The organism is Lysinibacillus telephonicus, from assembly GCF_039654155.1.
Lineage (GTDB): Bacteria > Bacillota > Bacilli > Bacillales_A > Planococcaceae > Ureibacillus > Ureibacillus telephonicus.
Genome location: NZ_CP155468.1, coordinates 292,844 through 523,529, shown reverse-complemented (window position 1 = coordinate 523,529; position 230,686 = coordinate 292,844). Strand labels below are relative to the sequence as shown.

At 35.9% G+C, this 230,686-nt stretch carries 214 protein-coding genes, 17 tRNA genes, 3 rRNA genes, 1 other RNA gene, 1 pseudogene and 3 riboswitches (2 of these 239 cut by a window edge); of the genes and pseudogenes, 67 read left to right on the top strand and 169 right to left on the bottom strand.

Annotated elements, in window-relative coordinates; all coding sequences use genetic code 11:
• Positions 1–561, top strand: partial view of an AraC family transcriptional regulator gene (locus MKY04_RS02455; RefSeq protein WP_346235256.1) — the 3' portion only. 918 nt of this gene lie to the left of the window's left edge; the window shows 561 of its 1,479 coding nt (coding positions 919–1,479); its start codon lies beyond the left edge, outside the window; its stop codon occupies positions 559–561.
• A gap of 191 nt (positions 562–752) precedes the next feature.
• Here the strand turns inward: MKY04_RS02455 and MKY04_RS02450 are convergent, their stop codons facing one another.
• The 4 genes from MKY04_RS02450 to MKY04_RS02435 all read right to left on the bottom strand — a co-directional run bounded on the left by MKY04_RS02450 (position 753) and on the right by MKY04_RS02435 (position 4,958).
• Positions 753–1,712: a nucleoside hydrolase gene (locus tag MKY04_RS02450; RefSeq protein ID WP_126294958.1), complete on the bottom strand. Its 960-nt coding sequence runs from the start codon at positions 1,710–1,712 to the stop codon at positions 753–755.
• Between the two features lie 457 nt (positions 1,713–2,169).
• Positions 2,170–3,105 carry an L-lactate dehydrogenase gene (locus tag MKY04_RS02445; RefSeq protein WP_126294956.1) on the bottom strand — a complete coding sequence of 312 codons (936 nt, stop codon included), beginning with the start codon at positions 3,103–3,105 and terminating at the stop codon, positions 2,170–2,172.
• A gap of 96 nt (positions 3,106–3,201) precedes the next feature.
• The gene (locus MKY04_RS02440) at positions 3,202–4,509 is read right to left on the bottom strand and encodes a sensor histidine kinase (RefSeq protein WP_126294954.1); all 1,308 of its coding nucleotides are present in this window, start codon (positions 4,507–4,509) and stop codon (positions 3,202–3,204) included.
• 203 nt (positions 4,510–4,712) lie between these two features.
• The gene (locus tag MKY04_RS02435; RefSeq protein ID WP_126294953.1) at positions 4,713–4,958 is read right to left on the bottom strand and encodes a hypothetical protein; all 246 of its coding nucleotides are present in this window, start codon (positions 4,956–4,958) and stop codon (positions 4,713–4,715) included.
• A 363-nt stretch (positions 4,959–5,321) separates the two neighbouring features.
• Between MKY04_RS02435 and MKY04_RS02430 the strand changes: the two genes are divergently transcribed.
• From MKY04_RS02430 to MKY04_RS02405, 6 genes are read left to right on the top strand one after another with little or no spacing between them, the layout of a single operon-like run.
• Positions 5,322–6,155: a PHP domain-containing protein gene (locus tag MKY04_RS02430; protein ID WP_126294951.1), complete on the top strand. Its 834-nt coding sequence runs from the start codon at positions 5,322–5,324 to the stop codon at positions 6,153–6,155.
• Positions 6,116–6,949 (top strand): sugar phosphate isomerase/epimerase family protein, encoded by an 834-nt coding sequence (locus MKY04_RS02425; RefSeq protein ID WP_126294949.1) that lies wholly within the window; start codon positions 6,116–6,118, stop codon positions 6,947–6,949. The genes MKY04_RS02430 and MKY04_RS02425 overlap by 40 nt, the downstream gene beginning before the upstream one ends.
• Positions 6,950–7,735 (top strand): 5'/3'-nucleotidase SurE, encoded by a 786-nt coding sequence (gene surE / locus MKY04_RS02420; RefSeq protein WP_126294947.1) that lies wholly within the window; start codon positions 6,950–6,952, stop codon positions 7,733–7,735. It abuts the gene before it with no gap.
• A 1-nt stretch (position 7,736) separates the two neighbouring features.
• Positions 7,737–8,777: an ABC transporter substrate-binding protein gene (locus tag MKY04_RS02415; RefSeq protein WP_246020365.1), complete on the top strand. Its 1,041-nt coding sequence runs from the start codon at positions 7,737–7,739 to the stop codon at positions 8,775–8,777.
• A 3-nt stretch (positions 8,778–8,780) separates the two neighbouring features.
• Positions 8,781–10,502, top strand: a complete 1,722-nt coding sequence (locus MKY04_RS02410) for an ABC transporter permease (RefSeq protein ID WP_126294940.1) — start codon at positions 8,781–8,783, stop codon at positions 10,500–10,502.
• Positions 10,499–11,536 carry an ABC transporter ATP-binding protein gene (locus MKY04_RS02405; protein WP_126294939.1) on the top strand — a complete coding sequence of 346 codons (1,038 nt, stop codon included), beginning with the start codon at positions 10,499–10,501 and terminating at the stop codon, positions 11,534–11,536. Before MKY04_RS02410 ends, MKY04_RS02405 begins: the two co-directional genes overlap by 4 nt.
• An 81-nt stretch (positions 11,537–11,617) precedes the next feature.
• On the opposite strand, the gene MKY04_RS02400 is transcribed toward MKY04_RS02405, so the two are convergent.
• The 4 genes from MKY04_RS02400 to allC form a co-directional block, all read right to left on the bottom strand.
• Positions 11,618–12,472, bottom strand: a complete 855-nt coding sequence (locus MKY04_RS02400) for a ParA family protein (protein WP_126294938.1) — start codon at positions 12,470–12,472, stop codon at positions 11,618–11,620.
• 277 nt (positions 12,473–12,749) lie between these two features.
• Positions 12,750–14,045, bottom strand: a complete 1,296-nt coding sequence (allB, locus tag MKY04_RS02395) for an allantoinase AllB (protein ID WP_346235255.1) — start codon at positions 14,043–14,045, stop codon at positions 12,750–12,752.
• 2 nt (positions 14,046–14,047) lie between these two features.
• Entirely contained in the window at positions 14,048–15,298 is a 1,251-nt protein-coding gene (locus MKY04_RS02390) for a pyridoxal-phosphate-dependent aminotransferase family protein (protein WP_126294935.1), read from the bottom strand.
• Between the two features lie 13 nt (positions 15,299–15,311).
• On the bottom strand, positions 15,312–16,553 hold the full coding sequence (allC, locus tag MKY04_RS02385) for an allantoate deiminase (RefSeq protein ID WP_126294933.1): 1,242 nt from the start codon (positions 16,551–16,553) through the stop codon (positions 15,312–15,314).
• 341 nt (positions 16,554–16,894) lie between these two features.
• On the opposite strand from allC, the gene MKY04_RS02380 reads away from it, so the two are divergent.
• The 5 genes from MKY04_RS02380 to MKY04_RS02365 all read left to right on the top strand — a co-directional run bounded on the left by MKY04_RS02380 (position 16,895) and on the right by MKY04_RS02365 (position 21,751).
• Positions 16,895–18,514 carry a PucR family transcriptional regulator gene (locus MKY04_RS02380; protein ID WP_126294932.1) on the top strand — a complete coding sequence of 540 codons (1,620 nt, stop codon included), beginning with the start codon at positions 16,895–16,897 and terminating at the stop codon, positions 18,512–18,514.
• A 230-nt stretch (positions 18,515–18,744) separates the two neighbouring features.
• Positions 18,745–18,840: a solute carrier family 23 protein gene (locus MKY04_RS22240; RefSeq protein WP_421664544.1), complete on the top strand. Its 96-nt coding sequence runs from the start codon at positions 18,745–18,747 to the stop codon at positions 18,838–18,840.
• Positions 18,841–19,094: 254 nt separating this feature from the next.
• Positions 19,095–19,601: a 2-oxo-4-hydroxy-4-carboxy-5-ureidoimidazoline decarboxylase gene (gene uraD / locus MKY04_RS02375; RefSeq protein WP_346235254.1), complete on the top strand. Its 507-nt coding sequence runs from the start codon at positions 19,095–19,097 to the stop codon at positions 19,599–19,601.
• A gap of 12 nt (positions 19,602–19,613) precedes the next feature.
• Positions 19,614–19,970, top strand: a complete 357-nt coding sequence (uraH, locus tag MKY04_RS02370) for a hydroxyisourate hydrolase (RefSeq protein WP_126294928.1) — start codon at positions 19,614–19,616, stop codon at positions 19,968–19,970.
• A 359-nt stretch (positions 19,971–20,329) separates the two neighbouring features.
• Positions 20,330–21,751, top strand: a complete 1,422-nt coding sequence (locus tag MKY04_RS02365) for an NAD(P)-binding domain-containing protein (RefSeq protein WP_126294926.1) — start codon at positions 20,330–20,332, stop codon at positions 21,749–21,751.
• Between the two features lie 117 nt (positions 21,752–21,868).
• On the opposite strand, the gene MKY04_RS02360 is transcribed toward MKY04_RS02365, so the two are convergent.
• Together MKY04_RS02360 and ltrA (MKY04_RS02355) are read right to left on the bottom strand one after the other, a co-directional pair.
• Positions 21,869–22,210 carry a n-acetylglutamate synthase gene (locus MKY04_RS02360; protein ID WP_185807753.1) on the bottom strand — a complete coding sequence of 114 codons (342 nt, stop codon included), beginning with the start codon at positions 22,208–22,210 and terminating at the stop codon, positions 21,869–21,871.
• A 384-nt stretch (positions 22,211–22,594) separates the two neighbouring features.
• Entirely contained in the window at positions 22,595–23,857 is a 1,263-nt protein-coding gene (gene ltrA, locus MKY04_RS02355; RefSeq protein ID WP_346235866.1) for a group II intron reverse transcriptase/maturase, read from the bottom strand.
• Positions 23,858–24,533: 676 nt separating this feature from the next.
• Between ltrA (MKY04_RS02355) and MKY04_RS02350 the strand changes: the two genes are divergently transcribed.
• Positions 24,534–26,246, top strand: a complete 1,713-nt coding sequence (locus MKY04_RS02350) for a methyl-accepting chemotaxis protein (protein WP_346235253.1) — start codon at positions 24,534–24,536, stop codon at positions 26,244–26,246.
• Positions 26,247–26,480: 234 nt separating this feature from the next.
• Here the strand turns inward: MKY04_RS02350 and MKY04_RS02345 are convergent, their stop codons facing one another.
• Entirely contained in the window at positions 26,481–27,467 is a 987-nt protein-coding gene (locus MKY04_RS02345) for an ABC transporter substrate-binding protein (protein ID WP_126296249.1), read from the bottom strand.
• Positions 27,468–27,618: 151 nt separating this feature from the next.
• Here MKY04_RS02345 and MKY04_RS02340 point away from each other — a divergent pair, with 151 nt between their 5' ends.
• From MKY04_RS02340 to MKY04_RS02325, 4 genes are read left to right on the top strand one after another with little or no spacing between them, the layout of a single operon-like run.
• Positions 27,619–28,623 (top strand): FecCD family ABC transporter permease, encoded by a 1,005-nt coding sequence (locus tag MKY04_RS02340; RefSeq protein ID WP_126296250.1) that lies wholly within the window; start codon positions 27,619–27,621, stop codon positions 28,621–28,623.
• Entirely contained in the window at positions 28,620–29,675 is a 1,056-nt protein-coding gene (locus tag MKY04_RS02335) for a FecCD family ABC transporter permease (protein ID WP_126296251.1), read from the top strand. Before MKY04_RS02340 ends, MKY04_RS02335 begins: the two co-directional genes overlap by 4 nt.
• Positions 29,676–29,690: 15 nt before the next feature.
• Positions 29,691–30,518 (top strand): ABC transporter ATP-binding protein, encoded by an 828-nt coding sequence (locus MKY04_RS02330; protein ID WP_126296252.1) that lies wholly within the window; start codon positions 29,691–29,693, stop codon positions 30,516–30,518.
• Positions 30,499–31,269 (top strand): (2Fe-2S)-binding protein, encoded by a 771-nt coding sequence (locus tag MKY04_RS02325; protein ID WP_185807837.1) that lies wholly within the window; start codon positions 30,499–30,501, stop codon positions 31,267–31,269. The genes MKY04_RS02330 and MKY04_RS02325 overlap by 20 nt, the downstream gene beginning before the upstream one ends.
• Positions 31,270–31,421: 152 nt before the next feature.
• On the opposite strand, the gene ltrA (MKY04_RS02320) is transcribed toward MKY04_RS02325, so the two are convergent.
• The 6 genes from ltrA (MKY04_RS02320) to MKY04_RS02295 form a co-directional block, all read right to left on the bottom strand.
• Complete coding sequence (ltrA, locus tag MKY04_RS02320; RefSeq protein ID WP_346235866.1) at positions 31,422–32,684, bottom strand: group II intron reverse transcriptase/maturase; 1,263 nt, start codon at positions 32,682–32,684, stop codon at positions 31,422–31,424.
• A 737-nt stretch (positions 32,685–33,421) separates the two neighbouring features.
• Positions 33,422–33,706, bottom strand: a complete 285-nt coding sequence (locus MKY04_RS02315) for a hypothetical protein (protein WP_126296254.1) — start codon at positions 33,704–33,706, stop codon at positions 33,422–33,424.
• Positions 33,703–34,002: a DUF2089 family protein gene (locus MKY04_RS02310; protein ID WP_126296255.1), complete on the bottom strand. Its 300-nt coding sequence runs from the start codon at positions 34,000–34,002 to the stop codon at positions 33,703–33,705. The genes MKY04_RS02315 and MKY04_RS02310 overlap by 4 nt, the downstream gene beginning before the upstream one ends.
• A 209-nt stretch (positions 34,003–34,211) precedes the next feature.
• Complete coding sequence (locus MKY04_RS02305) at positions 34,212–34,544, bottom strand: MmcQ/YjbR family DNA-binding protein (protein WP_126296256.1); 333 nt, start codon at positions 34,542–34,544, stop codon at positions 34,212–34,214.
• 61 nt (positions 34,545–34,605) lie between these two features.
• Positions 34,606–34,815 carry a hypothetical protein gene (locus MKY04_RS02300; RefSeq protein ID WP_126296257.1) on the bottom strand — a complete coding sequence of 70 codons (210 nt, stop codon included), beginning with the start codon at positions 34,813–34,815 and terminating at the stop codon, positions 34,606–34,608.
• A 24-nt stretch (positions 34,816–34,839) separates the two neighbouring features.
• On the bottom strand, positions 34,840–35,004 hold the full coding sequence (locus MKY04_RS02295; RefSeq protein WP_185807838.1) for a hypothetical protein: 165 nt from the start codon (positions 35,002–35,004) through the stop codon (positions 34,840–34,842).
• Between the two features lie 421 nt (positions 35,005–35,425).
• Here MKY04_RS02295 and istA point away from each other — a divergent pair, with 421 nt between their 5' ends.
• Positions 35,426–36,709 carry an IS21 family transposase gene (istA, locus tag MKY04_RS02290; protein WP_346235252.1) on the top strand — a complete coding sequence of 428 codons (1,284 nt, stop codon included), beginning with the start codon at positions 35,426–35,428 and terminating at the stop codon, positions 36,707–36,709.
• A gap of 8 nt (positions 36,710–36,717) precedes the next feature.
• The gene (gene istB, locus MKY04_RS02285) at positions 36,718–37,470 is read left to right on the top strand and encodes an IS21-like element helper ATPase IstB (protein WP_346235865.1); all 753 of its coding nucleotides are present in this window, start codon (positions 36,718–36,720) and stop codon (positions 37,468–37,470) included.
• Between the two features lie 233 nt (positions 37,471–37,703).
• Here the strand turns inward: istB and MKY04_RS02280 are convergent, their stop codons facing one another.
• Both MKY04_RS02280 and MKY04_RS02275 read right to left on the bottom strand, forming a co-directional pair.
• A complete protein-coding gene (locus MKY04_RS02280) occupies positions 37,704–38,279 on the bottom strand; it encodes a hypothetical protein (protein ID WP_346235251.1) in 576 nt (191 codons plus the stop codon).
• Between the two features lie 117 nt (positions 38,280–38,396).
• On the bottom strand, positions 38,397–38,963 hold the full coding sequence (locus MKY04_RS02275) for a dihydrofolate reductase family protein (protein ID WP_126294696.1): 567 nt from the start codon (positions 38,961–38,963) through the stop codon (positions 38,397–38,399).
• Between the two features lie 332 nt (positions 38,964–39,295).
• Between MKY04_RS02275 and MKY04_RS02270 the strand changes: the two genes are divergently transcribed.
• Positions 39,296–41,290 carry a methyl-accepting chemotaxis protein gene (locus MKY04_RS02270; protein WP_346235250.1) on the top strand — a complete coding sequence of 665 codons (1,995 nt, stop codon included), beginning with the start codon at positions 39,296–39,298 and terminating at the stop codon, positions 41,288–41,290.
• Between the two features lie 139 nt (positions 41,291–41,429).
• Here the strand turns inward: MKY04_RS02270 and MKY04_RS02265 are convergent, their stop codons facing one another.
• From MKY04_RS02265 to MKY04_RS02220, 10 genes are all read right to left on the bottom strand, one after another.
• Positions 41,430–41,957, bottom strand: a complete 528-nt coding sequence (locus MKY04_RS02265; RefSeq protein WP_126294694.1) for a chromate transporter — start codon at positions 41,955–41,957, stop codon at positions 41,430–41,432.
• Positions 41,954–42,514, bottom strand: coding sequence for a chromate transporter (locus MKY04_RS02260; RefSeq protein ID WP_346235249.1), 561 nt, complete (start codon positions 42,512–42,514; stop codon positions 41,954–41,956). The genes MKY04_RS02265 and MKY04_RS02260 overlap by 4 nt, the downstream gene beginning before the upstream one ends.
• 34 nt (positions 42,515–42,548) lie before the next feature.
• Positions 42,549–44,189, bottom strand: coding sequence for a gamma-glutamyltransferase (gene ggt, locus MKY04_RS02255; protein WP_126294692.1), 1,641 nt, complete (start codon positions 44,187–44,189; stop codon positions 42,549–42,551).
• 208 nt (positions 44,190–44,397) lie between these two features.
• Positions 44,398–45,558 (bottom strand): amidase, encoded by a 1,161-nt coding sequence (locus MKY04_RS02250; protein WP_126294691.1) that lies wholly within the window; start codon positions 45,556–45,558, stop codon positions 44,398–44,400.
• Between the two features lie 302 nt (positions 45,559–45,860).
• Complete coding sequence (locus MKY04_RS02245; protein WP_126294690.1) at positions 45,861–46,898, bottom strand: ABC transporter substrate-binding protein; 1,038 nt, start codon at positions 46,896–46,898, stop codon at positions 45,861–45,863.
• 69 nt (positions 46,899–46,967) lie between these two features.
• Positions 46,968–47,828 carry an ABC transporter permease gene (locus MKY04_RS02240; RefSeq protein ID WP_126294689.1) on the bottom strand — a complete coding sequence of 287 codons (861 nt, stop codon included), beginning with the start codon at positions 47,826–47,828 and terminating at the stop codon, positions 46,968–46,970.
• Entirely contained in the window at positions 47,829–48,611 is a 783-nt protein-coding gene (locus MKY04_RS02235; RefSeq protein ID WP_126294688.1) for an ABC transporter ATP-binding protein, read from the bottom strand.
• A gap of 275 nt (positions 48,612–48,886) precedes the next feature.
• Positions 48,887–49,462, bottom strand: coding sequence for an NUDIX hydrolase (locus MKY04_RS02230; RefSeq protein ID WP_126294687.1), 576 nt, complete (start codon positions 49,460–49,462; stop codon positions 48,887–48,889).
• A 32-nt stretch (positions 49,463–49,494) separates the two neighbouring features.
• Positions 49,495–50,220: a metallophosphoesterase family protein gene (locus MKY04_RS02225; RefSeq protein WP_346235248.1), complete on the bottom strand. Its 726-nt coding sequence runs from the start codon at positions 50,218–50,220 to the stop codon at positions 49,495–49,497.
• Between the two features lie 380 nt (positions 50,221–50,600).
• Positions 50,601–51,878, bottom strand: coding sequence for an IS110 family transposase (locus MKY04_RS02220; RefSeq protein ID WP_126296408.1), 1,278 nt, complete (start codon positions 51,876–51,878; stop codon positions 50,601–50,603).
• Positions 51,879–52,266: 388 nt separating this feature from the next.
• On the opposite strand from MKY04_RS02220, the gene MKY04_RS02215 reads away from it, so the two are divergent.
• Positions 52,267–52,662 carry a VOC family protein gene (locus MKY04_RS02215; RefSeq protein ID WP_126294685.1) on the top strand — a complete coding sequence of 132 codons (396 nt, stop codon included), beginning with the start codon at positions 52,267–52,269 and terminating at the stop codon, positions 52,660–52,662.
• Between the two features lie 428 nt (positions 52,663–53,090).
• On the opposite strand, the gene MKY04_RS02210 is transcribed toward MKY04_RS02215, so the two are convergent.
• From MKY04_RS02210 to MKY04_RS02180, 7 genes are all read right to left on the bottom strand, one after another.
• The gene (locus MKY04_RS02210) at positions 53,091–54,449 is read right to left on the bottom strand and encodes an aspartate aminotransferase family protein (RefSeq protein WP_126294684.1); all 1,359 of its coding nucleotides are present in this window, start codon (positions 54,447–54,449) and stop codon (positions 53,091–53,093) included.
• 202 nt (positions 54,450–54,651) lie between these two features.
• Positions 54,652–56,199 (bottom strand): PucR family transcriptional regulator, encoded by a 1,548-nt coding sequence (locus MKY04_RS02205; protein ID WP_346235247.1) that lies wholly within the window; start codon positions 56,197–56,199, stop codon positions 54,652–54,654.
• Positions 56,200–56,335: 136 nt separating this feature from the next.
• Complete coding sequence (locus tag MKY04_RS02200; protein WP_346235246.1) at positions 56,336–57,607, bottom strand: hypothetical protein; 1,272 nt, start codon at positions 57,605–57,607, stop codon at positions 56,336–56,338.
• Positions 57,608–57,874: 267 nt separating this feature from the next.
• A complete protein-coding gene (locus MKY04_RS02195; RefSeq protein WP_346235245.1) occupies positions 57,875–59,407 on the bottom strand; it encodes a CoA-acylating methylmalonate-semialdehyde dehydrogenase in 1,533 nt (510 codons plus the stop codon).
• Positions 59,408–59,641: 234 nt separating this feature from the next.
• Positions 59,642–60,238: a nitroreductase family protein gene (locus MKY04_RS02190; RefSeq protein ID WP_126294680.1), complete on the bottom strand. Its 597-nt coding sequence runs from the start codon at positions 60,236–60,238 to the stop codon at positions 59,642–59,644.
• 268 nt (positions 60,239–60,506) lie between these two features.
• The gene (locus MKY04_RS02185; protein ID WP_126294679.1) at positions 60,507–61,280 is read right to left on the bottom strand and encodes a DUF7683 domain-containing protein; all 774 of its coding nucleotides are present in this window, start codon (positions 61,278–61,280) and stop codon (positions 60,507–60,509) included.
• Between the two features lie 147 nt (positions 61,281–61,427).
• A complete protein-coding gene (locus tag MKY04_RS02180; RefSeq protein ID WP_246020333.1) occupies positions 61,428–61,958 on the bottom strand; it encodes an amidase domain-containing protein in 531 nt (176 codons plus the stop codon).
• A gap of 302 nt (positions 61,959–62,260) precedes the next feature.
• Here MKY04_RS02180 and MKY04_RS02175 point away from each other — a divergent pair, with 302 nt between their 5' ends.
• The gene (locus tag MKY04_RS02175) at positions 62,261–63,289 is read left to right on the top strand and encodes a DUF2804 domain-containing protein (RefSeq protein WP_126294698.1); all 1,029 of its coding nucleotides are present in this window, start codon (positions 62,261–62,263) and stop codon (positions 63,287–63,289) included.
• A gap of 201 nt (positions 63,290–63,490) precedes the next feature.
• On the opposite strand, the gene MKY04_RS02170 is transcribed toward MKY04_RS02175, so the two are convergent.
• The 7 genes from MKY04_RS02170 to MKY04_RS02140 all read right to left on the bottom strand — a co-directional run bounded on the left by MKY04_RS02170 (position 63,491) and on the right by MKY04_RS02140 (position 70,488).
• Positions 63,491–64,123 carry a malonate decarboxylase holo-ACP synthase gene (locus MKY04_RS02170; RefSeq protein WP_346235244.1) on the bottom strand — a complete coding sequence of 211 codons (633 nt, stop codon included), beginning with the start codon at positions 64,121–64,123 and terminating at the stop codon, positions 63,491–63,493.
• The gene (locus MKY04_RS02165) at positions 64,114–65,799 is read right to left on the bottom strand and encodes a biotin-independent malonate decarboxylase subunit beta (RefSeq protein WP_346235243.1); all 1,686 of its coding nucleotides are present in this window, start codon (positions 65,797–65,799) and stop codon (positions 64,114–64,116) included. Before MKY04_RS02165 ends, MKY04_RS02170 begins: the two co-directional genes overlap by 10 nt.
• Positions 65,780–66,088 carry a malonate decarboxylase subunit delta gene (locus tag MKY04_RS02160; RefSeq protein ID WP_126294675.1) on the bottom strand — a complete coding sequence of 103 codons (309 nt, stop codon included), beginning with the start codon at positions 66,086–66,088 and terminating at the stop codon, positions 65,780–65,782. The genes MKY04_RS02165 and MKY04_RS02160 overlap by 20 nt, the downstream gene beginning before the upstream one ends.
• Positions 66,089–66,108: 20 nt before the next feature.
• Positions 66,109–66,954 carry a triphosphoribosyl-dephospho-CoA synthase gene (locus MKY04_RS02155; protein ID WP_126294674.1) on the bottom strand — a complete coding sequence of 282 codons (846 nt, stop codon included), beginning with the start codon at positions 66,952–66,954 and terminating at the stop codon, positions 66,109–66,111.
• A gap of 20 nt (positions 66,955–66,974) precedes the next feature.
• Positions 66,975–68,633, bottom strand: a complete 1,659-nt coding sequence (mdcA, locus tag MKY04_RS02150) for a malonate decarboxylase subunit alpha (protein ID WP_126294673.1) — start codon at positions 68,631–68,633, stop codon at positions 66,975–66,977.
• 251 nt (positions 68,634–68,884) lie between these two features.
• Positions 68,885–69,823, bottom strand: coding sequence for an ACP S-malonyltransferase (locus MKY04_RS02145; protein WP_126294672.1), 939 nt, complete (start codon positions 69,821–69,823; stop codon positions 68,885–68,887).
• A gap of 14 nt (positions 69,824–69,837) precedes the next feature.
• Positions 69,838–70,488 carry a GntR family transcriptional regulator gene (locus MKY04_RS02140; RefSeq protein ID WP_126294671.1) on the bottom strand — a complete coding sequence of 217 codons (651 nt, stop codon included), beginning with the start codon at positions 70,486–70,488 and terminating at the stop codon, positions 69,838–69,840.
• A gap of 217 nt (positions 70,489–70,705) precedes the next feature.
• Here MKY04_RS02140 and madL point away from each other — a divergent pair, with 217 nt between their 5' ends.
• Together madL and madM are read left to right on the top strand one after the other, a co-directional pair.
• Complete coding sequence (gene madL / locus MKY04_RS02135) at positions 70,706–71,104, top strand: malonate transporter subunit MadL (RefSeq protein ID WP_126294670.1); 399 nt, start codon at positions 70,706–70,708, stop codon at positions 71,102–71,104.
• A complete protein-coding gene (gene madM / locus MKY04_RS02130) occupies positions 71,097–71,858 on the top strand; it encodes a malonate transporter subunit MadM (protein ID WP_346235242.1) in 762 nt (253 codons plus the stop codon). The genes madL and madM overlap by 8 nt, the downstream gene beginning before the upstream one ends.
• 85 nt (positions 71,859–71,943) lie before the next feature.
• Here the strand turns inward: madM and MKY04_RS02125 are convergent, their stop codons facing one another.
• Both MKY04_RS02125 and MKY04_RS02120 read right to left on the bottom strand, forming a co-directional pair.
• On the bottom strand, positions 71,944–72,669 hold the full coding sequence (locus MKY04_RS02125; RefSeq protein WP_346235241.1) for a glycerophosphodiester phosphodiesterase: 726 nt from the start codon (positions 72,667–72,669) through the stop codon (positions 71,944–71,946).
• A 148-nt stretch (positions 72,670–72,817) separates the two neighbouring features.
• Positions 72,818–73,390, bottom strand: coding sequence for a TetR/AcrR family transcriptional regulator (locus MKY04_RS02120; protein ID WP_346235240.1), 573 nt, complete (start codon positions 73,388–73,390; stop codon positions 72,818–72,820).
• A gap of 103 nt (positions 73,391–73,493) precedes the next feature.
• Here MKY04_RS02120 and MKY04_RS02115 point away from each other — a divergent pair, with 103 nt between their 5' ends.
• Both MKY04_RS02115 and helD read left to right on the top strand, forming a co-directional pair.
• The gene (locus MKY04_RS02115; RefSeq protein WP_346235239.1) at positions 73,494–74,030 is read left to right on the top strand and encodes a hypothetical protein; all 537 of its coding nucleotides are present in this window, start codon (positions 73,494–73,496) and stop codon (positions 74,028–74,030) included.
• A 283-nt stretch (positions 74,031–74,313) separates the two neighbouring features.
• Positions 74,314–76,587, top strand: coding sequence for an RNA polymerase recycling motor HelD (gene helD / locus MKY04_RS02110; RefSeq protein ID WP_126294665.1), 2,274 nt, complete (start codon positions 74,314–74,316; stop codon positions 76,585–76,587).
• 52 nt (positions 76,588–76,639) lie between these two features.
• Here helD and MKY04_RS02105 read toward each other — a convergent pair whose 3' ends face one another.
• From MKY04_RS02105 to MKY04_RS02090, 4 genes are all read right to left on the bottom strand, one after another.
• Positions 76,640–76,777, bottom strand: coding sequence for a hypothetical protein (locus MKY04_RS02105; RefSeq protein ID WP_185807738.1), 138 nt, complete (start codon positions 76,775–76,777; stop codon positions 76,640–76,642).
• A 42-nt stretch (positions 76,778–76,819) separates the two neighbouring features.
• Entirely contained in the window at positions 76,820–77,395 is a 576-nt protein-coding gene (gene thpR / locus MKY04_RS02100) for an RNA 2',3'-cyclic phosphodiesterase (protein ID WP_126294664.1), read from the bottom strand.
• An 82-nt stretch (positions 77,396–77,477) separates the two neighbouring features.
• Entirely contained in the window at positions 77,478–77,795 is a 318-nt protein-coding gene (locus MKY04_RS02095; protein WP_126294663.1) for a DMT family transporter, read from the bottom strand.
• Entirely contained in the window at positions 77,795–78,136 is a 342-nt protein-coding gene (locus MKY04_RS02090; protein ID WP_126294662.1) for a DMT family transporter, read from the bottom strand. The genes MKY04_RS02095 and MKY04_RS02090 overlap by 1 nt, the downstream gene beginning before the upstream one ends.
• A gap of 362 nt (positions 78,137–78,498) precedes the next feature.
• Positions 78,499–78,644: riboswitch (guanidine-I (ykkC/yxkD leader) on the bottom strand.
• A 271-nt stretch (positions 78,645–78,915) separates the two neighbouring features.
• Here MKY04_RS02090 and MKY04_RS02085 point away from each other — a divergent pair.
• Positions 78,916–79,734, top strand: coding sequence for a S1C family serine protease (locus MKY04_RS02085; RefSeq protein ID WP_126294661.1), 819 nt, complete (start codon positions 78,916–78,918; stop codon positions 79,732–79,734).
• 422 nt (positions 79,735–80,156) lie between these two features.
• A complete protein-coding gene (locus MKY04_RS02080) occupies positions 80,157–81,296 on the top strand; it encodes an IS110 family transposase (protein WP_346234614.1) in 1,140 nt (379 codons plus the stop codon).
• 483 nt (positions 81,297–81,779) lie between these two features.
• On the opposite strand, the gene MKY04_RS02075 is transcribed toward MKY04_RS02080, so the two are convergent.
• The gene (locus MKY04_RS02075; RefSeq protein WP_346235238.1) at positions 81,780–82,775 is read right to left on the bottom strand and encodes an LLM class flavin-dependent oxidoreductase; all 996 of its coding nucleotides are present in this window, start codon (positions 82,773–82,775) and stop codon (positions 81,780–81,782) included.
• 985 nt (positions 82,776–83,760) lie between these two features.
• Here MKY04_RS02075 and MKY04_RS02070 point away from each other — a divergent pair.
• Positions 83,761–84,696 (top strand): aldo/keto reductase, encoded by a 936-nt coding sequence (locus MKY04_RS02070; RefSeq protein ID WP_126294659.1) that lies wholly within the window; start codon positions 83,761–83,763, stop codon positions 84,694–84,696.
• Between the two features lie 60 nt (positions 84,697–84,756).
• On the opposite strand, the gene MKY04_RS02065 is transcribed toward MKY04_RS02070, so the two are convergent.
• The 6 genes from MKY04_RS02065 to MKY04_RS02040 all read right to left on the bottom strand — a co-directional run bounded on the left by MKY04_RS02065 (position 84,757) and on the right by MKY04_RS02040 (position 92,013).
• Positions 84,757–84,945: a hypothetical protein gene (locus MKY04_RS02065; RefSeq protein ID WP_346235237.1), complete on the bottom strand. Its 189-nt coding sequence runs from the start codon at positions 84,943–84,945 to the stop codon at positions 84,757–84,759.
• A gap of 252 nt (positions 84,946–85,197) precedes the next feature.
• Positions 85,198–86,139 carry a ring-cleaving dioxygenase gene (locus MKY04_RS02060; protein ID WP_346235236.1) on the bottom strand — a complete coding sequence of 314 codons (942 nt, stop codon included), beginning with the start codon at positions 86,137–86,139 and terminating at the stop codon, positions 85,198–85,200.
• A 233-nt stretch (positions 86,140–86,372) separates the two neighbouring features.
• Positions 86,373–87,284, bottom strand: a complete 912-nt coding sequence (locus tag MKY04_RS02055; RefSeq protein ID WP_126294656.1) for a 1,4-dihydroxy-2-naphthoate polyprenyltransferase — start codon at positions 87,282–87,284, stop codon at positions 86,373–86,375.
• Positions 87,285–87,483: 199 nt separating this feature from the next.
• On the bottom strand, positions 87,484–88,362 hold the full coding sequence (locus MKY04_RS02050) for a GNAT family N-acetyltransferase (RefSeq protein WP_126295033.1): 879 nt from the start codon (positions 88,360–88,362) through the stop codon (positions 87,484–87,486).
• Positions 88,363–88,459: 97 nt separating this feature from the next.
• Positions 88,460–90,286, bottom strand: coding sequence for an ABC transporter ATP-binding protein (locus MKY04_RS02045; RefSeq protein ID WP_126295031.1), 1,827 nt, complete (start codon positions 90,284–90,286; stop codon positions 88,460–88,462).
• Positions 90,286–92,013, bottom strand: a complete 1,728-nt coding sequence (locus tag MKY04_RS02040; protein ID WP_126295029.1) for an ABC transporter ATP-binding protein — start codon at positions 92,011–92,013, stop codon at positions 90,286–90,288. Before MKY04_RS02040 ends, MKY04_RS02045 begins: the two co-directional genes overlap by 1 nt.
• A gap of 507 nt (positions 92,014–92,520) precedes the next feature.
• On the opposite strand from MKY04_RS02040, the gene MKY04_RS02035 reads away from it, so the two are divergent.
• Positions 92,521–94,542, top strand: coding sequence for an EAL domain-containing protein (locus tag MKY04_RS02035; RefSeq protein ID WP_346235235.1), 2,022 nt, complete (start codon positions 92,521–92,523; stop codon positions 94,540–94,542).
• Positions 94,543–94,768: 226 nt separating this feature from the next.
• On the opposite strand, the gene MKY04_RS02030 is transcribed toward MKY04_RS02035, so the two are convergent.
• Together MKY04_RS02030 and MKY04_RS02025 are read right to left on the bottom strand one after the other, a co-directional pair.
• Positions 94,769–95,257 carry a threonine/serine exporter family protein gene (locus MKY04_RS02030; RefSeq protein WP_126295025.1) on the bottom strand — a complete coding sequence of 163 codons (489 nt, stop codon included), beginning with the start codon at positions 95,255–95,257 and terminating at the stop codon, positions 94,769–94,771.
• 12 nt (positions 95,258–95,269) lie between these two features.
• Positions 95,270–96,022: a threonine/serine exporter family protein gene (locus tag MKY04_RS02025; protein ID WP_126295023.1), complete on the bottom strand. Its 753-nt coding sequence runs from the start codon at positions 96,020–96,022 to the stop codon at positions 95,270–95,272.
• A 130-nt stretch (positions 96,023–96,152) separates the two neighbouring features.
• On the opposite strand from MKY04_RS02025, the gene MKY04_RS02020 reads away from it, so the two are divergent.
• Complete coding sequence (locus tag MKY04_RS02020) at positions 96,153–97,568, top strand: polysaccharide deacetylase family protein (RefSeq protein WP_346235234.1); 1,416 nt, start codon at positions 96,153–96,155, stop codon at positions 97,566–97,568.
• Between the two features lie 54 nt (positions 97,569–97,622).
• Here the strand turns inward: MKY04_RS02020 and MKY04_RS02015 are convergent, their stop codons facing one another.
• From MKY04_RS02015 to MKY04_RS02005, 3 genes are all read right to left on the bottom strand, one after another.
• The gene (locus MKY04_RS02015; RefSeq protein WP_346235233.1) at positions 97,623–99,764 is read right to left on the bottom strand and encodes a beta-propeller domain-containing protein; all 2,142 of its coding nucleotides are present in this window, start codon (positions 99,762–99,764) and stop codon (positions 97,623–97,625) included.
• A gap of 256 nt (positions 99,765–100,020) precedes the next feature.
• Entirely contained in the window at positions 100,021–101,190 is a 1,170-nt protein-coding gene (locus MKY04_RS02010) for a saccharopine dehydrogenase family protein (RefSeq protein WP_126295019.1), read from the bottom strand.
• Positions 101,191–101,212: 22 nt separating this feature from the next.
• Positions 101,213–102,694, bottom strand: coding sequence for an aldehyde dehydrogenase family protein (locus tag MKY04_RS02005; protein WP_346235232.1), 1,482 nt, complete (start codon positions 102,692–102,694; stop codon positions 101,213–101,215).
• 177 nt (positions 102,695–102,871) lie between these two features.
• Here MKY04_RS02005 and MKY04_RS02000 point away from each other — a divergent pair, with 177 nt between their 5' ends.
• Entirely contained in the window at positions 102,872–103,669 is a 798-nt protein-coding gene (locus MKY04_RS02000) for a TIGR00266 family protein (RefSeq protein ID WP_126295015.1), read from the top strand.
• Positions 103,670–103,905: 236 nt separating this feature from the next.
• Here MKY04_RS02000 and MKY04_RS01995 read toward each other — a convergent pair whose 3' ends face one another.
• The 24 genes from MKY04_RS01995 to MKY04_RS01880 all read right to left on the bottom strand — a co-directional run bounded on the left by MKY04_RS01995 (position 103,906) and on the right by MKY04_RS01880 (position 123,018).
• Positions 103,906–104,733 (bottom strand): undecaprenyl-diphosphate phosphatase, encoded by an 828-nt coding sequence (locus MKY04_RS01995; protein WP_126295013.1) that lies wholly within the window; start codon positions 104,731–104,733, stop codon positions 103,906–103,908.
• 89 nt (positions 104,734–104,822) lie between these two features.
• Entirely contained in the window at positions 104,823–105,902 is a 1,080-nt protein-coding gene (locus tag MKY04_RS01990) for a metallophosphoesterase (RefSeq protein ID WP_126295011.1), read from the bottom strand.
• A gap of 175 nt (positions 105,903–106,077) precedes the next feature.
• Complete coding sequence (locus MKY04_RS01985; protein ID WP_346235231.1) at positions 106,078–108,291, bottom strand: HAMP domain-containing sensor histidine kinase; 2,214 nt, start codon at positions 108,289–108,291, stop codon at positions 106,078–106,080.
• 13 nt (positions 108,292–108,304) lie between these two features.
• Positions 108,305–108,460 carry a hypothetical protein gene (locus MKY04_RS01980; protein WP_346235230.1) on the bottom strand — a complete coding sequence of 52 codons (156 nt, stop codon included), beginning with the start codon at positions 108,458–108,460 and terminating at the stop codon, positions 108,305–108,307.
• Positions 108,438–109,133 (bottom strand): response regulator transcription factor, encoded by a 696-nt coding sequence (locus MKY04_RS01975; RefSeq protein WP_126295007.1) that lies wholly within the window; start codon positions 109,131–109,133, stop codon positions 108,438–108,440. The genes MKY04_RS01980 and MKY04_RS01975 overlap by 23 nt, the downstream gene beginning before the upstream one ends.
• A gap of 381 nt (positions 109,134–109,514) precedes the next feature.
• A complete protein-coding gene (locus tag MKY04_RS01970; RefSeq protein ID WP_346235229.1) occupies positions 109,515–110,279 on the bottom strand; it encodes an N-acetylmuramoyl-L-alanine amidase in 765 nt (254 codons plus the stop codon).
• Entirely contained in the window at positions 110,276–110,710 is a 435-nt protein-coding gene (locus MKY04_RS01965) for a phage holin family protein (protein WP_346235228.1), read from the bottom strand. The genes MKY04_RS01970 and MKY04_RS01965 overlap by 4 nt, the downstream gene beginning before the upstream one ends.
• 163 nt (positions 110,711–110,873) lie before the next feature.
• Entirely contained in the window at positions 110,874–111,041 is a 168-nt protein-coding gene (locus MKY04_RS01960; protein ID WP_185807756.1) for a hypothetical protein, read from the bottom strand.
• Between the two features lie 20 nt (positions 111,042–111,061).
• Positions 111,062–111,256: a hypothetical protein gene (locus MKY04_RS01955; RefSeq protein WP_126295002.1), complete on the bottom strand. Its 195-nt coding sequence runs from the start codon at positions 111,254–111,256 to the stop codon at positions 111,062–111,064.
• A complete protein-coding gene (locus tag MKY04_RS01950; RefSeq protein ID WP_148103518.1) occupies positions 111,256–111,987 on the bottom strand; it encodes a hypothetical protein in 732 nt (243 codons plus the stop codon). Before MKY04_RS01950 ends, MKY04_RS01955 begins: the two co-directional genes overlap by 1 nt.
• Positions 111,987–112,256 (bottom strand): hypothetical protein, encoded by a 270-nt coding sequence (locus MKY04_RS01945; RefSeq protein WP_126294998.1) that lies wholly within the window; start codon positions 112,254–112,256, stop codon positions 111,987–111,989. Before MKY04_RS01945 ends, MKY04_RS01950 begins: the two co-directional genes overlap by 1 nt.
• Complete coding sequence (locus MKY04_RS01940; RefSeq protein ID WP_246020376.1) at positions 112,256–112,813, bottom strand: putative phage tail protein; 558 nt, start codon at positions 112,811–112,813, stop codon at positions 112,256–112,258. Before MKY04_RS01940 ends, MKY04_RS01945 begins: the two co-directional genes overlap by 1 nt.
• Complete coding sequence (locus tag MKY04_RS01935) at positions 112,797–113,885, bottom strand: baseplate J/gp47 family protein (protein WP_126294995.1); 1,089 nt, start codon at positions 113,883–113,885, stop codon at positions 112,797–112,799. Before MKY04_RS01935 ends, MKY04_RS01940 begins: the two co-directional genes overlap by 17 nt.
• A complete protein-coding gene (locus tag MKY04_RS01930) occupies positions 113,885–114,292 on the bottom strand; it encodes a DUF2634 domain-containing protein (RefSeq protein WP_126294994.1) in 408 nt (135 codons plus the stop codon). The genes MKY04_RS01935 and MKY04_RS01930 overlap by 1 nt, the downstream gene beginning before the upstream one ends.
• 4 nt (positions 114,293–114,296) lie before the next feature.
• Positions 114,297–114,602: a DUF2577 domain-containing protein gene (locus MKY04_RS01925; RefSeq protein ID WP_126295043.1), complete on the bottom strand. Its 306-nt coding sequence runs from the start codon at positions 114,600–114,602 to the stop codon at positions 114,297–114,299.
• Between the two features lies 1 nt (position 114,603).
• A complete protein-coding gene (locus MKY04_RS01920) occupies positions 114,604–115,566 on the bottom strand; it encodes an XkdQ/YqbQ family protein (RefSeq protein ID WP_346235227.1) in 963 nt (320 codons plus the stop codon).
• Complete coding sequence (locus tag MKY04_RS01915; protein WP_346235226.1) at positions 115,559–116,224, bottom strand: LysM domain-containing protein; 666 nt, start codon at positions 116,222–116,224, stop codon at positions 115,559–115,561. Before MKY04_RS01915 ends, MKY04_RS01920 begins: the two co-directional genes overlap by 8 nt.
• Positions 116,217–118,406 carry a tape measure protein gene (locus MKY04_RS01910; RefSeq protein WP_346235225.1) on the bottom strand — a complete coding sequence of 730 codons (2,190 nt, stop codon included), beginning with the start codon at positions 118,404–118,406 and terminating at the stop codon, positions 116,217–116,219. Before MKY04_RS01910 ends, MKY04_RS01915 begins: the two co-directional genes overlap by 8 nt.
• 393 nt (positions 118,407–118,799) lie before the next feature.
• Positions 118,800–119,228 (bottom strand): phage tail assembly chaperone, encoded by a 429-nt coding sequence (locus MKY04_RS01905; protein ID WP_126294988.1) that lies wholly within the window; start codon positions 119,226–119,228, stop codon positions 118,800–118,802.
• Between the two features lie 183 nt (positions 119,229–119,411).
• Complete coding sequence (locus tag MKY04_RS01900) at positions 119,412–119,921, bottom strand: phage tail tube protein (protein ID WP_221766334.1); 510 nt, start codon at positions 119,919–119,921, stop codon at positions 119,412–119,414.
• 14 nt (positions 119,922–119,935) lie between these two features.
• Positions 119,936–121,255 (bottom strand): phage tail sheath family protein, encoded by a 1,320-nt coding sequence (locus MKY04_RS01895; protein ID WP_346235224.1) that lies wholly within the window; start codon positions 121,253–121,255, stop codon positions 119,936–119,938.
• A 3-nt stretch (positions 121,256–121,258) separates the two neighbouring features.
• The gene (locus MKY04_RS01890) at positions 121,259–121,576 is read right to left on the bottom strand and encodes a hypothetical protein (protein ID WP_346235223.1); all 318 of its coding nucleotides are present in this window, start codon (positions 121,574–121,576) and stop codon (positions 121,259–121,261) included.
• Positions 121,577–121,578: 2 nt separating this feature from the next.
• Positions 121,579–122,007: a phage tail terminator family protein gene (locus tag MKY04_RS01885; protein ID WP_346235222.1), complete on the bottom strand. Its 429-nt coding sequence runs from the start codon at positions 122,005–122,007 to the stop codon at positions 121,579–121,581.
• A gap of 591 nt (positions 122,008–122,598) precedes the next feature.
• Positions 122,599–123,018: a LuxR C-terminal-related transcriptional regulator gene (locus MKY04_RS01880; protein WP_246020372.1), complete on the bottom strand. Its 420-nt coding sequence runs from the start codon at positions 123,016–123,018 to the stop codon at positions 122,599–122,601.
• Between the two features lie 414 nt (positions 123,019–123,432).
• Between MKY04_RS01880 and MKY04_RS01875 the strand changes: the two genes are divergently transcribed.
• The gene (locus MKY04_RS01875) at positions 123,433–123,867 is read left to right on the top strand and encodes a helix-turn-helix domain-containing protein (RefSeq protein WP_126295035.1); all 435 of its coding nucleotides are present in this window, start codon (positions 123,433–123,435) and stop codon (positions 123,865–123,867) included.
• 13 nt (positions 123,868–123,880) lie between these two features.
• Positions 123,881–124,294 (top strand): ImmA/IrrE family metallo-endopeptidase, encoded by a 414-nt coding sequence (locus MKY04_RS01870; protein WP_346235221.1) that lies wholly within the window; start codon positions 123,881–123,883, stop codon positions 124,292–124,294.
• Positions 124,295–124,536: 242 nt separating this feature from the next.
• On the opposite strand, the gene ltrA (MKY04_RS01865) is transcribed toward MKY04_RS01870, so the two are convergent.
• Complete coding sequence (gene ltrA / locus MKY04_RS01865) at positions 124,537–125,667, bottom strand: group II intron reverse transcriptase/maturase (protein WP_421662332.1); 1,131 nt, start codon at positions 125,665–125,667, stop codon at positions 124,537–124,539.
• Between the two features lie 626 nt (positions 125,668–126,293).
• Positions 126,294–127,190 (bottom strand): DMT family transporter, encoded by an 897-nt coding sequence (locus tag MKY04_RS01860; RefSeq protein WP_185807854.1) that lies wholly within the window; start codon positions 127,188–127,190, stop codon positions 126,294–126,296.
• A gap of 152 nt (positions 127,191–127,342) precedes the next feature.
• Between MKY04_RS01860 and MKY04_RS01855 the strand changes: the two genes are divergently transcribed.
• The gene (locus MKY04_RS01855) at positions 127,343–127,573 is read left to right on the top strand and encodes a DNA-binding protein (RefSeq protein WP_126296407.1); all 231 of its coding nucleotides are present in this window, start codon (positions 127,343–127,345) and stop codon (positions 127,571–127,573) included.
• Between the two features lie 82 nt (positions 127,574–127,655).
• Here MKY04_RS01855 and MKY04_RS01850 read toward each other — a convergent pair whose 3' ends face one another.
• The 3 genes from MKY04_RS01850 to MKY04_RS01840 form a co-directional block, all read right to left on the bottom strand.
• Complete coding sequence (locus MKY04_RS01850) at positions 127,656–128,642, bottom strand: homoserine dehydrogenase (RefSeq protein ID WP_126296347.1); 987 nt, start codon at positions 128,640–128,642, stop codon at positions 127,656–127,658.
• A 358-nt stretch (positions 128,643–129,000) separates the two neighbouring features.
• On the bottom strand, positions 129,001–129,756 hold the full coding sequence (locus tag MKY04_RS01845; protein ID WP_126296348.1) for a hypothetical protein: 756 nt from the start codon (positions 129,754–129,756) through the stop codon (positions 129,001–129,003).
• Complete coding sequence (locus MKY04_RS01840) at positions 129,757–130,338, bottom strand: RNA polymerase sigma factor (protein WP_346235220.1); 582 nt, start codon at positions 130,336–130,338, stop codon at positions 129,757–129,759.
• Positions 130,339–130,676: 338 nt separating this feature from the next.
• On the opposite strand from MKY04_RS01840, the gene MKY04_RS01835 reads away from it, so the two are divergent.
• Positions 130,677–131,816: an IS110 family transposase gene (locus MKY04_RS01835; RefSeq protein WP_346235219.1), complete on the top strand. Its 1,140-nt coding sequence runs from the start codon at positions 130,677–130,679 to the stop codon at positions 131,814–131,816.
• 197 nt (positions 131,817–132,013) lie between these two features.
• Here MKY04_RS01835 and MKY04_RS01830 read toward each other — a convergent pair whose 3' ends face one another.
• The gene (locus tag MKY04_RS01830) at positions 132,014–132,403 is read right to left on the bottom strand and encodes a hypothetical protein (RefSeq protein WP_126296350.1); all 390 of its coding nucleotides are present in this window, start codon (positions 132,401–132,403) and stop codon (positions 132,014–132,016) included.
• A 322-nt stretch (positions 132,404–132,725) separates the two neighbouring features.
• The gene (locus MKY04_RS01825) at positions 132,726–134,033 is read right to left on the bottom strand and encodes an O-acetylhomoserine aminocarboxypropyltransferase/cysteine synthase family protein (protein WP_346235218.1); all 1,308 of its coding nucleotides are present in this window, start codon (positions 134,031–134,033) and stop codon (positions 132,726–132,728) included.
• A gap of 113 nt (positions 134,034–134,146) precedes the next feature.
• A riboswitch (SAM riboswitch) is annotated at positions 134,147–134,256 on the bottom strand.
• Positions 134,257–134,386: 130 nt separating this feature from the next.
• Between MKY04_RS01825 and MKY04_RS01820 the strand changes: the two genes are divergently transcribed.
• The 4 genes from MKY04_RS01820 to MKY04_RS01805 all read left to right on the top strand — a co-directional run bounded on the left by MKY04_RS01820 (position 134,387) and on the right by MKY04_RS01805 (position 137,201).
• Positions 134,387–135,016: a glycerol-3-phosphate acyltransferase gene (locus MKY04_RS01820; protein ID WP_346235217.1), complete on the top strand. Its 630-nt coding sequence runs from the start codon at positions 134,387–134,389 to the stop codon at positions 135,014–135,016.
• A 126-nt stretch (positions 135,017–135,142) separates the two neighbouring features.
• Entirely contained in the window at positions 135,143–135,877 is a 735-nt protein-coding gene (gene nfsA / locus MKY04_RS01815; RefSeq protein WP_346235216.1) for an oxygen-insensitive NADPH nitroreductase, read from the top strand.
• 155 nt (positions 135,878–136,032) lie between these two features.
• A complete protein-coding gene (locus MKY04_RS01810) occupies positions 136,033–136,470 on the top strand; it encodes a hypothetical protein (protein WP_346235215.1) in 438 nt (145 codons plus the stop codon).
• 362 nt (positions 136,471–136,832) lie between these two features.
• On the top strand, positions 136,833–137,201 hold the full coding sequence (locus MKY04_RS01805) for a hypothetical protein (RefSeq protein WP_346235214.1): 369 nt from the start codon (positions 136,833–136,835) through the stop codon (positions 137,199–137,201).
• A gap of 55 nt (positions 137,202–137,256) precedes the next feature.
• On the opposite strand, the gene MKY04_RS01800 is transcribed toward MKY04_RS01805, so the two are convergent.
• Positions 137,257–138,939 carry a hypothetical protein gene (locus MKY04_RS01800; protein ID WP_126295343.1) on the bottom strand — a complete coding sequence of 561 codons (1,683 nt, stop codon included), beginning with the start codon at positions 138,937–138,939 and terminating at the stop codon, positions 137,257–137,259.
• A 240-nt stretch (positions 138,940–139,179) separates the two neighbouring features.
• Between MKY04_RS01800 and MKY04_RS22235 the strand changes: the two genes are divergently transcribed.
• The gene (locus MKY04_RS22235) at positions 139,180–139,551 is read left to right on the top strand and encodes a lysoplasmalogenase family protein (RefSeq protein WP_428833890.1); all 372 of its coding nucleotides are present in this window, start codon (positions 139,180–139,182) and stop codon (positions 139,549–139,551) included.
• 337 nt (positions 139,552–139,888) lie between these two features.
• On the opposite strand, the gene MKY04_RS01795 is transcribed toward MKY04_RS22235, so the two are convergent.
• Positions 139,889–141,166 carry an IS110 family transposase gene (locus MKY04_RS01795; protein ID WP_126296408.1) on the bottom strand — a complete coding sequence of 426 codons (1,278 nt, stop codon included), beginning with the start codon at positions 141,164–141,166 and terminating at the stop codon, positions 139,889–139,891.
• A gap of 20 nt (positions 141,167–141,186) precedes the next feature.
• On the opposite strand from MKY04_RS01795, the gene MKY04_RS01790 reads away from it, so the two are divergent.
• The 3 genes from MKY04_RS01790 to MKY04_RS01780 all read left to right on the top strand — a co-directional run bounded on the left by MKY04_RS01790 (position 141,187) and on the right by MKY04_RS01780 (position 143,992).
• Positions 141,187–141,633, top strand: coding sequence for a lysoplasmalogenase (locus tag MKY04_RS01790; RefSeq protein WP_346235864.1), 447 nt, complete (start codon positions 141,187–141,189; stop codon positions 141,631–141,633).
• A gap of 20 nt (positions 141,634–141,653) precedes the next feature.
• Positions 141,654–142,883 (top strand): peptidase T, encoded by a 1,230-nt coding sequence (pepT, locus tag MKY04_RS01785; protein WP_126295341.1) that lies wholly within the window; start codon positions 141,654–141,656, stop codon positions 142,881–142,883.
• Positions 142,884–143,020: 137 nt separating this feature from the next.
• Positions 143,021–143,992 (top strand): DMT family transporter, encoded by a 972-nt coding sequence (locus tag MKY04_RS01780; protein WP_126295340.1) that lies wholly within the window; start codon positions 143,021–143,023, stop codon positions 143,990–143,992.
• 326 nt (positions 143,993–144,318) lie between these two features.
• Here the strand turns inward: MKY04_RS01780 and MKY04_RS01775 are convergent, their stop codons facing one another.
• Positions 144,319–144,747 (bottom strand): DUF4395 domain-containing protein, encoded by a 429-nt coding sequence (locus tag MKY04_RS01775; RefSeq protein WP_126295339.1) that lies wholly within the window; start codon positions 144,745–144,747, stop codon positions 144,319–144,321.
• Positions 144,748–144,838: 91 nt separating this feature from the next.
• Between MKY04_RS01775 and MKY04_RS01770 the strand changes: the two genes are divergently transcribed.
• The gene (locus MKY04_RS01770) at positions 144,839–145,570 is read left to right on the top strand and encodes a Fe-S oxidoreductase (protein WP_246020409.1); all 732 of its coding nucleotides are present in this window, start codon (positions 144,839–144,841) and stop codon (positions 145,568–145,570) included.
• Positions 145,571–145,650: 80 nt separating this feature from the next.
• On the opposite strand, the gene MKY04_RS01765 is transcribed toward MKY04_RS01770, so the two are convergent.
• The 9 genes from MKY04_RS01765 to MKY04_RS01725 form a co-directional block, all read right to left on the bottom strand.
• Positions 145,651–146,343 carry a GNAT family N-acetyltransferase gene (locus tag MKY04_RS01765; protein WP_346235213.1) on the bottom strand — a complete coding sequence of 231 codons (693 nt, stop codon included), beginning with the start codon at positions 146,341–146,343 and terminating at the stop codon, positions 145,651–145,653.
• Positions 146,344–146,352: 9 nt separating this feature from the next.
• Entirely contained in the window at positions 146,353–147,468 is a 1,116-nt protein-coding gene (locus tag MKY04_RS01760) for a mandelate racemase/muconate lactonizing enzyme family protein (protein ID WP_126295337.1), read from the bottom strand.
• Positions 147,469–147,506: 38 nt separating this feature from the next.
• Positions 147,507–148,619: an amidohydrolase gene (locus MKY04_RS01755; RefSeq protein WP_126295336.1), complete on the bottom strand. Its 1,113-nt coding sequence runs from the start codon at positions 148,617–148,619 to the stop codon at positions 147,507–147,509.
• Between the two features lie 145 nt (positions 148,620–148,764).
• Positions 148,765–148,911, bottom strand: a complete 147-nt coding sequence (locus tag MKY04_RS01750; protein ID WP_185807777.1) for a hypothetical protein — start codon at positions 148,909–148,911, stop codon at positions 148,765–148,767.
• A 381-nt stretch (positions 148,912–149,292) separates the two neighbouring features.
• Complete coding sequence (locus MKY04_RS01745; RefSeq protein ID WP_126295335.1) at positions 149,293–149,829, bottom strand: 5' nucleotidase, NT5C type; 537 nt, start codon at positions 149,827–149,829, stop codon at positions 149,293–149,295.
• A 160-nt stretch (positions 149,830–149,989) separates the two neighbouring features.
• Positions 149,990–152,023: a TRAP transporter permease gene (locus tag MKY04_RS01740; RefSeq protein ID WP_126295334.1), complete on the bottom strand. Its 2,034-nt coding sequence runs from the start codon at positions 152,021–152,023 to the stop codon at positions 149,990–149,992.
• Positions 152,004–152,528 (bottom strand): DUF1850 domain-containing protein, encoded by a 525-nt coding sequence (locus MKY04_RS01735; protein ID WP_126295333.1) that lies wholly within the window; start codon positions 152,526–152,528, stop codon positions 152,004–152,006. The genes MKY04_RS01740 and MKY04_RS01735 overlap by 20 nt, the downstream gene beginning before the upstream one ends.
• A gap of 110 nt (positions 152,529–152,638) precedes the next feature.
• On the bottom strand, positions 152,639–153,649 hold the full coding sequence (locus MKY04_RS01730) for a TAXI family TRAP transporter solute-binding subunit (protein WP_126295332.1): 1,011 nt from the start codon (positions 153,647–153,649) through the stop codon (positions 152,639–152,641).
• A 434-nt stretch (positions 153,650–154,083) separates the two neighbouring features.
• A complete protein-coding gene (locus MKY04_RS01725; RefSeq protein WP_126295331.1) occupies positions 154,084–154,656 on the bottom strand; it encodes a superoxide dismutase family protein in 573 nt (190 codons plus the stop codon).
• 148 nt (positions 154,657–154,804) lie between these two features.
• Between MKY04_RS01725 and MKY04_RS01720 the strand changes: the two genes are divergently transcribed.
• The gene (locus MKY04_RS01720) at positions 154,805–154,984 is read left to right on the top strand and encodes a YjfB family protein (RefSeq protein WP_126295330.1); all 180 of its coding nucleotides are present in this window, start codon (positions 154,805–154,807) and stop codon (positions 154,982–154,984) included.
• Between the two features lie 97 nt (positions 154,985–155,081).
• On the opposite strand, the gene MKY04_RS01715 is transcribed toward MKY04_RS01720, so the two are convergent.
• Positions 155,082–155,537, bottom strand: a complete 456-nt coding sequence (locus MKY04_RS01715) for a hypothetical protein (RefSeq protein WP_246020407.1) — start codon at positions 155,535–155,537, stop codon at positions 155,082–155,084.
• 212 nt (positions 155,538–155,749) lie between these two features.
• Here MKY04_RS01715 and MKY04_RS01710 point away from each other — a divergent pair, with 212 nt between their 5' ends.
• The 7 genes from MKY04_RS01710 (at position 155,750) to MKY04_RS01680 (ending at position 161,314) form a co-directional block, all read left to right on the top strand.
• Entirely contained in the window at positions 155,750–156,415 is a 666-nt protein-coding gene (locus MKY04_RS01710) for a YfbR-like 5'-deoxynucleotidase (RefSeq protein ID WP_246020406.1), read from the top strand.
• A 193-nt stretch (positions 156,416–156,608) separates the two neighbouring features.
• Positions 156,609–156,801: non-coding RNA, 6S RNA (gene ssrS, locus MKY04_RS01705), on the top strand.
• A 250-nt stretch (positions 156,802–157,051) separates the two neighbouring features.
• Positions 157,052–157,759 carry a lantibiotic protection ABC transporter ATP-binding protein gene (locus MKY04_RS01700; RefSeq protein ID WP_126295329.1) on the top strand — a complete coding sequence of 236 codons (708 nt, stop codon included), beginning with the start codon at positions 157,052–157,054 and terminating at the stop codon, positions 157,757–157,759.
• A 1-nt stretch (position 157,760) separates the two neighbouring features.
• Positions 157,761–158,489, top strand: a complete 729-nt coding sequence (locus tag MKY04_RS01695; protein ID WP_126295328.1) for a lantibiotic immunity ABC transporter MutE/EpiE family permease subunit — start codon at positions 157,761–157,763, stop codon at positions 158,487–158,489.
• 3 nt (positions 158,490–158,492) lie between these two features.
• A complete protein-coding gene (locus MKY04_RS01690; RefSeq protein ID WP_126295327.1) occupies positions 158,493–159,248 on the top strand; it encodes a lantibiotic immunity ABC transporter MutG family permease subunit in 756 nt (251 codons plus the stop codon).
• A gap of 30 nt (positions 159,249–159,278) precedes the next feature.
• Positions 159,279–159,941 (top strand): response regulator transcription factor, encoded by a 663-nt coding sequence (locus tag MKY04_RS01685; protein WP_126295326.1) that lies wholly within the window; start codon positions 159,279–159,281, stop codon positions 159,939–159,941.
• Entirely contained in the window at positions 159,929–161,314 is a 1,386-nt protein-coding gene (locus tag MKY04_RS01680; RefSeq protein ID WP_126295325.1) for a sensor histidine kinase, read from the top strand. The genes MKY04_RS01685 and MKY04_RS01680 overlap by 13 nt, the downstream gene beginning before the upstream one ends.
• A gap of 441 nt (positions 161,315–161,755) precedes the next feature.
• Here MKY04_RS01680 and MKY04_RS01675 read toward each other — a convergent pair.
• From MKY04_RS01675 to MKY04_RS01555, 25 genes are all read right to left on the bottom strand, one after another.
• A tRNA-Glu gene (locus MKY04_RS01675) sits at positions 161,756–161,827 on the bottom strand.
• Position 161,828: 1 nt separating this feature from the next.
• Positions 161,829–161,903, bottom strand: a tRNA-Asn gene (locus MKY04_RS01670).
• Between the two features lie 9 nt (positions 161,904–161,912).
• Positions 161,913–161,989, bottom strand: a tRNA-Ile gene (locus tag MKY04_RS01665).
• Positions 161,990–161,993: 4 nt separating this feature from the next.
• Positions 161,994–162,067 (bottom strand) — tRNA-Gly (locus MKY04_RS01660).
• Positions 162,068–162,072: 5 nt separating this feature from the next.
• Positions 162,073–162,148 (bottom strand) — tRNA-Phe (locus tag MKY04_RS01655).
• Positions 162,149–162,159: 11 nt separating this feature from the next.
• A tRNA-Asp gene (locus tag MKY04_RS01650) sits at positions 162,160–162,235 on the bottom strand.
• A gap of 18 nt (positions 162,236–162,253) precedes the next feature.
• Positions 162,254–162,346 (bottom strand) — tRNA-Ser (locus MKY04_RS01645).
• 11 nt (positions 162,347–162,357) lie between these two features.
• A tRNA-Met gene (locus tag MKY04_RS01640) sits at positions 162,358–162,434 on the bottom strand.
• Positions 162,435–162,447: 13 nt separating this feature from the next.
• A tRNA-Ala gene (locus MKY04_RS01635) sits at positions 162,448–162,523 on the bottom strand.
• Between the two features lie 34 nt (positions 162,524–162,557).
• Positions 162,558–162,634 (bottom strand) — tRNA-Pro (locus tag MKY04_RS01630).
• A 7-nt stretch (positions 162,635–162,641) separates the two neighbouring features.
• Positions 162,642–162,718 (bottom strand) — tRNA-Arg (locus MKY04_RS01625).
• A gap of 23 nt (positions 162,719–162,741) precedes the next feature.
• A tRNA-Leu gene (locus tag MKY04_RS01620) sits at positions 162,742–162,830 on the bottom strand.
• A gap of 5 nt (positions 162,831–162,835) precedes the next feature.
• Positions 162,836–162,910 (bottom strand) — tRNA-Gly (locus MKY04_RS01615).
• Between the two features lie 41 nt (positions 162,911–162,951).
• Positions 162,952–163,026, bottom strand: a tRNA-Lys gene (locus MKY04_RS01610).
• Between the two features lie 6 nt (positions 163,027–163,032).
• Positions 163,033–163,116, bottom strand: a tRNA-Tyr gene (locus MKY04_RS01605).
• A gap of 9 nt (positions 163,117–163,125) precedes the next feature.
• Positions 163,126–163,198, bottom strand: a tRNA-Thr gene (locus MKY04_RS01600).
• 5 nt (positions 163,199–163,203) lie between these two features.
• Positions 163,204–163,279: transfer RNA gene (locus MKY04_RS01595), tRNA-Val, on the bottom strand.
• A gap of 11 nt (positions 163,280–163,290) precedes the next feature.
• Positions 163,291–163,406, bottom strand: a 5S ribosomal RNA gene (gene rrf, locus MKY04_RS01590).
• Positions 163,407–163,531: 125 nt separating this feature from the next.
• Positions 163,532–166,453: ribosomal RNA gene (locus tag MKY04_RS01585) — 23S ribosomal RNA — on the bottom strand.
• Positions 166,454–166,905: 452 nt separating this feature from the next.
• A 16S ribosomal RNA gene (locus MKY04_RS01580) occupies positions 166,906–168,457 on the bottom strand.
• The 16S, 23S and 5S rRNA genes sit together here with 17 tRNA genes alongside, the layout of an rRNA operon.
• Positions 168,458–169,049: 592 nt before the next feature.
• Complete coding sequence (locus tag MKY04_RS01575; protein WP_126292490.1) at positions 169,050–169,655, bottom strand: alpha/beta hydrolase; 606 nt, start codon at positions 169,653–169,655, stop codon at positions 169,050–169,052.
• A 51-nt stretch (positions 169,656–169,706) separates the two neighbouring features.
• Complete coding sequence (locus tag MKY04_RS01570) at positions 169,707–170,645, bottom strand: ring-cleaving dioxygenase (protein WP_126292489.1); 939 nt, start codon at positions 170,643–170,645, stop codon at positions 169,707–169,709.
• A gap of 73 nt (positions 170,646–170,718) precedes the next feature.
• Positions 170,719–171,702: a ring-cleaving dioxygenase gene (locus MKY04_RS01565; RefSeq protein ID WP_126292488.1), complete on the bottom strand. Its 984-nt coding sequence runs from the start codon at positions 171,700–171,702 to the stop codon at positions 170,719–170,721.
• Between the two features lie 275 nt (positions 171,703–171,977).
• Entirely contained in the window at positions 171,978–172,502 is a 525-nt protein-coding gene (locus tag MKY04_RS01560) for a YceI family protein (protein ID WP_126292487.1), read from the bottom strand.
• A gap of 271 nt (positions 172,503–172,773) precedes the next feature.
• Entirely contained in the window at positions 172,774–173,778 is a 1,005-nt protein-coding gene (locus tag MKY04_RS01555) for a M23 family metallopeptidase (RefSeq protein ID WP_410798677.1), read from the bottom strand.
• Between the two features lie 215 nt (positions 173,779–173,993).
• On the opposite strand from MKY04_RS01555, the gene MKY04_RS01550 reads away from it, so the two are divergent.
• Positions 173,994–174,308, top strand: coding sequence for a thioredoxin family protein (locus MKY04_RS01550; protein ID WP_126292486.1), 315 nt, complete (start codon positions 173,994–173,996; stop codon positions 174,306–174,308).
• A gap of 158 nt (positions 174,309–174,466) precedes the next feature.
• Here the strand turns inward: MKY04_RS01550 and MKY04_RS01545 are convergent, their stop codons facing one another.
• From MKY04_RS01545 to MKY04_RS01520, 6 genes are all read right to left on the bottom strand, one after another.
• The gene (locus MKY04_RS01545; protein WP_126292485.1) at positions 174,467–174,667 is read right to left on the bottom strand and encodes a hypothetical protein; all 201 of its coding nucleotides are present in this window, start codon (positions 174,665–174,667) and stop codon (positions 174,467–174,469) included.
• Positions 174,668–174,677: 10 nt separating this feature from the next.
• Positions 174,678–176,183 (bottom strand): NCS1 family transporter, encoded by a 1,506-nt coding sequence (locus MKY04_RS01540; protein WP_126292484.1) that lies wholly within the window; start codon positions 176,181–176,183, stop codon positions 174,678–174,680.
• Positions 176,184–176,213: 30 nt separating this feature from the next.
• Positions 176,214–177,494: an NAD-dependent dihydropyrimidine dehydrogenase subunit PreA gene (preA, locus tag MKY04_RS01535; RefSeq protein ID WP_126292483.1), complete on the bottom strand. Its 1,281-nt coding sequence runs from the start codon at positions 177,492–177,494 to the stop codon at positions 176,214–176,216.
• A gap of 129 nt (positions 177,495–177,623) precedes the next feature.
• The gene (locus MKY04_RS01530; RefSeq protein ID WP_126292482.1) at positions 177,624–178,988 is read right to left on the bottom strand and encodes an NAD(P)-dependent oxidoreductase; all 1,365 of its coding nucleotides are present in this window, start codon (positions 178,986–178,988) and stop codon (positions 177,624–177,626) included.
• Positions 178,989–179,011: 23 nt separating this feature from the next.
• A complete protein-coding gene (gene hydA / locus MKY04_RS01525) occupies positions 179,012–180,427 on the bottom strand; it encodes a dihydropyrimidinase (protein ID WP_346235212.1) in 1,416 nt (471 codons plus the stop codon).
• A 40-nt stretch (positions 180,428–180,467) separates the two neighbouring features.
• Positions 180,468–181,706 (bottom strand): Zn-dependent hydrolase, encoded by a 1,239-nt coding sequence (locus MKY04_RS01520; protein ID WP_346235211.1) that lies wholly within the window; start codon positions 181,704–181,706, stop codon positions 180,468–180,470.
• Between the two features lie 167 nt (positions 181,707–181,873).
• On the opposite strand from MKY04_RS01520, the gene MKY04_RS01515 reads away from it, so the two are divergent.
• On the top strand, positions 181,874–183,058 hold the full coding sequence (locus MKY04_RS01515; RefSeq protein WP_346235210.1) for a PucR family transcriptional regulator: 1,185 nt from the start codon (positions 181,874–181,876) through the stop codon (positions 183,056–183,058).
• Between the two features lie 29 nt (positions 183,059–183,087).
• Here the strand turns inward: MKY04_RS01515 and MKY04_RS01510 are convergent, their stop codons facing one another.
• The gene (locus MKY04_RS01510) at positions 183,088–184,104 is read right to left on the bottom strand and encodes a putative zinc-binding metallopeptidase (RefSeq protein WP_346235209.1); all 1,017 of its coding nucleotides are present in this window, start codon (positions 184,102–184,104) and stop codon (positions 183,088–183,090) included.
• Positions 184,105–184,335: 231 nt separating this feature from the next.
• Between MKY04_RS01510 and MKY04_RS01505 the strand changes: the two genes are divergently transcribed.
• Positions 184,336–185,451: an IS4 family transposase gene (locus tag MKY04_RS01505; RefSeq protein WP_126296411.1), complete on the top strand. Its 1,116-nt coding sequence runs from the start codon at positions 184,336–184,338 to the stop codon at positions 185,449–185,451.
• Between the two features lie 319 nt (positions 185,452–185,770).
• Here MKY04_RS01505 and MKY04_RS01500 read toward each other — a convergent pair whose 3' ends face one another.
• From MKY04_RS01500 to MKY04_RS01490, 3 genes are read right to left on the bottom strand one after another with little or no spacing between them, the layout of a single operon-like run.
• A complete protein-coding gene (locus tag MKY04_RS01500; RefSeq protein ID WP_346235208.1) occupies positions 185,771–187,150 on the bottom strand; it encodes an MATE family efflux transporter in 1,380 nt (459 codons plus the stop codon).
• A gap of 27 nt (positions 187,151–187,177) precedes the next feature.
• Complete coding sequence (locus MKY04_RS01495; protein WP_346235207.1) at positions 187,178–187,519, bottom strand: GIY-YIG nuclease family protein; 342 nt, start codon at positions 187,517–187,519, stop codon at positions 187,178–187,180.
• Between the two features lie 19 nt (positions 187,520–187,538).
• Positions 187,539–188,294: a DUF2087 domain-containing protein gene (locus MKY04_RS01490; RefSeq protein WP_346235206.1), complete on the bottom strand. Its 756-nt coding sequence runs from the start codon at positions 188,292–188,294 to the stop codon at positions 187,539–187,541.
• Between the two features lie 516 nt (positions 188,295–188,810).
• On the opposite strand from MKY04_RS01490, the gene MKY04_RS01485 reads away from it, so the two are divergent.
• A complete protein-coding gene (locus MKY04_RS01485; RefSeq protein WP_346235190.1) occupies positions 188,811–190,271 on the top strand; it encodes an IS1182 family transposase in 1,461 nt (486 codons plus the stop codon).
• 135 nt (positions 190,272–190,406) lie between these two features.
• Here the strand turns inward: MKY04_RS01485 and MKY04_RS01480 are convergent, their stop codons facing one another.
• Positions 190,407–191,030 carry a nitroreductase family protein gene (locus MKY04_RS01480; protein WP_346235205.1) on the bottom strand — a complete coding sequence of 208 codons (624 nt, stop codon included), beginning with the start codon at positions 191,028–191,030 and terminating at the stop codon, positions 190,407–190,409.
• A gap of 234 nt (positions 191,031–191,264) precedes the next feature.
• On the opposite strand from MKY04_RS01480, the gene MKY04_RS01475 reads away from it, so the two are divergent.
• Both MKY04_RS01475 and MKY04_RS01470 read left to right on the top strand, forming a co-directional pair.
• Positions 191,265–191,897 carry a hypothetical protein gene (locus tag MKY04_RS01475; RefSeq protein WP_346235204.1) on the top strand — a complete coding sequence of 211 codons (633 nt, stop codon included), beginning with the start codon at positions 191,265–191,267 and terminating at the stop codon, positions 191,895–191,897.
• Between the two features lie 471 nt (positions 191,898–192,368).
• Positions 192,369–193,925 carry a SpoIID/LytB domain-containing protein gene (locus MKY04_RS01470; protein WP_346235203.1) on the top strand — a complete coding sequence of 519 codons (1,557 nt, stop codon included), beginning with the start codon at positions 192,369–192,371 and terminating at the stop codon, positions 193,923–193,925.
• A gap of 182 nt (positions 193,926–194,107) precedes the next feature.
• On the opposite strand, the gene MKY04_RS01465 is transcribed toward MKY04_RS01470, so the two are convergent.
• From MKY04_RS01465 to MKY04_RS01450, 4 genes are all read right to left on the bottom strand, one after another.
• On the bottom strand, positions 194,108–194,653 hold the full coding sequence (locus MKY04_RS01465; RefSeq protein ID WP_126292472.1) for a DUF2179 domain-containing protein: 546 nt from the start codon (positions 194,651–194,653) through the stop codon (positions 194,108–194,110).
• 235 nt (positions 194,654–194,888) lie between these two features.
• Positions 194,889–195,377, bottom strand: coding sequence for a DinB family protein (locus MKY04_RS01460; RefSeq protein WP_185807601.1), 489 nt, complete (start codon positions 195,375–195,377; stop codon positions 194,889–194,891).
• A 34-nt stretch (positions 195,378–195,411) separates the two neighbouring features.
• Positions 195,412–195,897 carry a DinB family protein gene (locus tag MKY04_RS01455; protein WP_346235202.1) on the bottom strand — a complete coding sequence of 162 codons (486 nt, stop codon included), beginning with the start codon at positions 195,895–195,897 and terminating at the stop codon, positions 195,412–195,414.
• 167 nt (positions 195,898–196,064) lie between these two features.
• Positions 196,065–196,499, bottom strand: coding sequence for a hypothetical protein (locus MKY04_RS01450; RefSeq protein ID WP_126292469.1), 435 nt, complete (start codon positions 196,497–196,499; stop codon positions 196,065–196,067).
• Between the two features lie 224 nt (positions 196,500–196,723).
• On the opposite strand from MKY04_RS01450, the gene MKY04_RS01445 reads away from it, so the two are divergent.
• From MKY04_RS01445 to MKY04_RS01430, 4 genes are all read left to right on the top strand, one after another.
• Complete coding sequence (locus MKY04_RS01445) at positions 196,724–197,425, top strand: hypothetical protein (RefSeq protein WP_346235201.1); 702 nt, start codon at positions 196,724–196,726, stop codon at positions 197,423–197,425.
• A gap of 319 nt (positions 197,426–197,744) precedes the next feature.
• Positions 197,745–197,927, top strand: coding sequence for a hypothetical protein (locus MKY04_RS01440; RefSeq protein WP_346235200.1), 183 nt, complete (start codon positions 197,745–197,747; stop codon positions 197,925–197,927).
• A 250-nt stretch (positions 197,928–198,177) separates the two neighbouring features.
• On the top strand, positions 198,178–198,480 hold the full coding sequence (locus MKY04_RS01435; RefSeq protein ID WP_126292466.1) for a DUF4212 domain-containing protein: 303 nt from the start codon (positions 198,178–198,180) through the stop codon (positions 198,478–198,480).
• 30 nt (positions 198,481–198,510) lie between these two features.
• The gene (locus tag MKY04_RS01430; protein ID WP_346235199.1) at positions 198,511–200,163 is read left to right on the top strand and encodes a sodium:solute symporter family protein; all 1,653 of its coding nucleotides are present in this window, start codon (positions 198,511–198,513) and stop codon (positions 200,161–200,163) included.
• A 63-nt stretch (positions 200,164–200,226) separates the two neighbouring features.
• On the opposite strand, the pseudogene MKY04_RS01425 reads toward MKY04_RS01430, so the two are convergent.
• Both MKY04_RS01425 and MKY04_RS01420 read right to left on the bottom strand, forming a co-directional pair.
• Positions 200,227–201,369 (bottom strand): annotated as a pseudogene (locus tag MKY04_RS01425) (IS3 family transposase).
• A gap of 361 nt (positions 201,370–201,730) precedes the next feature.
• The gene (locus MKY04_RS01420) at positions 201,731–203,335 is read right to left on the bottom strand and encodes an S-layer homology domain-containing protein (RefSeq protein ID WP_346235198.1); all 1,605 of its coding nucleotides are present in this window, start codon (positions 203,333–203,335) and stop codon (positions 201,731–201,733) included.
• Positions 203,336–203,664: 329 nt separating this feature from the next.
• Between MKY04_RS01420 and MKY04_RS01415 the strand changes: the two genes are divergently transcribed.
• A complete protein-coding gene (locus MKY04_RS01415; RefSeq protein WP_185807599.1) occupies positions 203,665–203,832 on the top strand; it encodes a hypothetical protein in 168 nt (55 codons plus the stop codon).
• Positions 203,833–203,834: 2 nt separating this feature from the next.
• The gene (locus MKY04_RS01410; protein WP_126292463.1) at positions 203,835–204,641 is read left to right on the top strand and encodes a serine/threonine protein kinase; all 807 of its coding nucleotides are present in this window, start codon (positions 203,835–203,837) and stop codon (positions 204,639–204,641) included.
• Between the two features lie 59 nt (positions 204,642–204,700).
• Here MKY04_RS01410 and MKY04_RS01405 read toward each other — a convergent pair whose 3' ends face one another.
• From MKY04_RS01405 to MKY04_RS01300, 22 genes are all read right to left on the bottom strand, one after another.
• Positions 204,701–205,306, bottom strand: a complete 606-nt coding sequence (locus MKY04_RS01405; protein WP_126292462.1) for a histidine phosphatase family protein — start codon at positions 205,304–205,306, stop codon at positions 204,701–204,703.
• On the bottom strand, positions 205,263–206,363 hold the full coding sequence (locus tag MKY04_RS01400; protein ID WP_126292461.1) for a pyridoxal phosphate-dependent aminotransferase: 1,101 nt from the start codon (positions 206,361–206,363) through the stop codon (positions 205,263–205,265). The genes MKY04_RS01405 and MKY04_RS01400 overlap by 44 nt, the downstream gene beginning before the upstream one ends.
• Entirely contained in the window at positions 206,338–207,297 is a 960-nt protein-coding gene (cbiB, locus tag MKY04_RS01395; RefSeq protein ID WP_410798246.1) for an adenosylcobinamide-phosphate synthase CbiB, read from the bottom strand. Before cbiB ends, MKY04_RS01400 begins: the two co-directional genes overlap by 26 nt.
• 30 nt (positions 207,298–207,327) lie before the next feature.
• The gene (locus MKY04_RS01390) at positions 207,328–208,557 is read right to left on the bottom strand and encodes a CbiX/SirB N-terminal domain-containing protein (protein WP_346235196.1); all 1,230 of its coding nucleotides are present in this window, start codon (positions 208,555–208,557) and stop codon (positions 207,328–207,330) included.
• A 37-nt stretch (positions 208,558–208,594) separates the two neighbouring features.
• Positions 208,595–210,076: a cobyric acid synthase gene (locus tag MKY04_RS01385; RefSeq protein WP_126292495.1), complete on the bottom strand. Its 1,482-nt coding sequence runs from the start codon at positions 210,074–210,076 to the stop codon at positions 208,595–208,597.
• Positions 210,077–210,096: 20 nt separating this feature from the next.
• A complete protein-coding gene (locus MKY04_RS01380; RefSeq protein WP_346235195.1) occupies positions 210,097–210,633 on the bottom strand; it encodes a cob(I)yrinic acid a,c-diamide adenosyltransferase in 537 nt (178 codons plus the stop codon).
• A gap of 12 nt (positions 210,634–210,645) precedes the next feature.
• Positions 210,646–211,206, bottom strand: coding sequence for a nitroreductase family protein (locus MKY04_RS01375; protein WP_126292457.1), 561 nt, complete (start codon positions 211,204–211,206; stop codon positions 210,646–210,648).
• Positions 211,203–211,979, bottom strand: a complete 777-nt coding sequence (cobA, locus tag MKY04_RS01370) for a uroporphyrinogen-III C-methyltransferase (RefSeq protein ID WP_126292456.1) — start codon at positions 211,977–211,979, stop codon at positions 211,203–211,205. The genes MKY04_RS01375 and cobA overlap by 4 nt, the downstream gene beginning before the upstream one ends.
• On the bottom strand, positions 211,976–212,617 hold the full coding sequence (locus MKY04_RS01365) for a precorrin-2 dehydrogenase/sirohydrochlorin ferrochelatase family protein (RefSeq protein ID WP_126292455.1): 642 nt from the start codon (positions 212,615–212,617) through the stop codon (positions 211,976–211,978). The genes cobA and MKY04_RS01365 overlap by 4 nt, the downstream gene beginning before the upstream one ends.
• A complete protein-coding gene (locus MKY04_RS01360; protein ID WP_346235194.1) occupies positions 212,614–213,972 on the bottom strand; it encodes a cobyrinate a,c-diamide synthase in 1,359 nt (452 codons plus the stop codon). Before MKY04_RS01360 ends, MKY04_RS01365 begins: the two co-directional genes overlap by 4 nt.
• A gap of 11 nt (positions 213,973–213,983) precedes the next feature.
• Positions 213,984–215,105, bottom strand: a complete 1,122-nt coding sequence (locus MKY04_RS01355; RefSeq protein ID WP_126292453.1) for a cobalt-precorrin 5A hydrolase — start codon at positions 215,103–215,105, stop codon at positions 213,984–213,986.
• On the bottom strand, positions 215,098–215,883 hold the full coding sequence (cobM, locus tag MKY04_RS01350) for a precorrin-4 C(11)-methyltransferase (RefSeq protein ID WP_346235193.1): 786 nt from the start codon (positions 215,881–215,883) through the stop codon (positions 215,098–215,100). Before cobM ends, MKY04_RS01355 begins: the two co-directional genes overlap by 8 nt.
• Positions 215,883–216,590: a precorrin-2 C(20)-methyltransferase gene (gene cobI, locus MKY04_RS01345; RefSeq protein ID WP_126292451.1), complete on the bottom strand. Its 708-nt coding sequence runs from the start codon at positions 216,588–216,590 to the stop codon at positions 215,883–215,885. Before cobI ends, cobM begins: the two co-directional genes overlap by 1 nt.
• The gene (gene cbiE / locus MKY04_RS01340; RefSeq protein ID WP_126292494.1) at positions 216,583–217,779 is read right to left on the bottom strand and encodes a precorrin-6y C5,15-methyltransferase (decarboxylating) subunit CbiE; all 1,197 of its coding nucleotides are present in this window, start codon (positions 217,777–217,779) and stop codon (positions 216,583–216,585) included. The genes cobI and cbiE overlap by 8 nt, the downstream gene beginning before the upstream one ends.
• Entirely contained in the window at positions 217,760–218,893 is a 1,134-nt protein-coding gene (locus MKY04_RS01335) for a cobalt-precorrin-5B (C(1))-methyltransferase (RefSeq protein WP_126292450.1), read from the bottom strand. Before MKY04_RS01335 ends, cbiE begins: the two co-directional genes overlap by 20 nt.
• A gap of 2 nt (positions 218,894–218,895) precedes the next feature.
• A complete protein-coding gene (locus tag MKY04_RS01330; RefSeq protein WP_126292449.1) occupies positions 218,896–219,555 on the bottom strand; it encodes a precorrin-8X methylmutase in 660 nt (219 codons plus the stop codon).
• 1 nt (position 219,556) lies between these two features.
• A complete protein-coding gene (gene cobK, locus MKY04_RS01325; protein WP_126292448.1) occupies positions 219,557–220,324 on the bottom strand; it encodes a precorrin-6A reductase in 768 nt (255 codons plus the stop codon).
• Between the two features lie 10 nt (positions 220,325–220,334).
• Positions 220,335–221,993, bottom strand: a complete 1,659-nt coding sequence (gene cobJ, locus MKY04_RS01320) for a precorrin-3B C(17)-methyltransferase (RefSeq protein WP_185807603.1) — start codon at positions 221,991–221,993, stop codon at positions 220,335–220,337.
• Positions 221,994–222,168: 175 nt separating this feature from the next.
• Positions 222,169–222,346: riboswitch (cobalamin riboswitch) on the bottom strand.
• A 373-nt stretch (positions 222,347–222,719) separates the two neighbouring features.
• Complete coding sequence (gene rhaS, locus MKY04_RS01315) at positions 222,720–223,790, bottom strand: rhamnose ABC transporter substrate-binding protein (RefSeq protein WP_346235192.1); 1,071 nt, start codon at positions 223,788–223,790, stop codon at positions 222,720–222,722.
• Between the two features lie 65 nt (positions 223,791–223,855).
• Positions 223,856–224,875, bottom strand: coding sequence for an ABC transporter permease (locus MKY04_RS01310; RefSeq protein ID WP_126292445.1), 1,020 nt, complete (start codon positions 224,873–224,875; stop codon positions 223,856–223,858).
• Positions 224,875–225,909: an ABC transporter permease gene (locus MKY04_RS01305; protein ID WP_126292444.1), complete on the bottom strand. Its 1,035-nt coding sequence runs from the start codon at positions 225,907–225,909 to the stop codon at positions 224,875–224,877. The genes MKY04_RS01310 and MKY04_RS01305 overlap by 1 nt, the downstream gene beginning before the upstream one ends.
• A 23-nt stretch (positions 225,910–225,932) precedes the next feature.
• On the bottom strand, positions 225,933–227,459 hold the full coding sequence (locus MKY04_RS01300; RefSeq protein ID WP_126292443.1) for a sugar ABC transporter ATP-binding protein: 1,527 nt from the start codon (positions 227,457–227,459) through the stop codon (positions 225,933–225,935).
• A 195-nt stretch (positions 227,460–227,654) separates the two neighbouring features.
• On the opposite strand from MKY04_RS01300, the gene MKY04_RS01295 reads away from it, so the two are divergent.
• Together MKY04_RS01295 and rhaB are read left to right on the top strand one after the other, a co-directional pair.
• Positions 227,655–229,754 (top strand): bifunctional aldolase/short-chain dehydrogenase, encoded by a 2,100-nt coding sequence (locus tag MKY04_RS01295; RefSeq protein WP_281274573.1) that lies wholly within the window; start codon positions 227,655–227,657, stop codon positions 229,752–229,754.
• A gap of 162 nt (positions 229,755–229,916) precedes the next feature.
• Positions 229,917–230,686, top strand: the 5' portion of a protein-coding gene (rhaB, locus tag MKY04_RS01290) for a rhamnulokinase (RefSeq protein WP_346235191.1). Its footprint extends 694 nt past the window's final position; the window shows 770 of its 1,464 coding nt (coding positions 1–770); it begins with the start codon at positions 229,917–229,919; its stop codon lies off the right edge, out of view.

The following is a 230,686-nucleotide window of genomic DNA, read 5'->3' as shown; positions in this document are numbered from 1 at the left end:
TATTATGAGCAAGATTCAATTCGTATACATCTAACCAGTGTGTTAGCACAAATTAGACGGTTTATGCTGAAATATAATTTACATCAAAAAGCCGTATTAGAAGAAAATTATCGTCAATTATTCAACATTATATTAGAACACCCTATTCTATATACAATTATTCAGGAAATCATCCTTTTTACACAAACATTAATGAAGCTTGCAGCTGATGCAAAATTAGAACTTAAAGCAAATTACGCAGAATTGGCAGCTGATTTAATTGAACAACAATATAAAAATACTAAATTGTCTTTAATTGAAATAGCCAATCAACTAGGAATTACCTCTAACTATTTAAGTAGTATTTTTAGTAAGCATCATGGTGTTGCATTTAAACGCTATTTACAGCAGATTCGCATACAGCATGCTCAAAAGACTTTATTAGATACAAATTTTCCGATTAGTGAAGTTGCACAGTTAAATGGTTTTGAAGATCCTAATTACTTTGCAAAACTTTTTAAAGCTTATACGGGGCAATCTCCAAATCGATACCGAAAAATGTTAAGGGAGAAGAGAGAATAACCAACTTCTAAATACCATTATGGTGTAGTTTGCTTTTCTATAAAACCCTTAAATACAGTGTCTTTAAAATTAAAGCTTCTTCTCCTAACACTTAGAAAGATAAAGCAATTATAAAAATGCCCTTTCCAAATGTGGACAGGGCATTAATAATCTAATTTTCATATAATTGAATGTAAACTAGAAGGAAGGACTTAGCTTATCCTCTCCGAAATAATCTCCACTGCTTTCTTAAATTCCTTTACAAAAGCTTCTCGACTAACTTCATATAGAACATGAACATTTGGTACTTTTCCCGTTTTCTCCATATAATCCACGACTGTTGTACCAACTGTAACCCCTTCAAGCTCTACTTCAACGTAGTAATCTTGACCTTCAAAAATATCCGGCTTTAATAAGTACATTACCGCGCATACATCGTGGAAATGAAGTACTTTGTCATAATTTTCTTCATGAAACGGTGTTTTTTTTATATTTTTAAGATAAAACTCCACCATTTGATTTAACTTTTGTGTTAAGTCAGTATCTTTATTTAAAATATTTTTCATTTCATCAATTGTAATAAAGGCTTTATGTGTTACATCCAAACCACTCATCACAATAGGTAAACCTGAACGAAACACAATTTCAACTGCATGTGGATCGACGTACGCATTAAATTCTGCTGTCGGTGTGACATTGCCACCTACCGCTGCACCACCCATCCAAGAAATACGTTCTATTTTTGCTTTTACTTCTGGATGTGCGAGTATTAAGGCTGCGATATTTGTTAATGGTCCTGTTGAAACGATTGTTATTTTTTCATCGCTTTTTAAAATCGTTTCCAGCATGGCCGTAATTGCAGTACGATAGCTTATTGGCAACGTTGGTGTTAAAAATTGTACATTTCCTAGACCACTTTCTCCGTGGACTTCTTCCGCCTCTTCTATTTCATAAATTATAGGACTTTCTAAACCTCGGGCAATTTCAACATTTGCTCCAATATAACTTAAAAAGGCACGCGTATTATAGTTTGTTTTATCTTGAGAAATATTCCCAGCGCTTGTTGTCACTAGCCGTATGTCAAAAGCATGATCATTGGCAAAAGCTAAAATAAGCATCATTGCGTCGTCAATCCCTGGATCGGTGTCGATAATAATTGGGATTTTAGTCATATTGAGCCCCCTTTTTAATACCTCAAATCAGTGAATTTAAAGGTAATTAAATTTTCAGGTCCTATTTCACTCTAATCTTGTAAATAATTGGATATTGAAAAGTATGTCAATAAAAATGATTTAATTACTAAATTGTATTTTTATCCGTAAAATACAGCTAAAACCTAATGAAAATTTATTCCCCTTTAAAACACTGCTTCCCACAATACTTCTTATATATGACATCTCATAGATTCTCAGTATAGAGCATTTCTAAACATCCATTTAGCCATAAAAAAACCCATCTTAAGTTATGTGGCTTAGATGGGTTAATCCTATAAAACTGCCCCCTTTAAGGGACCGTAGTATGCTTTCCTGCATCAGGTCTTTAAATTTATTTATAAAAACCTACTTGCATAGAGGCTTCATGTCATAACTCAGCACCCTTTAACAATACTTGAGATGACGAGGCAAAAATCTAGACTGTCTCAATATGCTTACGCAAAACATCGCATGATTGATTGAAGACCTTCATTTCTTCCTCTGTTAAGTTCAATTCAATGATTTCTTCAACGCCATCCTTGCCAATGATTGCTGGTACACTAGTATAAATATCAGTTTGGCCATATTGCCCACTCAATAGTGTACTTACAGGGATAACTTGTTTTTCATCATGGTAAATACAATGAACAAGTCGTGCTAACGCGGACGCAATACCATATTCAGTAGCACCTTTTCCTTTAAATGTAGTCCATCCAGCGTTAACTACTTCTTGTAGAACCGCTTCATGATCCAGAGCAAAGCGTGAATCATGCTGCGCCAATTCTAAGATTGGTTTTCCATTTATCGAAATATGAGACCAAGGAATCATTTGAGAATCTCCATGCTCTCCCATTGTATATCCGATAATCGATTTATGATCGACCCCTGTTTCACGCGCAATTACCTCACGCAGTCTTGCACTATCTAAACATGTTCCCGTACCGATGACACGATGGCTGTCAAAGCCTGACAACTTATAAACGTGACCCGTAATAATATCACAAGGATTTGTAATGTTAATAAAAATTCCATTAAATCCTGATGAAACAACTTCTTCTACAAAACTATTTACTACATTAATAGATTGTTTTAATTCAGATAGACGGTTTTGATCTTGCGTAATGCCGCCTGCACTAATAACAACGATATCACAGTTAGCTAAATCTTTATATTCCCCTGTTTTAATAGTTACTCTGTGAGGAAAATGTGCAACACTATCCACTAAATCTTGTCGTTCTGAAGTTAATTTCTCTTTGTTAATATCTACAAGAATCAGTTCATCTACGATTCCTTGTACTGCAAGACTATAAGCACAATGTGCACCGACATGTCCTACACCAATTATTCCAACACTTCTTACTTTAATTCCCATCATTTCACCCCTATATTCCATATCGAATATTAATTCATTTATATGTATTAATATAACACACTAATAAATAAGGTGAACTCTAAAATTTTTAAAGATTTATTTAATAGGAATCTCAACCATAACCGTAATCTCTAAATCATTTGTTGTACTAATAGAAACGGTACCATTATATTTATGAACAATTTCCTTTATAATGAATAGTCCTTGCCCTCTTGTTTTCCCTTGTTCTACTTTCTTAGTTGAATAACCCTGTTTAAATATTATTTCATCATCAATTATTTTAGGACCTGTATTCATAATCTTAAAAACATACTTTGCTTCATCTGCAATACAATTAATGACAACCTTTCGTTTTTCTTCAGGTAATTCGATCGTTGCCTCAATTGCATTATCAATTAAATTCGATAAAATTTTAATCATGTCTGTTGTTTTTATTTTATCAAATGCATTTTTAGAAATTGATATATCCATATCAATCAGTTGGTTTTCAGCTGCCAGTTTTTTTGCTTGTAATAATATACCTAGTCCAGGATGCTCCACATCTAATTCAATTGATTTAATTACTTCGACTTCTTTTGAAAGTGAAGAGACATATTGTAATGCTTTATTTAATTCGCCAATCATTAAAAGACCATGGATTACCTGTATATGGTTTACAAAGTCATGTCTTAAAGAAGAGACAGATGCTATTAAGGTCTTTATTTCAGTTTGATATGTATCTTCGGTATCCCCTACTTCTTTTGCTACTTCTTTTAGATACCATCTTTGCATAAGGAAAAATGAGGCAATAATGATTAAGATAAAAACACCATTAAATATAAAAATAACAATATTATCTTCTAGCACAGTTCCCTCAATTTCACTAATTCTTTTCGCACTAATATCAATTCCCAAGTAGCCAATAGTTTCCCCTGTTCCATCTTTGATTGGTACTCCAGCTGATAAATAAACGCCGAATTTCGGATCCTCCATTACACCTGTGACATAATGTTTTTCTTCATAATAGGCGCGTTTAAGCAGGGGTTCAGGTACCATACAGGGTTCACCAATTCCAATATCCGTTCTTTCCGGGGGTAATCCTACTATCATCGCTTTCGCTTCTTTTGGACTCTCAAGCTCAAGTGTATAAACATATAAGGCTCCTAATTTTTCCCTCGCATCATTTAAATACCTTCTAATCTCCCAGTAATGATTATTTTGAACTTTGTTATCCAAAAATCTTTTGTAGGCTTCAATATCCATATCTGATGCAATGGCCTTCGCAGCTTCAAGACTTTGACTTCCTATCGATTCGACAACCGTTCTCTTCATATTTACTGATATAGTATAGACACTTAAGCTGGTGAAAAATAGTAATAAAATAGTTGATAAAACTAGAATTAGTTTTATTTTATGACTTTTCATAAAAACGGTACTTCCTTATCAAAATTATTCCTATTAGAATATTACAATCAAACTAGTAATAATGTTTCGTATAAGTATTGTATACTATTTTGCCTTAATTTGCCTTTTATTTAGCTACCATTTAAAAAAAATTAAAAGGACTAAAGGAAGGAATATTCCTTTAGCCTTTCATCTCAATGTTTTGAACAGCTGTCAAATATAACCTAATTCCATGCGCTTCGTTCGCTTACAGTCTTTTCTTTATTAGGCTCGAACTTATTACCGGACTGATCTACAAAATTGTTTACATTTTCTAATGTCGCATCTACTACGAACTCAGAGGCTATCTCTTCATTGTAGTTTTGGGAACGGCTGTTTCGTTTTTCCTTGCCCATTTCAACTCTACAGGCAGCTCCTCTTTCATTAGAAACACAATTTAACCCAGTGTTGTTCTTTTCTACATTTGACATAGCTATCCTCCCATTGATTTGTTTTGAACAGTATAGATAAGCATTTTTTCCTTTTCTATACTATTCAAGTTGTAGTTTATCCATTTTAAATTATTTTATTTTCTACTACTAAAATGCTTCATACTCTAGTAACCTTTTTCATATCCATATTATTTCTTCTATGTAAACTTCTATTTACAATTGCCATTAAGGAATTCCTTAAAAGTAAAATTCATGTAAATTAAATATACTTTAGCTGTTAATCCCCATAAAAAATCCCCCATACCTTTTACAATAACTTCAAAATTCTTAACACCAGTCCATTCAATAAATTTACAATCCGTCTGTACAATTACGTTTGGATATGAAAGTGAGGTGCTTAAGTTGAAAATCGATTTGCATATGCATACAACTTGCTCAGATGGAGAAATGACACCTGGTGAGATATTACAGCTTGGAATTGACCAACAGCTTGAAATTATGTCAATTGCAGATCATGATTCACTGGACGCATATTTTGAACTTGCAAAGAATCCATTGCAAATATCGCCAAAGATGCTTGTAGGAATGGAATTTAATACGGATGGACCAAATGGAGAATTACACATTTTAGGATTTGGCTTGGACCCTACATACCCTGCACTTAAACAATACTGCAAATTTCGTAAAAATGAACGAATAAACTGGAGCAAGTCAATTGTTCAAAAGCTTCAACAATTAGGATTTTCCATCAAGTGGGAAAACTGTTTTCAACGGGCAAAGGGCGGCATTATTGTACGCACCCATATTGCAGATGAGTTAGTAGCTATTGGAGCGTTTCCAACAGCCAAACACGCTTATGAAACATTACTTATTAAAGGCGCCCCAGCTTATATAGAACGTGCAGGAAAAACCTCTAAAGGAGCAATTGATTTAATCCATGAAGCAGGAGGTCTTGCATTTTTAGCCCATCCCGGCATTTACAGCTTCAATTTTGAATTTGAAAATATTTTGAAGGAAGGAATTGATGGCATTGAAGTTTTCTATGCCTTACACAAAAAACAAACGATGAACTATTGGTATGAAGTAGCTAAGCAACATGATTTATATATGAGTGTAGGCAGCGACTTTCATGGATTTACTTCAAAAAACCCTCAAATGATTGGTAGTGTACCTTTTGAAGAAGAAGAATTAATGAAATGGATTCCTCAATTGTTAGAAAAGAAGGTGCAGCAATGAATCTATTCGCATCCTCTACTCTTTTTTGGGGACATTCATTTGAACATATTTGCAAAGTAGTAAAGGCAGAAAATTTAAAGGGAATCGAAATATGGGTAGAGCAATTACAATTTCAGGACTGGAATTTACATGAAATCCAGCACTTATTACATGCCTATCATCTGCAGGCAACAATCCATGCCAACAGTTGGGATTTAAATTTATGCTCTCTCAATGCAGGTATTCGCAATCAATCAATTCGTGAAGTAGAAAATTCCATACGTATCGCAAATAAGCTATGCATCCCTTCTATCACCGTGCATCCAGGAAAATTAACAGTTTACGGTCGTTGGGAACAAAATCATAGAAATATTATGCTTCATACACTTGATGAGCTTACATCTTTAGCAGATAAATACAGTGTAAATATTTCTTTGGAATTGATGGAGCCGGCCTCTAAGGAAATTTATTGTGAAGCGCGGAAAATAAATGATTTAGTAGCTTTTACAGATGACTGTATTCAAACAACATTTGATATTGCTCATATCCCATTTCATTTTTCAATAGCTGACGAACTTAAAACATTACAAAAAGTAGATAAAATTCATGTTAGCGACTCAACAAACACTACTTATCATGTTCCACTCGGAAAAGGAGAGTTGCAGCTAGATTGTTCATTATGGGAGACGATTGACTCTTTAAAAGTACCCGTAGTATTGGAAGGCCTAGATACATCAAAGAATCATGTGTTTTTCTATGATCATTTAGAGTATTTCCAAACAAATTCCCTACTACAACTAAAAGGAGTTACTTAAATGAATTTTTTAGTAACAAATGATGATGGTATTTTTGCTCCAGGTGTAAAAGCATTAGTGGAGGTTCTGGAAAACTTCGGAAAGGTTTTCGTAGTTTGCCCAGATGTTGAAAATAGTGCAATTAGTCATTCGATTACATTGCGAAGGCCAATTTCAGTAACTGAATTAAACCTATTTAATTCAAGCCAAGTTACTTCTTGGAGCATATCAGGAACTCCATCAGATTGTGTAAAATTAGCACTCGAAGTCTTAATTAAAGAGCCAATTGATATTGTCTTTGCAGGTATAAATATGGGTTCAAATATTGGCCGCGATGTATTTTATTCAGGAACCATAAGCGCAGCACTGGAAGCCCAATTATTTAACCTGCCATCTGTTGCACTTTCATTGGATTCATATAACCCACAGGAAACAAACTTTACAAACTGTAAAAAATGGCTTTTTCAATTTTTGCGTGAAATTTTTAAAAAGCCATTAAATAACAAGGTATTGTTAAACGTTAATTTTCCATATGTAGAACTGGACAAGTTTAAAGGATTTAAAATTGCAGATTTAGATTTTTCTATAGAACGGTATAAACATGTCACAATAGACGATTCATTTGGTCAAATTTTTTATTGGCTTAAAGACCGTCGCTCAACCATTGCGAGCGACTATATTGATTATGATTTTATGCTAATCAAACAAGGCTACGCTACGATTACACCTATACAATACAGCTTTACAGCAAACGAACTAATCGAAACCTATAAAAGTCAACTATTTGATAACAAAGGAGCGAATTAAAATGAACTTTAAAAAAATTTGGATGGTGCCGACTTCAGCGGTTCTTGCATTAAGCTTAGCTGCCTGTGGATCTACTGAGACTAGTGAGCAAACGGAAACAGATACAACATCTCCTACTTCTGAAATAGAAGGAACTGTATCCTTCTATACTTCACAGCCAGAAACAGATGCAACTGCGCTAGTAGAAGAGTTTAATAAGCTTTATCCAGATGTAAAAGTTAATACTTTCCGTTCTGGTACAGAGGAAGTAGTCGGAAAAATTCTAGCAGAAAATGAAGCAAAAGATGTACAAGCAGATGTACTTCTAGTAGCAGATGAAGTGACATTCGAAAACTTAAAAAGTCAAGACTTACTAGAAGCATATGAATCACCTGAACTTAAAAATATTCCAGAACAATATGTAGATGAAGATAAAATGTACGTTGGTACGAAAATCATGGCAACAGTTTTAGCCTATAATACAGACCTAGTTGAAGAAGCCCCTACTTCATGGGCAGATTTGACAGATGCAAAAACAAAAGATTTAACAATTATGCCTAGCCCTCTTTACTCTGGTGCCGCTGCGTATAACTTAGGAATTTTTACGCGCACTGATGGTTTAGGATGGGACTTTTATGAAAACTTAAAATCAAATGGTGTAACAGTTGGACAAGGTAATGGAACTGCATTACAAGGGATTCAATCAGGCGACCAAGCTTATGCGATTATTGTGGATTATTTAGTAACCAATGCTAAAAAGGATGGTTCTCCAATTGAGTTGGTTTACCCTCAAGAAGGTGTACCTGTTATAACAGAGCCAATCGCTCTTATGAAAGATGCTGAAGATCCAGAAGCTGCTCAAGCATTTATCGATTTTGTGTTATCTAAAGAAGGTCAAGAATTAGCGGCTAGTCTAGGCTATGCACCAATTCGAACTGATGTGGAAGCTCCAAATGGCCTTAAGAGTGTAAGTGAACTGAATGTCTTAAGTGCAGATGTTTCAGAGCTTTTTACAAATCGTGAAACAGATAAAGAACAATTTAAAACGATGTTTGGGGAGTAAAAAATGACGGGAAATTCATTTAATGATGAAACATTAGATCGCTATAAGTCATTAAATACAAAGAAAAAAAGCAGTGAATGGTTTTCACTGCTTTTTAAGAATAAAAATTTATATTTAAGCTTACTTATCATTCTAATTGTTTTTGTTATTCCAGTTATTCGATTATTTTTGATGAGCTTTCAAGCAAATGATTCCTTTTCGTTTGAAAACTATACGAATATATTAAGTGAAAAATACACATGGACGGTTATAAAAAATACTTGTCTAATCGTAGTTGGATCTACTGTCATATCGCTTATAGTCGGTGTATCTTTAGCTTGGATAATGGCCTATACAAATATCCGGTTAAAAAAATTGATGCAAGTATTTATACTACTCCCTTTTATTATTCCTTCTTATATTGTTACCATTGCTTGGACACAATTTGTTGGCAATATAAAGGCATTTGATATTAACCTTTACTCTATGGGGGGCATTATTTTTGTCCTTGGTATTTCTCACTATCCACTCGTTTATTTATTTACCGTAAACGTGTTGAAAAAAATTCCACGTGAGCTTGAATGGGCTGTAAGAGCTTCTGGAGGCGGACAATTGAAAGCCTTTTGGCACGTTACTGTTCCATTGGCATTACCCGGTATTGTAGGTGGAGGAATGATTGCATTTTTATCAAACTTGGACAACTTTGGAATTCCCGCTTTTTTAGGAATTCCATCTAATATAACGATTTTAAGTACTGCCATTTACCAGGAAGTTATAGGCTTTGGAGAAAATGCATTTTCCCGAGCTGCAACATTTTCTGTTTTACTAGCAGTTTTTGCATTATTTGCAACCGGTATTCAATGGTTTTTATTGCGCAAATCTAAAGTAACAGAAACCGCTGCTGCTGATAATTCTCCACGGTTTTACTTGTGTAAATCACGTCCGTTCGTTGAATTTAGCATTTGGCTGTTTATAGTTGGAGTAAGTATTGTTCCATTATTATCGATGCTAAAAACATCCTTGCTAAAAGTATATGGACTGTCGTTTACACTAGAAAATATTACACTTCATAACTTTAATTATCTTTTATACGATTACGATAAAGTGGCCACTGCACTATTAAATAGTTTAAAACTTGCAGGATTAACCACTCTCATATGTCTTATAATTGGAACGCTTGTCGCCTACTTTAGAATTCGCAAGCCCTCTTTTTTAACAAAGGCGTTAGAAGTTTCAATTAGTATTCCATATACATTGCCAGGAATGGTATTAGCTTTAGCAATGATTTTTACATGGATGCAGCCCATTCCAGGATGGAACCCCGGCATTTACGGTTCCATTTGGATTCTATTAATTGCTTATGTAACACGATTTATGATTTTACAAGTACGTGGCAGTTCTTCAGCATTTACTCAAATTTCAGTAGATTTAGAAGAAGCTGCACATATTTCGGGTGCTAGTACTTGGAGTAAATGGAGATATATTTTACTACCGCTTATTTTACCAAGCGTTTTAAGTGGAAGCATTTTAGTTCTCTTAACGACATTAACAGAACTAACGATTTCTTCTCTCCTTTGGTCATCTGGATCTGAAACAATTGGCGTCATTATTTTCAATTTTGAACAAGCTGGCTATACGACTTACTCGACTGCCTTCTCTGTTATCACACTATTATTTATGGGCATTTTGGCAGCGCTTGTGTACGGCATCATATATATTTGGCAAAGGAGTGTAAGAGCTTCATGAAAACAGAACTTATAGAAATAAAAAAACAATTTGGCACTTTTCAGGCATTAAAAGGAATTAATCTAACGATTGAAGATGGTGAATTTGTTGCAATCGTTGGTCCATCAGGCTGCGGTAAAACGACCTTATTACGTTTACTTGCTGGATTTGAGACCCCAAGTGATGGGCAAATTTTAATGCAGCAAGAAATTGTTGCATCGAAAACTAATGCATTACCTCCTGAGAAGAGAAATATAGGCCTTGTATTTCAATCATTTGCATTATGGCCTCATATGAAAGTTAAAGAACAAGTAATGTTTCCATTGAAGCATCACCGCTTTGTTAGACCGGAGCTTAAGAAAAATAGCGAAGCCCGTGTAACTGAAATGTTAAATATTGTTGGTTTAAGTCATTTAGCTGATCGAATGCCAAGTGAATTATCGGGTGGACAAAAACAGCGCGTTGCCATTGCCCGGGCATTAAGCGCCTCCCCTTCATTGCTTTTAATGGACGAACCGTTGAGCAGTCTAGATGCAAAACTTCGGGTCGAACTTCGCAACGAAATTCAATTAATCCACCAAAAAATAAAAACATCCATTGTATATGTAACTCATGATCAAAGCGAAGCATTAGCAATGGCTGATAAAATAGTTGTTATGAAGGACGGATTAATCGAACAAATTGGAACACCGGAAGAAATTTATTTCTATCCACAAACCGAATTTGTAGCATCGTTTATTAGTAAGGCGAATCTAATTGAAGGCAGCTGGAATGGAGATTATTTCTCCCCTTCCACTTCACCATCTACTCGTTGGTATTACCCGAATGTTGCGGATTCTTTTAAGCAATCCGGAGTTTGTCCTGTTAGACCTGAGCAATTGCAATTATCAAAGGATTCAGATGGACTATGCGGGGAAGTAAAAAATCTATTATTCCAAGGTAGGGAAGTATCTTGTATTGTCAATGTTAATGGGAAAGAAATTCACTTCATTACAGGCATTCACAACTCACTTAAAATTGGGGATCATGTTACTTTGAATGTAACTAATTTATAAAATAGAAAGGTCGGCTAACTATTTTCCAGTTAACCGACCTGTGTTTTTGTTGTTCATCATATATATCCAAATAAAATTTTACTACGTTCCTTCATACCTATCTATAATTTCATTTGCTAAATTGTAAAACGCTTCAAACTGACCATCATACCCCCATTTTTGTTTAAACGTTGCGTGTTGCATTGTGTAGTCTGCAGCACTTGCCATTTGATTATCTTCTTTAAAAACCGAATTGAATACTGGCACTTCAAGTTCCTTTATTAACTTATCCAGCGTATTTTTATGAACCTTTGAATTTTCTTTAAATTTCGTTATAACAATGCCCAATGCTTCAATCTTCATATCCATATTTTTCGCAAACTCATTAACGCGATTTATAATTTGGGGAATGCCATATGTAGAGAGAATGTCAGGGATTGTTGGGATAATATAGCCATTTGCGATGCGGATGCCGTTTAGCGTAATAATGCCCAAATTAGGAGGACAGTCGATTAAAATATAATCATAGTTAAATTTAATGGGTCGAATTGCTTTCTTTAATATTTCAATTGGGTTATTTACGTAAAATGGTCCAGTTGGCATTTTTGCTAGAACATCTTGAACATTAATAAGATCCAAACTTGATGGAATTAAATCTAAATTTTTAACAGATGCAATGTTAGATACGTTTTTTTGGAGTGTTTTTTCTAGTATGAATTTTGTATCGTCAGGCTCTAACACTTCCTCAAAAAGTGTTGCTAATGTATACCCTTGATCATTTAGTTTCTTCCAAGCATTTTCTCCAATTAACATTGTTGTTGCATTGGTTTGTGGATCGAGGTCAATGAGTAGGACCTTTTTCTTGAATTCAGAAGTTAACATTTCTGCAAGACCCACAGTTGTAGTCGTTTTCGCTACGCCGCCTTTAAGATTTATTGTCGGTATTACAATTCCCAAACATTACACCCCTCTCACCTTTAGCTTCCCTTTCAATAAAGTATGTATATTATGACCTCAACATTATTAATTAATGAGTTTTTAATGATTTATTCGAAGCCAGTTGCAAAAAGAGACATTTCTCGGGAAATAATTTGGAATATTATATTGGAAATCGTCGAAAAGTGTGGGGTAATATATTAATTCGTTCTACCTGTCATTTCACTCATCTAAAAAACGCCTTCCAACAAACTTATGGAAAGGCGTTCTCTCCCTACTTTTTCGCTCACCAGATCTATTAAAACACTTGAGTGCCTCTACAATAAGTTGCTATGATTCGATGTTTAAATTCATGATTTTCATATATTGAATCTTTATGTTTTGCATAGCTATTTTGTTTTGTCACAATAAATGGCGCCTCTTCAACGATTGCAAAATCTGCATCAAAACCTACTGCAATTTTACCTTTATTCGCGATTTTAAAACGTTCAGCAGGTGCTTCAGCTGTTAATTTTGCTACAGTCGTTAATGAAAGCTGATATTCTTTAGCTACCTCTAACACCGAAAGAAGTGTAAATTGACCACCGTTAATACCACCCCACGCCTCAAAGAAATTGCGCTTCGATAAATCCTTTAAGTCTGGAGAACATGGAGAATGATCAGAAGTAATAAAATCTATTTTCCCTTCTACAACCAATTCCACCAACTTTCGCTGTACATTTGGAGCACGTAATGGGGGAGCACATTTTGCATAAACACCATGCGACTCAAAAGCTTCATCATTGAATAGTAAATAATGTGCGCACGTTTCAAGCGACACATTAAGCCCTCGATTCTTCGCTTCATTTATAATGTTTACAGCTTCAGGACTGCTAATATGAACAAAATGCAAGGCACATCCTGTGATTTCTGCGTAAGAAAGGGCACGTTGCACCGCTTCTACCTCTGCCGCGATCGGTCGGGATTCACAGTAATCTTTTGGCGTAAGCTTGCCTTGTTCAAGTTTCTTTTGTGAAAGAAAAGATGTCATTTCATCGCTTTCTGCATGCAACGCTAAAATTTTCCCAAGACGGCTAATTTCCTTCATACCTGTAAGCAGCTCCATATTATCTACTGACTGAAAAGGTTCAAATCCGGAGTTTGAAATAAATGCTTTAAAACCTATAACACAACGCTCAGCTAATTGTTCTAATTTATCAATATTTTCGGGAACAAGTCCTCCCCAAAATCGATAATCAATTATTGATTTTTTGGCTGCTAATTCCTCCTTCAATTGCAATGAAGGGATATCGATTGTCGGTGGATTGCTATTAAGCGGCATATCAAAATATAAAGTCGCACCACCCGCTGCAAGCATTCTCGATCCTGTTGCAATCCCTTCCCATTCCACGTTTCCCGGTTCATTAAAATGGACGTGGGCATCAATTGCACCAGGCAGTACAATTTTCCCTTCCAACTCAATAACATGTGCCCCATTATTCTCTATAACAGGAGCGATTTTTACAATGACACCATCCTTTACAGCAACGTCACAAACTGAAACTTGATGAGGTTCAACTATTGTTCCACCCTTCAAGAGCAAATCAATACTCATGTTTACCCCTCCTTAACTGCAACGAAGGATGGTGCCCCGTAGTAGTCTAATGCTGCCTGTACTCCTTCTCCGCGATTTGGTTCAAAACCATTGCGAATTAGTGCTGACTCTAATGCTTGTAAAACTGCAAATACATTTTCTTTCCGACAGCTGTAGCCCATTGTACCAATACGCCAAATCTTCCCTTGTAGCGGTCCGAATGAAGATGCGATTTCCACACCAAATTGTTCTAGCATCATCTTTCGTACATTGTCACTGTCAATTCCCTCTGGAACTACGATGCATGTAACAGTTGGCAGTTTACAAGACTTATCTCCGAAAATTGATAATCCCATTGCTTCTAGCCCTTTTATAAGCGCCGCCTCGTGATAGCTATGTCGTTCAAAACGCTCATTTAATCCTTCTTCTAAAACAATTCTTAATCCTTCGCGAAGTGCATAAAGCATCGACGTTGCCTCAGTATGATGATTCAAACGTCGAGGGCCCCAATAATCCTGTATCATCGCTAAATCAAAGTAGTTGCTTCGAATCATGTTTGTTCTTTTTTGAGTAAATTCTTCAGCCGTAGCAATTCCATATTCTACTTTTTTACGTTTTTGAATGACTGCCTCTATTCGATTATTGTATGTTATTGGTGCCATACCCGAAGGAACGGATAAACATTTTTGAGTACCTCCTACGATTCCATCAATAAACCAATCATCGACCGAGATATTTACGCCGCCAATTGAAGCAACAGCATCAACTATGAGTAATACATCCTGTTCTCGACATACTTTTCCTATTTCGTCTAACGGCTGCATACACCCTGTAGACGTTTCTCCGTGAACAATTGCTACTATTTTCGGCTGCACATCTTTTATTTTATGAATAATATCTTGCTGATCAAACACATGCCCCCATTCACATTCCATAGTGTGAACCTCAGCACCGTAACGTTCGCAAATCTCAACAAGAAGGTGACCGAAACGGCCGAAAATGGGTACCAGCACTTTATCGCCGGGTTCAATGCAGCTCGCTAATAACACTTCATTGCCTGAACGAGATGTTCCATCAATTGGGAAGGCCCATTGATTTTTTGTTTGGAATAATAAACGAAGCATTTCCATTACTTCATTCATGATATTTGTAAACGCTGGATCGAACTGCCCTAAAATTGGTGTACTCATTGCCTGTAAAACACGCGGATCTACTTCTACAGGACCAGGTGTCATGATTGTTCTTGAAGGGGTTTGTAATTGTTTAAATTTCATCCTAGTTCACTCCTTAATAAGCTAATCGATATAAATAATCCATTAAAACTAATACACCATTTTCCAAATGCTCAGGACTTGTATACTCAAGTGGAGAATGACTGATTCCATTCTTGCTCGGTACGAAAAGCAGTGTGGTTGGCAAATGCTGTCCAAAAACTTGGGCATCATGACCTGCACCACTCACCATCGTTGTATATTTCAGCCCTTTTGAAGAAATTTTGTCCCGCATTAATTCGTGTAATGCTGTATCCAATCCAACCGGGGTAATATCCGTCCATTTTTCAACAGATAATTGAATCCCGCTTTTTTCCGCTAATGTACGCACAAGTTGCATGGCCTTGTGGCAATAGTCTTCTAAAACCTCCGATTCATGATGTCGAATATCTAATGTAAATTGGACATTTCCTGCAATCACATTTGGAACATTTGGTTTTACAACAATCTGACCTGTTGTTACACGCAATGATGAGGATGTTGTTTTCGCTAATGCTGTTAGCTTACTTATGGCATTAGCAGCACAAACCATCGCATCTTTTCGCTCTGTCATTGGCGTTGTACCTGCATGGTTACTTTGACCATTTAACGAAATCGTAAATCGTTTTTGACCAACAATATGACTAACCAGGCCAATATCTAACTGATTATTTTCCAGCACTGCACCTTGTTCAATATGAATTTCAAGAAAATGTTTAATATCCGACCGCTTTTTCGAACTGTAAGCGCTTATTGGAAACCCTGCATCTTCCATTGCTTGAATAAATGAAACTCCTTCTTTATCAGTAGTTTCTTCAACTGTTTTTAATGAATAGTCGCCCATCATATTTTTCGACCCCCAATAGGTAAGCGGAAAACGACTCCCCTCCTCCTCACATAGAGACACAACTTCGATTGTTTTTTTTGGCTGACCATTGCTTTCGACTAAACGCTTTACTGCCAGCAAACTAGCAAGAATGCCATAGGCGCCATCATATTTTCCACCTTGTACAACTGTATCAATATGTGATCCAGTCAATATAACTGAGTCTTTTTCTTGTGAACCTTCTATTCTTCCAAATAAATTCCCTACGCTATCAAAATAAACCTGCATTCCACAATCTATCATTTTTTTCTTTAAAGACTGCTGTGCCTGGACCCACTCTTTTGAGTATAGCAATCTGGTCACGCCACCTTCAGTTGTTGCGCCGAACACTGCAAGCCAATCCACCAGCTTTTGAATTTCATTTACATTAATTGTTGCATGGACTTCATTCATAGATGACACCACCTTTTCTGTTAGTTACGGTATAACTATTTTAAAAAAAGCGGTATTGTACTTCATCGGCAATTGTGTTAAAAAATTTCTCAATTTTAGTTAATGTAAACAAAAAGGAATATTTTCCATCGATTTTATGTAAGTTTTTATAACACACTATTTTTTTAGCGTATTTTATGATAGCTTTTATAACATAAAAAGAAAATCGCTAGTACCTTGTTTAGTTCCTAAGCAGTTCACACTTCCATTAAGAAGTCACCTTGTACCTACACAAAAGGAAAACTGAAACCTTAAAGAACTAGGCAAAGTAGCTAGACATTTTACAAAAAGGAGGTTTTCTTGTGAATATTCTACAAATGTTATCCCAGAAGGAATTAGCACCGATCTCTTTAGTTGCTGGTGAGGAGAGTAAATATCGCCAAATTAGTTCTATTACTATGATGGATGCACCAGATATCATCCCGTATTTACGGCAAAATGAGTTAATTATTACGACAGCATATCATTTAAAGAATAATCACAACTTCTTCCAAGAGTTAATTCGTGAAATGGCCGCAACTGGTTGTGCTGGTATCGCCATTAAGAAAAATCGTTTCTTACATGAAATTCCACAAGATATTTTACAACTTGCCAATCAGCTCCATGTCCCTTTTATCGAATTACCTGAGCATCTATCATTAGGTCAAATTAACTTTTTGATGACAGAAAAAATTTTACAAAGCGAAGCGTCCCTTTTAACACATGCGATGGATATTCATCGACAATTCACTCTATTAATTTTAAATGGTCAAGGAATACCAAGACTTGTTCGCCAATTATCCTCTCTTATCGGAAGAGAAGTTCAGTTAATAAGCCCTTTTCTACGTTCAATGTACTCGGCACAACAGCATATTCCGGCATTAAGTACTATTCAAAAAATGGCTAGCAGCGGATTTCAATACCCTATTTCTTCAAATAAGGTCTGGACATTTTCTTTATTGCAAGATCGAGAAGCATACACTTTATATCCAATTAATATTAACACTGAGAAATATTGTTACCTAATGATTAAAGGATTTATTGATGAACAAGACATCATTACTCGCCTAACCATTGATCAGGCAATTAACGTGCTATCTTTTGCCATTATGCAAGAGCAAGCGCTCCAACAACAAAAACGAAATATACGCAATCAACATTTACGCGACTTCTTAGAAAACGAAGGTCATTCATTGATTGTTTTAAAAGCGATGTCACAGGAGCTTGCACTACCATACCAGCAAGGATATCTATGCATCATCGGACATGTAACAACAAAAACACCTTCGTATACATTCCAGCCTAATTTTACGATTGAGCAAATCCATAAATTTTGTGAGGAAGCTCTACAGGCAACACGAATTCCAATTCATTCATTTACATTAAACAACGAGCTAATTTTCCTATATGAACTGCATGATACAAATACTGACTATACATTGTTTTTAACAGAACTCTTTACAGAGCTCGAAGCTTCTATACACCAATATTTCGACTTGCACATGATATTTGGAGTAAGTAATCAAACACACAACTTTTCTGAAATTCAACGTGCTTATAAAGAAGCACAAAGTACAGTTTTAACATTGCGCAGCAGAAATCGTGTCATTTCCTTCTATAAAAAGAAAGAAATAAATGAACTATTACAAATGATTCCACAAACAGATTTGATGAATTATCAGCGAATGGTGTTTAAAGCATTTTCTACACTGCCTGAGGATGAGCAAATGATTTTATTCGAAACATTGAATGAATATTTAGAATGTCATTGCCAAATTTCCGAAACAGCAAAACGCCTATATGTTCATCGTAATACAGTTATTTATCGAATAGAGAAATGCGGCAATTTATTACAGAAGGACTTAAAAGATCCAGAAGTAACCCTCCAGCTCCGATTAGCACTTCGGATTCGCAATCATTTAATTATTGAGCAGCATGCGTAAGCAACAAAAAACATTCAGTTACTTTACCTAAATGTCCTTAAATGAATTAGCCACTTCAACTAAAGACAATTGACTGAATATTTTTTATTATGTGATAAATAATTACATGAACAGTTATATTATCTTGCGAAATTATGGAGGAAATTTTATGAATGAACATATGAGTGCACCTAAAGCTGCCTCTACATTGCAGCAGGAATTATATTAGTGGCGCTTAGATTAATACCTAAATCGCAGCACTTGCCACACTTATTCCAACATCCGTTTTAGGCGGCGCTACTGTTGTTATGTATGGGATGATTATCTCTTCCGGAATTAAAATGTAAAGTACAGTTGATTTTTCTAATCAAAATAACTTATTAGTAGTCACTTGTTCCGTATCACTAGGATTAGGTACTACTGTCATACCAGAATCATTCTCAAGTCTGCCAGGACTAAAAATGTTAGTTGGCGACAGCTTGATTACAGGCAGTATAACTGCAATTTTCTTAAATCTAGTTCTTTCATTTAAAGTTTCTAAGAAAGTGAAAAAAGATAAAATACTAGAGACATCCATGGTCTCTCAAGGAGGCAATTAATAATGGCAGCAACTTTAGAAAAGTTGAATAGTTTTACTGAGGGAGAATTTATTAAAACTTTCGGAGAAATTTTCGAGCATTCTCCTTGGATTGCAAAAAAAGCTTTGACGAACCGTCCGTTTTCGTCAATTGAGGCAGCCTTCTCTACAATGAAACAAATTGTGGAACAAAGCGGAGAAGATGCACAACTTGCACTAATTAAAGAACACCCAGAGCTTGGTAAACGGATTAAAATGAGCGAGTCCTCTGTACGTGAACAGAGTGGCGCAGGACTAGATTCACTTACACTTGAGGAATATGACATTTTTTCAGAATTAAATAATGCCTACATGGAAAAATTTAATTTTCCATTCATTATTGCGGTAGCGGGAAAAGATAAAAATGATATTCTGCTTGCGATGAAGGAACGTCTTTCTTCTACTTTTGAACAAGAGTTCCAAACTGCACTACAACAAATATATAAAATTGCAAAAATACGATACGATTCAATAATTGAAAATCTCGAATAAGGAGGTCTATCCATGCCATCATTGTCTACACATGTTCTCGACTTATATCACGGCACTCCCGCTCAAAATGTACAGATTGATCTATATTTTCAACAAGAAGACGAGTCAAAACAGCTCATAAAAACGGTGATTACTAATGCCGACGGACGTATTGATGAACAGCTTGTGACAAACGAAATTTGGAAACCGGGCACATACGAGCTCGTTTTTTATGTAGAACAATACTTCAAGGAAAAGTCAGTACAGCTCCCTACTCCAAACTTTTTAACAACTATCCCTATCCGTTTTAATATGACAGATACCCCGTCTCATTATCACATACCATTACTCGTTACACCTTGGGGCTACCAAGTATACCGGGGCAGCTAAAAGGGGTCCGTCCAAAAAGTTTTTTGGACGGAATTTTATCAACAATTATTGTATTAACTGCACAAAGAATAAGGCTGTTTAGTTTAGTAAGTGATTACTAACTATGCACAGGAAGTTTAGTAGAATTTTTTGCTTTCTGAACGCCCTTTTATGTGCAACAACCTTCCAATAACCCTTTATACACTAACTCATTATGTAAGATATTCTTCCGTTTACTAATCGATTCATTAGTCAGTTCGCACAAAACATTGTCTTAATTTTAGATGGACCGATGAAGAAAGTTAATTTTCTAAATGTTAAGATAAATCTGTAAATCCATGTAAGAAAAAGTTACATAAAACAAAAGGGAGATGTGATATATGAGTTTAGAGAATTTAAATGAGCAAGTGAGACGGGACCTTTCTTATATTTCGCATATCGGAACTGATTGGGTGAAACCTGTTGTACACACTGAGGGACATGTTTACGACGTTGCAATAGTTGGTGGAGGTCAAAGCGGACTTTGCACTGCCTTTGGATTAAAACGCGAACGTATTACAAACATTACGATATTGGATGAAAATCCGGCTGGCATTGAAGGACCATGGATTACGTATGCACGAATGGTAACATTAAGAACGCCAAAACATCTTCCATCAATTGACTTAGGAATACCTTCCCTTACGTTCCAATCTTGGTGGATTGCTCAGCATGGCCAGGAATCTTGGGATCGTATGGAAAAAGTTCCGCGTGAAGAATGGATGAATTATTTAAAATGGTACCGTGAAGTGCTTGAACTTCCTGTTCAAAATGAGGTAAAAGTTGAATTAATCGAACCAATTGGAGAAAAATTATATCGACTGCACTTATCAGGAAACGGAGCAAAGTCAAATTCCATTTTAACTCGTAAAGTTGTGCTTGCAACCGGGATTCAAGGCGGCGGCGAATGGCATGTGCCGGATATCATTAAAAAGGCTCTCCCTAAATCTCTATATGCACATACTTCAGAAGCAATAGATTTTGAAACACTTAAAGGGAAAAAAGTCGGGATTCTTGGGGGCGGCGCATCCGCATTTGATAACGCGAATTTTGCACTTTCAACGGGTGCAAAAGAGGTCCATACTTTTGTTCGACGCAAAGAAATGGTTAGGATCAACCCAATGCGTATCCTTGAGCAGTCTGGCATTATCGAACGTTATCATACTTTAAACGATGCTGAAAAATATACAGCAATGGCACACTTTTTTAAAATCAATCAACCCCCGACAAATGATACATTTAACCGTGCAAGTTCATCGGAAGGGTTTGAGTTGCACCTTGATTCACCTTGGCTAGAGGTAAAGGAAACAGAAGAAGGTGCTTATGTTCGCACACCACATGAGACCTTTATTTTTGATTATTTAATTATTAGCACAGGTCTTGTTACTGACCCTGCGTTACGCCCAGAATTGAAAGCCGTAGAGCAATACATTACTCGTTGGGGCGACGTTTATAAAGCTAGTCCCGAAATTGCGAATACATTAATTGATGCACACCCTTATTTGTCCCGTGGCTTTGCTTTTGTTCCAAATAGTGAAGAAGGAAAGGCTGCATTATATGGACTATTTGCCTTCAACTACTCAGCATTAATTAGCTGTGGTATATCTGCTTCCGCCCTATCAGGCATCCGCTTTGCGATTCCAAAACTTATTTCAGCAATTGCAGACGAACTGTTCCAAGACGATAAAAAAGAAATTTTAAAAGACTACTATGAATACAATATTATTGAATTTACGGGAAACGCTAAAATCCCTGCAAATTAACAGCCTCTTAGAATCGGGCAGTCCCCCTTCTGGATTGCTCGATTTAAAATACATAGCTAAAAAAGCGACTGATTTTCTATAAAAATCAATCGCCTAGCTGTCTTATATTCAATACTATTAAATTACTTCCTCAATAATTGAGCTTCCCTCTGTTTCTTCAGTATCAAGCCATTTCCAATTTTCATATAACTTGATTCGCCCATCTGGCAAGATTTCAGGTGTAGAAATACATTTTCCGCCTCTAATTTCATTTTTCACATTGACATGGTTATATCTAAATTCTAAGGAACTATCTTCTCTTACAATTCCAATTAAGGTACCCTTTAAAATCTCTCCTCCACTATATGAAGCTGAGATGATATTTCCATCTTGTGTATATTCGAATAAAGTTTTGGAAGATACCTCTCCATTGCTTGTATTTTCAATTGAAATAAATTTACGACCGTTATAATTTATCATTTCATATCCTTCCTTCTACATTTTTAACTAATTATACCATTCGCTAAGAAAATTCATGTCTCTTTCCTCAAATAAATCCATTATGCTGAACAAAAAAAGTATTCTAAAAAAATAATAAACTAGCATTTATTCTGGAGTTTTTAGTAATTAAACTACTGATAGAATCCCTAATTATCCCAATTAATATATAGATTTATTACATTATTAAGTTTCCTAATTAAGTAATAAAATGTATGATATTCCAATTATATTTTATTATTCTCAATTAAATAAATATTTATTAATATATTCTTTTAAAAGGGCTTAATTAATCGAGTAGGAGGGAGTGATTAACTCCCGACCTCTCACACCACCGTACGTACGGTTCCGTATACGGCGGTTCAATTAAGATGAATAACGCAAAGTTTCGTAACGAACTTTCAGACTTTTCAGCCCTTGGCTTTCCCAATAGGAATTGCCGAGGGTTCTGTGTAATATGGGGCTTTTAGAAATGCGCCAGTACCCTTTTCGGGTGTTTCCCCACTCGTATGCTTTTCCATAAGGAACTTTCAACCGAGTAAGATTTCTGACTCTTGTTTGAGGTTTCTTCCAATTCTTCCATAGACACATCCTTAATCTTCTTTTAATCCAGCTATCTAGTGATTTGAATATGGAACTCGTATCTGCTAATGCAAAATAACCACACCACCCCATTAGATATTGGTTTAACTTCTCGATTCTGTATTCCATGGAGTATGGCATCTTTCTTGAGGTAATCTCTCGTATTTTCTTCTTCATTCGAACTAAACTTGTTTTCGCAAGACGAACCTTTGGTTCTTTATGATTCGTGAAACTAAAACCTAAGAACTTCCGATTCCAAGGACGGTCTACTGCTGATTTCTTTTCGTTTACTTTTAAACGAAGTTTTCCTTCGATAAATCTTTGTACACTCGCCATTACTCTTAGTCCCGCACGTTCTGTTTTCACATAAATATTACAATCATCTGCGTATCGAACGAATTTATGTCCACGTTCCTCCAACTCTTTATCGAGTTCATCTAGAACTATGTTTGAAAGTAAAGGACTTAAAGGTCCACCTTGTGGTGTTCCTTCTTCTGTACTTGAAACCACTCCATTTATCATGACACCGGCTTGGAGGTATTTACGAATAAGTTTTAATAAAGGTTTATCTGAAATTCGTTTCGCTAATGTTGCCATTAGTCGGTCATGATTGACCTTATCGAAGAATTTCTCTAAATCCATATCAATCACCCATCGATAACCTTCCTTTATATAACCCTTTGCTTTCCGAACGGCGTCATGGGCGCTCCTGTTTGGACGGAATCCATAACTCTGGTCCGAAAATGTTTTGTCATATTCCTTCGATAAAATCTGCGAGATAGCTTGTTGAATCAAACGGTCTGTCACGGTTGGGATACCTAGTAAACGCACACCACCATCTGGTTTCGGGATTTCGACTCGACGTACTGGTTGCGGTTCATAGGTTCCATTCAAAATCTGCGATTTAATGCTTTCCCAATTTTCGAGAATGTGCTGTCGTAAGGTTTGTACGGGCATCATATCTACTCCATGGCTTCCTTTATTCGCTTCAACTCGCTTTAGCGCTTGTATCATGTTTTGCCGTTCGAGAATTTGATCCAACATCACCATTTCGTTCCTTTCCGTGATTAGCTTATCTTCTTATGCCCATCTGAACTCCACCCTCCGCAAATACCCTCGTGGGATTCACCACTACTTTCTAAGCGTGAGGTTTCTCTGTTTTCTGTGCTTATTCATTCTAGATGGAAAGCCAAGGGCTAATCTCTCTCAATTGTTCAGTCCTTCCGAGTAATTCTAGACCTACTCGTACTATGACCTCTGCTGACTTCTGACAGTTCAGCTACTTGTCTCCAAGTAGGTTATGAAGGGTACTTCACGTTTCTGTCAGACCTCCCCGGGTAAGCGCATGCACTTTCACACCATCTATCCGCCTCATTTACTTGATATGACCTTCGACAGAAGGAACTTTGTTTTGTAGCGCAAACTCATTCAATCATACCTAGCCTTATATGAGATTCGTGTTCCTCGGACCGGTGTTTTGCCTCCAGCTTCCTTCAGATTCCGCGTCGCCACGGACACCCTTGCTCTTAGCTAACCTCTACTTCTGTCTTCGGGGTTCGGGACTTGCACCCTATAGTTCATACGCATGCCGGGCGCACACTAAAAATATGAACGATAAATTAAAAGAGTTTCACTACTTTATGTACATTTTAATTCATTAAGATAAACCATTGCTTACATAAAAAGTGAATATATCACATTTCAAATAAGGAGAAAACGACAAATGAAGTTTTTAAAAAATTTAAAAGTATTACAGAAGCTTATTTTGCTAATAGCATTATTTGCGATTTCCGCATTATCAATTGGCTTTGTCAGCATTAGCAGTCTTTCAAGCACTGCAAATAGTTCTAATACTATTTACAAAGACCAATTGCTGCCAAGTCAAATGTTCAGTGCAATTAGTGTAAACAATCGTGCTATTAATGCTTATTTGTTGGAATTAATGATAACGAAAGATAATGAACGTAATGAATATCTTAATGAACGCATTGATGTAAATATAGAAGAAACTCGTTCCTTATTAGAACAATTAAATTCTATGTCACTACATGATGAAATTGAAAAGCAACTGGAATCATTAAACTCTATTAATACAGATTTAGAGGTTTCCAGAGATAGAGTTAGAGAACTGGCAATGAATAATCAGAATGATGAAGCATATAGTATATTTCAAAACGAGTTAGAAGAAAAACGAGTTATGTTAAATGACCTTTTAACTAGCATTGAAGATTCAAATACAACAAATGCTGAAAGCGTATATAATGAAGCACTTCAAACAGCTGATAGTGCCAAAAGAATTGTAATTATTACTATTCTAGTATCACTATTTATAACAATTACTGTAGGCATTTTAATTTCAAGGTTAGTTACAGTCCCTATTAAAAACATGCAAAAACTATTAGGACTAGTAGAAAATGGCGATTTCACTGTTCAAGGGGACTACCAATCAAAAGATGAAATTGGAATGTTGAATAATTCCTTTAATAGAATGATTGAAGGTGTTAATACAATTATAAAAACTGTAGGCGATACTTCCGAACAAGTTGCAGCAGCTTCAGAAGAACTAAGCGCCAGCGCAGAACAAAGTACAAAAGCAAGCGAACATATATCTACAACTTCTCAAGAATTAGTCATTGGGGCGGAGAATCAAGTTGAAATTATAAAAGAAAGTACTAATGTTATAGAAACTATTAATAATGATACTCAGCAAATTTTTAAAAGCACAGAAGAAGTGTCAAGTACCGTTAATCATGCAACTCAATTGTCTGCTGAAGGAAGAAAAGTAATTAATGAAGTAAATAATCAAATGGAATTTATTAATCGCACGGTAATTTCCTTAGTCGACTCATTTAACCAACTTTCAAACCGTTCAAGAGAAATTGGACAAATCAACGAAGTGATTACAAACATCGCAGAACAGACTAATCTTCTAGCACTAAATGCTGCCATAGAGGCTGCTAGAGCTGGAGAACATGGAAAAGGGTTTGCGGTTGTCGCAGCAGAAGTTAGGAAGCTTGCTGAAGAATCTGCTAATTCAGCTCAGAAAATCTCTAGCTTAGTTTCAGATATTCAACAAGATACAGATAAAACTTTGAAGACTGTTAATGAAGCTACTGGTGAAGTCAAAGAAGGAATCGCTGTTGTTAAAGTTGCAGGAAATACTTTCACCCAGATTGAATCTGTCATTACAAATGTAGTTCCCCAAATTGAAAACATAGCAAAAAATGTGCAAAATCTTTTAGATGGAACGTGTCATGTAAATAAATCGATCACGGAAGTAAGCGAGGTTGCTCAAGAAACAGCATCTGGAACACAGTCAGTTACAGCAGCAACACAGGAACAACTTGCATCAATGGAAGAAATAGCATCATCTTCACAAGCACTTGCGAATTTAGCGGAAGACCTCCAATCGCTTATTAGACAATTTAAAATTTAAGTTAATTTCACCATTTAGCTATTTATAATATAGGGAAAATAATAAGAGCCTGGTTTGATAATCTACATAATCAAACCTGGCTTTTTACATATTACAAAATTTTGTACTATTAAAAAAGGCATTCAGAACAAACCTGTCCTAAATACCTTTTATAAAATTATGAGGTTATCTTCTATTGGCTTTTCATTTAAAGAAATTTTTCATTTAAGTTACTGAATTAATCATACTGGAATATTACTTATTTTCTTCAAGGAAGAACTTTTCGATATCATCTAGCATTAAGTTAGCAGCTACTACACCGCCAGCTGTATTCCAGATTTCATCGCTTACTTTATGGATATTCCCTTCTTTAACTGCACTTAAGTTTTTAAATAAAGGATCATTTACCCATTCTTCTTCTAACTTCGATGCTTCGCCATCACCTGTTTCATAAGAGAAGTAGAAAATAATATCTCCATCCATAGCAGGTATACGTTCTTTTGTTACATTTTTCTCTGCAAAATCATCGACATTTTGAGATTCAGGACGAGCAAACCCTAATTGGTCTAATATAACACCTGAGAATGTATCTTTATGATAAATACGAACATCTCCAGCCATAAACCGTACGATGGACACTTCTTTTTGTAATTGATCACCTAATTTGCTTTTTAGGTCTGCAATGCGATTATCAAAATCTTCAATTACTTTTTTCCCTTCTGCTTCCTTATTCACAGCTTTAGAATAAAGCTCGAAGTTTTTCTTCCAATCTCCTCGTAAATCTTCAGCAAAAACAGTTGGTGCAATGGTGCTTAGCTGCTCATAGATTTTTTCATGACGCATTTTATTTCCAATAATTAAATCTGGTTCTAATGAGGCAATTGTTTCTAAACTTGGCTCCCCTTCAGTACCGACACTTGTTACACCTTCCATATCATCCTTAATATGATCGTACCAAGGATCTCCAGTCCAAGACTCGACGGCTCCTACTGGTTTAACACCTAAAGCTAGTAGGGCTTCTGTGCCCTCATTTGTTAAAATAACAATTTTTTCAGGTGTTTTTTCGATTTCAGTTGTCCCCATTGCGTGCTCAACTGAATAACCTTCTGTACTAGATGATTGATCATCAGATGTACTTTCTTCGTTCGAAGTTTCAGCCTTGTTTCCGCATCCACTAAGAACGATAATAAATAGTAGAACAGTTAAAAATAAAAGTTTATTTTGTTTGAAATATATAGACATATTTCCAGCCTCCATTTGATAATGATAATCATTTACATTCTGAATCATATTGGATAAAATAGTCCATGTCAACATGTAATTGAAAATGATAATCAATTATAAAAAACTTCAAGTTATTAAATTATTAATACATATATAGGAGAAAAGAAATATGCAACTTCATAATAGAAATAGAAAAATAGCTGGATTGGTATTAGGATTCGTTTTACTACTAATCGTAAATTTTCTAAGCCTTGTTCTTGGATATACGGATTTAACTATCAATACTGTGATTGATGCTTTTAACCATTTTGACGGTTCGAACGAACATATTATTATTCAAGATGTTCGATTACCTAGGGCATTAATTGGAACAGTTGTGGGCGCGAGCCTTGCTATAGCCGGTGCTTTATTGCAGGCCTTAACAAGAAATCCCCTTGCCTCTCCAGACATTCTTGGATTTAATGCAGGAGCCAGCTTTTTCATTGTTATTGCACTCATGTTATTTTCTATTACTTCTTTACAGGCAACAACTTGGATTGCTTTCCTTGGAGCAACGATTGCTGGTCTTTTAGTCTATTTCTTAGGATCGATTGGTCGGGATGGGATGACACCTATAAAAATGACGCTTTCAGGAGCAGCCATTGCTGCACTTTTTGGATCATTGACACAAGGCCTACTTGTTATGGATGAATCTGCATTAGATCAAGTGTTATTCTGGATGTCTGGATCCGTCCAAGGAAGAAAACTAGAAATTTTACTTTCCGTTCTCCCCTACATAGTAATTGGTATAATCATAGCTTTAGCCATGGCAAATAAAATCAATATTTTAACTATGGGCGATGATGTTGCAAAGGGACTAGGGCAAAGGACCGGATTTGTTAAGTTAACAGCTGGTATAGCTGTTATTTTACTTGCTGGCGGTTCCGTTGCTATTGCTGGTCCAATTGGATTTATTGGAATTGTCGTACCGCATGTTGTAAGAACGTTCATAGGCAATGATTATAGATGGATTATCCCTTACTGTGGAATATTAGGTGGGATTTTTCTTGTAATTGCAGATATAGGCGCCCGTTATGTGTTGATGCCTGAAGAGGTGCCAGTTGGAATTATGACAGCATTGGTAGGTATACCATTCTTTATTTATATTGCACGCAAAGGTGGAAAACTAGCATGAGAAAGTACACTTCTGTAAGAGCTTTTCGTGAGAAATTCTCTTTTTTAGTTGACCGTAAAGCATTTAAATATAATATATATTTCCTTATTTTTCTTGGTGTTATTTTCCTTCTAAGTGCTGGAATGGGAGAACAGATTTTCTCTCCATGGAAAGTAATAAATATTTTATTTGGAAATAGCAGCAGCTTTGAATCGATGATTGTTCAATCATTTCGTATGCCAAGGATTATAATATCCATCTTGGTTGGGGTAAGCCTAGCAGTGGCCGGGGCGATTTTACAATCTATTCTTCGAAACCCATTGGCATCACCAGATGTAACTGGAATTACCGGAGGAGCATCTGTAGCAGTTGTTTTGTTTTTAGCACTATTTAGTAATGAAAGTAATGTTTTAACTGTAAGCATACACTGGATGCCTCTTGCTGCGTTTATTGGTGCAACAATTATTGCATTTCTACTCTATATACTTGCATGGAAAAATGGATTATCACCCTTCCGTTTAGTACTTATAGGAATTGGATTGTGGGCTTTAACAAAAGCATTAACCAATTTATTTATGATTCTCGGACCCATTGTTCAAGCAAGTCAGGCGAATGTATGGATAACAGGTTCTGTTTATGGAGTAAATTGGAGTAATGTTCAAATTTTAGCTCCAATCACTATTATTTTATTAATTATTGCTTTTATAATGACCAGACATTTAAATATCCAAGAGTTGGGAGAAGATATTGCTTTAGGTATTGGGTCGAAAGTTGAAAGACAGCGTTTAGGAATGCTTTTACTAAGTACAGCATTGATTGGAAGTGCCGTTGCATTTGCTGGTGGTATAGGCTTTGTTGGTTTAATGGCACCACATATTGCTAGAAAGTTAGTAGGGTCATCATTCGGAAATCTTTTGCCGCTTTCAGCAATTATAGGAGCAGTCTTAGTATTACTGGCAGATACAATTGGCAGAACCCTCTTTTTGCCAGTCGAGGTTCCGGCCGGCGTATTTACTGCCACAATTGGAGCACCTTACTTTATCTATCTTTTATATAGACAGCGAAATGCTTAAAAAGGAGTGATTACTATGCATGTATTAGAAACAAAAGATTTGACCTTAGCTTACGGAGACCAAATTATTATAGATCATTTAAACATTACCATCCCATATGGTGAAATAACTGTTTTAATAGGCAGTAATGGTTGTGGCAAGTCTACCCTTCTTCGCTCAATGGCAAGATTATTAAAACCACAGAGCGGCGCCATTTTGTTAGATGGAGAAACAATGATGAAATTGCCTACAAAAGATATCGCAAAAAAGTTAGCTATTTTGCCCCAAGGACCTGTATCCCCTGAAGGTTTAACTGTTTTACAATTAGTAAAACAAGGGCGTTATCCATATCAAAAATGGTACCAACAATGGTCTTCAAAGGATGAAGAAATTGTGCAAAACGCTCTGCAATCAACAGGTATGGCTGAGCTTTCAGAACGTTTAGTTGACTCTTTATCTGGAGGACAAAGACAAAGAGCATGGATCGCTATGACACTTGCCCAGGATACAAATACAATTTTATTGGATGAGCCAACTACTTATCTTGATTTAACCCACCAAATTGAAGTTTTGGATCTTCTTTTTGAGCTGAATGAAAAAGAAAAAAGAACAATTGTCATGGTATTGCATGACTTGAACTTAGCTTGCCGCTATGCACATCATATCATTGCAGTTAAGGACAAAACTGTTTTTGCTCATGGAAAACCAGAAGATATTGTAAATCGAAAGTTAGTTCAAAATGTCTTTAATTTAGACTGTGAAGTAGTTGCAGATCCTGTATTTGGAACTCCAATGTGCGTTCCATATGGAAAAGGAAGGAACTTAAATGGGGTGAAAGATAATATTGTACCCGTTCACGCCTAATGAGCTAAAAGTGCTTGAGGATAAATATCGGTTAACATTTCAAACAAATTCTTCACCTCTATCCGTTCAAGTAAGTCATTTAATAAATGACAATCAGGCTCACATTTATTTAACTACTGTGAAAGAAAAAACGAAGTCAGCTAACCTAGGTGTAGCAGCCTCTCTCTTTGTTAAAAGATATAGCTTTGCAGTACTAATCGCATTATATTCAATGAGTGCGTTTAACAAACGAATCAACTTTTCAATTGATAATTTATCAGTTGAAACTTTAGATGAATCGGATATACTATGGCTCCCTTCGATAAAATTTAATGACATAAATTTAAGCCCAGCATCTCAAGAAAACAGAGCAAGATGGAGAAGTGAAATTTTAAAGGAGATATTTGCAAACCATATCGAAGTGTTATTTAAACAATTAAGTAGTGTCTCAAAACTATCGAAAATAATAATGTGGGAAAACCTTTATATATACATTGTTTGGATGTATAAAAATCTTTTGGCCGATCAACTTTATTCGAAGAGCCATCACAATATTAAAGAAGATTTTGATATGATTACTGCATATGGTGAAAGTATATTATTTGGCGATTATAAAGAAAATCCTTTTGTAAAATTTAGAGGCACAAATGATTGTCAAAGCATTCTAGGGGAAACAGTCTATAATCGAAAAACTTGCTGTTTATCCTATTTAACCGAAAATAAAGGGTACTTTTGCAAAAACTGTCCAATAAAACGGAAACAAAGTAATTAATCAAATGTCTGTATTATTTGTTCAAAAGAAAAGCAATTTCATCAAGCCTACTATCTTCAAGATGATAACAAGGGCGCTATCGAGTAGGAGGGAGTGATTAACTCCCGACCTCTCACACCACCGTACGTACGGTTCCGTATACGGCGGTTCAATTAAGATGAATAACGCAAAGTTTCGTAACGAACTTTCAGACTTTTCAGCCCTTGGCTTTCCCAATAGGAATTGCCGAGGGTTCTGTGTAATATGGGGCTTTTAGAAATGCGCCAGTACCCTTTTCGGGTGTTTCCCCACTCGTATGCTTTTCCATAAGGAACTTTCAACCGAGTAAGATTTCTGACTCTTGTTTGAGGTTTCTTCCAATTCTTCCATAGACACATCCTTAATCTTCTTTTAATCCAGCTATCTAGTGATTTGAATATGGAACTCGTATCTGCTAATGCAAAATAACCACACCACCCCATTAGATATTGGTTTAACTTCTCGATTCTGTATTCCATGGAGTATGGCATCTTTCTTGAGGTAATCTCTCGTATTTTCTTCTTCATTCGAACTAAACTTGTTTTCGCAAGACGAACCTTTGGTTCTTTATGATTCGTGAAACTAAAACCTAAGAACTTCCGATTCCAAGGACGGTCTACTGCTGATTTCTTTTCGTTTACTTTTAAACGAAGTTTTCCTTCGATAAATCTTTGTACACTCGCCATTACTCTTAGTCCCGCACGTTCTGTTTTCACATAAATATTACAATCATCTGCGTATCGAACGAATTTATGTCCACGTTCCTCCAACTCTTTATCGAGTTCATCTAGAACTATGTTTGAAAGTAAAGGACTTAAAGGTCCACCTTGTGGTGTTCCTTCTTCTGTACTTGAAACCACTCCATTTATCATGACACCGGCTTGGAGGTATTTACGAATAAGTTTTAATAAAGGTTTATCTGAAATTCGTTTCGCTAATGTTGCCATTAGTCGGTCATGATTGACCTTATCGAAGAATTTCTCTAAATCCATATCAATCACCCATCGATAACCTTCCTTTATATAACCCTTTGCTTTCCGAACGGCGTCATGGGCGCTCCTGTTTGGACGGAATCCATAACTCTGGTCCGAAAATGTTTTGTCATATTCCTTCGATAAAATCTGCGAGATAGCTTGTTGAATCAAACGGTCTGTCACGGTTGGGATACCTAGTAAACGCACACCACCATCTGGTTTCGGGATTTCGACTCGACGTACTGGTTGCGGTTCATAGGTTCCATTCAAAATCTGCGATTTAATGCTTTCCCAATTTTCGAGAATGTGCTGTCGTAAGGTTTGTACGGGCATCATATCTACTCCATGGCTTCCTTTATTCGCTTCAACTCGCTTTAGCGCTTGTATCATGTTTTGCCGTTCGAGAATTTGATCCAACATCACCATTTCGTTCCTTTCCGTGATTAGCTTATCTTCTTATGCCCATCTGAACTCCACCCTCCGCAAATACCCTCGTGGGATTCACCACTACTTTCTAAGCGTGAGGTTTCTCTGTTTTCTGTGCTTATTCATTCTAGATGGAAAGCCAAGGGCTAATCTCTCTCAATTGTTCAGTCCTTCCGAGTAATTCTAGACCTACTCGTACTATGACCTCTGCTGACTTCTGACAGTTCAGCTACTTGTCTCCAAGTAGGTTATGAAGGGTACTTCACGTTTCTGTCAGACCTCCCCGGGTAAGCGCATGCACTTTCACACCATCTATCCGCCTCATTTACTTGATATGACCTTCGACAGAAGGAACTTTGTTTTGTAGCGCAAACTCATTCAATCATACCTAGCCTTATATGAGATTCGTGTTCCTCGGACCGGTGTTTTGCCTCCAGCTTCCTTCAGATTCCGCGTCGCCACGGACACCCTTGCTCTTAGCTAACCTCTACTTCTGTCTTCGGGGTTCGGGACTTGCACCCTATAGTTCATACGCATGCCGGGCGCACGCCCAAAAGTAAAAAAGTACAATTTTTGAATTGTACTTTTTTGCTTTCTAAAAGCGAAGCGACACAAATGCTTGATATAAAATAATTCATATAATGAAAACTGTCCTAGAAGTTATCATATACACTTCTAGGACAGCCCTAAATTCATCTCAAGCTTTTTGGATTTTTTTGCAGAAAATAATTTAATTAAATTTCACGAACCTTCATCTTTTGTAATTCTTTCTGTCTTTTATTGAGTACAATTTTTCTTCCACTAATCCAATATCCTACTAAAAATGCTTCACCCACAAGAATAAACAGAACTAATTTTAAAACAGACCAGTCAACCATTCCTGTTGTCTGCATATATATTAAAAATACTATATAACCAATAGGTAAAAGCAAACCCAAATACGAATTATTTCTAGTTGATAAAAAATGTTGAGCTGCGAATACTAAAACAATGATGGCAAGTCTATACCAGTCGTTCATTTCTTATGTACCTCCTGTTTATATTTTTCAATGATCAATTTTGCATCTTCTAGGCTAATCCGATCATCGATTGATAGTTTTTTAATAAAACTTACGAATTCTTCATTTTCTTCACTTTCATTGATTGTAATTTTTTGAATAAGTTTATCCAATCGAATCCTTACTGTTGGATAGGAGACTTCATAATACTTTGCAATGTCTTTTAATGATCCTGAATTTAATATGAAATTTTTAATAAACTCAACATCTTCTTTTTCTAAAGATAATAACCAACTAGGAATATCATGCTTATCCACAACACCACCCCTTTAATTTATTTAAGTTAATTTAAACATTATTTTTAATAAAGTTCAAGTTTTATTTAACATTATTAATATTTTTTAAAATAAAAAAGGATATTCATCCCATCAGATAAACACCCTCAGTTGATTACAGGCAGCATCTTCTTCAAAATTACTTAAATTTATCCTTTTAAGATATTAAACACACTTGTTAAACCAATTGTTTATTTCGCCTTCGTTAAATGATAACTGTCACTTATCATTTTATAAATCTCTTCCTCTGGAATAGTGCCATCAAGAATAATAGAGTTCCAGTGGTCTTTATTAAGGTGATATGCCGGAACCACTGAAGCATACATTTGCCGCCATAAATCCAATAAGCCAGATTCACATTTCACATTAATCCAAATATGTTCATCTTTTTCAAAAATCCATGCAAACACTTTGTTGTTTTCTTTATGTCGCATCAATGTCCAATTTTTATCCCGAAATGGATAATCTTCATATGTATTGTCAAATTTCAAACAGAAACTAATAGCATCTTTTCTAGTTTTCATTGTTTCCTCTCCTCCCGCTTTAATATGAAATATTATAATCTGTTATAAATTTTCTCTTAATTTAGTTTCTTCTTTCTCGAATATTCTTTTTAATTAAATCTATTAAATAATATATTAGTGAAATTAAAAAAGAAGTGAGGACAACATTTATGATTCCAATCACAACAATTAAACCTTCATCGCCTTCACCACTAATGAAATTAGCAAATAGGAAAAATAAAAATATACTTATTATAATCGTTAAGAAAAATATACTAACGTACTTCCCCAATACAGTCCCCCACCTTCTAATACATTATTTTTTCTTTTCCTCTAATTCTTTAATATGTCTTTTAATATCCTTCAACTCCGCCTTTAAAGCCTTAACCTGCTTTGAAGAATCAATACCCATTTGCACCCCATAGATTACGATAAAAAACAAAAGAACTAAACCGATAAAACCAAATAAGTAAAACTCCATTGTTAGTTCCTCCTCATGAATGTATTTTGTTTAACCATATCATGAAAAGGAAAAATTCTACCCGCGAAAGCTATCTACATTCACTAGCTTTCAACAAAAACGCTTTTCATTTTTGAATTAAATATGTATTTGCCTACTTTTAAATATATATTTTAACAGTGAAACTGTCCCCCATATTAACAACATATAAAAAAAGGATTCAAAAAAACTAAATACAATAATAATATATATCTGCCTAAGTCTTCTAAATCATTGAACGAATACTTTTGTATTTCCTTAATGAGATTTATCGAACTTATAACTAAAACAAGTGGTATAAGTATAATCCAATTATAAATGCTAATTTAAATATGTACACTCTCGCTTGAATAAATATGTACAAAAATGCTCCTTCATTTCATACTAATACTGAGGTGTTAGTATGCATATTCAACTAGATATAGAGACGGAATTTACAATCAACAGTCTTTCAGACTTAGCAAATTTTAAACAAGTAATGGAGCAATTAAAGATGAAAATTAATAAAAGTAAATTAGCGAGAGACATGGGTGTAGATCGACGAACAATCGATAAGTACTTAAATGGCTTTGTTCCAAAAATAAAACGTAATAAACCTTCTAAAATCGATGAGTTTTATCCGATTATTGCAAGTCTTCTATCGGAAGATTCTAAGCAAGTTTTTTATTATCGACGTAATCTTTGGCAGTATTTAAAGGATAATCACGGTCTGAAATGTGGGCAGTCGACATTCCGTACATATATTGCCAATATACCAGAATTTAAAGCATATTTTGAGAAAGACGAGCGTGTTGCTTCTATTAATAACGGTATTCGGTTTGAAACCCGTAAAGGTAAACAAGCACAACTAGATTGGAAAGAAAGTATTCTTTATGAAACAAGTGATGGGGAACAAGTTGAAATTAATGTAGCAGTATTAGTACTGAGCCACTCACGAATGCGCTTCTTTTATATGAGTGTTTCAAAATCCCAGGCTGTTTTATGCTCGTTCTTAACAGAGACGTTTGAAAAAATGGGTGGAGTACCTGAAGAACTCATCACTGATAATATGAAAACCGTAATGGATGAGGCAAGAACAGAACGTTTTGTTGGAAAAGTAAATGCGAAATTTGCGCAATTTGCGAAGGACTTTGGATTTAAGGTTAAACCTTGTATAGCAGGTCGTCCTCGTACAAAAGGAAAAGTAGAGACAACAATGAAATTACTAGATGAAATTCATGCCTATCAAGGGAAATTTAATATGGCAGAATTACATAATTATATTCAAAATTTATGTAATAGAATCAATCATGAGGTTCATCAAGGAACCAATAAAATACCTATTTTAGAATTTCAAAAAGAAAAGAATCACTTACTCCAGCTACCAACTGAACGAGTAAGAGATTCCTACAGAATCAACCATACGTTTGTAAAAGTTAATGTATCTAACATGATTTCCTACAAATCCAATCAATACTCCGTACCAGCGGGGTATCAAGGAAAAAAAGTAGGTCTACAAGTATACGATGATCAATTATGGATTTATTATAACATGGAACTAATCGCACAGCATAAAATTAGTGAAGCAAAATTGAATTATCAAGAGGCGCATTACCGTGAAATTATCATAAAAGCGATGCCGGAATACCCTGACATTAATGATTTAGCAAAGCGAAATTTAGCAGCGATTGGAGATATGTATAAATGAATTCAATAATGAACACAAACTATCAGCAGCTACAACAAAACCTGGAGTATTTAAAATTAAAGCAAATGGGTCTCCATTTGAATGAAGTCATCGACTTCGGTATAAAGAATGAGCTCTCATTTATTGATACACTCATTAAATTGACAAACTATGAAATTGATGTGCGTGAGCAAAATATGATTCATGCGATGGTCAAAGTGGCTGCGTTTCCACATTTAAAGGAAATGAAGGATTTTGATTTTGACTTCCAGCCAAGCATAAATCAGCAACAATTACTTGATTTTCAAAGTCTTCGTTTTATCGAAGCAAACGAAAATATCGTATTTCTAGGTCCAAGTGGTGTCGGCAAGACCCACCTGGCCACAGCAATTGGCATTACTGCAGCAAAAAAACGAACAAGTACGTATTTTATTAAGTGCCATGACTTAATCCAGAATTTAAAGAAAGCATGGTTAGAAAACCGCTTAGAGAGCCGTTTGAAGCATTATACGAAATATAAATTATTAATCATTGATGAGATTGGTTATTTACCAATCGATCCAGAGGATGCGAAGTTGTTTTTCCAACTAATTGATGCTCGTTATGAGAAACGTAGCACGATTTTTACAACGAATGTGAACTTCAAATCATGGGATGAAATCTTTCCTGAACCAAAGCTAGCAAATGCGATTTTAGATCGCATTTTACATCACGCTAGCGTTGTCACAATCGTCGGCGAATCATACCGATTAAAGCATTATTTAGCCCCGGAAAACGAGTAATTTTGTACATCCTTAAACGAGCAAAAATGTACATATTGGTGTTGACATTTATATCCAATAAATTTTAGGTAAACTATACCCTTTAATTAACATGAGTATAACCTCTCTTTCATAATAAGAACTCTATTATTTCAGTTTCTAAGTTCCTTAACAGTGAATTCTCATCTAATACTTTTAATATCTTTATACCATTTTTATCCATTCCTTATTAGAATATTTCAACCAATAAAAAATTAAAAACTGTCCTTTAATTTTTGAGTCAATTGGTTATGTTTACTTAATATATGCTCAATTGAAAGGACACCAAAATTAGAAGAGATTTTATTATTTACTAATAAACATTCATCATAAATTAAACTAATATTCAAATATTTCTTAGGTTCAATTTTGCTTTCCTTTAATAAGTTCGCTAAATTATGATATAGACTATGCATCGGGGCATCCACAGATCTTTCAATAGCAAACTGACCTGCGTATTGACTCCACCATACTTGAAATGCTGTGTAAACTTCATCATACATTTTTAAGCTATCTACACTAGAAATGAACAATTTTTTATAAAAGACGTACTTTTCATGATGAAATATATGTAAATCATTTCCCCCGTCATCACAAATCCTTTGTGAAACTTCATTCCAAAGTTTTTTAAATTCAAAGTCAAAATCATCTTTAAAGGAGATACTAGTGGATAAGTATGGATACTTTAAATGCCTCCCCCTATGATTTTGGTTGAGATAAATATTTTGCAAATAAATTAAAAAGTTTAAGGAATTAGTTGCATTTAAAATTATGTTTAATGATGAATCCATTAAATAACCCCCTCTATGTTTCCAGTATGTAAAACACTTATGGACTATATTAAATTAGTTTCAACAAAAAAGAACAATTACCTTTTTTTAGTAATCGTTCTACTCAATCATAAAGAATCAGCCCATATCCAAATGATAAATTAATTGAACAACGCCAGAAGAAAATTTTCTTGTAGCAACCATTTTTAGATTAACTCTCTGTTTTAAATCAATAAATAAGGGTTTTCCTTCTCCCAAAATAACTGGATGAATAGATAATCTAAACTCATCAACAAGCCCTAAATTAATAAAAGTTGTAATAAGGCTTGACCCGCCATATAGCCAGATATCTTTACCTGGTTTATTCTTCAATTTATTTACTTCTTCAAGTAAATTATCATTAATAAATATTGCTTTATTGTCAGTCATTTTTTTCGTTCTGGAAAATACATACTTTTCTTTACTATGAACTAATTCCCACATTTCTTTATCAGAATCACTTTCATTTGCTGGTGTAAATTGCCCCCATATATCATAGCTTTTTCGTCCATAAAATATCGTATCAATCTGGTTTAAGAAATCAATAAACCCCATCTCCGAGTCCATAACGCACCAATCAACTTCCCCATTTTTCCCTTCAATAAAACCATCTAAGGTTACCGCCAAATCTAAAATTACTCTTCTTTTTCTTACATTAATGGACATATATACTCCCCCTTTATGATAAATAAACATATTGCTCTAAATTTCCCATTGCCCTTATTATTAGCTACTATAAATTTAAAGTAAATTTCATAGGTAATTGTTCATAATTCTTCCTGCTATACCCCTTTATACTTTCATGTAGGTACTTACTACCTTTAGCAGCTCTTGAATGTCTACACCAGATACCCTTAAATTTATAGTAATCAAAAAGTACTATCAAAATATTATAAAATAACAATAAAAATTACCATAATTGATTTATTCTTGTAGCAATTACAAAAACTTATTTGATATTATATTAATATTCTGTTTTATAAGTAGGAGGGTTAACTGTGAAGAATTCTATAAGATGGCGCATAATAGCTATTGTTTTAGTTATTATTGTTTTAGGCCTAGGTACATTGTCTACAATAAGTTCCGTTTTAATTACTTCAAAAACGAAGGATAGCTTGGTGGAACAAAGTGAAGTAGTTGTAAATGGACTTTCCTCAACTATCACAACTTTTCTATCAACATATGAGAAAAGTATTTTAAAATTAGCTTCATCTCCAGATGTATTGAACTTTTATTCAAACTCTACTGAATATAATGATGCAGCTGACCGTATATACCGTTCGGATTTAACAAACTACTTATCTATTTACGATGCAGCTTCTGGCATTTACTTTTCAGATGGAGAATACACAATAATGGAGCCCCATTTTGATGGTCTAGAAGAATTAGATATGAAATCTCGTCCTTGGTATACGAACGCAATTCAAAATCCAGATCAATTCGTTTGGTCGTCCCCATACATAGATAGCGTTACCGGTGAGTACGCCATAACAGGTTCTGTTGCTGTGAAGAATGGCAATGAAATCATTGGTGTCTTGGGCGTAGACATTTTATTGTCACAGCTTATGGACATGATTTCTTCTACTGAATTAGGTTACCAAGGCTATCCATTAATTTTAGATAATACTGGTGTTGCAATTGCTCACCCTACTAAAATCGGAGAAGACTTAAGCTCAGAAGAATTTGTTCAAACTATCCAAGCAGATAGTGAAAAATCAAATAGTCTAGATGCAATAATTGATGACCAAGAATCTGTAGCAGTTTATAACAAAATACCAGAAGTTGGCTGGACTGTGGCCGCAGTTTATAAAGAGAATAATTTACAAGCTATGGCAAATAGCCTTCAAAATGTAATTATCATTGTTGCGATTGCAATAATAATTGTCACTTTTGTTGTTTTATATCTCTTCATTACTCGTACTATAAAACCAATTAATAAACTTGGTGTGTTAATGGAGGAAGTTTCAAAAGGTGATTTATCTGTAAATATTGAAGTAAAGTCTAAAGATGAGATTGGTGTGCTCTCACAACACTTTAATCACATGATAGAAAATATGAAAAATATTATTAAAGTTGTTCAAGAATCATCTAACCATGTAGAAGAACGTTCTCATCATTTAAGTGCCCTTGCAGAAGAAACTAGCGCTTCTAGTGTAGAAGTTTCAAAAGCTGTAAACGACATTGCAATTGGTGCTACCACATCATCTGAAAACGCAGACCTTGTTACAGAAACTACTGGACAATTAGGCGAAAAAATTAACGGTATGAAGGGGCAAACAAACTCCCTGCATGATATCGCAACTGAGGCAGATCAGTTAAACATTGAGGGTCATGAAAAAATGAAAAATCTTCTTGGTTCATTTGATCATTCAAAGTTGGAATTAATGAATATGGCCAATGCAATTAAAGGCTTAGAAAATAAAGTAAATTCTATTGGTACTGTTATGAATACAATTTCTGAAATTTCAGCTCAAACTAACTTACTTGCTCTTAATGCTAGTATTGAGGCTGCCCGCGCAGGTGAACTAGGTAAAGGTTTTGCAGTTGTTGCAGATGAAGTACGAAAACTTGCAGAACAATCTGCAACTGCGACAGAACAAGTAAAAACAACTATTCAGGAATTACAATCTGAGTCTCAACAAGTTACACATCAAATGACTGAAATGCAAAACACATTCAATAAACAAGGAGTAGTTGTAGAAGATACTAGTTCCTTATTTAAAAGCCTTTCTAATCTTATTGAAAATATGGAAGGAACCTTTAAAAATGTAATTTCTGAAATCGAAGGAATTATAAGCTACAAAGATCAAGTAGTTCATACAATCGAAGAAATGTCACTTACTGCCCAATCTACCGCAGCTGCGTGTGAGGAAGTAAGTGCGTCAAGTGATGAACAACTTACTGCAATCCAGTCTGTTGCAGAAGCTTCCGAGCAGTTAAATAATTTAAGTACAGAACTGGCAGATGCAATAAGTAAATTTAAATTAAAATAATCTATAATATCTTATAAAGCACTTTCAACAAAAAATTGAAAGTGCTTTTACTTATATATGTTCTTTGATGAATATGCCGTTCCCAGCAAATTAAAATCGTCTACCCGCTTTCCCTTTAAACGAATAGACGATTTTACAATTATAAAAAGAATCCACCTACTACTAAACCCGCTATAATGACAAACGCAGGGTGTATTTTTATTTTTTCAAGTGCAATATAACTGCATACTACAATGAGTACTGTTGCTATTAACCCTATCGCATTATAGGATGTATTAATGAAATCAAACATCATATCGGCCAATAAAATAGCGATAGCCGGCAATACAAAACTAGATAAACGCTTTACTCTCGGTGAGTTGCGATAGCGGAATAAAATATTTAATAATATAAGCATTAATATTAACGATGGACCAACCGTTGCAAATAAAGCAATAATTGCTCCTGGTATACCCGCCACCTCATAACCAATAAAACCAGCCATCTTTGTTGCAATCGGCCCTGGCAGTGCATTTCCAAGCGCTAATACTTCACTAAATTCTGCAGTTGTCATCCAACCGTACTTATCCACAACCTCATGCTCAATTAATGGAATCGAAGACGGTCCTCCTCCATACCCGAGTATCCCCGGATAAAAGAAAGCCAGGAAAATATGAAGATAAATCATTTTTGCTCATCATCCTCCTGCTTCTTAATTGGAAGACATAAAGCAAGCAACAATAAAACACCAATAATAATTCCTGGATGCATCCTTAGTAAAATCATACAAATAAACGACGCAACAAAAATAATTGTACCAATTTTCCAACCTAGTGTTTTTTTAGCTTTCTTTAAGAAATCCCATGTAAGAACCCCAAGCATAACGGCTACAATTGGCACTACCCCTTTTGTCATTCCTTTTACGAAATCAAAATCTTTAAATTGTTTTAATGATGCTAGTAAAATTATCATTAGTAAAACTGTTGGCAATATGGTTGCGATTAAAGCATTAACTAGACCTACCCATCCTCCAACTCGATATCCAATATATCCTGCCATTTTAGTGGCGATTGGTCCAGGCAGCGTATTCCCTATTGACAGGACATCCGAAAACTCTTCATCTGTCATCATTTTAAAGGTTTCAACAACTTCCTTATGCACTAGCGGAATAGTAGAGGGACCACCGCCAAAACCAAGTATTCCCGAACGAAAGAAGGCGATGAAAATGTCTTTTTGCTTTGCCATAAATTCCTTCTCCTCAAACGGTACCAACATTTTTTTAGTAACCAATTGCCATTCCATCTCCTCTTGGATCTGCTCCACCATATTTCACATTTGTTTTGTGTTCAATGAATATGGCACCTGCATGCCCCATCGTATCCGAAAAGGCATCTAATACTTCCAACTCATGCCCCATACTTTCAAGTTCCATTCGCACCTTTTCCGAAACACGATTTTCCACTTTAAGACTATTCGATGAAGCACCCCATGTACGTCCAAAAAGCCATCTCGGCGCTTCAATCGCTTCCTGTACAGACATTCCATAATCAATAATCCGTGTAACTAGAGCAGCTTGCGTTTGTGGTTGACCTTCACCACCCATTGTTCCATAAACAAGTGCTGGTTTTCCATCCTTTAACAGCATTGCTGGGTTTAACGTATGGAAAGTACGTTTTCTCGGCGCAAGCGCATTAATATGATTTTTGGTTAACGAGAAAAAGCTCCCGCGATTTTGTAAAACAATGCCTGTTCCTTTTGGAATAAAACCTGAACCAAATTCATGATAAACACTTTGAATAAAGGATACTGCATTGCCTTCTTCATCTACAATGCCCAACCAAACTGTATCCCCTTTTGCATCAAGCAATTGTAATTGTTTGGCACTTTCATTATCCTTTATTTTTTCCGCAATGGATAGACCATGTTCATAACTAAGCAGTTCCTTAATTGGAATATTAACAAATGCTGGATCAGTTAAATATTGATCACGATCAATAAAGGCATGCTTAATCGTTTCAACAAGTACATGATAATAAGTTGAAGAACCTTCCTTGATTTGTTTTACATCAATATGATTTAAGATATTTAAAATAGATAATGACGCAATTCCTTGTGTATTTGGCGGTAGATTATAGGCTGTATATTCACGATACGGTACAGAAATTGGCTCAACCCAATCACTTGTATGTTGTTTAAAATCGTCGACTGTCAATAATCCACCGTGCTTTTGCAGATCTTTAACGATTTTTTCCGTAAGCTCACTATTATAAAAATAGTCCGCACCGTTTTCTGCAATAATGGCTAACGTGTTGCCTAAATCTTCTTGTTTCATAATTTCTCCAGCTTTATAAGGCCGCCTCTTATTTAAAAAAACTCTCGAAAATTCTTCAAAGCGCTGAAGGGCACGAAACTCCGTATCACTTTCATCTAGATTCACTTCTGTCCAATACTGTTGACTCGGTGTAACAGGAAACCCTTCCTTTGCATATTGAATCGCCTGTTCTAGCAAACTTGACCAAGGTAAAGAGCTTCCCATTTCTTGTAAACTGTAAGAATATGCTTCCCCCCAACCAGCAACTGCACCTGGTACGGTGTTCGCCGCTAAAGCCCCACGTGAAGGAATTTTTGAAAATCCTTTTGATTTATAAAAATCAATAGTAGCTATCTCACCTGAGCGGCCACTTCCATTTATAGCCTTAAGCTTTTTAGATTTCGCATTATAGATGAGCCAAAAATTATCTCCGCCAATTCCATTCATATGTGGATAGACAACACCAATAGTGGAGGCAGCGGCAATTGCCGCCTCAACGGCATTGCCCCCCCTTTGCAAAATCGTTATTGCAGCCTGTGACGCTAAGTAATGGGGTGTTGTGACCATTCCCCTAGTAGACATAGTCGTTGCTCGGTATTGCATTCCCATTCCCCCTTATTTGGATATTTGGGGAAACGTAATATAATATCCCCCGGTTTAAGTGCTAAGCTATAATTTCAAATTTACACAACACTATTACATATCCCGCTTCTTAATTTTGAAAATTTAGACAATTAAATTTAACAGAGTTTCAACAGTTTAACTGGAGGGCTAAAACTATCAGAACAGGCTTCGATATTTTCATATAAAATTTCAACTAATTGTATGAATCCACTCCAAAATATTGACGTACAAAAGCTAGTAATGAAAGATCTAAGCTTTTATTGGCAATAAATGATAACCCTAAGGCTTTTCCATCCCTTTTAAAAACTGGTACAGTAACTTGAGGCAATCCTGCAAGCCCCGCAATACAGGTTAGCTGCATCGTAATTGCACGAATACCCTCCACTGATTCGGTTGGTGCATTTTTTTCTGGTGCAGCTGAAGCGGTTGTTGGAATCACCAGCAGTCCCTTCTGTGAAAGTAATAAATTAAGCATTTCAGTTACTTCCAGTTGTTTCTTTTTTGCTTCTTCATATTTTGAAATATCAAACTTACTTGCCAGCTCAAAGCGCTCCTTTATCGCTTTAGAAAATACCGGTTTTTCCTCTATAATCCAGTTACCATGAGCTCGCCATGCTTCAACACCTTGAATATATTTAAAAAGTTCCGGCCATTGAGTAAAGTTATTTGTTTTAAAGTCTACCTTCTCACTTGGCAGACTTTTCGTGATCGCATTCAACAATAGCTCCCGATCATCTTGTTGCATCAAATTCCACGAAGTTTCTTCTAAATATATTTGTTGGAAATTAGATAAAGTAGTACTTTGAATTAACACTTCACCTACAGCCTCAAGCACCTCTATGTTCTTCGCCATCCAACCGACAGTATCAAAGCTTGGTGCTAATGGAATGACTCCTTCAGTCGATACAACTCCATGAGTAGGTCTTATACCAAAAAGTCCACAATAAGAGGAAGGAACTCTTACCGAACCACCTGTATCAGTACCTAACGCAAAACTAGCAAAACCATTTGCAACCACTGATGCAGAACCACTGGAAGAACCCCCTGGTATACAGTTTGGAGCAATTGGATTTAGTGGTGTTCCATAATGGATATTTTCACCGTTCAAGCTGTACATCAGTTCATCGGTGTGCGTCATCCCTTTTAAGGTCGCCCCATTTTCTATCAATTGTTCAATAACGGGAGCTGTATTTTCGGATGGCCCATGTGTTTCAAGCCAAGTAGGATTCCCAGCACTGTTTCGATGCCCTGCTACAGCAAATACATCTTTAACAGCAAATGTCATTCCATTTAATTTCCCTTGTTTCTTTGGTTGTAAAGTTAATTCCTTGTTAAAGTAAGCATTATCTTGCATAGCAATTCACCCTCTACTTTTCATTCTATTGTAGAAAAATAAAAATCCCATATCATCGGTATACTTACCAAATGTAATAGAACGTTTTAGTCAACTTGTATAATATTTCAATCTATTCAGTCAACTCTTATATAGACTAAAATTAGTGAGGATATAAAAAATTAATATACAGGAAATCCGAAAATCTTTTCGAACATAGAACCTTTACAGCGAAGATACAAAGTCCGACAGAAGCAATGAAAAGAGAAGAGGGACTGCCAAGAAATTATTACTTCCTAGACAATCCCAATGCTTTTTCTTCATTATTGCGGTAAATAATCTGTTGAGAAGATTTCATTTGCATCAAATACTTCTTCAAGCAATCCTAAATCATTTAGTTGTTGAATAAGTGTAGCCCAACGTTCTTCAGTCATATACCCAACACCATTTTCTGCTGCATCCATACCATATACAAAGTCAGCCTGGGATTCTGCTTCAAATTTTAGCGATTCCATTTCAATATCAGGATTATCTTGTTGGATGATTGCATTAATTTCCTCATAGGAGTCTTTATATAAATTCCAGCCTTCAACAAAAGCTTTTGTAAATGCTTTAACTGTTTCGCCATTTTCTTCTAGGTAATCTTTTGTTACGTATAATACAACGTTATATGGATCATACCCTGCATCAGAAATAAGCTTTGTTTCTACTTCAACCCCTTCTAACTCCATGAAGTATGGCTCAGATGTAAGGAATGCTTGTGTAACAGCCTCTTTATCTGGAATAAAGTTCACGTGTTGACCTGTGTAAGCTAATTCTTCTACACCACTTAAGTCATATTGTGTTTTTAAATACTCCCAATATGTGATACCTGGTTGAATATATACTTTTCTACCATTTAACTCATCAAAATCTTCTATGCCATGACCTTTATGGAACATAAATGCTTGAGGGCTTCCTTGCATCGCTGTTGCTACTGCAACTAATTCGATGCCTTCATTACGAGCTACTACGATTTGGTCAGCATGAGCTAGACCAAAATCTGCATTTCCAGATGCAACCATGTTAATAGATGACACTTGTGGTCCACCTGGTTCAATGGTAACATTCAATCCATTTTCTTCGAACAAACCGTTTTCTTGTGCTGCATAAACACCTCCATGCTGCGCTTTTGCAAACCAGTTTAATACTAGCTTTACATCCTTTAACTCTGTTGGTTCATTAGCAGTCTCAGTCTCAGTAGTTGTGTCAGTTTCCGTTTCTGTAGTTTGGCCCCCCGATTCTGAGTCGCCACAGGCAGCTAGTACGATAAGCATCGCCGTTATTAAAAATAGAAAAGATAATCTTTTTAATGCTTTCATTTTGCTTCTCTCCTTATCAATCATTCTTTTATTTAAAATTGTGTTAAGCAAGATGTTGATAGTCTTTTACTATTTTTCAACTTTCATTGCTGATTCGTGCCAAGATTTGAGTATAAGACGCGAAAGAAAGCTTACAAGAAGATAAAAGACAATGCCAAATAAGGCTCCAGTAATTGCACATGCGAATAAATAAGGTGTTTTTAACTGAACAGCCGCAACTGTTATCGAATATCCTAGACCACCTTTTCCTCCACCTATTCCTGCGATATATTCACCTGTAATTGAACCGATGATTGCCAGCGTACAAGATATCTTTAAACCGGACACGATAAAGGGCATTGCAGCTGGAATTCTTAATTTAAACATCGTTTGCCACTTTGACGCGTTATACAATTTAAATAAATCCCCCATATTTTTATCCACCGAATTTAATCCCATTAATGTATTCGATACTATAGGGAAGAATCCAATTAAAAATGAAATAATAACGATGGAGTTAAAGCCAGAGCCAAACCAAATAACTACAATCGGCGCTATTGCAACAACGGGTATTGTTTGTAAAATTACTGCGTAAGGATACAGGCTTATTTCCAGTACTCTTGAACTTGCTAACAGCACAGATATTGCAATTCCAACGATTGCACTAAGTAAAAAGCCAATTACTGATTCAAAAATAGTCACTTGCATTGCAGGCCATAATAAATGCCAGTCTTCAATAGCTGCTTCAACTACATCTGTTGGTTTTGGCAGAATAAAAGGTTTAATATCCAGCAATACCGGAACAAATTGCCATAAAGAAAGGAAAATAATTAGAGCAAAAATTGGACCTAAGTATTTAATGTTAAACTTTATCTTGTCCGCAGTATTTTTTACACCGGTCACTCCCTTAACAACCTCTTCACCTTTCGTAGTCACAGTTTCTACAGACATTTAACCCAGCTCCTTTCGTCCCATACTATGCTCAAGACTTTGAGATGCAATATCTACATACTCTGTAAATTTACTGTTTGTTCTTTCTCGCGGATACGGAAGTTCTACATCAATAAGGTTTGATAATCTACCTGGACGCGCTGACATAACTGCAATTCTAGTTGATAGATAAACAGCCTCGTAAACATTATGGGTTACAAACAAAACCGACATGTTTTCCTTTTCCCATATATTTAATAAATCCATTTGTAATGTTTGCCTTGTCATTTCATCTAACGCGGCAAAAGGTTCATCCATTAAGAGGAGCTTCGGTTTCGCAGCCAATGCACGTGCAATCGAAACACGCATTTTCATTCCACCTGAAAGCTGCCTTGGATATGACTTCAAATGATCTTTTAGCCCAACCATCTCTAATGCTTTAATAGCCGTTTCTTTCCGACTATTTTTATCGGATCCCCTTAACTCAAGTGGCAGCAATACATTATCAAGAACCGTTCTCCATGGAAGTAAATTCGCATCCTGGAAAACAAACGCTACATCATTTGATGTTTTTATCACATCTTTGGGGTTCTTACCGAAGACCTCTATTTTCCCCTTGGTTGCTTCACCCAATCCAGCTACCATTCTTAAGGCAGTTGATTTCCCACAACCAGATGGACCTAGAAAGCTGATAAATTCCCCTTCTTTAACCGACAGATTTAATTGATTTAAAGCGACGGTGCCAGTATTGTAGATTTTATCTACTCCTTGAAATAACACGATTTCATTTTCAATGACTCCCATTTCTTATCACTCCCTTAGAAAAACGTATTCATTTCGTAATATCTAATAAAGAATTAAACTAGCGGACTTTATGTTATATTTTCTAACGTAAAATTATCACTTTTTATAACATATAGCCATTGTATATTTTTCAGAATCATTTGACATTAGATAAGGTTACTAAATTAAAAGTGGGTTTTTGTCTACTTTGACTAAGGAAAAAAGTGTTGATTCAAATAAAAAAGATGACCTAGCATCTTAGCTAAGTCATCTAATGAATTTAAAATAGTTTCCCTTTATAGCACCGTATTTTGGCAATAAACGGTCAGCTTGTCGTTTAACTTTCGATAAACCACCTTCATTTCCGGTTCTTTACTAGCCGCAATTGCTTCCTCAAGTCCAAACCAATTTATATCACTATTTTCATCGGGTTTAATTGTAGTTAATTCATTTTCATCTGCTTCTAGTAAATATGTTACGTTTAAATGAACATGTGTTGCCACATGTTTGCCTTTTTTCACATGGGCTGGAACACCTAATATTTCAATTGAATAAATTTCCTCAGATACAGGTTTTACATTTTTTAGTCCTGTCTCTTCTTTTGCTTCTTTTAAAGCGACATGCAATAAGTTGGCATCCCCATCTGCATGTCCACCTACCCATGACCAAGATTGATAAATATTATGAAACGCCATCAGCACTTTCGTACGGTCACGATTTACAAGCCATGCAGAAGCAGTAAAATGTGCAAATTCATTTTCTCTCGTTAGTAAATTGTCGAAGGTATCCATATAACGTAGTATAATTTCTTGGTCTTTTGCTTCCTGTTCATTAAATGGCGAATATTGTTCAAGTTGTTGTTGTAGGTTCATTTGTATCTCCTTTAAATTATATTTACATACATTTAAATTCTCCCGGTTTTCAAAGCCCTTGCCCAATCTAAGCGACCATTTTCTTCACTTTTCCGAATCGCTTCTTCTCGATAATAAGGAATATGTAATTGCTCTATTATCCAATTATCTTCCTGTTTTGTAACAATTGTATAATTTGCGAAAGGAGAGCCAGATTCCATTTTATGATAAATTGGCAATTCTTCCTCATATGCTGGCAGCCCGATACTTCCTGGGTTAATAATAATTTTATCATTTGGAAGATAAATAACTCTAGGTATATGTGTATGTGCACAAAAGATTAACTTTTGTTTGATGCCACTTACTAAACTCATAATATCTTCTGTCTCTTTCAGCACCGGTCCACTAGAGCTCATTTCCTCCAACAAATACATTTCATCACTTGTTGGGGATCCATGACAGAAAAAGAAATCATCCGTTTCTAAATATTTAGGTAAATTAGAAAGCCATGTTCTATGCTCATCTCTTAGTAAGTCTTGTACAAATTGTACTGTTAAATTTGAAGTATTATGCTCTAATAAAATACGATCACAGTTCCCTTTAATACTATGAATTATTGGATTCATTAAAAGGTCATATGTTTCTAAAGGAAATAAAGGACCGTATAAGCTATCCCCTAAGTTATATATGGATTGAATTCCCCGGTTATTAATATCTGTTAATACCGCTTGCAATGCATCTTTATTCCCATGAATATCAGCTATTATTGCAATCTTCATATCAAATACTCCCTCTATAAATGTTGATATATCAACGGTTTGACCCGTTTTATCTAATAGAAAAAATATTTTTTAAAGAATAATATTTTAGTATTTTACAATACTTCAATTCATTTACAGTTTGAGGATACGCTTCGCTAAAGTTAATTGGTAGTAATTAACTTTCCGTTCCAATATGTGATGCACAATTGGATCTCTGCAATGCTTATGATGACGTACCCTCCCATGTCTCTTGGCGTCTAGCGCATACATTCCTTCGTTCGGTCTATTCATAAGGCAGAGGCTGGCGATGCTCCTTTAGGGACTCGTAGTCGGATGGAATAAATAATGCCGGCTTCTCCGTGTCATCCTTTTGTAATTTAATCGAGCTAAGGTGTAGCTTAGGCTGCCTCTACGAGACAATAAAGGTCTTTCATCATAAGTTGTTCATCAAACTGTACTTTCTTCTTGCATAGAGCGTGTAAAATCTTCAGTAACTTACCACAAAGGACAACCATCGATTGCTTCTTTCGAAGTGGATTAACTGTGCGTGTGGTGTAATATTCATGTAATTGCTTAAAGGCTTCATTATGGCGAATCAACGGTATCATAACTCGGAATAAGAGAGAACGAAGCTTTCTTCTTCCTCGCTTTGAAATGCGTTTCTGACCTTTGTGTTGCCCAGATGAGTTTTCACGTAATGTGAGTCCCGCTAGTTTGATTAATTGGCGTGGATGCTCATATTGAGTGAAGGAACCAATCTCTGAAAGAAGATCGACGATTGTTACATCGCCAATACCAGGCACAGTGGCTAGATACTCATAATCCGTCATTTGTTTCGTTAATTCAATTAATTGTTCTGTTAGACTATCGAGCTGTTGTTGCATCAATTTGCGTTGACTAAGGAGTGTGGCAATTTCTATTCGTGCCATCGTAAGACCTTCTGTCAACCCGATTGAAGATTGAGCAGCCTCGACTAATTGTTTTGCCTTCGGCAATTGAGGTGATTTTAATCCCTCTACCTGACGGTATAAAAACAATAATTCTTCGGGAGATTTACCGAGAATATCAGCGGGTAGAGGTGTCTTTTCAAGAACCGCATACGCCATCTTTCCGAAACTTTTAAAAACAGACATAAATTCTGGGAAAAAGCGATCCAACCATCGAATGAGACGATTTTGTAATGCATTGAGATCTTCTTGTATCTTTGAACGTAACGTGGCACCGTTTCGTAATTCCGCTTCCACGCCTTCTAGAATACGTGGATAGCTAAAACGTCCATCACGTATTAGACGCGCAATTACAAGTGCATCCTTTTGATCGTTCTTCGTTTGGAGATTATCGTCCAATTCTTTGGATTTGTTCACATGGCTCGGATTCACCATGATAAACGGAATCCCATGTTCAAAAAGATAGACAGCGAGATTCATCCAGTAGTGGCCTGTAGGCTCAAAACCAACTAATATTTCGCTTTTATCATGCGTAGTAAGTAAAGTTAATAACTTTTCATAAAATGCATCAAACCCATTTCTTGATTGCGTGAAAGGGAATGACTTTTGAAGCACACGGCCTCGTTCATCAATTGCGCAAGCATAATGTTTGTGCTTAGCGATATCGATACCTACGACGAGTGTATTTTCAGTGACTTGATTAATTTTCTGGTTCGTATTAAAATTCATAGACGGAGTCCTCCTGTGTGATGATGGGTCAATGGCTGTTGACACTCATGCATCATACTAGAGGGCTTTTTTTATTTCAAGACCCTGAAAATCCTTCTAACAGGAATGCTCCTTTAAATTTTATGTCCTCATCATTATTAACAAATTTTTTAGATTACTATTATCGGAGCAACATTATTTTGTATGGCTTTAAAATAGTGTTCGATAATTTATAAAAAAGTCTGATCATTTATAATAAAGTTTGTTCAAAATCCTGTATTAATTTAAACGGGATATTTCTTTTTTGCACTTGTTGATGTTTGCAAAGCTCTGTCATGTTACTTCATTAAAGGGTTTTTGATTAGAAATAACGAATAATGATTAATATCCTACTAAATGGAGTGATTGTATGAAACTTACTCATGTTCGATTATTGACTAAAAATTTTAAAGCGTGTTTTTTGTTTTATCGTAATATTTTAGGTTTCGAGGTTGGTTGGGGAAATGAGGAATCTCGATATGCTGAATTTAAGGCTGGAGAAACAATTATAGGATTATTTGATAGAAAAGCTATGGCTAAAGCTATTGGTACTGAAGAACTTTTATTAAACTCTAATTCTATGGATAAAACTTCATTAATAATACTTGTTGACAGTGTAGAAGATACATATCATTCTCTTAAAAAACAGGGAGTGAAATTTATTAATGAACCACATAACCAAGTTGATTGGGGGATTAGGGTAGCTCATTTCAGAGACCCAGATGACAACTTAATTGAAATTTATGAGGCAATTGAAAGCGATTAAGAAAATTAAAATTGAATAAATAGTTTCTTCAAGGATAGACAGCGATTGTTGAGCACAGATAGAAAATGATCAAACTTTTATATAAAAATAGTCCTCGTGAAATATTTAAAGAGCCTGTTTTGATCAATCTTTTTTTCAAAAGCAGGCTCTTTTATATTGGGAAAATCAACATAATAAGACGTATTTTTGATCAAACTTTTTTATAAACCAACATTTTGAGAGGAATTCTAGTTATTAAACACCATTATAAAACAAAATAAAGCAATCATTTTTAGGATTTCGATATTTATCGCAAAATAAAACATTTCTCGGGAAATAATTCGACCATACAACGACAAAAATCACTTTATATACTATTTTAATGCCCTTGCAATTGGAAAAAGCAGAATAGAAAGAGGCTTCTCCCCTTTCTACCCTGCTTATTTTGTTTATACGTTTAATTGGTGAATTGCCTCTGCTAATGTATCCAACACAATTTTAATATCATCATCAGAGATATTTAATGGAGGTGATAAAATAAGTACATTGTTGAATCCTGCAACTGTAGTACCATTTTTGCCGATAATTACTCCACTTTCTTTACATGTTGCAATTACTTTATTTACAGCTTCTATATTAAGAGGTTCTTTTGTTGTTTTATCTTTTACTAACTCAATACCAATTAGTAAACCTTTTCCGCGAACATCTCCTACGTTAGGGTGCGACATTAATTGATTTTGCAAAGCTTCTAAAACCTGAGCTCCCTTTTGGGCGGAACGATCAAAAAGTTGTTCTTCTTCCATAATTTCAAGGTTTTTTAATGCTACTGCACACGCTGCAGGGTGGCCGCCAAATGTATTAACATGTCGGAAGTACTCATAATCGCCGCTTTCCTTAAACACTTCATAAACTTCTCGTTTCACGGCTGTTGCTGATAATGGAAGATAAGCACTAGTTAAGCCTTTCGCCATTGTAATAATATCTGGTTTTATATCATAGTTCATGAATCCAAACGGCTTTCCTGTTCTGCCAAAACCACAAATTACTTCATCTACAATCAAGAGTGCACCATGTTTTTCGCATACTCTTTTAATACCTTTTAAATAGTTTTGCGGCGGCATAAGAATTCCTCCACCTGTAATAATCGGTTCAAGAATCATTGCCGCGATTGTATCGCTAAACTCCCAAGTCATTACTCGATCCACTTCTTTTACACTTGGGATTTCAAATAAATCAGTATAGGCGTCTTCATTGCTTCGATAAGAATCTGGAGGTGAAACATGGAGAAATCCAGGTGCTAATGGTTCATATTTATATTTTCTTTCCGCCTGACCAGTTGCAGCTAGTGCACCCATGGAATTCCCATGGTAAGCTCGATAACGAGAAACTATTTTATAACGGGAAGACTCTCCTTTTTGGTTATGGTATTGCCGCGCAATCTTAAATGCAGTTTCATTCGCTTCAGAACCGCTGTTTGAAAAGAATATAACATAGTCTCCTCCAAGCAATTCGTTTAACTTTTCGGCTAATTTAATAGCTGGTACATGCCCTTGTGAAAGAGGCGTATAAGCATTAACGATCATTTGGTCGTAGGCTGCTTTCGCTAATTCTTGCCTTCCATAGCCTACATTTACACAAAACAGCCCTGCCATCGCATCAATAAACTGCTTTCCATCAACGTCTACTAAACGAGCCCCATTCGATTTCTCAACGACTAATGTTGCATTTGGATTATATGGCTTCATAGAATGCCATACATATTTCTCATCCTTTTCTAATAATTCTTTCCCTAAATTTGTATCCAACATCACCATTCACACTCCTAACCTATCATTTAGAATGAAAAGCGTTGCTTCTATAAGACTGTAAATCTAGGACGCTTTAATTTACAGAATATTATGGATAATAAATGGCTGTTTTTCATTTAACAAAATGTAAAATAAATTCAGTAAAATATTTACACAAATTATAACTTTGTCTTAGTAAGCTATGCCGTTTTAATCTCTTATATTAATCTTTTTTAACAAACTTTCGCGCTTGCAGCATAAATTCTAACGCTAAACGATTTTCCCCCTTCATAAAATCCTTCCCTATTAAACTTTCGATTTTCTTTAAACGGTGATATAACGTTTGTCGTACAATAAATAATCGCTTGGCAGTTTCTTGTTTAGATCCATTAAAGTGCAAATATACTTCTAATGTTTCAAGCAGCTTTCCATCATACTTTTCATCGAAGTCAATTAATGGTTGTAAATATTCATAAATCATCGCTTCTAAATTTGTATACTTTTGCAGCTTATAAATTAAATGATATATATACAATTCATCATAAAAATATGACGGTGCTTTAATTTTTCTTGAGATATATAACGTATCTAGCGCTGACTGATAGCTTTCACAAATTAATGATAAATCTTTTACAATTTTCCCTACCACGATTTCTTGATTTAACAGCATATCTGCTAGCTCAAGTTTCATAATACCTTCCTGCACTCTCATCTTTATAGAACTGGAATCTTGTCTATTCAATAATATTAAAATTAAGTCATGCTTCTTTTCTAATGCAAATAAATAAAATCCTTTTTTATCAAAAATTGCATTACAAAATAATTTGAAATACGTAATATCTAATTGCTTATTTTTCTCATTTCTCGGAATAGAAATTAATAAAACAATACCCTCTTTCAATTTATAGTTAGGACATTGTGAAATGATAAACTGCCAAATTTCTTCTTGTGAATGTATTCCTTCCAACCATTCATCAAGCCATTTCGCGTCTTCTATCCCTTTCTTTTCCTCAACATAAAGATTACGAATTAACAACTGTGCCACTGCGGTAACAGTTCTATCTAAAATGAGCATCTCAAATTCTGTAATTTCTTTATCCTCACTAAATAAAATAATTTCCCCATAATTATGCTCGAATAAGTGGATAGTTTGACTTTTAAAATGATTAGTATAGCTGTTATTTGACATCTTTTGCAAAAAAATTTCTCTTTGAGCTTTTTGCATATTAGGATAAAATATAGGTTCTTTACCCTCGACTTTATATACAGTCTGAATATTCAGATATTTATACATAAGTTTTAGTATATGTTCGACATTATGTGTGTGTAATGCTTCCTTATTAATAATTTGCGAGTATACTTCTAATTTAGATATTATCGAATATTGATTATTGATAATGAGAGAGTGTAAATCTTGTGTGATTTCAACAAATGGAACTTCTTCATGAAATACTATAATGGGAAAATGATATTCATTAGCTAGGTCAAAAACTGTTTTTGGGACGCATTGAATATAAGGGCCATATTCAATGCAAAGCCCCGCGCAGTTTGCTTCTATTAAACCTTCTACAAATTTTTTAAATTGTTCACTATCATTTTGAAAACTAACACCCGTCGTTAATATTAGCTCATAACCTTTTAATAATTTTTGAACGTTGGAAACTTCAAGAACATGAACCCATTTAATGATATTATGGAGCCCAGAAAACCCTGCAATGACTTCAGCTTTTTTAAAATGTCTGTTATCTAAAATATTTGCAACTTGCAGCAAAATTTACTCCCCCTCACTCCAAAACGCTAGAATAGTAGAAAGTTTTTGACAAATGCAGCAGGATTCCTGAATGACATTACTTTTACACCCCTAGTTTGATACTAACAACTAAACCTGTCCTACCTCTGAAGGAGCTCTATAAATCGTCTAATGCTATTATTTCTCCATTTGACGCTATCACACCATAATCACAATCTAATTTTCCGCATAAAACATATAAACTCTGTTTAAAGTCATAAACGTAATAAGGCTTAAGCTCAAACAATTCTTTAATTTTTTCATAGGCTTCATCTTTAGTAATAGTTGCTTTTTCAGGAACATTAAATTGATCGAAAATCTCCAGCATTGGTTTATTATCCATGTAATTTACTACTTGAAGTCTCTTTGCATCTATAAAAACCTTAACTTTCCTCTCAAAAACGCGATCATCTTGTTTGTTCGCTTTTAATATGGCATGTATGTATCCTTTTTCCCGATACAGTGATTTCAGAATCCAATTTCCAGTATCATTCGGATATTCCCGACGCAAAAAGTCCTTAACTGCTAATACACATTTCTCTTGCTCTTCCTTTGAGATAGGAAATGAATCTGGGGATGGCTCACATGAAAGTGCTTGTTCTTCTGTTATCTCATCAATCCATCTAATTTCCTCTCGTTCAAACGGCTTATTAATTGGACTCTCCCAATAAATAATTTTATTTATAGTTAAATAAGACCTTCTATCCACAAAGAATTCAAAAGGGATTGTCAAACTCTGATCATTCGCGATATAAATTTCTTCCACAGCGTAAACAGGATATATTTTCTTCTGTTCGAATGAAGGGAATTCAACCAATTTTAACTGCTCTTTTTTCAGATGACTTAAACTATCGAGGGAAAGTGAATATTCTTCCTCCCTAATCAACTCTTCTGAAGGGAATTGACCATGTATTGAAAAGAAGGTAAGTTTTCCTTCATGATCAAACTTAATTTCAATAGATCCGGAAGGTGATACGGCAACACCATTGATACATTCTCTAAAGTGAATATTACCATCCTCTTCTTTTTGCAGTTGAAATTGCTTGCCATACATTAATCCTGTTTCCTGTTCAATCCATTTTATAATTGAAAACTTATAGGGAGCGGCAAACTCGACCCCATATTCTGCAAAAGTCTTCCCCATTACAAAAATTGCACTCTTAAGTTTAAGACTGTTTATATCAATCTCAATTACTGCTGTACCTTCCGGATTTGAATCGTCGTCCTCCTGTACTGTTGCATGATTAGGAAACCACTCCATACACATTGTATAAACCGTCTCTTTGAAGATATTTACGCTCCGATCGAACTGATACCCTTTTAAGTAATAATTGTCTAATCCGAATTTTGTTCTTGTAAACTCAATTACTTCTTCTACCCTTGAACTCATTTGATTAATACCTCATTTCTATCTGCTTTTATAGGCAAAGTAGATAAATATATCTCTGTATTACCTGGACAAAAAAATATAAAAAATTTTACCGACAAATCATTCGCAAAACACCTTTAATTGCCCGTAAGTATATTTATAGTAGTAAGATCATTCTCACATGCTAACATTATTTTACAGAAAAGTTATCTATAAGTCGAAAATTTATAACCTCTTCAAAAAGAAAAAACATGATCTCCAATTTTGGAGATCATGCTGTAATGACCGTTACTTATTTTCACCATCATTATTACTAGGAAAAGCAAATGTGGTAGTTGTTTCATCATCAACATCAATCCACTTTTCAGAAATGGTTTTACTTTTTGTGAAAAAGCGCGCTTGGTCTGGGCCAAACATAAAGCCCTCACCAAACTTAGAGCGTTTCCAGCCACCAAAATTATGATAGCCCACCGGAATCGGTATAGGGACATTTACGCCCACCATACCCACTTCAATTTCCTCCTGGAATTTACGTGCCGCTGCTCCATTGTTTGTGAAAATTGTTACACCATTTCCTAGTTCATGGTCATTTATTAAATCGATTGCTTCCTGCAGTGATTCCACTCGAACAACAATTCGTGCGGGTCCGAATACTTCTTGTTCATAGATTTCCATTGAAGGCTTCACTTCATCTAATAATGTTGGACCTAAATAGAATCCATTTGATACTTCACAAATACTTGGGTTTCGTCCATCTACAACCAATTTTGCGCCTTCTTCAACACCTTTATTTATAGCCTTAATAACCGCTTCCTTGGATTGCATTGTAATAACTGGACCAAAATCAACCTCATTATCTGTATATGGTCCAACTTTTAAGTTCTCAATTTTTTCTTTTAATATAGCAACGAACTTATCAGCTGTTTCTTTGCCAACTGCCATTGCACCAGAAATCGCCATACAACGCTGAGAAGCTGCTCCATAAGCTGCCCCGATAAATGCATTCGCTGTTTTTTCTAAATCTGCATCAGGCATAACAATCATGAAGTTTTTCCCTCCGCCAAATGCAGCAACTCTTTTATTGTAATTCGTTCCTGTTTGATAAATATATTCAGCTACTGGAGTAGAACCAACAAAGGAAATTGCTTCGATCGTTGGGTTTTCTAAAAGCTCATCAACCGCTTCCTTATCTCCGTTAATAACTGTCCAAACGCCATCTGGAAGACCTGCTTTTTTCCATAGCTCAGAAAAATAGAGAGCTGACATAGGCACCTTTTCCGATGGTTTTAAAATAACGGAATTTCCAACAGCAACAGCCATACTTGTAATCGCAAGCGGCACCATAACTGGGAAGTTAAACGGAGATATTGCAGCAACTACTCCCAATGGTAATTTTGTCGAAAATGCGTTAATATTTCCGCCAACATTGACAGAGTATTCACCTTTTAATAAATGAGAGGCATTTATAGCAAGATCCACAGATTCTAATCCACGTGTTATCTCACCCCTAGCGTCCTCCTTCGTTTTTCCACTTTCTTGGCAAATCACTTCGATTAACTCTTCTTCATTTTCTTTTAGTAATTGCCGGAACTTCAAAACAATTTCAGCCCGTTTACCAGAGGACAATTTCTTCCACGCTGGAAATGCTTTTTTAGCAACTTCAATTGCATGTTTCACTTCATCTCTCGTTGCTAATGGTACTTGTGCAATTACTTCACCTGTTGAAGGATTGTATACGTTTGAATATCGTCCACTTGAACCTTCAACTTGTTCCCCATTAATAAAATGGTGCAATTCCTTTACTCTTTGTTCAACTGCCATACCAATACACCCCTTTTTGATATTTGCAATTTATTGGCTCCTCGTTAAGTGAATGGAACCCTCTTAAATTAATATTAATTTACATGAATTAACAGAACAACGAAATGGACATTTAGTAAATATCAATGCTATTGAATTTGACGTTGTGTACAATAAATTAACTTTCCTAATAGAAAAAACCTATAATTTCTCTATAGAAAAATTATAGGTCTACTCATATAATTATTAAAAATCCTACTCAGACTCATCATTATTTTGAACACTGCCGAAAAACGTTACAATTTCTTTTGACTTTTTTCGTTCAACAGCCTTTGGCAATTCATCAAAATAACCTAATTGCAGCATTGAGATAATCCGCTCACCTGGTGCAGCACCAATTGCTTCTCGGAAGGCTGGTGCATCTAGGTAATCTGGCGTCTTCCAACACGAACCAATCCCATAGTCCCATGCAAGTAATTGTATATTTTGGATAAAGGTGCTTGCAGCCGCGAAATCTTCTAAACGTTGTTTTTGACGGACATCTTCCGGAACAATCACAAATACAAAAGCTCCTGCAAGGGTAAATTTTTGCATTTGCTTTTCTAATGCTTCTTCTGAAAGCTCCTTCCAATTAGGAATAGCTGTATCACGTAAAAGGCGATGTAAATCAAAAATCTCTTTTCCACAACCAACAACCAATCTCCACGGCTCTCTATTTTTATGATTAGGTGCCCAAACAGCATCGTCAATTATATTCATTAAATCTTCACGATCAACTGGTTGGCCATTGAATTTCTTTATTGAACGTCTCCCGATAATTGCTTCTCTTACTGATAAAGACTGTTCTTTCATTATTTTTCTCTCCTTAAAAACAAATATCTAGACCATATGTAATATCTTCTTCCCAATTAACATTAACATAAATTTTAATATTTTAAAATACGCATAGATTTTTACCACATTTTTTACAATTATATAGTTAATTTTTATCATTACTTATCTGTTTGTAAAGAGTTCCTTATTATAATAATTTAGTGCTTCTATTAATACTCTCCTCACTCTATACCAGTTTAAAAAGAAAAAAGACATTCCATCAAAATACGGTGTCTTTTAACTAGGATTAATTATTACACCAAAGATAATATTCATACTTGGAAAAATCCATTTTATGACTTAAAAACCTTTGAAAAAAATCCTTATGCTGAGTATTTAGTTTAAATATTCCTGTCACTGGATGTTCATCTAATAAATTAAGTATATTTTGATATTCTTTCAAAGGGATCTTTTTAAGTTCTTCTTCACCTGTAATACTATCGTCATCAATTAAGGCCCACTGCATTATCCTAATAATTTCTTCTTGTGAAAGATAACATGGTGACTGAAATGATTCTACGTAAAGACCATTATTTGAAGCAAATTTAATAGCAACAGCTGACTGGTAATTTGTACCGATATACATATAATAGTCCCAGCCAAAATGAATAAAAATTTTATCCTTCACTAGTAGTTGGCAGTACATTAACTCTCTCAAGATCATCTTACAAATTGTCGGAACGTCTTCCACGTCAATTACCATATCCTCTTCTAATTGGACATGTTGAAATTTATCTTCATATAAAAATTGCCACTTCTGTTGTGCTTTGAATTTATGTTTCTCTAGCCCTATAACCCTTAGTGATTTAACTTTACTTTCTTTTAAAAACATCAATATTGTATTGATATAAGCGCTCTCAACATGAAGATATTCTTTGAACGTAAATAGTTGTCCATTGAATACTTTTCCTATGTCATAAGAACTAGTCCAATCTTCTATTTTTGTATAGTGTCCATTTTCATCTCTAAAATCGGGATTGTATTTTGTTATACGCCATTGATATTTATATTTTTGAGACATTTTCAAGCCTCCATACTGAAAAAGCAGTTTGGCACTATTTATGCAAACTGCTTTAACAATTCAAATTTCTGTTAATTGTTTAGATTCATAGTAACATATTTAAATTTACTTTCTAATATATATTATTTTGGGGGTTACTCAGGTGCTTTAATTAAATACATCATCAATTTTAAAAAAATAGTATTTTATATTTGGAGTATATGCTAAAGAATTAGAGTAATCATAATGACGATCCGCGCTGTCTGCTGTATGAGCATGGATGTAAGGAATGCCATTTGCCATACTTGTAACAATTACACTATGGTCAATAACACCATTTCCTTGAAAGTCATATAAAATGACGTCCCCTATTTCCAACTCAGAAGGAGATTGAACACGTATTGCCGTTAAGCCTGTTTTAGCATTTTCTAAGTACCAACGTAAACTATGAGCAACTGACCAGCTATAGCTCCAAGTTTCATTGGAATAATTGCCGCCTACTCCACGGCCACTCTTCCACCCATCCGTTATCCACCAACCTTTAGCACGATTTGGATATCCCGTCATTGGAGCTCCGCCTGCACGCAAACATTGAGAAACGAAGCTGGTACAATCCACTAAAAAGGCTGGATAGTTCGGATTGCGTTTATTCCACCAAGTTCTTGCATACTGAACAGCTGCATTCCGATTATAATAAATTGTAATTTTGTTACCTCCTTTTTTTTCAAATATATGCTTGTAATCTTCCGTTTTTCTCCTTATCTTTTAAAAATATCACCGCTTTATTTTCTAGGGTAATTTCTATTGCTTTAAAGACGCAAATCATATCTTATTTTTGCTACAATATAAGATAATTAAGTTTAAAATCCTCTTAAATAATAGAGGGTTGGGAAATTTTATAATGATTAAAAACTGATATATTTATATTCTCCAATCATATTTTACTTCCTTAATATGCAGGGATAGTTTAATAGAGAAAATGGGTGAAAGGGATGTTAGCATTGATGCAGCACGCTGAAAGAGAAATTGTTGAACTTACACGATTATGTGATAAAAAAGGGAATTTAAATCCTGAAGCGATTGGCTTTGCTCGCAAACCAATCATCGATTGCAATTTATCTGGCCACTTTTTAAAAAAGAAAAAATGGAATTATTGGTGCGTGTATGGAGAGGAAATTTTATTTTCCGTTACAATTTGCCATTTCGATTATGCTGCAATGTGTTTCATCTATTTTTTAGAATATGAGACACAGCGTTTTTTTGAAAAAACAGTTACAATTCCCCTTGGCATCGGCGGCAAACTAAAAATGCCTTCAAGGGTATTAGAACCAGTACGTTTTTCAAACAACGACATAAATATTAGTATCACTCATTTTCAAAATCAAACTTACTTAAAGGTCACTTCAGAGAATTTTGATAATGATACACTTAATGCAGAGCTCAAAATTCAGCACCCAAAAGAAGATGAATCATTAAATGTCGTCGTTCCTTGGAACCGTCAAACGTTTCAATTTACTGCAAAGCATCATATACTGCCAACAAGTGGTTTTGTAAAAATAGGAGACAAAAGCTTCCTTTTTAACGATGAAGATTGTTATGCTGTTTTAGATTTTGGCCGTGGTATTTGGCAACGGAATGCATTTTGGAATTGGGGAATGGCGTCCCAACGTGTTCGAGATAAAAGAGTGGGGTTAAATTTTGGCGGAAAATGGACAGATGGCACTGGAATGACAGAAAATGCAGTATTTGTTGATGGTAAAATGACAAAAATTCACGAAGATGTTTTGTTTAATTATGATCGTTCAAATTATATGAAGCCATGGTATATAACTACAAAGTTTTCTGATCAAGTTATGTTAACATTTCAACCATTCTTTGAACGCGTTGCCAAAACTGATGCAAAACTTGTAAAATCTGAAGTTCATCAAATGGTCGGCTACTACAATGGGCAAATAAAACTTGAGGATGGAAATATACTCTCTATCCAACAAATGCTTGGCTGTATTGAAGAGCATGCAGCGAAATGGTGAAACTATTGGTCATCTTAGAAAAATGGGAAGGCCGCTTCTTCTAAAATTAACTTTATCCATAAGACTTAATTTTTTACTGCACAAATCGTCAATATAAAACCGCATGAGATCAATGTTTTTAAATTTGATTTCATGCGGTTTATTAATTTTTATAAGGTTTGTCCAAACCTTCTTTCCACTTTACTTAATCGTCCATACTAATTAATTAACTGCAAGCACTTTTATTTTCCTATCTTGTATACTGCATAATTGTGGACCAAAAGGTGTTCGAATGATAAAACCTGTCTCATAATTTCTTATATAATCGTTTAATAGGAACGCCCCTATTATCGGAATTTCAACTTGTACATCTATCTGTTTATCCAAAGTTTTGATAAATCTCCCGACCTCTTTTAGCAATTCCTCATCGATTGACTCAATATACAGTGAAATATCAATATCGCTTTTCATTGAAGTAACGTTAATATTTGTTGCCATTTCAAAGCCAATGCTTCCTGTAGGACCCCATGATAAGTTAAGCTTCGAAAATTCGTCTCGTAAACCTTTTAATGTAGGATAATAGATTCTTTTTTCAAACTCATCTATACACATTACTAATGAATTCGGAGTAATTACTTCTACTATATTCTCCTCATGAATATACGTTCCAAATCTTTGCTCTCTACTTTCCCCCCGTAAACCGATAGGGATTAGTTTATTCGATATAGGCATTCTTCTCACTACACCATAATTTGACGCCGCAGCTGTATTCAATACCCATTCCGGAACAGCTGTAAAATGCTCTAACTTATCAACATTTGAGAATTTTATAATATCATGCACCTTTATTTCCATTGTTGCTCAATCATTTCCCGAACTTTAATAGATGCAACTCGGCCAGATGAAACGGCAATTTCCGTTTTCAAACGGTAAGATAAGTCTCTAGCGTTTTCTTTTTTAATATCTTCATATGCTGAATAAATAGCTTCAATTACAAGTGCACTATCATCAACGGAAGGTTCCTCTGCATTTACTCCATCTATTAAAGAATAAAGTGCACCAAGCTTTTTAAACGACTGAATATCATATGCCATTGAAGGTACATCTTTTGCCGCAATATCTAATTCTTCAATTGTTCGTTGAGTAATTATCGCAGCTGATTTTTTTGACATTACGTGAACATTTACCCCATCATCATTCAGCGCAATTAAACGGTTCGCCTGCATTCCATGGGATAAAAAAGCACCTGATATTGCATTTCCTACTACAGCTGCAACTATAGGATGTCCTGCTAATCTAGCAGTTGCATATGCATCCACAGCTGCGGAACAAGATAAATAAATTCCAAACAGCTCCTCATGATAGCCAAATGCCTGACTCGGTACATCTACTACTGGTATAATTAGACGCTTTTCATTTAAATGAGCGTCCTCTTCTATTGCTTGTCGTACATATTTTGCAATTGTCCATCCTTCTAATAATCCAACCTCACCTTTACGAGCACGATAGAATTTACTTTCAGGATTAGGGACAACTGCAATAATACGTGCTTTAATACCATTTATTTCAGTATCTGCGACCAAAACGGAAGGTATTTCGCTTATTGATTGCTTATTTTCCGTTAATAAATTAAACCATATTCTTCCTCTGCTATTAACTAGTTCAGAAGGGGTTGGGACATCGGTATTTTCAACATTATTAATACCTTTTAAAATATCTGTCGCTTGTTCGGGAGAGATTTTTTCTTCAATATTTAGCGATTTTATTAATGTTAAATATTGATTAATATTTTTAGTGCGATGTTTTAGCTCTACTTCACCATTCCAAATACTTAATATTGCATTTTTAAAATTTGGAACATCATCCTCGATTACAATATCCGCAAGACCCATTTCTTTTCGAATTGCTCCACCAATCATTTTCCAAATCAGCTGTTTGTTCCTTGAATCAAGTTCACGTATTCCTGCTTCTTGCTCAACTACTTCCGGGCCATTCATTCCTAAACGCCCTTCACGTGTCATTATTAAAGCACTACATAATCCAGCAGTTAGAGACATTCCTCCAAAAGATCCGATTTTTCCCGGAATAATGCCTACAACAGGTACATATTCACGAAGCTCAACAATTGCGGCACTAATTTCTGCTATTGATAGCAATCCATAGTTTGCTTCTTGAAGACGCACCCCACCTGTATCATAAATAATTACTGGATAAATGATATTTCCTTCCTTACACTCCTTTAGTACCTTTTCCAGTGTCCCTGCTAATTTTGCTCCAGAAACTTCACCAATACCCCCGCCCTGGAAATTCCCTTCAATTGAAACAACAACTGTTGGTTTACCATTTAATGTACCTTTCAAAATAATCATCCCATCATCATATTGTGGAACGATATTTTGTGCTGCAAGATGCGGGGATTCAAGTCGATCGAATGGGCTTAGAATTTCATAGGCACTGCCTTTATCCAATAATTGAAATGCTCTTTCACGCGCTAAGCTTTCAACTAAACTCTCAGTTATCATTTGAGTCATTTACACTCACCTCCACTGCTTGTGCTAGTCTAATTGACACAACGCCTGGCGTTGCTCCAAAATCATTTACCGTAATGAAAGCAGAAATATCATGCTGACTAACAAAACGTTCAATCACTTTTTTCCATGTATCTTGGAAGCCAGTAATTCCCGTACGAATTTCAACAATTGTTTCATTACTATTATTTGGTTCAACTAATACTTCCAAATCTCCAGAACCTACAACACCAACATGTGATGGTCTTTTTACTGTTTTCGATGCTGGAAATGTATAAATTAATTTTTCCATCCAAACCACTCCCCTATTGTTTAATTAACAGTTGCGTAAGCATTTTCAGGCGAAGAAACCAACTGACTAATTTTATATAAGTAAATTGTTGCAGCTAGTAAATCGGCGCTGCCTCCTGGTGACAAATTACGCTCTTTAAATTTTTCATTCATAGTTTTAAGTTCATTTAAATCCCCTGTTTTTAACACCTTAAACGCATACTTTTTCGCAAAATTTAAACCCTCTAAACCGCCCCTATGCAATAAGCATGTATCATCTAAATTTGCCATTAAGGCTAAAAAGGAATGAAATTTTGCAATTTCATAGTTAAATTGATTTAATGATGCCTTAAAAACCGGCAAACTATATTTTCGAATGTGAGGGAATGCCAGTTGAGCCTCTGCCTTCGCTCCATGAACTCCGTACTTTCGAACAGCTTTTATACCATTCGTCATTTGATGTGGTATAAATCTATCTTCATATTGAGCAATCTCAGCGGCAGTAAAGCATAGTGCATCGTCATTGGATTGCTCCTTTTGAATCGCTGCCGCTGCAGTTAATAATCCAAGCGACCAGATTGCTCCTTTATGTGTATTGACACCATTTGTAACTTGAAACATTTGTGCTTCTCCCTCGCGGCCAATTTCACCGATTTTTTCCCGTAAATACTGCGAGGGCTTTTTATCATAAGCAGCCATTGCCATGTTGTAGAATGTATTATGCAAGCAATTTGCTGACTCCAACATCATTGAAAAAGTTAAATCATCATGTGACCCTTGATCAATCCTATCAACTAGACCAGGCTTTGGAGTAAGCGAAACTTCTTCAATCAATGACGCAACTGCTAAATCAGCTAAAGTTGTTGCCAAAATATGCGGATCTTGCACACCCCTCACCCTCTCTTTTTTTACCAGCTTCTAAACTTTGCTGGGGGAGTATATAAACCACCTGACCATTGAACAAGTTCATCAATATTTTTAGCAGCCAGTAATGAACGTTTTGCGTCTGATCGACGAATACCCAAATCTTCAGGTAGAGCAACTAACCCTTGTTGACGCAATCGCTCTGCCGTTTTAGGATTATGCTCCATTCCTATCGGTGTAACTCCCGCGATAGAAGCAATCATTTCTCTTCTTTCGGATATGCTGTCAGATTTATATAGATAGGCAATCCCTTCCTCTGTGACAACATGTGTTACATCTTCGCCATAAATCATAACTGGTGCAATTGCTAACTTTGCTTGATCTTTTACGCTAATTGCATCTAGGGATTCAACGAAAACTGGCTTATTTGCTTCTTGGAATGTCTCTGCTACTTGGACTACTAATTTTTTACCGCGAGCTAACGGATCATCAGAAGTCATCAAGTTATACCAAGCCTCTGTTGAGTGGCGGCGGCCTCCTGGATCATGGCCCATATTTGGCGCTCCACCATATCCAGCAACACGACCTTTTGTAACAGTAGATGAATTACCTAATGCATCCATTTGCAAAGTAGAACCGATGAATAAATCAACAGCATATTGGCCAGCTAATTGTGCTAACGTACGATTTGAACGAAGACTGCCATCCTTTCCTGTAAAGAAGATATCCCTTCTTGCCGCTACATACTGTTCCATTCCAAGCTCGCCACCAAAGCAATGCACACTTTCAACCCATCCAGACTCTATTGCAGGGATTAATGTAGGGTGAGGATTTAGCACCCAGTTCGTACATATCTTCCCTTTTAAACCTAATGATTCTGCATAAGTTGGAAGAAGCAGTTCAATCGCAGCCGTATTAAAGCCAATACCATGGTTTAATGATTTCACTCCATGTTTTTCATAAATACCACGAATCACCATCATTGCTTGTAAAATCTGAATATCTGTTATATGTCTCGGATCTCTTGTAAATAACGGTTCAAGCTCATATGGTTTATCAGCAACGACAATAAAATCAACCCATGAGCTCGGTATGTCTACTCGAGGCAATTCATCTACAATTTCATTAACTTGAGCAATTACAATACCATCTCTAAAAGCTGCAGCTTCAACTAATGTTGGGGTTTCTTCAGTATTCGGTCCAGTGTATAGATTGCCGTTGCGATCTGCTTTATCCGCTGCAACAAGAGCAACAGAAGGAATTAAATCAATAAATAACCGACCATATAATTCAATATAAGTATGCAGATCGCCTAATTCGATTCTTCCATCTTCTATCATGTGGGCAATTCTTAAACTTTGGGGCCCCGCGTATGAGAAATCTATTTTTCTAGCAATTCCTTCTTCAAAAATATCTAAATGTTCAGGTCTTGAAATACTGGACATGATCATATGCAAGTCATGAACTTTTTTTGGATTCACTTGTACTAACGCTTGTGATAAAAACGACGCTTGTTTTTGGTTGTTTCCTTCAAGAACAACACGATCCCCTGGTTTTATTAATAGTTCCAATGCATCAACAATTCGATCAGTAGGAATAATCACACCATCAACCAAACTTTTAACGCTTTCAATTCTTTCTTTTTTCGCCTCCAACCTTGTTGTCCAAGATCTAGCTGCTTTTTCCTTATTCGTAATAACCATTTTATACACCCCTATTTATTTAATTTGACATTACATCAATTACGCCTTGGCTAACCCGCGCCCGGATTTCGGACTCGTGTTTAGGCCAGCACGATGCTGGTCAGTTAACCGTTGCCGCATGGATGCGACGCACTTAGGTTAACTTCCTTTCCCAACTCCTTTACGAAATCGCATCACTTGCTGGATGCTTTAACTTCATTCAGTTTTGGTTTAGCCCCCCACTGAATAGAAGCAAAAACTGTATTCATCTCCTACCTATAGAGATGGGAGTCTTCCCCTGAATGAAGATAGAAACAGTCTTCGATACTACTTTTTGAAATAGCGATTGTTCGAACATCTGGAAATGCTTGATTTGCTAGCTTGCTCAAAACATCTCCCGGCGGCATTTCAATAAATAATCTAGCACCAGCTTCATAAAGTAAATTCACAGCATCATGCCACCTAACTGGATAACAAATACTTTTTGCCAAATCTTCTTTCACAGAATCTGCTTGCCTTAATAACCGAGAATTTACGTTGCTTGATATCGGAATTTTCGGTCTCTTTAGATTGAGCTTATCCAACTCGCTCAGCAATTCCTCACTTACATTTTTAAATAACGGACAGTGGGAAGGCGTCGAGACATTTAATAAATGTGCTGATGTTGCACCATGGCTTTTTACATAATCAATTGCCTTTTCCAATCCCTTTAATGAACCGGATAACGTAATTTGAGTCGGTGAATTTCGATTTGAAACATATACTGGATATTCCTTATTAAAAAAACTACTCACTATTTCGCTTAGTTGATACTCGTCTAAACCTAATACAACGGCCATCCCGTAACCACTATCGCACGTTTTTTCCATTAGCTCTCCCCGCAGCGTAACCAGTTTTAGCGCTTCCTCAAATGTAATTACACCAGAAGCAACTGCTGCTCCGAATGCCCCGACAGAGTGACCTGCAACATAGCTAGGCATTACTCCATTTTTTTCAAAAATTTTATAGGTACTTACAGATGCAATTAATAAACATTGCTGAACTGCTTTTGTTGTAGATAATGACTTTTTACTATGTAATGTATCAATTGGTCTTTTTAATATTTCACTGCTTTCTTCTAAAACTTCTTTAACAACTGAATCATTTGGTAAATCATTCAGCATCCCCTCATATTGCGAACCCTGGCCTGGAAAGAGAAAAGCACTTTTCATTCAATCCCTCCTCCTTAGAGCAAATTCCTACGCACATTGAAAATTACATCCTCTGTATGTTTACGGAGCAAAGAAATTAATTCATCCATTTCGTTTTCTTTTAATAATTCATAGATTTTTCGATGCTCTCCCTTTGACTTATCAATCGTTTCATTTATGGAGAAGTGAATACCTTGTATGCGCAACAAAGGAAAACAGATTTTACTATAAACTCCTTCTAAAACCTTGCTTTCACTAAATTTAATAAGCGTTAAATGAAATGCATAGTTCAAGTGAGTATACTCAAATTGGTTTGTAGATTTCTCCATTTTCTTTAAGATACTCTTCATTTCATCTAATAGTTTTTTCTTTTTATGCGGTTCAAAAATTCTCTTTGCCGCAAGTAACTCCAAGTTATTTCTGACATCTAATAGATCTTGAATTTCAGATAATGTGTAGCCCTTTATAAAAGCTCCCTTTCTAGGAATTCTTTCAATTAAGCCTTCCGTTGCAAGAAGATAAATCGCTTCTCGAACTGGAGATCGGCTAGTATTAAACATCTCAGCGTAAACACTTTCCACAATCTTGTCTCCTGGCTTTAACTCAGCTTTTAATATTTGCTCCATTATTTTTTCAGCAATTTTTCTCGACAAAGCATTATCTAATGGATAGTTGAAATATTCCATCAAAACACATCCTCAAGTTATTTTCGACTCTATTATAGTCGACTGTGTACATAAATCATAAAACAATAGAATTTAAATTTCAATCGTATTTTCAGCTTTTTTCTGTTTTATACGAAAATTTTAGTTGATTTATATTTTTTATTAATTTATGATGTTTTCAGAATACAGTCGACTGAATATTCTCTGAATTAGAGATTTGACAAAGGGGTGTTAGAATATGGTGATTTATGGTGTTGCTATTTTAGCAGGATGTTTTCTTGTTGGTACAGTAGTCGGGGAATTCATTGGAGCTATAATGGGAGTAGATTCAAATGTTGGCGGCGTGGGAATTGCTATGTTGCTTTTAATTATTGTGGTCGATAAGCTTATAAAGGCTGGAAAAATAAGCAAACCCGCACTAGACGGTTTAAGTTTTTGGAACCAAATGTATATTCCAGTAGTAATAGCAATGGCTGCAAGTCAGAATGTATTAGGCGCATTGACCGGGGGACCGTTAGCTATTATTGCCGGAATTGCAGTAGTTATCATTAGTTTAGCATGTGTACCTCTGATTAGTGGAAAGCAAAAGGAAGCTGCTATCACGAGTCCTACTATTGGAGGTGAAGCGGATGCTTGATATTATTTTAGGTGTATTTACTGATAATGGATTAGTAATGGCTTTTCTAGTTATAGGTATCACAATGTGGCTAGCCTATTTAATCTCTAACAAGTTAACAAAGGGAAGAATACATGGATCTGCAATAGCCATTGTTCTCGGACTAGTTTTAGCATATATCGGTGGAGTTGCAACTGATGGTTCGAAAGGTCTTTCCGATGTTAGTTTTCTTGCAGGTGTAGGATTTTTGGGCGGCAGTATGCTACGAGATTTTGCAATTGTTGCTACTTCTTTCGGAGCAAATTTTGATGAAATTAAAAAGGCCGGTTTCCGCGGAATCATTTCGTTATTTGTTGGGGTTCTACTCTCATTTGTTGTTGGCGTAATTTTTGCCTTCATGTTTGGATATACTGACCCTGTAGATATGACAACAATAGGTGCAGGAACAGTTACTTATATTGTGGGACCAGTTACAGGCGCCGCCTTGGGAGCTAGTTCTGAAATAATTGCAATTAGTATTGCTGCTGGCTTAGTTAAGTCTGTATTAGTAATGATTAGCACGCCATTTGTAGCAAAGTATATAGGTTTAAATAATCCTATGTCCGCTATGGTATTTGGCGGTTTAATGGGGACAACTTCTGGTGTTACAGGTGGATTAGCTGCAACCGATCCTAAATTAGTTCCCTACGGTGCGGTTACAGCTACTTTCTATACAGGCTTAGGCTGTTTATTAGCCCCTACCATTTTGTTCTTAATTACAGATATGATTTTCTAAACTCTAAAAATCTAGACCGTCAAACTCGCTGACGGTCTTTTATCATTATTTTAATAGTGTTTAAAGTGCTTTCCATTGTAACTAATTACACCTTATTCAAAATATACTCCATCATCATCTCTGGTTCATCGGTAAATATCGCATCTACCCCAATTTTCAACAAAACATCTGCATACTTTATTTCATTTACAGTATATACACGAACTAGAGAATCCTTTAAAATAGCTTCTTGTACTGGCTGGCGAACAGCAGAAGGTAAAGAAACGTGTAATGCTTTAGCAGGTATAATCTTCTGATATTCATTTAGATTTAGTACTACATTTGCAAACAATGCAGCATTTTCAACATCTGGAGCAAGCTTCGCAACACGTTGCACCATTTCATGATCAAAGGATGATATGATTACTTGGTCCATCATTCCAAAAGACTCTACTTCTTGTAAAACAAGTTTTTCTAAACCTTCATAAGCAAAAATATCAGATTTTAACTCAATATTAATACGTTGATTAGTATGACAAAAAACAGCTAAAACTTCAGACAAAGTTGGAATTACTTCTCCAGTATACTCTTTACTAAACCAAGAACCATAATCATACCTTCGAAGTTCTTCAAGGGTCATATCCTTCACAAATCCTATTCCATTTGACGTACGGTCTATTGACTCATCATGTATTACAACAACTTGGTGATCCTTGGTTAAATGAACATCAAATTCTACTCCATAAATGGGTAATTTAGCAGCTGCTCGAAATGCAGCTAGCGTATTCTCTGGATACTTTGCAGAGTAACCTCGATGAGCAATTATTTTCAAATTGTTCTCTCCCTCTTCATTTTACTAGTAAGTTAAATTATATACTTTAAATAACATATACTTAGAATAAAACAAGTATTGCCCATTTTTTAGTTATTTACAAAATCATTAATTTAACTTAACAAACTGTAAATAAAAGAGATAGGTCCTACTTAAAAAGCCTATCGAGTTCTCTTTCAATTAAAGCCTGAATCCTATCCTTTCCGATTTTAACCAAGCCCATTAAAATATGTAATGCAAGACCGTCAATTAAGGCATGCAAATGAATAATCTCTTCTTCTATGTGAAGATCTTCCTTTAAAAATCCTCCTTCGTTTAATTTATTTATCATCAAGGAAATTCCCTGATAAACGGGATCATCTTTTAACTCTTTCTTTCGTAATTTGTAAGAAGTGTACTCCAACCATACTTGCATCTCAATTACACGTTCACCTGATGGGACAAGTTCCATTAGCATGTTTGTTGCAATTTGTTTTGGTGGCAGTGGATTTTTTGTATGTTCCATAATTCGTTCTATAACTTGTTCTTCTACAAGTTGCATTGCAAACTCAAGCAGTTCTTCTTGTGTATTGAAATAATGGCGAACTGCACCAAGAGATAAATTCGCCTCCTTTGCAATGGAACGTACAGATGCTCCCTCTAGCCCGTCCCGAGCGATGACATTCCATGTAGCTTTTGCAATTAACGCTTTTCTTTCTTCATGATCAACTATTTTTGGCATGGTTTTATTATAACTCAATTATTTAAATAATACACTTGTATTATTTAAAACCTCATGCTAGTATTTAATACAAGTGTACTAAATAAAAATAAAGAGAGGCATAATGACAATGGTAAAATGGATAATTGCAGCCGAAATTGCTTTTTGGGTAGTGATTATTGCAGGTCTATTTGCACGCTATGTGTTGAAATCGAAGAAAATTAGTATTCTATTATTCTTATTAACACCGCTTATTGACTTAGCGCTAATTATGCTGACAGTAGTTGATTTACGAAACGGTGCAACAGCTACTATCGCACATGGAATATCAGTTATTTATATAGGTGTTTCAATAGCTTATGGAAAATCAATGATTGACTGGGCAGACCATAAATTCCAATCATGGTTCCTTAAGAAACCTTCTTCTAAAAAAATACTTGTAGGTTTGGAGAAGGGCATTTATGAATTGAAGATGTTGGCAAGACATGTTTTTTCTTATTTAATCGGGAGTGCCATCTTCTGGCTTATTATTAACTATGTTGGCAGCAATGGAACTGATGCCATCATTGGTGTTTGGAAAACATGGTCGGTTGTTTTAATCATTGACGGTATAATAAGTCTATCTTATCTTGTTTTTCCTAAAAGAACTGAGTCAAAATAATGCTATATAATAAGGCGGATGCTATTCACTTATTTATGAATAACACCGCCTTTTAATTTTACTTTAGCACCCTCACCCGGCAGCCCCTTTACATTTCGTTCAAACATCCCTGCATATCATTCAACTATTTACATTGACTTTGCCATAACAATTTCAACTCACCAATGGACAAAACTTCACTTCATAAGGGAAATTTAGTAAGATTAAAACTATCTTTTATACGTCAATTCGTATTGATTTGTACGATGCTGTCTAACTCAAGCGATGGGAGGATAGATTTCAAATGGACGAGGCAAATCAAAGCTACTTGCATCCCGACTTCCAGAAAGAAGTGGAAAGATTACAATTTACAAAACAATATATGGATGAAATACTTGAAGCTTCTCAACGTGATTTAAGAGCAGTGCAAGAAAAAATCAAAGAATCTATGGCAAACCTTGAATATATTGATTCAAGTGATAGTTATATCAATATATTAACTAACTCCAGATTTTTTGAATTGGCATTAAATCAAAAGGAAAGTCTTGAAGCAGTAAAGAAAAAACCTTATTTTGCCAGGATTCATTTTCAACGTAAAGGTGAAGCAGAGGAACTTTTGTATATTGGCAAGACCTCTTTATTTCACAACGAAACATTTGAGCCCATTATTGTCGACTGGCGTTCCCCTGTCGCAAATGTTTACTATGATGGACGGCTTGGAGAAATAACGTATCAGGTACGAGATGAAGAATATTCTGGCCATTTATTTTCCAAACGGCAATATAAAATTGAAGATGGTCAGCTACTAAGCTTTCAAGATGTAGACTTAACAACAAATGATGAATTACTTCAAGATGCACTTTCTGGCAAGGCTGATGTTCGATTAACGGAAATTGTGGCTACTATTCAAAAAGAACAAAATGAAATTATTCGAGCACACCTGCGTCAGCCAATCTTAGTCCAAGGTGCTGCTGGCAGCGGAAAAACGACCATTGCTCTTCACAGAATTTCTTACTTTCTTTATACAATGGGTGAACACTTTAACCCTGAGCAGCTCATGATTTTAGCTCCGAACAAACTATTTATTGATTATATTGGAGATGTGTTGCCAGAACTTGGTGTCGAGCATATATGTCAAACTACTTATTCGGAGTATGTCCAAAAAGCGACGGGTATTAAATTAAAGCTTCAAAATCCAAATGAGCAATTAGAAGAGCTTGTGGAAGGAGCAATCGATGCCCTGCCCTCCTTTAATATTTCTAAAATTAAAGGCTCGCTGCTTTACCGTGATATTTTAGATCGTTATATTAAATTGCACGAGCAAAATTTAGCTAGTTTATTTGACGAAGATGTGTATATTGAAAAATACCGAATAATGCGAGGAAGCCATTTAAAAAAGCTTTTCTTAACTGAATTTGCCTATATGCCAATTGAAAAACGGCTTGAACGGATAAAGAAGGTTGTTCAAACAGAGGTAAAAAGAAAGTCAAAAGCAGTTCTCTCTACATTAAACGCACGATATGAAGAAATGATAGGGAAAGCGTTAAGTGGGCTTCGAGATCCAGAAAAACGACGTCAAACAGTAACAAAATTTATAGATGAACGCGACGAACGTATTCCAAAAATAAAAGAACAATCTAAATCTGCTGCAACAGCTTATATGCGCCGTTTTGAAAAAGTAAAAATTAAGCCTATGTATCGAAAATTAGTAACAGATCGCCTGCTTTTAAGAGAACTTGCTCCGGAATGGACATTTGAAGAGCAAGAAAAATTTATTCGAGCCCATGCAAAGGAACAATGGGTATTAGAAGATTTAGCTGCACTTTATTATTTACATGCGAAAATTAAAGGTATTGCTGATCAATTTAAAATGCGTGTTGTTTTTATCGATGAAGTGCAAGATTATAGCTTATTCCAGCTTGCTGCATTAAAAGCAGGACTAGAAACAGATATGTTTACAATGGTTGGCGATTTGGCCCAAGGAATTCATAGCTACCGCTCTTTAACAGAATGGTCTCCAGTTCTTGAGTTATTTCCGCGCGCTAATTATTTCACTTTGCAAAAAAGCTATCGAACAACAATCGAAATTATGGAAATCGCCAACAAAATTTTAGCAAAGATGGATGAGGATCTACCATTGGTGGAACCAGTTGTTCGTCATGGGAATAATCCTACTTTTATTAAATGCAATGAATTTAATGTTGAAAGAATTCAAACCATTTACAATCGGATAAAGCAAAACGGTCACAAATCCATTGCCCTTATTTGTAAAACAACAAAAGAAGCTACAGACTATACAAAATTATTAACTAACTCTGGGATAGATGCTCAAATGCTATCTGAAGAATCCGAGCTAAAAGGTTCCAGTCTTCTCGTAGTACCAAGTCATTTGGCAAAAGGATTGGAGTTTGATGCTGTTATTTTAGCTGCTTTTGACATCCCCTACTTTGATACAAGGATCGATCGAAAATTGCTATATGTAGCCTTAACTCGAGCTATGCACGAGTTGTATCTAGTTGGACCTAATGAGGATGTATTTTTACTCGATAGTGTATTAAAGATGTCGGAAAACAGCTAACTTTAGAAAACAATAAAGCTGCTCTGGCTATTTAAAACAGCACAGAACAGCTTTATTTTCTAGGTGGAATGCGTATAAAACCACGTTTCTTTTCAATTTTACTTGCAGCGATTTTTCTAATGGCTCGCCACAGTGATTCCTTCGCTTTAACTTTAAATTCTTTTGATTGTGGCAACGCGGGTATTCTCATACAATCACTCCTTTTATTTTAGTATATTAAAATAAAGGAAATTTATTCTTTAGGCATTAAAGGAAATATTGCAATCTCCTTATACTTAGGTGAACTTTCAACGTGCGATTCATAAAGAGCGATTTCACTAACAGTAAATGAAAATAGTTTTCCCTCATTTGTTCTTATTAAAGTTAGATTATCTTGGTGAAAAGGTTGTTCACTTTTCCATTTTCTTGCAAGTGTAATATGTGGCCGAAATGGCTTTTTATCTAATTCAAAGCCCATTTTTACACAGCTTTCATAGACTTTCTTTTGTAATTCCATTAATACTTCGGATTTCTGAACATCAGTCCAAAATATTCGTGGACTCTTCGCCGCACCAAATGTACCAATTTCGTTTAAAGTCAGTGTAAAGGAATTTTCCCCAGCTAAAACTTCTTTGATTTTCTCAATTGAATTTTTGAGCATGGACTCTTCTACAAACCCTAAAAATGCAAGTGTAATATGATAATCTTCAGGATGAACCCATTTTTTAAATGGGAAAGCTTCTTTATTGATTTCAACCCACTCATTAAGAAAAGATTTCACTTCACCCGGTAATTTTACTGCAAAGAAATAATGATTTTTTAGCGCCATTTCCCCATCCCCCTAAACTTTATTTAAAGTTAAATTCTTTATTCTGCTGTTACTTTTATTATGATTCGCATTTGAAGTGATATTATCCATCAATCAATTTTAACCCAATAACTGAAATTAAAATGATTGAAATAAACAATATTCTTTTCCAGTCCTTTGACTCGCCATAAAAAATCATGCCAATAAATGTACCGCCTACTACGCCAATTCCTGTCCAAATAGCGTAGGCTGTTCCCATTGATATAAAATTCATAGAATATTGAAGAAGAAATAGGCTTGCACAAAAACTAAGAATTAAAAGTACAAACGGTTTCCAGTTTCGGCTAATACTTAACTGGTTCATCATCGCAACCCCAAATGTTTCAAATATTCCTGCTGTAATTAAAGCAACCCACTCCACTAATGTTCAGCCCCTTTATCATCTACATTATCTGTAACTAACTTTAGTCCAATAACTCCAACTAACAACAATACAATTAATAAAATTTTAATAAGATTAAATTGTTCGCCAAAAAATAAAATTTCTGAAATAACCGCACCTGCTGTACCTAGCCCAACAAAGACGGCATAAACTGTACCAGTTGGTAATTGTTGTGTTGCTGTAATTAAAAAATAGTTGCAGATAACAATTGCAATGATTGTGCCTGCCCATGACCAGAAGTCAAATGCATTAGCTAATCCAATAACCCAAAACACTTCAAATAATGCTGCTAAAAATACCTTCAACCAGTGTTTATTCATTTAAACTTGATCCTCCTCTATTACAACAATAAAAGCGCACGCGCTCTGCATCTATCACTATTGCTTTCGATGCAGAATAAATTTGCTTAGCCCCAAGTCGGTGAAAACGCCACATCGTGTGGCATCACCGACATGACTCACATCGTGTGAGCCCCAAGCGTTGGCCGACAAAAATGCCACATCGCATGTCTTGTCTGCACTTGCACATCCCTGAGGAGGGCCCGAAGCTCGAAGCTTTTCCAGCTTTCGACCGAGGGGCAGACCGCGACCTCAAGGGGCTGGTGGCTTGCGCTAGACATTTTATTCATAAATCAAATTTAATAATTTCCTTACGAATAAAAAAAACCTAAGAGATTACATGAATCTCCCAGGCTTTTATCCTTCCGTGGCACGGTCATACTGCTTATTTATAGTATCCCTTAAGTTAAATAAAAAATGCAGAAATTATTGCCGTGAGTTTTCTCTCGGACCAGACCTATTAAATAGCGGAACCCTAGAAAACATTTACTAATCAATTGTCTTGTATTATGTCACAACTAAATAAAATGTTCAAGCTGAGTTTGCTATTTTTTGCGTAACGCTAGTAATATCAACGATTCAGTTAACTCCATCTACTTTGTAAAACAGAGAAGGTAATATTATTATAGCCCTGAAATAGAGGGGTATATTTTGAATGCGCAAAGATAAATGATATATTTTTAGAAACAACAGTTGCTTTTAACGAGTACATAATCATACTTTTTTCTTGAATATTAAAACGCTATACAAGGAGGCGTGAAATGGCAAAGGATAATCAAAGTGATTTTGAACCGATTAGCGAAGAAGAATTAATCGAGCTAGTACTCGAAGAGCAAAAAAAGGCATTAGAAAAGGAACGTCAAGAACGGTTAATGGGTGTCAAACCGACTAAGAAGAAAATGCGTCAATCCACTCGCCTGGTTGCTTGGATAATGGCTGGCATGCTAATGTTTAGTACATTTGCAGTAATTTTTGAAATATACTCGATTCCAGCTATAGAGTTTTTAAAAACATCTGCTTCTCTTTCTGGACAAGATGATATTAAAGCATACAAAAAGGCAGTTGTTGAAGTAAAAACTAATAGTGGCAAAGGAACAGGTTTTACTATATCAAGTGATGGATACATAATAACGAATGAACATGTAATTGAGGATGCCCTTACTGTAACTATTACCTTTCCTGATGATGGAATATTTAAAGGAGAAGTAGTAAAAAGTTTTCCTGACATTGATTTAGCTATCCTAAAGGTTGAGGGAGAAGATCTCCCTTATTTAGAATTAGCTGATTCATACGAACCCACAAAAAATGAAGCCATTTATTTTATTGGCAATCCACTTTATTTTTCTGGAATTGCAAATGAGGGTGAGATTATAGATTATACATTGCTGTCTGACTGGGAAGAACAAGTTATTATGTTAGACGCCCCAGTTTATCGAGGAAATAGTGGAAGCCCTGTTATTAACGATGAAGGAAAAGTTATTGGTATTATTTTTGCCACAATAAAAGACAATCAATATGGGCATGTCGGTTTATTTGTACCTATTAATTTATTACAGCAACAGCTCGACTTCCTAAAATAAAGGGCTACTTATCAAGTTAATTGAAACACCATATATAACTAAAATATGGAGACATTATTTTTTTGGCCTCTAAGTTTTCGCGATATTTATACTAAATCACCTACACCTATAAGATGAAGGTGATTTTTTATTTCATACGAAAATACAAGTAAATTTATTTATTATAAATAAACAATCATGAGTTTTTTACACCCAACCCTGGCATGAAAATAAGTACCTTCGGTTCATAATGGTAATGACACAAACAGGATGTAAGACGTGGCTTTTTTTGGTGGCTTTGACCCTGTAAAATAAACTGTTTGAGTGAATTTGGTGTTCAACCCTTTGTTAGCTCCACTTGATAGTAGGATGACTACGTACAGAAAAATGCTTATCTTCAAATTCACTCACTGTTTGTGATCTTAATGAATCGGAGTGATTTCATGGAAGTATTTATTGAGAAGTGTGCAGGTTTAGACGTACATTCAGAAACGATTGTAGCTTGTGTTATTAAAGGTAATCATGAAGACGAAATGTATATAGAGACCGAAACATTTCCAACACTCACAAAAGATTTATTTAGGCTTTTAAAATGGTTAGAGGGACATGAAGTTACACATATTGCAATGGAAAGTACGGGTGTGTATTGGAAACCTGTATTTAACATCTTAGAAGATTTCTTTGATATCACGTTAGCTAATGCCCAGCGAATTAAAAATGTACCCGGAAGAAAAACAGATGTTTCAGATGCAGAATGGATAGCGAAGTTATTACGTCATGGTTTGATAGAAAAGAGCTTTGTTCCCCCTGTAAATATTCGTGAACTCCGAGATTTAACGAGACTACGTAAAAAGTGGATTAGTCATTTAGTTTCAGAGAAAAATCGAATCCAAAAGGTATTAGAATGTTCAAATGTCAAACTAAGTACAGTAATCTCGGATGTATTTGGTGTATCAGGTCGAAAACTATTAAATCGATTAATTGAACAAGGCTATGTCGACGAAACGGATGTAGAAAAAGATATTCATGGGAAGTTGATTCCGAAAAAGCAATGGATTACAGATTCCTTATTTGGAACAATAAATGAGCATCAAATCTTCTTGATTCGTCAGTCCTGGCAACATATTCAATACTTAGAAACCTTAATTTCAGAAATCGAAGAACGGGTGGATCAACTACTTCAAAATTATCAAGAAGAACTACAGTTGTTAATTACCATACCAGGAATAAGTAAAGATACTGCAGCTGTAATTATTGCAGAAATAGGAGTAGAAATGGAACAGTTCCCGACATCTCAACATCTTGCATCATGGGCAGGAGTTTCACCAGGGAATCACGAAAGTGCTGGGAAAAGGAAGAGTACACGTACAGTGAAAGGAAATCCTCATATAAAATCCGCTATGTGTGAAGCAGCGTGGGCTGTTTCAAGAAGTCGAAATCGATGGCTGGCAAACAAATATTGGTCATTAGCAGCACGAAGAGGAAAGAAAAAAGCACTCGTTGCGATCTCGCATCGAATGCTTCGGGTTATTTACTCCATGTTATTAAACAAGGAGCCTTATAAAGAACCCCAAATGTCATAACTTAACCAAAACCAAAAAGTAATATACAAAGTTACCCCACAACAGGTAGCTCTGCTTTCTTATTGGCTTTTTTCGGTCAATTTAAGAATAAACATATTTGATTAATAGTATTCAAAGACCGAAGGGATTAATTATTTTCACAGAAAAAAGGCTTCGCCATTACGAAACCCAAATGTATGTAATCCTTCTATCTTTTAATCATAATAACGATTGTCCACATAATTGCTGAATACTGAATGGATTCTATTACCGAACCATCATATAGAATAAAAAATGACGCTAGAAAGATGCAAATGTATAAAAAAATTGCTTGGATGAATTTCAATTTCTCAACTCCAATTAATATCTATTTTTAAAAAGCAAACTTTAATCATTACATCTTATTATCCAACTTACTAGATTATGAAATTTATTCTTTGTACAAACTTATCGCAAATAAAAACACTAGAAAGGAAAAGTATCCTTCTAGTGTTTTTAATCTAATTACATTAATTCCTTTGCAAGCAATCGATATACATTTAATCGAACTTCTTGTGAATGTGGTATCGTGCAAATCATCGCTTCATCAAAGCCATATGTTTCTTGTTCAGCTAAAAGCCTTTCAGCTACTTCCTTAGCTGAGCCAACGAAATGTTGATTTCTACTTTCTTCAATCCACATACGATCCATTTCAGTTAAAGGATAGTCCTTTGCTTCTTCTGGAGTTAATCTAGGTTGATCAATTTGCCCTCTCATAAATAAAAGACGTGCTATATCAGCAGGTTTCCCTTCGTACTCTGCTTCTTCTCTTGTATCTGCTACCGTTACAAAATATGAAACAATAATTTCAGATTTTTCCATAAAAGCAGATGGAACAAAATTCTCTCGGTATGCATCAAATACTCTTTTATTCATATTGCCATTAAAGAATTGAGCGTAAGAATATCCTAACCCCATACGCCCAGCCTGGATGGCACTGTTTCCACTTGACCCTAGCAGCCAACTCTGAGGCAATACAATATTGGAAGGTGATGCAATTACTCTGTTATAGTATGGAATTTGAGGTGCCTCATCATTTATTAAATGTAATGCCGCTTCTAATTTCCCGTATAAATTATTTACATCTGGCTGTCGACCTTCAGACAAAGCAAAAATAGATAGATTATCGCCACCGGGAGCTCTCCCTGCCCCAAAGTCAATCCGTCCAGGAGCTAATGCACTTAATGTTTTAAACACTTCTGCAATTTTATACGGTGAATAGTGCATTATCATAGTGCCACCTGTTCCAACACGAATACGGCTAGTTTTCGCAGCAATATATGCTGCTGTAATTTCAGGAGCTGAGCTTGCAAACCCTTTTGTATTATGATGCTCCGCCATCCAAATACGTTCATACCCTAGTTCTTCTGCTAAAATTGCCAATTCTACAGCTTTTATTAGGGCATCTGGCGCAGTATTTCCCTTTGTAATCGGTGCTTGATCCAATACGCTTAGCTTCATTTATGCATGGCTCCCTTCAAAATTAGTATTACCAGTTTAGTTTTACCCAACAGCATCTAAATGCATTGACTGAATTTCATTGTAACGAAATTAATGGTTTAAAATCTATTTACTTGCTCTATGAAATTGTCGACTACTTCCTTGTCTTAAAGCAGGTGCTATAATTTTAATGACTAAAAACGACACTCTCACATTATTTCTATAATTTTATCGTAAACTGGATTGATAAAAAATTCGTCATTGATGTTTATTACATTTGCTCTTGATTGACCATTTTAAAATAAGAAGCTTTAGTTTTATTATCTTAATAAAAAAGTTAATTCTCTCTTTTATTCGACACCTTTATATTTCACAATAGTTAAATTGTAAATGTGATTGACAAAAAACTTCCATTTTCCCTAATATAAAAAAGTGTAAATATATTATTTATTCTAGCAAAATCTCCAATTTAAATTATAGTCATATACTAGTAAAATTAATTCCCTTAATCGACATCATCATTTTCTTACGATATTTTTACCGTAAATAAGGTTGACAAAACTTCCGACCTTATATAGCTTAATATCCTTGTTAATAACCCACTTTTAATCTCACTACTATAAATAATTGTTTATAAGAAAAACGTTTTATTAATCACAACAAACGACAACATTATTTGTTGCAAACCATCCAAATGTCAACGTAATTGACAAAAATTCTAACACTCCAATTTGTTGTTTCAACCTTTAACGACCTTTCAAAATCTTTTCTACTGCATTATTCTTATAAATTAGAATACTTTTTTCATACTTCCATATCCCGACACTTTTAATGATGAAATTATTTATATTACAATCTCAATTATTTTATTTTTTGGAATAAGATGTATAAAATTAAATTAGTATTCCTATTTTCATTACAGTAGACTTTAACAAGACACGGCTGAATAATAAACTTACAAGATTAACTTGATGAAATAAAAACTTTGGAAAGAAGGTAGTTATTTATGTCAAACAAAGTTCAGCTTGGAAAATCAGAATTATATGTAAATCCTATTGGCTTAGGAGCAAATGCTGTAGGTGGACATAACCTATACCCCAATTTGGATGAAGAAGTAGGTAAAGATTTAGTTCGTACTGCCATTAATAATGGAATTAACTTTATTGATACTGCTTTTAGTTATGGGCCTGAACGCTCAGAAGAATTAATTGCCGAAGTGGTAAAAGAAAGTGGAAAGCGCAATGAGCTTGTTATCGCAACTAAAGTAGCTCAAAAATTTATTGATGGTAAAACGATTTTTGATAATTCACCATCCTTCCTACGTAATGAAGTTGAAAAAAGCCTAAAACGCCTTCAAACTGATTATATTGATTTACTATATATCCACTACCCAGATGAAGAAACACCAAAGGATGAAGCAGTGGGTGCGTTAAAACAATTAAAAGACGAAGGTAAGATCCGTGCAATTGGCGTATCTAATTTCTCACCAGAACAACTAAAGGAAGCTAACAAAGATGGCTATGTTGATGTAGTACAAGGCGAATATAATTTATTTAGCCGTTCAGCTGAAATCAACTATTTCCCTTATACAACTGAAAAACAAATTGCGTTTATTCCATATTTCCCATTAGCTTCTGGTCTTCTTACTGGCAAATATACAAAGGAATCTACTTTTAACGATTTACGTAATAAACTCTCTTACTTCCAAGAAGATGTATATACTCAAAATCTTGAAAAAGTAGAAAAACTACGTAGTATTGCCAATAATAAAGGAGTAGAAGTATCACATATTGTTCTAGCATGGTACTTAACTCAGGAAGCAATTACGGCAGTAATACCTGGAGCAAAAAATTCAGACCAAGTGCTTAATAACTTAAAAACACTGGATGTTCGTTTAAATAACGATGAAATTAAAACGATTGATCAGATATTCAAAGCTTAATCATTATAAACAGTGCCCCACTAAGAAATTTCTTAGTGGGGCACTGTTTCTTATTCTAAGTTAGAGTGTAGGTAAAACTACAAATAAGAAGTATACCGCAACTCCTAAGAAGAGAAGAACACCAATAATCGTTGTAACTACTCCAGTTACTTTAACCCATCTTTTGTTTGTAACGTTGCTTACTAAAAACTCTGCTAAACCTAAGGTCATTAAAGCAATGGAGAGTGTTAATAATCCAAGTAACAACATTGTTTACTCACCTCCTCCCATTCTCACATTATGTAAATAGAAAAAAGGAGTGTAAGGAAAGAGACCAGAAAAAATAGAAAAATTTATTATCAATGCTCACTAATCAATAACTGCCACACAGAAGTTGATACTTTTTATTCTATTAATTATTGGTTTCAAGCATTAGGAAGCTCGTTTATTTTCAATAGATTAAAAATGAATAAAAAGGCTGTACTATAAAGGCCTTAGCCTTATTAGTACAACCTTTTAGATTTAATCAAGTGGTTCTAATCGACGTTCAATTTCTACTCTTCGTTCTTCTAAAAAAGGAGGCAGATCCAGCGTTTCACCTAATGTTTCTATATCCGCATCTACTGTAAAGCCAGGTGCATCAGTTGCAATTTCAAATAAGATTCCATTAGACTCTCGGAAATAGAGACTTTTAAAATAAAAGCGATCCACAATCCCTGAAGAATGAAATCCCCTTTCCTTTATCTTTTCATTCCAGTAGTTTAATTCTTCATCATCTTTGGCGCGTAACGCTAGATGATGTATACTTCCGCGACCTGGTCTTTCACTTGGTCCATCCATTTCTTTTACAAGTATTTCGCCAAAGCCTTGTCCTTTAATTGATTGAAAAACTATATGTTCTGCTGAACGTTCCTTTACAACAAACTCGAGAACTTCAGTTAATGTTTTCTCTAATTTACTAGAATTCTTTACCGTTATTTCAATAGTGCCCATCCCTAAGATTTGATGTTCACTCGGTACGTTGGAATTAGTCCAAGAAGTCCAAAATTCTGGAATCACTTCCCCATTGTTGTTCAGTAAAATTAATCGCAGACCTTCTGGATCTTCAAACGGAAGCGCCTCTCTTCCTGCATATCTTATAATTTCATCATGTTTTACATTTAGTTCTTCAAAACGATTTTTCCAATAAAGCATGCTTTCTTTAGAAGAAACTAAAAGCCCGATTTGAGTAATCGCATTCGTTCCACGATATGTTCTCCCAACCATCGGAATTTCAAAAAATGTTAAACCTGTCCCTGGACTTCCTGCTAAATCACCGAAAAATAAGTGATACATAGATGGATCATCTTGATTTACCGACTTCTTTACTCTGCGTAATCCTAGTATATTCTTATAGAATTCATCATTTTTCTTTGCATTTTTTGTAATCATCGATATATGGTGATGGCCTAATATTTTTCTCATCTTAATTCCACCTCTCTATCACCTACTATTGTTGCAATCATTATATCTCGAATTCGAGATAATTTCAAATATAAAAACAAAAGGATGGATAATCTATTTGAAGCCCTCCATTTAACTAGTATGATTTTTAACACAAATATCCAATTCTTTTAAGTTTTTTCTTTGATTAATTAGTTGTAGCTCTTTTCAATAGTAAAAAAGCATGACCATAATTAAAATGGCCATGCACAATTTTAAAATATATAACTAATTAATAATCCAACAGATAGCAATAGCGAAAATAATGTATTTGTAATTGCTGTAGACTTCATTGCAATTCTCATATATTGAGGCTCCACTTCACCTCTTTTGAAACCTTGAATTGCGGATATTGGTTTTTTTACACTTAGCAATACAAGCAACACCCAAAAACTAATCGGCGTTACAAAAACAAGCACTACTATCCATAAATAAGAAACTATAAAGGCAATAGCTAATGCAATTACTGCTTTCTCTCGTCCTAGAAGAATTGGAAGTGTTTTTCTTCCACCTTTCGTATCTTCCTCAATATCACGAATATTATTTGACATATTAATAGCACCAACTAATATCCCAACTGGTATTGAAAGCAGTATTGATAATAATGTAACTGTATTTGTTTGAATAAAGGTAGAAATTAATACAAAGCCTGTCCCCATTAATGCCCCTGAGAATAACTCGCCAAAAGGTGTATACGCAATTGGAATTGGACCACCTGTATATAAATAACCAACAGCCATACCGAATAATCCTATTACCACCAACCACCAGCTGCTATTCATACAGATATATACACCGATAAACGCAGCAATTACGTATAAAAGACCTGCAACAGTCAACACGTTTTTAGGTTTTAATCCGTGGCGGACAATCCCGCCTCCTATACCAACAGACTCAGCAGTATCCAGTCCGCGCTTAAAATCATAATATTCATTAAATAAATTCGTCGCGATTTGTAAACATAAACAAGCTAACATCATCGCAATAAATAATAGCCAGTTAATCTGAGTTTCATAAAGTGCTATTACAGTTCCTAAAATAACAGGCGCAAACGTCGCTGTTAATGTATGTGGCCGAGTCATTTTCCACATTAATTTTGCGGAACTCATTTGTTTTTGATTTTCCATGAATCTGTTCAACTTCCCTACTATTATAAGTTTTAAATGGTTTCGTTTTTACTCACATTCAATTATTATATCAAATTTATTAAGAAAAGCGGAAGGGCCTTGCTTAGTTCTGATGCCTTATACAGCATACTTAAGGAATGCACCTTTCTTCTTAATCTAAAAAACCCACAAATCCTTTAAGATTTGTGGGTTCCATTATCTATTCACCACTATAAACAAAATAATCAACCTGCATCGACTTTATAAATCCAGCTTTTTCATAAACTGCAAGCGCTTTTTCATTGTCAATTTCAACATCAAGCATTACAACTTTTTCACCATTTCTTAAAGCAAAATCTTTAACCCAATTTAACAAGGCCGTTCCAACACCTAACCCTTGTTTAGATGGATGAACTGCTAATGCGGTAATCCATTGTACTTTCCCTTCTTTTGCAGAAGTAACTGTTCCGGCTACTTCATCATTAAGCATTGCAACCCATAAAACTCTATCATCTGTCGTAGTATTATATGAGATTAACTCTATCGCTTCTTCTCTTAAATCACCGAAAGCTTCACAAAAAATTTCAATTAAACAATCTTTATCTGATGCTTCCATATAAGGTCGAATATAAATATGGTCGTTCAGCTTCATTTCTTCTGATTTTGCTTCAAATGTTGCTTCTGAAAAGCTATATGAATATCCGTATTTTTCAATGAATTTTCTTCTGGCCTTATCATTTTCTATTACTAGCGCTAGTTCTCCTTCCGCACCTCGTTTATGCAGGCCATCACCTAACACCTTTAACAGTGCCTCATCAATGCCAATTTGGCGATACATTGGCGATACTAATATAGACCATTCATATGTATTCAATCCCATTTGGTCTGTAGCACTTGCAACTCCGACAAGCTGATTTTGTTCTTCATCGTAGGCAAGAACAAAAAAACCTCTTATATTTGTACTCATTGATTCATATAAATTTAAAACTGAACTGTAATTGTATTTATCTGCTATAAAAGCATCCTCACATAACTTTTTAATTTCTTTAAATGTCTCTTCATCAATTGGAAAGGATGCAGTCATGATTGAAAAATTCATTTAGGTTAATCTCCGATTCTGATAAATGTTTTCTTCATTTTAGTAAAACTAATATGCTGTATCAAGATATAGTCGGTAATTTCATATAATTACCTAGCTATAAAATGCCAGATTGTTTTAGCATATTAGCATAAATGCCATCTTGTTCCAGCAGTTGCCGCTGAGTACCGGCCTCAACAAGTTTACCTTCCTTCATCACAAAAACAACATCTGCATTACGAACAGTATTTAAACGATGAGCAATAACAAAACTTGTTCGCCCTTCCATCAATGCATCTAACGCCTGCTGTATCTTTTCTTCTGTTACTGTGTCGATGCTGCTTGTTGCTTCATCCAATAATAAAATAACTGGATCAGCCACAAATGCTCGTGCAATAGATAATAATTGCTTTTGGCCTTGAGAAAGTTCACTTCCATCTGAGGTTAAAATCGTATTATAGCCATTTGGAAGCTTCATTATAAAACTATGGGCGTTTGCTTTTTTTGCAGCCTCTTCTATTTCTTCATTGGTAGCATTGAGTCTGCCATAGCGAATATTTTCGTATACACTCGATTCAAAAAGGAACGAGTCTTGTAAAACGAACGCAATTTGACTGCGCAGCGTCTTTCTTTTTAAGTCACGCACGTTTAAACCATCAAATAATATTTCACCATGTTGTACATCGTAAAATCTAGAAATCAATTGCATTATCGTCGTTTTTCCTGCTCCAGTTGCTCCAACTAAAGCAGCCGTTTGCCCAGGTAATACGTGAAAACTTACATCCTTTAATGTATAAGCCTGTTCCTCTAATTCATATTTAAAAGAAACATTGCGAAATTCCACTTCTCCTAGCAGCTTATGAGTTTCTTTCACTCTGCCATTATCTTCTTCTACTGGTTCATCCATAATTGAAAACACGCGCTCCGCACCTGCTATTGCGGATAAGACCGTATTCATTTGGTTTGCCAAATCATTCAGCGGACGTGTAAATTGACGAGAGTACTCCGTAAATATAATGATTGTACCAATTGAGGCTAATCCTTTATAAGCTAATAAGCCACCGATGCCCGCAACTATTGCAAAGCTTATATTATTTAAAAAGTTCATAACCTTTGGGATATACCCAGAATAAGTTAAAGCCCAAAATCCTGTTCTACGTAAATTGGCACTTTTTTCGCGAAATTCACTTTTTACATTTTCCTCTTGTGAAAATGCTTTGACAATTCGCTGACCGGAAATAGTTTCTTCAATCATTCCATTTAGTGCACCAAGTGCTGCTTGCTGCTCCTTAAATAATTTACTCGTTCTTTTCGTAATCCAACGGGTTGCAGTAAACATAAGAGGAATAATTATCATCGTTAACAAGGTTAATAATGGGCTTAAGGAAACCATAACGATAATGGTGCCTATCAATGTTAAAACACTTGAAAACACCTGTATAAATGAGCTATTTAAGGTAGAACTGACCGTTTCAATATCGTTTGTAGCACGACTCATTAATTCCCCGTGTTGACGCTTATCAAAAAATGAAACAGGCAGTTTCAATAAGTGATTAAAAACGTCAGTACGCATTCGATAAATAACCTGTCCTGCAATGCCAATCATCCAATAATTCTGGAAAAATAATGACAATGCTAATATTAAATAAATAAAAATTAATGCCAAAATTAACGAAAACATTCCTTCAAAGTTTCCCATTACGACATACTCATCAATCATATAGCCAATTAAATAAGGTCCCAAAAGCGACATTCCAGAACTTATGACAACAAGTAATAAAACAATAATCAACAAGGCACGTTGTTCATCAACAATTTTCCAAATACGACGCAGTGTATTTTTCCAATCACTAGCACGTGGGCCCTTCTTTTTACTACTGGGTCTTTTTAAATCTTCCTTTGTTAATACAGGCTCGTATCCAAAAGGCTTCCGAATGAAATTCATCACTTTTCACCTACCTGTTCTTGTTGTGACAGCACAATCCGTTTGTATTGTTCGTTCGTTTCAAGCAACTCTTGATGAGGACCAAAAGCAATAACACGCCCTTCATCTAATAGCAGAATCTTATCCATCCCTTTAGCAGTTCGAATTTTTTGCGTCACAACAAGCATCGTTGCACTTTCATTCTTCATCGCTTCCCAAAATGCTGATTCTGTTTTTACATCCAATGCGCTTGTACTATCGTCTAAAATTAAAACTTGAGCTTTACGTATTAAGGCCCGGGCAACTGATAGACGTTGCTTTTGACCACCTGATAAATTAACACCTTTTTGCCCAACACGTGTATCAAATTGATTTGGGAAGTTTTCTATTGTTTCAAGGATTTGGGCTTTCGTTGAGGCATCCTTTACTTCCCCTGCCAATGCGTCACGTTTTCCCCAGCTAATATTGTTATAGATCGACCCTGTGAATAACATGGATTGCTGTGGAACAAAACCAATTACTGCTCTTAACTCCTTTAATTCTAATTCTTTTATATTACAATCGTTTATATCGATAGCACCTGAAGTAGGTTCATAAAATCTTGGAATGAGATTTAATAAAGTCGATTTTCCTGAACCCGTCGCTCCCATAATTCCAATCTTTTCTCCACAGTGAATTGTAAAAGAAACATCATCTAATACTAGTTTTTCTGTATTAGGATATATAAATGTAACATGATCAAATCGAATTGATCGTATTTTGCTTAGAACGGAATTCTGTGAATTTGCAAGCTCGGTTTCAATGTCTTTTTCAATGATAAGAATTTCTTCCATTCGTTCTGCAGAGGCTTTTGCACGCGAAAATGAGTTAATAATAAACGCAAACATAGAAAATGAACCTGTTATTCGCATTGCATAATTGACAACCGCAACAAGCTCACCAACATTTGCATTACCATTTCCAACTTCTACTGAACCAAACCATAAAGCAGCAAGCAAACTCATATTCATAATAAATAGCAAAATAGGCATGATAAGCTCCATCACACGCAAAGCTTTCATTGTATTTATTTTTAATTGATCGGCTGTTTCCTCAAAGCGTTTCTCTTCATAATTGTTGCGCATATATGCTTTCACTAATCGAATGGCTTGAAGGTTCTCTTGCAGTACACGATTTACTCGATCTAATTTTCGCTGTACTTGTGCAAAAAAACGAACACCCTTCTTCACGATTACATATAAAAAAATAACTAGGATTGGTGTTCCTATCATTAAGAATAGAGCCATCGTGGGATTTACAATAAACGCCATAATAATGCTGCCAACTGCTGAAAGAGGAGCACGCAGCATAATTCGTAAGCTCATAAATAAAACCGTTTGTACTTGTTGTACATCACTTGTTAATCGTGTAATTAATCCTGAAGTAGGAAACCGTAAATACGTCGCCATTGAAAACGACTGAATTTTGCTAAATAGAGCGTTGCGAATATCAAATGAAAAGCTTTGGGCAACATGAGAAGAAAAGTAGGAATTGACAATACCACTTAGGAAAGCAATAAAAGCCAATCCTGCCAGTATAATTCCCCAGTAACCAATCGTTTCCAAGTTTTTCATTACAATTCCGTCATCAATAATTTTTGCAATAATTATAGGCTGGACAAGTTCTACTGATAATTCAATAAGCATTAAACATAGTGCGACAATTGCCGGCCATTTATATGGCTTAATGTAAGAAAATATAGTTTTCACAAACACACCCCTAAAACTCTTTCCAATATTCTATTTATATAATTTTCCTTTTTATTTACAATTTGTTCACATTTTTTTAGTTTTAATTTTATTTTACTTACTTTATTTTGTTCGTAGATAAGCATCTATATATAATAAAATTAAATAGCAAATTTTTTTCAACTCACGTCTAGTAAGTAATTTAGTTGCCTTTAAGACTAACTCATAATTAATTAGACCAGCTCGGTAAAACGCATAATTTTTAAATTTTAATCCTACAATACTACCTAAATGGAGGAGTTATTAAAAGTAATCCGAAAAAGGAACTAATACTATGTAGATATAATCCAATCATTATTCCGTAAATATTTTATTTTAAATTGATATTTTTTTAGGAATTTCACCCTACATTTAGGACTTTACTCCTTTATTATTTTCACATCAAAATATTACAAATATATTAATAATGACTCTCAACTGGAAAAACTTTATAATAACAGTATAAAAATAACAAGGAGACGGAAACTAATGAGCCCTAATCAAAAAAATTACTATTTTAATGAAGAACTAGCAACATTAGCTCCTTTTCCATCCTTTGCACTTAATCGGAATGGACAAGTAGTTATTTGGAACGATTTAAGTAAAAGGTATTTTGGATACTCCATTGATGACTTTAGTGAAATTTCTACTATTAAGGATAGTTTACTATCAACATTTTCAGATCAATCCTGGCACAGATTATTACATAGAAAAGAGTTGCTTCGTTTTGAAAATGTACAGCTACTAACAAAGGAAGATACTATTATTCAAGGAACACTAATTGTGACACCTTGCTTTGTAGAGGGTGAACCATGCATATTAGTAACTTGCTTAATTGACGAATTTTTTAAACGACTAGATGATACAACTCAAGAATTAAATGATTTAAAAAACGGTCTGCTTTCTACATTTATGATGGTCACTCTTGATTCAGAAGGATTCATCATTAACTGTAATCAACCATTTTTAAAAACAAGTCACTGGACACCAAAACGCGTTCTTGGGAAAACTTTCTGGCAATTGTTCCCTGAAACAGAAGAAAGTTTAAAAGTAACAGAAACTATATGGAGAACGCTTAATTCAGGACAAACTTGGCAAGGCGAAGTAAAGAAAGTAACAAAAGACGGCTTGCTTTACTGGGTACATTTAACTGCCATCCCTACCTATTCACAAAGTGAACAAAGCTATCGCTATATCTTAATTGAAAAAGATATTACACACGAAAAAGAGTTGCAGCTTCAACTCGAAAAGATTGCCTACATTGATACAGAAACTGGATTAATGAATGTCCATCGACTTGAAAACGTTGTAACAGAAATGATTGAGGATGAACGCCATTTTTCATTTGTCTATTTAAGTATAGATAAATACTATACGTTGAAAGAGCTGCATAACAATCAAGTGAAAAACAATTTAATTGTTGAATTTACAAAACGAATGAAAATATATTTCCAAGATAGTTATATGGCGCGAATCAATGAAAATGACTTTGTAGTTATTACACCACTTGGCGAATGGTTTATTCAAGGATTTTTAACATACTTAAAACAAAATCCTATTTACGATGGAAATACAGCTGTACCCATCTCTATTAGTGGTGGTATTACCCGTTCACCGCAAGATCAATCGAATTTTGCTCAGTTAATGAAAGCTTCTCTTGCTACTATTTCAAATGTTCGAGAAGCTGGCGGCGATAATATCGGTTCATTATCAAATGCTACACATAAGGCAATTAATCGAAAATCAATTATTGAAAAGCGATTATTGCTTGCACTTGATCAACAAGATTTAAAGGTGCTCTATCAACCTTTAGTTAATATTCATACAGGAAAAATTATCGCCGCTGAAGCGCTTGTTCGTTGGGAGGATGAGGAAATCGGTGTTGTTTCACCTGATGAGCTAATCCCAATTGCAGAGGAAACTGGTCTAATAAATAATATTGGTTCCTTTATGATTGAGGAGGCATGTAAACAAGCTGCAGAGTGGCAAAAAGAAGGATTTGATTTAAAAGTAAGCATTAACTTGTCTGTGCGGGAATTCCGCGATAAAAATATGGCAAAATCAATTTTAAATATATTATCAAAAACAAATTGTCCAGCAAACTTAATTCAAATTGAAATAACTGAAAAATTTGCACTAGAAGCTGAGGCAGAGACGTCAATTATCAAACAAATGCGCAAGCTAGAAAGCGAAGGAATTGTTTTTGTTCTCGATGATTTTGGTACAGGTTATGCATCTTTCCGTTACATGCAGCTATTGCCGATTGAAATTTTAAAAATTGACCAAATGTTTGTTGCTTCTTTATTGCAATCAGAAAAAACACAGCGCCTTATTAATGGCATGGTTCAGTTTGGAAAATCAATGAACTTAACAGTACTGGCAGAAGGTGTTGAAACGAATGAGCAGCGCGAGTTGTTAAAGGATTATGGCTGCGACGCAATTCAAGGCTTCTTAATTAGTAAGCCTGTTACAGAAAGTGAAATTAGTAAACTTTTGAAAAATGAGAAATAATATTGAACAATTATTTTAAGAAGGAAATCGCCTCCTCAACAACTATAAGTAGTATTTATTTTGTATAGATAAAGGGGCTATAAGAGAAACTTTCTCTTGATAGCCCCTTACCTTTTGGCAAAATAACGTTATATTTTTATGTAGTAATGATATTATTTATTATTTTCTCTATAACTCTTTCCATCTCAAAGCTGATTTTAAACTAATTATCTCATTATATATTTTGTTACTTTATTTTCTGTCTCCGTTTTGCTCTTGCAAATGTTTGCATTGATGTTTTTCCGCTTCGCAGCATCTGTAAAACTAATTGTACAATTACCTCTGCAAAAACCAACCCCATTGCAATCGCCCCTGAGATCATAAATGCACGCATCCCATTTTGAATTCCCATACTATAGTCTAGTTCAACGATGTTTCGCATAGTATTATAAGCAATACCACCTGGTACAAGTGGGATGATACCAGATACATTAAAAATAATCATTGGCATTTTAAAGCGACGGGCAAAGACTTGAGCAACAATACCAATAACAAATGCACCTAAAAATGATGCTTGCACTTCTGTTACACCAATTTGAATAGCTGTGTAATAAATAATCCACCCAATTGCCCCAACAACCCCACAGTAAGGAATTGCTTTTGTAGGAGCATTGAAAATAACACCAAAGCATGCTGTAAATATAAAACTAAAAACTGCTTGTAGAATGAATTCCATTTCCACTTCTCCTTAAAATGCGACAACTAACGCAATACCTGATCCTATTGCAAAAGCAGTTAAAAATGCTTCAGTACCTTTTACAATTCCAGAGGTAAAATGACCAGCCATTAAATCACGGACAGCATTTGTAATCAACACACCTGGAACTAGCGGCATAACTCCACCAACAATAATTTTATCCATTTCAGTTCCTAATCCAAAGTGAACTGCAAGTGTTGCTATCAACCCTACTACAAGTGCTGCTAAGAATTCTGAGAAAAATTTCACCCTTGTCATCTCTTGTATAACAATGACAACAAGATAACCAACACCTCCAGCAACAAATGCTGCAGGCATATCTGACCATAGTCCGTTAAATAAAATCATAAAACAGCTGCTTGCAATAGCACCAGCTAAAATTTGTAAATGAACTGGCAAAAAATAATTTGTTTTTTGTATTTTTCTTAGCTCGTCATATGCCTCTTCTAATGTTATCATTTTAAATGTAAGCTTACGAGAAACGCTGTTAACCTTTGCGATTTTGTGAAGATCTGTAATTCTTGTTGTAATTGATGTAATTTTAGTAATCTGCCTCTTGCCTAATGAAAGGATAATGCCTGTAGGTGTTACATAGCTTTGTGCATCTTCTATGTTTTGTGAGCGTGCCATACGGAGCATCGTATCTTCAACTCGATATGTTTCTGCTCCACTTTCCATCATGATTTGGCCAGCTAATAAAAAACAGTTAAGCGCCATTTCATAATTCTGTTCGTTTTTATCCATAGTGTGTGTCAATCTCCTTTTTCTTCATGCTCATAATATCGAAGAGAAATGAAAATCTCAATACATACTTTTCTAAGTTTACTTAGTGTTTACTTTATTGACAATTTTATAACAAAGGAGCGCATCTAGATTGGAAAACCAACGTAAAGCACGTGGTCTAGATAGTTTACTATTAAGTGCTATTTTTTTGCTAACTGTTATTATTGCTGTATTTATTTTCATTAGTGGGGATTCTAAGTTTCAAAAGAATACTTCCGCTGCTAACAACGATAAAGTTGATGAAACGACTGCAACTCTCACTGAAACACAGTCCGGCTTTCCCGACATTCAAATCATTAAAGAAAGTTCTAACGATATATCGATACCTTATTCTATGCAGTATCCAAAAACTAAATTTAACACGGTGAATAAAGAAATTTCAAAATACATAGCAGATTCAAAAGAAAAATACCTCGATACTGTTTATTTGTTTAGAAATGAAAATAAAAATAATAGCGTTGTTGGTGATTTTAGAATATCTCTTCAAATTCATCAATATAAAAACGATTATTATTCATTTGTCTTTACTAATAAATCATCCGTAGATAAAACAAAATATGATGCCACAATTCAAACGTATTTATTTAATAATAATACGGGAGAATTCGTGAACATGTATCAATTGCTAGATGAAAAGGTTAAGAACTTAGAAGTTTTGGCAGAATATGTACAAAAACAAATTACAAGCAACCCAGCATACAAAGAATATCTTTATACAGAAAAAGTGCAGACGCTTACTGAGCCAAAATGGCGTCACTTTAAAAAATTTTCAATTGTTGATAATGAATTAGTGATTTACTATGATAAAGATGAAATTGCGAGTCCACTAGCAGGAATGCCTACAATTCGTATCCCGATGTCATTTTTAAATCCTATATTAGATGAAAAATACCGAACTAATGATACAAGTTCGAATACCATTATTAAAACCACACACAAAGGCAAGCGTGTCGCATTAACGTTTGATGATGGACCACATGAAAAAGTTACGAAACAAATTTTACAAACACTTGAGAAATACGATGCAAAGGCGACTTTTTTTATGGTAGGCCACCGCGTTGAAAATAATGCCTCTCTTGTAAGAGAAATATTGGCAAGTGGGCATGAAATTGGAAATCATTCTTGGAACCATTCCAATCTAACTACTTTAACTCCTAAACAAGTTTTATCACAGTATAATTCAACAAATGATGTAATTTACGAAGCTACAGGGCAATATCCTACTGTGTTCCGCCCACCCTATGGTGCAAGAAATAAATGTGTAAATGACCTAGTTTCAGTTCCAATTGTATTGTGGACAATTGATACATTAGACTGGAAATATCGTGATGCTGATAAAATATTGCCAATGGTGAAGAATAAGATGCATAATAATGCGATTATTTTAATGCATGATATTCACCAATCTACTGCTGATGGGCTTGATAGTGTTTTAGCTTATTTGCAGGATGAAGGTTATGAATTCGTAACTGTCAGCGAAATATTAAACTATCAAACAAGTAAATAGAGATATAAAAAAGCGATTCGTTACCCTTCACAAGGTTTACGAATCGCCTTTTATTTATTTTAAATCTACACTACCTAATTGCTTAAAGGATTTTAAATCATAGCTTTTTACTTCATTTCTTGAGACTGTATATAACGTTTCATCAATATAAAGCATTCGAGAAATATTCGTCTCCCACTCTTCGTATTGCTCTCCATTTTTCGCAGGAGTTACAAGATTTCCTTTTAGTTGAATTCCATTTTCAGCCGTAATTTCATAAACGAGTGCGCCATTTCCCTTATATTGAACATCATACTCGCCCTTTCCTTCATAGATAACAACTGGGAATCCAAAATAGCTATACTTGTTATTTTTGAATAATGCTTTATGATTATACTGAATATCTGAATACGTCCCACGCCCACCAACTACAACTGTATCCTGCTCTTTTGGATTATTATAATCTGTAATATCAAATAGCGATATTTTCATACCTGCAGTTGTAGTAAAAGGTTGTTTAGAATAACTGTCAATTCTTGTTTCCGTTTCATATCCAAAACCAATTAAGTGATTTTCATCTAATGGATGTAGATAGTTGCTAAATCCTGGAATTTTTAATTCACCTAAAACTTTTGGTTTTTCAGGATTTGCTAAATCAATAACAAACAGTGGATCAACTTGCTTAAATGTTACGATATATGCCTTATCTCCCATAAAACGTGCTGAGTAGATTCGTTCACCTTTTGCTAAGTCAGTTAATTCCCCAACCTTATTAAGCTGCTCATCATAAATAAATAAATGGTTTTTAGATGCTTGCTCTGGGGATCCCCACATGTTGCCTTCTGTTGTTGCAATTCGGAAATAGCCATTATGTTCATCCATTGAAAATTGATTTAATATGCTGCCCTTTAACGATGTTGATCCAACAAGCTCCACTTTTGTTCGGTCTAATGAAAATTTATAGATATCAGTATTTGTAGGTACTGGCATAATTCTTATGTCAGTTGTAAATGACGCAGAGCTTTTCGACTCATATAACGTTGGTGAATAATTAAACGCTGTTAAATAAAGTGCGTTATTTGACATGTAGAGAGTTGAACTTCCACCTAAAAATCCTTTTGTTTGAACTTCTTTACTATCTAAATTATCTAAATCAATTGCAGAAATAATTGTATAGCTTGGTTCCATTGAGCCAGGTAAGATGGATAGTTGTTTAATGTCCATTGGCGTTATTTGGTCACTTGCACTATCATACATATACGGTCTAAGCTCAACATCCTCATCTTCTAACAGCCTCCAGTAGTTTGGAGTTTTGTTTGTTACTATATATAAAACATTATTGTATTTCCGAACACCATTCATATAGCCATCTTGACCAATTTCTCTTACTAATTTTGGATTTGCAGCATCTTCAATATTATAGAATGCGGCTTTAGTTAAGCTAATACCACCCATGTAGGGTTCTTGTTTCATTTCTACATACTGATCCACTATGACAATAAGCATATCATCATGCAACATTAATTGGCTTGGATAACTATTAGGTTCTAATGAAATTTTACTTGTCACTTTTAAAGATTTTGGATTGCTAGCGTCCGTAATGACAATTTGATTATCGATTATTGAATATATATGATGTCCATCTGTTACGACAATATCACCTTCCTCAATTCCTTCAACCTGATTATTTGTTGTTGAATGTGAAGAGGTATTTGATGTAGCCATGTCTGCACTTTCTTCTTTAGCACCAGAGGCTTCATTCTGTGCATAACCGAAATTACGATTGTTACTGTTTAAAATTGTTTGAAAATAGTCTTTCAAATCTTGAGCTGAGGTTAGTTGCTCAATTTTTTCAAGTACTTTAAATTCAATTGTTTGCTTTTCCTCTTTTGCCGCTGTTTCTTTAAATGCGTTTTTTTCTACATGAAGAACATACTCACCAGGTGCAGAGGCCACAATTGAAAGCGATTGTTTTGATGGTTGTAAAGTAATTTCTGCGTCAACCTTCTTTCCTGCCTCATTTGTTAAATAGATATCTCCATTATTAATGCTTTCCTTTTCAATTGCATGAGAAAAATGTACATTGTATGGTTGATTTACAAAAACTGTAGATGCTGCACTTACTTCCACCTTTTTTCCGAAGAATACTAGTACAGCACTTGAAATGAAAATAATAGTTAGAAGAAGTATTCCACTTGTATAAAACCTTCGCTTCATTTCTTTTTCTCTCCTTTATGTTAATCTGTTTGATTAATTAGACTTTTAAAGTTGTATTTCGTTTCAAATTTTGGAAATAAATATTTGAAAAATTTCATTGTTTTATAATTGTTCAAAAATCAATTACACTCCAAAGAGTTACTTTTATTAAATAAACAAGAATCTGCTCAATCCTAAACAAAGAAAGAGCAGATTCTTAGAATTTTTTATATAATCGAATAGTTAATGACTTTTTATGAAAAATAAAATACAAATCCTACCATTTTACAATCGTTGATCGATGAGATGTTTCTTTAATAATAACACCGCGCTTAGCCAATTTTTCTATATATTCACTTCCCGGTACAATCAATTCAGGCGGGAATACTCCACGTTCTGTTATAACACCACTGCCAATCATTACGGCTACAGCCGCAATTGTACAAGCAGTTGCACGAGCCATTGCTGTCATGCTGGATGTTTCATCTCTCTTTACATTCATATCATACTCAAATGTAACTTGTTCACCAGATTTTTCCCCAGCAACAATTACTCTAAGCAGGACAGCATCTTGCTTATCACCTAGATTAAGCTTTTTCTTTAGAGCCTCGCGAACAACATCCCGCACCTTTACTTCGTTGCCATCCACTTCAACTTTATTTTCTTTATCTAAAAATCCTAAGTCTACAAGCAGCTGGAATTTTTCTGCATGCCCCTTATATCGAACCGTTTTATACTCAAGTGTTTTGACATTCGGGAACGTTTTATAAAGTGTTGAAGTGCCTCCTGAAGTGTAAAATGCTTCAAGTACGCCAAACTGATCGAAATAAATTGGCTCAATTCCAGACAGTGATGCAACCTCTTTTAGTTCTCCACCTTGAATTATTTTCGCTGGCTCAGTGTAATGATCCATTACCCCCTCAAGAGAAAAAACTCTTGTATAGTTTAGCGGCGGTTCCGGGTTTGTAGGAATCCCTCCAACATAAAGCTTTATTGACTCTACGGAATCTAATTTTGATGCACCATATCCAGCTAATATATTTACCATGCCTGGTGCTACTCCTAAATCCGGAATTATCGTGATGTTTTTCTCTTTTGCTTTTTCATGGAGCGTTAAAATACGGTCTGTTACATCTCCTATATGTCCGCCTAAATCAACAGAATGCACACCTACTTCAATTGCAATTTTCGCAACACTTTCATTAAATTCATAGAATAGTGCATTTACTGTTACATCCCCTTTTGACATAACACTCCGCAATTCAGCTTCATTTTTAGCATTTAGCGAAACGACTTCTATTTTATTTGTGCTTAAAGAATCTACAAATTGTTGTGCAGCATTTGTATCTAAGTCAGCTAAGTATATTTTTTCTACTTTTTCGCTGGCATTTAAGTCACGTGCTACCTCTTTTCCCATTAAACCAGCACCTAAGACTACTATCTTCATCACACACATCCCCTTTTTGCATTTAGTTTTCTATGTCAATTTGTGCTCGTTGCAGCTTCCCACTATAGTCGACATATATGCTTTTCCATTCTGTATATACGTCTAAAGTAGCCTGGCCAGAATCCCTATGGCCATTTCCTGTTCCTTTTGTCCCCCCAAAAGGCAAATGGATTTCAGCTCCTGTAGTTCCTGCATTTATATATACTATCCCCGTGTCCAAATCTCTTTGTGCTATAAATAGTTTATTAATATCTTGTGAGAAAATAGAACTCGATAAGCCAAATTTCACGCTGTTATTTACTTCAATAGCTTCTTCTAAACTATCAACTGAAATAATGCTAACAACCGGTCCGAAAATTTCCTCTTGTGCAATGGTCATATCATTTTTTACGTCTGTGAAAATTGTTGGTTCAAAATAAAAACCTTTATCAAATGGTGGTGCTGTCAACGCTCTTCCCCCTACTAGCAACGTTGCGCCTTCACTTTTTCCGATGTCAACGTAGCGCTGTATTTTTTCAAGAGCTGAGCGATTAATAACAGGTCCAATTTTTATAGTTGGATCAAGGCCATTACCGATTGTTAACTTACTTATTGCTTCGACGAGCATTTCCTCTAGTTCATCTTTTACATCTTTATGGACAATGATGCGACTACACGCTGTACAACGTTGACCAGCTGTTCCAAATGCACTCCAAACGATTCCTTCCACCGCTAGTTGCAAATTAGCATCATCCATAACAATAACGGCATTTTTTCCTCCCATTTCAAGTGACACCTTTTTCAAATGTTTACCGCCAAGTTCTGCTACTTTGCTGCCCGTTTCATTCGACCCTGTAAACGATATGATTTTCACATCAGGATGCTTTACCATCTCTGTTCCAACAGAAGTACCCGTGCCAAACACGACATTGGCTACTCCCTTTGGCAAACCTACCTCTTCAAATATTTTTGCCATTTCATATGCCATGAGCGGCGTTTCTATGGAAGGCTTCCAAACAACTGTATTCCCTGCAACAATTGCCGGAAACGCCTTCCAAGTTGCGATTGCAATCGGGAAATTCCACGGAGTAATAAGGCTCACTACTCCAACTGGCGCCCTCACGCTCATAGCAAATTTGTCAGCGAGCTCGGAAGGCGTCGTTTCACCGAAAAGCCGTCTTCCTTCTCCTGCCATATAAAGCGCCATATCTATTCCTTCCTGTACTTCGCCTCGAGCTTCCTCAATCACTTTGCCCATTTCCTTCGTTAAAATTTGAGCAAGGTATTCTTTCTTCTCTTTTAATTTAAAACCAATCTCATATAAATATTCTGCTCGTCTAGGTGCAGGTACAAGCGCCCACTTTTTTTGTGCAGATTTAGCGGCTGCAACAGCTTCATCAACCTGATCTTTAGTTGATAAAGGTACTTCTGCCAGCTGCTCCCCATCAGCCGGGTTTATAACTGGAATAGTTTGAAGGTCCTCATTCGCAATCCATTTACCATCAATAAAGTTTTGTAACTTCATAACACCCTCCTTATTCGAAAAATCAATTATATTGTACTATTATTCGACATTTTCTATTTAATTCCCTTTTTTCATAATGTTATTTATTGTAAAAGTTATTTGCACGAAACTTTTCTTTGATGTAAAACGTATTCCTAAATGATATAAATGTATTAATAACTTTGGGAGGTTATGAAAATGAACAATCACGAAATTGATTACAAATTATACGGCGATGATATGCAATTTGTTGAAGTAGAGTTAGATCCAAATGAAACGGTTATCGCAGAAGCTGGAAGTTTAATGATGATGGATGATTCAATTAAAATGGAAACAATTTTTGGGGATGGTTCTAAAAGCAGCGGCGGCGGTCTTATGGGAAAATTAATGGGCGCTGGAAAACGTTTAATTACTGGTGAAAGCTTATTTATGACAACATTCACAAATGAAGGTTCCGGAAAACGTCACGTTTATTTTGCTGCTCCTTATCCAGGTAAAATCATTCCAATGGATTTAAGTGAACTAGGCGGCAAAATTATATGTCAAAAGGATTCATTTTTAGCTGCTGCTAAAGGAGTTTCTGTTGGTGTTGAATTCCAACGAAAAATTGGTGCTGGATTCTTCGGTGGAGAAGGATTTATTATGCAAAAACTTGAAGGCGATGGCATGGCTTTCGTTCACGCAGGTGGTGCGATTCATCGTGTAGATCTACAACCGGGTCAAAAATTACGTGTTGATACAGGGTGTTTAGTTGCGATGACTTCAACTGTTGACTACGATATTGAAACGGTTGGAGGCATCAAAACAGCATTATTTGGTGGAGAAGGAATCTTCTTTGCATCATTAAGTGGTCCGGGTACTGTTTGGATCCAATCATTGCCATTTAGCCGTCTAGCAAGCCGCGTATTTGCTGCTGCACCAGTTTCACAAGGCGGAGGCGGTAAAGACAGTGGTGAAGGTGGAATCGGCGGATTGTTTAATTTGTTTAACGATTAATAAGAATGTGAATGCGTCCTTTAGCTTTATATAGGCTTAAGGCGCCACATCTTCGATAAAGAGACGCAATTCATCTTTAGAGGCTTGGCGGTTTGCGCTATACTCCTCAAAACACTTTCTTATTATTGAGGAGCTTATATTCCTAAGCTCCTTTTTAATGTTTTAGAACTTACCATAAAAACATTTTCAAAAATAAAAAATCGCTCCTAGGATTATCTCCTTTGGAGCGATTTATTTTATAAGTAAATAACGACAATTAAAATAACGGCTAAAATAATTCGGTAAATAGCAAAAGGTACTAGTTTAATGCGCGAAATCAACTTTAAGAAGAACTTAATAGAAATTAATGCAAAAATAAATGCACTAATAAAACCAATTACGTAAAACCAAAAGTGATCTGCATTAATTTGATCCCAGTTTTTCACTAATGATAACCCACTAGCTCCAGCCATAATTGGCACTGCCATAATAAATGTAAAATCTGATGCCGTTTTATGGTCAAGACCTAGTAAAACCCCACCTGAAATTGTTGCTCCAGATCGAGAGAATCCCGGCCATAATGATAAACATTGAATTAACCCAATTTTAAATGCCTTCCCATACGAAAGATCATCTAAAGTTTTTACAGCTGGTCGTTTAGGAGCAAATTTATCAGCAATAATCATTAAAATAGCTCCAACTATTAAGCCTACAATTACAGTTGATGTGAAGAATAAGTTTTCATCAATGTAATCTTCAAATAACACACCAAAAACACCTGCTGGTATAATCCCAACTAATACATGTCCTAGATTAAATTTGCGAGATGGAGTTTGTCCCTCTATTTTATATAGTCCAACAAGGCTTAGCATCCTCTTCCACATAACAACTACAACAGCTAATATCGAGCCAAGCTGAACAACAATTTTAAATGTATTTGCTGAACCTGAACCTAAAAACTCTTTCGTCTTTAACCACAAATCATCCACTATAATCATATGTCCCGTAGAAGACACCGGAGCAAATTCCGTCATCCCTTCAACAAAACCGAGGATAACGGCTTTAATTAAATCAAAAAATTCCATACAAAATAAAATCTCCTTATATTTTTATTCTATAAGTCCTTAAATTACAATACATGATGCTTTTTAGAATGTCTATCACCATTCATCTATTAATTGCTTGTAAAATTAACATTTATCACCCATAATTCACTGCGGCTTCCGATTCTAGTTGGAGGCCCCCAAAATCCAAATCCCGATGATACAAGTGCATGCATCTGGTCTTTTTGCAAGTATCCATAATCAAGCTCAAAGATTCGATTGGTTATTAAATTATTCGGCCAAAGTTGTCCAAGATGTGTATGCCCCGATAAATGAAGGTCCACACCTGCCTCTTCTGGTAAATTCAAGTTATTAGGCGTATGATTCATAACCACCCAAGGAAGTGTACCGTCTTTTGGCTTGAGCTCGTCAATTGTCATTCTATTTTTATTTGTTACATCTTCTTGTCCCGTTAAATAAAAACGATTTCCAACAAAAATTGTTTCATCCATTAAAATTTGGACATTTGCTTCCTTCATTTCTTCTACAAAAAGCGGAATTTTGCCGCCGTAATATTCATGATTTCCCAGCACTCCATAGACACCATATGTTGCTTTTAGCTGTTTCATCACTTCATTCATGCCATCTTTTACAAACCAAACCGGATCATCATCAACCAAATCCCCCACTAGTAACACGGCATCAGGATTCTCTTTATTTGAAAGCTCTACAAATCTTTGCAAATGTTTTTTGTTTGAGAGAATTCCTAAATGAAAGTCTGATGCAACGACAAGCTTTAGAGGTTCTCCTTTTTTATCAATGTTAATTTCTAGATTGCGAACGACCGGCGAGTATGCGTTATATGTACCCCATGCAAATAAAACAATAAGTAAACCCACAACAATGGAGCCAACTACTGAGACATTTTTAATTGGTGTTAATACAACAATTAGATTTGCGATAATACATAGTATGAGACCGTATTCGAAAAAGAACATCCAGTAATTCCCGATGACTGAGAATATACGAAGCGAGCTATGCATTCTTCCAATCAAAAAGCTAAAAGCAATAATGAAGAAGACAAGCCAATAAATAATTGGCACTGGTAATAAATGAATTGCTGCGAGCCATTTTTTTAAATTAAAGCCTAAATAAGTGCTAATGGCACTATACAGGATCATTGCTATCGAGATTCCAGCAATATTCCCCATTTTGCAACTCCTCCATCTTTGCTATGACTTTTTTCAAAGTATACCATGTAGATTAAGGAATAAACATTATTAATGATGGAATAGGAATAGGCTGTCCAGATATTAAAATTTCTGAACAGCCCTTTGTGAATCCTACTTAACCTTCGAGGATGTTGCGCCTTAAAAATAGTGAAATCTAGTACTCAGTTGGTACAGTAACAATTACTTTAAATAAGTCTCCATCCAATTCTATGTTTAGAAGCCCTTCGTGCAAGTCAACAATTGATTGTGCAATTGCAAGCCCTAGTCCAGAACCATCTGTATGTCGAGATGCATCCGCGCGTTTAAAACGTTCTGTAAGTTCTTCTACGTTTTCACTCATTTCATATTTCGAGACGTTTTTGACAGTAAACTCTGCTTCTGCACCACGTTTCTTTAACGTTACATAAACCCTTGTTCCTTCTAGCGAATATTTTATTGTATTGACTACTAGATTATCTATAACACGCCACCATTTTTGACCGTCTACATACGCAAATATTGGTTCATCAGGGATTGTTAAACGCAAATCAAGTTTTGCATTAGAAAACTCTTCCTCATGCTCTCCAATGGCTTGTTTCATTAACTGTGTCAAATCAATTCTCTGCTTAGTTATTTCAATATTGCCGCTCGCCATTTTTGAAACTTCAAATAAATCTTCAATTAATGTTTTTAAACGAGCTGATTTTTTATCTAACACATCTATATATTGGTTTCGTTCTTCTTCTGTAATATTAGGATTTTTCAATAAATCTGTGTACGTAATAATCGAAGTTAAAGGTGTACGTAAATCATGGCTAACATTTGTGATTAGCTCTGTTTTTAAACGTTCGCTTTTTGCCTGTTCAGACATTGACCTTTTAACACCTTCACGTAAAGCATTTAAATTAGCTGCATGACGTGCAAATGGTGATTTTCCTTTTACTTTTATTTCGGTTGTTAAACGCCCTTCCGCCATGTCCTTCGTTTGCTTCATAATACGGTTTAGGTAGCCCATACGACTAAGGAAAATTAGAAACGACGGTAACGCTATAAAGAAAAAGAGGAATAAGTAAATAACAGTTAACACACCATCTACAAATGCACCTACTAGTCCAATCCCTGCAAGGAAAGCTATAGTTAAAATGGCAACTGACTGAAGTCCAATTGAGCGATTTAAAAATAAATCTTGTATGCCATTTGCCAATTTATATAGAAATGCACCCTTTAATTCTTTCTGCCATTTAATTTCGCCATTCATCGATTCAAAAGTCCATATTGCGCCAAAAGTTACTGCAGTCAAGGCGATAAACACGATTACCGTGTAAATTATAATTTCTAGAATGTATGAGATGAAATTATTCCCTGCCCAATTATAATAAATATTTCCAATCATATTTCCAACTACGTCTATGAAAGCAATTCCAATAAAAGCTGTAATCAGAAGTGACACGATTCGAACATCCACCGGTAATTTTAAAAACATAGTTTTAATCTTATATGAAATCATAAATTGCTTCCATGAAGGTTTAGCAAATGTCAGTAACCCAACAATCGCTAAAATCCCAGTTGCCCAAATAATATAGAAAATAATTTTTGCAACCATGAAGGATTGATATTCACCTTTGAAGTTTGCAGAATTTAGCATTGACTTTGGAACACTAATTATCCCTTCAAATTGCGCAATTTCACCTTGTACCTCAAACCCATTATACATATCATCAATTGTGTGGTTACTTTCATATGGATCGATATAAGCTGTACTATCAACAGTTAAATATGGTTCATTATAACCAAATTTATTTGTATAAATATTTGAACCATTTAAATCCCCTAATTCTACAGTTTCTCCTGTTTTAATATTAGTAATGCTATACGCAAAATAATTATATTCATTTAAAAAGTCATTTCGGTCGCGTTCTTGTTGTGCTGCATAACTTTCTATAATGCGTATTTTGTCATTGCGTATTTTCTTTTCAACATACTCGTCATTTTGAAAGTTTCCTTTTATATCTTCAATTTTCGCATCACGTTCTGCGACTAATAGTTCTTTTAATTCATTGTCGCCTGTATGTTCTGCTTGCAATATTCGATCAGTATATTGGCCGCGAATATTTTCTATTTGCTCAGTTAAAGTACCATAGTAATTTCTGTAATAGTCGATTTCTTCCTGAGTAACTGTAATATTTTTCTTTGCCTTTTCTTCATCAAAGGGTGCCAAAACATATCTTCCAAGTTGTTCTTTATAGCTTTCTATAGTTGATTGGAAGTAATCCGAATTAAAGTAAGATTTGCCAATATAACTTTGACCATGATTAATAAACAATAACCCACTAAAAATAACCCATATTATAAGAAAAAGAGTGAGGAATAACTTACCTTTTTTTCTCAATTTATAATCCTCCTCAAAATAGTTTTGTTAATAACTGGCGTGCATTATCATACTGTTCAATTAAAAAATTGACTGTAGCAATACTAATGAAAGTCATTCCGACTATTGATGCCATTAGACAAATTACCGTTACGCTTGTCTCAATATTATTTTTCAATTTTGTATCCAATTCCCCACACAACCTTTAAAAATCTTGGATTTTTCGGATCCGCCTCAATTTTTTCACGTATTTTGCGGATATGGACTGCAACAACATTTTCTGCGTTATACGCTTCTTCGTTCCAAACAAGCTCATAAATTTCATTAATCGAAAAGACACGACCCGCATTTTTTAGTAGCAACTCAGTAATTTTGTATTCAATAGGTGTAAGCTTTACGAGTTCACCATCAAGCCGAACTTCTTTTGCATCAATATCGAGTGATAGTCCGTTCACTTCGACTTTCGTCTGTGATTGACCGTGATATGTACCTAATTGAACATACCGTCTTAACTGAGATTTTACCCGCGCAAGAAGTTCAAGTGGATGAAATGGCTTCGTAATATAATCGTCTGCTCCTACTGATAACCCGTGAATTTTGTCTGTTTCTTCCGCTTTTGCACTTAACATGATAATGGGAATATTTCGCTCTGCACGGATTCTAAACGTTGCCGTAATCCCATCCATATTTGGCATCATAATATCAAGAATAATTAAATGCACTTCATTTTCTTCCAGCTGTTTTAATGCCTCCATTCCATCAGCTGCTTTTAAAACGTTGTAGCCTTCGTTCTTTAAATAAATTTCAATCCCATCACGAATATCTTTGTCATCATCTGTGATGAGCACTGTTAATTTTTCCACAGCTCTCACCTCTGCTCTTTTTCTTATGGTTTTATCATAAATTTCGAATCTTAACATCCAGTCATGAAAATTATGAAGAATTTCTTAAGATTTCTTTGTTTATGTAGTAGTTTTTTTATGGCTCTTCGAAATAATGTTAGCTTTTAATTTTAGCTTACGTTATTTAAAAGGTTATATAAAGAGATTTTAATGGGGGAAATTGGAATTCGGTATAAAAATTTAGGTTTGCTTCGTAGGCGGCGGGAAAGGTGATGTAGTTGAAGGAGAAGAAACAGAAGCAGCTAATTCGTTTCTTACTTTAATGTAGAATGAAGAACATGTAGGTGTTTATATGATGTTTAAGTTAATAAACCGCCACCAGTGGATGTGACGGTTTATTTGTTATTTATATTTATTCTTTGCCAAATGGACGGCAACCTCATATGCAAATGCATTCCAGTCGCCTTCTTTAATGTTGCCTTTCTCGTACTGTTCCTCCCAATGCTTTCTATCTAAATGTAATTCTTCAATGCTAAAAGCAGTTTCTAATATCAATTTTTTAGTAGCTGGGGAACTAGTACGCATTTCATATTTCGTTTGCATTGCTTTACTTGAGAAATCCAATTTTGACCCACCTTTTTTAATAGGCTTTCCAACGAATTCCGCTAAGCATTGGGCAATTGCATAACAGATTTTCTCGAAATCCCGTTTGTAAATGGCTATGTCGGCTGTGGAGCACACAAAGCATACTTCAATTAATATTGCAGGCTTGTTCGTACTGTTTAAAAAGGCTAAGTCTTTACGCAACTTAGCCCCTCGATTAATTAATCCGCTAACTTCCGAAATTGCCTTTGACATTTTGGCAGCTAAGTCTTTAATTGAGAAATATAGTACCTCGACACCAAGCCCCCTATCCGTACGACTGGATGAATTAAAATGTACCGATACATCAAGTTCACGGCTCGTTAAATTGTGTTCGTTCACTAGATATTTTAGATTTTGTGATTGATTTTTTGATGAGTTGTCTACAACATGATTTGTTGTAATTTTATTTGCTCGTAGTATTTTTACTACTCTTTTAACTACTTTTCGCGCTTCAGCTACTTCATCAATTAAGTCGCTAGCTCCTGTGCCTGGTACCCAGTGTCCTGGGGAAATTGTGATCATATTTGGTCGCCTTCCTCATTAACACCCGTTTTTTCTTTGACTATTTTTAGTAAGTTTTTTACAAATGGAGGCATTGGAGCTCCCATCTTAACCCCATTTTCAGCGATTGAAATAAACTCAATAGCAATGTAAGCAAAAGCTGCACCATCACCGATGTAGCCGCCAAAAATGTCAAAGTCCACATATTGACTAGCGGTAAACTCCAGTGCATAAATCATCCCGATAAGTACCAAAATATACACTTTTCGTACAAAACCAGTCCAACCTACACGACTATTTAATTCTTTATTTATTCCCGCGGCTATTAAACCAGTTGTGTAATCCGCAAGCATAAATAAAATGAGGATTGACACTGCAACCCCCACTAAATCAAACATATAAGATACAATAGCACCTAAAATCCCTGTTATTAATGCTATTTTGTTTTCCATTATTTGAGCACCTACCACTATTAAATTGCACTGCTCGGCACAGTGCGTCGCTTAAATCATGTTGCCAATATAAAAAGCACCCTATAGAGAGTGCTCTACTACTAAAGTTTAAATTATTTTAAAAATAGAGTAAAAAATAATGCTACCCTACTACATTTCGTTTTTACTTTTCTTTTTCTTCATAAGTAGAGTTAATAAGAGCCACTAAATCCCTATACTCATTATCAGTTATTTGTCCCATTGTATAAATAGTAGTAACACGGTTCGTGGAAACATCTTTCGAATAAGTTTTGGCATTTATAATTTTTCTCCAAATGTCACAAATTTTCATTTACATCCTCTCCTTTACCTTTACCCTAATATCATTACTTCTAGTAACGCTGTTTGATAAGTAGTTTCCGCATAATTTAATTCTTCCAAAGTAGGCTTCACCTTTACTATTTGTTCTTTGGTTTCAAAGGCCGATTTATCTATCTCGATTATCGTACCATTGTCGTATTCCTCTCTAATCAAGCCCTTTGCTTCTACCGTTTTTACTAAATTCATTAAAACACCCCTCCCGTTGCGAATACATAATGAGTGTCAGTCGTCCTTACCTGTGGCATCCATTCTATTTTCAGTGATGATTTGAATCTAATAGGTATATCGATTAAAGATACACCGCCGCCTCCACCAGTATATGGATATGTCACCACTGAGCCTAAGTTAAAGTCATTTGTTGCGGAGAGTCCCATAAACGGCTCGCCATAATCCGGCCTATTAAAAATATTGTCCAATTTTGTCATACCGATAACACCACCTGGACCATTATAGCTCTCAGGTGTCTTACCATAGTATTTAACAACTCCATCTATAGTTACCCGAAGCATATTAGAACCATTACCATGACCTACAGCACTTAGTACATTTTGCAGTTCGCCTTCTCCAGTGATATTTATTAGTGTATACCAAGTATCAATAGTATAACTACCGCTACCTTTTGTAATTACATAGGAGAATGGCGTCATTACAGCTGGCTTAAAACCAGATGTAACCGTATTCTTGATTGATGCAACATCAGTCTTTACGGTACCCACATTTGTATTTATATTGTTTATATTAGTGTTCATTGTATTAGTTCGTGTGTCTAATGTGTCGGTTTTTGATTTCACACCATTTACAGTAGTTTCGGTACTGATAACTGTAGTTTTTATACCATCAACAACTGTTTTTGTAGTGTCTACAACAGACTTAATCTTCTCTTGCATTGCCTTAGTTGCAAGATCTATAATCGTCATTATTCAACTACCTCCTCGTACCAAATTTGTGGTTCGCCAGCTGCTGATAAAAAAAATCCCCAACGGTATAACAAACTTTCATGAACAAATGTGTTAATATTTTTTATTTCTTCTTGATGTTTTTCCAGCTTCTCACCTTGGACTACTATATTATCAGCATTTTCTTTTAGCTTTTGGTCGATTATATCCGCATTGTCATTAAAATCTTGAACGTTATAAAAATCAGTTTGTTCTGGTTTTTTTAGACCATAATTTGTCGTTTTTTGCATTAACTTAACACCTCACTTCTTAGTTGTTCATGCTCGTACACACTTAATTGAGCATGTGTAAACTTAGTCAATAAACTATTCTGGTTGTAACGCAGCTCAACTATTAAATTCATATTCTGCGGAGTAATTCGTTCTAACATGGCAAAGGCGGTATCGAACTGTCCTTTGAGAGTTAGTTCAATTTTCACCTTCAATGTTTTATTGACTACATTCCGTTCTATTACAAATTGTCCCTTACCTAGTAAACTATCGAGTATTTGTTCAAGCACTTTATTCGAATAAGGGGGATGTTCCTGAAATCTTGCGAGCAACCTAAACCGTCTCGTATCAAGGGTGTCTGTTGCTGGCACGTTAATCTTCAACATTTTCTCATACCGTGAGACACCTTCTTCATTTGCAGTCACTATAAATTGATTGTTTAAACTATCCTCAATTGCTTGCCAAGTTCCATCAAGAGGCTTTTTTTCTGCGTTAGCTATTTCAACAATTTCTTGGATTTCATGGAATACTGAAGGAAAATAACTTAATAGATCTACTTCTCTAGCCAATGACAACACCTCTAATCGGTATAGCTTCTTTATCTAGTTCAATATTTGAAGTTCCACCGTTTAGTTGAGTGTTTGCAATATCCAGCACGCCATTTACACCAAGAAGCCTTGTTTCAATTTGCGATATACGAACAACTACGCCTTGATGATCCTCCTCATATGTTTGAGCTTTTGCCCACTCTTTCGCTAAATCGTTAAAATAATCATCAATGACTTGCAATACGTTTTCTTGAATGTCAACCCATGTCCATCCACTTTGATAAGTAATATTAAGCGAAATATCGACTGTTGTCTCATTAACAGCTGACACTGTGGCAATATGGTCAATTGGTGCAATTCCTACTCCTTCACCTTGTACACCTATTGGATCTACAGCCTCTTGAATCGAATCAATTAATGTTTGAGATGGTTTTTTAAATTGAGAGTTAATAATTGTTAAACCAACTGTTCCAGCACCATATTTTGCACGGTAAACACGTACTCCACCTACACCATTAAGAGAACCGACTTTAGATTTGTAGTCGGCTCTGTTCCCACCAAACGCTACCGATTCAAATGAGTTAAAATACTTTGTTCTAATCGATTCTGTAGACTCTTCATCCTCACCTGGTATAAGCACTTCTGTTAGTTCTGCTCTTTCAAGTCCATCTATATATTCAATAGGGATTAATGATCCTAAATATAAATTACCGACGTTTCCAGCTGTCTCACATTCAAGTACATATTCACCAAATGAAATTCGTTCAATAGCCTTATAGTTTAATTGATCCAAACTAAAACGAGAACCAATTGGTATGTCAATATTAAAAGTACCTTTCAACTTTGCTTTAGTCGCTTCATCAACAGTAAGTCCCCGCTCAGCAAGACGACGAATTAAATACTCTCTTGGAGCAGTATCGGCGAATACCATATCATTATTATTTTTAATTGTGACAAGCATTTGGGCTATTTCAGCACTGTTAGCTGCAGTCGCAGTATAAATAAGACTACCTTCACGCTTATCGAGTGAATCATTAATTTTAGCTAACTTTTGCGCCATTAAATCTTCATAGGTTGTTTCTAAATTAATTGGTTCAGCCATTAGTAATCCACCTCTTTCTTAGCTGTAACTTCCCCAAATATGGTGTGGGCAACAAAATTCACATGTACTTTATTTTTATTTGCTATAACTTCAAAAGAATCAACTTCAGTGATACGTTCATCTTGTAAAAGGCACTCGCGAATTCGACTTTTCACTTCACTAGCAACATAGGCACTAGGCTTTCCTATTAAATCTTTAAATTCCACCCCATAGTTCCACGAGTAAATCAAAAAGTCATACCGTTCAATGCTAAGCATTAAAAAAATCGCTTGTTCCATAGCTTGTAATCCATCTACAAAGCCAACACAGCGATTTCTCTCTAAATTTAATTTAAATGTTTTCGATGGCTGAACTTCTTCTTCGAAGTCCGCTATTAGACCATCGTTTATAATTTGCTGCGGAATCATCACATCACTCCTTATCGACGATGATATATTGTTGGCCACCATGCACTCGAATCATTGTAACTTTGTCACCTTTCTTTAAACTGTTATGGACCGTATAGTTCTGTTTAGAACCGTTCATAGTCGCTTCAACAGTAAAGTCCTTCACATTCCTGGTCAACTTTAAATGCTCTTTTTCTAACACTAACTTCTGATCAATTTGCACTTTCAAAGGGTTAACATCAATGACGATACCATAAACAACAGTTGTTAATTTTTGAGCATTCATGGAATTAATTGCAACTTTTTTAATGATATTTAGAAAATCATTCATATCACGCAATGAATTCACCACCCAGCAGCGTTAAGTCCATTCGGTGATCCGACTCATAAAAAGTATGTTTTACAGAATCTACAATCATGTAATTCTGAACAGTTACGTCACCTAAATACATATAAACGCCAATTATTGAGCCTCCACGAACACGTTTATCACCAAAGACCTGGTTGATGTGCAGCTTACGGGATTTCATATTGTATAACTTTAATAAGGAATCAGCTTTGACTTTACCATTTTCCTTTTCACCGACAGTGTCCGTATATTGAAGAATACCCCAATTATTAATATTCTCACTATCTTCGGCGATAAATATTTCACGCTTGCCGGTTTCTTTATTTTCACGAACTAATTTAATTTTGTTATAGGTTCCGTCGTCAATTGAAGTAGTGTAATCAAATGTTTCACCGGATTGTTCATCAATTAACAAATCTAGTTCTAATTCTTTAATATTGCGAAGGCACAATGAGCCAAAATCATCGTACAAAATATAAATTTCCTTTGTATAATTAGTCGTTTCTGATAGTACATTCTCCATAATTGTAAATAGCTCTTGATTGTCCTCAACTCTTGAAGGAATAATATGCTTTGTATCTGCCACAATACCGGTCTTCAATTGAAAATCACTTGCAAGCTTTTGAAGTACTTGTGCTGCAGTTTTATTTTTGAATACGTAAGTGTCTTTGTTTTTAAAGTATCGAAGTTGATCATATGCTGTAACACTTATAATGCGATTATTACTACGTTTTTTACTAAAAACATATCCAAAGAAAATTTCCTTTCCATCATAATGAAACTGTACAGCATCACCTTCATAAAACCCCAGCTTTTCATCTTTAATTACATTAAAAGTAAGCTTTCCTGGAGAACCTTTTCTTTTAGTCTCCCAAACAACACCCTCCTCAACAGCACATTCAAAGGTGCGCCCTTGAGAAATAATCAACAGTTGACTTTTAGCCAAGTTTAATCACCTGCCCTACCCGAATTAAGTTTGGACTTGATAAGTTATTAATTTTAGCAAGTTCGGTATATTTCGAGCCTTCTCCGAGATATCGTTTTGCAATTCCCCATAGAGTTTCACCTCTGGCTACTATATGTGTTTTCGGAGTTTCTTTACCTAAAGTAGACCTTTGTTTTTGAATAGTAGCCTTTTTATTTGTATCACTAGAAACGCTTGGTTGAATGTTAATTTTATTGTTCTTATATTCCCGGTATTGTTTCAATTTGATTTTCACTTCGATATCAAACCCATTTTCAGCATCATCAACAAACTCATAGCTTTCTAGCGCAAAGATAATTTCATCTGTATCAAATAATAATTTCCCATTAGGTAACATTCGATTAACGATGAGTTTAAAGGGTTTTTGCTCTATCTTAAGTTTTTTCAATTTTTCCAAATAATAAGCTGCTGGCTTAAATTCATTTTGGTAAACAGCAAAAGGGTATTGTGTATTTGGAAGTAAAACATCAAACTCAATTTCTGTTAATCCAGGTTTTTTTAATACATTAACTTCACCTTCATTTATTAATGTAATTGTTTCGTTTTTATTATTGATTCTTGTTGTCATTTTAGAAGGTGGAACAGGCAATTGCACGCCATCAAGAAAGAATTTATACATAATAAGTGTAGCCTCCTTCTGCTAACATGTCTGCCGCTTCTTCAGCTCGTTCTCCAAAACGATTAATAACGCCATCAATGTCTAATTCGGAATTGATGTGGTTTTCATTTCGCATATCGACTTTTATTTCTGCAGCTGTATAACGATTAATTACTTCACGTTCTGCTAGGTCTTTCATATAGGCTAAATCTTCTCCAGCCATTTCAACACTATCAGCAAATCTCCCAGTGTTTTCTGCTGTATTGTTCGCAAAGTTATTTCCCGTACCTAGGGATTCCATAATAGCTTGCATTTGAGCTTCTTGCTCTTTTTGTTGAGAATCATCTTCTTGCTTATCGAAATTAAATAAATTTGCTCCCCAGTCATTTCCAGCTTTCCAAGCATTGGAATATTCCATACGTTCCAAACCTATTCCTAAATCAGACATTACTTTGTCAGTATCTAGTTCCTCATAAAGAACTTCATATTGACCATTACCATACTCTTCAACACCCCAATCTACTAAACCAGATAAATCTTCTCTCCATCCTGCAACTGTAGTTGCAAAATCCGTTCCAAAAACGAAATCTAGTGCACTTGCAATCTTCTCGATTACTCCAAGTGCATTGTCAGCTAAATCGCCAAATAAGTGTATAATGGCACCTATTGGATCATTAAATACATTACCAAAGAAGTTAGCAAAGGTTACCCAATGATTGTATAATGCTTCTACAATACCTAGTACAATCTGAATTAGACCGAAAAATACATTTGCTATAAAGGCACCTAATGTTGCAAAAACACCTGCAATGATACCTGTTGCACTATAGGATTTCCCTGTGAAAAAATTCACTGCTGCAACTGCTAGATAAAAAACTCCTATTAAAGCTATCATTACCATTACAACTTGAAATATGGGATTCGCTGCTAAAGCCGCATTTAATCCCCACTGTACGCCGGTTAATGCTAATGTTGCTGATACGCCCCTTAAACTTGTTGCAGTCATTAATCCAATTGCCAATATTTGCAAACCAGTCCAAAATGTTGTAGCAACCGCCGCTGCTTTAGTAATTAACAGCGCTAAACCGTATGCTCCAATTGCAGCTGTCGCAGTACCAACAATTGGCGCTATTAAACCCCAATTGTCAATAATAAATGCACCTATATCAGACATCATACTTAATACAAACATGGCAACTCCTGATAAAATCATTAAGGAATTAGAAATTCCGTCCATAAATTCTTTCATTCGTTCGCTATTTGCAATTTCATTGATTTTTTGTAAAACTGGTGTAAATGCATTTATAGCTCTATCTGTCATTACAGTCCATATTTTCGACCAGGTTAAGGGTAACGCTTCAAATGCGGCGTTGGTTTCAGCCGTTGCATAGAGCATTGCATTCTTGATAACTTCTCCTGTTATTATCCCTTTTGAGGCTAATTCCTGAATATTAGACGCATCTATGTTTATATTCATTGCTTCTTCTAAATATCTTTGTATGTTCTCAATAATTGGTTGGGCATTAGCAAAAATCCCATTTATGTCCTTTTCCTGTAAAACTCCATCAGACATTGCCTGAGTTAGTTGCTGCATTACAGAATTAATATCCTCCTGCGGTGTTCCTGCAATTGAGAGTGATTTATTAACTTGTTCAACAAAAGCTACGATTTCAGCATTACTATCGAACTGAGTTCCTTCTTGCATTCCTAATTTACCTACCATATCTGCAGTACTTTGGTAAGATGTATAAGAACGTTGAGCGGAATCGAAAATCATTTGCTGTAATTCAGGTGTTGTCATTTTCCCATCATTTATCATATCTAATTGTGCGTTCGTATTCGCCATGTCATCAGATAAAGATAGAACACTCCCCAATTGTTGTAATGATAAATAACTTTTTGCAATCGCTCCTAAAGTACCTAAAAGATTATTAGCAGGATTATTTGCATTTTCGATATTTTGATTTAATTTCTCTTGTGCTTCATCAGCTTGTCGTATTTCTTGTTCTATCTGATTGAAATTTGATTTAACTTGTTGTAATTCTTCTTGTATAGCTTCTAATGCTGAGAGATCAATTGCTTGACTCGCTACATCTTGAAATGTATAAAAATTATTAATAACTGTAGACATTGCTATGTTCATAGAATTGAATTGCTGAGACATCATGCTGTCAATTTGTATTCCTGTGTTCATTGTAGCCATTTATTCACCGCCTTTTTGTATAAAATAAAAAAGCACTCAAGTTGAGTGCTATGTTCAAAATTAATACCATCATTCTACTTACTTTGTTATGGTACATCTAGTTTTTTGGCGACTAATTTTAATGTGTTTCATTATGGAGGCAAATTCGAGACATTAATACTGAATAGCATAGACACAACATTTATCTATATTATTAATATTAACGTCTTTTTCTTCCTTTACCCTTTCGCTCCGCCTCTTTTCTTGCTTTTTTCTCTGCTTCGATTTTTACTTGAATGGATGCTATAACAAATGCTTTTTCAAGACGTGGAAGGTTTAAATATTGCGACGGTAATAGTCGAAGCTTATGCAGCACATAGTGCGCGATATTTGCATCGCTATCACCGTCTTCAATTAGTTTTTTGCTTCTTCAACTAGGTCATCCATACCTACATCAAAGCCGTTTACCTCCTGGGTAATTTTCTTTACCTCAGTAAGTTCACCAGGAAGCAGCATTTTTTTGAGCAACGCTTCTGCTCCCATGACACCATAGGATGACTGAAGCTCTGCATCGTTTAGATCCGGATATTTAATTGTTGCCACCGCATTTTTTAAAGTATATTGTTCAAAGTCAACTTCCGGCATCATTAAACCTTTTTTTCCTGGAACAGGCATACGCTTCGTACATGCTTTTCTATTTGCAGCATCAACTTCTCCGTCAATTGCACCGAACTTCCATGGAATCGGCTTTCCATTTGCATCTTTAAAACGTTTAGAAATTACATGTTCTTCAACCTTTACCTTTTCTACATTTTGTGCAAAGAATGCTTGTAAGTTACTCATATTTTCATCATTTCCTTTCAAATTTGATTATAAAAAGGGGCGTCTCATATAGTATGGGACGTCCCTTTTCTGTACCGAAAGCGAAGCGTCAGGTACAAAATTTTTATACAAAAGTATTTCTATATCAAGAAAATTCGTCCCAGAAGTTTGTGATACATACTTCTGGGACAGCCCCAAGAATTTTTACATAATATCCAAAATTGAGAATCGTTCTGGCATTTCCCAATCTTCAAAAGTAAACTCGAACGAATCCTCAAGGTATTCTGCATCAGCATCAAGCAACGCTAAAATACCACCATCTAAGTTGCAATCTTTCAATACAATTGTTTGTCGTCCAACTGTAGAAGACTTATCCTCATTTGTTAACTGAATATCAAAATATAAATCTTCTCCCGTCTCTTTATATCGATAAAGCATTTCACGGAAGATTGAAGTATTAAAGTGGAATGTTGCACTGCCAGTGTATTCAGCACCAGTTGCCTTGTTTCCTTTACCGACTTTGCCTAAAATCGGTACTTGTGTTTTCGTTTTCCCCATATCAGCTTGAATATTAATTAACTGAGCGAAGTTATAACGCTGATTATCAATCGTTACAAATGCTTCACCCTGAGATCCACTGATTGAATCTCTCGCATGCATTGTTTCAGCAAAAAACTGAAGATCTAACGGTAATAACATATTCATTTTTTTCATCTGACGATTCCCCCTTATGCTACTGTTGTAGTGATAAATAGTTGAGACATAGCTACAGTAGGCTCTACTATTTCGTTCACTATAACTGATTTCTTAGAATTTCCTTGTTCAACCGTTACTTGTTCTGAAGCAAAATTTTGAATTGCACGGATACTTTGTAATTCTTTACGATGAGTTACAATATCAGACCATAAAGAAACACGCCCTGATTGGTCATTTGGAATATGGCCAAGATAGCGCGTGTTAAATAATGCTGCAGTATCAATTGCAATTTGATCTAGAACTCGAATTACTTGATTCAATGAGAAATCTTCATTCTTATCAGATCTAAATGAAGTAAATGTATTTATATCTTCTAGCACTCGAATTTCATTGCCAACACGATGGAACACATATTTACCAGACGTAAGTAATGCTGAAAGCTGCAAGTGAGTTTTTGCTTCTGACATATCAAGCGTATATTCACCATTGTATTCCTTGTTTGTATTGGATTTATTTATTGCAACGCCAGCCTGTGCACCAACTGCCCAATAAACCGCACCAAATACTTCCTCTCCTTCACCAATTGCATCATTTTGAACATCAATGACACCTTCATGGTCTGCTGCACCTAATTTGTGGCCAACAAGTTGGAACTTCGCCCCTGCTTCATCACGCAGACGTTTTGTGTAAGCAATAAATAAATCTTTAACCGTTTGTTCAGATGAAAGACAGCCTAATGTATTAAAACCATATGCTTCTAGTGCATCTAGAGCATTTTGATATGCTGATCCATTCACCGTTCCATTTGTACCGCCAATCAGAGGTGTACCAGCTGTTACTTCTAATATTGCATCAGCTTTAAAAATTACAAAGTCATTTCCTACTAAATCAGCAGCAACTGCAATATCTTTTTGCTCATCAACTAATGATGTTCCTAAGTATGTTTGAACATCAAATTTCGTTGAATCATCAACGTTCTCTTGAATTACAATTTTCAAATCATTGCCGCGTGTACCTGCATACTTTGCTTCTGCATATGCATTTGATGCTTTGGCAGCACCTTCACCAATTCTAAATAAATAAGCGGTATGTGCATTTTTGAAAACATCTCGAATACCTTTCAATTTTGGATCTGTATAATCATAACCAAGGATATTGCGAGAATTCTTCTGTAAATCGTCAGCCGTAAGGGTAAATACTCCTCCATCAACTCCCCAATCTAATGCAATTGGAAGACCTACATATCCACGATCACTAAGATTGCTAAACGCTCTTTCTGCTGAAATAAAATTATGATAAGTACCCGGTAATACTTTATTTTGTGTACCTAATGTTCCTCCACCAAGTCCCATATCTTATCCCTCCTGTTTTTCAAATGTTTGTAAATATAATGCATACAAAGATTTTTTATCTTTAGCTTCTGAATAATTAATTGATTTATCTTGAAGATATGCTTCTAGCTCTTTTTTCGTAATATCCCCATAGTCTTTCTTAACAAGAGGATTTCCGTCTTCATTTTCAATTTTCCCTCTACCATAAAAAGCCTCTAATGCAGAGTCTACTTCAGCAATGGTATAAAGTTCATCATCTTTCAAGATAGCATTAACAATATCTTGTTTACTTTTATACCGATCGCTGTTGGCAATTCTGGTTTTTGAAAATTTCACAGTCAATTCTACGCATCTCCTTTTAAAGGTTGATGTTGTTCTAATGATTCCATAAAATCTTTCGCTTCAACTTCTTGTAAGAAGAAATTAAAGTTCATATAATTATGCAATACGCCGTCCACCGGTTTACTATTAGCCCCTGTCGAACGTAATTTGGAATCATTGAATAGCGTTATTTCCTTAAGTGCTTGTTGAACCTTTAATGACATATTTGCAAGTTCTACAGCACCATTTTGCGGAAAATACTTCACATTAAAAAGTGTAGTGATACGCCAACGCTTACCGATTTGTTGTTTTTGTTCCAGGTTTTGGAATTGAATAAAAAAACAAGGCGTCTTAACTTCTTGCGGCAGTTCTTCGACGTATTTTTCATAATCACTTCCGAAAACTTCTTGAAGCTTTTGAGAAATAGCAACAATGATATCGTTAATTTCCATTGAATCCCTCCTTTTAAGCTTCATGAGTTACTTTTCGTTGCTTGCTGGTGTTCCATTAACTCAGCTTTAAGTATCAATTAGCTGATTGGAACAGTTTTCAACCATTATAAAAAGCAGCCATTTCCTCAAATGACTGCTTTCTAATAGAACATATTATATTTTTGTTGTAAAACCACTTATAGCAACTCCTTCCATAATTTAATTTTTATGTTTTTAAATTATTTCATAATAATCCCTCCTTCTAATTCACTTGGACGGTTGTATTATCATCGATCGCTTTGTCCATTTCCCTTTGTTATAGGAATTATGACAAGATCGATTTATTTACCACTTCGTCCTACCTCTATTCTAATTGTGAAAGCTACTATTTTTCAATCTTTGGAACTATTGGAACATTTGTAACATCTGGCACATTTGTAACAGTATATTTATGCCTTATAAATTCATCATTTTACTTACTTGTATATCTGTTAAATTCCTTAATTAGTTTTCTAGAATCTTGAATGTTTTGAGCGGTATACGGAAAGTAATAATTTACGTATTTAATTTAACAACTTCTTCAAAGAAACAAAAAAAGAAGCGACCCAATCGTCACTTCAACATCATGTCTAAAATACGTTCCCTTATTCTTTGCACACTTGTATGGCTTATATTTAGCTTTTCCCCTATCCAACGGAAAGTCATTCCTTCTAATAGCCAATAAAGCACTTCATTTTCTTTGTCACCTTGAACCTTTTCTATTAAATTTTGAACAAGCAGTAATTCATCCTTAACTGCTTGTATTTCCTCCTCACGTTTTCTCTTAATTTGTACATGTCGGAAAACAGGATCACTATTAATACCAACAGCTCTTGGCAACGTTGATTCTACACCATATCGAGATATAGAAGCTGATGGTGACATTGAATTTATTTCTTTCGTCAATCGTATATACTTGGACATATTTTCATTATATCGTTTGATTGCTCGGTCAAGTTGGTATCGATTTAGTTTAATTTGTTCTTTGCCCATAATAATTACCCCCTAATTTAATTTCTTTTATTAACAGACACATTTCGTGTCCTTTTTAGTTAAAAAAATTTTTCCTTTATAAAAATTGTTAATGACCTGCGATTATTTTGGCTATTCTTAAAGATAGTGTTATATTAGTTTTTCTATTGAACCTAATATTTGAGGCGATATATTCAAATTAAAACCAGCATCAGTTCTAGTTTTGTACCTCTCAGTTCAATTAAAATGTTCTACTATCTATATGAGCTTTTCAATTATTCCACTAGAAAGAAACATTTTGTTTCTTATATACACATAGTAATTGAAACATTATGTTTCTGTCAATATATATCAGAAACTTTTTGTTTCCCTTTTGTATTCTTAATAGAAACAACAAGTTTCTACTTATATAATATTCTTAGTGAGGTGAAACAAGTGTTTGGTCATAATCTAGCTAAATTAAGAAAAGAGAAAAATCTAAGCCAATACGAATTAGCTGAAAAAATGGGTTTTTCAAGAGGGCAAATATCCAACTACGAACAAGGTACTCGTCAACCTGATTTCGATACGTTGCAAAAATTTGCTGATTTTTTTGAAGTCTCTACAGATTACCTATTAGGTAGAACCCAATCTAATCTTCCAGAGTTGACGCCAAAAGAAGAAATAAACATAAAAAAAGACTTAGAGAAGATTATTAATAATTTAGAAAATCCAACTGACGGTTATGCACACTTTGATGGACTTACAATAGATGATGTAGATGAAGAGGACCGAGAGTTGCTAATTGCTGCTCTTGAAACGTCTATGCGAATTGCAAAGCAAATAGCTAAAAAGAAATATACCCCTAAAAAATATCGAAAAGAGGATTAAATGGAGGGGGTTTATGAATAACTTCCAGGAAGTAATCTCTAAATTGGTAAATAAATTTGGAACAAATGACCCTTTTGAAATTGCCGAATTAATGGGCATACAGATTATCTATTTAGATCTAGGAAACACTTATGGTTTTTATCGTGTCTATAAAAGAGTGAAAACTATCGTCATTAATAATAAATTAAATGAGTGGGAAAAACGGTTCGTGTGTGCTCACGAAATTGGACATGCTATTTATCATCCAGATTTAAACATTTCATTTTTAAAAAAGAATACTTTTTATTCTGTAGAAAAAATCGAAAGTGAAGCCAATAGGTTTGCTGTCCATCTCCTTCTCTACGCTAAAAATTTAGAAGATTATGATACCAAATTTGCTATTTTAAAAGAAAATGGAATTCCTTATGAGATGGAAATGTATTTATAATTTTGCAGGAAGAAAAAAGCAACCTACCAACTAGCTCAAAAAATATAAGTGGTTTTATGGAACAAATTTTAGAGATTTCCTTATAAATTAACATAAAAACAATGCATATTGATCGGCGAATTTAATCGAGTAGGAGGGAGTGATTAACTCCCGACCTCTCACACCACCGTACGTACGGTTCCGTATACGGCGGTTCAATTAAGATGAATAACGCAAAGTTTCGTAACGAACTTTCAGACTTTTCAGCCCTTGGCTTTCCCAATAGGAACTTTCAACCGAGTAAGATTTCTGACTCTTGTTTGAGGTTTCTTCCAATTCTTCCATAGACACATCCTTAATCTTCTTTTAATCCAGCTATCTAGTGATTTGAATATGGAACTCGTATCTGCTAATGCAAAATAACCACACCACCCCATTAGATATTGGTTTAACTTCTCGATTCTGTATTCCATGGAGTATGGCATCTTTCTTGAGGTAATCTCTCGTATTTTCTTCTTCATTCGAACTAAACTTGTTTTCGCAAGACGAACCTTTGGTTCTTTATGATTCGTGAAACTAAAACCTAAGAACTTCCGATTCCAAGGACGGTCTACTGCTGATTTCTTTTCGTTTACTTTTAAACGAAGTTTTCCTTCGATAAATCTTTGTACACTCGCCATTACTCTTAGTCCCGCACGTTCTGTTTTCACATAAATATTACAATCATCTGCGTATCGAACGAATTTATGTCCACGTTCCTCCAACTCTTTATCGAGTTCATCTAGAACTATGTTTGAAAGTAAAGGACTTAAAGGTCCACCTTGTGGTGTTCCTTCTTCTGTACTTGAAACCACTCCATTTATCATGACACCGGCTTGGAGGTATTTACGAATAAGTTTTAATAAAGGTTTATCTGAAATTCGTTTCGCTAATGTTGCCATTAGTCGGTCATGATTGACCTTATCGAAGAATTTCTCTAAATCCATATCAATCACCCATCGATAACCTTCCTTTATATAACCCTTTGCTTTCCGAACGGCGTCATGGGCGCTCCTGTTTGGACGGAATCCATAACTCTGGTCCGAAAATGTTTTGTCATATTCCTTCGATAAAATCTGCGAGATAGCTTGTTGAATCAAACGGTCTGTCACGGTTGGGATACCTAGTAAACGCACACCACCATCTGGTTTCGGGATTTCGACTCGACGTACTGGTTGCGGTTCATAGGTTCCATTCAAAATCTGCGATTTAATGCTTTCCCAATTTTCGAGAATGTGCTGTCGTAAGGTTTGTACGGGCATCATATCTACTCCATGGCTTCCTTTATTCGCTTCAACTCGCTTTAGCGCTTGTATCATGTTTTGCCGTTCGAGAATTTGATCCAACATCACCATTTCGTTCCTTTCCGTGATTAGCTTATCTTCTTATGCCCATCTGAACTCCACCCTCCGCAAATACCCTCGTGGGATTCACCACTACTTTCTAAGCGTGAGGTTTCTCTGTTTTCTGTGCTTATTCATTCTAGATGGAAAGCCAAGGGCTAATCTCTCTCAATTGTTCAGTCCTTCCGAGTAATTCTAGACCTACTCGTACTATGACCTCTGCTGACTTCTGACAGTTCAGCTACTTGTCTCCAAGTAGGTTATGAAGGGTACTTCACGTTTCTGTCAGACCTCCCCGGGTAAGCGCATGCACTTTCACACCATCTATCCGCCTCATTTACTTGATATGACCTTCGACAGAAGGAACTTTGTTTTGTAGCGCAAACTCATTCAATCATACCTAGCCTTATATGAGATTCGTGTTCCTCGGACCGGTGTTTTGCCTCCAGCTTCCTTCAGATTCCGCGTCGCCACGGACACCCTTGCTCTTAGCTAACCTCTACTTCTGTCTTCGGGGTTCGGGACTTGCACCCTATAGTTCATACGCATGCCGGGCGCACGCTAAAAGTGGCCGCCCGAAAAGTTTATTTTTGGACGGCCACTTTACATAACACAAAACTACCTTACGTCGTAGTCTTTTACTCATCATTAGTAGATATATTTTCATCAATTGTTTTTCTGCTTCCAACCGTTAAAACAATGATTCCTCCAAGCAGCATTGCCACGCCAATCCATGAGGTTGTGCTTAAGTATTCTCCGATAAAAAATACACCTAGAAGTGCTGCTGTTAGAGGCTCTGCCAAAGATAGTGTAACTGCTGAAGAAGAAGTGATTTTTTCTAAACCCGAAAGGAAAAATATGTAGGCTAAGCTTGTAGCGGCTAATCCCATAAATACCATTGGCGCAAAATTTTGCCCTGTGAACACCCAAGAAACGCCATTACCTGAAAATGGCAACAATATAAGTGCACAAATGGTAAACGTCATCGCAACAGCCGGCAAAGTCTCTTCTCTCTCTGTTAACTGTTTACTGCAATTTGTATAAAAGGCAAACATAAGTCCTGCGCTTAACGCAAGTAAAATACCAATAGGATGGACTGTGGCTTCTCCTCTATTAACAAATAAAAGAATGCACCCTATTATCGCTAAAGCAGTTGCTATGCCCCAAATACGGTTTGGCTTTCGTTTCCAAAAAAGCCATTCAACAATACCTGAAAAGACCGGTGAACTTCCGATTGTTACTACCGTCCCTATTGCGACTCCTGTAAAACGTACAGATGTGAAAAATAATGATTGGAATAACGCAATCGTAAGCGCTGCAAGTATGGTCCATTTCCAAGACCAGTTTTTGAAACTAATCTTACGCATAGCAAAAGCAGCTATTAGTAATACGCCTCCCCCAATTGCCGAACGTACTGCTGCTACAGCAACCGAAGAAACACCTTCTTGTAAAAATGTTTGGGTTGTTCCGACTGTGCCCCATAACATTGCAGCAAGCAGAACAAATATGTAGGGTAATAGATTCAAAACTTTCATCTCCTTTGCCTATTGTTTCCTTCTTTATTACAATTATGCTACCATAACTTTCAAATACACTAATCTATTATTTTCACTACAACACAATATAGTGATATTTGAAGAAAATTATTTATAATAAATATATTACAGTTAGAAAGGGGTCATCATACGTGTATAAAACAGTTTCTGAAACGGCTAAAGATATTTCAATGCCAGAAGAACAAGTACTCCGCTACATTTATGCTGGCCGTATAAAGGCTGTTCATGATGGAGAGCAGTTTCTAGTAAACAGCGCCCAATTCGATACGTATCATGAACAATTAGAACGACTTAAAGAAGAGATTGAAATATGGCGCAATACTCCGATTCCAGAAGATATCGATGTAAAAGATGAGGATTAATCCGAGAGGATGGAAAATAAAAATTCATCCACCCACACTAAAAAACATCTTGAAGCGTACTCAATACGCCTCAAGATGTTTTTTAAATTGTTACAACAAAGCCAGCACGTTTTCCAATAATCTCAGCATAATCCTCAACCATTACACTTGCCGTTGGATACATCCCTGCACCCGGACCAATTAGAGTTAATGTACCGATATAATTTGTTTCCATTGTAACTGCGTTAAAAACATCATCAATCGGATATAACGGATGCTCTTTATCTACAAGCATTGGACCAACTTTTGCATAAATCGTTCCATCTGCACGTCTTTCAACTTCTGCTACATGACGGTAGCGTAATCCTTGTGCTGTTGCTTCCTGTACCTGTTCTGACGTAATGTTATCAATTCCAATTACTTCAACATCTGACCAGTTCGGCTGCTCACCAAATGCTAAAGCAGATAAAATCATTAACTTTTTAAAAGCATCTTGCCCCGAAACATCATTATAAGGATCCGCTTCAGCATACCCTAAGCTTTGCGCCTCTCCTAGGGCTTCATCAAATGACCATCCTTCTGCGCGCATCTTCGTTAAAATATAGTTGGATGTTCCATTTAAAATCCCTTGAATTTTCGATACATCGTTTACTAATAAAATATTTTTCATTGTCTTAATTACAGGTACTCCGCCTGCAGTAGTTGCTTCAAAGCCGACAAATACACCATTTTTTTTTGCCAACTCTTGTAATTCAAGACCCCTTTTTGCAAACATCACCTTATTTGCAGTAACAACGTGGCACTTATTTTCAACAGAACGTTTTAAATATGTAAATGCAGGTTCCTCATTTACAATTGCTTCAAATACAACTTGAAGTCCTTTTACTGAAAGAACGTCATCGATGCTATCTGTTAATAAGTGAGCTGTTCCGGGTACTCGTTCTATAGACGTATCTCGAACTAGAATTTTAGCAACTTCTAATTCTAACCCTAATTTTTCACGCAGCTCTTCCCTTTTCTCGTTTATTATATGGTAAATTCCTTGACCAACAGTGCCAAAACCTAAGATGGCCGCCTTTATTGTTGCCATTCTTTACTCGCCTCCATCTTTACTGAACATTCTTCATCTATTTCACTTTGGCGGTTTTTTATTATTTTCCCAACCCATGTTAAAAGTCCTCTTTAACATGGATTCGCCAGAAAATTATCTGCAATTAGCTAAAATCTTTTATTAATTGAAGATAATAACAAATAATTCGAAAAATTTTACATAAGAGAATTTTATCTTATATTTTGAAGGAACTCAAGAAGATTCTTCTCAAGAAAGACAATTGTTTTTTTAAGAAGGGCAAGAGGGTTTTATAATACTTTTTAAAACAGTATTAATTTATTAAAAAATGTCTCTATTTGTAAGAGACACTTAAAACCCTCTAGATATTTTAATCATTTTATTTTTCTACAATTTCAAATTCCTCTAACATATAGTAGAACCTTGCACCATGCCCTTCAGCTGCTTCGAGGAAATATTTTAAATCGAAAACAAAGCTTCCATTTTTCCCATTTGAAATAATATACACTTTATTCACTGGACTATCCCATTCATTTCCATCAATTGCAGACACTAATAATCCATTAACTGGTTCTGTTACTGTCTCTATTTCTTTAACTGTTTGAAATGTATTATTTAGTTTTTCTGTATATTGAGCAGCTAATTGTCCAGGTGTTTTGTCGACTACTTGCAAAATCGACATTGAAACTTCTGGGTATCTTTCCTCTAAAGGAATCTTAGGAACAATTATATCAAAGCCTTTTTCGTTCACAAGTTTATAGCGTTCTTCATCAATGTAAATAATATAATCTGAACGATCCTGTAAAATTACTTCATGTTCTTCTGGCTTCCCTTCAATTTCATTGACTACTTTCTTTTCTGGTTCAAAATATTTCAATACTTGATTGACAATCGCCTGCCCGGTATTTGTACTTAAAATAGAAAAAGCAAATATAATGACAGCAGCTATTACACCAATTCCAATTAATTTATTTTTTATTTTTCTTTTTTTTGCAGTTCTACTCTTCTTTATATTATCCTTCTCTTTTAGATTCAGCTGTGATTCTATCCTATCCCATATTTCCTTTTTTTCACTCAATACATAATTAGTATGATTGTGTAATGCTTCTTTTATTTCACGCTCAAAATTTTCCATCTAACTCCCCTCCTCGTTGCAATGTAGGAAGTGTTTTAATTTTTTTCTGCCATAAAATAATCGAGATTTAATGGTATTTATATTTTCGCCTAAAATTTCAGCAACCTCCTGTTCTTTAAAACCGCTTAGATATTTTAAAATAATAGGAATCCGGTTATTTTCGTCCAGATGTTGAATGGCTTTATATAAATTTTCGTACTCAACAAAATGATTTAACTTATCATTCGTTTGCTCATTTTGTTGCACCGAATGATTAATATCCATCCCAACGCTTAAAACACCTGAATTCTTTTTTAAAATTCGGTTGCACTCATTTAGGAGAATTTTGTAAAACCAGGGCTTAAAGGTTCTATTACAATCGAATAAATGTATATGTTGATAAACACGTATAAAAGTTTCCTGAACTGCATCCTTTGCATAAGATTGCTGAGAATTCATAACAACTTTTGCAGCACGGTAAGCAAAATCGAAGTAGTTATCATATAATTCGTGAAATGCTTGGCTGTCCCCATCTTGTATTCTCCTAACAATCTCTTCATCACTCATTTTTACACACCCTTTCATGGGGGCTTTTATTGCCATTTATATAAAATACCCTCCACTTTACGAAAAAGTTTTCAGTGGCATGAAAAAATTAATGAAATTTGTTTGCTGAATTTATATAAATAAACAATCATGAGTTTTTTACACCCAACCCTGGCATGAAAATAAGTACCTTCGGTTCATAATGGTAATGACACAAACAGGATGTAAGACGTGGCTTTTTTTGGTGGCTTTGACCCTGTAAAATAAACTGTTTGAGTGAATTTGGTGTTCAACCCTTTGTTAGCTCCACTTGATAGTAGGATGACTACGTACAGAAAAATGCTTATCTTCAAATTCACTCACTGTTTGTGATCTTAATGAATCGGAGTGATTTCATGGAAGTATTTATTGAGAAGTGTGCAGGTTTAGACGTACATTCAGAAACGATTGTAGCTTGTGTTATTAAAGGTAATCATGAAGACGAAATGTATATAGAGACCGAAACATTTCCAACACTCACAAAAGATTTATTTAGGCTTTTAAAATGGTTAGAGGGACATGAAGTTACACATATTGCAATGGAAAGTACGGGTGTGTATTGGAAACCTGTATTTAACATCTTAGAAGATTTCTTTGATATCACGTTAGCTAATGCCCAGCGAATTAAAAATGTACCCGGAAGAAAAACAGATGTTTCAGATGCAGAATGGATAGCGAAGTTATTACGTCATGGTTTGATAGAAAAGAGCTTTGTTCCCCCTGTAAATATTCGTGAACTCCGAGATTTAACGAGACTACGTAAAAAGTGGATTAGTCATTTAGTTTCAGAGAAAAATCGAATCCAAAAGGTATTAGAAAGTTCAAATGTCAAACTAAGTACAGTAATCTCGGATGTATTTGGTGTATCAGGTCGAAAACTATTAAATCGATTAATTGAACAAGGCTATGTCGACGAAACGGATGTAGAAAAAGATATTCATGGGAAGTTGATTCCGAAAAAGCAATGGATTACAGATTCCTTATTTGGAACAATAAATGAGCATCAAATCTTCCTGATTCGTCAGTCCTGGCAACATATTCAATACTTAGAAACCTTAATTTCAGAAATCGAAGAACGGGTGGATCAACTACTTCAAAATTATCAAGAAGAACTACAGTTGTTAATTACCATACCAGGAATAAGTAAAGATACTGCAGCTGTAATTATTGCAGAAATAGGAGTAGAAATGGAACAGTTCCCGACATCTCAACATCTTGCATCATGGGCAGGAGTTTCACCAGGGAATCACGAAAGTGCTGGGAAAAGGAAGAGTACACGTACAGTGAAAGGAAATCCTCATATAAAATCCGCTATGTGTGAAGCAGCGTGGGCTGTTTCAAGAAGTCGAAATCGATGGCTGGCAAACAAATATTGGTCATTAGCAGCACGAAGAGGAAAGAAAAAAGCACTCGTTGCGATCTCGCATCGAATGCTTCGGGTTATTTACTCCATGTTATTAAACAAGGAGCCTTATAAAGAACCCCAAATGTCATAACTTAACCAAAACCAAAAAGTAATATACAAAGTTACCCCACAACAGGTAGCTCTGCTTTCTTATTGGCTTTTTTCGGTCAATTTAAGAATAAACATATTTGATTAATAGTATTCAAAGACCGAAGGGATTAATTATTTTCACAGAAAAAAAGCCAGTACATTTTGTACTGACGTTAAAAGATGTTAAATGGGAATAAACTATGATACTTTTTTCAAAATAACTTCGCGATACTTTGCAATAATATTATTTATCAGCATCTGCTCATCGGCTGTAAAAGCTGGTACACCATAAGGTCGATGGACAAGCTGGAACTTTCCATACTCAAGGTGCCACTCTTTTGCAGGTATTTGCAAATGGCATTCTCCACATTCTTTATAAGCCTCATACACTTCTTTAACTGCGTATTTAGATGTTGTAAGAGATGAAACATTTTCCGAAAACGCACTATGCCCGAAACGGCTTTTCCAATCCATTTCAACTTTAGCTAATAAATGTTGTAATGCTTCCGAGTTGATAAAAACCCTTTGTTCATTTAGTTCATATATAAAATATGCTGCGATATTTTGAGCACTGTAGATGTTTCCCATTTAACATACTCCTTCTTATGTAATGTGTAGCAGTCTGAGGGGTAAGACTGCTACATGTAAGCAACTACAAATCATTCAAAAGCGGGAGATGCTAATGAATTGATGCATGAGAGTTGATAAATAAATTGACCACAAAATTCTATCAATTCCCTCTACACAATAGTATATTCACCAATCTCTTAAAAGTCAATAAAACAAATTAAATTACTAGGTTTTAAAATAAGTTATGATTTGCCTAATGAATGGCTTAAGGAAGGTTGGCAGAACAATTATTACGCGAATGAATGCGGATTAAATTGTTCTCACCAATCCTACAAATTATTTACGCTTGTGTTTGAGCTACACCTTCACTTGATGCAACATTAGATAAAGCTTGATCTAAATCAGCAATGATATCTTCAACAGCTTCTAAACCTATTGATAAGCGAATGAGCTCCTCAGATACACCTGCAATTTTCAACTCTTCACGTGATAGCTGTTGATGAGTAGTTGAGGCTGGATGAATTATTAAAGATTTTGCATCCCCTACGTTAGCCACGTGAGAGAACAATTGAACACTGTCGATAACTTTGCTTCCGGCTTCACGGCCACCTTTAATGCCAAATGTAAGCATAGAGCCGTAGCCATTTTTTAAGTATTTTTTCGCCAATGAATGCGATGGGAAGTTTTCTTTGCCAGGATAGTTTACATATTCCACGAATGGGTGGTTTTCAAGATATTCTGCAACCTTTAATGCATTTTCTCCATGCTTTGTATAACGCAAATGAAGCGTTTCTAGGCCTTGCAAGAAGTTAAATGCACTATCAGCACTTAAAGTTGGACCGAAGTCTCGCAATAATTGAACTCGTAGTTTTGTAGCAAATGCCGCAGCTGCTGTATCAATTCCATAACGCAGCCCATGGTATGATTCATCCGGCTCAGTAAATCCAGGGAAACGGCCTTGTGTCCAGTCAAATTTACCGGCATCTACTACAATACCTCCGATTGTTGTACCGTGTCCTCCAATCCACTTAGTTGCAGAATGAACAACTACATCTGCTCCAAATTCAATTGGATTGCATCCGTATGGGGATGGGAAAGTATTATCAATAATTAGCGGAAGTCCATGCGCATGAGCAATTTCCGCGATTTTCTCTATATCTAAGATATTTAAGCTTGGATTGCCTACTGTTTCAGCATAAATTGCTTTTGTTTTATCAGTGATTGCTGCTTCAAAGTTTTGTGGATTAGTTTCATCTACAAATATTGTTGTAATGCCATAGCGAGGTAAAGTATTTGCAAATAAATTGTAAGTACCACCGTACAGAGATCCAGCCGAAACAATTTCATCGCCTGCACCAGCCACATTTAAAATCGAAAATGCAATTGCTGCTGCACCAGATGAGACAGCAACCGCAGCAGTTCCTCCTTCTAAAAGGGCAACACGCTGTTCGAATACATCAACTGTTGGATTCATAATTCGAGAGTAAATGTTGCCAGGTTGTTCTAATGCAAATAATTTACGAGCATGTTCCGTATTTTCGAAAGCATAAGCGGTTGTTCGGTAAATAGGTACTGCAATTGCCCCAGTAACCGGATCCGGCTTTTGACCTCCATGAAGTAATTGTGTTTCTGGACGTAATTGTGACATGTTTCTTCCTCCTTTTTTATTTTAGATGGACGATCTTATGAGGAGGAGATTCGGAAAAACAAAAAGCCCTCTTCTTTTAAGAAGAGGGCTCGCTGACTGAGCAATTTTTCCTCCCCTTATCTTTCAGATCTAATTAGAATCTGTAGGAATTAGCACCTTTGCGTTAATAACACCGGTTGCTGGGCATCTTAGGGCCTAGTCCCTCCGCCTCTCTGGATAAAGGTATTTGATTCATGTTCCATCGTTGAGTTAACTATAATCCAAGCAAATTACTATGTCAACTATGAATTTAATTTTTTTGAAACTTCTTAAATATTAAACGAGTATACTGTAATAGAAAGGAGGTTTATAGATTGCTATTTGCATTAATTGTCGTCCTTATAATCGGTTATTTTATCGGATGTATTCATGGATCAAATGCTGCGAGTTTATTGTCAGGAGTAAACTTAAAAGAAGTTGGCCATGGGAATGCGGGTGCTTCAAATGCAACCTTGTCTCTTGGCTGGAAGTATGGTGTGCTTGTAGCTTTAATTGACATCGCAAAAGGTGTTGTTGCCATCTTATTACTTCGATTAGTCTTATTAAATTACACTAGCTTCTCAGAAAGCGAAATTTCAATTCTGCTGTTTATTATCGGAGCAGCTGTCATACTAGGTCACAATTTCCCTATCCACATGAAATTTCGTGGAGGGAAAGGAACTGCTTCATTAATTGGAATATTTATCGCATTAAACTGGAAATTTGGGTTATTAGCAGTATTAGCTCTTATTATCACTAGCCTTTTAACAAATTATTTAATTATCGGCGTTTTCATCCTATATGTAATTTTTTGCATTAGTGCCCTAATAATTGAACCGACAATTTGGCCATTTTTCATTTCTTTAACATTATTTTTCGTTGCATTTTTCCTGCATTTTGAAAATATAAATCGAATGCGTGTAGGCACTGAACCAAAGTTAACAGCAGCTTTTAAGAAAAAATAACTGCAGTGCTTAGCAAAGTTTTATTTTTGTAAAGCTAAGCAAAATATACTAATATAGCCTTATGGGATTTTGCTCATAAGGCTATTTTTATTAAGAAAGTACCAAATTCAAAGGGGAGATAACAAAATGTCAGTAAAAGAATTATTACGTAGTCATTCATCCGTACGAAAATATACAGGCGAACCAATTCCAAAAGAAAAGGTTATTGAATTAATAGAAACAGCTCAAATGGCAGCAAGCTCACATTTTGTACAAGCATACAGTGTCATCTGGGTTACAGATGAAGAAAAGAAACAAAAACTTGGTGAATTATCTAAAAATGATTTCCAATTTAAAACTGCAGGCGCTTCATTTTTATTTTGTGTAGACTTCAAACGCTTACAAAAGGCTGGTCAAAAACATGGAGTTGAGATTGTTGCAGATTCTGCTGAAAATGTATTAGTTGGTGTAGCTGATGTTGGATTATTCGCCCAAAACTTTGTTATTGCAGCTGAAGCTGAAGGATATGGCATCTGCTATATTGGTGGTGCTCGTAACAACCCAGCAGAGATTAGTGAACTTTTTAATCTTCCGGAGTATGTTTTCCCACTATTTGCAATGACAATTGGGATACCAACAAAACGCAATGAAACAAAACCTCGTCTTCCAGTTGAAGCCGTTCTTCATGAAAATGAATACAATGTAGAAAAGTATGATTCTTTACTTGATGAATATGACTCAATTATGGAAAACTACTATGCAAGCCGCAGTTCAAATAACAAAGTTGCCAACTGGACGAAACAAATGGCAGATTTCTTAGTTGAACAGCGCCGTCCACAAATAAAAGAATTTTTAGCATCAAAAGGATTTAACTGGAAATAAAAGGAATTAATATGTGACTAAAGAGAGAACTTACTTGTGATTAATTAAAAAGTAAGTTCTCTTTTCCATAAATACGGTAAAATAGTAAGCTAATCTTCTCTTTATTTTTTTGTTAAAATAATAAGAAAGTTTGTGAGTTTGAAAGGATGTTTTCTATGAATGGAGATAAACAAGTTGCGATGTTTTTAGAGCGACAGCATATAAAACATGTTAGGCATTATTATCGTACAGTTGCTGAAGTAAACGTAGAACTTGCAAAAATACATAAAAATATAGAGGGAAATATAAATAAAGATAAATACAAATTCGCCTCTGAATATGTAAATCAATATGTCTCATATACAACTATTTGGAATATGAAGTTTGTTTATAACTTAGAAAATCCAGAGGTTGCTTTACTTCAAATATTCCATTTAGACTATATATTTATGAATGAACCAGAAAATTCATTTATAAAAGAACGAAGAATGCTTCTTGAACAAAAGGAACAATTCTTTAAATTAAAGCCATATAAAGAAGAACATATTGAAATTCGAAAACATAAGATGCTTCAATTTATTACAGAAAAAGAAAACGAGTTATCCGAAAAATGATCATAAAAGAAGATACGTACAGTCCTCCTTGGCCTCATCAATATGTCCAGACATTAAAGCAAAAGTTTTCTGTCCTATGCCCCTCCTTCATGCTTATAAAACAATTTACTCGCAGAATGATACTTTAATGAATCATCTCTCTAGCTAATATGCAAATACTATCAATTAAAATTCGACCACAAGCATTAGAGATTTTCTCTAAGCTTGTTTTTTATTTGCAATCCATGAGAGTGATATTTGTAAGAGATTTATTAAGCATAATAGCTAAATAATTTGATTTAATGAATAATTAAAACTAAATTAAAGGAATTTTGGTACAATGTGTTAAATTTAATCGAAGATACTTTAAGGAGTGAAAAGATATGCCAATGGAGCAAGAAACGATGGGGCTGTTAATAGCCGGTTTTTCATCCATAATGGGTGTAGCATTCATTATAGTTTTAAGATTATTATTTTCAAAAAATCGCAAATTATATAGACCTGCATATGGAATGGTATTAGTGTATCTAGTATTTTTTAGTTTAGCAGTTATCCAAGTCCTAAACGCAATAAAATTAGATATAAACCACCCAATGGCATCTGAAGAAATATCTTTAAAACTTGGCATCGCAGGAGTTCTTTGGGCTATTAGCATGTTATTTTTAATGCTTGGTTTAGTGAAATTTTCAATCAATAAAAAAACATTAAAAAAAGATCTTCATGTTAAATCTAAAAAACCCCGCAAAAGTTAGAATTATGTCTAACGTTTACGGGGTCAGATTCTTTTTTAGTTATTTAAACCGTTATTTACTTCGCCGGAATTCCCTGTATAACAATTTCCTTAACAGGCAGGAACTGTTCATCCGTATTGTAATAAGTCACTGCCACACGGTCGCCTTCTTGCAAATAAATAACAAGCGGAGCATTTTGCGAGCTTACAATAAAGTTTTGGCCCGTATTCAGCAAGAATGAAACAATTGTATAATCACCGATTCTTTCTTTATAAACACGCAACACATCTCCGGAAATAGTTGCCTCTTCTGCATTAGATGTTCCATCAACAGAATCTCCACTTCGATTAAGTGCCGTCTTATAAAGTTTTAACGCTTCGTTTGGTGTTGATCCGTAAGCAGAAATTTCGGGATTCGCCGCTGAAACGATAAAGTAGTTTTGTAGGAAACCATTTGAATCAAGTACAGGTGCTAGCCAGCTTGCTTCACCATAGAAGTTATAAAGAATTGGCATCTCACCTGCCCATTCTTTTTCAATGAATTTCTTCTCAATAATATCCAATGCACCTCGTGAATCCATATACGATTCTTCCAAATTACCAGTATAGTAAGTCGATTCACCCGTTCTTGCATTAGTTAATGAGTAGCCAAGCATTGAATCAACGCCTTCTTTAGGGCTCGTAAAGTCTGTGAAGTAATACATTTCGCCATCTTCATTAAATATTGGGCTTACATTTGCCTCTGTTCCTTCATCAGAAGGCAACTTCACATCTTTTTTCCCAAACAAACTATTCCAATAGCCATGAATATATTTACCAAAGTAGCTATTTTGAAGACTAACTGATTCAGGTGAAACAGCACCATCAATAAATTCAGGCACTTCATCTAATGTGAATAGCTCAGATTCCCCTGTCGCTGCATCAACCATAACAATTCCTTTTACATCAAATCCATTTCGAGCAGAAATAAAATCTCCGTATGATCGAATATAATATGGTTTTCCTTCGTCATTTACTTCTAATTGAGACTCACCATAAAAAATAAGTGCTGGGTTTTGCAAACGCATGTGACGTTCTAAATCCTTATTTAAAAATGCAGAAGGGACATATTCCATCTCACTTTTAACAAACTTCGGATTATCGCTGGAGTCTGTAGCACTCATCGTAAAATAACCAGGTGTTGTTTTTCCGTTAAACCATTTAAAAAATCCTGAAAACTCAACAGGTGCTATATATACATATTCCCCATTCACTTTTTGAATTTGTAAATTTCCAAGTTCGTAGTAACTTGTATTAGGAACTTGGCCAAATGCTTTTTTCATTTTATTTTCCGCAAATCTTGGTGGTACACTGGCAGGAGTTTTAGTTTCATCAAAAGGCTCAATTTCTTCCTGCTCCTCCATTTTTGCGGAATTAAATTTTTCATTTGCATTCCATAATGGAGTTAAAAGCATATATCCTAAAAAAATTAAACTTGCTAAAAAAATTATGCCTTTAAATTTTTGTTCGATCCCTTTAGACAAGAGAACGCCAAGCAAAGCAATGATTGGCAGCACATAAGCGAAAACCGTCCAATTCATATCTATTTTCGTAATATATATAAAAAGGAAAGAAATAATAAAGCTCGCAATAAGACTAAAAATTAAAGATTTCCATAACTTATTAGTTTTTTCCCCTTTTTGCGCCTTATATGTAAAAGGAACAATGATAACTGTCGTGACAACTGCAGCAATTATGGCCGCTAGCAATAACTGATTCAACTGAACCACCCTTTCTTATACCTTTTATACGGAATAGTAATGGCTTTAGTTTCATAAATACATAAGAAAAACGTAAGCGGTTCTTACTTGAGCATCGATGTTAACCCGCGAAAACGCTCTATCTTGCTTCTAACCAACATTATTCACTTTAGCTTTAGCTCAAGCTACTCCCTTCGTTGAAAGGACAGACCAATACTTCTAAAGGCATTAGCTTACGTTTAACACTATTCAAAAAAATTTATGCTTTTCTTAATAAAAAGGAGTGGTAGTTTTTTGGTGCAGAAAATTTTGTTATGTATGTTTGTCGTTTTTAGTTTCTACTATATATTCTTCATTGAAACAATTTTAGATTCTTTAATACTACTGTTTAAATTGATTCCTATGGTTTTAATTATTATTCTCGCATTTATAACCCCAGCTAAATACGCTACTGCCTATAAAACTTTAATAATCATCGCCCTAATTTTTTGTGCTTTTGGCGATTATACATTGCAGTGGTTTATTATCGGGCTTTCATGCTTTCTTATTGGCCACGTTTTTTACATTCGAGCATTTTTAACAACGAATGTTAAAAAACCTCCCTCTATAAATGTTGATATATCAACGGTTTGACCCGTTTTATCTAATAGAAAAAATATTTTTTAAAGAATAATATTTTAGTATTTTACAATACTTCAATTCATTTACAGTTTGAGGATACGCTTCGCTAAAGTTAATTGGTAGTAATTAACTTTCCGTTCCAATATGTGATGCACAATTGGATCTCTGCAATGCTTATGATGACGTACCCTCCCATGTCTCTTGGCGTCTAGCGCATACATTCCTTCGTTCGGTCTATTCATAAGGCAGAGGCTGGCGATGCTCCTTTAGGGACTCGTAGTCGGATGGAATAAATAATGCCGGCTTCTCCGTGTCATCCTTTTGTAATTTAATCGAGCTAAGGTGTAGCTTAGGCTGCCTCTACGAGACAATAAAGGTCTTTCATCATAAGTTGTTCATCAAACTGTACTTTCTTCTTGCATAGAGCGTGTAAAATCTTCAGTAACTTACCACAAAGGACAACCATCGATTGCTTCTTTCGAAGTGGATTAACTGTGCGTGTGGTGTAATATTCATGTAATTGCTTAAAGGCTTCATTATGGCGAATCAACGGTATCATAACTCGGAATAAGAGAGAACGAAGCTTTCTTCTTCCTCGCTTTGAAATGCGTTTCTGACCTTTGTGTTGCCCAGATGAGTTTTCACGTAATGTGAGTCCCGCTAGTTTGATTAATTGGCGTGGATGCTCATATTGAGTGAAGGAACCAATCTCTGAAAGAAGATCGACGATTGTTACATCGCCAATACCAGGCACAGTGGCTAGATACTCATAATCCGTCATTTGTTTCGTTAATTCAATTAATTGTTCTGTTAGACTATCGAGCTGTTGTTGCATCAATTTGCGTTGACTAAGGAGTGTGGCAATTTCTATTCGTGCCATCGTAAGACCTTCTGTCAACCCGATTGAAGATTGAGCAGCCTCGACTAATTGTTTTGCCTTCGGCAATTGAGGTGATTTTAATCCCTCTACCTGACGGTATAAAAACAATAATTCTTCGGGAGATTTACCGAGAATATCAGCGGGTAGAGGTGTCTTTTCAAGAACCGCATACGCCATCTTTCCGAAACTTTTAAAAACAGACATAAATTCTGGGAAAAAGCGATCCAACCATCGAATGAGACGATTTTGTAATGCATTGAGATCTTCTTGTATCTTTGAACGTAACGTGGCACCGTTTCGTAATTCCGCTTCCACGCCTTCTAGAATACGTGGATAGCTAAAACGTCCATCACGTATTAGACGCGCAATTACAAGTGCATCCTTTTGATCGTTCTTCGTTTGGAGATTATCGTCCAATTCTTTGGATTTGTTCACATGGCTCGGATTCACCATGATAAACGGAATCCCATGTTCAAAAAGATAGACAGCGAGATTCATCCAGTAGTGGCCTGTAGGCTCAAAACCAACTAATATTTCGCTTTTATCATGCGTAGTAAGTAAAGTTAATAACTTTTCATAAAATGCATCAAACCCATTTCTTGATTGCGTGAAAGGGAATGACTTTTGAAGCACACGGCCTCGTTCATCAATTGCGCAAGCATAATGTTTGTGCTTAGCGATATCGATACCTACGACGAGTGTATTTTCAGTGACTTGATTAATTTTCTGGTTCGTATTAAAATTCATAGACGGAGTCCTCCTGTGTGATGATGGGTCAATGGCTGTTGACACTCATGCATCATACTAGAGGGCTTTTTTTATTTCAAGACCCTGAAAATCCTTCTAACAGGAATGCTCCTTTATGGATAAGGCTGCTCCTTTTAATTTATGGAGTAAGTATGATGATTTGGATTGGAACTACTTTATTAGATGCTAACCAGTTCTTCCTTGCAGTCGCGGTTTGCGCCTATATAATTATTATACTAACGATGGGATGGACATCATTTAGAACTGGATGTAATTATGCAAGTATAGGGGCAATTTTATTTATCATTTCTGATTCCATATTGGCAATCAATAAATTTATTGCTCCTATCGAATATTCGCATCAATTTATTATGCTCACTTATTATGCAGCGCAATTTTTTATGACTTTAAGTATTGCTAACTATTCTGAATCCCGAAGTAAAAGTGCTACAATGAATGTAGTTTAAAACTTTAGGGGGGCCCTTCTATGAAAGAAAAAGTAATAGATCGTTTCATTAGATATGCAAAAATAGACACACAGTCAAATCCAGAAAGCTCAACAACGCCTTCTACCGAAAAACAATTTGATTTATTAAATGTATTAAAAGATGAGCTTTCAGAAATAGGTTTAACAGAAATTTCTTTAAATGAAAACGGCTATTTATTTGCCACTTTGCCATCAAATACAGACAAAAAAATTCCTACTATTGGTTTTTTAGCTCATGTTGATACATCCCCTGATTTTTCAGGAGCAAACGTTAATCCTCAACGTATTGATAATTACGATGGTGGTGATATTCAGTTAAATGATGATGTCGTTATGTCGCCAACCTACTTCCCAAATTTAAAAAACTATGTAGGGCAAACACTTATCACTACTGACGGTACAACGCTTTTAGGTGCAGATGACAAAGCTGGCATCGCTGAAATTATGACAGCAATGGAATATTTAGTCGCACATCCTGAAATCAAACATGGTAAAATTCGCGTAGCATTTACACCCGATGAAGAAATCGGACGCGGTCCACATAAATTTGATGTTAAAGCGTTTGGAGCTGATTTTGCTTATACAATGGATGGAGGCCCACTTGGTGAACTCCAATTCGAAAGCTTCAATGCAGCTGGCGTTAAAGTAACAACTCGTGGCACGAGCGTACATCCTGGTTCAGCAAAAAACAAAATGATCAATGCCATTACAATGGCGATTAAGTTTCAAAATGGAATGCCAGCAGATGCCGTTCCCGAAAAGACTGAAGGCTATGAGGGGTTCATTCATTTAATGAGCTTTAACGGAAATATTGAAGAAGCAAAACTTTCTTATATTATTCGCGACCATGACCGTGAAAAGTTTGAAGCGAAAAAAGCCCATTTTCTTGAAGTTGAAAAAATGGTTAAAGATAAATATGGTGAAAATGCAATCACAGTAGAAATTGAAGATCAATATTATAATATGGGTGAAAAAATTAAACCTGTAAAAGAAATTGTTGACATTGCTTATATCGCAATGGAAAATTTAGATATCGATCCAATTATAGAGCCAATTCGTGGTGGTACAGACGGTTCTCAGTTATCGTATATGGGCTTGCCAACTCCAAATATTTTTGCGGGTGGCGAAAACATGCACGGAAAATTTGAATTTGTCTCAGCAGAAACAATGGAAAAAGCAACAAAGGTTATTATTGAAATTGTTCGGCTATTTGAAGCACAAGCAAAATAAGTTAATTTGTGCGAAGTAAGTATTTCTTGCTTCGCACTTTTTATTGAAATAGATGTCTGAATATTATATATTTTTTGTATTCATGGCGAAAATTATATATTTTTAAATTATATTTGGTAAGAAAGTAGGTTATTAGATTGAAAGAGATTATATTAGGGATTCTAGCGGCACTATTTTTTGCTGTTACATTCATTTTAAATCATTCTATGGAATTAGAAGGCGGCAGCTGGCTTTGGAGTTCATCCTTACGCTATTTTTTCATGCTTCCCTTCCTACTTGTCATTGTTCTTTCTCGTAAAGGATGGAAGCCGCTCTCTTCGGAGATGAAAGCTCAACCTACTAAATGGCTGCTTTGGAGTTTTGTAGGATTTGTACTATTTTATGCTCCCCTGACTTATGTAGCTTCTTTTGGACCGGGTTGGCTCGTTTCAGGAACATGGCAATTTACTATTGTTGCTGGAATTTTACTGGCTCCATTATTTGTAAGAACAATAGACGGTGTTAAAATTCGCCAAAAAATCCCGGTTATTTCTCTGCTTATTTCAAGTGTTATACTAATCGGTATTTTATTAATTCAAGTTCCACAGGCACAATCTGTATCAATTCATGTTTTATTGCTCGGAACATTACCAGTCGTTGTCGCAGCTTTTGCCTATCCCCTCGGCAATCGAAAAATGATGGAAGTATGTGGTGGTCGACTTGATACTTACCAGCGTGTTCTTGGTATGACAATTGCTTCCCTGCCCGCGTGGATTATTTTAGCAGGCTATGCTTTTATAACTGTAGGTCTACCATCAGCAAATCAAGTATTTCAATCACTATTAGTCGGGATTAGCTCTGGAGTAATTGCAACAGTATTATTTTTCATTGCTACAGACCGTGTTCGGGAAGATCAAGGAAAACTCGCTGCCGTTGAAGCAACACAGTCAACAGAAGTACTTTTCGTTATCATCGGTGAAATGATTTTACTAGGGGTTCCATTGCCAGATCCAATTGCGCTAATCGGTATTGGTGTGATTGTAATTGGGATGCTATTGCATAGCTACCATACAGTCTTACTATCTAAAAAATCTGTAATAAAAGAAAAAGAAGCCGGACTTCAAAATTGAAGTCCGGTCTATTTTGTTGACGTTCTAGTTAAGGGGGGATAGAACGTTTAAATGATTCGCATTCTTCTGGAGAAAGAAGCTTAAAGTGTATTTCTTTCTTTATATGATAATGATAATCATTTTCATTTAATCTGTCAACTAATTTCAATAAATTTTTTTTCTAAATTAACAGGCAATAAATCTCCTGCCAATTGGAAGGCTTGGTAAGCAATCAATTCCCCATAAATCAAATTGGTTCAGCCATTATAATTCAACTCATTTAATGCATCTATCGTGCAAAAAGTTTTGTATTAATTACGGGAACCACGCTGATTTTATAGTTTACTTTATGACTGTTTTAAGGATCGGCGATATTTATATTGTTTTATTTGATAGAAGATAAAACAGCCAATACAAAAACCTAGAATAGCTATAAATGAAGCAAGAGCAACCATGATAGTAAAAATGAGGCCAACAATTTTCCAACCTACAAGAAAGCTAATATACCCACCAGCTAAACAAAAGATGGCGATGCACGCATTAAACTTTTGCTGAGTAACATCTTCCGGGATGTATTGCTTCCCTTTTTTAATTAAAAATATTCTTGCAAATTTCATGATCGGATTAAAATTAAATAAAACACCTAATACATTTGAAATTAATGGTATTAATAAAATGAAAGCTTCTCCAAAAATCCATGTTAAAATGACAGAAATTAAAATTGCCCATTGATTCGTTCTTACTAGCGGCCTTGGTATTGAATGTATTTGAGCCAAGATAATACCAACCTTTCTTATCCATTTTATACATTTTAATTGTTTAATCTTATTTTGTATAGAAAAATTTGATTATATATTGTGTTATAGTATGGTAAAAAAGAAAGGTGATGTTATGCATGCTTTAACTAACGATCAACTAAGGATGTTGAATTCATATAGTGTTTACACAGCAATTCCAGAGCGTACACTTTTCACCTTAGATAGCCTGCACAACGATTTTTATTTAACTGATTTTAAAAATTTAATGGTGGGAATAACAAAAGCAAAAACCGAAGCTGCAGCTATTTCTCATTTTGGGCGACGTTATGGGATGTTTATTGCAATGCAGTTTTATATGTTGTCTGTATATGATGAAGTGTGGGACGGTAATTTGGAGGATATTCGCTTTAGTCATGTCAAGGAATTTGGAAACAACACTGTTGCAACGTTTATTGCACCAAAGGATTTTCGCTATGTAGAAGACCATGAGCGTGAAGCAGTAATTGAAAACATTTTAACCCAATGCCATTTAATCTTTCAACAATTGCGTAAAACGACTTCAATATCCCCTCTTACATTATGGGAAAACGTTTTTGGATATATGATTTGGAATTATTATATAATAACTAATAATCCTTTGCTTGCAGACCGAGCTTTTGAGGATTTGGAAATTTTAGAGGATACAAAAGTATGGCAGCAATTTTCAAATAAATCTTGGTTTAATCAATTCACAGGTGGGAAAGCTCCTGCTGAATTAGTTAATAAACCTTTGCGAAAAAGCTGCTGCTTCTCTAAAGATATCCCTGGACTGATAGTTTGTGAATTTTGTCCAACGAAGTAACTGTGTTTTGCTTTCATCTTGAAAATAGTTATTTTCTAAAGAGGGCCACCCAAAATCAACTTTTGGATGGCTTATTTATATTATTTTTTCTTCTTATACTCTACTACCCAATCTTCATTTAATTGTTTCATAGCTACACCTACAAAACCATCTTTTAGCAGCTTTTGTTGTCCTTCTATGTCTCCCATTGAAATTGCAGCTGCATCTTCTTCATATTGAGGCTCTTTTCGCAAATCCAACGCAAATACATAGCGAAGCTTTTCACCATATGTATATTTTAATGCAACAATATAAAATCCTTGCGAAAATTTATCTTTTAAACTTGCAATATTATACGGCATAACTGTTGTACAAATATAATCAAATGCGGTTGTATCTATTTGCTGCATAATGACTTTTGCTAATGTTTTTTGTAAACCGTGTCCACGATAAATTGGATCTACACTTGAAATTTCTTGGTAAAGAACTCGTTTTAAATCCGATTCTTTTTCCAACCCAATATGATAACCTAAATGATCTTCATCGATTTCAGGAATCAAAAGGGCCCGAAAAGCAATTAATCTCTCTTCTACAAAAGCTCCTATCATAATGCCGTTTCCATCTAAAATAAACAAAAATTCTTCTTCTGAAAGCGGCTGTAAGATATCCTTATTCGGCAATGCTTCACAAACAGCTTCTTGCAATTTTAGCACTTCTGGTAAGCAGTTTTTATCTAAAACATGTACTGAGTAAGCTTGCTCACCTAATAAGCCTTCATAAATTTTTTCTTTCATTTTGCTCACCTACTGTATTAAATCCTTGAATTGTGTAAGCTCTGCAAGAACTGTCTCATCAACAGCAACACCTAATCCAGGATGTTCATTTAATTGGATACATGGGATAATATAGCTTTCCTTTAAATCACCAATATCTTTAGAAAATTTAACAGGGCCTGTTAATTCAACACTTTTTATAATTTTTTTCGAAAATGCAACATGGAAACCTGCAGCAGAGCCGATGGATGATTCAACCATAGAGCCTATTTGACACTCAATTCCAGCCATCTCCGCCATGTTTGCTAACTTCATTGCAGGATAAATACCACCGCATTTCATAAGCTTAATATTTACTTTATCTGCTGCGCGTTTTGCAATTATTTGACGCATATCATTCATATTACGAAGACCTTCATCAATCATTAATGGAATAGAAGATTTTGATTTAATTTCAACCATTGCATCAATATCATCTTGATCGACAGGTTGTTCAAGCCAGTCAAGGCCTAAAAATTCAAGTTGGCGTAAGGCTTGAAGTGTATTTGCACTATTTCCCCATCCTTGGTTTACATCTACACGGATTGCGATATCTTCTCCTACACGCTCTCTTACTGCTTTAATTCGTTTTACATCTCCTGAAACATCTACACCGACCTTCATTTTAAATGAACGGTAGCCTTCTTTTAATTTTTCTTCAGCTTCATTCGCCATTTTTTCGGGCTCGTCTATACTTAAAACATGTGTTACTGGGAATTTTTCATGGTAGCGTCCACCTAAAAGCTGATATACAGGAACATCTAATTTTTTTCCTGCAACATCAAAACAGGCAATATCAATTGCAGCTTTTGCAGCTGGGGCTCTGTGTACTGATTTATCCATTATTTCATGTATCTTTTCAAATTCCATAGGATTTTTTCCAATGAGTATCGGAGCTAGCGTATTTTTTATCATTGCATAGGTTGAGTCTGGAGTTTCCCCAGTTATATGTTCATCAGGTACCGACTCCCCCCAACCGACAAGTCCACATTCTGTTGTTAATTTAACAATAATCGACCGAATATATGGGTATGTTGCATAACTAATAATAAAAGGTTTAATTAATGGTAAATTTACCGAAAAAACTTCAATTTGTTTAATTTTCATGATGATTAACTTCCTTTTCACCTACATCTATTTGTAGTTTATTCATTTACTGCATTTCGTAGAGTTGTTGTTAGCACTTTAGCACCTGTAATTAATGCTTCTTTATTAAATGTCATTTTTGGATGATGCAACCCTGGAGTTAAATCGGCACCAATTCCTATCATAGCTGCCTTTAAATTAGGCCTTAATATAGTGTAGTAATGGAAATCGTCGCTGCCTGGTGTTGAAATTGGTTTCTCTAAACATTCTATACCCAACGCTTCAATAATAGATTCTTTCGCAATTTTCATCGCTTCTTCTGAAACTTCTGCACCTGGTGTTTTATCAACCCAGTCACAGCTAATTTCTACTCCAAACATATCCATTATTGTTTTAAAGCCTTCATTAATTCGCTTTTGTAATTCTTCTAATACTGAGTTTTTTTGTGCGCGTACATCAATTGAAAATGCCGCACTTCCGGGGATTATATTTATACTCCCACCATCTGCAACAATTTTTGTTAACTTTGCACTATAAATTTCAAAAGGATTAATATAAATATTTTTTAACATTTGCTGAATTGCAAAAATGACATCTATTGCATTTTTCCCTTGATGAGGTCTAGCCCCATGTGCATCTACTCCAACAATTGTACCATTTAAAAATAACGCTGCACCGTGGTGAATTGCTGGTGTTACTTTTCCTAGCGGCAATTCTTCAATGGGGCGTAAATGAACACCAAATAAATAAGAAACATCATCGATTACACCATGCTTCACCATTTCAATTGCTCCCCCGCCCGTTTCTTCAGCAGGTTGAAAAATAAAGCGAATTCGTTTCTTTAAAGGTAATTCCTTTAATTGGATGAGTGCACCTAACACCATCGATATATTTGCATCATGTCCACAAGAATGGTTTGCACGCATAACTCCATCTACCTTTTGCCATAATGCATCAATATCCGCTCGAACAGCTATTACTTCTTCTCCTAGGCCGATTTCCGCTACAAGGCCTGTTACATCTGAAAAGAATTTATATGGCACTTTCAATTCATCTAATATAGATGCTATTTTTTTAGTAGTCTCAATTTCCTTCCAACTAACCTCTGGATTATCATGAAAATGTTCAAACCATCCATAGATGACTTCTTCGTAAGTTTTTACTTGCCCCATTTTGCACCTCAAATTTTTCGATTATACTTTTTCTTATTATACATAACACGTGTTCAAATATTAACCGCTTCTGCCCATAAACTAATATTATAAGCAGAAAAAAACGACAAACTCCTTGCTCGAGTTTTGTCGCTTTCATTTAAAATTATAAGCTTGAGAAAAAACCTGGTGGATACTCTTCGTAATTCGGTACCTCATTATATGGTACTTCCTCCATCTCCTTGTCATATTCTAACTCAAGTTCTTCGTCCAATAAATACGTTTCGAACTTAGAAGAAAGTAAGCTTGTCATATTAGAATCACTCCTTAGTTAGAATTTTCTGATATTATCATTCTACATACTTCATTTCGCTAACACAACATATTTATGTTATATATGCAAAAAAAGTATAAAAATCATCTCATAATGAGAACTATTTATACCACTTAGTTTTAACACATGTTTCACAAATAAAATGCTTCTTAAATAATATTTGATTTTATGCATTAAAATAAAAAAGACCAGGACTTTTGTTCAAGAAAGTACCTGGTTTTAGCTACAGTATTAAATTTCAACGTAAGACATCCTAATGCTCCCTTAATTGTATTTAAAGTACGGGAAATTACTATTTTGATGTCACTCTTTTGAATAATTATATGAATCAATCTCGAACATTAATTTTAACTACAGTAGTTATTGCTTAACGGGCAAAAACAGTTCCTTAATCTCCTTCCAGTTATATACACGCTTAAATTGAGTATATTGCTCATTATATGGCTGAGAATATAGAATTCCTTCTCCTGTAAAGGATTGAAGCTGCCTAATGTTATCGTCAATTAAATAATCTGCCTTTACAACCTTTTTATCTCCACAGAAAATAAAATGGGTTGGATTTAAAAATGGAAAATACTCTAAAAGCCATTCATACTTGGCATGAAAACTTCCTGGCACGTCCATTGCAGCAGTTGCAATATAGATTTCATAATGCTCGTTTAACTCTTTCAACACAGGTACGGCATCTACATCTTCTAATTCTAAATCACGGAAAAAGTCGGGCTCATTTATCATTAAAAAAAATTCATTACTTAATTCTGGGTAAAGTGTTTCTATTTTTGAAATATCAAATTCTTCTCTCGAAATATTCTTGTTAAATCGCTCATTAAAAGCTTTCAAAGCCTTCCCTAAAAAATCTGCTAAAACTTGATCCATATCAACAGCTATGCTTTTCATATGCTCCTCCAAATTGTTTTTTCTATATCTAGTCTAAAAAAGGAAACTGTAAAAAACAATCCATACAAAATCAATTTACAGAAACTTAATGTTATTTACACCAGCTCTCTCGCCTCGTAAAAAAGCTTGCACATATGAAATTGTGCAAGCTTAAAAGAATTTAATTTGTAGCAGTATCTAGATTTGTATCCTTTGGTTTATTCCCTTTATTTTTTGTCATTAATTGAATGACAAACATGATACCAAAGACGATTAGACCTGTAATATCTGAAATTGACTCTGGGTAAATCATTGCTAAACCTGCAGCAATGACAATAATACGTTCAAACCACATTAACTTTCTGTACCAGTATCCAATAACACCAGATCCAATTGCAATCATACCTAAAATAGCTGTGATTACGACCCATAATATTTGCCATATTGTTACATCAATCATTAATAAGGCTGGTGAATATACAATCATATAAGGGATGATAAACGCTGCAATAGCAAGTTTAGCAGAGTTCACACCTGTTTTAATTGGGTCTCCACCTGAAATACCTGATGCAGCAAAGGCAGCAAGAGCAACTGGTGGCGTAATATCAGCAATAATCCCAAAGTAGAATACAAAGAAGTGAGCTGATAATAAAACTGTAATAGGCACTAAATCTTGAGATACAACACCTGGTGCTAATAATGTAATAATAGCCGGCGCCGCAATTGTTGATGTAATAACATAGTTTGCTGTTGTTGGAGCACCCATTCCTAAAATTAATGAAGCAATCATTACAAAGAATAGTGTTAGGAATATTTTCCCTCCAGCAAGATCCACTAAGCTATTCGCTAAACTTAATCCTAAACCTGTTTTTACAACTACCCCTACGATAATACCTGCACATGCTGTTGCTGCTGCTACCGCTAATGCAGTGCGTGCACCGTCTACTAGTGCATCAATAATATCTTTTATGCCTAGTCGTGTTTCTTTATTAATAGCACCGACAACAATACAAGATATAATTCCGTAAAGAGCTGCATGCATTACAGGAACGCCAACTAACATTAATACGATTATTAAAATAATCGGTAATAATAAATAAATTTTCTTAAATACTTCTTTACGATCAGGCATTTCTTCATCAGTTAGCCCACGCAACCCTAATCGTTTTGCTTCAAAATGGGTCATAATCCAAATACCCGTAAAATATAAAAGAGCTGGAATTGCCGCAGCTTTTGCAATATCCCAATATGTTATTCCTCTTCCGATAAACTCTACCATCAGGAAGGCTGCAGCACCCATAATTGGAGGCATTAACTGTCCGCCGGTAGATGCAGATGCTTCAACTGCTCCTGCAAACTCTTTCTTATAGCCAAGTTTTTTCATCATAGGAATTGTATATGAACCAGATGTTACAACATTCGCAACAGAGCTTCCTGAAATTGTACCTTGTAAGGCAGAAGAGAAGATGGCAACTTTCGCAGGACCACCAATCATCTTACCCGCAAATGCTACTGCTAAATCATTAAAGTATTGACCAACACCTGTTTTTACTAAAAATGCACCAAACAATAGGAAGACAAAAATATATGTCGCAGAAACACTAATAGGTGTACCTAGAATTCCATCTGTTGTATAAAACATTAAATTAACAATGCTCTCTAACGTTTGACCACGGTGTGCAAGAAAATCTGGGAAATACGGACCGTAGAATGCATAAACCAAAAAGAAAGCAGCAATAATTGTAATTGGCAGCCCAACTGCACGTCGAGCAGCTTCTAATACTAGTAATATCGCTACTACACCTACGTAAAAGTCGATATCTGTAATTGATCCTAAACTATTAACCAATCTTTCATAGTTTAAACTCCAATACGAACCAACAACAACAGATAGTAGAGCTAAAATATAATCATAAAAGGCAATCTTTGTTTTTGAGCCTTTTTTACGTGCTGGAAACAATAAAAAAATAACCGTTAAAGCAAATCCTAGATGGATTGTTCTTTGAATAGGTGCTGTATATTGCCCAAAAATTGCTGTATACAACTGAAACAAAGAAAAACATAATAATATTACATAAATTACCCAACGAAACGCACCAGCTAAATTCCGTGTGTTTGACTCTGTATCATATTTTTCTAAAAGCGCCTGTTGCTGTTCTGCTGATAATGTTTCAAAAAGCTCTTCTTGAGTCTTTTCATTCTGCTGCTTCACCATGATCGAATACAGCTCCTTTCCATTTTTCAATTAGCGAAACCTTTTTAATTTCAAACAAATAGGATTTACCTCTTTGAAGAAATGATTTTAAATTATATGATTGATCATCATATAAAAAATACAAATCTAGGTCTATATCTCCTACATACAATGTAAAATCTGATAACACTTTATCTTCAAATGACAATATGTATCTTCCATCCTCATACGCTAATGTTTCCCCTTTTTCAGCATATGCTGGCATTCCTATCGAAACATCTTCATATTCCATTGACACAAGCTTCAGATTATTTGCATCCGCAATTTCGTACGTTTCTAAAACATCTGTCAAATGAATTGAATGCGTATAACGGATTTGGAATACGTTTTCATCTGAGATGTTTATGTAAAACTTTTCTGGATGGTTTGTTCTTATTTCCGTAAAAGAAAAGACTTGATGTATTGGTAAAAATAAAAAAACTGCAGCCACAATGCCAAACGAAAAGACAAACGCTACTCGTTTCATGCAACCACCCCAAACATTTCCTTAAATAGGACTACTATTAAAAAGGAGCTTGAAGAAATTCCTCAAGCCCCCTTTTTTTAATGCTTGACTACTAATAGTTCAATTTTAAATTATTGTTCATCAAAGTATTTTTGAGCACCTGGGTGAACATCAATTCCAATTCCATCTAAAGCAGTTTCAGCTTTGATGAAAGAACCTTTTGCATGGCTGATTTTATCTGTGTTGCCATAAATAGCTTTTGTAATTCCATATGCAACATCTTCTGGTAAATCAGCTTTTACTGCTAGCATCGCTAAAACAGATACAGTTGGTACATCTGTTTCTAAACCATAAGTACCAGCTGGAATTGTATCAACAGCATAGTATGGATATTTTGCGATTAATGCTTCTGCTTTATCAGCAGCAACTGGAACGATTACAACATCAGTTGTAGCACCTAAAGCTTCAACAGCAGCTGTTGGATAACCAGCTGTAACGAATGCAGCGTCAATTTGACCTGTTTGTAATCCATCTGTTGACTCACCAAAGTCTAAGTTTTGAGGTTGAATATCATCCATTGTTAAACCATGAATTTCAAGTAATTGTTCAGCATTTGCGTAAGTACCAGAACCTGGTGCACCTACTGAAACTTTTTTACCTTTTAAATCTTCATAAGAAGCAATACCTGAATTTGCAGTTGTTACAAGGTGAATTGTTTCAGGGTATAAACCACCGATTGCAACTAAATCCTCTACAGCTGCACCTTCAAACATTAGTTGACCATTTTTTGCATAGTAAGCAATATCAGTTTGAACGAATGCGATTTCAGCATTTCCTTCTTTTAATGCATTTACGTTTGCAGCAGAAGCTTGTGATACTTCCGCAGTTGTTTTAATGCCTGTCTCATCTGTAATTAAATCCGCAAATGTACCACCAAGTGCATAGTATGTACCTTGCGTACCACCAGTTACTAAGCTTAAGAAATCAATGTCTGATGTTTTTTCTTCTGTAGCACCTTCTGTAGCATTTTCTTCAGATGTAGTGCCTTCAGTTTCTGTAGACTCTTCTCCGCCACATGCTGCTAATACCATAATTAGCATAAGGCATAAAGCTGTTAGAAATAAAAACTTCTTATTCTTCAAAATAACCCCTCCTGCGTAATATTTGTTACATTACAGATTAATTTTAACTATTAATATTCTTTTGTGTCAATCATTTTAATATTCTGCTAATAGAATAATAGCGAAACTAACAGAGCGAAAACGTTTACAGTAAACATATTTTAAATATATCAGAAAAATTTTTATTTTATATAATTAATTTAATCTGTTGTGGTACAAAATATTTTTCTACGATTTTGCTAATTTTTTAACTAATTAATTAAAAATTTACTAGTGTTTACAAACTAATAAGCATATTGTATTGCTAATTAATTTTGCCAATGAACGTTAAGACTTATAACCTTCCATTTACTTATCACATCGTTATGTCAGGTTTAACTATTGGTTTTTATTCTTAAATAAAAAAATAAGCTGTGTAAAAGACGAAATTTCGCCAAATACACAGCTTAATAATTTTAGTTTTTAGGTGTTATAACTCCACAAGCAATTCTTGCGCCCGAATTACCAGCTGGATCAGTAACATAATCATCTGCTTTTTCATGAACAACAATTGAACTTCCATCTTTATCAAATAGAGAGTTTTCCATGCCTTGTTCCAACGTTATATTTTTTGCAACAAATTCTACTTGAACAGTACCATCTTCTTCAGGTGTTATATTAGGTAAATCCCCAAGGTGAGGCCCCTTTGGATTATTAATTCCATGCTGTTTGTTAGTAGGATTAAAATGTTCTCCAGCTGATTCAAAGGTTGGCTTTTCACACTTCCCTACCTGATGAATATGAATTCCATGTTCCCCTTCAGGAATTTCTGTAAGACCAAGCGAAAGAAGTACACCATCTTCCCCTTCAGTCATTTCTACATGGCCAATTTCTTTTCCTTCAGTATTAATTACCTTCGCTGTAGCTTGTAATGCTTCAGGTGCATTAACTGTAATTGCTTCATCGCTGTTGAATGCACCAAATAAATTGCATCCACTTAGAACTAGCACCATTGCACTTAACAATAAACTGATTTTAATTTTCCACATATTTGGTTATCCCTCCTATTGAGGAGTATTACCATCGGGGAATATAAATATTCCTAAAATGTAGAAAGATACCATTTAACTCATTTATCTGAAATGAAGTTAATGAGTGTTCTAAATGACCGATATTAAAGGCAAAGGAGGTAAATATATGGATATAAATTCAATCATGTCTGCACAGGTTTCGCAACTTCAACAGACCTTGCAAATAAGCATTATGGATAAAGCTATGAATATTGGAGCAGCGAGTACAATTAAAATGCTAAACGATATGCCTGAACAAACTGCTGTACATCCTTACAAAGGAAACACAATTGATATATCTGTTTAAACTAAAAGAGATCTTTGATTTAAATCAAGGGTCTTTTTATTTTCTAAAAAATGAACGGATATATCATCTACTTACAACATGCCATTAAGAGAAGTTTTTACCAAAGTTCAGGTTTTGCTACCATAAACCACAACATAACCAATAACAAAAAAATATACAGCCAAGTGGATTTTCTCAATTTTATTATAAAAATCTCTTTATTAAAGTCAGTTGTCCCAAAAGTATGTATTGTAGGTTTAAATGCCCGCGCTAAAAAGATAATAGATCCAAGCATTACTAATATAGTTAACACAACCCATGAAGTTGTCCACGTCCAACCACTGAGAATAATCAAAATGATACCTGAAATAACTAGAACATGACCCGCATGTTTAATAATGGTAATAATAGACTGAAACAATTGTACAAATCCCCATAGCTGCGACTCTTCTAAGCTATCCATTTTCTTCAAAATAAGCAATAGTGCAAATAACGGACCAATTGATATTATCGCGCTTAATATATGTGTATATAAAAAGAAAGTGTATACCATTCTAATTTCACGTCCAATCATTGCAGATACCACAAGTATACCATCATGAAAACGCTTAAATTTTGAGGAAACAATGACACTTTATTTGTTTTGGGAATATTTTATTGCCTTTTTAACAATACTTGCATATTCTATAAATTAAATATTTGTTATTTGTTAATCACATGTTATTTGTTTGTAAAACACCCCAAATAAACTAAGAATCATTATATGATTAAGAGGAAGCATACGAAATGCTTACATCATTATACTTAGGAGTGATTATTATAGGAATTCATAAGTTTTTCACAAGCCTAAATGATTTAGAACGTATTTTCCGTGCCCCAGGACGCTTCAAATTTGAGGAACATAATGTTGCAGCCCATTCATGGAAAGTGTCTCAATATGCGATGTTTTTCGGTACACTTGAAGAAATGCACGGAGCTAAAGTAGATTGGAAATCATTATATGAAAAAACAATCAATCATGACTTTGCTGAGGTATTTATCGGAGACATTAAAACACCTGTAAAACATGCGAGTGTCGAATTAAAACAAATGCTTGCTCATGTTGAAGAAAAAATGATGGAAAAATTTATACGCGAAGAAATACCCCCCGACTTCCAGGATGTTTTTTTCAATCGAATGAAAGAAGGAAAAGATGCTACAATTGAAGGTCGTCTTCTTGAATTTGCGGATAAATTAGATCAATTTTATGAGTCTTTTGCAGAGTTAAAACGTGGCAATACAGATAAAGAATTTGTAATTATGTATCAACAAGCTTTACAAAAGCTGCTGCAAATGCCCCTTGAAGTAAGCGTCAAATATTTTCGTGATGAAATTTTGATTGACGTCATGCGCGAAGAAACGCAAATTAACATTGCCGCATTAACAAATGAAATCTTAAATAAAATAGATTAGCCGCAAAAGTTTTCCTATTGAAGGAAGGCTTTTTATTTTGGTATAAAGACTGAGCATTTTTTGAAAACTATACTATTATTTAAAAAAATGCTTTGTAACCATATATTATATTGCCAAAAACCGTATTAATTATTTGACTTTTTCTTTAAAAGATACTTACTTGCACTGTTATCCATAATCGTTTAATATAACATTAAAGCTGCGTTGTTCGTACAAATATTAAGTTTTAACCTTTGAACTGTAAAAGGGAGTTTTAATCGAATAGGGAATGGCGGGCGTCACACTCCGGTGAATGACGATATACAGGAACTATTCTGCGAGCACCCACCTGGTGGAGTCGTGGTTTTAAAACTTTCTATTAATAATTACGGCAAGGCGGCTTTGCCATACATAATGTATAGCAAGGCTTTAGCCATTCCCTCTTCAACCTTGAAGAGGGAATTTTTTTTGGTTTTACTATTTTCGGAAAATTAGTAAAAACTTACACCCCACTCCCCCCTTTTATCCTCACAACTATGATAAAGAAAGTAAAATATCTTCCATTAAATTACTAATTATTTTATAAAATTTTTCCATCCTTATGAAATCCTTATAATTACTTTTTACCATAGATTCATCGAAAGGATGATGACTACTATGAAAGATATTATTTTAAAAACAAATTGTCTTTGTAAGAGTTTTAAGGGGCAAAAAATTGTAGACAATCTATCGTTGGAGATTCCTCGGAATTCCGTTTATGGATTATTAGGTCCAAATGGTGCAGGGAAATCAACAACTTTAAAAATGATTACGGGCATGTTACGCCCAAGTGCAGGAGAAATATATTTTAACGGTAAGGAATGGACTCGAGATAATTTAAAGGACATTGGCGTATTAATTGAAACACCGCCACTATATGACAATTTATCAGCAAGAGAAAATCTTAAGGTGCGAACAATTGCCCTTGGACTGCCACAAAAGCGGATAGATGAAGTATTAGAGATTGTCGATTTGACTAATACCGGAAAAAAACGGGCTGGGCAATTTTCTCTCGGAATGAAACAACGCTTAGGAATAGCTATAGCCTTATTAAACAATCCAAAGCTTTTAATTCTTGATGAACCAACAAATGGTCTAGACCCAATTGGCATTCAAGAGCTCCGAGGACTCATTCGATCTTTTCCAAAACACGGTATTACAGTTATTTTGTCAAGCCACATATTATCTGAAGTTGAGCAGGTGGTTGATGAAATCGGCATCATAGCTGGAGGAAAATTAGGTTATCAAGGGATTGCTCCACGTGGACAGGAATTAGAGTCACTATTTATGCAGGTTGTGTCTGCTAATAGAAAGGTAGGCATATAACATGATTTCTATCATCAAAGCTGAAAGATTAAAATGGAAGAAAACATTTATTCCAAAATTACTTTGGCTTGCACCCATAGTGACACTGCTTATGAGTGCCGGTTTAATGGGAGGAAGTTTTTTTCAAACAGGTGCTTATAATTGGTGGTATGTACTACTTCTACCTGGCACCCTTACATTATGTTGTGCATTGGTAATAGAGAAAGATGCTAAATTGAAATATCATAGCGTTCTCGCATTACCACTTGACCTAAAAAAGATTTGGTTTGGTAAAATTCTTGCATGTAGTGCTTGGCTTTTACTAATAACAATTATTTTTTTGGTGGGAATTACTGCAGGAGGATGGATTTTTGGGAATAGCTTATCAATCTCCAAAAGTCTAGTAGGAAGTTTGATCATTTTCTTAACTTTTTTATGGCAAATCCCTCTTTGTTTATTCCTTGCAGCTAAATTGGGAACCTATATGGCTATCTTAATCAATATTGTTGCCAATGTAGTTGGGATTGTAGTGTTTGCCGATAGCGAGTTTTGGTATAGTTACCCCTTTGCTATTTCTGCACGTTTAATGTGTCCTACACTTGGAATTTTACCAAATGGCCTCCCTGTTCCAGAGGGGAGTACTTTATCAAGCTCAGGAGTTATACTACCGGGATTACTAATAAGTTTAGCATTGTTTGCTATAGTTAGCCTCCTTACTGCACGTTGGTTCCAGAAAGTGGAGGCGAAATAACACATGGTATTAATACGATTGCTTAAATCTGAATTTTTAAAAACGAAAAGAACACCATTTTTAATTATTCATTTTCTTGTGCCAATCATTGTATCGATGCTATTCTTAGCATACTATTCATATTCACCGTGGAATTATAGTGACAAAGTTATAGCCTATTTGCAGGCACTTACTTGCGGATATCCTATAATAATCGGATTAGTTTGTGCGATGGTGTCAGAACAAGAGGCTGGCGCAGGACATTTTCAGGAAATGCTCACTTCTACTAAAATTAAAATATTGGGGTTCGTTAGCAAACTCCTACTTTTATTAATGTTTAGTTTCGGAGCAATTTTTATGTCCATTGGGATTTTTGGCATTGGTTTTATTGGGATATTACATGAAAATTTCTTTGATTTTCGATTCTATGTAATAGCAGCTTGCATTTTATTTATTAGTCATGTATTTATATATGTTTTACATTTTGTGGTTAGTCTTCATTTTGGCAAAGGTGCTTCAATTGGCCTTGGTATTGTTGAATCGCTTTTAGTCGCTTTACTACTTACAGGACTAGGTGATGGAATATGGTCGTTTATCCCCTATGGATGGGGAGGTCATTTTGTTTCATTATGGTCACTACATTGGTCAGGCGCTGAGCCATCTATATTAGAAACTGGACTTAAAACTGGTATCATTGCTTGTGTTTGTGGAACATTAATTGCATTTACACTGTCGTGTATATGGTTTTGGAAATGGGAAGGCAGAAAATCTGTTAGTTAAATAGAGTAAGAGATTGAAAAGGGATGAAGTATGGCAAAGATATTAGCGGTAGATGACGAAACAGATATTTTAATGTTGGTAAAAAACGCATTATTAGAAGAAAATCATCTAGTAACAATTATTTCGGATGTAACAGAAGTATATAAAATGGATCTTGGTGCTTTTGATTTAATTTTATTAGATGTAATGATGCCAGATATAGATGGTTTTACTTTATGTGGCCAAATCCGCCATGCTGTTGATTGTCCTATCCTGTTTTTAACAGCTAAATCAATGGAGGAAGATTTAATGTACGGTCTTGGCATCGGTGCAGATGATTATATTACGAAACCTTTTGGCATCGGTGAGCTGCGTGCAAGAGTCAATGCTCACTTAAGACGGGAAAATAGAGAAAAACGCCGTATTCTGTATGCGGATAAAATTCATTTTAATCTCGCTGGCAAAGAGTTATTTGTTAATGGCGAAAAAGTTATTTTAACAAAAAGCGAATATGAAATATGCGAATTTCTAGCACGTAATAGAGGACAAGTTTTCTCCAAGGAGAAAATTTACGAAACGATTTTTGGATATGACGGGAAAAGCGACAGCACTGCAATTACGGAGCATATTAAAAATATTCGCTCAAAGCTACATACCTTTGACGTTGATGTAATTGAAACAGTTTGGGGGATTGGATATAAATGGAGACGTTAACACCGAGGAAAGGAACACGTCTTCACATGTTTTTTCTCCGATATCTTCTTTTCTTATGTTTTGGAACTATTCTTTTAGTAGCACTACTGCTCAGTCTATTTCTATTCGCTTTTTCTACTAATATTATTTTGCCAGCGAATTATGCGGAAAACCAAATTTCATTATCTAAAAATCTTATTGCTTCAAACGGTTCTGTCACACCAGATATTATTCCAGAGCTCGTTGACTACGCTGTTTTCTCAAAACAAGGAGAATTTTTATCAGGCAATCTGACAAGAAAGGAAGCCTTACATGCTTGGGAATTGATGCAAAATGGAGAAAAACGAGATAACACTCAATATTATTCGTATATAGAACGTGAAAACGAGATTTGTATATTAAGATACCGATTAGTGCCCGAATATCATTCGGCTGCTTTAAGAAAGTACCTGCCAAATCCACAATTATTTGCCTTCCTATTATTTATTGTAGGAATTGTGGTTCTAGTGACGGTTCTTTCAGTTCATTTTGGAAGAAAGCTGAAGAAAAAAATGATGGGTTTACAAGAAGCGATTGAAAAAATACAAAATCAAAATTTAGATTTTACTATTAAGCCATCGGGAATTCGTGAAATAGATGACATCTCTGTTTCATTTGAGCAGATGAAAGATGCATTATATACTTCATTGAAACAACAGTGGGAGTTAGAACAGACACGTAGAGAACAAATTTCCGCCCTAGCCCATGATCTTAAAACACCCATTACAATTATTCGAGGAAATGCTGAACTTTTAAAGAGCACTGTGCTAAACGATAGACAAAGGCAATATAATGACTATATTTTGAAAAATACAATTGAGATAGAAAAATTCACAAAAGAACTGATTGATTTATCGAAAATGGAGAAAAATGTTGTTCGTGAAAAAGGCAGTGTTAAAACGGATGCCTTTTTAAATGAATTAGAGAAGCAGATGAGGGCTCTTTCTCTAGAAAAAAGGCTTTATGTTGATGTACAAAAGGTGTCGCTTCCAGAGTCGATCTTTATTGATAAAGAGCTTTTTTATCGAGCGATTTTAAACATTATTGTAAACGCCGTAGAGCATACCCCAAACAATGGAAAGGTTAAATTAATTGCCCAAGGTTCGGCTGAATCGATACATTTTACCGTATCTGATAGCGGCTGTGGATTTTCCTCAAAAGATTTAAAAAAAGCTACAAAGCAGTTTTATCGAGGTGATTCGAGCAGAAGCTCAGGCAATCACCATGGTATGGGACTCTATATTGCACAATCAATTGTCCAGGACCATAATGGGACGTTGCTAATTGATAATGATATATTATCTGGTGGAGGAAAAGTGACCATAACGATTCCAATAAATAAGCATACAAATTAAGGTTTAAAAAATGATCTAGACCAAAGCTGCACTTAGTATCCAGAGCTTCTCTTTTTTAAAATAGCTTGGGTTAATTATGCATTGTAGAATCCAATAGCTTCGGAACTATTATAAAAAGCTTTGATACGATTACTAAACTAAAAAAGGGTGACCCAAAGCTAATAATTTCGGGCACCCTTTTTGAAGATTAACTTAGAATAAAAAATAATTAGAAAATCGAACCTAATAAAGTCACCGCACCATATTATCTCAAAGGGATATATTCCTTTATGTATAAATTGTATAACTGGATAAACTTATCTTACAATGGATCTTATTTTCTTCTCCCCCAAAAATTCACCTTAGGAATATCCACCTCTCGATTACAAGATTAACCAAACTTTCCCTTCATTCTGAAGGCACTAAAAAACGTGTAGCAAGCAATTGCTACACGTTTTTTTATGACCCGTACGGGATTCGAACCCGTGTTACCGCCGTGAAAGGGCGGTGTCTTAACCACTTGACCAACGGGCCGTGGCTCCGAAGGTAGGACTCGAACCTACGACCGATCGGTTAACAGCCGATTGCTCTACCACTGAGCTACTTCGGAATATTGTTATGGTGGGCCTAAATGGACTTGAACCATCGACCTCACGCTTATCAGGCGTGCGCTCTAACCAGCTGAGCTATAGGCCCCTAATGGAGCGGGTGATGAGAATCGAACTCACGACATCAGCTTGGAAGGCTGAGGTTTTACCATTAAACTACACCCGCAAAAATGGTGGGTCGAGACGGAATCGAACCGCCGACACTTTGAGCTTCAGTCAAATGCTCTACCAACTGAGCTATCGACCCATCATTTTAAATGGCGGTCCCGACCGGGATCGAACCGGCGATCTCCTGCGTGACAGGCAGGCATGTTAACCGCTACACCACGGGACCTTTATTACTTAATTTAAATGGCGGAGGCAGTAGGATTTGAACCCACGCGCGGTTTAACCCGCCTGTCGGTTTTCAAGACCGATCCCTTCAGCCAGACTTGGGTATGCCTCCGTTATAATAGATGGTGGCGGCAGAGGGGATCGAACCCCCGACCTTACGGGTATGAACCGTACGCTCTAGCCAGCTGAGCTACGCCGCCATAAATAAAATTTTGGTGGAGCCTAGCGGGATCGAACCGCTGACCTCCTGCGTGCAAGGCAGGCGCTCTCCCAGCTGAGCTAAGGCCCCATAATTATATTATTAAAAAATCAACTTTATTCTATGGTCGGGAAGACAGGATTCGAACCTGCGACCCCTTGGTCCCAAACCAAGTGCTCTACCAAGCTGAGCTACTTCCCGTATCTTTTGGCGCGCCTGGCAGGAGTCGAACCCACAACCTTCTGATCCGTAGTCAGACGCTCTATCCAATTGAGCTACAGGCGCTACATCTTGATAGTAAATTAAAATGGTGCCGAGGACCGGAATCGAACCGGTACGGTAGTCACCTACCGCAGGATTTTAAGTCCTGTGCGTCTGCCAGTTCCGCCACCCCGGCACATTTGGAGCGGAAGACGGGGTTCGAACCCGCGACCCCCACCTTGGCAAGGTGGTGTTCTACCACTGAACTACTTCCGCAAAAGCATGCTCCAAATTTTTCTAGCAATTTATTATAAAACTGGTGAGCCATGAAGGACTTGAACCTTCGACCCTCTGATTAAAAGTCAGATGCTCTACCACTGAGCTAATGGCTCTTAGAATGGTGGAGGGGGACGGATTCGAACCGCCGAACCCGAAGGAGCGGATTTACAGTCCGCCGCGTTTAGCCACTTCGCTACCCCTCCAAGTAATGATGCCGGCGATAGGAGTCGAACCCACGACCTACTGATTACAAGTCAGTTGCTCTACCAACTGAGCTACACCGGCATATATGGTGGAGGATGACGGGCTCGAACCGCCGACCCCCTGCTTGTAAGGCAGGTGCTCTCCCAGCTGAGCTAATCCTCCACATAAAACAAGCGAAGCGACGTCCTACTCTCACAGGGGGAAGCCCCCAACTACCATCGGCGCTAAAGAGCTTAACTTCCGTGTTCGGTATGGGAACGGGTGTGACCTCTTTGCCATCATCACTTCACTTGCACATGGATGTGCTGGCTTCGCCGTTGCAACAGGATGTTGCGCTCTTAGGCGAAGTTCCTTTATTTAATTGAGAGTTCGTTCTCTCAAAACTGGATAAAGACATTGAATGCGTTCAAAATTTTGGTTAAGTCCTCGATCGATTAGTATTCGTCAGCTCCATGTGTCGCCACACTTCCACCTCGAACCTATCTACCTCATCGTCTTTGAGGGATCTTACTTACTTGCGTAATGGGAAATCTCATCTTGAGGGGGGCTTCATGCTTAGATGCTTTCAGCACTTATCCCGTCCACACATAGCTACCCAGCGATGCCTTTGGCAAGACAACTGGTACACCAGCGGTGTGTCCATCCCGGTCCTCTCGTACTAAGGACAGCTCCTCTCAAATTTCCTACGCCCACGACGGATAGGGACCGAACTGTCTCACGACGTTCTGAACCCAGCTCGCGTACCGCTTTAATGGGCGAACAGCCCAACCCTTGGGACCGACTACAGCCCCAGGATGCGATGAGCCGACATCGAGGTGCCAAACCTCCCCGTCGATGTGGACTCTTGGGGGAGATAAGCCTGTTATCCCCGGGGTAGCTTTTATCCGTTGAGCGATGGCCCTTCCATGCGGAACCACCGGATCACTAAGCCCGTCTTTCGACCCTGCTCGACTTGTAGGTCTCGCAGTCAAGCTCCCTTGTGCCTTTACACTCTACGAATGATTTCCAACCATTCTGAGGGAACCTTTGGGCGCCTCCGTTACCTTTTAGGAGGCGACCGCCCCAGTCAAACTGTCCACCTGACACTGTCTCCTACCCCGCTAAGGGGTATGGGTTAGAATTTCAACACAACCAGGGTAGTATCCCACCGACGCCTCCCTCGAAGCTGGCGCTCCGAGTTCTCTGGCTCCTACCTATCCTGTACAAGTTGTGCCAAAATTCAATATCAAGCTACAGTAAAGCTCCACGGGGTCTTTCCGTCCTGTCGCGGGTAACCTGCATCTTCACAGGTACTATAATTTCACCGAGTCTCTCGTTGAGACAGTGCCCAGATCGTTACGCCTTTCGTGCGGGTCGGAACTTACCCGACAAGGAATTTCGCTACCTTAGGACCGTTATAGTTACGGCCGCCGTTTACTGGGGCTTCAATTCAGAGCTTCGTGATGCCACTAACCCCTCCTCTTAACCTTCCAGCACCGGGCAGGCGTCAGCCCCTATACGTCACCTTACGGTTTTGCAGAGACCTGTGTTTTTGCTAAACAGTCGCCTGGGCCTATTCACTGCGGCTCTCTCACGAGAGCACCCCTTCTCCCGAAGTTACGGGGTCATTTTGCCGAGTTCCTTAACGAGAGTTCTCTCGCACACCTTAGGATTCTCTCCTCGACTACCTGTGTCGGTTTGCGGTACGGGCACCTCCCGCCTCGCTAGAGGCTTTTCTTGGCAGCGTGAAATCAGGTACTTCGCTCATACGAACTCCCCATCACAGCTTGGCGTATTAGGAAGCGGATTTGCCTACTTCCACGCCTTACTGCTTGGGCGCGCATAACCAACAGCGCGCTTACCCTATCCTACTGCGTCCCCCCATTACTCAAACGGCGGGGAGGTGGTACAGGAATATCAACCTGTTGTCCATCGTCTACGCCTGTCGGCCTCGACTTAGGTCCCGACTAACCCTGAGCGGACGAGCCTTCCTCAGGAAACCTTAGTCATACGGTGGATGGGATTCTCACCCATCTTTCGCTACTCATACCGGCATTCTCACTTCTAAGCGCTCCACCAGTCCTTCCGGTCTGACTTCAACGCACTTAGAACGCTCTCCTACCACGGACATCTAAGATGTCCATCCACAGCTTCGGTGAATCGTTTAGCCCCGATACATTTTCGGCGCAGCGTCACTCGACCAGTGAGCTATTACGCACTCTTTAAATGATGGCTGCTTCTAAGCCAACATCCTGGTTGTCTAAGCAACGCCACATCCTTTTCCACTTAACGATTACTTTGGGACCTTAGCTGGTGGTCTGGGCTGTTTCCCTTTTGACTACGGATCTTATCACTCGCAGTCTGACTCCCGTGTATAAATATCTGGCATTCGGAGTTTGTCTGAATTCGGTAAAGCGAGATGCCCCCCTAGTCCAAACAGTGCTCTACCTCCAGTATTCTTAATCACGAGGCTAGCCCTAAAGCTATTTCGGAGAGAACCAGCTATCTCCAAGTTCGATTGGAATTTCTCCGCTACCCACACCTCATCCCCGCACTTTTCAACGTGCGTGGGTTCGGGCCTCCAGTGAGTGTTACCTCACCTTCACCCTGGACATGGGTAGATCACCTGGTTTCGGGTCTACGACCACGTACTCATTCGCCCTATTCAGACTCGCTTTCGCTGCGGCTCCGTCTTCTACAACTTAACCTTGCACGTAATCGTAACTCGCCGGTTCATTCTACAAAAGGCACGCTATCACCCATTAACGGGCTCTAACTACTTGTAGGCACACGGTTTCAGGTTCTATTTCACTCCCCTCCCGGGGTGCTTTTCACCTTTCCCTCACGGTACTGGTTCACTATCGGTCACTAGGGAGTATTTAGCCTTGGGAGATGGTCCTCCCGGATTCCGACGGAATTTCACGTGTTCCGCCGTACTCAGGATACACTCAAGAGGGAATGAACTTTCGACTACAGGGCTTTTACCTGCTCTGGCGGACCTTTCCAGATCGCTTCGCCTAATTCATTCTTTTGTAACTCTTGTATTGAGTGTCCTACAACCCCAAGAGGCAAGCCTCTTGGTTTGGGCTCTTCCCGTTTCGCTCGCCGCTACTTAGGGAATCGAATAATTTCTTTCTCTTCCTCCAGGTACTTAGATGTTTCAGTTCCCTGGGTATGCCTTCATGACGCTATGAATTCACGTCAAGATACTGCTCCATTACGAACAGTGGGTTCCCCCATTCGGAAATCTCCGGATCAAAGCTTACTTACAGCTCCCCGAAGCATATCGGTGTTAGTGCCGTCCTTCATCGGCTCCTAGTGCCAAGGCATTCACCGTGCGCCCTTCATAACTTAACCTAATTGCGGCTTCCGATACACATCGCATACTTTCGTCAATTTCACTCGTTCGAATCCTCACGTACGTAGGTACGCTCCGGTCCTCACTCGTTCATTTCCTTGTACTGCTCGTGTCTCGAAACCCTTGAAGTTAGTTACAGCTTTTCTATAAAGAAAAGACTTAAGAACTTACAATAAATTTCTTGAACTTTGTTTGTTTCAATGTCGTTTTATCCAGTTTTCAAAGAACGAAATTACTAAATTGAAGATAATTCATTTACATGAACTCTTCAAAACTGAACACAAAACGTTAATGTTGATTAAGCCAAGCTTAATCATTCCGTATTGTCTAGCTTCAAACACCAGCTCGTACGCTGATTTCGCGCCTTCGTTCGAAAACAGGTTTTCGACTCAGTCGCTCCAATCCGCTACCTTAGCTAAGCGGTGTTTTCCGCTTTTCGACAAATCCTTAGAAAGGAGGTGATCCAGCCGCACCTTCCGATACGGCTACCTTGTTACGACTTCACCCCAATCATCTGTCCCACCTTCGGCGGCTGGCTCCTAAAGGTTACCTCACCGACTTCGGGTGTTACAAACTCTCGTGGTGTGACGGGCGGTGTGTACAAGGCCCGGGAACGTATTCACCGCGGCATGCTGATCCGCGATTACTAGCGATTCCAGCTTCATGTAGGCGAGTTGCAGCCTACAATCCGAACTGAGAACGGTTTTATCGGATTGGCTCCCCCTCGCGGGTTGGCAACCGTTTGTACCGTCCATTGTAGCACGTGTGTAGCCCAGGTCATAAGGGGCATGATGATTTGACGTCATCCCCACCTTCCTCCGGTTTATCACCGGCAGTCAGATTAGAGTGCCCAACTGAATGATGGCAACTAATCTCAAGGGTTGCGCTCGTTGCGGGACTTAACCCAACATCTCACGACACGAGCTGACGACAACCATGCACCACCTGTCACCGCTGTCCCCGAAGGGAAGGCTATGTCTCCATAGCGGTCAGCGGGATGTCAAGACCTGGTAAGGTTCTTCGCGTTGCTTCGAATTAAACCACATGCTCCACCGCTTGTGCGGGCCCCCGTCAATTCCTTTGAGTTTCAGTCTTGCGACCGTACTCCCCAGGCGGAGTGCTTAATGCGTTAGCTGCAGCACTAAGGGGCGGAAACCCCCTAACACTTAGCACTCATCGTTTACGGCGTGGACTACCAGGGTATCTAATCCTGTTTGCTCCCCACGCTTTCGCGCCTCAGCGTCAGTTACAGACCAGAAAGTCGCCTTCGCCACTGGTGTTCCTCCAAATCTCTACGCATTTCACCGCTACACTTGGAATTCCACTTTCCTCTTCTGCACTCAAGTCCTCCAGTTTCCAATGACCCTCCACGGTTGAGCCGTGGGCTTTCACATCAGACTTAAAGGACCGCCTGCGCGCGCTTTACGCCCAATAATTCCGGACAACGCTTGCCACCTACGTATTACCGCGGCTGCTGGCACGTAGTTAGCCGTGGCTTTCTAATAAGGTACCGTCAAGGTACAGCCAGTTACTACTGTACTTGTTCTTCCCTTACAACAGAGTTTTACGATCCGAAAACCTTCTTCACTCACGCGGCGTTGCTCCATCAGGCTTTCGCCCATTGTGGAAGATTCCCTACTGCTGCCTCCCGTAGGAGTCTGGGCCGTGTCTCAGTCCCAGTGTGGCCGATCACCCTCTCAGGTCGGCTACGCATCGTCGCCTTGGTGAGCCGTTACCTCACCAACTAGCTAATGCGCCGCGGGCCCATCCTATAGCGATAGCAGAACCATCTTTCAGCATTTCATCAGGAGATGAAATGAATCATTCGGTATTAGCCCCGGTTTCCCGGAGTTATCCCCAACTATAGGGCAGGTTGCCCACGTGTTACTCACCCGTCCGCCGCTAACATCTTAAGAAGCAAGCTTCTCATCAGTTCGCTCGACTTGCATGTATTAGGCACGCCGCCAGCGTTCGTCCTGAGCCAGGATCAAACTCTCCATAAAAGAAAATTTGATAAAAGCTCTAAATTACACTGGCATCATATTTGATGTCCAAAATTTTGTTTCGTTCACTGACGAGGGTCAGCTACTAAAAACTTTATTTCATTAACGTTTTGTTGTTCAGTTTTCAAGGTTCATATTCGCCGCCTTATCCCTGCGACAACTTTTTCATTATATCAAACTATCATTTTCTTGTCAACAACTTTTTCAAACTTTTATGTTGTTTGTTTTGCCGACAGATTTACATTTTATCACTTCAGCGAACATTCGTCAACAATTATTTTTGAATTTATTAATGTTTTCGATATCAGCTAAGCGACGTTTATTATAATAACCTTTTACAAAATATAAGTCAATACTTTTTCTGTAGTTTTTCTCAAATTATCAACACCTTCTATATATATCTATCCTCATCTAATAACTATAATTATCACAACATAAACTAAAAAATAGAATTACCTTCACCCTTGATGAAAGTAATTCTATTTCTTATTTAAATAGTCTTTCTCACTACTACTTATTTATTGCAGTGCTGCAAATTTATATGTGGACCATTATTATTGCATATTAAACTGTCCTTTAATTACTACAAGACTTAAAAGGTACTGTCATACCATTTCTTTGCAGCTTGGACTTCTCCCATTGTTAATTGATGTCCACGATTTTCCCAATGGATAGTAACCGAGCTGCCCGCACCCCGCAATAATTCCTGCAGCTCTATGGACTCCTGCTGAGGACAAATAGGGTCATTCGTTCCCGCTGCAATAAATACGTTTATATCTTTTAAATTTGGTAATTCAATACCGCGTCTTGGAACCATTGGATGATGTAAAATCGCACCCTTTAATGCATCTTTATGATGGAATAGCAAGCTGGCTGCAATATTCGCTCCATTTGAATAACCGATAGCAACGATATTATCCCGATCAAAGTCGTATTCCTTAGCAGCATAATCTAAAAATTGATTTAACTCATTTGTACGGAAAATTAAATCTTCCTCATCAAATATTCCTTCTGCTAAACGTCTAAAGAATCGAGGCATTCCATTTTCTAAAATATTTCCCCTTACCCCAAGCACCGAACTTTGAGAATCAATGATTTCTGTTAAAGGCAGTAAATCATTTTCATCTCCCCCAGTTCCATGTAATAAAAGCAGCAAAGGTCTATCTGGATTTGTTCCCTTTTTAAATATATGTTGCATGGTTTCTCTCCTTATTATAATTGAATTTCCCCTGTTTCTAAAAATGAACTTTTAATCAAGCTTGCGTACTTCAATTGGAATTAGTGACTTTTCTAAACTATCACGTAAACGCTCATATTGTGATGGCAGCATTAACTGACTACCCATTGTTTCATATGATTCATCATGTGCAAAACCAGGGGGATCTGTCGCAATTTCAAATAAAATCTCCCCTGATTCACGGAAATAAACCGCATTGAAGTAATTACGATCTTTAATTTCAGTGACATGTTGGCCATGATTCATCGCATGCTCTTGCCATTGACGGTGATCTGCATCATCTTTTGCGCGCCATGCAATATGGTGAACTGTACCAACTCCCATTGTACCGCGTAAACCTGTTATCATTTTTAAGTCAATAGTATTGCCGATATCACCAGATGCTTTAAATCTAGTATAGTCCCCTTCACTTCCTATAACTTCAAGCCCCATTACATCAACTAATGTAGCTGCCGTTTCTTGAGGACGTGTAGAAAATAGAATCGCCCCGCCAAATCCTTTAATCGCAACTTCTTTTGTAACTTCACCAAAAGTCCAAGGATTTAATTCTCCTGATTCACGTTCTACTATTTCAAGGTGTAAACCGTGTGGGTCGTCAAATTGCAAATACTTTTCACCAAATCGCTCCGAAATTGTATATTCTACATCAAATTTAGTTAATCGCTTTTCCCAGAAATTTAATGCACCAACCGGTACAACATATGTTGTCACACCAACTTGACCGTCGCCAATTCTTCCTTTATAAGCATCTGCCCAAGGGAAGAATGTAATAATTGAACCTGGTTTCCCACCTTCATTTCCAAAATATAAATGATACGTACCTGGGTCATCGAAATTAATCGTTTGTTTTACTAAACGTAAACCTAGAATACCTGCATAAAAATCAATATTTTCTTGTGGGTGTCCAACAATCGCAGTGATATGGTGAATACCTGCTGTTTTTTTCTCCATTTATATACTCCCCCTATTTTACTTTAGAAACTTACTAGCAATTCAATTACGATTCCTTCTAATAACTTAATGATTATTCATACTCTTTTTCAAAGTTTTTTGTGCTGCGAACTGTATCAATTGGTCTTACTAATTTTTCGATTTGTTCTCTTTTGGACTCAAAGAAAGGTGGTAAAGATAGTTTTTCGCCTAATGTCTCATACGGTTCATCTCCCATAAACCCTGGTCCATCAGTAGCCAATTCAAATAAGATTGAAGGAGCTACATTTGTATATAATGAGCCAAAATAGTAACGCTCTACGAAACCCGAGTTTGGTAATTTAAATCCCGTTAAACGTTGCTGCCAAGCATCTAAATCAGCTCGTTCATCTACACGGAACGCAGTATGGTGAACTGTACCATACCCTTGTCGCGCTTGTGGTAGAACTGTATTGTATTCAATTACTACCTGTGCTCCATTACCGCCATCTCCCATTTCAAATAGATGGAAAGCCTCCTCTTGTGCTACCTCTCTCATGAAAAAGACTTTCTCTAATACCTCTTTAAAATAGTCATAGTATGAAGTACGTACAAAAATAGGTCCTAAACCTGTTATCGCATATTCTAAAGGAATTGGCCCTTTTTGCCACGGCGTTCCAGCTGCAACACCTTCATTGAATTCATCTGAAATTAATTGATATTGTTGATCGTCAAAATCTACGAAAGATAAAGTCTTTTTACCAAATTGCTCCTTAATTCCTGTATGTTTTACTTCTAGACGGTTAAAACGTTTAACCCAATATTCTAGAGCCTCATTATTCGGTACACGGAAGGATGTTTTTGAAATTTCATTTGTACCGTGAACTCCTTTTGGAATGCCTGGAAAATCAAAAAATGTCATATCTGTGCCTGGACTACCTACATCATCCGTGAAATACAAGTGATATGTTTGAATATCATCTTGATTTACTGTTTTTTTAACTAAACGCAACCCTAATGTATAAGTGAAAAATTCATAAATTTTTTCCGCACTACTAGTAATTGCAGTTACATGGTGTATCCCTTTTAACTCGTTCATTTTTATTCCTCCAATTATCTCGATTTCGAGATATATTTTCAAAAAAATTAGATAGCTAGTTATAACTATCTTTATTTTAACAATACTTATTGTTTTTATTCATCAGACTTTAATTCGAATTAAAATATCTCTAATTCGAGACAATAATATCATGGGTAGTTTCCTATGTCAATATATATTCCCAAAATTAGTACCTATGTAAAAGGAGTAATTGATACTAAGTTTAAAAAAGGAAAAGAGCGCCCAAATCGGACACTCTTTTTTATCTTATATAATTAGGCTGGGTTGATTTCTAACTCAACTTTAATTTTGATATCTTTACCAACAAGTACACCGCCTGTTTCAAGTGCTGCGTTCCAAGTTAAACCGAAATCTTCACGGTTAATTTTTGCTTCAGCTTCAAAACCATAAACTTCTACGCCCCATGGATTTGTACCTTTACCACCGTATTCCACTTCAAATGTTACTGGTTTTGTTACACCTTTAATAGTTAAGTCACCAGTTACTTTATAGTCATCGCCATCTTTAGTAATGTTTGTAGATTTAAAATCGATCGTTGGGTATTTATCTGTTTCAAAGAAGTCAGCTGATTTTAAATGGTTATCACGGTCTGCACTATTAGTATTGATGCTTGCTACATCAAATTTGAATGCCACTTGTGCAGTTGTTAGGTCTGTTAAATCAGCAGCTTCAATATCTGCTGTATAAGAATCAAATTGACCTTTCACTTTTGATACCATCATGTGTTTTACTTCAAAGCCTACTGAAGAGTGTGATTGATCGACTGTCCATTTTGCCATTTTAATATTCCTCCAATGTTTTTAATTTGTCTCGAAATCGAGGTATTATTTTAAAAAAATTTGATAATAAGGTTCTCACAATTAGTTCGAACTTAATTATCTTTAATTCGAGATAAATTTATCATATACCATTAATCATTGTCAATGCTTTTTAAAATAATTTATTTTTTAATTATTTATCATCTATGTAAATCCCTTCTTACTCAAGGCTTATGTACATTTGCCGAAAAAAATCCCCTTTTGCTTTCTGCATAAGGGGAGACTTTATTTATTATTTATTTTTACTTAGTCTTTTCGAATATTTTTCCCATTGAACAAGCGATGGATATGGGTCAAATGCCCACTCAGTACGACCATTAAATTTATACATTCCATAGTGCAAATGGGGCGGGAACTTACCCGATGTCCCTTCCTTGCCATACCCCGAACTTCCGACACCACCAAGGAGTGTACCTGGTTTAATAATATCGCCTACTTTTAATTTTTTATTAAAGTATGATAAATGAGCATAATAATGATAAGTATTATGGTTGTCCCGAATACCAACTCGCCAGCCGCCAAATTCGTTCCAGCCCATTACTTCGATTACGCCATAAGAAGTAGATAAAACAGGGGTGCTATAGCCAGTAAAGATATCAGTTCCTTCATGGATTCGTCTTCCTCCCCAACCTCTATTGGCCCCCCATGTTCCACGGTAACTATAGTTGTAGCCGCGCACAGGGACTGGGAAAACATGTGTATCCAAATTAATTGTGTTGTAATGTTTAAATATCTTTGCGATTGTAATTATTTGATTAACAACTTTTTCACTTTGGTAATATTCCCATAAAGCAATTTTAAAATCTTCCTCATTTGGCCCGTATTGACTTAGGTAATTTGCCATTGTCAGCATAATATCCTCATCGTTATCCCGATTTGCTTTACCATCCCCATTTCCATCTTGTCCTAATCCGCCAAAATATTTTATTGTAAATGGAGACGTATCATCCTTTAATGGGTTAAATGCTCCAGCCCAATATTCTTTAGAGAACTGAATCGCAATTATACTATCCCGTTTCGGTATATCTGATCGAACAGCCTGTATATTACGTTCATATTGGTCGACTGCACCTAAGTAGTACCAAGGAATAATTTCATTTTGAAATTGTAAATACATTGACATACGTTCATCCAATATCTCTTTTCGAGAAGGCGTTTCATTTGCAGATGCAGAATGAGATAAAAATACGTTCCACAACATTGTCAGTACAAATATAGAAATAAGATATCGAACCAAAAAGAAACCTCCTTTCCTACCCTTTTAGAATATCCGAAAATTTTTATTCCATGAGTTGACTCAAAAGCATTGCTATGATAAATAATTTGCACTTTTAGCGAGATATTATTTATAGAAGATTTTTCTTTAAAAATCGATTCCTTAGTTTTCTTATAGGAAAATAATAGATAAATGTGTTATGATAAGAATAAGAAGTAAATTATAGGAGGATTATTATGGAGAATTTACAATCGGTAGAACAATTTGAACAACTAAAATCACAGGGTCAAACAATCTTTATGTTCTCAGCAAATTGGTGTGGAGATTGCCGTTTTATTGATCCTTTTATGCCAGCAATCGAAGAAAAATATTCAAATTATAGCTTTATTAAAGTGGATCGAGATGAATTTATTGATTTATGCATTCAACTAGATGTATTTGGCATTCCGAGTTTCATCGCTTATAAAAATGGTGAAGAAGTTGGTCGTTTTGTCAGCAAGGATCGTAAAACACAAGCCGAAATTGAGTCATTTATTGATGGTTTAAAATAAGAAGAAAAGCACAAGTATTAGTTAAACGGAGCATTAAAAAAACACCCCTTCCAATAGCGGTGTGGATAACCTTTCTAGAAGCTGAGGATGTTATCCTCATAAAAAATAAGTCTGACTTAAAGGTTCAAAATAAACCTTTTCAGTCAGACCACTTTCTTTTATATAAAAGTCATCAATTTTGTACCAATATATTTTCGACCTTCTGGTGTAACTAATTGTAATTGAACGTTTTCTTCATTTAATGAAAACTCAACAAATGTACCACTTAAATTTTCAAATAGGCTTTGTATTTGATAGCCATGATCAAAAAAATAATCAATTTTGTTTTTCTCTTCTAAAAACATAGCATATTCAGACATGTGACACCCCTCACTCTGTCGTTTTTGTTGTTAGGAGTTCTTCTCCTACTGGTTGGGTTGCTTCCGTAGTATCTGGAAGTGCTTCTTCCTCTACATCAATGTCCCAGTCACGTCCAACTGTAATTCCTAAATATTTTGAGTCGTCCGGATCTAAAATTTCTGCTTGAGGGTATTTAACAAACCACCAATACTTTGCTAAAACGTAGTATAAAATTGTTCCAACTACAAAACCTACAACTGATGAGTAAGATTGCAGAAGATTTGCAGCTATTCCTCCAACAATCCATGCAATCATCCCAGCCCAGTTGATGCCTTTTGCATAACGGTATTGGCCATCCATTTCATATAAGTCTTTTACATTTACACGACGTTTACGCAACAAATAGTAGTCTGCAAATAATACCCCTACAATAGAAGTTAAAATTCCACCAATAACAAGCAAAGCTAAATTTAAAATATCAAATAAGCTCCAAGGCTGCGCTAAAATACCAATTATCCCAGCTATAACAACCCCGACCCAAAACGGCACTTTTGGTCCACCAACATTAGAAAAGATCGTTGCAGCAGGAATAACGTTTGCGGAAGTATTTGTAGACCATTGAGCTAATACAATCATAAGTAATAAAACGCCTAAAATTAAACCATTTGCTGCTTCTTGCAAAGCCATAACAGGATCTGCGGTAGAAACTGCAATATAGCAAACTGCACCAATAATAATCATAAATGTATTTACAATTGGCATGACAATAATTGAACCAATAAATTGTGTTTTATTTCGTTTAAACCAATTCTTCTCATGCTTTGGTGCTTTAAAGAATCTTGATAACGAAGGCATATCAGCCGCTAATGTTGCCCAGAATCCCATATTTGCCATGATAACTACCATGAATGCTGTGAATGCAGCTGCCCCAGTAGCCGGTGACTCTACCCAACTCCAAATATCGTTTCCTTGTAATGCGGCTTTATCCTCTAAAGTGATAAACATCCAAACTGAAATAAGAATTATTATTGGTGCTGCTAAATCCGCAAAGCGTTCGATTGATTTAATACCTAATGAAACATTAAATAATTGAACAACTGCAAAAAACATAAAACATACAAACCAATTATCAAACCCGAACAATAAATTTAAAATACCATTAATCGCTGTAGATCCAAAATACGTATTAATTCCGAACCAACATGATGCTGTTATACCACGAACAATTGATGGTATGTGAGTTCCGATTGTACCAAATGGTGCACGCATATAAACAGGGAAGGAAAGACCATGTTCAACACCTATATCCCCAATGATGGTCATTAAAACACCAATAGCTACAGACCCAATTAATGTTGCCAAAATCACCAGCGGCAGAGGCAAACTTATAATCCCTGAACCTCCAATAGAGAATGCAGCTAATACTATTGCCATTCCAACCCAAATAACAGCAAATCCAAATTGACCAATTGACCGCTTACTATGTGAAATAGGAAGTAAGTCAGGAGATTTTAGGTAATCACTTTTCTTTGACATAAAATTTCCTCCCTTTAAATATTCAGTTTTTTATTTAGCTACTCGATCTACTAGAAACTTTTGAATAGTTGCTTGACGCTGATTCCATGTCATACTTGGCAAAGGCTGTTTGACTTCCACCATATCGATGGCACCATCAACAGGACAAACGATTGAGCATAAATTACAGCCTACGCAATCTTCTTCACGTACTTTAAGAAATGGTTTTCCATTGTCATCTACCAACATATCAATACATTGATGGGAAGTATCTTCACAAGAAATATGGCATTTATTGCAATTAATGCACACATCATTATTAATTCGTGCAACGATTTTGTAATTTAAATCTAAATCTCCCCAATCTGAATATTTTGGCACTGATTTGCCAACAAGATCCATTACCGATGCAATTCCTTTTTCATCTAAATAGTTGGATAGACCATCAATCATATCCTCAACTATACTAAAGCCGTGGTGCATTGCCGCAGTACAAATTTGTACTCCTGTTGCACCCATTAATAAAAATTCAGCCGCATCCTTCCAGTTAGAAATGCCGCCAATTCCTGAAATTGGCACATTAATATGTGGATTTCTAGCGCATTCTCCAACCATATTAAGTGCGATTGGCTTAACAGCAGGACCGCAATAGCCTCCATGTGCACCTTTGCCTGCAACATGTGGGATTGTATTCCAAGTATCTAAATCTACACCTGCTAAACTATTAATTGTATTAATCATACTAATAGCATCAGCGCCTCCTCGAACGGCTGCTTCTGCTGTAGCGGTGATGTCTGTAATGTTTGGCGTCAGCTTTACAATAACTGGTGTTTTTGCTGCTTCCTTTACCCAATAAGTTTGTTTTTCTACAAGTTCTGGTACTTGCCCTGAAGCAGATCCCATTCCACGTTCAGCCATGCCATGTGGACATCCAAAGTTCAATTCAAGGCCATCTACGCCAATATCTTCTACACGTTTAACAATTTCATGCCATTTTTCCTGTTTAGGTTCTACCATTAGTGATGCTATAATTGCATGGTTTGGAAATCTCTTTTTCGTTTCATAGATTTCCTTTAAATTAATTTCCAAAGGGCGATCTGTAATTAGTTCAATATTATTAAATCCAGCAACTCTCTGACCGTTAAAATTGACCGCTGCAAAGCGAGATGAAACATTTAATATAGGATCACCAAGTGTTTTCCAAACTGCACCACCCCATCCAGCTTCAAATGCTCTTTGTACTTGATATCCAGAGTTTGTTGGTGGTGCAGAAGCCAACCAAAATGGATTTGGTGATTTAATACCTGCTAAATTTATACTTAAATCCGCCATCATCTGTTCCTCCTTTTATATGGAATTTCAAATATGTCCTTATCGCGATAACAAAGACTGATTTTTTGAAATGTGACGCTTCACTCATATAAACAACATTGTAATTTTCATTGGAGGTTTAAACTTATTTCAGCTTGCTGAAATAAGTTTAAATGATTGATGAATGGCTTTCGCTACTTCTTTTCCCTGCTCCGCTGCTGAAACGACCATTGCATCTCCTTGACCATATCCAAAAATGACATCACCACAAGCATAAACTTTTTCTTGAGATGTTTTTAACGTTTCCTTATCAACTTCGACGACACCTCTTGTATGATTCAGTTCGAATGCTTCAATTAATTCTGTATAGCGAGACTGACCAATTGCTTTTATAACAATATCTAGATCAATGATAAACTCAGAACCATCTACAGGAACTGGCTTTTGTCTTCCATCTAAGCCCGCTTCACCTAACTCCATTTTGATGCATTCAAGACCTACAACTTCCCCGTTCGCGTTACCTACAATTCTAGTAGGTGCTGTAAGCCATCTAAATTCAACGCCATCCTGTTTTGCAAAGTCATATTCAAATTGGTATGCCGTCATTTCATTTCTTGTTCTGCGATATAAGATTTGTACATTTGATGCACCTAATCTTAATGCTGTTGTAGCCGCATCAATCGCTGTATTACCTGCTCCTATAACAGCTACTTTTTTCCCTACTACCGATTCTGTTAATGGGGATGTTTTTGTAGATTTTATAAACTCAATAGCATCATATACACCATTAAATTGTTCGCCCTCTATTCCTAAGTTCGGCACCTTCCCCATGCCAATTGCCAATACAACACGATCATACTGGTCTATTAATTGCTGTGCAGAAATATCTACACCTACTCTAGTATTTGTTTTAATTTCTACACCCATTTGTTCAATTTGTTGAACTTCCCATTCTACTACTTCTTTTGGAAGTCTGAATGAGACGATGCCGTAGCGTCCTAAGCCTCCAGCTTCTTTCTCTGCTTCAAAAATCGTAACTTTATAGCCTAAACGGCTCAATTCTCTTGCAGCAGATAATCCTGCTGGACCGCTTCCAATAATAGCAACCTTTTTTCCATTTTGTGTACCAGCTTCAAACAATTGTTCCTTTTGTTTCATAGCCCAATCGGTTGCATAACGTTGTAAATTTCCGATAGCGATTGGTTTTGAGACATTATTTAATACACATGCACCTTCACATAATTCCTCTGTTGGACAAACTCGTGCACAGCTAGCACCAATTGGATTTGATTCTAAGATTGCTTTAGCTGAGCCTTTTAGGTTTCCTGAAGCTATCTTTTTAATAAACTTCGGTATTTGTATACCTGTTGGACACGCTGTTATACAAGGTGCATCATAGCAGTACAAACAGCGATTCGCTTCTACTATCGCCTCAGTTTTCGTCATTCCTTTAAATATCTCTTGAAAGTTCTCAGCTAAGTTTGCTGAGATTTGGCCTCCAGTAATGTTAGACATAGTTTTCCCCCCTCTAGAAAAACTTAATTTGAAACAGCTTCTAAAGTACTTAAAGCCCCTTTCCCAAGTTGACGTTTAATATATTTTCCACCTCCTAAAGCACCGACAAATTGTTTATCTTTCACAATGAATTCTCCGCGTAAAAGTACACTTACAGGCTCACCTGTAACCTCCAACCCTTCAAACGCATTGTAATCGACATTCATATGGTGGGTTTCAGCAGAGATTGTACGCTTTATATTCGGATCGAAAATAACAATGTCTGCATCAGACCCAACGGCAATTGTTCCCTTTTGTGGGAATAGGCCAAAAATCTTTGCTGCACTTGTTGAAATCATATCTACAAAGTCATTAATTGAAATACGTCCTTTACTAACGCCTTCTGAATATAGGACACTAAATCGATCTTCAATAAATGGACCGCCATTTGGAATTTTCGAGAAATCGTTTAAACCTAATTGTTTTTTACCATTGAAATTAAATGAACATTGATCTGAGCCAATCGTTTGTAGTTGCTTTGCCTTTAATGCATTCCATAGAGGTTCTTGATGTGATTTTGGTCGAAGTGGTGGTGACCATACATATTTAGCGCCTTCAAATCCAGGCTTTGCCAGTAGCGTTTGGTCTAAAGTTAAATATGGAGGACAAGTTTCGCCGTAAACGTTGTAGCCTTTTTCACGTGCCTTAATAATTTCATCTACAGCTTCTTTACATGTAACATGAACAACATACAATGTCGCACCTGCTACATGCGCTAGTTCTATTGCACGTTTTGTTCCTTCGCCTTCTACTTCTGGCGGTCTTGTTAATGCATGATAAATTGGTGCAGTATTTCCTTTAGCAATAGCTTCCTCAACTAGTTCATCGATAACTGAACCGTTTTCACAGTGCACCATTACTATTGCGCCAGTTTCTTTACCGATTTTAAACGCTTTAAATAATGTGCGATCTGTTGCTTGGAATTCCTTTGCATATGCCATGAATACTTTGACAGATGTTATTCCCTCTTGTTCTAATAAAAGCGGCAATTCCTTTTCTGTTTCTTCATTTAAATCGCTAATCATTAAATGGAACCCGTAATCAATTACCGCCTTACCTTCTGCTTTTTTATGCCACTTCTCAACAGCATCTGATAATTTTGTTTCTCCTGCCGTTAAACAAAAATCTAAAATTGTTGTTGTGCCTCCGAATGCTGCTGCGACTGTGCCAGATTCCCAATCGTCGTCTGTAACAGTATTATTAAATGGCATGTCTAAATGGGTATGTGGATCAATTCCTCCTGGGAAAACGTATTTTCCTGTAGCATCGATTACTTCTGCTTCTAATGCATCAAGATTTACTCCAATTTGAACAATTTTTTCACCTTCGATTAAAATATCCGCTTTAAATACATCCGTTGCAGTTGCTATCGTTCCTCCAGTGATAATCTTCTTTTTCATTTACATTCTCCTTCCTACATGCAAATTTCATAATTAAAAATTAAATGAGTGCTTCCTGAATGGAAAATTTCGCTTGCAGATTTAAAACTGTTTCAAGCAATACATCTGCTCCTTTTACACAAGCCTCATAAGTTGTTTCTTCTTCCTCACAGTGGCTTTTTCCATTTATGCTTGGAACAAAAATCATCGCTGATGGAATGTAGCTTGCAATAAACTGTGCATCATGACCTGCACCACTGTATAAACGCTTATATGAATAACCATATCCCTTACAGGCTTGTTCAATTTGATCGCATAATGATGCCTCAAATACAACGGTATCACGACCCCAAAGCTTTTCTTTCTTGATATGACAACCCTCTTGCTGCAGTGGCAATGAATGAAGTATCTCTTCTACTCTATTAATCTTGATAGGATCTTTATGTCTAGCTTCTAGTGTAAACACAACTTTATTAGGAATAACGGTATGAATATTTGGAGTGACATTCATTCTGCCAATTGTGTAAACCAATTCTTCATCTACACTACCGAGTGCCCCTATTAAGTTATTTATTAGCTTTGTTGCTAGAAATAAAGGATCATTCCTCATTTTCATCGGTGTTGTTCCTGCATGGTTCGATTCACCGGTAACAGTAATTTCATAACAAACCATTCCAAGAACACCCTCAACTACACCAATATCTAGTCGTTCTGCCTCCAAAACCGGACCTTGTTCTATATGAAGCTCCAGGTAGGCTAATGCTTCTTTTAAACGGTTTTCTTCACTGCCTTCATAACCGCTTTCTTTTAATGCATGTTCAAATGTAATACCATCCTTATCAGTAGACTGAAGCATTTTTGTTTTATCGAATTTATTTGATAAAACACCCGAGCTCATCATCGAAGGTTCAAATCGGGCACCTTCTTCATTTGTGAAATTTACAATTGTTAATGGGATGTCTAGTTCAATATTGTTGTCCACAATTGTTCTTACTGCTTCTAATGCGGTTAATACTCCTAAAACTCCATCAAAACGGCCACCCTTTACAACTGAGTCTAAGTGCGACCCCATTACAATAGGAGGCAGATTGCTTTTGCCAGGTAAGGTTGCGTACATATTTGCCATATCATCTACTTGAATAGTCATTCCTAACTCTCTGCAGCACTCATAAAAGAGATCACGAGCTTCTACATCTTCTTGCGATAAAGAAAGTCTTGTGACTCCTCCCTTGGCTGTTGCACCAATACGACTAAACATAATAATTGAATCTTTTAATCGAGATTCATTACATTTGTACACGAAGCACCCCTCCATTTAAAATGTTAGAATTATTAACATATGGATATAAGGATTAGTTTAATGTAAAATGGATTTACAGCAAATGGTTATTATTCTAAAAATTTTTGTGCAATTGCACAGTCATAACGTCAACTTTCTTACCAAAAAATGTCGAAAGGAGTTATGTAATGACAACTATACATTCATTGCTCTTAGAACCTGAGTTTAAAATTTTAAAGTTAGTAGCAGGAGAAAATGGATTGAATAGAAAATTATCTGGAATAAATGTAATTGAAAGTCCCGATTTAATACCATTTTGCCGTCCAAATGAATTAATTGTTACAACCGGCATTCAAATGAAGAATGATATAAAACAACTAGAAGAGTTAATCCGTCACTTGTATACAAAAAGAGTCGCAGGTTTTATTATTAATGTCGGCCCATATATACCCGAAATACCAGCATCTATCATTCAATTCTCCAATAATAATAGCTTTCCTCTATTATTAATGGATTGGCAATACCGTGTTGCCGATTTATTAAAATGTACTTTTGAATTTATTACAATGTCTCAACATTCTCTGCACCATCAACAAAATGATCAACAACTTTTTAGTCAATTACTCTTTCATTTCAATAATATAAACGCCCCTTCCCTCGAGGAACAAATGCAGCAGAGAGGATTTCCAAAAGGTGCAGAATTAGGAATTATTACTTGTACAACAAAGAATTCTAACCACTCTATTTCTAAATTTTCTTCTATTATTCATTATGAATTTCATCATCGTTATAATCATTATTTGTCATTAAAGCATCATAACCAGCTGCTTTTTTTAATTAATCGTGCGGAAGTAGAGAAGGATTCAATTCCTTTTTCAAAAACTGTAGAAAAAATATACGAGAAAATTAGAGAAAGAGATGGGGACGTTCATTTAATCATTGGAATGGGAAATTTTTATACTTCTTTGAAGCATCTTGCAAGAAGCTATAATGAATCATTAACTGTTATTCATTTAGTACAGCAGCATCAAAATCCTTTTATTTATAAGTATAAAGAAATAGGTGCTTACAAAATTATTATGGGTGTACAAGACCAATCAATTATTCAGCAATTTCATCATGATATGTTGGACCCCCTATACTCATACGACCAGTTGCACAATACCGATTTTGTTTACTTTTTGCGAACATTCCTTGAGGAAAACGGCAGTATTATTAAAATTAGTAAAAGGCTATTTTTACACCGTAATACAGTGAGTTACAAGATTCATAAAATAGAAGGGATATTAGATGTAGATTTAAATCACCCTTTTACGAGAACAAATCTTAATATGGCATTTATGATTGAGGATGTATTGAACCAACAAAAATAAACTTGTGCAGAAGCACAAGTTTATTTTTGTTACTCATTTTCTACCACACTTCTCACTACCCATGTCGAAGCTCGGGATAATATTTCTGTTCGCAGCTCGACTAGGTCTTCAAATTGATAGAAGAATAATAGTTTTTGTTCTCTAACGGTATCTCCTGTTGGTGTTTGTGTTAAAACAAAGTGTGCGAATGACTCGGCAAAATCCTCTTCAGGAGATGTCATTGCATATTTTGATACGTAAAAGTCCTCAAGCTCTCCATTGCCTCCCGATTCCCAAAACCTCTTATAAAAATCATTTAAGTAAGCATCTTTATAAAAGCACCCTGAATCTTGCAAGTACAATGATTTGCACCCTTTTTCATCTTCCCAATAGTCAATCTGTATTTGATTAAGGGATAAAAAATGTGCATATTCATGCAAGTACGTGACGAGAGTTTCTGAAGCAAGCTCGATATTTTTATTGTTCATACCTAAAGTCCAATACTTACCGTATTTATCATGAAGAGATACATATGCAAGGGTATCTCCACTTTCAAATACTTCGAATCTATTAATATCGTCTCTATATTTTTCTGGAATAAGCCAGCTAAAGCTAAACCATAAGTTAGCATGGTAATCCATTTCCTCTTTTGAAATGTTGGCATTAGTATAAATAGCCTCATCTTTGTTATCGACATCATATGTAGTGAGTACGGTTATACCCTCATCACCTGTTGCGACGGATTCTTCTAACACTAGAGATCCAAACGTCTCTTCAAGCTCAGCTATAACAGCATTCCCCCAAGCAACGCAGGAATCATAATCAATACAGTTGATTATTAATGCACAAATTTCTTCCTCTTCAATATAAACCTCATTTTCATAACACCAATCCAGCAGTTCGATTTCCTCGCTAGCATTGTCAATTTGCGTTAATGCATCAACCTCAGAACTTACTACCTCACTTGCCGCAACTTCTTCCGCTTCTAATATGTTCTTTTCTACAGACTCCCTGCAACCAACTAATAGCACAACAAAGGATAAAAAGAGAAAGCGGAGAAAATTCAAAGGCCGTACTCTCCTTCCTTCCATATAATGTCTCTATATTTTACTAGAGATTCAAATAAGAAATGAATGAAATTAAAAATATATTGTCAATCACTAGTGTTGCATTAATTTAAATTCACTATTAAAAATACTCAAAATGTTCAATATTATTATTTTATGCAAAGAAAAAGTCCTTTATAATGGATTAGTCAGGTGGTAACCCGTCCAAATCCACTAAAAAAGGACCATCACATGGACAAGATTACACGAAAAACTTCATTTGGACAATGGTTTTCACCTATAAATCTTCAATTATTTGAAGAAAACGTGAAAACGATGAAATTAGATTACTATACGAAAAAATTAACGACAGAGTCATTTCTAAAATTACTACTTTTTGCGCAGCTACAAGAAATTGAAAGTCTGCATGCGCTGGGTGATTGTCTTTTCGATGACCAGCTTCAAAAAGGGATAGACCTTGATTCTATTAGTATTTCTCAGTTGTCACGGCGGTTAAACGGCATAAACCCTGATCTATTTCAAAGGCTTTTCCTTGATTTAGTGTCACAAATTCATGCCAAAACGCATTACACGAAACTCGTGATGCCGTTAAAAATCATTGATTCAAGCACATTGCCACTTAATTTGACCAATCATAAATGGGCTAAATTCCGCAAAACAAAAGCAGGTGTAAAGTTACATTTGCGCCTTGTGTTTATGGAAAAGGGTATATCCTATCCTGAAAAGGCCGTTATGACAACGGCAAAAGAACATGACCGTGGTCAGCTTGAAATCATGGTGGATGACAAGGAATGCATGTATGTGTTTGACCGTGGTTATCTAGACTACGAGCGCTTTGATCGCATGACTGATGATGGCTACTTCTTTCTTTCACGGCTACGCAAAAATGCAGTCATACGGAACGTTTACGATTTTAAGCTACCCAAGGATACAGCTGTTTTATCAGACCAAATGGTGTTGATAGGTACGACTCAAAACCGTGCTGAAAATTACTTTCGGCTTCTAAAAGTGATTGACTCAAAAGGAAATGAACTTCATTTAATTACAAATCGTTTTGATTTAAGCGCCGAAGAAATTTCAGAAATGTATAAATCACGGTGGGCAATTGAGCTGTTTTTTAAATGGATCAAACAACATCTCAGCATCAAAAAGTTCTACGGTCAAAGCGAATGGGCGATTCAAAATCAAGTATTTATCGCACTAATTGTTTTTTGCCTACATGTTCTCGTACAAATCGAGACCAGAAGCAAGCGAAAAACCTTACAGATTAGCCGTTATCTAAGGGCTGCATTGTGGAAACCAGCGAATGTTTGGCTTCGAAAGATTGAAGGAAAAGCCATCCCTTAAATATGCAAATTGTCGTCGTTGCAAAAGTCTAATTGTAAATAAATTTCCAAATGGATGGGGACACCTTTGATTGGGTATTTACTTTTTTGCCTCTAAACAGGGAAGGTGAGTAAACTGAAAATTATGACACTATTTATGCAACACTAGTGATTGTCAATAAATTACTACAATTTACCCAACATTTTTTATGATACGAGGGACCGGAAATGCTTAATTTCTATATAAATTAAACAAGTATGTAATCAATCATTGTAAATACTTTAAAGTTAAAAAAGAAAACGCCTGGATAAGCAAATTGTCCAAGCGGCGTTTCTTTATACTATTCATTTACTAAAGCCTGTATCGTTTTCTTTTTCCAAACGAGTCGATAATAACTATATTGTGCTGTTAAATTTATAATGAATGCAATCGGATAAGCCAACCATACGCCATTGATTCCAAGGCTCGTGAAATTTGATAATAGATATGCAGCTGGTACTTCTACAAACCAAATGCTTCCGCTTAGAAATACCGTTGGCCATAAAACGGTGCCTGTTGCACGCATTGTTGCTGAAATTGCTTGTGTATGCCCTAATAGTAAATAACTCCAGAAGGAAATTATTATTAAACCCTTTGAAATGGCAATTATATCTGGATTGGATAAAAATATTCTCAATATAGGCTCAGCTAACAAGTAAACGATGATAATTAATGCACCACCGAATAAGTAAATTAACTTTAATCCCAACTTTGTAATCTCTTTTAAGTTTTCTTGATTTCCTGCACCAATTGCCTGTGCTACGAATACAGATATAGCAATAGACACAGAAAGACCTGGAATTTGGATGTAGCTTGCGATTTGGTTTACAATGCCATAAGCTGCCGTTGCGTTAGAACCATAGCTATTTACAAATGTCAAAACTGCAATTTCCGCCATCGCAATCGACACTAAACTAATACTTGAAGGAATAGCGAGCTTTAAAAGAGTTTTAACGATATTTCCCCTAAAGTGGATGTTTTTTAATATAATTTTGTCTAATTTTATTGCATGATCTTTTTTGTGCAAATTAATCAGTAATAGTATAAATGTAAATAAATTTGCCAGCACCGATGCATAAGCTGCTCCATTCAAAGCTATAGCCGGCAGCCCAAACCAGCCAAACATTAAAATTGGCAGCAATAGAATATTGATAATGATACTGATGATTAAAAATAATAACGGTGTTTTGGAATCCCCTGCCCCTCTTATAAAAGTTGTATAACTCATATACAAAAAAGTAATAGGTAGAGTGACAAATATAATTTCTGCATAATTTGCACTTTCAATTAATATATTTTCTGGTGTCCCCATCCATCTTAAAATATCTTCTGTAAAAAGTCCCCCGATGATAGCAACAACAATTGAAAGCATCAGTGTTATTGCAATTGTAACACCAACAACTTCTTTCATTTTTGAAATATTTCCTGCTCCATAGGTTTGACCAACTAATATCGAACTCCCTGATCCAATGCCAATTGCAAAAGAAATGAGAAAGAAAAGCAGAGGGAAGAAGGCCGAAATCGCAGCAAGTGATTCTTCACCAAGCGTTTGGCCTACTACTATGGCGGTTATAATTTGCCCTAAAGACTGGACGACACTTGAGAAAACGATTGGGATTAGAAAAAGAATCATCGTTTTCTGTAGAGTTGTCTGATTTGACTGTTGTAAAATGCTTTTCATTTCATGTTCTCCATGATTAATTTATTTTTAATGATAGCCGCGCTCCCTAAATGGCTGCAGCTGTTCAAGCCATTTATTTTCAAGTTCCTTTAATGCTTCTTTTTCATTAAAGTAAGGACTATCCTCCTTCTTCAACTTCTCTAATATATCAACCGAAAAAGCATCTTTACCGTACTTTGACCAATCTGATTGAAGTTCCTTGTTATGAAATGTTTGATTTTCTAAACTAAATTTAACACCGTTGATTGTTTTCAAATTCCGTGTACTATCAATAAATACTTTGCCTGTAATATTATTTTTTATTTGATAAACACCTGCAATAATTTCGATTTCTCGGTATTGATGTTTTAATTCCTTTTTTCTTTCCACGGGGAATGCTCCCTTCCTATTATTTTTTCAGCCAATAAACGCTGCCGTCTGCTTTACGATCAAGAAAACCATATTCAATTAAATATCTTCTGATTAATACATAGTCGTTATAAATTTCCTTTAAAATCGCGTTTAAATCCTTCTCATTATATTTGGCATTCGCATCTAGGCGTCCGGCTATTGCACGCAGCACTACAAGACGCTGTTTTTCATTTGGAGGAAATTTATTTAGAGGACCTGTTAATCCTTCAATAAAATATTTATTTAAAATTTTCGTTTGTTCCTCAGCAGTAACTGCATACCGATCATCTAACATAGTGGCATGTTTATGCGGTGCAACAAAAGCAGGCGCATACAGGTCCTTCTCCTTTAGAAGCTCCATAATCGCTAGCAATGTTTTAGCCTGACGTTCCTTCTCCTTAAGTACAAAACGATGATGACGAATAGTAGAGCTGCTCCCAATTTCCATTTCTTGTTGAACTTCCTTATCGCTCTTCCCTGCATAAAAATGTTTAAGTAAAGTCGTTTGATGCTCCGTTAAACCTGTTAATTTTTTATCAAGATTTAATAAATAGTTAAATACTGAATCATGAGTGTTTTCAATATGCAATCGAATATAACGTTTCGCTTCATACAGAACTTCTTCATGTGGATAAATCACACCTTTTTCAATTTGCTCACCACATAAAAGACACACATAATAATTTGCTTCTTCTTTATAACCTTGTTTTATTTCTTCTAATGATGCGCTCCAAAAAACATCAGATTGGCTCATGTTAAAACCTCTTTCAACATTATTTTGCATTATGTTTATTATTTTTATAAACACATTATAAAAATGTTTGTATTATATGATAAACAATTTAACAAAACGTTTAGCTAGTGTCAAGAAATAATAATAATTTCCTTTATTGTTATACTTCTATTCTTTACCAATCCACTTAAAAGTCCACTCCATTCTCAAATAAAAAAGGCGTCCCGATTATTGGGAGGCCACTGAAAAAGTCCTTTCTGATTTTTGTTGCGAGTATGAGAACGATCAATTCGTTCTCATACTCGCTTTTTCATTTGAAGCCGTGGATTTCCGTTCCAGGCAGTCGCTTTCCGCGGGCACGGCTTCAATCTCCTCGTCACTTCGTTCCTGCGGGGCTTTCAGCTCGCGCTGTTCCCGCTGGAGTCGCTGCCTTCCACTCCAATCCACTATGTTCTCCTTTTTTAAGAGATTTTTCCGTTCAAAAAAGCAACTCCTTTCCTGTATAATTAAATGAAGTAAATGTAGGTGGTGTACCCAATGATTTCAAACCAAGAATCTCTCAATCTTAGCCCATTCATGGCCATATACGATATTGTGGTGCCTAAGGAAAATATGCTTCGAAAAATCAATGAACTTGTAGATTTTACTTTTATCCTCGAAGAACTGAAAACAAAATATTGTCTTGATAATGGTCGCAATGCAGTGTCACCCATTCGCATGTTCAAATATCTATTGCTTAAATCCATTTTTGATTTATCAGATGTAGATGTAGTAGAACGTTCTAAATATGATATGTCGTTTAAATATTTCCTCGATATGGCTCCAGAAGATTCTGTGATTGACCCAAGTTCTCTAACAAAATTTCGAAAACTCCGTCTTCCAGATGAGGGTTTATTAGATATGCTAATTGGGAAAACAGTTGAGATTGCATTGGAAAAAGAACTCATCAAAAGTAAATCAATCATTGTGGATGCCACACATACGAAAGCACGTTATAATCAAAAATCACCGAAAGAATTTTTACAAGAAAAATCCAAAACTGTTCGAAAAGCTGTCTATCAAATCGATGAATCGATGAAAACAAAATTCCCACCGAAAACTACTTCTAACGAAGTGAAGGATGAATTGAATTATTGTCGTCAAGTGATTACTGTTATTGAAACAGAACCACACATAGCTGAGATTCCTGCCGTTAAGGAAAAATTAAATGTGCTAAAGGAAGTAGTAGAAGATTACACAGAACAACTTAGCTATTCCAATGATCCAGATGCACGTGTTGGACACAAAACTGCCGACTCTTCTTTCTTTGGCTACAAAACGCATATTGCGATGAGTGATGAACGAATTATTACAGCTGCTATTGTGACAACAGGAGAAAAAAGTGATGGAAAATACCTACAAGAGTTAATTGAAAAAAGCCAAGAAACAGGGATGAAAGTGGAGACAGTCATTGGAGACACAGCTTATTCTGAAAAAGATAACATTCGCTATGCAAAGGAAAATAATTTTGAATTAGTATCAAAATTAAACCCGCAAATTACACAAGGCACTCGAACGAAAGAAGAAGAATTTGAATTTAATAAAGATGCAGGGATGTATGTTTGTAAAGCTGGTCATATGGCAATACGGAAAGCACGAACAAATAAGAAAAACGTAGGAAAAAATCAAAGACAAACTTATTATTTTGATATTGAAAAATGTAAAGTTTGTCCTTACCGTGAAGGTTGTTTTAAAGAAGGAGCGAAAAGTAAGACTTATTCTACGACAATCAAATCAATGGAACACAAAGACCAGGAAGTATTCCAAGAAACCGATGAATTTAAAAGAAAAGCAAAATCTCGCTATAAAGTTGAAGCGAAAAATAGTGAACTCAAACATAGACATGGGTATGATACAGCATCATCATCAGGTCTATTTGGTATGGAGATTCAAGGAGCTACAGCGATATTTGTAGTCAACCTCAAGCGAATACTAAAACTTCTGAGCGAAAAAGAGTAAAAAAGAGAGGAAGAAAAAGGCAAATTATCGTCCAAATAAGACGGCGATTTGCCTTTTTTGTATTGAATTTCATTTACACAACTAAAAAACGTAAGTTTTTCAGTGCCCTCATTATTGGACGCCGCTTTTTTCTTGCTATTTAAATACTTTTACACGATCTTCGATTGGCTCATAATGCTTTTCTTTGGGAGGTGCAATCGGCTTCCCAAATGGCATTTGTGCAATTAACTTCCAATTGCTTGGAAGATTCCATTCCTTTTTTACCGCCTCGTCAATAAGTGGATTATAGTGTTGAATCGATACTCCATATCCTTCTGTTTCTAATGCTGTCCATACTATATATTGAAGCATAGCAGATGATTGCTGCGACCATAATGGAAAATTGTCTTTGTATGATTCAAAATTTTGCTGAAGCGATTCGATAATAGCTGTATCTTCAAAAAATAGAACTGTTCCATATCCTTTACCGAAAGCATTTAAACGCTCCTCTGTAGCACTAAATTTCTCAGCGGGAACCCTTTTCCTTAAAGTCCCTTCTGTAATTTCCCAAAGTTTTCTATGATTCTCACCTAATAAAATTACAGCCCGATCGCTTTGAGAATTAAAAGCTGATGGTGAATGTAATACTGCTAAATTAACAATTTCTTCAATTTTTTCATCTGAAATAATAGGTTCATTACTAATAAAATGATATGAACGTCTTGATTTTACTGCAGAATAAAAATCTTTATGATCTATTAATTCCTTTTTATTTATCATATACAATCTCTCCTATGTATTATTATGAACATTTCTATTTTTCCATAATTTTTTATTACTCTTCAAGAAATTCAGCTTACTTCATAGATTAACGGTTGAGGTTAATAATATCTCCATCTTCAGATGTTCATACCTCTTAACAAATCAAAAAAAATATTGTTAAATTACAAGTTAATATTTCCCAACATCTAGGAATATGATGAATAACACTACATTTACATGGGGGTTAGTCGGTTGGATAATGTAAAAGCATTTGCTACATTTCAGCAAATTGGTGAGGAAGTTTACCGAACAAATACGTTTATTCAATTTGGGACCTCAAGCCAGTCTCTTGGTGCTGCGGTCATGTTAAATCCAGGATCTGCAAGTTTAAAAGGAGAAGCAAAAATTAAGCTAATTCAAACTGGGGCACATACAGATGAAGTGGCATTGGATAAAACGATGAAACAGTTAGTAAAATTCATGAAAAGAACTCATGCTAAATTACAAGGAAGATTATACATTTACAACTTATTCTATGTAAAAAATACAATTGGCAAGGAAGCGATTGCATTATTTGAATCCTTAAAATCAACAGGTAATTATCCTACAATTACACGCCCCTCACTAAGTGAAATTCAAAGACATCCATGGATATTAATTGGTTGGGGTGTAGAGAGAGGAAAAAATTCTAGCTATTATGAGCTAGAAAAAAAGAAATGGCTTGATTTAATTTTAATGAGCCAAATCCCATATTTCGGGATATTATCAAAGGAAAATGAATACTACCACCCAAATCCAAAAGGCCCTGCAAATAACGTAAGACTCGAGCAACTAATTCGAGCATTTAAAGATGAAATTGAACCTCTTTTAATTGGAAAAGAATAATTAATCCCCTTCCTTACAATTCAGAAGTTAGGAATCCCAACAGCTACAAAGTAAAATTCTTGAGCAAGTTGGTGAGCTCATTAACCTTTTATATATCTACCCGAATAGTATAAATCCCTTATCAAATCTTTTAAAATGTATAACTTAATTGATTTCCTCTTTACTTATGCTTTTTAAAGGGTACGTCCCAATATCCTTTTTTGGATGTACCCTCCAATTTGAATATTTTTATAATTCCCATCTACTATAATTCCGGTAGATTAACATCAACTAATTTCCTCCTAGTTCTTTATCTCAAACTCCAAATATTAAATTCAAAACCTAGAAGAAATACCTCTCCATACATATCCCATACCTATTGATTTAACACAGTTTTTAAATATTTTTTTGGAAAAAATATATCATTGTTTATACCGAACTATTAATATATGCTTGCCTAAGCATCGAATATAATAGTTTCGGAGGTAATCAATGAAACACGTCTTACTTTCAATTATTGTTTTCATATTGTTCATATCTTTGCTTCCAAATAGTAGATTTCAAGCACAGGATACAGAACCTATTGTTAAAGTTAAGCTTGTAAACTACTTAGGGAATAAATCAGAAATTACGATCAAACCAAATAGCGATTATTTAACAAGCGATGAAAACTTAATTTTAAAGTCAAATGAGACTTATATATTAAAGCAAGTAAACGGCAATCTATCATTATATAAAAATGGAAATCTACTAAATTCCTATCAAACCTTTTCCGTACAACCCGTCGAATCAAAATCACAGCTCTCTATTAATAATCGTCTATATTTAGGGAGCTTTGATTTTATAGTAGAAAACAATCTTTATGTTCGTCCGATTAACTCGGTTTACATGGAAGATTATTTAAATGGTGTCGTTCCAATAGAAATGTATCCTGCTTGGAATATAGAAGCCCTTAAGACTCAAGCTGTTGCGGCAAGAACATATGCCATGAGTTACCTTAATAGAGGAATTATAAATGATACAATCTCCTACCAAGTATACGGCGGCTATGTTTGGACGCCTAATTCAACAAAAGCAGTTGATGAAACTAAAGGACAAGTCCTTCAATATAATGGCCGCTTAATTGATGCAGTTTATTCTGCTAGCAACGGTGGGATGACAGAAAGCAATTCAAATGCTTGGGGAAATACAGCAGTTCCCTATTTAACAATCAAAGAAGATAACTATGATCCAAAAACGGTTTGGAGTTTTTCATTCCATAAAACACAAATTGACTTAGCAACAAAGAATTTATCTAAACCATCTGAATGGTGGACTTCAACTAAAGAGACCGATCCCGCGATAGCCAATAATATTAAAATGTGGCTAAACAATAATGGTTATGCTAATAAAGAGATTAAAATTATTGCTATCCCTACGTTTTCCCTTTATGATCGTGGCTCAGGCGGACGTGTGAAAAAGGGGGATATCACTGTTGACTTTATAGTAAAGGATTTGACGGATTCTACTGGGAAATTAATTCCACAACATATATCCTTCTCTGATGTAAGTGCATCTAAATTGCGTGCAATGGTTGGAAATCGTACGATGTTGAGTTATTTAATTGATGAGGTCAACAATGATACAAAAATTACTCTTGTAAAAGGACGTGGAGATGGACATGGTGTAGGTATGAGCCAATGGGGGGCGAAATATATGGCTGATGCGGGAAAAACTTATGAGGAAATCTTAAAATTTTATTATACAAACATTTCCATCGCAAAGTTATATAATCCATTACCTAAAACATCAAGCCCATTACCAATAGAGCCCATAAAACAACCTATTACACAAATAGAATCAACTAAAGACTCTAAACTTACTTACGGAAAAGTAAAAGGTTCCAACATAAAGATTAGACAAAATGCTACAACAGCTTCAAAATCATTGGATATACTCCAAAAGAACGAAGCAGTCATAGTATTAAATAGAAAAGATTCTTGGTCCTATATCCAATATGGAAGAACTAAAGGATACGTTTATTCAAAGTATTTAACAAATATAAGATAATGGAAAAATAGTTTCTCTGAGAGATAAGCAACTTGTAGTGAGAATTGGAAGCCTTAAATAAATATTTTGTCCGAAGCACTGTTTTTAAGTAATTTTAATGGAAAATAGCGGGGGCAGTTAGAAAAATTTCACTTTCTAACTGCCCCTTTTCTAATTTAAAGACTATGAATTTTACATTTTTATTATTTGCCGAATGGATTTTTTAATAATTTCGCTTGTTTCTTCATTCGGTCTACCAAGAAGCCGCCTTTAAAAGATTTTGGTTCATACGAAATAATGAATGCTTTTGGTTCAATGGATTCTACGAGTTTGAATAGCTCCTGCTCTCGATTTCGTTTTGCCAAAATCTCATACTTATAGCGGTCACTATCGCGCCCTTCACCGACATATGTTGTAATAGCAAAACCCTGTGTTCTTAATGTATCAATAAGCTCTTGGTTTTTATTTTGCGTATTGATGGTTACATAGACATAGCCTATTGCCAATTTGTTTTCGATTTTTGTTCCTAAAAACATTCCAATACCAAATCCAACAGCATATACGACCATCGCGAGCAAGCTTTGGTCACCATTGAAGACAAGCGATAAACCAAATACATAAATAAGCATTTCCAATATTCCGAAAATAGCTGCAAAAACTGTTAAATTTTTTACTAAAAAAATTGTTCTTAAAGTTAATAGCGGTACATATACGAGTTGTAATAATAAAATTAATAAAATATTAAGCATGTTATACGCCTCTCTAGATAAAATATTGTCTTTTTATTTTTTACCCACAAATTGTGAATTGTACTCGTCCCTTTTTTCAAAGTATACATATTTGACTCATTATCAGTAAATAATTAAAATTATCCAATATAAAATAGCAATCTGCGCTTTTCTCTTACTTTGATTCCAACAACTACTATATAAACAAAGTAGGGGGCTGTTCAGAAATTTCTTTCTGAACACCCCCTCTTACTCATTACAAAACCAATAATTCTTTAATATCCTCAATTTGCCCTAGATGACGTTGTTCGTGATAACCAATAAATGAAATCCATTGACTTAGTGACAGTGCCCCATAAACTGGGTGCGGCATCGATTTTTCATCTAATGTTTCTACACTAACTCCCTCTATACATTTAAGTAAAGTTTCTCTCGAGTTATCCAATTTATTTTTTAATTGTTTGAGAGTTTGATATTCAGCTGATGGCCTCAACATTTCAGGAGCTTGTACTTTATGGGAGCGATCTGCTGCAAGATGAATTCTTCGCAATTTTACCGGATTTGCTTCACTACTTGCCAGAGCTTCCTGAATCCCTTCAACAGCCAGCTTCTCTATTAAGTAAAGATGTTCAAGCACTTGTGCTATTGACCATTGTCCCTCTTCAACAACTTTATTCAATTGACTATCAGATATTTCACTTACGCATTGCCAAATCTGTTCACGCACTTTTATATTGTTTTTCAATATATTACACCACCATCGTAGCAATTATTATTTACTAAAGCGATTGTTTAATCTCTTCAATTTGTCCTATGTGACGTTGTTCATGAAATCCAAGTAAACTAATCCATTGAGTTACCGATAGTAGACCAAAGCGACGGTGAGGAAATGATTTATTATTTAAATCCTCTTCGCTAACTCCTTGAATACTATTCTCTAAGGCTTCTCTAGAACTTGAAAGTTTTGCTCTCAACTCCTCTAATGTTTGGAATTCATTAGAAGGTATTAAATAATCTGGTGCATCTCGTTTTATCGTTCTATCTGCAATTAAATGCATTGGTTTTGGATCAGTTGGATTGTATTCGTCTTTTGAAAGTACTTCACGTATACCTCGAACTGCATTTTCCTCCATCAGCCTTAGATGTTCCAATACCTGAGCAATTGACCATTGACCTTCCACAACCACTTTATTTAATTGCTCATCTGATAGTCCCTTTACGCTATCCCAAATCTCTTCGCGTATCTTTGAATTTTTTTCTAACATGAACATTCCCCCTCCTAATACCTCATATTCTTAATTAAAGAGTAGTAGAACAAAAAAGTCTATTTTAAGTATGGGGGCAAAATAAAAGTGAGAGCAAAAACTGCTTCTCACTTTTTTGTATAATAATCAATTTTTAGAAGGTGTGAAGGGATTATTCTATTTAAGTTTTAGTAGCATTGGAAGAATAAAATATTATTTCGGTTAATGGAGTCATATACCCAGCCTCTCGTTCCTCTCCAACGGAAGCCAATAATTTGGTTTCTGAATATAAACATTGGGAAGAACCAGAAACTGTTGCCATTTCTCAGCCAAATAAACGTATTACGGAACATACAACGTCTTATTCCACCTACTCCACCTCTACGTGTGAACTCTTGTTGTTGGAATGTAGACATTTGCGGCGTAAAACTTGGCGGTGGAGCAGTTGGCGCCTGAAGCTGTCCTCCTCCCCCAAATGGCGGCGACGGGAACCCTCCTCCTGGAAAACTAGGCTGCCCTCCTCCCCCGAATGGTGGTGGCTGTGGGAACCCTCCACCTGGGAAACTAGGCTGATTACCATCAAATTGAACTAAAAAGTCATCATCAAAATTAAAAGGATACAAAACACATTCCTCCTCTCTAAATAAACTACCCTCAATTTATGTAGAAAAGAAAAGCCCGTATAGTTTATTTATCCCTAGTTCGAAAAATATTGTGCATTTTTTTCTGAATACACCTTTATGAATATTATCCAATTTCATGAATATGTTTAAACGACCGTTTCTTTTGATACTAATTAATTGTTAATATCCCATTGATTTAACAACTTAGAAGGGGTTGACTTCATTTGCTCAAATTCGTCATTCCGAAAGAAAAATATAGTCTTTGCCTTGTGAATGCCGGAAAAAAAGATGTTCAAAGTGTATATTTAAAGTATTACGGCCACTTAATTGAAGGTTCTACTTACCACGATTTTATGCCTACCTATTTGCAAACGGAAGTGCTTTTTGGGGAAAGCTACGCAATCTTAGAAGAATTTAATAAGTGGAATCCTAATACAACGTTTTATTACGAAGTACTTTATGTAACGGAAGAAGCTATTAAATTAAAAAAATTCAATCGAAAAAACTTAGACAATGTTATACCTATAGAGTCCCATCCATTATTTCAATCTGCTATTTGGGAAATTGATGAAACATCCTGTGAGTATATAAATGCTGAAGAGATTATTCAAATTGTATCAAAAGATATTTATGCTCCGAAGGTACCGAAGAATAATAGCAATTATCAATACTTATTAAAAAGAAGTGAACTTTTCGAGCATTTTTTTGAAGACCTTTATAAAGAAATGGATAGCTATTACCGTGGGGAAAATCGTAATTCAGTTGCGAAATGGGAATTCGCCGAATTACTACAATCTAATTATGGGGTCCAATTTGAACAATCTGAAGGCTTGGATATTATTTTATCAAGCTGTGTTGCACTTATGCGAAAGCTGCAACTGTCTAAGGCACAAATGGCTGAATATTTCTTAGAATATATTATATAAATTTTTCAACATACACCGGGGCTGTTAAGAAATAAGAATTTCTGGACAGCCCTTTCCTAATATATTCTTCAAATTATTGAACCTCTGGCTGCAACATAAACATCCCTAAATCTCTCCTAAAAAAGGCCATTAAAAAAATTCCAATTATGAAAGTCCTAAAAATGAACGAGTACAATAGAGACTCTTTTCACGCAATTTACAAAAATCAATATTATTTTTTTACCTTTAACCTTAATTTTTTATTCCAAATTCGATAATATTGAGACGATTTTTCACATAAGTTTTTAAATAAAAAATACGATTCCAGACAAGGGAGGTAATGGAGATATTATATATATTTCTTTTATTAGTAGTAATCTGTTTATTTGCCGCATTAAGAAAAAAACGATTTGGATTATTACTAGTTCCTGTATTAGCAATTGTGCTTTTTATGATAGTTGAAATCATACTGGTCCCTGCACCACTTCTAGATACAGTAAAATTTATTTTTAGTCTTCAGTAGCTTTCCCCTAAAAAAACATACAAAAAAATCTTTTTAAAACCTATCTCTTACTTCTAGAGGCAATCTCCCTAAGTCTTTTAAAATGCAATTAAATCAGATACTTATTTTTTCTTTGTCCTTTACTTAAAGACAAAGCAAAAATATAAATTTTTAAACAAAAAGGAGTGAAAGTGACCACGATATTTTAACTTTCTGTTAACCGACATCCTATCGTTAAAGATTGAGGAATTTATGAACTAGGGGTGATATGGTGAGAAAAATTGATAAAAGTAAAGCAGATGCATATTTCCGTGAGAAAAATACGTATATGATTATTTATTTTATAATTTGGGCGCTTGTTTCTTATGGAGTTGTCTTAATCGCGGAGCCATTAAGTGATGTATATTTTAATGGATTCCCATTCCATTATTATATGGGTGCACAGGGGGCTTTAGCAGTTTTCATAATACTGCTGTTTGTTAATGCAATTGTAGGAGATAAAATTGATAAAAAGTATGGCATTGATGAAAAAAGAAATGAAGAAATAGGTAAAACAAGTGTTTCAGAGCACTAAAGACATTTTGAATTAAAAGGGGGATAGTTATTGGATTCACAATTTATTGTTTCGTTGGCGATTATTTTAGCAACATTTGCTTTGTACATTTTTATAGCAGTTTATAATAAAGCAAAGGAAACTTCAGATTTCTATGTTGCTGGTCGAGGTGTACCTCCTATTTGGAATGGGATGGCTATTGGGGCAGACTGGATGAGTGCCGCTTCCTTTATCGGTATGGCCGGTACGATAATGATGCTCGGCTACGATGGGCTAGCTTATATTATGGGGTGGACTGGTGGTTATTTACTATTAACATTCTTGCTTGCACCACAATTACGAAAATCTGGTTGTTATACAGTTCCAGAATTTATTGGGGATCGCTTTAAAAGTAATACAGCTCTTATCATTGCCGCAATTTGTACGATGATTATTAGCTTCACTTATTCAATTGGCCAATTATCTGGTTCAGGCGTAGTTATTGGTCGTCTATTCGAAATTGATGCGAAGCTTGGTACGATGATTGGGGTAGTTTTAATCGCTATTTATGCAGCATTCGGAGGAATGAAAGGGATTACATGGACACAGGTGGCACAATATTTAGTTTTAATTATTGCATACCTTGTTCCAGTTATTTTCATGTCACTTCAAATTACGGGAAATCCCCTCCCTTGGCTAACATATGGAAACATCGTTAGTGAGTTGGGTGAGCTTGATAAACAACTTGGACTATCCGAATATTTCGCTCCATTTGAAAAGGGAACAAAATGGCAGTTCCTTGCACTTATGTTTACATTGATGGCTGGTACAGCTGGGCTTCCTCATGTTATTGCTCGTTTCTATACAGTATCAACAATGAAGGCCGCTCGGTGGTCGGGTGCTTGGGCGCTATTATTTATCGGATTACTATACTTTTCTGCACCGGCTTATGCAGCATTCTCTCGTTTCATTCTAATGACTCAAGTGGCAGGAAGTAAAATAGCTGAGCTTCCTACATGGACAAAAACATGGGTTGACACTGGATTGCTACAAGTTGCGGACACAAGTGGTGATGGGATTCTACAATGGAATGAATTAATCATCGCCAACGATATTGTCGTAATGGCAACTCCTGAGATTGCAAACTTAGGTATCTTTGTAATCGGTCTAGTAGCAGCTGGTGCGATGGCTGCTGCACTATCAACAGCAGGTGGATTGTTAATTGCGATTTCATCTGCATTTGCCCACGATATTTACTATCGTATTTTAAAACCAACTGCAACGGATAAGCAACGTTTAACTGTTGGACGTATTACTATTGTTGTTGCAACACTTTTAGCAGGTATTGTCGCTTTAAATCCTCCAGGTGCGATTACACAAATTGTTGCTTGGGCGTTCGCTCTTGCAACAGGTACCTTCTTCCCAGCACTTGTACTCGGGGTATGGTGGAAGCGTTCGAATTCAAAAGGATTAATCGCAGGTCTACTTGTTGGTTTAGCAGTAACCTTAGCATATATCTTTGCAGCAAAATATGGTGGATTTACAATCTTAGGAATTATTGATACTGGTGCGGGTGTATTTGGTGCAGCAGCAGCATTTGCAGCAAATATCATCGTTTCACTTGCAACTAAGCCACCATCACAGGAAATTCAAGATGCCGTTATCAATCTCCGTTATCCAGAACAAATGACATATAAAAACGGCGAAGTATTTATGGAAGATTAAAATAAAAAGCCTAGCATTCACACAAGGTACTGACCATCATTTTTGAGACAATAAGAAAACACCCTACTTTACAGTTAGTTGGCGGTATTTTACCGGCGATTGGCTGTTTAGTTTCGTTTGAATACGGATATTGTTATAATAATTTATATAGTTTTCGACGATTTGGATCACATGCGCATTCGTTGTGCGATTGATTCCGTCGAGATAGAACGTTTCAGACTTTAGCGAGGAGTGAAACGTTTCAATTGGAGAATTATCAGCGGGCGTGCCTTTACGAGACATGCTCATGGTAATTCTTTTTTCTTTTACTGCCTTTTGATAGTCATAGGACGTATATACAGAACCTTGATCGCTATGCAGGATACAGCCTTCAGGTAATTCTGGTAGCTGATTTAATGTATCTAAAACAAACTCTGTATCTTGAGTAAATCCGATTGTACGCGCTACAATCTCGCCATTAAAGACATCTAGAATACTTGAAAGATACATCATTGATTGACCAAAAGGCAAGTAGGTAATATCTGTTACTAACTTTTCAAATGGTGCTTCCGCTGTAAATTCACGATTTAATAAATTCGGTGCGACGTATGCTGGTTGTCCAGTGCTTTTACGTTTCTTCACTTTTACTCGACACTGCCAATTATATTTTTGCATTACTTACTGTATTTTCACTTATCGGTTCTCCATAAATGCTTGTGATTTTTCGGTATCCGTATCGATATTTATGAAGTTTACACAACTCACCAATTCTCTTATCCCGAATATCTTTCTTTGTTTCAACGTTATTATTCTTTTTCCAACGATAATAAGATGATCTACCTACCCCCAAGTGGTCACAGATTTCACCAATTGTCATGACTTCTTTTAGTTCTTCTACCAATTGCACAACTATTCTTGGCACCACTTCCTTTCCAATTCTGCGTACTTTTTTAAAACTTCAATTTGTTGCTTTAAATAACGATTCTCAGCCTTTAATTTAGCTGTTTCATTTTCATATTCTGGTCCTTTACCAAAGGTATATTGCTTTCCAACTGGCTGTTCAAGGCGATGAAGTTCTCCATTTCGATACCACTTCATCCACGTTTTTAGTTGTGTATAATTTCGAATATTCAATTCTTCTAAAACTTGATTAACAGGTATTCCTGCTAACCTCATTTCGATTGCTTTCATTTTAATTTCTACTGGATAACTAACTCTTGTTCCCATAGAAAAAACACCTCCACGTTGGATTTATAGGTTTAATACCCGTTTTTCAACGAAAGGTGTTTTTATTTGTCTCATTTTTTTAGGTCAGTGCGCAATTTAGTAGTGAGTTGCTTGGCTTTTTATATTTAATTGATTTTGATTTTAATTTAGCTAGCAATGTTTTTGAAAATATACAACTAAAGAAAAGTTGGAAATGGGTTGAATAAAGATTACCTTTTAAACTTAAGTTTTGCTAATACTCTTCCTTTTGTTTTTATATCAAAAAAGTAGCATTAGATTTATTTTCTAATGCTACTTTTCTTAGTCATGGGTTACCCTCAAATTATTATTACTAAGGGGTTTCCGCCATAGAGGCGTTTTTTTATAAACTATCCGCTGCTAAAGCTTCTTCTTCCAATTCTAAAAGTTGTTCGAAAGGAATGACATTATCCCCTTTTGGAATTCCAATTGTAAACTTGATATTTCCATTTACATTCGTTTTCGATTGATCATATGTCAATTTAAAGCCAAAAGCTTCTTCCTCAACAGTTACTGTAATATCAACCGTTCCAGCATCATAGCTAATATAGTTGTCTTGGCTTATCACAATCAACTCATCTAATTGATTAATTTTCAAAAATTTATTAATCTCTGAAACTACTTCATCAATATTTATTTCTTCACTTGCTAATGATTCTTTCGCTAAAGCGATATCTTCAGCAGTTAGCCCTAAAGCCTTTGCATACTCTGGGTTATCAACTAGTTCTAATAATTGAGGAAGCATATCGTTGAACACGATTTCTATAAACGGTTTTAATGATTCATTTGTTAATTCGAATTTAATAACTTTATTCGCATCAACACCTTCTGGAATCGTTACCGTACTTAAATCTATTTCTTTATAAAAATCTTTTCCTAGTAAATCAACAAATAGGTTAATTATGTCAATTCCTAGTTTCGTTTGTACTTCCATATCTAATGATTCAAGAGGTTGTCCTGAAATCTCAGCCATCTCTGCTAAATCATACTCAATAAATTTCCCTTTAACTTCTTCCGGTAAAGGCAATAGTGGAGAGTCTGGAAGTTTAATCCACATTTTTTCTTCAGTCATTACCATTGGTATACTAAATGTTGCTTGAACATCACCTTTTAAAGTAAGGTCGATATTAGCCTCAAATTGCATTGGGTCCTTTTGGTATGCACCTGAGATATCGATTTGTACATCTTTTAATACTTCGAAGATTGCTTGTACTTCTGGTGTCATGTCTTCTACTTCAGGTAAAAGAAGTCCTAAATTCATACTACCTTCAAAGTCGTAAGTATTTAGGTTTGCTTCATTAGCATAAACTTCTTTTAATAATTCAGTAACAGATTCAGTCGAATCTTGCTCTCCACCATCTAACGCTCTTGATAGGAATACTACAAAGTGAGCGCGTGTTAATGGTTTAGAAGGCTTAAACGTTTTATTTTCATAACCTGTTGTAATGTTGTTTGCATATAATGCATCAATTGCTTCATATCCATAGTGATCTTTTGGTACATCTTTAAAGGATGCTGAACCATTACCTTTTAAATCAAATGCATTTGCTAAAATAGTAGCCATTTGAACACGAGTAAGAGGCTTATTCGGTTCGAACTTACCATTATTTCCCGACATAATACCTGCATTTGTAACAGCAGCTATTTCCTTGTAAGATGGGTAATCTTTATCAATATCCTTATATTCAACCGCATCAACTTTGTTAGTATCCAACTTTAAAGCACGTGCTAACATTGTCGCAGCTTGTCCACGAGTTACGTTGTTATTTGGGCGGAATGTTTGATCCTCATAACCACCAACAATTCCTAAGTCAACAAATTCATTAATAACTTTTGAATATGCATCTCCAACATCCTTAAAAGCTAATGCTGCATCAGCTTTTTGAAGAGGGAACGCTAAAACTAAAAGCAACGCTAATAATCCTGTAATAATTCTACTTTTCTTCATCTCAATCTCCTTTCAGTTAATTCCAATCAACGGGATATATGGAAATTATAACACATATAACGCATCTTTTACTATTAAACTTGTACTTTTCTATTATTAGTACTAGTTACACAAGCGATTCCGATTTAATTAAAAGCACCGTACATGGGCATTCTCTTAAAAAAACAAAAAAGAAAGTACACAAAATTGTTAAAAATGAGCGTCTACTTTCCGGCAATTTTCAGTACATTTCAGTTTGTTTAAATATCAAATACAAATGAAACTTCTCAGTTATTTATTCGTATAATTATATATCAACGACTTTAAAAAAATTATGGAGGATTGATCTTATGTTCGATAAAATCATCAAGGGATTATTAGGCGGAGGACATCGTTATTCAAGCAGCCGCAGAAAATATTCACATAAACATAATTATTATGGCCATAAGCATTATAAAAGAGGCTATAAACGCAGCTCAAAAAGTTTCTTCAGCTCTCGCAGCTTTTTTAGCAGCTAAAAATGATTCACAATTTTTTCGAATTCAAATACCATAAGATTGTAAAGTCCTATATTGAGAACGAAACAGATTATCATTTTATTGAACAACTAGGAGTCGGATCTTATGGTATAGCCTATTTAATAGAGGAATCAAAGTCTCAAAAAAAATATGTTTTAAAACGTATGAAATTAAAACATCGCAACAACAAAAAATTACGCCATAAATTTCAGCAAGAAATTACAATGTTAAAGGAAATGGGCCTCCCTAGAGTACCTTCTGTAATTTCTCATGGTGAATTGTATGATACACCCTTTTATATAATGGATTATATTGATGGGCAGACTTTCGAACAGGCAATTTTTAGAACCGGAAAATCATTTTCTGTCGAACAATCTCTTAATATTACAAAAGAACTTCTTGAAATTGTTGTAGATTTTCACAAAAAAGGAATTGTCCACCGTGATTTGCGAATTCCAAATATTTTACTAAAAGAAGATGCCCTTCATATCATAGACTTCGGCTTAGCAGCTTATATAAAAGAGAACGTTGATTTAGAAAAAATTGATAACCCAAAGAAATTAGAAAATCATATTAGTGATTTATATTTCATAGGACACTTCCTACTTTTCTTACTTTATTCAAACTTTACACCAAGTGAAAGAAAGGAAAGAAGCTGGCAGGAAGAGTTACAGTTGCCTCCTGAAGTAGAAAATTATATCGAACGCCTTCTTCTAATTCGTCCAGCTTTTTCAAGTGCTGAAGAGGCATTAGCTGCATTATCGGTAGAATCAGCTGAAAAGGGACCCTGCCAAAACAACATTTGGTAAGGTCCCTTTGAAGATAAAAGGAGAAAATTCTTTTCACTTGATAATACCCTTACTATTTTTCATTTACCATTTAAGTGATTAATCTCTCCAATTGTCTTCACATTAAAATGACCATTAATACACTCTAAAGTAGTTACACTTGTTCCTTGTATATTGGCGATTTCCCATAGCTTTTCAATTGGAGTTTTCAAGATATACATTAAACAACATAAAATCGCAACACCATGAGAAACAACAAGTACATTACCAGTTGTGTGCTGATGGATGTATTGTAAACACTCCATCATTCTTCTACTTATTTCCTCAAATCTTTCCTGAGTTGCCCCTTGGAAAAGGTGCGGCTCATTACAGTATGTAATATAATCAGGTAAACTATTTAAATTACTAATTTTTTGACCTTGCCACTCACCTAGATAAATTTCTCGTAATCTTGCATCTTTTATAATTGATTTGGAAGGGGCTAGAATTGTAGCAGTTTGAATTGCTCGATTTAGATCACTTGAATAAACTGATTCAATATTTTTTATATGTAATGCTTGATTTAACATCCTAGCATGTTTAACTCCCTCTTGCGTCAACGGGGAGTCAAGCCAGCCCTGTAATATTCCTTTTTTATTCCACTCAGTCTCCCCATGACGAACTAAATAAATGGTTGTCTTTTGCATATTGTCTAAATCCTTTTTTAAACATTTCCATTGTTTGTTGATCCTTAATTGCAATTCTAAGCCAACTGCCGTCCATTCCTTTAAAGTTTTCAGTATGTCTTAATACAATTCCTTTTCGAATTAAATCAAAATAAAATGATTTTGCATCCCATGACTTAGGCAGTTGAAAAGATAGAAAATTAACCTGACTATTAGTAACGATGCAATCATGTACGATTAAAAATCGTTTCAATTCTTCCCTTATTGGAATAATAGATTGCTTTGACATCTCTTTAAACTCATGTTCTTTTAAGCACATAATGCCTAATTCAACGGCTAATTGATTAACATTCCAGTGAGGTAAATATCGTTTAATTTCATTTGCTTTTTGCCCAATTAAATATCCTAATCGAATTCCCGCTAATGCATACATCTTCGTCATTGAACGCAATACAATTAAATTGGGAAATTGACTTGTTAATGAAACAATCGATTCGTTTTCGTCCGTCCAATCCATAAATGCTTCGTCAACGACAACATCACAATCAGTTGCCATCCCATGTATAATCAATTCTTTAAGAATATGCTTTGGAATAACAACTCCAGTCGGATTATTTGGGCTGCATAAATAAACAGCTGTTGCTTTTTCCATCTGAGCTTTAATTTTTTCAACCGGCAATTGATATGTAATGATATCTTCTACTACGATTGAAATTGTTTCAACATGACTTTGTTTAAGTGTACGCTCATATTCTGAAAAGGATGGATGAATTACCAAAACTTTTTTCCGCTCATATAAGCGAGCTAAACACATTAGCAACTCCGAAGCTCCATTCCCAACAACGATATTTTCCACAGGTATATGATGTTCTTTTGCTAATAAACTTCGGAGGGGCTCTGCTGTTTCATCTGGATACTGTGAAACTTTCTCCAAAAGACTTGGCCATAATTGATGGAAACTATTAGGATAGCCATGAAAATTAACATTCTCACTTAAGTCCCAAACTTTGTCAGGCATATCGATTCCAAACCTTTTATATAGTGCCTCTGAATTAGCGCCATGCGAGGGATATTGCATATATTACTCCTCCTACTATTAACGTAAAGAACAGACTTACCGTGTACATGTGCTGTATTGATGCAAGGATATGCTTCTTTTGAAGAATCTCTATTGGTTCTCCCATATAAGCTCTAAAAGTTTGTTTACCCCCATATGAATTAAAGCCCCCCAACCTAATACCTAACTGATATGCGGTTGCAGCTTCTAAATATCCGCTATTCGGGCTTGGATGTTTTTTTGCATCTCTATACCATAGCAAAATTCTTTTTTTGAGAGAGTACTTACCTTGATTTCTTGTAGAAAATAATATAAGTAAACCAGTAATTCGACTTGGAATAAAGTTAACTATATCGTCCAGTCTTGCAGCAAAACGACCAAATTCATTAAATCGCTCGTTTTTATATCCAATCATAGAATCTAAAGTATTAATCGTTTTGTAAACCCAGATTCCAGGGGCACCGAATAATAAAGCGTAAAATAATGGGGCCGTGACTCCATCACTTGTATTTTCCGATACTGTTTCAACAACGCCGCGAACAATTTCATCTTCTTCTAGATTATGTGTATCTCGTCCGACAATCCAGCCAAGTTTTACACGAGCCTCTTTTAAATCATTTAGCTTTAATCTATTGTATACAACCATCGCTGCATCTTTTAAACTTTTTTGTGCCAGTGCGACTGCAATTAATATTACTTCAACGAACACTCCTAAAGCATAATGAATTTGATAACTTCCCCATACAATAGCAAAAGTGATCGTATAGACAATTAAAATAATTGCTAGGCTTAAAACGGCACCCTTCCACACTCTCCCAGTATTCCTATTATATTTATTTTCTAATAGACTTATAAGCCTTCCTATCCAGCGAACTGGATGTGGCAGCCACTCTGGGTCTCCAATTATTCTATCAATAAAAAGCGCAAGGAGACATATTATTGCAAACACATTTATGCCCCCTTCGTACTTAAAGAAATTTTATTATCAATGGTGATGATGGTGATGATGTACATGGCCATGTTCCTTAGCATATACACGATAATCTTCTAAAACCTTCATTCCCTTTGAAGTACCATTCATAGCTTGCTCAGCACGCTCGACTAAGACGCTTTGCAGTTTTGGATGATAACCGAAATATTCGGCTATTTCAATACTGGTTCCAGAGTATTGCGCTGCAGCCTTTTCCTGCATTCTCTTCATTCGCTCCATTAAAATTCCTGTAAATAAGAAATATGGGAGCATAATAATGCGCTTAGCACCTAGGTTTACGCAGCGTTCAATTCCTTCTTCAACAGTTGGAGTTGTAACTCCCATAAAGGCACACTCAACCCACTTTACGTCAAGCCTTTCCCATAACAACCTAGAAATTTTGTAAAAGTCTCCATTTGCCTCAGCATCACTGCTGCCACGTGCAATTAACAAGATAGCCGTTTCTTCATGCTGTACATCTGAATCGAACCCTATTTCTGCTAATCGAGTTTTTAAAATTTCAAAAACTTCTTCATGGATACCAATCGTTTCACCATAAGTGAAAGTGATGTGCGGGAAATGCCCTCTTGCATGCTCAATTTCAGCAGGAATGTGGAGTTTTGAGTGACCTGCATTTAATAGGATTATAGGAACAACATGAATTTCCTCTGTACCTTTTTCAATGCATAGCTCGATGCCTTCTTCTATATTTGGTGAAGCGAATTCTAAAAAGCAAGTTTCCACTATAATACCTGGTTCAATCATATAGGTTGTTCGATTAACAAATTCGCGTACTTCATCATTACCTGCCTCTAGTTTGCTTCCATGACCAACAAAAAGAATAGCTTTTTTCACTTTATGATCTCCTTCACCTTTTTTTCGGTTCGCCGCCTTATCCTTAGAAATGCCCTTTACTGATTTGCTGTCTGGATTTTTCACTAAGCCTTGCTGTCCAAGACGATAAATTACATTTTCTGTGGCAACCTCTTCATGAACTACTTGTTTTGCAACATCTATATCTGGCACTCGGTACCACGTCGCATCCGGATACGAAATAACGATACATTTATCTTTGCAGCGACCATTACATCTAGTTCTTGAAGTATGTATTTTCGCATCAAGTTGATTTTTCGCAATTTCCCGGCGAATTTCCTGCGTTACTTCCTCAGCACCGGCCCTCATACAAGTACTTCCATTACAAATTAATAAATGTCTTTGCATACCGTCTAAATCCCAAGTTGTCACCTTTATCCCTCCTGCTGTATAAAAAATACTCAATAAATCATTGCCCTGTTTGCTGCAAAATGCTGTATAACTTGTCCATATCTATATGCTCCCGTACATGGCTTGCTAATAGCTCATAAGCTTCTTCACGCATTTGTAAGTCGCTTTTAACATTAGAAGGAAGCAGCTGAAGATTCTTTTTACCGCGCAGCTCATTTACAAGAGTTCTCGTATAAAGTCTATTGTGGAATATTCCATGTAAATACGTTCCAATTACTTGTCCATCTTGGCTTATCGCTCCATCTATCCTACCGTCTTCCAACTGCAAAAATGGCTTCGCATCATTGCTAAGTGTTGTTCGGCCTAGATGTATTTCGTATCCTTCTACATCTAACTCCAAAGCCGTAATTTTCCCTTTAACTTGAACGGTCTTTTTATTAGGAGTGAAAATTGTTTGAATTGGCAGAAGTTGCAACCCATCCTCGGTGCTCCCTGAACCTTCAATACTATCTTCATCTATCAATACTTCTCCAAGCATCTGATAGCCTCCGCAAATTCCGAAAATTTTCGTTCCACGGGCATGCAATTTTTGTATTGCTGTATCAAAGCCTCTTTCTTTTAACCAAACTAAGTCGTCCATTGTGTTTTTCGTACCAGGTATTATAAGTAAATCTGGTGCGCCTAATTCCTCAACCTTCGAAATAATCCTTACACCAACTTCAGGCTCTTCGAAAAACGGATCAATATCAGTAAAGTTTGAAATACGTGGCAATCGAATCATTGCAACATCTACAGCAAATTCACCCTGCTTCGGCTTCTTCAGCTTTAGAGAGGATAAAGCAAGAGAATCTTCCGCCTCTATATGAACATCGATATATGGAATAACACCTAGCACCGGAATTCCAGTTTCTTCCTCAACCCATGTTAAGCCGTCATCAAGTAATTCCTTCATTCCACGAAACTTATTAATTAAAAGTCCTTTAACTCGTTTACGTTCCTCTTCATCTAGGAGCGCTAATGTCCCAACAATTGATGCGAATACTCCACCGCGATCAATATCTGCGACTAAAATAACGGCTGCATCTGTTAGATGTGCCATTCTCATATTGGCAATATCTCGTTTTTTTAAATTTATTTCTGCAGGACTGCCCGCACCTTCTAATACAATAATGTCATAGCTTTGCTGTAATCTTTCAACAGATTCGCGGACAATTGGCATTACCTGTTCAACAAAATCATTACGATACGTTTTAGCATCCATATCTATATAATGCTTGCCGTGTACTACAACCTCAGACACCATGTCTTGCTTTGGCTTTAGCAAAATTGGATTCATATCAGTTGTTGCTTTTATACGTGCTGCCTCTGCCTGTACACCTTGGGCACGTCCAATTTCACCGCCATCGCTAGTAATATAGGAATTTAACGCCATATTCTGAGACTTAAATGGTGCTACACGGTAGCCATCATTCGAAAAAATTCTGCATAACGCCGTGCAAATTACACTTTTCCCAACATCCGAAGAAGTTCCCTGTATCATAATTGCTTTCGCTTTTTGCACTAAAATTCAAGCCCCTTTACCGCTGGAATTTCCTCATCATAATAATGTTTAGTTGGCTCAATTGTAGAAACTAAATCAGCTATTTCTATTATTGATGGATGTGCGTCTCTTCCAGTTATCACTAAATGCATAGTTGCTGGCCGATTATTAATTGCCTCGATTACCTCTTCCCTTGGCAAAACATCATCAATAGGGAATCTATCAATGGCAAGTGCGTTATTCAATTCATCGAGTACAAGCAAATCAATTGATTCATCTGCTAACGCTTCTTTTACCTTTTCCCATGCGATTTTAAGAGCTGCTCGGTGCTCCTCTGGTGTTTTGGTCCATGTAAAGCCTGTTCCAAGCTGCTCTGTTTCAACACCTAATTTAGCAAGTGCAATTTTTTCTCCATATGTACGTTCTGGAGATTTAATAAATTGCATAAATCGCACATTTAAACCACGACCTATAGCCCTTAAAGACACACCTAATGCAGCAGTGGTTTTTCCTTTGCCATCTCCTGTATAAACTAGTAATAAACCTTTACGTGCCACAGCTATTCCCCCTTATAACCAGGTAGTTTTTTCATTATAATCCGTACGCTTCTTTTCTTCAGTTGGTTTTTCTGCTGGATAACCTATAAAAATAGTACCTACTACCTGTTGATGAGAGGGTGCACCAATAAAATCATGTAATCTTTGATCATGTACTAAGCCGACACCGCGAGTACGCCAAACAAATCCTAAACCTAACTCCTCAGCAGCTAGCCACATAGACATAATCGCACTACAAACAGCAAAGATATTATCCTTTGTAGCGTCTTCATCACCTTCTACTTGATCTGCAGTTACAACAATAACAACTGGGGTTGTCTGAATTACTTTTAAAGAGCTTTCAACAAGATTAGGCTTTGTTGGGAAGCGCTCAAGTAAATATTCCTTTGCTACTTCTTCGTACCGTTTAAGGGATTCTCCCTGCAAGACATAAAAATGCCAAGGCTCTCGTAAACGATCATTTGGCGCATATGTTGCAACCTTTAATAATTGCTCAATCTTTTCTTTTTCTACAGGTTTATCCGTATAATTACGAACCGCTCGTCTTCGTTTTAATGCCTCGATTACGCTCATTTCAACGCCTCCTGTTGTTTCTGAAATTGTTCCTCAAACCAAGCAATTTCTTCTCTCACCTTAACGACTTCGCCAACGATAATCATCGAAGGATTTTTGTATCCTGATTGTTTTATTTGGGCTGTGATTGTTTCTAGTGTCCCTGTTAAAGTACGCTGTTCTTTAGTCGTACCCCATTCAATAACAGCTACTGGGGTTGTATGAGGACGACCATGTTTGATTAATTGAGCAGAGATATGTTCAATATTGCCTATACTCATATAAAAGGCGATTGTGTCAATTCCATTCGCCAAAGCATTCCAATCTAAAAAGTCATTCCCTTTTTCTTCTCGGCCATGTCCGGTTACAATAGCAAAGCTAGTAGCATAATCACGGTGAGTTACTGGGATGCCCGCATAAGCCGGTGCAGCAATTCCTGCAGTAATACCTGGTACAATTTCATAGGGTATTCCCGCTTCCGCTAATACCGCTGCCTCCTCTGCACCACGTCCAAACACAAATGGATCGCCGCCCTTTAAGCGTACAACGGTCTTTCCAGCGGATGCCTCCCGTACAAGTAAACTATGAATCTCTTCTTGAATAAGGCCATGCTTGCCTGGTTCTTTTCCGCAATAAATCAATTCTGCAAGGGGTTTTGCTTGATTTAGCAACTGTGTATTAACTAAACGGTCATAGGCTATAACGTCTGCCTGTTGAATACATTCAAGCCCGTAAACTGTAATAAGCTTCGGATCGCCTGGCCCAGCGCCAACAATATAAACTTTTCCTATCATGATGTTTTTTCTCCGCTTAAAAGTTGTTGTAAATATTGATGGCAACGCTCAATGTTACCTTGTTGTATCCATTCATGAAGTCTCGAATCTAATAGTTGTTGCAACACCGTTTTACGTTCCTCTCTGTCTGTGATGGCGCTTTTTACAATGTCACGCGCCTGCTTTAAAAAATCTACATATTGGGCGTAACTTTCGTCGAACTGTACTTCTAGTTCCTTTTTAATTTTGCGCGTTAGACTTGGACTTGCTCCCGAGGTGGAAACTGCAACAACAAAATCTCCACGCCGAACTACAGCCGGATTAATAAAATCTATACGACTTTGTGCATCAGCACGGCTTAACAGCTGCCAATGCTGTGTAGCTTCTTCAACTGCATCGTTGATTGCTTCACTATTTGTTGCTGCAAAAATTAGAGAAGCGTCATCTAAATCTTTCGGCTCGAATACCTTTTGGCGCCATGTGATATTTGGCTTTTCTAGCAATGGAACAATACTATCTTGAACTTCTGGACTAACGACAATAATGTTTGCCTTTGTTGGAAGAAGTGCCATTAGTTTCTGATAAGCTACATGACCACCACCTACAATAACCACTTTTTTATAATCGAGATTTAATAATACTGGAAATAGATTTGTCATACTTTCACCTTCTTACATGCATCAATCCAATTATCAATAAGCTTAGGATTGGATGCAAAATGGAAATGTGTATACCCTGCAACTAGACACGCCCTTTGATAGCCCTCGTCTTTCATGCCAAAGCGTCCCTTTGTTTTATAGGCAGGTGCATCATGCTTCCCAACGTATTTCGAGTAATGGAATTCATGGCCTTTTGCACTTTCTTCTTCGCTTACTAAAAAGTTTCCAGCAACCCCAGTAATTTCTCGGTATCCTAATGCAGCAAGTTTATCCTGCATTACTACCTCTCCTGGAATAACACCAACCATCTCGCGGCGCTCACCCGATGTAGTTGTAATTGCCTCTGTTAAATACATATAGCCACCACATTCCGCTAACGTTGGAAGCCCTTTGTTTATTGCTTTCCGAATTGATTCTTTGGCAATTGTATTCGACTCTAGCTGCACCGCATACTCCTCTGGAAAACCTCCACCAATATATAGACCATCAGCATTTGTTGGAACAGGTTCATTTTGAAGCGGTGAGAAAAATACGAGATTTACACCCTTAGCACGCATCAACTCTAAGTTTTCTTCGTAATAAAAATTAAAAGCTTGATCTTTTGCAACCGCAATTGTTAGTCCTGTATTCTCTTGTTGCTTAAATAGCTGTCCTGCCTCGTTTAAAACTTCAGCCTTTGTTAATTCTAGCAATTGTTCTAAATCAACGGTTTCAGCAATAAGTGATCCTAATTTCTCGAAAAATGAATCCAACTCGCCGCGCTCAATTGTTGGGATAAGACCTAAATGGCGACTTGGTATCGATAAAGTTGGATCCTTTTTTAAATAACCAATAACAGGTACTTTACATTCCTGCTCTATTGCCGCTTTCACCAGTTCGAAATGCCCAATGCTTCCGACTTGATTAGCAATGACCGCAACAATATTAGGTTTTTCTGATAATGTTTGAAATCCCTTAACAACTGCAGCAACACTTCTTGCCATACTTGCTGTATTTACAATTAATACAACAGGACTTTTTGTAATTACGCTAATCTCTGCAGTTGACCCCGTATCTTCTAAAGGACTTTTTCCGTCGTAAAATCCCATGACACCTTCGATAATTGATACATCCGCATGTCTACTAGCGCGGCTTACAATATCAATGACTGTCTCATGATTTAACATCCAACTATCAATATTGCGTGAAATTCGGCCCGTTACAGCTGTATGGTAAGTTGGATCAATATAGTCTGGCCCACATTTAAACCCTTGTACTTCAAGACCTTTTTGCTTTAAGGCATACATTAAACCTATTGTAAAGGTTGTTTTTCCAACGCCACTTCCTGTTCCACCAATCACAAAACGGTTCGTCAAAAGACTCCCTCCTAAAATGATAAACGTGCAACGCTAATCGTTACGTTGCCGCTTTTCTTTTTCTGCAGCAATAAATCAGAAGTTTTTGCATAACGCATAGCTGCAGGCTCGCTGACACCGTAAGCACCTGTAAATTTAAATACCGTTTCTGAAGGATTTGGAAGAGGCATTTCATTTAACTCGGCAGGTGTGTAAGTTACAAATTCCCAGCCATACTTTTCAGTTATTGCTAAAAAACAAGATTCATCTTTTTTTAAGTCAATCGTACAAAGCGCCTTTACACTCTTCTTCGAAAGCTGCAACTCTATTAATGTTTCATCAATTACAGCCTCGACTTCATCAAGAGAGGTGCCTCGATTGCATCCCATGCCTAGTACAAGCGATTTCGGACGATATACGACTCCGTTTTCTAGCAAAATTTCTTCACTCGGCTGAAGGAGTCGATCTGTAATAATTAGAGAGGCTTGGGGCTCTGCTTGAATCGCATCTTTTATGGTTGGGTAGATAATGATTTCTTTCGGCATAGGTGTTTCATGCATCCACCAATTTTTTTCACCTGTCTCCTGGACAATTGCTACATGCTCCTCATTTACTACTGAAGCACTGACAGGGGTAAGTTTTTCCTCGCTATCCCACACCCAGCCAAAACGAGCGCCGAATAAATCAACAGGTATCGTTTTTTGTACATCTGATGCAGTTGTAATAACAGCTTTTGCTCCCATTACGTTCGCAATTTCATGGGTCAAAGCATTTGCACCGCCTAGATGCCCTGATAAAACACTAATTACATGTTCACCGCGGTCATCAATGACTACTACTGCCGGATCTTTCTTTTTATCTACTAAAATTGGTGCAATCATTCTCACAACAGCACCTAGTGAGATTATTAAAATTAAACCTTTGTATTGTTTAAAAAGAGCCGGCAACAATAAACGTACTGATCCGTTAAATAACTGAATGTTGCGTTCCTCTTCATCACCTTTTGTAAATTTCCCCATATAATAAAGGTCCGCACTCGCAAAGGATTGTTGTAATTCACGCCCCATTTGGACACCATGTTTTGTAATGGCTACAATTGCATATGGATGTCGAACATGGATGTCTGGTAGAATACCTTCCTGTAACTCAATCATTTACTTTCACGCCTTTTCTAAAGCTATGTGTAAAGCTTGCATCATATAGTTTTGAACGATATTCTTTTTTATCGTGTATATCTGGATCAAGGGCCCAACCCGCTAAAATCATTGCATGTTTACGAATGCCATTAACACGCATTGCTTCATCTAATTCACTTAATGTTGTGCGAACAATTTTTTGGTCTGGCCAAGTAGCACGCTGAATAACAGCAACAGGCGTATTATCTGCCCACCCTGCTTCCTGCAGCTCTTTGACTATTTTCTTTGTTAAAGTAGCGCTTAAAAATAGTGCAATTGTACAATGGTGGCTAGCAAGCAAACGCAATTTCTCAAACTCCGGTACGGGTGTCCGTCCTTCTGCACGTGTTAAGATAAGTGTTTGTGTTAAATCTGGTATTGTAAGTTCTGCTCCAATAGCAGCTGCAGAAGCAAATACAGAACTAACCCCGGGAATAACTTCATAACCAATGCCGTGGGTTTTGAGTAATGCAACTTGTTCCATAATTGCACCATACATCGCAGGATCTCCGGTATGCATTCGTGCAATCATTTTTCCATTTTTCACCCGGTCAACCATGATATTGACCATTTCCTCTAAATGCATTCCAGCTGTTCGAATTATTTCTGCGCCCGGCTTGGCTTTTGCAATCAGTTCCTCATTCACCAAGGAGTCTGTATACATGACGACATCTGCTTTTTGCAAGATTTCCAGCCCTTTTACCGTAATTAAGTCTGGATCACCGGGACCCGCTCCAACAATCCAAATTTTATCCATTATTTACGCACCACCATTAGTGTTAAGTATTCTAAATCTACTCCATCAAGCTCATCTACATTCCAAACAACTTCTTCTTCTGAAGTTACTTTTGTTACGACAGCAGCGTTCTTTACTAAATTTAAATCACGCAAAACTTGCAGCATTAAATCAATAACTTTCGCTACTTTAAGGAAGACAACAGCATCGTTACTTTCTATAGCATTTCGCATCGCGTCATAGTCATCTACTGCAGGTATGATTGCTAAATGATCATCCCCATCCGCCAAAGCAATACCGAGTCTAGCCGAAGTTCCATTAATTGAAGAGATTCCAGGTACTACTTGAATCGATACATCTGGATGTTTTTCTTGCATTAGTTTCATCATATGAATAAACGTACTATATAAAAGAGGATCCCCTTCCGTTACAAAAGCAACGTCTTTTCCCTCACTAAGTTTTTCGTAAACTAGCTCAACAGATTTTGACCATTCACGTGCTAAGATCTCTTCGTCTTTCGTCATTGGAAAAACAAGTCCAAGCATGTCCTTTTCTTGTGGATTGATATATACATCTACAATACGATGTGCATAACTTTTACTTCCCCTTAGTTTTTTTGGGTAAGCAATTACCGGAGATTCTTGTATAATTCGAAATGCTTTTACTGTAATAAGTTCTGGATCTCCTGGTCCAACACCTAACCCATATAAAGTGCCCAAATTAGTCATTTTCTTTATCCTCTCGATACGCTGTAATTATATAAATCGGATTTAGCGGTACAAAACGAGTCATATCTAAAATTGGCTTACTACGTGCTAGTTGTGCTTGTAAAATAGAAACTACACAGCCATTTTCTTTTAACGTGGTTACCGCTTTATATAAATTTTCAATTGTCGCAGCATTCATTACTAGTTTTCCATTTTTCTTTAATCGTTTTGTACAAACCTGTAAAAGCTCCTCCATTTCTCCACCAGAACCGCCGATGAAGATTGCATCAGGATCAGGGAAGGTTTCTAAACCCTCAGGAGCCTTTGCATGAACCGTTGTTAAGTCAACACGGAATTTTTGCTGATTAAGCATACAGTTTTCTAAATCAGGGGCATTCTTTTCTATAGCAAAAATTTGCCCTTCCCTTGCTATTTTCCCTGCTTCAATCGCTATTGACCCTGTACATGTGCCGATATCCCAAACAATGCTAGATGAATGAAGCTCCATTGCTTGTAAGCTTAGTACACGAATTTCTTTCTTTGTAATGAGTCCTTTATCCGGCTTTCTTTGGGAAAACTCCTCATCATCGATGCCCAGTGGATACTGCTTTGGTTTAGTCATTGCCTTTAAAATGACAACATTTAGGGGGGAAAAGGATTGTGTCTCCATTTCATCAAGTGAATACCAACCCACCTTTTCTTCCGAACCATCTAAATTTTCAGCAACAAATGCTTTATATTCATTCATGCCAAAATGCTTTAAATAACTGGCGATAGCGTTTGGATTATTCACTTCGTCGGTGAGTATTGCTACTTTTTCCCTTCCATCAATCCGCTGTGCGAATCCTTTGATGGAACGACCATGTAAGCTTGTTAAAAAAGCATCTTGCCAGCTTTCTTTCATTCGTGAAAATGCTAACTGTATAGAACTCATTGTTGGATAGATTTCCAGCGGCAGCTTTTTTGCTAGAAACCCGCCTATACCATAAAATAGTGGATCGCCTGAAGCTAAAATAACTGTCGACCTTGTTTCCTGTTGAAGTGTTTCAACAAGCTTTGAAAGTCCGCCTTTAATCGTTATTTTTTCTCCTTTATAATAAGGAAAAAATTCAAGCACCCGTTCACCACCAACAAGCACCTCACTGTCCTCTATCCATTGTTTATATTGTGGCAATAGCCCTGTTGTACCGTTATCTCCAATTCCAATCATCTTGATCGATTGTTGCAATATTCTCAGCCCTCCCTAATAACTCACCTTTCATTGAATAGATTGATGTTGAAATCGTCATGCCCTCTTTAATATGGTTTAATGACTCATAGCAGCATGATTTACAAAGGAGGTCAAAAAAACGGGTGTAACCTTTCTCTAACATCAAATCTCCTACTTGTGATGCAGTGTTTGCTGTTAATACCTGTTCAACTATTTCATCTGAAGCACCAGAAATTTGAGCTAATTTTGCTAAAAACTCAAAATTTATCGGTGCACTTTTGGAATGAACCATCATTACTCCCTGCGCTACCTTTGAGAATTTCCCCATCATACCAACTAGAGATACTTGCGGAATACTTTGCTTTTTACAATGCTTTAAAGTAAAACCTACAAAGTCCCCCATTTCGATAAAGGCTTCTTCTGGCAAATGTGGGTATTGTGCCATAGCAAATTTCTCACTTCGACCACCTGTTGTGATTACAAGGTGGTCGCAGCCTGCTGCCTTTGCAACACTGATTGCTTGAACTATACTAGCCATATAGGCTGAACTTGAAAAAGGAACAACGATGCCCCTTGTCCCTAAAATTGAAATGCCGCCAATAATCCCAAGACGTCCATTGAGAGTCTTTTTTGCAATTTCTTCTCCATCAGGCACTGAAATAATTACCTCAACTCCGCATTTCACTCCGTATTCATCAATTATCTGCTGCACCGTTGAAAGAATCATTTTACGTGGTACTGGATTAATAGCTGCCTGTCCTACTTCAACTGGCAACCCTGGTTTTGTTACGCGTCCAACCCCAATGCCTCCATCTAAATGGATTCCTGGGGTTTCAACAAATCGTACAGTACTTAATATCCTTGCCTGATGTGTTGCATCTGGATCATCTCCAGCATCTTTGATTGTTTCGCAAGTAACTTTACCTTCTTCAAATGTGCATGATTCAATCGTAAATGTTGCATCCTGTCCAATTGGCAGGTGAATGGTTGCTTTTTTTTGTACTTCATTTGTTAATAGGGCCATTAATGCTGCCTTTGTAACAGCGGTCGCACATGCTCCAGTTGTAAATCCATTACGCATTTTTTTTGGATCTTTTTTATCGCTACTAACCATAATTATTTTTTCGCTCGTTCATCCGCTAATATAGAAATAGCATTTAATGCAGCAACTGTAACTGTGCTTCCACCCTTTCGACCTACATTTGTAATAAATGGAATACCCTCTAATTTTGCAAGTTCTGCTTTTGACTCAGCAGCTGAAACAAATCCAACAGGCATTCCAATAATTAAATCAGGCTTCGCAACTCCTTCTTTAATGAGGCGGATTAGTTCTAATAATGCAGTTGGTGCATTTCCAATTGCATAAATACCCCCTTCATTTTCTCGAACTGCTTTTTGCATCGAAATAATAGCTCGAGTAGTATTTTGTTCCTTCGCTTCTTTCGCTACATCTGGATCGGCAATATAACAATGTAAATCTCCCCCATGTTTTTGGAATCGTTTACGTCCTGATCCACTTTCTATCATTTGTACATCGGCGATAACATGACGACCTGCTAAAATAGATTGAATCCCTGCCTCGATTGCATCTGGAGTAAACATTACACTGCGTCCTAATTCAAAATCAGCAGATGCATGGATAACTCGTCTAACTACTTTCCACTGGTCATCCGTAAACGAGTGCTCTCCCATTTCTTCTTCAATAATAGAAAAGCTATAGTCATAAATTTTATCCGGGTCAACTGTTAATGGTGTAAAGTCTGTATTGAAATTCAACTTAAATTCCTCCCAACTGTTTTAGTGCTTCTTCTACTTCTTCGAAAGTTTCATATTGTTGTCCATATTTAATTTGTGGACGTTTTATTAAAACAATTTCGATACCACATTCTAATGCTGCTTCAATCTTTTCATCTACGGAGCCCACTTTTCCACTTTCCTTTGTAACCATCACTGTTACTCCGTACTGCTTGTAAAGTGCTGTGTTTAATTCTTTAGTGAATGGCCCTTGAATTGCTACAATATCTTTTTGTGCTATTCCTAGCTCTTGACATTTTTCCATATTTTCAGTATTTGGCAGCATACGGGCAATTACTCGAATTCCTTCTTGTCCATTAAGTACATCTGTGAATGTCTTTAGCGTTTTACTACCTGTTGTAAGCATGATTGTTCCGCTTTTTTGCAACGCTAATTGCGCCGCCTGCTGATAACTAGCTACTTCAGTAATTAGAGAGTGTTGATAATGCTCTTGCTTTCGTTCGAACCGAATATATGGAATGTTAAGAGCTTGAGCTGCCGCCATTGCTTGTTTTGATGCTTCTTCTGCAAAAGGGTGGCTTGCATCTAAAATACAAGAACAGTTATTTTTTACACATAAAGCTTGCATCTCTTCTGCAGTCAACCTTCCGATGTGATGTGGAATGTTTTCTTCTGCAAGACTATCCGCAGCTGATTGTGTAACTACCGTCGCTAACAACGAGTAACCTTTACTTTGCAAGAGAACAGCGAGTGCCCTTGCATCACTTGTACCTGCTAAAAATAAGATCATCGCTAACCTCCTAATCACCGCATGGAGCCGGCTCAATTTTTATCTTGCTACCCATCTCTTGGTATTCGAAGTTCAAAATCTTCTTCACCCGTTTAAAATATTTAAATAATCGTTCGTTAGGATGGGCATTTTGTTTATATTCATTAATAATGTCTGTAATTAGCGGTAATAATTGTTCTGGTTCCAACCCCTCTACAACAGGCTGTGCAGCGTGTGCAGTCCGTCCAACTGGTTTAGCTCCTAGGAAAATATCAAACTTGTTTTTTCGATACACAATTCCGATATCATCGAAAACTGCACGGTAACAGGCCATCCCACAACCATTAAAGCCAATGTTTAATTGTTTTGGTAGATTCATGCCGCCAAATTTTTCTTGAAGCGCCTCTGCATATGGAATTGAATCGGCCTTTTCTCCGTAGCAGAAATCACACGCTTTAATGTTTGCAACATCTCCTATTGGAGCAATTAAAAACCCAACTGATTGCAGCTTATCGGTAATCGCTGTCGGATCAGTAGTAGGAATTTTTAGGTGAATTTGATGTTCAGGTGTATACTCCATTGTCCCTTCTTCACCAACAATATCAGCGAGTGTTCGCATCTGTTCCGGGGTAAAGAATTTATTTGCTACTCCTGGACTTACTGCAACTTCAAAAATCGACTCAATCGCCTGTTGTACAATTTTTTTCTCCTGTACTGCTGTCGATGAACTACCTTTTGTTAAGAGTGAAACTGCTAATTGAGCCATTTCCAGTGAAGATTTTTTCGGTTGCTGAATTGATTTTTCTTTAGGCTTCCTTTCAATACGCTCATACCCCGATGGTGCCTCTCCTGTTTCCTGATCCATTGCCCAAGGCTCTGCCTCTTTTTTCAAGCGTTGATGTGGGCGCAATGCCTGCTTTTCCTCACCCAGTGTATATTTTCTTTGGTAGCCCCGAGGAGTAATCATTTTATTGTCATAAAAGAAGGTTGTTGAATTTCCAACAATAACTGTAGTTAACATGCCGATATCATGATCCAACATTTCTGCCAACGTTGTTATAACAATATTTTGACGGTCGCGATAAGCACTTTTTACTAGTCCAACAGGTGTATCAGGAGATCGATACTCTAGTAAAATTCTCTGCGCTTCAACTATTTGTCTTGTTCTTCTACCACTTTTCGGGTTGTAAAATGCAATAACAAAATCAGCCATGGCAGCGGCTTCAATTCTTTTTTCAATCAATTTCCAAGGTGTTAAATGATCGCTTAGACTTATCGTGCAAGAGTCATGCATAATTGGTGCACCTAGTAAACTAGCACAGGAATTAATAGCTGAAATTCCAGGAACAATTTCAACCTCAATCCCTTCCTTTTCTGTCCATCCAAGCTCAATTAAAACTTCATACACAAGCCCTGCCATTCCATATACGCCTGCATCACCGCTGGAAATAACAGATACGATTTTTCCGGCTTCTGCTTGTTTAACTGCTTCCTGTGCCCGAGAAACCTCTTCAGTCATTCCGGTGCTAATAATTGATTTAGCTGTAACAAGATGTTCAATAAGCTCGACATATGTTTTGTAGCCGATGATAAATTCACTTTGCTGCAAAGCGTCTATTGCCCGTTTTGTAATATGTTCATAATCCCCTGGACCAAAACCAACAACGAAAATTTTCCCTTTTTGCAATATGATTCCTCCTTAAAATCCATATATTAAATACGTCTCTTTACCATCTCTTAAAGAAGGTATCTTAATAGAAAAAGGCCTTTACTCTCGGAAGGGAGTAAAGGCCTGATCATTCATATAAGAACAAACAAAAATAGTATAGTATACTACTTTACCTAAACTTCTCCCTCCGAAAAGTTTGATTAAACGTTATCAAGCAGGTTTCCTGACTTAAGCTTCGTTTTACTCTCACACCTTCCCAAATTTATGGTGGCATTGTGATTTCATCAGCAATTACAGTAGCGGGGGCTGTACCAGATTTGCACTGGTTTCCCTTTTACCTCGAAAAATCGAGCACTTAATAACCTATTTAGTTGTAAAATAATAGTATGAATTAAAAATATCATATTACAATTATAATAAAAAGAATAATTATCTATTTTTTAAAAAATATAGAAAAATGGAAATCTTAATACTGCACTGCAGTACAGCGCTATCAAATGAATTTTTTTGTAAATGATGACTAATCCTAAAATGAAAAAGTATGCAATTCCTATGCGTTCTCTCAAGCTATAAATTAGAGTTATCCCCAAACGTCCCCAAATAAATAGTAAAAATTTCTACCTATAATAAAGAAAAAGCTGCTCATTTTCAAAGGTAAAAATGAGCAGGTTCTTATTGACTATTTCATATTATTAGTGTAGTAAGCTTTTAAGAAAACAGAGATTTTTACCACACATTATCTTTTAATTAATATACATCTTTCCATTCGCTAATATTTGAAGAATCAAATTTAAATGGATCCCCAAGCATAATTTGCGTTCCATCCCCATCTTCTACAACCTCAAAGGAACCTAGTTCACCTATTTCAAACGTTTCGCCCAATGCACCTGTTTTTCCATTAACAAGTTCTACAGAGGCATAGCCTGCTGCATAACCTACATCAATTGGATTCCATAAATACATCCATGGGGATACACCATTTTCAATATAACTTGCCATCTCACTAGGTAAACCAAGGCCTGTTAAAGCAACTTCCCCCGCTAACCCTTTATCCGTCAATACTTTACCCGCAGCAGCAATACCAACAGTTGTTGGAGCAATAATCCCTTTTAGATCTGGGTATGATTTTAATAATGCTTCAGTTTCAGAAACACTCTTATCACGCAAATCATCCCCATATGCTACTTTAACTAATTCCATATTTGCATATTTAGGATCTTTTAGCTCTTCTTGCATCCATTCTATCCATAAATTCTGATTTGTTGCTTGAGAAGTAGCACTTAAAATTGCAATTTGCCCTTCATAATTTATCATTTCACCTATCGCTTGAATCTGAACACGTCCAATACGTTCTGGGTTCGCTTGATTTACATGAAGCATACGACTATTTGAGTTTACAGCTGAGTCAACAGAAAGAACTTTTATACCATTTTCCATCGCCTTTTTTAATACCGGTTCCAACGCATCGTTGTCGTTACCTGCAATCGCAATAGCACTCACTTTTTGAGTGATTAACTGCTCAATAATTTGAATTTGACCTTCTGCTGTTGGTTGATTAGGTGAACGGTAAATGACTTCTCCCCCAGCTTCATTAATTGCCTTTTCAAATCCTTCATACATCTTTTCCCCATATGGATTCCCTGTATTTTTAAATACGAAGGCATATTTCGCTGTACCGCCTTCTCCAGCATCGCCTGCTGTTCCTGCTTCTCCCTCTCCTTCCGATTCTGTCGCTGGAGCCTCTGTTGAAGTATTTCCACACGCTGCTAGTAGCAACAACATCAAAAGGAGCATTAGTACGTTTTTAAATTTCCCCATATCTTTACCCCCAATGTTTTAAATTGTTATTTTAATAAGAACCAAAACGATTCCTAATTAAAACCTTATTTACGCAACAAAAACTTCGGTAGTTTTAATTTTGGCGTTGCTACTGCCAAAATTAACAATGCACCAATAATTATCAATAAAGTTTGTGATGGAATATTAATTAAACCGAGACCATATTGTAAGAAGCCGATTATGAAAACAGCTAAAATCGTTCCTAACATCCGCCCCTTTCCGCCAACAGTACTTATACCGCCTAAGGCAGCCATTGTAATTACCTCTAATTCATAGCCTGATGCCACATTAGGTCGAGTACTGCCCATACGTGATGCTAGGAATATAGCAGTTACAGCAGCCATCACCCCTGCTAATACGAAAACAATAACTCTAATTTTATCTACACTAACCCCTGAGAAACGGCTTGCTGTTGGGTTGCTTCCGATTGCATAAACATTGCGCCCGAAAGTTGTTTTATGCAAAAGTAATGTAAAAACAATCGCTACAATAATAAAAGCTATTAAAATAAATGGAATATTCCCTGCAGTTCCCCATCCAAAATAATTAAACCAATCAGGGAAATTTCCTGAAGCTTGATCCTCTAAAATGATATACGCAATCCCTCGAAACAAAATCATTGTTCCTAAAGTGACAATTACAGCAGATAGTTCCTTAAATTTAACAATCAATAGGCCATTTATTAATCCGCATAATGCTCCTACGGCTAAACAAACTAAAATAGCAATTTCCATAGGGAAACCAAACGAATTATAAACAGTTGCCATTACTACACCCGATAAAGCAACAGTTGAACCAACGGATATATCAATATCGCGCATAATCATAATGAGCGCCATTGGAAAAACAATAAATGCTTTATCCAAAAAAGTAGAAGTTGCTCCTAGCAAACTATTAGCATCTAAAAAGTAAGGTGAAAGTATTGAGTTAATAATAAATACTAAAAATAGAATTAAAATTAATAGCCATTCCCATTGTAAAAAGAAAGACTTTAATGAAAACTCTTTTTTATTTGCTAAATTATTTGGAAGATAATTTTCTTCAGCAAGCGATTTATTATTCATTAAATCTTCCTCCTTACTAAATTATTTCTATCCACGCTTCGTTTTACTAGAGTATTTAAAATAACAGCAATTAGAATAATCGCCCCTTGAATCCCTGTTTGCCAAAAAGGTGAAACATTTAATAATGGGAGGGCATTTTGCAATATTCCTAGAAGCAATGCACCTAAAAGTACACCTGAAACTTTCCCTGCCCCACCAGCTATGCTTACTCCTCCAAGAATACATACAGCAATGACCGTTAATTCATAGCCCGTTGCAGTATCTCCCTGTGCAGAGGCAAATTTTGAAACCCATAAAACTCCTGCTAAACCCGATAATCCACCAAGTGTTGAATAAACGAGAATTAAAATTTTATTCTCATTAATTCCACTTACCTTTGCTGATTCCGGATTGCTCCCTACGGCATAAATTTGCCTTCCGATTACCGTATGATTTATGACATAATAAAAAATAATATAAATGACAATGGCAATTACGATTAAGTTATTTATTCCAAAAACTTTTCCTGTGGCAATCGATAAAAAACTATCTGTCATCTGATATGAGCTAACCCATTCTCCATTACTAATGCGATATGTCAATCCCCTAAAGACATTCATTAGCGCCAACGTTGCAATGATTGGGAGTATTCCAATTTTCGCTATAAGTACTCCATTTAACACTCCGCATACAATACCTATTACGATTCCAATTAAAATAATTAATAATGGATTTAAGCTAAACTGACTAACAAGCTGTGCGCAAATCATACCTGATAGAGCAATAATTGCTCCTATTGATAAATCGATTCCACGAGTTACTAGTACAAGCATCATCCCCACTGCCAAAATACTAAGAATGGCAGCATTTGTAATCATATCGTTTATATTCTCAATCGTTAAAAAACTCGAATTTCGCCATTGAATAAATGCACAGAGTATTACAATAAATACAATTAAACCGAGTTCTCGAAATTTCGATATATTTGCTAATAATTTATTTGAAAGTGTATGTTTTTCGATATTATCGGTCTGCTGTATAACATGTTCGTTCATGTTTTACCTCCATATCCTTCTTATTACACTTCGACTACTACTTCTCGATTATTTGTTGGTTCACTTCCCATCGCTGCCTCTAAAATTCGTTCTTGAGTAGCCTCTTCTTTGCTTAAAGTAGTAGCAATGCGCCCTTCCTTCATCACGATTATCCGATCACTTAGGCCGAGTATTTCAGGCATTTCAGAGGAAACTAATAAGACGCCATACCCTTGTGCAGCAAGATCATTAATAATTTCATAGATTGCAGACTTTGCCCCAACATCTACACCCTTTGTCGGTTCATCAAGGATTATTACTTCTACATCGGCAGTTAATAGTTTTGCCACAGATACCTTTTGTTGATTGCCTCCAGATAATGAACTGACTAAATCGAAAATCGAATTCGCTTTAACACTTACCTTTTCAGCCAATTCTTTAGCTACAGTTGCCTCTCTTTTTGGATTTAGCCATCCCTTTTGCGAATACTTTTTCATAGAAGGCAAAGTAATATTTCTACCTATATCCCAAGATAAAATTAGGCCTTGTAACTGTCGGTCTTCAGGTAAGTAGCCAATACCAAAATTCATTGCGTCCTTTGGTTTTTTTATTTTTACTTTTTTCCCTTTTATAAAAATTTCACCTTTATCTGCCGGAGCAATACCGCAAATTGCCTGACAAACTTCTGTTCTTCCTGCTCCAACCAACCCTGTCAATCCGACAATCTCTCCTTTGCGAACATTAAAGGATATGTCAGCAAAATAACCAATCTTCCCTAGGTTTTTAATTTCTAAGATTGATTCTTTAATCTCATTATGTTTATTTGGAAACACTTGTGATATTTCCCTACCGACCATTTGAACAATTAACTGTTCATTTGAAATTTCATCAACTCCCCAGCTCCCCATGTATTTCGCATCTCGCAAGACAGTAACTTGAGTTGCTAATCGATACATATCCTCAAAGCGGTGAGAGATAAAAATAATTGATACGCCATCATCTCTTAACTTTTCTGCAATTTTATATAACTCTTCACTTTCACGGGCAGTCAATGCTGCAGTAGGCTCATCCATAATAATAATTTTGGCCTTCGTTGATATTGCTTTTGCAATTTCTACAATTTGTTGCTGAGCAACACTTAGAGAACCCATCTCTACTTTAGGGTCAATTGTTGAACCAAGCTGACGTAAAAGGCTTCGAGCTTCATAATGCATCTCTTTCCAAAGCAAACGCCTAGTAATTGGACTCACTTTTTCATGTCCCATAAAAATATTTTCTGTGACAGTTAAGTCAGGGAAATTCGTAACATGCTGATAAATTGCTGCAATCCCTTTTACTTGGGCATCTTTGGGATTATTAAACTCTACTTTCTCACCGTACAAATACATTTCTCCTTTGTTTGGAGAATGAACCCCTGTAATTATTTTGATAAACGTAGACTTACCAGCTCCGTTTTCTCCCATAAGCGCATGGATTTCACCTTTTTTTAATTTAAAGTGAACGTTATCTAAAGCTTTTACTCCGGGAAATTCCTTTGTTATTCCTTTTAATTCCAAAACATATTCAGACATTCCAACACCCCTCGCCTAAATACTTTCAATTTTAAATAAAAAACCAAATAATCCAACAAAAATCAAATTTATCGGAATTTTCATTCTTCAATGTTAAATATTATAATAAAGCATAAGGTAAACGTTTACAATTAGAAATTTTGCAAAAAAATAAAAAATTATTTAACTATTTCAAAAAAAGAGAAAAAATGTATAATAGAAAACAAAGAAAAAACGGAGGTTTTTATGATGAAAAATGTTTGGAATGTTTTGGAATCAAAAAAATTGACTACCGATTTAGAAATGTTGGCTTATCGTTCAAATTTGATTGGATCTGATAGAACCGTTTGTAATTGGGGGGGCGGCAACACTTCAGTAAAATCCAAAGAAATTAACTTTAAAGGTGATGAAATTGACGTTCTTTGGGTTAAAGGAAGCGGCTCTGATTTAGCAACAATTAAGCCTGAGAACTTTACCGGATTGAACTTGCAGGACATATTGCCGCTATTTGAATACGATGATATGTCAGATGAAGAAATGGTTGCATACCTAGAAAAGTGTATGATTGATTCAAAACATCCTAGAGCTTCCATAGAAACCTTATTACACGCTTTTTTACCGTTTCCTCATATAGATCATACACATCCAGATGCCATTATTAGTTTATGCTGCGCACATAACGGTAAGAAAATAGCAGAAGAAATTTTTGGAGATCGCTTTGTTTGGGTACCATATTTGCGACCTGGATTTAAGTTATCAAAGTTAATTGCAGAAAGTGTCAAAGAAAATCCCGGAGCTGAATTAGTTTTAATGGAAAAGCATGGACTTGTAACTTGGGGGTATACAGCTGAAGAGTGTTATAACAAAACAATTGAGGTAATAGAACAAGCAGAAGCATACATTACCTCTAAAATTGAAGAAGATTACGTATTCGGCGGCCAAAAATATATCTCTTTAGATGACTCAATTCGCACTCAATTTTTATCTCAAATTCTACCTATTATCCGTGGTTCAGTGAGTGATGACAAAAAAATGTTATTAAAAGCTGATAGTGCTGATGATATCTTGCAATTTGTTAATAGTGTGAGAGCAAAAGAACTTTCTAGTATTGGCGCTGCATGTCCTGACCATTTAGTACACACAAAACGAGTGCCTCTTTATGTTGAATGGGATCCATCTACTCAATCATTGGAAGATTTAAAAGAAATTTTACCAAATTTAATTTCTCAATATAAATTAGAATACAGAGAATACTTCGAACGTAATAAAAATAATGGAGATGTTATGTTCGAGCCAGCCCCACGAGTAATTTTAATCCCAGGAATTGGAATGATTAGTACTGGAAAAACTTTAGCAATGGCTGATATAAGCGGTTCCTTGTATCACCGTGCAATCGCGGTAATGAAAGGTTCTACTAGTTTGGGAGATTTTGTTTCTTTAAATGAAAACGAATCTTATAACATTGAATATTGGCCACTTGAACTTTATAAATTATCTTTAGCACCAAAAGAAGCTGAATTCTCTCGCCAAGTGGCATTCATTACTGGAGGGGCAGGAGGAATCGGCAGTGCAACAGCAAAGAAATTTGTTGCAGATGGGGCTCATGTTGTTGTTGCAGATATAAATTTAGAAGGAGCACAAAAAGTCGCAGACGAATTAAATCAAAAAGCTAATGCATTTGTTGCTGCTGCTGTAAAGATGGACGTTACAAAAGAAGAAGAAGTATCCAAAGCCATAGAACATGCAATCTTAACTTTCGGTGGAATCGACATTATTGTTAATAATGCTGGATTAGCAACCTCCTCTCCATTTGAAGAAACAACACTTCAAGAATGGGAATTGAATATGAATGTACTTGGCACTGGCTACTTCCTTGTAGCTCGTGAAGCATTCAAGCTTATGCAAGCACAGGGACTGGGCGGCAATATGGTTTTCGTTGGTTCTAAAAATTCAATTTATGCGGGGAAAAATGCAGCTGCATATAGTTCTGTTAAAGCCCTTGAAGTTCATCTAGCAAGATGTATCGCTAGCGAGGGTGGACAGTATGGGATTCGTGTGAACTCTGTTTTACCCGATGCCGTATTGCAAGGGTCCGCAATATGGGGCTCACGTTGGCGTGAGGAACGTGCTGCCGCATATAATATCCACCCTGACCAACTTGAAGAACACTACCGAAAACGAACAACTTTGCTGGTAAATATATTCCCAGAAGATATTGCAGATGCCATTTTATTCTTTGCATCTTCAAAATCCAGTAAAACAACCGGCTCCATGATTACAGTAGACGGCGGAGTACCAGCTGCCTTTACAAGATAATAGGAGTAGCACAAGCATTCTCTAGCTGTCCTTCGGTGAAAACACCGGCCGAGGGACAGGTGGTTTGCCCTTAAACAACTTTAAAAATTTTATTTTACTCAGAAAACAATTAAAATACTTTGCAATCCCTTTTGCAAAGTATTTTTTAAGGGGTGTATTGTTTTGGTCCATATTGCAATTGATATAGGAGCATCTAGTGGTCGCTTAATAGAAGGAACTGTCGATGATGGAAAAATAATATTAAATGAAATTCACAGATTTCCAAACAAGTTCAATCAAAAAGAGAAATATGCTTGTTGGGATATTCACTATTTACTAAAAGAAATTTTAACTGGTTTACAAATCGCCAAACAAAAAGGAATATCATCTTGTACAGTTGGAATCGATACTTGGGCTGTTGATTATGCCCTTATTGATGCAGATGGCAACTTGCTTCAAGATATTATTTCCTATCGTGACCATCGCACAGACGGGATAATGGAGAAGGTTTTTAAAGTAATAAGTAAAGAAGATATTTATAAAAAGACCGGTTTACAGTTTTTGTCATTTAATACACTATTTCAGCTGTTTGTAGAGAATAAAAATCTATTAGGCAAAACAGATAAAATATTACTGGTACCGGATTATTTAAATTATTGCCTAACAAATAAACTAACAGCTGAAATTACAAATGCTTCAACTACCCAACTTTTAAATATTAAAACTCGTAATTATGACTCTGAATTGCTTGATTTAATAGGCATACATCGAGACCAATTCCCGAACCTTGTGGAACCTGGTACTATAATTGGGCCGTTACTAAAAGATAAATTCCCTAGCTACAATCTGCCTGATTGCACAGTGATAGCTGTCGGTTCGCATGATACAGCTTCTGCCGTATTGGGTGTACCCGCTACAGAAGGAAATTGGGCTTATCTAAGCTCTGGAACCTG

Excerpts from the sequence above, each read along its gene's own strand:
- MKY04_RS02315 (WP_126296254.1), bottom strand. The coding sequence starts at position 33,706 with ATGAACGACTGGTATAGACTTGCCATCATTGTTTTAGTATTCGCAGCT.
- MKY04_RS01420 (WP_346235198.1), bottom strand. The coding sequence starts at position 203,335 with ATGAAGAAAAGTAGAATTATTACAGGATTATTAGCGTTGCTTTTAGTT.
- MKY04_RS02065 (WP_346235237.1), bottom strand. The coding sequence starts at position 84,945 with ATGTTGTTACTTGGATTATTAACACTCTCCATTGCTTTAATGACCTTA.
- cobK (WP_126292448.1), bottom strand. The coding sequence starts at position 220,324 with ATGATCTTATTTTTAGCAGGTACAAGTGATGCAAGGGCACTCGCTGTT.
- MKY04_RS01990 (WP_126295011.1), bottom strand. The coding sequence starts at position 105,902 with ATGGGGAATATTGCTGGAATCTCGATAGCAATGATCCTGTATAGTGCC.
- MKY04_RS01300 (WP_126292443.1), bottom strand. The coding sequence starts at position 227,459 with ATGTCTGAATATGTTTTGGAATTAAAAGGAATAACAAAGGAATTTCCC.
- MKY04_RS02200 (WP_346235246.1), bottom strand. The coding sequence starts at position 57,607 with ATGAGTTCAAGGGTAGAAGAAGTAATTGAGTTTACAAGAACAAAATTC.
- MKY04_RS01755 (WP_126295336.1), bottom strand. The coding sequence starts at position 148,619 with ATGGGGCAAGTAAAAACTTACGAAGAAGTCATCTATGGATGGTTTGAA.
- MKY04_RS02265 (WP_126294694.1), bottom strand. The coding sequence starts at position 41,957 with ATGATTTATCTTCATATTTTCCTGGCTTTCTTTTATCCGGGGATACTC.
- MKY04_RS01455 (WP_346235202.1), bottom strand. The coding sequence starts at position 195,897 with ATGTTAGAAAAAAATTCAAAGATACGCGAAGAGATTTGGGATAGCGTA.
- thpR (WP_126294664.1), bottom strand. The coding sequence starts at position 77,395 with ATGGCGCTAAAAAATCATTATTTCTTTGCAGTAAAATTACCGGGTGAA.
- MKY04_RS02210 (WP_126294684.1), bottom strand. The coding sequence starts at position 54,449 with ATGTTGGATACAAATTTAGGGAAAGAATTATTAGAAAAGGATGAGAAA.
- MKY04_RS02000 (WP_126295015.1), top strand. The coding sequence starts at position 102,872 with ATGAACAATCACGAAATTGATTACAAATTATACGGCGATGATATGCAA.
- MKY04_RS01470 (WP_346235203.1), top strand. The coding sequence starts at position 192,369 with ATGAAACACGTCTTACTTTCAATTATTGTTTTCATATTGTTCATATCT.
- MKY04_RS02225 (WP_346235248.1), bottom strand. The coding sequence starts at position 50,220 with ATGAAGATTGCAATAATAGCTGATATTCATGGGAATAAAGATGCATTG.
- MKY04_RS01845 (WP_126296348.1), bottom strand. The coding sequence starts at position 129,756 with ATGGAAAATTTTGAGCGTGAAATAAAAGAAGCATTACACAATCATACT.
- MKY04_RS01720 (WP_126295330.1), top strand. The coding sequence starts at position 154,805 with ATGGATATAAATTCAATCATGTCTGCACAGGTTTCGCAACTTCAACAG.
- MKY04_RS01840 (WP_346235220.1), bottom strand. The coding sequence starts at position 130,338 with ATGGCAATAAAAGCCCCCATGAAAGGGTGTGTAAAAATGAGTGATGAA.
- MKY04_RS02360 (WP_185807753.1), bottom strand. The coding sequence starts at position 22,210 with ATGATAAATTATAACGGTCGTAAATTTATTTCAATTGAAAATACAAGC.
- MKY04_RS02425 (WP_126294949.1), top strand. The coding sequence starts at position 6,116 with ATGGATTCCTCAATTGTTAGAAAAGAAGGTGCAGCAATGAATCTATTC.
- MKY04_RS02345 (WP_126296249.1), bottom strand. The coding sequence starts at position 27,467 with ATGTCTATATATTTCAAACAAAATAAACTTTTATTTTTAACTGTTCTA.
- MKY04_RS01910 (WP_346235225.1), bottom strand. The coding sequence starts at position 118,406 with ATGGCTACAATGAACACAGGAATACAAATTGACAGCATGATGTCTCAG.
- MKY04_RS01405 (WP_126292462.1), bottom strand. The coding sequence starts at position 205,306 with ATGCAAAAGACAACCATTTATTTAGTTCGTCATGGGGAGACTGAGTGG.
- MKY04_RS01415 (WP_185807599.1), top strand. The coding sequence starts at position 203,665 with ATGTTCGATAAAATCATCAAGGGATTATTAGGCGGAGGACATCGTTAT.
- MKY04_RS01995 (WP_126295013.1), bottom strand. The coding sequence starts at position 104,733 with ATGGAATTTTTTGATTTAATTAAAGCCGTTATCCTCGGTTTTGTTGAA.
- MKY04_RS01500 (WP_346235208.1), bottom strand. The coding sequence starts at position 187,150 with ATGAAAAGCATTTTACAACAGTCAAATCAGACAACTCTACAGAAAACG.
- MKY04_RS01505 (WP_126296411.1), top strand. The coding sequence starts at position 184,336 with ATGGACAAGATTACACGAAAAACTTCATTTGGACAATGGTTTTCACCT.
- MKY04_RS02410 (WP_126294940.1), top strand. The coding sequence starts at position 8,781 with ATGACGGGAAATTCATTTAATGATGAAACATTAGATCGCTATAAGTCA.
- MKY04_RS01795 (WP_126296408.1), bottom strand. The coding sequence starts at position 141,166 with ATGAATTTTAATACGAACCAGAAAATTAATCAAGTCACTGAAAATACA.
- helD (WP_126294665.1), top strand. The coding sequence starts at position 74,314 with ATGGACGAGGCAAATCAAAGCTACTTGCATCCCGACTTCCAGAAAGAA.
- MKY04_RS01810 (WP_346235215.1), top strand. The coding sequence starts at position 136,033 with ATGAATGGAGATAAACAAGTTGCGATGTTTTTAGAGCGACAGCATATA.
- MKY04_RS01530 (WP_126292482.1), bottom strand. The coding sequence starts at position 178,988 with ATGTCTAACATTACTGGAGGCCAAATCTCAGCAAACTTAGCTGAGAAC.
- MKY04_RS01880 (WP_246020372.1), bottom strand. The coding sequence starts at position 123,018 with ATGGGCAAAGAACAAATTAAACTAAATCGATACCAACTTGACCGAGCA.
- MKY04_RS02010 (WP_126295019.1), bottom strand. The coding sequence starts at position 101,190 with ATGAAGATAGTAGTCTTAGGTGCTGGTTTAATGGGAAAAGAGGTAGCA.
- MKY04_RS02075 (WP_346235238.1), bottom strand. The coding sequence starts at position 82,775 with ATGAAGCTAAGCGTATTGGATCAAGCACCGATTACAAAGGGAAATACT.
- MKY04_RS02340 (WP_126296250.1), top strand. The coding sequence starts at position 27,619 with ATGCAACTTCATAATAGAAATAGAAAAATAGCTGGATTGGTATTAGGA.
- ggt (WP_126294692.1), bottom strand. The coding sequence starts at position 44,189 with ATGGGAATGCAATACCGAGCAACGACTATGTCTACTAGGGGAATGGTC.
- pepT (WP_126295341.1), top strand. The coding sequence starts at position 141,654 with ATGAAAGAAAAAGTAATAGATCGTTTCATTAGATATGCAAAAATAGAC.
- MKY04_RS01575 (WP_126292490.1), bottom strand. The coding sequence starts at position 169,655 with ATGCAACATATATTTAAAAAGGGAACAAATCCAGATAGACCTTTGCTG.
- MKY04_RS02215 (WP_126294685.1), top strand. The coding sequence starts at position 52,267 with ATGAAACTTACTCATGTTCGATTATTGACTAAAAATTTTAAAGCGTGT.
- cobI (WP_126292451.1), bottom strand. The coding sequence starts at position 216,590 with ATGACTAATTTGGGCACTTTATATGGGTTAGGTGTTGGACCAGGAGAT.
- MKY04_RS02120 (WP_346235240.1), bottom strand. The coding sequence starts at position 73,390 with ATGCCAAAAATAGTTGATCATGAAGAAAGAAAAGCGTTAATTGCAAAA.
- MKY04_RS02305 (WP_126296256.1), bottom strand. The coding sequence starts at position 34,544 with ATGAAAACTAGAAAAGATGCTATTAGTTTCTGTTTGAAATTTGACAAT.
- MKY04_RS02005 (WP_346235232.1), bottom strand. The coding sequence starts at position 102,694 with ATGAAGTTACAAAACTTTATTGATGGTAAATGGATTGCGAATGAGGAC.
- MKY04_RS01950 (WP_148103518.1), bottom strand. The coding sequence starts at position 111,987 with ATGACGATTATAGATCTTGCAACTAAGGCAATGCAAGAGAAGATTAAG.
- MKY04_RS01885 (WP_346235222.1), bottom strand. The coding sequence starts at position 122,007 with ATGGAAATTAACGATATCATTGTTGCTATTTCTCAAAAGCTTCAAGAA.
- allC (WP_126294933.1), bottom strand. The coding sequence starts at position 16,553 with ATGAATGAAGTCCATGCAACAATTAATGTAAATGAAATTCAAAAGCTG.
- allB (WP_346235255.1), bottom strand. The coding sequence starts at position 14,045 with ATGAGTATTGATTTGCTCTTGAAGGGTGGAACAATAGTTGAACCTCAT.
- MKY04_RS01465 (WP_126292472.1), bottom strand. The coding sequence starts at position 194,653 with ATGCTTAATATTTTATTAATTTTATTATTACAACTCGTATATGTACCG.
- MKY04_RS02335 (WP_126296251.1), top strand. The coding sequence starts at position 28,620 with ATGAGAAAGTACACTTCTGTAAGAGCTTTTCGTGAGAAATTCTCTTTT.
- MKY04_RS01945 (WP_126294998.1), bottom strand. The coding sequence starts at position 112,256 with ATGCAAAAAACGACAAATTATGGTCTAAAAAAACCAGAACAAACTGAT.
- MKY04_RS01765 (WP_346235213.1), bottom strand. The coding sequence starts at position 146,343 with ATGAAAGAAAAAATTTATGAAGGCTTATTAGGTGAGCAAGCTTACTCA.
- MKY04_RS01915 (WP_346235226.1), bottom strand. The coding sequence starts at position 116,224 with ATGTATAAATTCTTTCTTGATGGCGTGCAATTGCCTGTTCCACCTTCT.
- madM (WP_346235242.1), top strand. The coding sequence starts at position 71,097 with ATGCTTGATATTATTTTAGGTGTATTTACTGATAATGGATTAGTAATG.
- MKY04_RS02295 (WP_185807838.1), bottom strand. The coding sequence starts at position 35,004 with ATGGAGTTTTACTTATTTGGTTTTATCGGTTTAGTTCTTTTGTTTTTT.
- preA (WP_126292483.1), bottom strand. The coding sequence starts at position 177,494 with ATGGCGGATTTAAGTATAAATTTAGCAGGTATTAAATCACCAAATCCA.
- hydA (WP_346235212.1), bottom strand. The coding sequence starts at position 180,427 with ATGAAAAAGAAGATTATCACTGGAGGAACGATAGCAACTGCAACGGAT.
- MKY04_RS02450 (WP_126294958.1), bottom strand. The coding sequence starts at position 1,712 with ATGACTAAAATCCCAATTATTATCGACACCGATCCAGGGATTGACGAC.
- MKY04_RS01490 (WP_346235206.1), bottom strand. The coding sequence starts at position 188,294 with ATGAGCCAATCTGATGTTTTTTGGAGCGCATCATTAGAAGAAATAAAA.
- MKY04_RS01400 (WP_126292461.1), bottom strand. The coding sequence starts at position 206,363 with ATGCAATATCCCTCGCATGGCGCTAATTCAGAGGCACTATATAAAAGG.
- mdcA (WP_126294673.1), bottom strand. The coding sequence starts at position 68,633 with ATGGTTATTACGAATAAGGAAAAAGCAGCTAGATCTTGGACAACAAGG.
- MKY04_RS01480 (WP_346235205.1), bottom strand. The coding sequence starts at position 191,030 with ATGATAAATAAAAAGGAATTAATAGATCATAAAGATTTTTATTCTGCA.
- MKY04_RS01735 (WP_126295333.1), bottom strand. The coding sequence starts at position 152,528 with ATGAAACGAGTAGCGTTTGTCTTTTCGTTTGGCATTGTGGCTGCAGTT.
- MKY04_RS02240 (WP_126294689.1), bottom strand. The coding sequence starts at position 47,828 with ATGTCTGTAGAAACTGTGACTACGAAAGGTGAAGAGGTTGTTAAGGGA.
- MKY04_RS01860 (WP_185807854.1), bottom strand. The coding sequence starts at position 127,190 with ATGAAAGTTTTGAATCTATTACCCTACATATTTGTTCTGCTTGCTGCA.
- MKY04_RS02105 (WP_185807738.1), bottom strand. The coding sequence starts at position 76,777 with ATGAGAATACCCGCGTTGCCACAATCAAAAGAATTTAAAGTTAAAGCG.
- MKY04_RS01715 (WP_246020407.1), bottom strand. The coding sequence starts at position 155,537 with ATGATTGGACGTGAAATTAGAATGGTATACACTTTCTTTTTATATACA.
- MKY04_RS02440 (WP_126294954.1), bottom strand. The coding sequence starts at position 4,509 with ATGAAAAGTCATAAAATAAAACTAATTCTAGTTTTATCAACTATTTTA.
- MKY04_RS01385 (WP_126292495.1), bottom strand. The coding sequence starts at position 210,076 with ATGATACAGGGAACTTCTTCGGATGTTGGGAAAAGTGTAATTTGCACG.
- MKY04_RS01750 (WP_185807777.1), bottom strand. The coding sequence starts at position 148,911 with ATGACAAGCTTACTTTCTTCTAAGTTCGAAACGTATTTATTGGACGAA.
- nfsA (WP_346235216.1), top strand. The coding sequence starts at position 135,143 with ATGTCAGTAAAAGAATTATTACGTAGTCATTCATCCGTACGAAAATAT.
- MKY04_RS02145 (WP_126294672.1), bottom strand. The coding sequence starts at position 69,823 with ATGAAAAGTGCTTTTCTCTTTCCAGGCCAGGGTTCGCAATATGAGGGG.
- MKY04_RS01550 (WP_126292486.1), top strand. The coding sequence starts at position 173,994 with ATGGAGAATTTACAATCGGTAGAACAATTTGAACAACTAAAATCACAG.
- MKY04_RS02230 (WP_126294687.1), bottom strand. The coding sequence starts at position 49,462 with ATGAACCTACAACAACAACTTGAACAATATTCGCCATTTAATGAACAG.
- MKY04_RS01695 (WP_126295328.1), top strand. The coding sequence starts at position 157,761 with ATGATTTCTATCATCAAAGCTGAAAGATTAAAATGGAAGAAAACATTT.
- MKY04_RS01850 (WP_126296347.1), bottom strand. The coding sequence starts at position 128,642 with ATGGCAACAATAAAGGCGGCCATCTTAGGTTTTGGCACTGTTGGTCAA.
- MKY04_RS01560 (WP_126292487.1), bottom strand. The coding sequence starts at position 172,502 with ATGGCAAAATGGACAGTCGATCAATCACACTCTTCAGTAGGCTTTGAA.
- MKY04_RS02090 (WP_126294662.1), bottom strand. The coding sequence starts at position 78,136 with ATGAATAAACACTGGTTGAAGGTATTTTTAGCAGCATTATTTGAAGTG.
- MKY04_RS01545 (WP_126292485.1), bottom strand. The coding sequence starts at position 174,667 with ATGTCTGAATATGCTATGTTTTTAGAAGAGAAAAACAAAATTGATTAT.
- MKY04_RS01955 (WP_126295002.1), bottom strand. The coding sequence starts at position 111,256 with ATGAATTTAGTAAAAACGGTAGAAGCAAAGGGCTTGATTAGAGAGGAA.
- MKY04_RS01830 (WP_126296350.1), bottom strand. The coding sequence starts at position 132,403 with ATGGGAAACATCTACAGTGCTCAAAATATCGCAGCATATTTTATATAT.
- MKY04_RS02170 (WP_346235244.1), bottom strand. The coding sequence starts at position 64,123 with ATGGAAATAAAGGTGCATGATATTATAAAATTCTCAAATGTTGATAAG.
- MKY04_RS02055 (WP_126294656.1), bottom strand. The coding sequence starts at position 87,284 with ATGGAAAATCAAAAACAAATGAGTTCCGCAAAATTAATGTGGAAAATG.
- MKY04_RS01745 (WP_126295335.1), bottom strand. The coding sequence starts at position 149,829 with ATGAAAAGCATAGCTGTTGATATGGATCAAGTTTTAGCAGATTTTTTA.
- MKY04_RS01570 (WP_126292489.1), bottom strand. The coding sequence starts at position 170,645 with ATGGAGAAAAAAACAGCAGGTATTCACCATATCACTGCGATTGTTGGA.
- MKY04_RS02275 (WP_126294696.1), bottom strand. The coding sequence starts at position 38,963 with ATGTCCATTAATGTAAGAAAAAGAAGAGTAATTTTAGATTTGGCGGTA.
- MKY04_RS02035 (WP_346235235.1), top strand. The coding sequence starts at position 92,521 with ATGAGCCCTAATCAAAAAAATTACTATTTTAATGAAGAACTAGCAACA.
- MKY04_RS01805 (WP_346235214.1), top strand. The coding sequence starts at position 136,833 with ATGCCAATGGAGCAAGAAACGATGGGGCTGTTAATAGCCGGTTTTTCA.
- MKY04_RS01540 (WP_126292484.1), bottom strand. The coding sequence starts at position 176,183 with ATGTCAAAGAAAAGTGATTACCTAAAATCTCCTGACTTACTTCCTATT.
- MKY04_RS01440 (WP_346235200.1), top strand. The coding sequence starts at position 197,745 with ATGGAGATATTATATATATTTCTTTTATTAGTAGTAATCTGTTTATTT.
- MKY04_RS02050 (WP_126295033.1), bottom strand. The coding sequence starts at position 88,362 with ATGAATTTTTCAATCATGACTGCATCCTTTCCAATTGATGAAGAGACA.
- istA (WP_346235252.1), top strand. The coding sequence starts at position 35,426 with ATGCATATTCAACTAGATATAGAGACGGAATTTACAATCAACAGTCTT.
- MKY04_RS01685 (WP_126295326.1), top strand. The coding sequence starts at position 159,279 with ATGGCAAAGATATTAGCGGTAGATGACGAAACAGATATTTTAATGTTG.
- MKY04_RS02015 (WP_346235233.1), bottom strand. The coding sequence starts at position 99,764 with ATGAAGCGAAGGTTTTATACAAGTGGAATACTTCTTCTAACTATTATT.
- MKY04_RS02445 (WP_126294956.1), bottom strand. The coding sequence starts at position 3,105 with ATGGGAATTAAAGTAAGAAGTGTTGGAATAATTGGTGTAGGACATGTC.
- MKY04_RS01825 (WP_346235218.1), bottom strand. The coding sequence starts at position 134,033 with ATGTCACAATTACGTCCAGAAACACAATTACTTCATGGAGGTCAAAAG.
- uraH (WP_126294928.1), top strand. The coding sequence starts at position 19,614 with ATGCCATCATTGTCTACACATGTTCTCGACTTATATCACGGCACTCCC.
- MKY04_RS02220 (WP_126296408.1), bottom strand. The coding sequence starts at position 51,878 with ATGAATTTTAATACGAACCAGAAAATTAATCAAGTCACTGAAAATACA.
- uraD (WP_346235254.1), top strand. The coding sequence starts at position 19,095 with ATGGCAGCAACTTTAGAAAAGTTGAATAGTTTTACTGAGGGAGAATTT.
- MKY04_RS02140 (WP_126294671.1), bottom strand. The coding sequence starts at position 70,488 with ATGGAATATTTCAACTATCCATTAGATAATGCTTTGTCGAGAAAAATT.
- MKY04_RS02435 (WP_126294953.1), bottom strand. The coding sequence starts at position 4,958 with ATGTCAAATGTAGAAAAGAACAACACTGGGTTAAATTGTGTTTCTAAT.
- MKY04_RS02185 (WP_126294679.1), bottom strand. The coding sequence starts at position 61,280 with ATGTCTCAAAAATATAAATATCAATGGCGTATAACAAAATACAATCCC.
- MKY04_RS01895 (WP_346235224.1), bottom strand. The coding sequence starts at position 121,255 with ATGGGACTTGGTGGAGGAACATTAGGTACACAAAATAAAGTATTACCG.
- MKY04_RS02405 (WP_126294939.1), top strand. The coding sequence starts at position 10,499 with ATGAAAACAGAACTTATAGAAATAAAAAAACAATTTGGCACTTTTCAG.
- MKY04_RS01935 (WP_126294995.1), bottom strand. The coding sequence starts at position 113,885 with ATGGCTGAACCAATTAATTTAGAAACAACCTATGAAGATTTAATGGCG.
- MKY04_RS22235 (WP_428833890.1), top strand. The coding sequence starts at position 139,180 with ATGCTTTTCTTAATAAAAAGGAGTGGTAGTTTTTTGGTGCAGAAAATT.
- MKY04_RS02245 (WP_126294690.1), bottom strand. The coding sequence starts at position 46,898 with ATGAAAGCATTAAAAAGATTATCTTTTCTATTTTTAATAACGGCGATG.
- MKY04_RS02195 (WP_346235245.1), bottom strand. The coding sequence starts at position 59,407 with ATGGCAGTTGAACAAAGAGTAAAGGAATTGCACCATTTTATTAATGGG.
- MKY04_RS01335 (WP_126292450.1), bottom strand. The coding sequence starts at position 218,893 with ATGGTTAGTAGCGATAAAAAAGATCCAAAAAAAATGCGTAATGGATTT.
- MKY04_RS02030 (WP_126295025.1), bottom strand. The coding sequence starts at position 95,257 with ATGGAATTCATTCTACAAGCAGTTTTTAGTTTTATATTTACAGCATGC.
- MKY04_RS01770 (WP_246020409.1), top strand. The coding sequence starts at position 144,839 with ATGGTAAAAAAGAAAGGTGATGTTATGCATGCTTTAACTAACGATCAA.
- MKY04_RS02045 (WP_126295031.1), bottom strand. The coding sequence starts at position 90,286 with ATGAATTTCATTCGGAAGCCTTTTGGATACGAGCCTGTATTAACAAAG.
- MKY04_RS01905 (WP_126294988.1), bottom strand. The coding sequence starts at position 119,228 with ATGAGTAACTTACAAGCATTCTTTGCACAAAATGTAGAAAAGGTAAAG.
- MKY04_RS02235 (WP_126294688.1), bottom strand. The coding sequence starts at position 48,611 with ATGGGAGTCATTGAAAATGAAATCGTGTTATTTCAAGGAGTAGATAAA.
- MKY04_RS02390 (WP_126294935.1), bottom strand. The coding sequence starts at position 15,298 with ATGAAATTTAAACAATTACAAACCCCTTCAAGAACAATCATGACACCT.
- MKY04_RS01900 (WP_221766334.1), bottom strand. The coding sequence starts at position 119,921 with ATGAAAAAAATGAATATGTTATTACCGTTAGATCTTCAGTTTTTTGCT.
- MKY04_RS01565 (WP_126292488.1), bottom strand. The coding sequence starts at position 171,702 with ATGAACGAGTTAAAAGGGATACACCATGTAACTGCAATTACTAGTAGT.
- MKY04_RS02070 (WP_126294659.1), top strand. The coding sequence starts at position 83,761 with ATGTCAAACAAAGTTCAGCTTGGAAAATCAGAATTATATGTAAATCCT.
- MKY04_RS01410 (WP_126292463.1), top strand. The coding sequence starts at position 203,835 with ATGATTCACAATTTTTTCGAATTCAAATACCATAAGATTGTAAAGTCC.
- MKY04_RS01725 (WP_126295331.1), bottom strand. The coding sequence starts at position 154,656 with ATGTGGAAAATTAAAATCAGTTTATTGTTAAGTGCAATGGTGCTAGTT.
- MKY04_RS01970 (WP_346235229.1), bottom strand. The coding sequence starts at position 110,279 with ATGATCACAATTTCCCCAGGACACTGGGTACCAGGCACAGGAGCTAGC.
- cobM (WP_346235193.1), bottom strand. The coding sequence starts at position 215,883 with ATGGATAAAATTTGGATTGTTGGAGCGGGTCCCGGTGATCCAGACTTA.
- MKY04_RS01740 (WP_126295334.1), bottom strand. The coding sequence starts at position 152,023 with ATGGTGAAGCAGCAGAATGAAAAGACTCAAGAAGAGCTTTTTGAAACA.
- MKY04_RS02160 (WP_126294675.1), bottom strand. The coding sequence starts at position 66,088 with ATGGAAAAATTAATTTATACATTTCCAGCATCGAAAACAGTAAAAAGA.
- MKY04_RS02190 (WP_126294680.1), bottom strand. The coding sequence starts at position 60,238 with ATGAAAGAACAGTCTTTATCAGTAAGAGAAGCAATTATCGGGAGACGT.
- MKY04_RS02115 (WP_346235239.1), top strand. The coding sequence starts at position 73,494 with ATGACAATGGTAAAATGGATAATTGCAGCCGAAATTGCTTTTTGGGTA.
- ltrA (WP_421662332.1), bottom strand. The coding sequence starts at position 125,667 with ATGGTGATGTTGGATCAAATTCTCGAACGGCAAAACATGATACAAGCG.
- MKY04_RS01355 (WP_126292453.1), bottom strand. The coding sequence starts at position 215,105 with ATGATTGAGTTACAGGAAGGTATTCTACCAGACATCCATGTTCGACAT.
- rhaS (WP_346235192.1), bottom strand. The coding sequence starts at position 223,790 with ATGGGGAAATTTAAAAACGTACTAATGCTCCTTTTGATGTTGTTGCTA.
- cbiE (WP_126292494.1), bottom strand. The coding sequence starts at position 217,779 with ATGATTGGAATTGGAGATAACGGTACAACAGGGCTATTGCCACAATAT.
- MKY04_RS01965 (WP_346235228.1), bottom strand. The coding sequence starts at position 110,710 with ATGGAAAACAAAATAGCATTAATAACAGGGATTTTAGGTGCTATTGTA.
- surE (WP_126294947.1), top strand. The coding sequence starts at position 6,950 with ATGAATTTTTTAGTAACAAATGATGATGGTATTTTTGCTCCAGGTGTA.
- MKY04_RS01790 (WP_346235864.1), top strand. The coding sequence starts at position 141,187 with ATGATGGGTCAATGGCTGTTGACACTCATGCATCATACTAGAGGGCTT.
- MKY04_RS02060 (WP_346235236.1), bottom strand. The coding sequence starts at position 86,139 with ATGAGAAAAATATTAGGCCATCACCATATATCGATGATTACAAAAAAT.
- MKY04_RS01310 (WP_126292445.1), bottom strand. The coding sequence starts at position 224,875 with ATGAATAATAAATCGCTTGCTGAAGAAAATTATCTTCCAAATAATTTA.
- madL (WP_126294670.1), top strand. The coding sequence starts at position 70,706 with ATGGTGATTTATGGTGTTGCTATTTTAGCAGGATGTTTTCTTGTTGGT.
- MKY04_RS02085 (WP_126294661.1), top strand. The coding sequence starts at position 78,916 with ATGGCAAAGGATAATCAAAGTGATTTTGAACCGATTAGCGAAGAAGAA.
- MKY04_RS02025 (WP_126295023.1), bottom strand. The coding sequence starts at position 96,022 with ATGGATAAAAACGAACAGAATTATGAAATGGCGCTTAACTGTTTTTTA.
- istB (WP_346235865.1), top strand. The coding sequence starts at position 36,718 with ATGAACACAAACTATCAGCAGCTACAACAAAACCTGGAGTATTTAAAA.
- MKY04_RS01515 (WP_346235210.1), top strand. The coding sequence starts at position 181,874 with ATGACAACTATACATTCATTGCTCTTAGAACCTGAGTTTAAAATTTTA.
- MKY04_RS01760 (WP_126295337.1), bottom strand. The coding sequence starts at position 147,468 with ATGAAAATTAAACAAATTGAAGTTTTTTCGGTAAATTTACCATTAATT.
- MKY04_RS02260 (WP_346235249.1), bottom strand. The coding sequence starts at position 42,514 with ATGGCAAAGCAAAAAGACATTTTCATCGCCTTCTTTCGTTCGGGAATA.
- MKY04_RS01375 (WP_126292457.1), bottom strand. The coding sequence starts at position 211,206 with ATGAGCGTAATCGAGGCATTAAAACGAAGACGAGCGGTTCGTAATTAT.
- MKY04_RS01835 (WP_346235219.1), top strand. The coding sequence starts at position 130,677 with ATGGAAGTATTTATTGAGAAGTGTGCAGGTTTAGACGTACATTCAGAA.
- MKY04_RS01930 (WP_126294994.1), bottom strand. The coding sequence starts at position 114,292 with ATGATTCCGCAGCAAATTATAAACGATGGTCTAATAGCGGACTTCGAA.
- MKY04_RS01710 (WP_246020406.1), top strand. The coding sequence starts at position 155,750 with ATGCTTACATCATTATACTTAGGAGTGATTATTATAGGAATTCATAAG.
- MKY04_RS01365 (WP_126292455.1), bottom strand. The coding sequence starts at position 212,617 with ATGACAAATCTATTTCCAGTATTATTAAATCTCGATTATAAAAAAGTG.
- MKY04_RS01870 (WP_346235221.1), top strand. The coding sequence starts at position 123,881 with ATGAATAACTTCCAGGAAGTAATCTCTAAATTGGTAAATAAATTTGGA.
- MKY04_RS02080 (WP_346234614.1), top strand. The coding sequence starts at position 80,157 with ATGGAAGTATTTATTGAGAAGTGTGCAGGTTTAGACGTACATTCAGAA.
- MKY04_RS01925 (WP_126295043.1), bottom strand. The coding sequence starts at position 114,602 with ATGAATGATTTTCTAAATATCATTAAAAAAGTTGCAATTAATTCCATG.
- MKY04_RS01305 (WP_126292444.1), bottom strand. The coding sequence starts at position 225,909 with ATGAACGAACATGTTATACAGCAGACCGATAATATCGAAAAACATACA.
- cobA (WP_126292456.1), bottom strand. The coding sequence starts at position 211,979 with ATGATAGGAAAAGTTTATATTGTTGGCGCTGGGCCAGGCGATCCGAAG.
- MKY04_RS01700 (WP_126295329.1), top strand. The coding sequence starts at position 157,052 with ATGAAAGATATTATTTTAAAAACAAATTGTCTTTGTAAGAGTTTTAAG.
- MKY04_RS01680 (WP_126295325.1), top strand. The coding sequence starts at position 159,929 with ATGGAGACGTTAACACCGAGGAAAGGAACACGTCTTCACATGTTTTTT.
- MKY04_RS02415 (WP_246020365.1), top strand. The coding sequence starts at position 7,737 with ATGAACTTTAAAAAAATTTGGATGGTGCCGACTTCAGCGGTTCTTGCA.
- MKY04_RS02330 (WP_126296252.1), top strand. The coding sequence starts at position 29,691 with ATGCATGTATTAGAAACAAAAGATTTGACCTTAGCTTACGGAGACCAA.
- MKY04_RS01485 (WP_346235190.1), top strand. The coding sequence starts at position 188,811 with ATGATTTCAAACCAAGAATCTCTCAATCTTAGCCCATTCATGGCCATA.
- MKY04_RS02365 (WP_126294926.1), top strand. The coding sequence starts at position 20,330 with ATGAGTTTAGAGAATTTAAATGAGCAAGTGAGACGGGACCTTTCTTAT.
- MKY04_RS02350 (WP_346235253.1), top strand. The coding sequence starts at position 24,534 with ATGAAGTTTTTAAAAAATTTAAAAGTATTACAGAAGCTTATTTTGCTA.
- MKY04_RS02280 (WP_346235251.1), bottom strand. The coding sequence starts at position 38,279 with ATGGATTCATCATTAAACATAATTTTAAATGCAACTAATTCCTTAAAC.
- MKY04_RS01960 (WP_185807756.1), bottom strand. The coding sequence starts at position 111,041 with ATGAAAATTTGTGACATTTGGAGAAAAATTATAAATGCCAAAACTTAT.
- MKY04_RS02165 (WP_346235243.1), bottom strand. The coding sequence starts at position 65,799 with ATGACTCAAATGATAACTGAGAGTTTAGTTGAAAGCTTAGCGCGTGAA.
- MKY04_RS01690 (WP_126295327.1), top strand. The coding sequence starts at position 158,493 with ATGGTATTAATACGATTGCTTAAATCTGAATTTTTAAAAACGAAAAGA.
- MKY04_RS02250 (WP_126294691.1), bottom strand. The coding sequence starts at position 45,558 with ATGCAAGATAATGCTTACTTTAACAAGGAATTAACTTTACAACCAAAG.